Origin of the sequence: Wolbachia endosymbiont (group A) of Phasia obesa (assembly GCF_964028125.1) — a bacterium.
GTDB classification, from domain to species: Bacteria; Pseudomonadota; Alphaproteobacteria; order Rickettsiales; family Anaplasmataceae; genus Wolbachia; species Wolbachia pipientis.
In genome coordinates this window covers 864,123-1,094,808 of the sequence record NZ_OZ034764.1, presented here as the reverse complement: position 1 = coordinate 1,094,808, position 230,686 = coordinate 864,123, and the positions used below count along the sequence as shown (strand labels likewise).

General features: G+C 35.1%; 211 protein-coding genes, 4 tRNA genes, 1 other RNA gene and 7 pseudogenes. 124 read left to right on the top strand and 99 right to left on the bottom strand.

Translation table 11 applies throughout. The features are described from left to right. Positions 1-33: 33 nt before the first annotated feature. The 6 genes from ABWU29_RS05495 to ABWU29_RS05470 all read left to right on the top strand — a co-directional run bounded on the left by ABWU29_RS05495 (position 34) and on the right by ABWU29_RS05470 (position 5,742). Entirely contained in the window at positions 34-1,221 is a 1,188-nt protein-coding gene (locus ABWU29_RS05495) for an MFS transporter (RefSeq protein WP_141456806.1), read from the top strand. A 60-nt stretch (positions 1,222-1,281) separates the two neighbouring features. Further along, positions 1,282-1,587 carry an integration host factor subunit alpha gene (locus ABWU29_RS05490; protein WP_006279881.1) on the top strand — a complete coding sequence of 102 codons (306 nt, stop codon included), beginning with the start codon at positions 1,282-1,284 and terminating at the stop codon, positions 1,585-1,587. Next, a complete protein-coding gene (locus ABWU29_RS05485) occupies positions 1,587-1,913 on the top strand; it encodes a MerR family transcriptional regulator (RefSeq protein WP_006279880.1) in 327 nt (108 codons plus the stop codon). The genes ABWU29_RS05490 and ABWU29_RS05485 overlap by 1 nt, the downstream gene beginning before the upstream one ends. A gap of 45 nt (positions 1,914-1,958) precedes the next feature. Further along, positions 1,959-2,555 carry a murein hydrolase activator EnvC family protein gene (locus ABWU29_RS05480; RefSeq protein ID WP_006279879.1) on the top strand — a complete coding sequence of 199 codons (597 nt, stop codon included), beginning with the start codon at positions 1,959-1,961 and terminating at the stop codon, positions 2,553-2,555. 12 nt (positions 2,556-2,567) lie between these two features. Then, positions 2,568-5,018: a leucine--tRNA ligase gene (leuS, locus tag ABWU29_RS05475; RefSeq protein ID WP_141456805.1), complete on the top strand. Its 2,451-nt coding sequence runs from the start codon at positions 2,568-2,570 to the stop codon at positions 5,016-5,018. A gap of 118 nt (positions 5,019-5,136) precedes the next feature. Continuing rightward, positions 5,137-5,742, top strand: a complete 606-nt coding sequence (locus ABWU29_RS05470) for an OmpA-like protein (protein ID WP_015588785.1) — start codon at positions 5,137-5,139, stop codon at positions 5,740-5,742. A gap of 518 nt (positions 5,743-6,260) precedes the next feature. On the opposite strand, the gene ABWU29_RS05465 is transcribed toward ABWU29_RS05470, so the two are convergent. The 4 genes from ABWU29_RS05465 to ABWU29_RS05450 all read right to left on the bottom strand — a co-directional run bounded on the left by ABWU29_RS05465 (position 6,261) and on the right by ABWU29_RS05450 (position 7,304). Then, complete coding sequence (locus ABWU29_RS05465) at positions 6,261-6,425, bottom strand: IS3 family transposase (RefSeq protein ID WP_010082072.1); 165 nt, start codon at positions 6,423-6,425, stop codon at positions 6,261-6,263. Continuing rightward, entirely contained in the window at positions 6,418-6,579 is a 162-nt protein-coding gene (locus tag ABWU29_RS05460; protein ID WP_341817945.1) for a DDE-type integrase/transposase/recombinase, read from the bottom strand. The genes ABWU29_RS05465 and ABWU29_RS05460 overlap by 8 nt, the downstream gene beginning before the upstream one ends. 84 nt (positions 6,580-6,663) lie before the next feature. Next, positions 6,664-6,879, bottom strand: coding sequence for an IS3 family transposase (locus ABWU29_RS05455; protein ID WP_353279436.1), 216 nt, complete (start codon positions 6,877-6,879; stop codon positions 6,664-6,666). A gap of 122 nt (positions 6,880-7,001) precedes the next feature. Then, positions 7,002-7,304: a transposase gene (locus ABWU29_RS05450; protein WP_081600753.1), complete on the bottom strand. Its 303-nt coding sequence runs from the start codon at positions 7,302-7,304 to the stop codon at positions 7,002-7,004. Between the two features lie 466 nt (positions 7,305-7,770). On the opposite strand from ABWU29_RS05450, the gene ABWU29_RS05445 reads away from it, so the two are divergent. Beyond that, positions 7,771-8,181, top strand: coding sequence for a hypothetical protein (locus ABWU29_RS05445; protein WP_174517022.1), 411 nt, complete (start codon positions 7,771-7,773; stop codon positions 8,179-8,181). A gap of 7 nt (positions 8,182-8,188) precedes the next feature. After that, positions 8,189-9,229, top strand: coding sequence for an Mrp/NBP35 family ATP-binding protein (locus tag ABWU29_RS05440; protein ID WP_015588818.1), 1,041 nt, complete (start codon positions 8,189-8,191; stop codon positions 9,227-9,229). Here ABWU29_RS05440 and ABWU29_RS05435 read toward each other — a convergent pair whose 3' ends face one another. Continuing rightward, a complete protein-coding gene (locus ABWU29_RS05435; RefSeq protein WP_265027936.1) occupies positions 9,230-10,162 on the bottom strand; it encodes an Rpn family recombination-promoting nuclease/putative transposase in 933 nt (310 codons plus the stop codon). A gap of 360 nt (positions 10,163-10,522) precedes the next feature. On the opposite strand from ABWU29_RS05435, the gene ubiH reads away from it, so the two are divergent. Then, a complete protein-coding gene (gene ubiH / locus ABWU29_RS05430) occupies positions 10,523-11,671 on the top strand; it encodes a 2-octaprenyl-6-methoxyphenyl hydroxylase (RefSeq protein WP_141456788.1) in 1,149 nt (382 codons plus the stop codon). Positions 11,672-12,114: 443 nt separating this feature from the next. Next, the gene (locus ABWU29_RS05425) at positions 12,115-13,077 is read left to right on the top strand and encodes an IS481-like element ISWpi4 family transposase (protein WP_264378199.1); all 963 of its coding nucleotides are present in this window, start codon (positions 12,115-12,117) and stop codon (positions 13,075-13,077) included. 2 nt (positions 13,078-13,079) lie between these two features. Here ABWU29_RS05425 and pth read toward each other — a convergent pair whose 3' ends face one another. Together pth and ABWU29_RS05415 are read right to left on the bottom strand one after the other, a co-directional pair. Further along, a complete protein-coding gene (gene pth / locus ABWU29_RS05420) occupies positions 13,080-13,628 on the bottom strand; it encodes an aminoacyl-tRNA hydrolase (protein WP_015588814.1) in 549 nt (182 codons plus the stop codon). After that, entirely contained in the window at positions 13,628-14,239 is a 612-nt protein-coding gene (locus tag ABWU29_RS05415; RefSeq protein ID WP_010962412.1) for a 50S ribosomal protein L25/general stress protein Ctc, read from the bottom strand. The genes pth and ABWU29_RS05415 overlap by 1 nt, the downstream gene beginning before the upstream one ends. Positions 14,240-14,384: 145 nt before the next feature. Here ABWU29_RS05415 and ABWU29_RS05410 point away from each other — a divergent pair, with 145 nt between their 5' ends. Then, the gene (locus tag ABWU29_RS05410) at positions 14,385-14,684 is read left to right on the top strand and encodes an NADH dehydrogenase ubiquinone Fe-S protein 4 (RefSeq protein ID WP_141456789.1); all 300 of its coding nucleotides are present in this window, start codon (positions 14,385-14,387) and stop codon (positions 14,682-14,684) included. Between the two features lie 636 nt (positions 14,685-15,320). Here ABWU29_RS05410 and ABWU29_RS05405 read toward each other — a convergent pair. Together ABWU29_RS05405 and rsmH are read right to left on the bottom strand one after the other, a co-directional pair. Next, positions 15,321-15,632, bottom strand: a complete 312-nt coding sequence (locus ABWU29_RS05405) for a hypothetical protein (protein ID WP_010962410.1) — start codon at positions 15,630-15,632, stop codon at positions 15,321-15,323. After that, positions 15,629-16,510 (bottom strand): 16S rRNA (cytosine(1402)-N(4))-methyltransferase RsmH, encoded by an 882-nt coding sequence (gene rsmH, locus ABWU29_RS05400; protein ID WP_015588811.1) that lies wholly within the window; start codon positions 16,508-16,510, stop codon positions 15,629-15,631. The genes ABWU29_RS05405 and rsmH overlap by 4 nt, the downstream gene beginning before the upstream one ends. Positions 16,511-16,730: 220 nt before the next feature. Here rsmH and ABWU29_RS05395 point away from each other — a divergent pair, with 220 nt between their 5' ends. Continuing rightward, a complete protein-coding gene (locus tag ABWU29_RS05395; protein ID WP_015588810.1) occupies positions 16,731-17,978 on the top strand; it encodes an MFS transporter in 1,248 nt (415 codons plus the stop codon). A 27-nt stretch (positions 17,979-18,005) separates the two neighbouring features. Here the strand turns inward: ABWU29_RS05395 and map are convergent, their stop codons facing one another. From map to ftsA, 3 genes are all read right to left on the bottom strand, one after another. Continuing rightward, the gene (gene map, locus ABWU29_RS05390; RefSeq protein WP_141456790.1) at positions 18,006-18,788 is read right to left on the bottom strand and encodes a type I methionyl aminopeptidase; all 783 of its coding nucleotides are present in this window, start codon (positions 18,786-18,788) and stop codon (positions 18,006-18,008) included. 149 nt (positions 18,789-18,937) lie between these two features. Then, positions 18,938-19,339, bottom strand: coding sequence for a nucleoside triphosphate pyrophosphohydrolase (locus tag ABWU29_RS05385; protein WP_015588808.1), 402 nt, complete (start codon positions 19,337-19,339; stop codon positions 18,938-18,940). 41 nt (positions 19,340-19,380) lie between these two features. Next, entirely contained in the window at positions 19,381-20,619 is a 1,239-nt protein-coding gene (gene ftsA / locus ABWU29_RS05380; RefSeq protein WP_015588807.1) for a cell division protein FtsA, read from the bottom strand. Positions 20,620-20,757: 138 nt separating this feature from the next. On the opposite strand from ftsA, the gene def reads away from it, so the two are divergent. The 10 genes from def to uvrC all read left to right on the top strand — a co-directional run bounded on the left by def (position 20,758) and on the right by uvrC (position 33,024). Further along, positions 20,758-21,297, top strand: a complete 540-nt coding sequence (def, locus tag ABWU29_RS05375; protein WP_015588806.1) for a peptide deformylase — start codon at positions 20,758-20,760, stop codon at positions 21,295-21,297. Next, a complete protein-coding gene (locus ABWU29_RS05370) occupies positions 21,287-22,108 on the top strand; it encodes a uracil-DNA glycosylase family protein (protein WP_015588805.1) in 822 nt (273 codons plus the stop codon). Before def ends, ABWU29_RS05370 begins: the two co-directional genes overlap by 11 nt. A 941-nt stretch (positions 22,109-23,049) precedes the next feature. Then, entirely contained in the window at positions 23,050-23,262 is a 213-nt protein-coding gene (locus tag ABWU29_RS05365) for a hypothetical protein (RefSeq protein ID WP_006279675.1), read from the top strand. 5 nt (positions 23,263-23,267) lie between these two features. Beyond that, positions 23,268-25,316, top strand: a complete 2,049-nt coding sequence (gene nuoG / locus ABWU29_RS05360; protein WP_141456792.1) for an NADH-quinone oxidoreductase subunit NuoG — start codon at positions 23,268-23,270, stop codon at positions 25,314-25,316. After that, the gene (nuoH, locus tag ABWU29_RS05355; protein WP_015588803.1) at positions 25,300-26,325 is read left to right on the top strand and encodes an NADH-quinone oxidoreductase subunit NuoH; all 1,026 of its coding nucleotides are present in this window, start codon (positions 25,300-25,302) and stop codon (positions 26,323-26,325) included. Before nuoG ends, nuoH begins: the two co-directional genes overlap by 17 nt. Next, a complete protein-coding gene (gene hemB / locus ABWU29_RS05350; protein ID WP_015588802.1) occupies positions 26,318-27,313 on the top strand; it encodes a porphobilinogen synthase in 996 nt (331 codons plus the stop codon). The genes nuoH and hemB overlap by 8 nt, the downstream gene beginning before the upstream one ends. Positions 27,314-27,459: 146 nt before the next feature. After that, the gene (locus ABWU29_RS05345) at positions 27,460-28,218 is read left to right on the top strand and encodes a phosphatidylglycerophosphatase (RefSeq protein ID WP_138265045.1); all 759 of its coding nucleotides are present in this window, start codon (positions 27,460-27,462) and stop codon (positions 28,216-28,218) included. 44 nt (positions 28,219-28,262) lie between these two features. Then, on the top strand, positions 28,263-29,102 hold the full coding sequence (locus ABWU29_RS05340) for a glycine--tRNA ligase subunit alpha (protein WP_015588800.1): 840 nt from the start codon (positions 28,263-28,265) through the stop codon (positions 29,100-29,102). A gap of 3 nt (positions 29,103-29,105) precedes the next feature. After that, on the top strand, positions 29,106-31,223 hold the full coding sequence (gene glyS, locus ABWU29_RS05335) for a glycine--tRNA ligase subunit beta (protein WP_015588799.1): 2,118 nt from the start codon (positions 29,106-29,108) through the stop codon (positions 31,221-31,223). Further along, positions 31,207-33,024, top strand: a complete 1,818-nt coding sequence (gene uvrC, locus ABWU29_RS05330; RefSeq protein ID WP_174516859.1) for an excinuclease ABC subunit UvrC — start codon at positions 31,207-31,209, stop codon at positions 33,022-33,024. The genes glyS and uvrC overlap by 17 nt, the downstream gene beginning before the upstream one ends. A 94-nt stretch (positions 33,025-33,118) precedes the next feature. On the opposite strand, the gene ABWU29_RS05325 is transcribed toward uvrC, so the two are convergent. Further along, positions 33,119-33,195, bottom strand: a tRNA-Arg gene (locus tag ABWU29_RS05325). 147 nt (positions 33,196-33,342) lie between these two features. Here ABWU29_RS05325 and ABWU29_RS05320 point away from each other — a divergent pair. The 5 genes from ABWU29_RS05320 to ABWU29_RS05300 all read left to right on the top strand — a co-directional run bounded on the left by ABWU29_RS05320 (position 33,343) and on the right by ABWU29_RS05300 (position 37,027). Then, entirely contained in the window at positions 33,343-34,116 is a 774-nt protein-coding gene (locus ABWU29_RS05320) for an ABC transporter ATP-binding protein (RefSeq protein ID WP_141456795.1), read from the top strand. 128 nt (positions 34,117-34,244) lie between these two features. Further along, positions 34,245-34,412 carry a twin-arginine translocase TatA/TatE family subunit gene (locus tag ABWU29_RS05315; protein ID WP_006013840.1) on the top strand — a complete coding sequence of 56 codons (168 nt, stop codon included), beginning with the start codon at positions 34,245-34,247 and terminating at the stop codon, positions 34,410-34,412. Between the two features lie 166 nt (positions 34,413-34,578). Next, complete coding sequence (locus ABWU29_RS05310) at positions 34,579-35,235, top strand: exopolysaccharide biosynthesis protein (protein WP_209452352.1); 657 nt, start codon at positions 34,579-34,581, stop codon at positions 35,233-35,235. Next, positions 35,228-36,601: a cysteine--tRNA ligase gene (gene cysS / locus ABWU29_RS05305; protein ID WP_264378195.1), complete on the top strand. Its 1,374-nt coding sequence runs from the start codon at positions 35,228-35,230 to the stop codon at positions 36,599-36,601. Before ABWU29_RS05310 ends, cysS begins: the two co-directional genes overlap by 8 nt. Positions 36,602-36,607: 6 nt before the next feature. Next, positions 36,608-37,027 carry a DedA family protein gene (locus ABWU29_RS05300; protein ID WP_015588794.1) on the top strand — a complete coding sequence of 140 codons (420 nt, stop codon included), beginning with the start codon at positions 36,608-36,610 and terminating at the stop codon, positions 37,025-37,027. Between the two features lie 32 nt (positions 37,028-37,059). Here the strand turns inward: ABWU29_RS05300 and ABWU29_RS05295 are convergent, their stop codons facing one another. Together ABWU29_RS05295 and gatB are read right to left on the bottom strand one after the other, a co-directional pair. Continuing rightward, the gene (locus ABWU29_RS05295) at positions 37,060-40,083 is read right to left on the bottom strand and encodes an ankyrin repeat domain-containing protein (RefSeq protein WP_051062191.1); all 3,024 of its coding nucleotides are present in this window, start codon (positions 40,081-40,083) and stop codon (positions 37,060-37,062) included. Between the two features lie 52 nt (positions 40,084-40,135). Next, positions 40,136-41,557, bottom strand: a complete 1,422-nt coding sequence (gatB, locus tag ABWU29_RS05290; protein WP_015588792.1) for an Asp-tRNA(Asn)/Glu-tRNA(Gln) amidotransferase subunit GatB — start codon at positions 41,555-41,557, stop codon at positions 40,136-40,138. Between the two features lie 1,035 nt (positions 41,558-42,592). Between gatB and ABWU29_RS05285 the strand changes: the two genes are divergently transcribed. Both ABWU29_RS05285 and ruvX read left to right on the top strand, forming a co-directional pair. Continuing rightward, entirely contained in the window at positions 42,593-42,772 is a 180-nt protein-coding gene (locus ABWU29_RS05285; RefSeq protein ID WP_144054585.1) for a hypothetical protein, read from the top strand. 303 nt (positions 42,773-43,075) lie between these two features. Further along, the gene (ruvX, locus tag ABWU29_RS05280) at positions 43,076-43,543 is read left to right on the top strand and encodes a Holliday junction resolvase RuvX (RefSeq protein ID WP_010082183.1); all 468 of its coding nucleotides are present in this window, start codon (positions 43,076-43,078) and stop codon (positions 43,541-43,543) included. A 44-nt stretch (positions 43,544-43,587) separates the two neighbouring features. Here ruvX and ruvC read toward each other — a convergent pair whose 3' ends face one another. The 8 genes from ruvC to rplU form a co-directional block, all read right to left on the bottom strand. Further along, the gene (ruvC, locus tag ABWU29_RS05275) at positions 43,588-44,076 is read right to left on the bottom strand and encodes a crossover junction endodeoxyribonuclease RuvC (RefSeq protein ID WP_015588791.1); all 489 of its coding nucleotides are present in this window, start codon (positions 44,074-44,076) and stop codon (positions 43,588-43,590) included. Then, on the bottom strand, positions 44,077-44,904 hold the full coding sequence (locus ABWU29_RS05270; RefSeq protein ID WP_006279354.1) for a cytochrome c oxidase subunit 3: 828 nt from the start codon (positions 44,902-44,904) through the stop codon (positions 44,077-44,079). It abuts the gene before it with no gap. A 47-nt stretch (positions 44,905-44,951) separates the two neighbouring features. Further along, a complete protein-coding gene (locus ABWU29_RS05265; protein ID WP_010962391.1) occupies positions 44,952-45,611 on the bottom strand; it encodes a TenA family protein in 660 nt (219 codons plus the stop codon). Positions 45,612-45,655: 44 nt separating this feature from the next. Continuing rightward, a complete protein-coding gene (locus ABWU29_RS05260; RefSeq protein ID WP_038249063.1) occupies positions 45,656-46,339 on the bottom strand; it encodes a TenA family protein in 684 nt (227 codons plus the stop codon). 126 nt (positions 46,340-46,465) lie between these two features. Then, positions 46,466-47,638 (bottom strand): methionine adenosyltransferase, encoded by a 1,173-nt coding sequence (gene metK, locus ABWU29_RS05255; protein ID WP_174516991.1) that lies wholly within the window; start codon positions 47,636-47,638, stop codon positions 46,466-46,468. Between the two features lie 57 nt (positions 47,639-47,695). Beyond that, positions 47,696-47,772, bottom strand: a tRNA-Ile gene (locus ABWU29_RS05250). A gap of 9 nt (positions 47,773-47,781) precedes the next feature. Beyond that, a complete protein-coding gene (gene rpmA / locus ABWU29_RS05245) occupies positions 47,782-48,051 on the bottom strand; it encodes a 50S ribosomal protein L27 (RefSeq protein WP_006279564.1) in 270 nt (89 codons plus the stop codon). A 10-nt stretch (positions 48,052-48,061) separates the two neighbouring features. Then, entirely contained in the window at positions 48,062-48,364 is a 303-nt protein-coding gene (gene rplU / locus ABWU29_RS05240; RefSeq protein WP_015588788.1) for a 50S ribosomal protein L21, read from the bottom strand. Positions 48,365-48,520: 156 nt separating this feature from the next. Between rplU and ABWU29_RS06045 the strand changes: the two genes are divergently transcribed. Then, the gene (locus tag ABWU29_RS06045; protein WP_242049588.1) at positions 48,521-48,841 is read left to right on the top strand and encodes a toluene-4-monooxygenase system B family protein; all 321 of its coding nucleotides are present in this window, start codon (positions 48,521-48,523) and stop codon (positions 48,839-48,841) included. 583 nt (positions 48,842-49,424) lie between these two features. On the opposite strand, the gene ABWU29_RS05230 is transcribed toward ABWU29_RS06045, so the two are convergent. From ABWU29_RS05230 to ABWU29_RS05220, 3 genes are all read right to left on the bottom strand, one after another. After that, positions 49,425-50,003 (bottom strand): RlmE family RNA methyltransferase, encoded by a 579-nt coding sequence (locus tag ABWU29_RS05230; RefSeq protein WP_015588787.1) that lies wholly within the window; start codon positions 50,001-50,003, stop codon positions 49,425-49,427. Between the two features lie 76 nt (positions 50,004-50,079). Beyond that, positions 50,080-50,655 (bottom strand): PopZ family protein, encoded by a 576-nt coding sequence (locus tag ABWU29_RS05225; protein WP_010082598.1) that lies wholly within the window; start codon positions 50,653-50,655, stop codon positions 50,080-50,082. Between the two features lie 19 nt (positions 50,656-50,674). Next, the gene (locus ABWU29_RS05220; protein WP_006279873.1) at positions 50,675-51,898 is read right to left on the bottom strand and encodes a TolC family protein; all 1,224 of its coding nucleotides are present in this window, start codon (positions 51,896-51,898) and stop codon (positions 50,675-50,677) included. Positions 51,899-52,027: 129 nt separating this feature from the next. On the opposite strand from ABWU29_RS05220, the gene rplM reads away from it, so the two are divergent. The 3 genes from rplM to ABWU29_RS05205 all read left to right on the top strand — a co-directional run bounded on the left by rplM (position 52,028) and on the right by ABWU29_RS05205 (position 53,410). Beyond that, entirely contained in the window at positions 52,028-52,486 is a 459-nt protein-coding gene (gene rplM, locus ABWU29_RS05215; RefSeq protein WP_010082596.1) for a 50S ribosomal protein L13, read from the top strand. Between the two features lie 10 nt (positions 52,487-52,496). After that, positions 52,497-52,952: a 30S ribosomal protein S9 gene (gene rpsI, locus ABWU29_RS05210; protein WP_007548415.1), complete on the top strand. Its 456-nt coding sequence runs from the start codon at positions 52,497-52,499 to the stop codon at positions 52,950-52,952. 146 nt (positions 52,953-53,098) lie between these two features. After that, positions 53,099-53,410 carry an HU family DNA-binding protein gene (locus tag ABWU29_RS05205; RefSeq protein ID WP_006279876.1) on the top strand — a complete coding sequence of 104 codons (312 nt, stop codon included), beginning with the start codon at positions 53,099-53,101 and terminating at the stop codon, positions 53,408-53,410. Here ABWU29_RS05205 and ABWU29_RS05200 read toward each other — a convergent pair. Next, positions 53,403-54,110, bottom strand: a complete 708-nt coding sequence (locus ABWU29_RS05200) for a pyridoxine 5'-phosphate synthase (protein ID WP_141456804.1) — start codon at positions 54,108-54,110, stop codon at positions 53,403-53,405. The two genes, ABWU29_RS05205 and ABWU29_RS05200, sit on opposite strands and share 8 nt — an antisense overlap. 136 nt (positions 54,111-54,246) lie before the next feature. Here ABWU29_RS05200 and ABWU29_RS05195 point away from each other — a divergent pair, with 136 nt between their 5' ends. Genes ABWU29_RS05195 through ABWU29_RS05180 form a run of 4 tightly spaced genes read left to right on the top strand, consistent with a single transcriptional unit; the run spans position 54,247 to position 55,290 of the window. After that, positions 54,247-54,549 (top strand): transposase, encoded by a 303-nt coding sequence (locus ABWU29_RS05195; RefSeq protein WP_081600753.1) that lies wholly within the window; start codon positions 54,247-54,249, stop codon positions 54,547-54,549. Then, a complete protein-coding gene (locus ABWU29_RS05190) occupies positions 54,534-54,968 on the top strand; it encodes an IS3 family transposase (protein ID WP_141456787.1) in 435 nt (144 codons plus the stop codon). Before ABWU29_RS05195 ends, ABWU29_RS05190 begins: the two co-directional genes overlap by 16 nt. 3 nt (positions 54,969-54,971) lie before the next feature. Beyond that, a complete protein-coding gene (locus ABWU29_RS05185) occupies positions 54,972-55,133 on the top strand; it encodes a DDE-type integrase/transposase/recombinase (protein ID WP_010082071.1) in 162 nt (53 codons plus the stop codon). Continuing rightward, positions 55,126-55,290, top strand: coding sequence for an IS3 family transposase (locus ABWU29_RS05180; protein WP_010082072.1), 165 nt, complete (start codon positions 55,126-55,128; stop codon positions 55,288-55,290). The genes ABWU29_RS05185 and ABWU29_RS05180 overlap by 8 nt, the downstream gene beginning before the upstream one ends. Positions 55,291-55,693: 403 nt before the next feature. On the opposite strand, the gene ABWU29_RS05175 is transcribed toward ABWU29_RS05180, so the two are convergent. From ABWU29_RS05175 to pheS, 8 genes are all read right to left on the bottom strand, one after another. Next, positions 55,694-56,470 (bottom strand): hypothetical protein, encoded by a 777-nt coding sequence (locus ABWU29_RS05175; RefSeq protein ID WP_141456786.1) that lies wholly within the window; start codon positions 56,468-56,470, stop codon positions 55,694-55,696. Between the two features lie 65 nt (positions 56,471-56,535). Then, on the bottom strand, positions 56,536-56,925 hold the full coding sequence (locus ABWU29_RS05170; protein WP_174516995.1) for a phage tail tube protein: 390 nt from the start codon (positions 56,923-56,925) through the stop codon (positions 56,536-56,538). Then, positions 56,900-57,310, bottom strand: coding sequence for a DUF3168 domain-containing protein (locus ABWU29_RS05165; protein WP_015588822.1), 411 nt, complete (start codon positions 57,308-57,310; stop codon positions 56,900-56,902). The genes ABWU29_RS05170 and ABWU29_RS05165 overlap by 26 nt, the downstream gene beginning before the upstream one ends. A gap of 291 nt (positions 57,311-57,601) precedes the next feature. Continuing rightward, positions 57,602-58,150: a head-tail connector protein gene (locus ABWU29_RS05160; RefSeq protein WP_015588823.1), complete on the bottom strand. Its 549-nt coding sequence runs from the start codon at positions 58,148-58,150 to the stop codon at positions 57,602-57,604. Between the two features lie 136 nt (positions 58,151-58,286). Further along, positions 58,287-58,598 (bottom strand): hypothetical protein, encoded by a 312-nt coding sequence (locus ABWU29_RS05155; protein ID WP_038199073.1) that lies wholly within the window; start codon positions 58,596-58,598, stop codon positions 58,287-58,289. Positions 58,599-58,926: 328 nt separating this feature from the next. After that, positions 58,927-61,314 (bottom strand): ankyrin repeat domain-containing protein, encoded by a 2,388-nt coding sequence (locus ABWU29_RS05150; protein ID WP_264723573.1) that lies wholly within the window; start codon positions 61,312-61,314, stop codon positions 58,927-58,929. A gap of 816 nt (positions 61,315-62,130) precedes the next feature. Next, positions 62,131-63,423 carry a bifunctional UDP-N-acetylglucosamine diphosphorylase/glucosamine-1-phosphate N-acetyltransferase GlmU gene (glmU, locus tag ABWU29_RS05145; protein WP_353280202.1) on the bottom strand — a complete coding sequence of 431 codons (1,293 nt, stop codon included), beginning with the start codon at positions 63,421-63,423 and terminating at the stop codon, positions 62,131-62,133. Then, complete coding sequence (gene pheS / locus ABWU29_RS05140; RefSeq protein WP_015588826.1) at positions 63,424-64,467, bottom strand: phenylalanine--tRNA ligase subunit alpha; 1,044 nt, start codon at positions 64,465-64,467, stop codon at positions 63,424-63,426. Between the two features lie 146 nt (positions 64,468-64,613). On the opposite strand from pheS, the gene ABWU29_RS05135 reads away from it, so the two are divergent. The 18 genes and pseudogenes from ABWU29_RS05135 to ABWU29_RS05050 all read left to right on the top strand — a co-directional run bounded on the left by ABWU29_RS05135 (position 64,614) and on the right by ABWU29_RS05050 (position 78,553). After that, on the top strand, positions 64,614-66,341 hold the full coding sequence (locus tag ABWU29_RS05135) for a hypothetical protein (RefSeq protein ID WP_015588827.1): 1,728 nt from the start codon (positions 64,614-64,616) through the stop codon (positions 66,339-66,341). Positions 66,342-66,522: 181 nt separating this feature from the next. Continuing rightward, positions 66,523-67,119, top strand: a complete 597-nt coding sequence (locus ABWU29_RS05130; protein WP_012673066.1) for a riboflavin synthase — start codon at positions 66,523-66,525, stop codon at positions 67,117-67,119. A gap of 57 nt (positions 67,120-67,176) precedes the next feature. Continuing rightward, a complete protein-coding gene (locus ABWU29_RS05125) occupies positions 67,177-67,767 on the top strand; it encodes a CvpA family protein (protein WP_015588828.1) in 591 nt (196 codons plus the stop codon). A 124-nt stretch (positions 67,768-67,891) separates the two neighbouring features. Beyond that, positions 67,892-68,222, top strand: a transfer-messenger RNA (tmRNA) gene (gene ssrA, locus ABWU29_RS05120). Positions 68,223-68,244: 22 nt separating this feature from the next. Next, the gene (locus ABWU29_RS05115; protein WP_006279412.1) at positions 68,245-68,682 is read left to right on the top strand and encodes a ClpXP protease specificity-enhancing factor SspB; all 438 of its coding nucleotides are present in this window, start codon (positions 68,245-68,247) and stop codon (positions 68,680-68,682) included. Positions 68,683-68,887: 205 nt separating this feature from the next. After that, positions 68,888-69,109 carry a hypothetical protein gene (locus ABWU29_RS05110; protein ID WP_006279415.1) on the top strand — a complete coding sequence of 74 codons (222 nt, stop codon included), beginning with the start codon at positions 68,888-68,890 and terminating at the stop codon, positions 69,107-69,109. Further along, a complete protein-coding gene (locus ABWU29_RS05105; RefSeq protein ID WP_015588829.1) occupies positions 69,100-69,375 on the top strand; it encodes a type II toxin-antitoxin system RelE family toxin in 276 nt (91 codons plus the stop codon). Before ABWU29_RS05110 ends, ABWU29_RS05105 begins: the two co-directional genes overlap by 10 nt. A 171-nt stretch (positions 69,376-69,546) precedes the next feature. Beyond that, positions 69,547-69,825, top strand: a complete 279-nt coding sequence (locus tag ABWU29_RS05100; RefSeq protein WP_006279515.1) for a YggT family protein — start codon at positions 69,547-69,549, stop codon at positions 69,823-69,825. After that, positions 69,826-71,940 (top strand): FtsK/SpoIIIE family DNA translocase, encoded by a 2,115-nt coding sequence (locus tag ABWU29_RS05095; protein WP_141456784.1) that lies wholly within the window; start codon positions 69,826-69,828, stop codon positions 71,938-71,940. It begins immediately after the preceding gene. 181 nt (positions 71,941-72,121) lie between these two features. Then, entirely contained in the window at positions 72,122-72,973 is an 852-nt protein-coding gene (locus ABWU29_RS05090) for an Rpn family recombination-promoting nuclease/putative transposase (RefSeq protein WP_015588831.1), read from the top strand. 202 nt (positions 72,974-73,175) lie between these two features. Beyond that, entirely contained in the window at positions 73,176-73,661 is a 486-nt protein-coding gene (locus ABWU29_RS05085; protein WP_353280199.1) for a hypothetical protein, read from the top strand. A 197-nt stretch (positions 73,662-73,858) separates the two neighbouring features. Next, entirely contained in the window at positions 73,859-74,479 is a 621-nt protein-coding gene (locus ABWU29_RS05080) for a TRP75-related protein (protein WP_015588833.1), read from the top strand. A gap of 25 nt (positions 74,480-74,504) precedes the next feature. Next, positions 74,505-75,785, top strand: a complete 1,281-nt coding sequence (ispG, locus tag ABWU29_RS05075) for a flavodoxin-dependent (E)-4-hydroxy-3-methylbut-2-enyl-diphosphate synthase (RefSeq protein ID WP_015588834.1) — start codon at positions 74,505-74,507, stop codon at positions 75,783-75,785. 178 nt (positions 75,786-75,963) lie between these two features. Next, positions 75,964-77,242 (top strand): annotated as a pseudogene (locus ABWU29_RS05070) (IS4 family transposase). 79 nt (positions 77,243-77,321) lie between these two features. Next, positions 77,322-77,465, top strand: a pseudogene (locus tag ABWU29_RS05065) (IS256 family transposase); the annotation flags it as partial. Between the two features lie 45 nt (positions 77,466-77,510). Then, a complete protein-coding gene (locus ABWU29_RS05060) occupies positions 77,511-77,855 on the top strand; it encodes a transposase (protein WP_353280162.1) in 345 nt (114 codons plus the stop codon). Beyond that, positions 77,809-78,150 carry an IS3 family transposase gene (locus tag ABWU29_RS05055; protein WP_095866567.1) on the top strand — a complete coding sequence of 114 codons (342 nt, stop codon included), beginning with the start codon at positions 77,809-77,811 and terminating at the stop codon, positions 78,148-78,150. The genes ABWU29_RS05060 and ABWU29_RS05055 overlap by 47 nt, the downstream gene beginning before the upstream one ends. A 238-nt stretch (positions 78,151-78,388) precedes the next feature. Next, positions 78,389-78,553: an IS3 family transposase gene (locus tag ABWU29_RS05050; protein WP_081600771.1), complete on the top strand. Its 165-nt coding sequence runs from the start codon at positions 78,389-78,391 to the stop codon at positions 78,551-78,553. Between the two features lie 82 nt (positions 78,554-78,635). Here ABWU29_RS05050 and ABWU29_RS05045 read toward each other — a convergent pair. From ABWU29_RS05045 to ABWU29_RS05020, 6 genes and pseudogenes are all read right to left on the bottom strand, one after another. Then, positions 78,636-79,042, bottom strand: a pseudogene (locus ABWU29_RS05045) (IS630 transposase-related protein); the annotation flags it as partial. A 185-nt stretch (positions 79,043-79,227) separates the two neighbouring features. Then, positions 79,228-79,479, bottom strand: coding sequence for a hypothetical protein (locus ABWU29_RS05040; protein ID WP_174516921.1), 252 nt, complete (start codon positions 79,477-79,479; stop codon positions 79,228-79,230). Between the two features lie 93 nt (positions 79,480-79,572). Next, the gene (gene gyrB / locus ABWU29_RS05035; protein WP_141456810.1) at positions 79,573-81,960 is read right to left on the bottom strand and encodes a DNA topoisomerase (ATP-hydrolyzing) subunit B; all 2,388 of its coding nucleotides are present in this window, start codon (positions 81,958-81,960) and stop codon (positions 79,573-79,575) included. Positions 81,961-82,176: 216 nt separating this feature from the next. After that, complete coding sequence (locus ABWU29_RS05030; RefSeq protein ID WP_015588836.1) at positions 82,177-82,785, bottom strand: SCO family protein; 609 nt, start codon at positions 82,783-82,785, stop codon at positions 82,177-82,179. 44 nt (positions 82,786-82,829) lie between these two features. Continuing rightward, positions 82,830-83,525, bottom strand: a complete 696-nt coding sequence (dnaQ, locus tag ABWU29_RS05025) for a DNA polymerase III subunit epsilon (protein WP_015588837.1) — start codon at positions 83,523-83,525, stop codon at positions 82,830-82,832. Positions 83,526-83,542: 17 nt separating this feature from the next. Next, on the bottom strand, positions 83,543-84,193 hold the full coding sequence (locus ABWU29_RS05020) for a Tim44/TimA family putative adaptor protein (protein ID WP_015588838.1): 651 nt from the start codon (positions 84,191-84,193) through the stop codon (positions 83,543-83,545). Positions 84,194-84,357: 164 nt separating this feature from the next. On the opposite strand from ABWU29_RS05020, the gene secB reads away from it, so the two are divergent. From secB to putA, 3 genes are all read left to right on the top strand, one after another. Then, a complete protein-coding gene (gene secB / locus ABWU29_RS05015; protein WP_006279761.1) occupies positions 84,358-84,861 on the top strand; it encodes a protein-export chaperone SecB in 504 nt (167 codons plus the stop codon). Positions 84,862-84,875: 14 nt separating this feature from the next. After that, complete coding sequence (acnA, locus tag ABWU29_RS05010; protein ID WP_141456811.1) at positions 84,876-87,461, top strand: aconitate hydratase AcnA; 2,586 nt, start codon at positions 84,876-84,878, stop codon at positions 87,459-87,461. Positions 87,462-87,595: 134 nt separating this feature from the next. After that, positions 87,596-90,736: a bifunctional proline dehydrogenase/L-glutamate gamma-semialdehyde dehydrogenase PutA gene (putA, locus tag ABWU29_RS05005; protein ID WP_015588840.1), complete on the top strand. Its 3,141-nt coding sequence runs from the start codon at positions 87,596-87,598 to the stop codon at positions 90,734-90,736. A gap of 141 nt (positions 90,737-90,877) precedes the next feature. Here the strand turns inward: putA and ABWU29_RS05000 are convergent. From ABWU29_RS05000 to ABWU29_RS04965, 8 genes and pseudogenes are all read right to left on the bottom strand, one after another. Beyond that, positions 90,878-92,021 (bottom strand): annotated as a pseudogene (locus ABWU29_RS05000) (transposase). 266 nt (positions 92,022-92,287) lie between these two features. After that, on the bottom strand, positions 92,288-92,632 hold the full coding sequence (locus ABWU29_RS04995) for a DMT family transporter (RefSeq protein WP_006279756.1): 345 nt from the start codon (positions 92,630-92,632) through the stop codon (positions 92,288-92,290). A gap of 16 nt (positions 92,633-92,648) precedes the next feature. Continuing rightward, a complete protein-coding gene (locus ABWU29_RS04990; protein ID WP_010082606.1) occupies positions 92,649-92,963 on the bottom strand; it encodes a DMT family transporter in 315 nt (104 codons plus the stop codon). 99 nt (positions 92,964-93,062) lie between these two features. Then, complete coding sequence (locus tag ABWU29_RS04985; RefSeq protein ID WP_010082605.1) at positions 93,063-94,169, bottom strand: D-alanyl-D-alanine carboxypeptidase family protein; 1,107 nt, start codon at positions 94,167-94,169, stop codon at positions 93,063-93,065. Positions 94,170-94,998: 829 nt separating this feature from the next. Continuing rightward, a complete protein-coding gene (locus ABWU29_RS04980; protein WP_015588843.1) occupies positions 94,999-95,757 on the bottom strand; it encodes a cell division protein FtsQ/DivIB in 759 nt (252 codons plus the stop codon). After that, positions 95,738-96,691: a D-alanine--D-alanine ligase gene (locus tag ABWU29_RS04975; protein WP_041573499.1), complete on the bottom strand. Its 954-nt coding sequence runs from the start codon at positions 96,689-96,691 to the stop codon at positions 95,738-95,740. Before ABWU29_RS04975 ends, ABWU29_RS04980 begins: the two co-directional genes overlap by 20 nt. 89 nt (positions 96,692-96,780) lie before the next feature. After that, complete coding sequence (locus ABWU29_RS04970; RefSeq protein ID WP_353280197.1) at positions 96,781-97,566, bottom strand: hypothetical protein; 786 nt, start codon at positions 97,564-97,566, stop codon at positions 96,781-96,783. A gap of 193 nt (positions 97,567-97,759) precedes the next feature. Further along, positions 97,760-98,134: a ferredoxin family protein gene (locus tag ABWU29_RS04965; RefSeq protein WP_141456813.1), complete on the bottom strand. Its 375-nt coding sequence runs from the start codon at positions 98,132-98,134 to the stop codon at positions 97,760-97,762. 61 nt (positions 98,135-98,195) lie between these two features. On the opposite strand from ABWU29_RS04965, the gene dprA reads away from it, so the two are divergent. Beyond that, a complete protein-coding gene (dprA, locus tag ABWU29_RS04960; RefSeq protein WP_015588847.1) occupies positions 98,196-99,284 on the top strand; it encodes a DNA-processing protein DprA in 1,089 nt (362 codons plus the stop codon). 223 nt (positions 99,285-99,507) lie between these two features. On the opposite strand, the gene ABWU29_RS04955 is transcribed toward dprA, so the two are convergent. Further along, positions 99,508-100,236: a triosephosphate isomerase gene (locus ABWU29_RS04955; RefSeq protein ID WP_015588848.1), complete on the bottom strand. Its 729-nt coding sequence runs from the start codon at positions 100,234-100,236 to the stop codon at positions 99,508-99,510. 24 nt (positions 100,237-100,260) lie between these two features. Beyond that, positions 100,261-100,333 (bottom strand) — tRNA-Thr (locus tag ABWU29_RS04950). A 78-nt stretch (positions 100,334-100,411) separates the two neighbouring features. Between ABWU29_RS04950 and rsmA the strand changes: the two genes are divergently transcribed. The 6 genes from rsmA to secD all read left to right on the top strand — a co-directional run bounded on the left by rsmA (position 100,412) and on the right by secD (position 105,552). Continuing rightward, on the top strand, positions 100,412-101,224 hold the full coding sequence (gene rsmA / locus ABWU29_RS04945) for a 16S rRNA (adenine(1518)-N(6)/adenine(1519)-N(6))-dimethyltransferase RsmA (protein WP_015588849.1): 813 nt from the start codon (positions 100,412-100,414) through the stop codon (positions 101,222-101,224). A gap of 116 nt (positions 101,225-101,340) precedes the next feature. Beyond that, a complete protein-coding gene (gene guaB, locus ABWU29_RS04940) occupies positions 101,341-102,834 on the top strand; it encodes an IMP dehydrogenase (RefSeq protein ID WP_065095043.1) in 1,494 nt (497 codons plus the stop codon). Between the two features lie 63 nt (positions 102,835-102,897). Continuing rightward, positions 102,898-103,032 (top strand): IS3 family transposase, encoded by a 135-nt coding sequence (locus ABWU29_RS04935; RefSeq protein WP_007548354.1) that lies wholly within the window; start codon positions 102,898-102,900, stop codon positions 103,030-103,032. Continuing rightward, positions 103,029-103,163 (top strand): hypothetical protein, encoded by a 135-nt coding sequence (locus tag ABWU29_RS04930; protein WP_007548509.1) that lies wholly within the window; start codon positions 103,029-103,031, stop codon positions 103,161-103,163. Before ABWU29_RS04935 ends, ABWU29_RS04930 begins: the two co-directional genes overlap by 4 nt. Before the next feature lie 447 nt (positions 103,164-103,610). Next, a complete protein-coding gene (locus tag ABWU29_RS04925) occupies positions 103,611-103,796 on the top strand; it encodes a DDE-type integrase/transposase/recombinase (RefSeq protein ID WP_338062968.1) in 186 nt (61 codons plus the stop codon). A 247-nt stretch (positions 103,797-104,043) separates the two neighbouring features. Then, a complete protein-coding gene (secD, locus tag ABWU29_RS04920; RefSeq protein ID WP_015588851.1) occupies positions 104,044-105,552 on the top strand; it encodes a protein translocase subunit SecD in 1,509 nt (502 codons plus the stop codon). Here secD and ABWU29_RS04915 read toward each other — a convergent pair. Further along, positions 105,549-106,334, bottom strand: coding sequence for an enoyl-ACP reductase (locus tag ABWU29_RS04915; RefSeq protein ID WP_015588852.1), 786 nt, complete (start codon positions 106,332-106,334; stop codon positions 105,549-105,551). The two genes, secD and ABWU29_RS04915, sit on opposite strands and share 4 nt — an antisense overlap. A 233-nt stretch (positions 106,335-106,567) precedes the next feature. Between ABWU29_RS04915 and ABWU29_RS04910 the strand changes: the two genes are divergently transcribed. From ABWU29_RS04910 to ABWU29_RS04885, 6 genes are all read left to right on the top strand, one after another. Continuing rightward, positions 106,568-107,383, top strand: a complete 816-nt coding sequence (locus tag ABWU29_RS04910; RefSeq protein ID WP_015588853.1) for a hypothetical protein — start codon at positions 106,568-106,570, stop codon at positions 107,381-107,383. Between the two features lie 62 nt (positions 107,384-107,445). Further along, the gene (locus ABWU29_RS04905; protein ID WP_141456814.1) at positions 107,446-108,618 is read left to right on the top strand and encodes a porin; all 1,173 of its coding nucleotides are present in this window, start codon (positions 107,446-107,448) and stop codon (positions 108,616-108,618) included. A gap of 170 nt (positions 108,619-108,788) precedes the next feature. Then, complete coding sequence (locus ABWU29_RS04900) at positions 108,789-109,082, top strand: transposase (protein WP_007548709.1); 294 nt, start codon at positions 108,789-108,791, stop codon at positions 109,080-109,082. Further along, entirely contained in the window at positions 109,067-109,501 is a 435-nt protein-coding gene (locus ABWU29_RS04895) for an IS3 family transposase (protein WP_141456787.1), read from the top strand. The genes ABWU29_RS04900 and ABWU29_RS04895 overlap by 16 nt, the downstream gene beginning before the upstream one ends. A 3-nt stretch (positions 109,502-109,504) precedes the next feature. Then, positions 109,505-109,666: a DDE-type integrase/transposase/recombinase gene (locus ABWU29_RS04890; protein ID WP_010082071.1), complete on the top strand. Its 162-nt coding sequence runs from the start codon at positions 109,505-109,507 to the stop codon at positions 109,664-109,666. Beyond that, the gene (locus tag ABWU29_RS04885) at positions 109,659-109,823 is read left to right on the top strand and encodes an IS3 family transposase (protein WP_010082072.1); all 165 of its coding nucleotides are present in this window, start codon (positions 109,659-109,661) and stop codon (positions 109,821-109,823) included. Before ABWU29_RS04890 ends, ABWU29_RS04885 begins: the two co-directional genes overlap by 8 nt. Before the next feature lie 179 nt (positions 109,824-110,002). Here ABWU29_RS04885 and prfB read toward each other — a convergent pair. Next, positions 110,003-111,107 (bottom strand): peptide chain release factor 2 gene (prfB, locus tag ABWU29_RS04880; RefSeq protein ID WP_141456981.1). Its coding sequence is split into 2 segments (ribosomal slippage): positions 110,003-111,031 and positions 111,033-111,107, totalling 1,104 coding nucleotides; the frame shifts between segments, so codons are not numbered across the junction. A 153-nt stretch (positions 111,108-111,260) separates the two neighbouring features. On the opposite strand from prfB, the gene mgtE reads away from it, so the two are divergent. Beyond that, positions 111,261-112,631, top strand: coding sequence for a magnesium transporter (mgtE, locus tag ABWU29_RS04875; RefSeq protein ID WP_141456983.1), 1,371 nt, complete (start codon positions 111,261-111,263; stop codon positions 112,629-112,631). A 255-nt stretch (positions 112,632-112,886) separates the two neighbouring features. Here the strand turns inward: mgtE and ABWU29_RS04870 are convergent, their stop codons facing one another. Then, entirely contained in the window at positions 112,887-114,347 is a 1,461-nt protein-coding gene (locus ABWU29_RS04870) for a TrkH family potassium uptake protein (protein ID WP_015589085.1), read from the bottom strand. A gap of 141 nt (positions 114,348-114,488) precedes the next feature. Between ABWU29_RS04870 and ABWU29_RS04865 the strand changes: the two genes are divergently transcribed. Next, complete coding sequence (locus ABWU29_RS04865) at positions 114,489-114,659, top strand: hypothetical protein (protein WP_167482803.1); 171 nt, start codon at positions 114,489-114,491, stop codon at positions 114,657-114,659. Between the two features lie 95 nt (positions 114,660-114,754). After that, positions 114,755-115,741, top strand: coding sequence for a hypothetical protein (locus ABWU29_RS04860; protein WP_264378109.1), 987 nt, complete (start codon positions 114,755-114,757; stop codon positions 115,739-115,741). A gap of 79 nt (positions 115,742-115,820) precedes the next feature. On the opposite strand, the gene ABWU29_RS04855 is transcribed toward ABWU29_RS04860, so the two are convergent. Next, positions 115,821-116,837, bottom strand: a complete 1,017-nt coding sequence (locus tag ABWU29_RS04855) for a substrate-binding domain-containing protein (RefSeq protein ID WP_015589083.1) — start codon at positions 116,835-116,837, stop codon at positions 115,821-115,823. Between the two features lie 141 nt (positions 116,838-116,978). Between ABWU29_RS04855 and dcd the strand changes: the two genes are divergently transcribed. Further along, positions 116,979-117,536, top strand: coding sequence for a dCTP deaminase (gene dcd / locus ABWU29_RS04850; protein ID WP_006280485.1), 558 nt, complete (start codon positions 116,979-116,981; stop codon positions 117,534-117,536). A gap of 5 nt (positions 117,537-117,541) precedes the next feature. On the opposite strand, the gene ABWU29_RS04845 is transcribed toward dcd, so the two are convergent. Continuing rightward, complete coding sequence (locus tag ABWU29_RS04845) at positions 117,542-118,564, bottom strand: hypothetical protein (protein WP_141456986.1); 1,023 nt, start codon at positions 118,562-118,564, stop codon at positions 117,542-117,544. A 438-nt stretch (positions 118,565-119,002) separates the two neighbouring features. On the opposite strand from ABWU29_RS04845, the gene ABWU29_RS04840 reads away from it, so the two are divergent. The 4 genes from ABWU29_RS04840 to ABWU29_RS04825 all read left to right on the top strand — a co-directional run bounded on the left by ABWU29_RS04840 (position 119,003) and on the right by ABWU29_RS04825 (position 126,436). Next, on the top strand, positions 119,003-122,329 hold the full coding sequence (locus ABWU29_RS04840) for a glycoside hydrolase TIM-barrel-like domain-containing protein (RefSeq protein WP_174516821.1): 3,327 nt from the start codon (positions 119,003-119,005) through the stop codon (positions 122,327-122,329). 57 nt (positions 122,330-122,386) lie between these two features. Continuing rightward, a complete protein-coding gene (locus ABWU29_RS04835; RefSeq protein WP_015589080.1) occupies positions 122,387-123,253 on the top strand; it encodes a hypothetical protein in 867 nt (288 codons plus the stop codon). Between the two features lie 185 nt (positions 123,254-123,438). After that, positions 123,439-124,602: a multidrug effflux MFS transporter gene (locus ABWU29_RS04830; RefSeq protein ID WP_006279533.1), complete on the top strand. Its 1,164-nt coding sequence runs from the start codon at positions 123,439-123,441 to the stop codon at positions 124,600-124,602. 133 nt (positions 124,603-124,735) lie between these two features. After that, positions 124,736-126,436, top strand: coding sequence for an ankyrin repeat domain-containing protein (locus ABWU29_RS04825; protein ID WP_264378113.1), 1,701 nt, complete (start codon positions 124,736-124,738; stop codon positions 126,434-126,436). 55 nt (positions 126,437-126,491) lie between these two features. On the opposite strand, the gene ABWU29_RS04820 is transcribed toward ABWU29_RS04825, so the two are convergent. Further along, positions 126,492-126,746: a hypothetical protein gene (locus ABWU29_RS04820; RefSeq protein ID WP_167482804.1), complete on the bottom strand. Its 255-nt coding sequence runs from the start codon at positions 126,744-126,746 to the stop codon at positions 126,492-126,494. A gap of 17 nt (positions 126,747-126,763) precedes the next feature. Beyond that, complete coding sequence (tkt, locus tag ABWU29_RS04815; protein WP_353280194.1) at positions 126,764-128,752, bottom strand: transketolase; 1,989 nt, start codon at positions 128,750-128,752, stop codon at positions 126,764-126,766. A gap of 113 nt (positions 128,753-128,865) precedes the next feature. Here tkt and rpsD point away from each other — a divergent pair, with 113 nt between their 5' ends. The 8 genes from rpsD (at position 128,866) to ABWU29_RS04775 (ending at position 133,686) form a co-directional block, all read left to right on the top strand. Next, entirely contained in the window at positions 128,866-129,480 is a 615-nt protein-coding gene (rpsD, locus tag ABWU29_RS04810) for a 30S ribosomal protein S4 (protein ID WP_010962555.1), read from the top strand. A gap of 9 nt (positions 129,481-129,489) precedes the next feature. After that, positions 129,490-129,576 (top strand) — tRNA-Leu (locus tag ABWU29_RS04805). A 30-nt stretch (positions 129,577-129,606) separates the two neighbouring features. Then, positions 129,607-129,807, top strand: a complete 201-nt coding sequence (iscX, locus tag ABWU29_RS04800; RefSeq protein WP_007552114.1) for a Fe-S cluster assembly protein IscX — start codon at positions 129,607-129,609, stop codon at positions 129,805-129,807. A 447-nt stretch (positions 129,808-130,254) separates the two neighbouring features. Then, complete coding sequence (locus ABWU29_RS04795; protein WP_010082513.1) at positions 130,255-130,596, top strand: DUF721 domain-containing protein; 342 nt, start codon at positions 130,255-130,257, stop codon at positions 130,594-130,596. A 37-nt stretch (positions 130,597-130,633) separates the two neighbouring features. Beyond that, positions 130,634-130,948 carry a 50S ribosomal protein L28 gene (gene rpmB / locus ABWU29_RS04790; RefSeq protein ID WP_006279619.1) on the top strand — a complete coding sequence of 105 codons (315 nt, stop codon included), beginning with the start codon at positions 130,634-130,636 and terminating at the stop codon, positions 130,946-130,948. Beyond that, positions 130,941-131,804, top strand: a complete 864-nt coding sequence (gene lipA, locus ABWU29_RS04785) for a lipoyl synthase (RefSeq protein WP_015589076.1) — start codon at positions 130,941-130,943, stop codon at positions 131,802-131,804. Before rpmB ends, lipA begins: the two co-directional genes overlap by 8 nt. Before the next feature lie 53 nt (positions 131,805-131,857). Next, complete coding sequence (ubiE, locus tag ABWU29_RS04780; RefSeq protein WP_010962557.1) at positions 131,858-132,574, top strand: bifunctional demethylmenaquinone methyltransferase/2-methoxy-6-polyprenyl-1,4-benzoquinol methylase UbiE; 717 nt, start codon at positions 131,858-131,860, stop codon at positions 132,572-132,574. Further along, entirely contained in the window at positions 132,571-133,686 is a 1,116-nt protein-coding gene (locus tag ABWU29_RS04775; protein ID WP_015589075.1) for an FtsW/RodA/SpoVE family cell cycle protein, read from the top strand. The genes ubiE and ABWU29_RS04775 overlap by 4 nt, the downstream gene beginning before the upstream one ends. A 194-nt stretch (positions 133,687-133,880) precedes the next feature. Here the strand turns inward: ABWU29_RS04775 and ABWU29_RS04770 are convergent, their stop codons facing one another. Next, positions 133,881-134,744 carry an Rpn family recombination-promoting nuclease/putative transposase gene (locus ABWU29_RS04770; protein ID WP_015589074.1) on the bottom strand — a complete coding sequence of 288 codons (864 nt, stop codon included), beginning with the start codon at positions 134,742-134,744 and terminating at the stop codon, positions 133,881-133,883. Between the two features lie 997 nt (positions 134,745-135,741). Here ABWU29_RS04770 and ABWU29_RS04765 point away from each other — a divergent pair. Together ABWU29_RS04765 and ABWU29_RS04760 are read left to right on the top strand one after the other, a co-directional pair. Beyond that, positions 135,742-137,451, top strand: a complete 1,710-nt coding sequence (locus tag ABWU29_RS04765) for an ABC transporter ATP-binding protein (protein WP_015589073.1) — start codon at positions 135,742-135,744, stop codon at positions 137,449-137,451. Between the two features lie 232 nt (positions 137,452-137,683). Then, positions 137,684-139,198 (top strand): cell envelope integrity protein TolA, encoded by a 1,515-nt coding sequence (locus ABWU29_RS04760; protein ID WP_353280192.1) that lies wholly within the window; start codon positions 137,684-137,686, stop codon positions 139,196-139,198. 330 nt (positions 139,199-139,528) lie between these two features. Here the strand turns inward: ABWU29_RS04760 and ABWU29_RS04755 are convergent, their stop codons facing one another. After that, on the bottom strand, positions 139,529-139,654 hold the full coding sequence (locus ABWU29_RS04755) for a hypothetical protein (RefSeq protein WP_007549126.1): 126 nt from the start codon (positions 139,652-139,654) through the stop codon (positions 139,529-139,531). Between the two features lie 442 nt (positions 139,655-140,096). Here ABWU29_RS04755 and ABWU29_RS04750 point away from each other — a divergent pair, with 442 nt between their 5' ends. The 3 genes from ABWU29_RS04750 (at position 140,097) to argS (ending at position 143,251) form a co-directional block, all read left to right on the top strand. After that, positions 140,097-140,741, top strand: coding sequence for a hypothetical protein (locus tag ABWU29_RS04750; protein WP_353280190.1), 645 nt, complete (start codon positions 140,097-140,099; stop codon positions 140,739-140,741). A gap of 86 nt (positions 140,742-140,827) precedes the next feature. After that, positions 140,828-141,451 (top strand): hypothetical protein, encoded by a 624-nt coding sequence (locus ABWU29_RS04745; protein ID WP_353280188.1) that lies wholly within the window; start codon positions 140,828-140,830, stop codon positions 141,449-141,451. 93 nt (positions 141,452-141,544) lie between these two features. Continuing rightward, on the top strand, positions 141,545-143,251 hold the full coding sequence (gene argS, locus ABWU29_RS04740) for an arginine--tRNA ligase (RefSeq protein ID WP_015589069.1): 1,707 nt from the start codon (positions 141,545-141,547) through the stop codon (positions 143,249-143,251). A 158-nt stretch (positions 143,252-143,409) separates the two neighbouring features. On the opposite strand, the gene ABWU29_RS04735 is transcribed toward argS, so the two are convergent. From ABWU29_RS04735 to ABWU29_RS04720, 4 genes are all read right to left on the bottom strand, one after another. Further along, the gene (locus ABWU29_RS04735) at positions 143,410-143,574 is read right to left on the bottom strand and encodes an IS3 family transposase (protein WP_081600771.1); all 165 of its coding nucleotides are present in this window, start codon (positions 143,572-143,574) and stop codon (positions 143,410-143,412) included. 238 nt (positions 143,575-143,812) lie between these two features. Continuing rightward, complete coding sequence (locus ABWU29_RS04730) at positions 143,813-144,028, bottom strand: IS3 family transposase (protein WP_245836010.1); 216 nt, start codon at positions 144,026-144,028, stop codon at positions 143,813-143,815. Positions 144,029-144,107: 79 nt separating this feature from the next. Beyond that, positions 144,108-144,452, bottom strand: a complete 345-nt coding sequence (locus tag ABWU29_RS04725) for a transposase (RefSeq protein ID WP_353280186.1) — start codon at positions 144,450-144,452, stop codon at positions 144,108-144,110. Positions 144,453-144,821: 369 nt separating this feature from the next. After that, the gene (locus ABWU29_RS04720; protein ID WP_010962676.1) at positions 144,822-145,994 is read right to left on the bottom strand and encodes an NADH-quinone oxidoreductase subunit D; all 1,173 of its coding nucleotides are present in this window, start codon (positions 145,992-145,994) and stop codon (positions 144,822-144,824) included. A gap of 275 nt (positions 145,995-146,269) precedes the next feature. Here ABWU29_RS04720 and ABWU29_RS04715 point away from each other — a divergent pair, with 275 nt between their 5' ends. The 5 genes from ABWU29_RS04715 (at position 146,270) to folD (ending at position 150,539) form a co-directional block, all read left to right on the top strand. Beyond that, positions 146,270-147,448, top strand: coding sequence for an aspartate aminotransferase family protein (locus tag ABWU29_RS04715; protein WP_015589068.1), 1,179 nt, complete (start codon positions 146,270-146,272; stop codon positions 147,446-147,448). 88 nt (positions 147,449-147,536) lie between these two features. Further along, entirely contained in the window at positions 147,537-148,820 is a 1,284-nt protein-coding gene (locus tag ABWU29_RS04710) for an HlyC/CorC family transporter (RefSeq protein WP_015589067.1), read from the top strand. A gap of 13 nt (positions 148,821-148,833) precedes the next feature. Continuing rightward, positions 148,834-149,100, top strand: a complete 267-nt coding sequence (locus ABWU29_RS04705; RefSeq protein WP_010082293.1) for a DUF2312 domain-containing protein — start codon at positions 148,834-148,836, stop codon at positions 149,098-149,100. Continuing rightward, positions 149,093-149,668, top strand: coding sequence for a UbiX family flavin prenyltransferase (locus ABWU29_RS04700; protein ID WP_006280027.1), 576 nt, complete (start codon positions 149,093-149,095; stop codon positions 149,666-149,668). Before ABWU29_RS04705 ends, ABWU29_RS04700 begins: the two co-directional genes overlap by 8 nt. Next, positions 149,652-150,539: a bifunctional methylenetetrahydrofolate dehydrogenase/methenyltetrahydrofolate cyclohydrolase FolD gene (gene folD / locus ABWU29_RS04695; protein WP_141456891.1), complete on the top strand. Its 888-nt coding sequence runs from the start codon at positions 149,652-149,654 to the stop codon at positions 150,537-150,539. Before ABWU29_RS04700 ends, folD begins: the two co-directional genes overlap by 17 nt. 375 nt (positions 150,540-150,914) lie before the next feature. On the opposite strand, the gene ABWU29_RS04690 is transcribed toward folD, so the two are convergent. Next, positions 150,915-151,226, bottom strand: a complete 312-nt coding sequence (locus ABWU29_RS04690; RefSeq protein ID WP_041573519.1) for an NUDIX domain-containing protein — start codon at positions 151,224-151,226, stop codon at positions 150,915-150,917. Between the two features lie 1,219 nt (positions 151,227-152,445). Between ABWU29_RS04690 and ABWU29_RS04685 the strand changes: the two genes are divergently transcribed. Next, positions 152,446-153,534, top strand: coding sequence for an IS481-like element ISWpi2 family transposase (locus ABWU29_RS04685; RefSeq protein ID WP_015588908.1), 1,089 nt, complete (start codon positions 152,446-152,448; stop codon positions 153,532-153,534). 109 nt (positions 153,535-153,643) lie between these two features. Here the strand turns inward: ABWU29_RS04685 and ABWU29_RS04680 are convergent, their stop codons facing one another. Both ABWU29_RS04680 and ABWU29_RS04675 read right to left on the bottom strand, forming a co-directional pair. After that, on the bottom strand, positions 153,644-156,166 hold the full coding sequence (locus ABWU29_RS04680; protein WP_174516872.1) for an ankyrin repeat domain-containing protein: 2,523 nt from the start codon (positions 156,164-156,166) through the stop codon (positions 153,644-153,646). Next, positions 156,148-157,674 carry an ankyrin repeat domain-containing protein gene (locus tag ABWU29_RS04675; RefSeq protein WP_265039229.1) on the bottom strand — a complete coding sequence of 509 codons (1,527 nt, stop codon included), beginning with the start codon at positions 157,672-157,674 and terminating at the stop codon, positions 156,148-156,150. The genes ABWU29_RS04680 and ABWU29_RS04675 overlap by 19 nt, the downstream gene beginning before the upstream one ends. 629 nt (positions 157,675-158,303) lie before the next feature. Between ABWU29_RS04675 and ABWU29_RS04670 the strand changes: the two genes are divergently transcribed. Genes ABWU29_RS04670 through ABWU29_RS04655 form a run of 4 tightly spaced genes read left to right on the top strand, consistent with a single transcriptional unit; the run spans position 158,304 to position 169,042 of the window. Further along, positions 158,304-158,657, top strand: coding sequence for a hypothetical protein (locus ABWU29_RS04670; RefSeq protein ID WP_141457120.1), 354 nt, complete (start codon positions 158,304-158,306; stop codon positions 158,655-158,657). 30 nt (positions 158,658-158,687) lie between these two features. Next, positions 158,688-159,560 (top strand): hypothetical protein, encoded by an 873-nt coding sequence (locus ABWU29_RS04665; protein WP_141457122.1) that lies wholly within the window; start codon positions 158,688-158,690, stop codon positions 159,558-159,560. Between the two features lie 21 nt (positions 159,561-159,581). After that, a complete protein-coding gene (locus ABWU29_RS04660; RefSeq protein ID WP_141457124.1) occupies positions 159,582-161,027 on the top strand; it encodes a hypothetical protein in 1,446 nt (481 codons plus the stop codon). A gap of 2 nt (positions 161,028-161,029) precedes the next feature. Then, on the top strand, positions 161,030-169,042 hold the full coding sequence (locus ABWU29_RS04655) for an ankyrin repeat domain-containing protein (RefSeq protein ID WP_353280183.1): 8,013 nt from the start codon (positions 161,030-161,032) through the stop codon (positions 169,040-169,042). 5 nt (positions 169,043-169,047) lie between these two features. On the opposite strand, the pseudogene ABWU29_RS04650 reads toward ABWU29_RS04655, so the two are convergent. Continuing rightward, a pseudogene (locus ABWU29_RS04650) lies at positions 169,048-169,143 on the bottom strand (transposase); the annotation flags it as partial. A 377-nt stretch (positions 169,144-169,520) separates the two neighbouring features. On the opposite strand from ABWU29_RS04650, the gene ABWU29_RS04645 reads away from it, so the two are divergent. Then, positions 169,521-170,723: an ankyrin repeat domain-containing protein gene (locus ABWU29_RS04645; RefSeq protein WP_174516877.1), complete on the top strand. Its 1,203-nt coding sequence runs from the start codon at positions 169,521-169,523 to the stop codon at positions 170,721-170,723. Positions 170,724-170,771: 48 nt separating this feature from the next. Here ABWU29_RS04645 and ABWU29_RS04640 read toward each other — a convergent pair whose 3' ends face one another. Together ABWU29_RS04640 and ABWU29_RS04635 are read right to left on the bottom strand one after the other, a co-directional pair. After that, complete coding sequence (locus ABWU29_RS04640; RefSeq protein ID WP_197907345.1) at positions 170,772-171,476, bottom strand: pyrimidine dimer DNA glycosylase/endonuclease V; 705 nt, start codon at positions 171,474-171,476, stop codon at positions 170,772-170,774. Positions 171,477-171,496: 20 nt separating this feature from the next. Continuing rightward, positions 171,497-172,441 carry an Rpn family recombination-promoting nuclease/putative transposase gene (locus tag ABWU29_RS04635; protein ID WP_141457131.1) on the bottom strand — a complete coding sequence of 315 codons (945 nt, stop codon included), beginning with the start codon at positions 172,439-172,441 and terminating at the stop codon, positions 171,497-171,499. A gap of 621 nt (positions 172,442-173,062) precedes the next feature. On the opposite strand from ABWU29_RS04635, the gene ABWU29_RS04630 reads away from it, so the two are divergent. Further along, positions 173,063-174,043, top strand: coding sequence for a helix-turn-helix transcriptional regulator (locus tag ABWU29_RS04630; RefSeq protein WP_141457133.1), 981 nt, complete (start codon positions 173,063-173,065; stop codon positions 174,041-174,043). An 8-nt stretch (positions 174,044-174,051) separates the two neighbouring features. Here ABWU29_RS04630 and ligA read toward each other — a convergent pair whose 3' ends face one another. Beyond that, positions 174,052-175,971 (bottom strand): NAD-dependent DNA ligase LigA, encoded by a 1,920-nt coding sequence (gene ligA, locus ABWU29_RS04625; RefSeq protein ID WP_174517004.1) that lies wholly within the window; start codon positions 175,969-175,971, stop codon positions 174,052-174,054. 201 nt (positions 175,972-176,172) lie between these two features. On the opposite strand from ligA, the gene ABWU29_RS04620 reads away from it, so the two are divergent. Next, positions 176,173-177,033 carry a helix-turn-helix domain-containing protein gene (locus ABWU29_RS04620; RefSeq protein ID WP_015588938.1) on the top strand — a complete coding sequence of 287 codons (861 nt, stop codon included), beginning with the start codon at positions 176,173-176,175 and terminating at the stop codon, positions 177,031-177,033. Between the two features lie 422 nt (positions 177,034-177,455). On the opposite strand, the gene ABWU29_RS04615 is transcribed toward ABWU29_RS04620, so the two are convergent. The 7 genes and pseudogenes from ABWU29_RS04615 to ABWU29_RS04585 all read right to left on the bottom strand — a co-directional run bounded on the left by ABWU29_RS04615 (position 177,456) and on the right by ABWU29_RS04585 (position 181,874). Further along, entirely contained in the window at positions 177,456-178,784 is a 1,329-nt protein-coding gene (locus ABWU29_RS04615) for an IS4-like element ISWosp9 family transposase (RefSeq protein WP_041573564.1), read from the bottom strand. Between the two features lie 106 nt (positions 178,785-178,890). Then, positions 178,891-179,450, bottom strand: a pseudogene (locus tag ABWU29_RS04610) (hypothetical protein). A gap of 20 nt (positions 179,451-179,470) precedes the next feature. After that, positions 179,471-180,355, bottom strand: coding sequence for an Rpn family recombination-promoting nuclease/putative transposase (locus tag ABWU29_RS04605; RefSeq protein WP_015589065.1), 885 nt, complete (start codon positions 180,353-180,355; stop codon positions 179,471-179,473). Positions 180,356-180,618: 263 nt separating this feature from the next. Next, positions 180,619-180,732, bottom strand: a pseudogene (locus tag ABWU29_RS04600) (BRCT domain-containing protein); the annotation flags it as partial. Between the two features lie 99 nt (positions 180,733-180,831). Next, a complete protein-coding gene (locus ABWU29_RS04595) occupies positions 180,832-180,996 on the bottom strand; it encodes an IS3 family transposase (protein WP_081600771.1) in 165 nt (54 codons plus the stop codon). Between the two features lie 238 nt (positions 180,997-181,234). Continuing rightward, positions 181,235-181,450 (bottom strand): IS3 family transposase, encoded by a 216-nt coding sequence (locus ABWU29_RS04590; RefSeq protein ID WP_245836010.1) that lies wholly within the window; start codon positions 181,448-181,450, stop codon positions 181,235-181,237. 79 nt (positions 181,451-181,529) lie between these two features. Then, positions 181,530-181,874: a transposase gene (locus tag ABWU29_RS04585; RefSeq protein WP_353280162.1), complete on the bottom strand. Its 345-nt coding sequence runs from the start codon at positions 181,872-181,874 to the stop codon at positions 181,530-181,532. Between the two features lie 85 nt (positions 181,875-181,959). Between ABWU29_RS04585 and ABWU29_RS04580 the strand changes: the two genes are divergently transcribed. Further along, entirely contained in the window at positions 181,960-182,595 is a 636-nt protein-coding gene (locus ABWU29_RS04580) for a hypothetical protein (protein ID WP_041573515.1), read from the top strand. Here the strand turns inward: ABWU29_RS04580 and ABWU29_RS04575 are convergent. From ABWU29_RS04575 to ABWU29_RS04565, 3 genes are all read right to left on the bottom strand, one after another. Further along, positions 182,524-183,819: a Na+/H+ antiporter NhaC family protein gene (locus ABWU29_RS04575; RefSeq protein ID WP_006280467.1), complete on the bottom strand. Its 1,296-nt coding sequence runs from the start codon at positions 183,817-183,819 to the stop codon at positions 182,524-182,526. The two genes, ABWU29_RS04580 and ABWU29_RS04575, sit on opposite strands and share 72 nt — an antisense overlap. Before the next feature lie 1,044 nt (positions 183,820-184,863). Continuing rightward, positions 184,864-185,487 (bottom strand): heme ABC exporter ATP-binding protein CcmA, encoded by a 624-nt coding sequence (gene ccmA, locus ABWU29_RS04570; RefSeq protein ID WP_015589045.1) that lies wholly within the window; start codon positions 185,485-185,487, stop codon positions 184,864-184,866. Positions 185,488-185,490: 3 nt separating this feature from the next. After that, positions 185,491-185,922 carry a hypothetical protein gene (locus ABWU29_RS04565; protein ID WP_006279891.1) on the bottom strand — a complete coding sequence of 144 codons (432 nt, stop codon included), beginning with the start codon at positions 185,920-185,922 and terminating at the stop codon, positions 185,491-185,493. Between the two features lie 196 nt (positions 185,923-186,118). On the opposite strand from ABWU29_RS04565, the gene aspS reads away from it, so the two are divergent. Both aspS and ABWU29_RS04555 read left to right on the top strand, forming a co-directional pair. Next, the gene (aspS, locus tag ABWU29_RS04560; RefSeq protein WP_015589044.1) at positions 186,119-187,921 is read left to right on the top strand and encodes an aspartate--tRNA ligase; all 1,803 of its coding nucleotides are present in this window, start codon (positions 186,119-186,121) and stop codon (positions 187,919-187,921) included. Between the two features lie 61 nt (positions 187,922-187,982). Continuing rightward, positions 187,983-189,245: an MFS transporter gene (locus ABWU29_RS04555; RefSeq protein WP_015589043.1), complete on the top strand. Its 1,263-nt coding sequence runs from the start codon at positions 187,983-187,985 to the stop codon at positions 189,243-189,245. A 7-nt stretch (positions 189,246-189,252) separates the two neighbouring features. Here the strand turns inward: ABWU29_RS04555 and ABWU29_RS04550 are convergent, their stop codons facing one another. Next, positions 189,253-190,176, bottom strand: coding sequence for an RluA family pseudouridine synthase (locus ABWU29_RS04550; RefSeq protein ID WP_006279888.1), 924 nt, complete (start codon positions 190,174-190,176; stop codon positions 189,253-189,255). Between the two features lie 400 nt (positions 190,177-190,576). After that, a complete protein-coding gene (gene pdhA / locus ABWU29_RS04545; protein ID WP_006279887.1) occupies positions 190,577-191,557 on the bottom strand; it encodes a pyruvate dehydrogenase (acetyl-transferring) E1 component subunit alpha in 981 nt (326 codons plus the stop codon). A 55-nt stretch (positions 191,558-191,612) separates the two neighbouring features. Here pdhA and hemJ point away from each other — a divergent pair, with 55 nt between their 5' ends. From hemJ to miaB, 3 genes are all read left to right on the top strand, one after another. Next, complete coding sequence (gene hemJ, locus ABWU29_RS04540) at positions 191,613-192,041, top strand: protoporphyrinogen oxidase HemJ (RefSeq protein WP_010082641.1); 429 nt, start codon at positions 191,613-191,615, stop codon at positions 192,039-192,041. Between the two features lie 53 nt (positions 192,042-192,094). Next, positions 192,095-192,424: a hypothetical protein gene (locus tag ABWU29_RS04535; RefSeq protein ID WP_156518006.1), complete on the top strand. Its 330-nt coding sequence runs from the start codon at positions 192,095-192,097 to the stop codon at positions 192,422-192,424. A gap of 185 nt (positions 192,425-192,609) precedes the next feature. Beyond that, on the top strand, positions 192,610-193,929 hold the full coding sequence (gene miaB, locus ABWU29_RS04530) for a tRNA (N6-isopentenyl adenosine(37)-C2)-methylthiotransferase MiaB (protein WP_141457153.1): 1,320 nt from the start codon (positions 192,610-192,612) through the stop codon (positions 193,927-193,929). 139 nt (positions 193,930-194,068) lie between these two features. On the opposite strand, the gene ABWU29_RS04525 is transcribed toward miaB, so the two are convergent. Next, the gene (locus ABWU29_RS04525; protein ID WP_007548626.1) at positions 194,069-195,535 is read right to left on the bottom strand and encodes a peptide MFS transporter; all 1,467 of its coding nucleotides are present in this window, start codon (positions 195,533-195,535) and stop codon (positions 194,069-194,071) included. Between the two features lie 176 nt (positions 195,536-195,711). On the opposite strand from ABWU29_RS04525, the gene ileS reads away from it, so the two are divergent. Together ileS and ABWU29_RS04515 are read left to right on the top strand one after the other, a co-directional pair. Continuing rightward, positions 195,712-199,071: an isoleucine--tRNA ligase gene (gene ileS, locus ABWU29_RS04520; protein WP_141457155.1), complete on the top strand. Its 3,360-nt coding sequence runs from the start codon at positions 195,712-195,714 to the stop codon at positions 199,069-199,071. A 58-nt stretch (positions 199,072-199,129) separates the two neighbouring features. Beyond that, the gene (locus ABWU29_RS04515) at positions 199,130-201,784 is read left to right on the top strand and encodes a hypothetical protein (protein ID WP_141457157.1); all 2,655 of its coding nucleotides are present in this window, start codon (positions 199,130-199,132) and stop codon (positions 201,782-201,784) included. Here ABWU29_RS04515 and pheT read toward each other — a convergent pair. Both pheT and ABWU29_RS04505 read right to left on the bottom strand, forming a co-directional pair. Further along, on the bottom strand, positions 201,775-204,114 hold the full coding sequence (pheT, locus tag ABWU29_RS04510) for a phenylalanine--tRNA ligase subunit beta (protein ID WP_141457159.1): 2,340 nt from the start codon (positions 204,112-204,114) through the stop codon (positions 201,775-201,777). The genes ABWU29_RS04515 and pheT overlap by 10 nt on opposite strands. A 112-nt stretch (positions 204,115-204,226) precedes the next feature. Continuing rightward, positions 204,227-204,508 carry a hypothetical protein gene (locus ABWU29_RS04505; protein ID WP_015589038.1) on the bottom strand — a complete coding sequence of 94 codons (282 nt, stop codon included), beginning with the start codon at positions 204,506-204,508 and terminating at the stop codon, positions 204,227-204,229. A gap of 229 nt (positions 204,509-204,737) precedes the next feature. On the opposite strand from ABWU29_RS04505, the gene ABWU29_RS04500 reads away from it, so the two are divergent. From ABWU29_RS04500 to ABWU29_RS04475, 6 genes are read left to right on the top strand one after another with little or no spacing between them, the layout of a single operon-like run. Continuing rightward, the gene (locus ABWU29_RS04500) at positions 204,738-205,463 is read left to right on the top strand and encodes a F0F1 ATP synthase subunit A (RefSeq protein ID WP_015589037.1); all 726 of its coding nucleotides are present in this window, start codon (positions 204,738-204,740) and stop codon (positions 205,461-205,463) included. Positions 205,464-205,522: 59 nt separating this feature from the next. Then, positions 205,523-205,750 (top strand): F0F1 ATP synthase subunit C, encoded by a 228-nt coding sequence (locus ABWU29_RS04495; RefSeq protein WP_006014985.1) that lies wholly within the window; start codon positions 205,523-205,525, stop codon positions 205,748-205,750. A gap of 3 nt (positions 205,751-205,753) precedes the next feature. Next, entirely contained in the window at positions 205,754-206,233 is a 480-nt protein-coding gene (locus ABWU29_RS04490) for an ATP synthase subunit B (protein ID WP_015589036.1), read from the top strand. A gap of 8 nt (positions 206,234-206,241) precedes the next feature. Continuing rightward, the gene (locus tag ABWU29_RS04485; protein ID WP_141457161.1) at positions 206,242-206,718 is read left to right on the top strand and encodes a hypothetical protein; all 477 of its coding nucleotides are present in this window, start codon (positions 206,242-206,244) and stop codon (positions 206,716-206,718) included. A 5-nt stretch (positions 206,719-206,723) separates the two neighbouring features. Beyond that, positions 206,724-208,313, top strand: a complete 1,590-nt coding sequence (locus ABWU29_RS04480) for a glycosyltransferase family 2 protein (protein ID WP_141457162.1) — start codon at positions 206,724-206,726, stop codon at positions 208,311-208,313. Next, positions 208,295-209,323, top strand: coding sequence for a COX15/CtaA family protein (locus ABWU29_RS04475; RefSeq protein ID WP_174516784.1), 1,029 nt, complete (start codon positions 208,295-208,297; stop codon positions 209,321-209,323). Before ABWU29_RS04480 ends, ABWU29_RS04475 begins: the two co-directional genes overlap by 19 nt. Here the strand turns inward: ABWU29_RS04475 and ABWU29_RS04470 are convergent. Together ABWU29_RS04470 and ABWU29_RS04465 are read right to left on the bottom strand one after the other, a co-directional pair. Next, on the bottom strand, positions 209,272-211,347 hold the full coding sequence (locus tag ABWU29_RS04470; protein ID WP_015589032.1) for an acetyl-CoA carboxylase biotin carboxylase subunit: 2,076 nt from the start codon (positions 211,345-211,347) through the stop codon (positions 209,272-209,274). The genes ABWU29_RS04475 and ABWU29_RS04470 overlap by 52 nt on opposite strands. A gap of 72 nt (positions 211,348-211,419) precedes the next feature. Beyond that, a complete protein-coding gene (locus tag ABWU29_RS04465; protein ID WP_015589031.1) occupies positions 211,420-212,175 on the bottom strand; it encodes an ankyrin repeat domain-containing protein in 756 nt (251 codons plus the stop codon). A 149-nt stretch (positions 212,176-212,324) separates the two neighbouring features. On the opposite strand from ABWU29_RS04465, the gene gltX reads away from it, so the two are divergent. Beyond that, complete coding sequence (gltX, locus tag ABWU29_RS04460; protein WP_141457167.1) at positions 212,325-213,746, top strand: glutamate--tRNA ligase; 1,422 nt, start codon at positions 212,325-212,327, stop codon at positions 213,744-213,746. Positions 213,747-214,265: 519 nt separating this feature from the next. Here the strand turns inward: gltX and ABWU29_RS04455 are convergent. Continuing rightward, a complete protein-coding gene (locus tag ABWU29_RS04455; protein WP_353280179.1) occupies positions 214,266-214,454 on the bottom strand; it encodes a hypothetical protein in 189 nt (62 codons plus the stop codon). Positions 214,455-214,643: 189 nt separating this feature from the next. On the opposite strand from ABWU29_RS04455, the gene sdhA reads away from it, so the two are divergent. Next, complete coding sequence (gene sdhA, locus ABWU29_RS04450) at positions 214,644-216,443, top strand: succinate dehydrogenase flavoprotein subunit (protein ID WP_015588990.1); 1,800 nt, start codon at positions 214,644-214,646, stop codon at positions 216,441-216,443. On the opposite strand, the gene ABWU29_RS04445 is transcribed toward sdhA, so the two are convergent. The 4 genes from ABWU29_RS04445 to ABWU29_RS04430 all read right to left on the bottom strand — a co-directional run bounded on the left by ABWU29_RS04445 (position 216,444) and on the right by ABWU29_RS04430 (position 222,896). Beyond that, positions 216,444-219,020: an ankyrin repeat domain-containing protein gene (locus ABWU29_RS04445; protein WP_264378123.1), complete on the bottom strand. Its 2,577-nt coding sequence runs from the start codon at positions 219,018-219,020 to the stop codon at positions 216,444-216,446. It abuts the gene before it with no gap. Positions 219,021-219,306: 286 nt separating this feature from the next. Further along, positions 219,307-219,912: a guanylate kinase gene (gene gmk, locus ABWU29_RS04440; protein ID WP_015588988.1), complete on the bottom strand. Its 606-nt coding sequence runs from the start codon at positions 219,910-219,912 to the stop codon at positions 219,307-219,309. Beyond that, a complete protein-coding gene (locus ABWU29_RS04435) occupies positions 219,896-221,701 on the bottom strand; it encodes a pentapeptide repeat-containing protein (RefSeq protein ID WP_015588987.1) in 1,806 nt (601 codons plus the stop codon). The genes gmk and ABWU29_RS04435 overlap by 17 nt, the downstream gene beginning before the upstream one ends. Then, positions 221,694-222,896, bottom strand: a complete 1,203-nt coding sequence (locus ABWU29_RS04430) for an ankyrin repeat domain-containing protein (protein ID WP_015588986.1) — start codon at positions 222,894-222,896, stop codon at positions 221,694-221,696. The genes ABWU29_RS04435 and ABWU29_RS04430 overlap by 8 nt, the downstream gene beginning before the upstream one ends. A gap of 132 nt (positions 222,897-223,028) precedes the next feature. Here ABWU29_RS04430 and ABWU29_RS04425 point away from each other — a divergent pair, with 132 nt between their 5' ends. Next, positions 223,029-223,412: a hypothetical protein gene (locus ABWU29_RS04425; RefSeq protein WP_174516765.1), complete on the top strand. Its 384-nt coding sequence runs from the start codon at positions 223,029-223,031 to the stop codon at positions 223,410-223,412. 66 nt (positions 223,413-223,478) lie between these two features. Here the strand turns inward: ABWU29_RS04425 and ABWU29_RS06040 are convergent, their stop codons facing one another. Further along, the gene (locus tag ABWU29_RS06040; protein ID WP_349496636.1) at positions 223,479-223,649 is read right to left on the bottom strand and encodes a hypothetical protein; all 171 of its coding nucleotides are present in this window, start codon (positions 223,647-223,649) and stop codon (positions 223,479-223,481) included. Then, the gene (gene ychF, locus ABWU29_RS04420) at positions 223,642-224,736 is read right to left on the bottom strand and encodes a redox-regulated ATPase YchF (RefSeq protein WP_015588985.1); all 1,095 of its coding nucleotides are present in this window, start codon (positions 224,734-224,736) and stop codon (positions 223,642-223,644) included. The genes ABWU29_RS06040 and ychF overlap by 8 nt, the downstream gene beginning before the upstream one ends. A gap of 118 nt (positions 224,737-224,854) precedes the next feature. On the opposite strand from ychF, the gene ABWU29_RS04415 reads away from it, so the two are divergent. Together ABWU29_RS04415 and ABWU29_RS04410 are read left to right on the top strand one after the other, a co-directional pair. Further along, the gene (locus tag ABWU29_RS04415; protein WP_015588984.1) at positions 224,855-225,847 is read left to right on the top strand and encodes a hypothetical protein; all 993 of its coding nucleotides are present in this window, start codon (positions 224,855-224,857) and stop codon (positions 225,845-225,847) included. A gap of 88 nt (positions 225,848-225,935) precedes the next feature. Next, positions 225,936-227,111: a CCA tRNA nucleotidyltransferase gene (locus ABWU29_RS04410; protein WP_015588983.1), complete on the top strand. Its 1,176-nt coding sequence runs from the start codon at positions 225,936-225,938 to the stop codon at positions 227,109-227,111. Here ABWU29_RS04410 and ABWU29_RS04405 read toward each other — a convergent pair. From ABWU29_RS04405 to ABWU29_RS04390, 4 genes are all read right to left on the bottom strand, one after another. Continuing rightward, positions 227,095-228,870: a hypothetical protein gene (locus ABWU29_RS04405; RefSeq protein WP_179949598.1), complete on the bottom strand. Its 1,776-nt coding sequence runs from the start codon at positions 228,868-228,870 to the stop codon at positions 227,095-227,097. The two genes, ABWU29_RS04410 and ABWU29_RS04405, sit on opposite strands and share 17 nt — an antisense overlap. A gap of 135 nt (positions 228,871-229,005) precedes the next feature. Continuing rightward, a complete protein-coding gene (locus ABWU29_RS04400) occupies positions 229,006-229,539 on the bottom strand; it encodes an HK97 family phage prohead protease (RefSeq protein WP_006280514.1) in 534 nt (177 codons plus the stop codon). Between the two features lie 250 nt (positions 229,540-229,789). Further along, positions 229,790-230,122: a hypothetical protein gene (locus ABWU29_RS04395; protein ID WP_044471216.1), complete on the bottom strand. Its 333-nt coding sequence runs from the start codon at positions 230,120-230,122 to the stop codon at positions 229,790-229,792. Positions 230,123-230,177: 55 nt separating this feature from the next. Further along, complete coding sequence (locus ABWU29_RS04390) at positions 230,178-230,612, bottom strand: ankyrin repeat domain-containing protein (RefSeq protein WP_015588980.1); 435 nt, start codon at positions 230,610-230,612, stop codon at positions 230,178-230,180. Positions 230,613-230,686: the final 74 nt, after the last annotated feature.

Genomic DNA, 230,686 nt, shown 5'->3' with positions numbered 1-230,686 from the left:
ATTTCTAATAGATTACTTATAAAAATAAATCTTATGGAAAGCAGAGCTAAGGCTTGGTTCATTTGGCTGATTAGTAACTTGGTTGTTATATTCAGCAACATGCAGATAATTTATACCTTTATAAGTGTAAATCTCGAAAAGGAACTTGGACTTACAATCGCGCAAGTTGCACTGGCTAATTCAGCATATACTTGGACTTTCGCCATCTTACAATTTTTTAGTGGAGCAACGTTTAATGTTTTTTCCAGTAAAAAAATTTATTTTTTCTCGTTATCAACTATGATCTTGGGGTTTTTTGTCCTTATTAATAGTGACAATTTCTCCCATTTGATTTTGTCTCAAGTGTTGATTGCAACTGGAGCATCATTTGGTTTTATTGGTGCTGCTCACACAAGTAGCATATGTTTTTCCGCTGCCCAATTTGGACTAATGTTTTCACTAGTGCAGACAATTTCAAGCCTTTCTGCTTTGGTAATTCAAATACTGTTCTCTAACTTGCTTGCCGAAGATGCATATTGGAAAAATCTGATTGTATGCATAATACTATTTGGTGTGTTGATATTTGTACTTACGCTTTTTTGTCCAAACACACTTCCAGAAAGCAGCTCAGAAAAGCGCACAATAAAAAGCTCTATGAAGACAGTAATGTGCTCTATATTAACAGTGCTAAAATTAAGAGATATCTGGATAACTTCAGTGGTGGGTGCTATTACTTTTGGAACATTTTTAGCACTTAATACCTTGTGGGCTCCAAGGTTACTGGGCAACTCAGAACTCAATGCAATGGAGTCAGGTATAGCAACTGCAATACTATGGCTTGGTCTTGCAGTTGGTGCTCCAATTGCAGATCGAATCTCAAACTTATTTAAAAATAGGAAACATGTAATTTCTGCTTTTGCTTTATTGCAAGGCGTCTCAATTATTATTTTACTATACAGCCATTTAACAGTCCACGTTGTGTACTTTTGTATGTTAATGTTCGGGTTTTTTGCGGGAGGACATATGCTTAATTTTACTGTCGGCAGCGAGATTGTGAAACGAAAATACATCAGCACATCATCATCCATTATCAATGGATTTATGTTTATTGGCAGTGGAGTTATAGTGTCAATGTTAGCACTTTTTACAGATCATAAAATGGCACTTTTTGCAATATTTGCGATATTGATAGTTGCCGGTATTTTAAATTATGCAACAAAAGAGACATACTCTAAAAAATAAAGTAGCTGAATCTCGAGTCGATTGCTATATTATATTTACGTATTGTAATATTTATCAATAATGGATCACGTTACAACAAAAGACACAACAGTAACTAAGGCAACGATAGCTGGAGATATAAACCAAGAAATAGGATTATCAAAGGAAGACTCTGTTTCGATAATAGATGATATATTGGACGAAATAAAGACAAGCTTGGTAAAGGATGGAATAGTAAAAATATCGTCATTTGGAACATTCTTGGTTAAGAAAAAGAAGGAAAGACCAGGAAATATACCAAATACATCGGAGAAAGTGATGATTCAGGCAAGAAATTCAGTTTCTTTTAGGCCTTCAAAAATTATAAAAAAATCAATCAATAATTAATGAACAAGGAAAAATTATTTTATACGATTGGGGAAGTAGCTGAAGAGCTACATTTGGAACAGCATGTTTTGAGATTTTGGGAAGGTCAATTTCATCAAATTAAGCCTACAAAGCGTAAAGGAAGAAGGCTATATGATCGCAAGTGTATAGAGGCCATAAAGAAAGTAAAATACATGCTATATGATAAAGGATATACAATAAAAGGAGTGCAAAAAGAATTTGGTAATGATATAAAAGTCACAAAGAATTTGTTGCAAGAACTCACCGATTTGAGGGACTATTTAACTAGTAAAATAAATAACGAGGAAAGTAACAAGCAGGCGTGAAACACTACGTCTCGCTAAAATTTTGGAGTTTTGTGAGAGTTTAAAATGTGGCATATAGCCTCATTTCTTATGTTATTAGCAATATTAATAGGCTGTGGCCTGCAAAAACCTGCACCTGTGCTGCTTAAAGGCGAAGAATTTTACGGAAAAAGAGATCTGGAATATACAAGAGAGTACCATTTAATTAGGGAGCCTTCAGTGCAAAAAGAAAGTAGAAAAGCCATCATAAATAGGATATACAAAGATAACAATAATACACAAAATGTGGGGGTAAATTGTAAATTTGTAATGCCAGTTAAAGGTTCAGCTACCTCTTCTGATGAAATGTGTAAGGATGGCATAAAAATTGCTGCTCAAAATGGAACGAACGTAGTTTCCTCTGCACCAGGCAAAGTGATATATGTAGGCAAAGGGCTGAGATGGTATGGGAATTTAATTATAGTGGAACACAAAGATAATTACATGACTGTGTACTCCTATTTAAAAAACATACATGTTGAAATTGGCGATAAAGTAAAGCAAGGTCAAGTAATTGGATCTGCAGGTAAATCAAGCACACAAGATAAAGATCCACAGATGTGTTTCACAATACGACATAATGGCCAAGCGGTTGATCCTTTGATGCATATGAACTGTAATTGAATTTGGATTTATATGAAATATGATTTTAAAAGTGTTGAAAAATTTTATCAAGATAAATGGGATTTTTCTGTAAGCAAGAGTGGTAAACAAGAAAAGTGTTACGTGTTGGAAATGTTTCCATATCCATCTGGTAAAATTCATATGGGACACTTACGTAACTATGCAATAGGGGATGTGATAGCGCGTTACAAGAGAGCTAATGGATTTGAGGTTTTGCATCCAATTGGCTGGGATGCGTTTGGATTACCAGCTGAGAATGCAGCAAGGGATAACAATATTAGCCCCGAAACATGGACAAAAGAGAATATAGATAATATGCGTACACAGTTGAAATCTATAGGTCTTTCTTATAATTGGGAGCGTGAACTCTCCACATGTGAGCCTGATTATTACAAACACGAACAAAAATTTTTCCTGGATTTTTTAAAGCATGGGCTTGCCTATCGAAAAGAATCATGGGTTAACTGGGATCCAGTGGACCAAACAGTGCTTGCAAATGAACAGGTGGTTGATGGAAAAGGATGGCGGTCAGGCGCCGTTGTTGAAAAACGTAAGTTATCCCAGTGGTTTTTAAAGATTACTGATTTCGCTGAAGATTTACTCAAGTGTCTGCAAAGTTTGAAAAATTGGCCAGAAAAAGTCAAAACAATGCAGGAGCGTTGGATAGGAAAATCTGAAGGGGTAACTATAGATTTTGAAATAGTTGGCTTAAATAAGAAATTAAAGATTTTTACAACTTCTCCTCATACTTGGTTTGGAGCTTCTTTTTTTGCGGTAGCAGCAGAACACCCTATTGTGCAGGATCTTAAGGACAAAGAAATACGAGACTTTATCGATGGCATGAAAGCAAAGGAGGAAAATGACGAAAAAATAGGAGTTTACACCGGATTAAACGTCAAGCATCCATTTCTTGATAAGGAATTGCCGCTTTACATAGCGAATTTTGTGTTGATGGAATATGGGGAAGGCGCGATTTTTGGGTGCCCTGCACATGATCAGCGTGATTTTGAATTTGCACAGAAATACGATTTGCCGGTTATTCCTGTTATTTGTGAAAAGGGTGCACAAGCCATAGTGACTCTAGAAGAAGCCTACACTGGCGGCGAAATAATGTGCAACTCTGAATTCTTAAATGGATTGACGGTTAGTGAAGCAAAGGAAGTAATCATTAAAAAGCTCAAAGAAAAAGGGATAGGTGAGAAAACAACAAACTATCGTTTACATGATTGGGGAATTTCGAGACAACGTTATTGGGGATGCCCTATACCTATCATATATTGCAGAGACTGCGGAACTGTTCCAGTACCAGAAAAAGACCTTCCTGTAGTTCTACCAACAGATGTGGAATTTACAAGTGGTGGTAATCCGCTTGATAAACACCCAACTTGGAAGTTCGTTGATTGCCCAAAATGTGGAAAGCAAGCAGAGCGTGAAACTGATACATTCGACACCTTTTTTGAGTCTTCCTGGTATTTTGCTGCATTCTGTAGTGAAGATAAATCAATAGACAAAGATGCATGTAATCGTTTTATGCCTGTTGATTATTATATAGGTGGGATAGAGCATGCAATTCTGCATTTGCTTTACTCACGATTTTTCTGCCGTGCTTTAACCAAATGTGGCTATTTTGATATTAAAGAGCCTTTCTCTACTTTAATCACTCAAGGAATGGTCTGCCATGCAACTTATAAAGACGAAAATGGTAAGTGGCTATTTCCCGCAGAAGCAAAAGAGTTGATTGCACAAGGAGCTAAGGTTCAAGTTGGAAAAGTCGAGAAAATGAGCAAATCGAAAAAGAACACAGTTGATCCAAATTTTATCATAGAAAAGTATGGTGCTGATACTGCCCGCTTGTTTGTGTTGTCTGACACTCCTCCAGAGAAAGATATGGAATGGTCCGATGATGGTGTGGAAGGTTGTTCTCGTTATGTAAATAAATTGTGGCGTATGGTCATGCAGCTTAAGCCTGTGAATATGCACTATGATAACAAAAGTGTTACGGGTGGACTTCTAGAGTACAGAAAAAAAATTCATAAACTCTTACATGGACTTACAGATGACTTGGAAAACTGCAGATTAAACTGTGTAGTGGCAAAATTTCGTGAAATGACGAATTTAATAGCTGAAATAGACGTAGCAGCTGGAAAATCTCTTATTAATGAAGGTATATGCATACTAATCAGAGTAATCGAACCATTTATGCCGCATTTAGCTGAAAGCCTATGGCAAGAAATAGGAGGTCAACCTTGGCCAAAAGCTGATGAATCATTATTAGTTGACGATACGGTAACTATAGCAGTGCAGATCAATGGAAAGTTGCGTGCGACAATCGAAGTGGCAATTAACTTACCTCAAGAAGAATTGAAGAAAATAGCGATAGACTCTGTGTCCAGTAAGATCGATCAAAACAAAGTTCGCACTGTATATGCTGTACCAAATAAGATAGTAAATATAGTTATATAAAAAATCCGTAGCGCATCTTTGACTTCATGGTTATACTCTTTTTAACATGCGATTATATCTTTTTTAATATAAAGGATATATACTTATGCATTATATATTTTTTTGTATGAGGAGTTATATGAAAATGAAAAGATTATGTGCTTTAGCTGTGTTGCTCACTTCATCTCTAGCAGGTACAGCTAATAATAGTGCAAGTAAGTCAGAAGATCAGTATTATGCAGGTTTAAACTTTGGTGCTGGATGGGGTGGTGGCTTAAAAATAAAACCTAGCGTTGTTTTTGGTTATCATCATGACAAAAACTCTAAGTTTGAACTTGAGGTTCTCACTGACATAAGTGATATGTTTGGTAAAGAAGAAAAGAAAATGGGGGCTAGCTTATTAGCAAATTACCGTTATTACCCTAACCTTGATATTGATCCCGTTAAGCTATATGTCAGCGGAGGTTTAGGAGGATACCTACAAGTAATACCTTTTGGCTTTGGTAACAGTGGTACAAGTGAACCTGCAAGCAAAGATATTGAAGCTGCTGGAGAGAAGGCATCTGTAGTAGATAAAATACTGGGTTCTATTTCCTATAAACTAAAGGTCGGTGTTGATTATGAAATTGCTCCACAGATAGTTGGTACAGTTGGTATTACCGCAGGCGGGCAACTAAGTGGCTTTAAACCACCAGTACAAATACCGGACGCGATTCTAGAAGTAGGAATACGTTATAATTTTTAATGCTGCTACTTAGTTCATAAAGGTAGAGGCAATGTTGAGGATGAAATAAACAGCATTAAAAAAATCTGGAAATATATGAGATACTTTTCGAATATGGTTTTGAACGCTGACTATAGATTAGAAAAATAACAAGAAAAAGGGTAAACATACTGTAATTGCTGTTGAATGATGGAGTCCATTATTTTAGCACGAAGTAACGAATTCAGTAGAATAAGTTCTTCAAAAATAATTTAAACTTTTATTAGTAGGAGCAGTCTCATGGAATATTATAGCGATCTCACTAAAAGAAACTTTTATAAGTATCGTTGATGAGAAAGGAAAAATTGTTAAGGAAGAAGTTGTTGCAAGAGAAAGTAAGTCAATAGCTGAATTTTTTCTTGGTCAAGGCAAAAAATATGAATCCATGGGAATAGAAAGTGGACAGTTGTCAATTGACCTTACCCAGAAAAAGTGGAGAGAAAGTGTGGAATGTTTTTTACAAAAAGAATGATGCATCAAATTGTTCTGGAATGCAATAGTTAATAGTGACGTTGTTTGTTATAAAAAATTTCTATGTATTCAAATATTGCAGTTCTAGTTTGTTGAGCAGAGTGTTGTGAAGTATCAATAAGTATTTCTCTTTTCAATGAGCTAAAGAAGCTTTCTGCAACAGAATTGTCGTAACAACAGCCTTTATTACTCATCTATATTCTTTACAGCTAAGAGATATTGATACCCTTGCGCAGTATATTGTGAACCTTGATCACTATGTAATAGTAGATTTTTGGCAGGTTTACGCTTGTTAACGGCCATTAATAAAGAGTCCATAACCAATTGTTTATTTATTGAACTGCTCATTAACTACCATGCGTGAATATAGATCGATTATTGTTGCCAAATATAGCCATCCTTCTTTGGTTTTTATATAAGTAATCCCATACTTTATTTGGTTGATCGACAATAAAGTTTTGGTCTAATATATTGGGAGCTACTGTCCGTTTGTTGTTTCTTAATTTTAAATTTTCTTCTCAATATAGCCTGAATACCATTTTTCTGCATAATACTTTGCACTGTTTTTAAGTTGCAACTTTTACCCAAAGCCTTCAATTCAGCATAAATTTTAGGAGCTCCATATCTACATTTAGAAACTTGATATATTTTTTGAATAGCTTCGAGTAGCTCTTTATTTGCTGATTCTCTACTGCTTATTTTTCTTGTAGTCCACTTATAGTAGCCACTAGCAGAAAATCCTACATAATTCCTGTACTTTATAGCAGTTACTATATAAAAAAATATTTTACTCTTTTTGACTGGCCAGGGCTTTTTTTTAAATGTCTCTTTCCCTTGTTACTCTTGCTTTGTAAATCAAACCTCTCTTTGTCGTAAGGAGCCATGTTACCTCTACCTGGAAATGCATCTGCTGCCGACTTTTTTTCGTTGTGTTTCTTTATCCATTTTCCTAATAAACCACCCTTTATTCCTAAATCTCTTGCTATTTTTGTAATTGTTTGACCTGCCTTTCTTTGTTCATTTGCCAGTTTAACAGCTTCCAATTTGAATTCTGCTGTATATTCTCTTACCATTTCTAATCCTCCAAAATTTTATTTTACCCGAAAAAACTCCTTTCTTTCTCTCCACTTTTTCTGGGTAAGGTCAGTCTTTAGGCACCCAAACAAAGGGAAATGCTGGATAAAAAGAAAGTACTTTAAGAAGTATAATAACGAAAACTGGCGCTTTATGACAAGTAACAAGGTACGTCTTACTATACACAGCGATCATGTTATTAAACAAAGTGCAAAAAACCAGATCCCCATATGATGGTGATTGGGTATATTGGGGTAAACGTCTGAGAAAAATACCAGATAAGCCACTAGGAGTAATAAAATTATTGAGGTTGCACCAAAGTAAATGCGATAATTGTAGACTATGGTTTAAAAGTGATGATACAATAAAAATACATCACAAAGACCAGAATAGACGAAACAATATGATCACAAACTTATCTTTGTTACATGGACATTGTCACGATGAATTACACAGGAGGTGTGCATGAAAAGCACCAAATTAGAGAGAAGCCGTATGAGGCTCAAAGTCTCACGTACGGTTTTGAAGTCGAGTGAGGAGGGGCGACCTTCTTCACTTAGACAACAATATGCAGATGAAACTACGGAAGAAGACTTAAGGAAAATAGCAGAAAAAGCACCAATAATAAAGTTAGCCTACGATGAATTAGACAGGTTTAGCTGGAATGAAAAAGATTTAGTAGCATATGAAGAAAGAATAATGGATCTGCTGAAAGAAGAAGGCATCCTCGCTAAAAAACTTGATGAGGGAAAGATTGAAGGAAAGATTGAAGTAGCAAAAAACCTACTTAAGGCTGACATCTCTATTGATATTATCTCTCAGACAACCGGCCTTCCTCAAGCTGAGATTAAACGACTTCAGGAAGAAATCACCTAAAAGGCTAATGATCAACGAAAAAATTGTAAGAGAGAACTTAAAAAAAGTCATAGAGCAAAAAAGCGGTAAAGATGTGATCGCTCTTGGCATAATATCCTCAATTATTATTAAAGGTCAAGATGTTGGTTTTGTGCTTGAAGTTGCCGGTAACACGCAAGCAAATGAAGAATTAAGAAGAAATTGTGAGCAAGCTGTTAAAGCTATACCGGGGGTGACAAAAGTGACCGTGGTTGCTACTTGTCAAAAACAAACTGGGCAACAAAAAGCTAAATTACATATCGAAGGAGTGAAAAATATAATCGTTGTGGCCTCTGGTAAAGGCGGTGTGGGCAAGTCCACAGTTGCGCTAAATCTTGCTCTCTCATTAGCAAAGTTAAAACACAAAGTTGCGCTGGTTGATGCAGATATATATGGTCCTTCAATTCCTAAAATGCTTGGCGCTGAAAAATTAAAGCCAGAAATACAGGATAGTAAAGCAATGCCTATAGAAAAGTATGGACTGCATACTATTTCAATTGGCTATTTTATCGATAAAGATCGTGCAGCAATATGGCGCGGACCTATGATTACAAAAGCACTTTATAGTCTGCTAATGGGAACAAAATGGTCCGATATAGAGTATTTGATAATTGATACACCACCTGGAACTGGCGATGTGCATTTAAGTCTTATGGAAAATTTTAACTTAACTGGGGCGATAATAGTTTCAACTCCACAGGAGCTCTCTTTAATCGATGCTCGCAAAATTTATGATATGTTTACAAAGCTCAGCGTACCGGTTATTGGCATTGTAGAAAATATGAGTTATTTCATTCAAAGCGGCTCAAAAATATACATATTTGGAAAAGACGGTGCAAAAAAAATGTCTGAGGAGCTGGGCATCAAACTTCTAGGCAGAGTTCCTCTAGATCCACAAATATGCCATGCTTCTGATTGTGGAAATCCTTTAATGTTAAGTGAAGATTTAGCAGGGATTTATGAAGGTATTGCTAAAGATGTTATAGCTAAAGTGGCTCTACAATTTGAAAAACCGTCATTCCGCTACTAGTTAGCGCCGCGGCGGTATGACGTAGGGGTAACCGTTCACACTTAATTCTTCAATCTCACTAATAGAAAGGCCAGTAAACTTGACAATAGTGTTAACATCAACATTATTAGCCAGCATTGCTTTTGCGACTTCGATTTTCCCTTCAATTTTGCCTTCAATTTTGCCTTCCTCTTTACCAATTTTTTTGCCTTTTTCAGTAGCAAGATCAAGTCTGTATTCAAGAATGGCTTCTTCTTTCCGTAGATCCATTATTCTTTCTTCGTAAGCTACTAAATCTTTTTCATTCCAGCTAAACCTGTCTAATTCATCGTAGGCTAACTTTATTATTGGTGCTTTTTCTGCTATTTTCCTTAAGTCTTCTTCCGTAGTTTCATCTGCATATTTGAAGAAAAATAACCAACGATCCACTATGCTTTCTAGCTGTTCTTCCTTATTCTTAGGAAATTTAGGTAGTTCAATAAATACAAATTGAAAATCTTTTAAGTCATGCTCATTGGTTTTCTCGTCTCTTATAGTGTGGCTGGATATATAATCAAGCTTATCAGGAAATAAATTACAATTAGAGATAGCAATAAAGAAAACCTTCTTTAAATCAATGTACTTACCAGATTTATCAGCTTGCCTTGAGTAAGCCTTAGCAGCATATAGTTGAGCTCGTTTTTCGAAGCCTTTATCGCGAGTAAGCTGCATTTCAATCACATACCTGGCCCCACTAGAATCCCTGCAAAGAACATCAACTATACTTTGTTTATCAGATGCAATTTCAGGATCCATTATAGTACTGAGGAATTCCACTTCTTGTATAGTATTTATCTCAGTAAACCCTAAAATATCATTCAAAAAATGTATGAGAATATTCTTATTTTTTTCAGTGCCAAAGATTCTTTTAAAGGTTAAATCCAGCTTAGGGTCGAGAAACTTAGATAAAGCCATAGCCAAAGTGCTTAAAAATATTAATAATTATACACTATTATTAACAATTATTCAACCATATTTTTGAAGATAGCTATGCCGCCGCGAACCGTCATACCGCCGCGGTATCTCTAGATCCCGCTAACAAGCAGCGGGATGACGGTTGTCGGTAAATCTAAGTCAGTTTAGCTATAGGCAGCAATTTTCTGTATTTACTTTAAATTGAAGGAAGCTCAAATGAAAGATCATGTTTTGCTAAAAATCACAGAATGCAGTCTGGTTACAACCTTTCTTGGGTTAGCTATAGGTCTTTGTCTATAAAGTTTGTTTAAACTATTTTCAAAATAGATAAAATATAATTTTACAATTAGCGTAAATAAAATGAATTATGATGTAATCATTTCAGGTGGTGGGTTACTTGGTCTTATTACTGCAATTGGCCTCAGTTGTAACTCTGTGTCTGTAGCTGTAATTGAAAAAAATAGTTTGCCACGTGTAGTAGATGACAACCGAGCATTTGCTATTTCTCAAGGCTCGAAAAAAATATTGGAAAAATTAGGGATTTGGCAGTTTATAGAAAGCGAAGCTGAGCCAATACTTGATATATGCATATTAGATGCGGTTACTGTGCATTACAATCATAAAATGGTTGGTGAAGAACCAATGGGTTATGTTATTAACAATGCTGCTATATGGAATGCAATCAACAATAATTTTCTGAATAAACTAAATATATACTCTCCACATTCCTATAAAACAATTGCTTATGATTCAGGATATGTGGAAGTTATTCTTGATAATAACCAGGAATTAATATCATCGCTACTTATCTGCGCTGAAGGCAAAAACTCTAAATTACCAGAGTTATTTTCTATACCGACAGTGAAATTTGACTATAAACAAAGTAGCATAGTATTTAATGTAAAGCATAAACTGCATCACCAAAACTTAGCTGTAGAGCGTTTTTTTCCTGGCGGTCCATTTGCAATTCTACCGATGAAGGGTGGCTATACTTCTTCGATAGTTTGGACAGAAAAATCTGAAATTTCAAAAATGCTAATGGATCTGTCTGAAGAAGAATTTATTATAGAGCTTAAAAAAAGATTTGGTTCTTATTTAGGAGAGATAAAATTAGAGGGTGAAAGAAAACTTTATCCTTTAAGTTTTGCTTTTGCAAAAAAGTTATATAAGGGTAGAGTTTTGCTTATCGGCGATGCAGCACATTCAATTCATCCAGTTGCAGGTCAAGGGCTTAATCTTGGAATTAGAGATGTAGAAAGTATTATAAAGCACGTAGTTGCCGCAAAAGCATCTGGTATTGATGTTGGCAGTAGTTATTTATTAAAGAAAATTTCACGTAACAGATACTTTGATAATTTTACAATGGCGCTTGCAACTGATGGATTAAATAGGATGTTTTCCAACAGAATATTCTGCGCTAAAGCACTAAGAAATCTTGGCTTGATTGCAGTTGAAAATTCAAATTTCCTCAAAAAACGCTTCATTCGGCATGCTATGGGATTTATATAAATCACTATTTTATAGCTAATGCAAGTCAGGTTTCCCACGGCATACCGCCGCGGTATCTTGGCCGCTAACACGTAGCGGGATGACGAATGTATCTGTTCAGCAGTTGTGTTAAAAGTCAATAGAAAAATTGATGTAGCTGTGGATAAGCACGTTTATACAGATAAAAGTACTTATCCACAGCTATGCTGGCTCTTAGATAGAAACAGACAGAGAGTTATATTCCTCAGTAAAAACCCTGTCATCTCTGACTAAAGAGTTAGCAAGAATAAGCAATTTCCTCATGGCAGCAGTGGAAGCAATTTTATATGGCTTTTTATATTGACTATATAATCTAGTAAAGAAAGGTTTGATATAGGAATTAGGGGGGGGAGGGGGGGATGTATGGTCCCAGAGTGTGATGGTATGATAAAATATGAGAAAACAATACCATCAAAGGAGGAATTATGGGACAAATATTACATGGGTGCGCCAAAACAACAGAGACAATTCGTAGAGCAATACAAAATAGTAAAGAGAGCATAGCAAAACTCTCCAGGTACTATAACCTTAATCCAAAAACTATCATTAAATGGAGAAAACGGTCTTTTGCCAAAGACGCTGATATGGGTCCGAAGCATGCAAGATCAACTGTTTTAACTTTAGAAGAGGAGGCTGTAATTGTTGCATTTCGTAAGCATACTCTATTGCCATTAGATGATTGTCTCTACGCTTTGCAAACCTCAATCCCACACTTGACTCGCTCTAGTCTACATCGTTGCTTACAGAGGCACAGCATTAGCAGACTACCAGATGTTGATGGCGAAGTTAAACCAAAAAAGAAATTCAAACAATATCCTATAGGCTATTTCCATATTGATATTGCAGAAGTCAGAACAGAAGAAGGAAAGTTATATTTGTTTGTTGCAATAGATAGAACATCCAAATTTACGTATGTTGAGTTGTATAAAAGTGCTACAAAACCTATAGCTGCTGAGTTTCTACGTAATTTGATTAAAATTTTACCATATAAAATCCATACTATTTTGACAGATAACAGTGTACAATTTACCAACCAAAAACGCCATAAATACGCTTTTCAACATATATTTGATAGAGCTTGTGAAGAAAATGACATTGAACACCGTCTAACAAAAGTTAGCCATCCTTGGACAAATGGGCAAGTTGAGCGTATGAACAAAACTTTAAAGAATGCCACTGTTAAGAAGTATTACTATCAGTCTCACCAGCAACTCAAAGAGCATCTTTATGACTTTGTTATGGCCTACAATTATGCTAAAAGACTCAAAACTCTTAAGGGTCTTACACCTTTTGAGTTTATATCTTTACAGTGGAAAAAATCTCCTGAATTGTTCATACTAAATCCACACCATCACACTCTGGGACCATACACTCCCTGTGTTTCGTAATATTATACAATCAAATTGATAAAAGCTGTATTATCTCCTTGCAGCATTAAGTGTATATTTTTTGCTATTTTTTCCACTAAGGAAGTAACATTATCAAAATTTGAAAATTTTGATAACACATAATCTGCTAAGCTTCTTTGATCTTCAGGTCTACCCACTCCAAATCTCAAGCGCCAATAATCGTTGCCAATAAAACTATCTATGGATTTAAGTCCATTATGTCCAGCAGAGCTACCACCTTTCTTTATTTTTATTCTTCCAAGTTCCAAATCAGCGTCATCGTGTATGACAACAATATTATCTAGCGATAATTTGTAAAAATTTCGTATTTTTGCAACAGGGATGCCTGAATTATTCATAAATGAATAAGGCTTTATTAACATGATTTTATTATCATTAATTATGCCAGAGGTTATTAGATAATCGGCTTTTTTAGAGAACGACTGGAAATTCCAATATTTGCAAATTGTATCAACTACGATGAAGCCGATATTATGATGAGTTAACTCATATTGACTACCAGGGTTACCAAGCCCAACTATCAGGTGCACTATTCCTCTGTTTCTGCTTGAGGTTCTTCAACGTCACTATCGGCAGCAGAAATTGTAACAATGGTAAAATTTTCTTCTTCATGGGCTACAAACTTAACACCTTCTGGTAATTTTACATCATTAATATGTATAGACTGGCCAATCATTTTACCGGATAAATCAACTTCAATAACCTGAGGTATTTTATCAGGAGAGCATTTAACAGCAATAGAACGACACAAAACATTAAGCACTCCACCTAACTTGATCCCTGGGGCTTTACTTTCATTCACAAATGATAGAGGTATGTCTATTTTAATTTCACTGCCTTTATCAACAAATTGAAAATCAACATGTTGCACAGTATCCTTTACTACATGCAATTGGATATCGCGAACAAGAGCATATTCCTTTTTGCCCGAAATATTCAGCTCTATCAAATGTGCAGAAAGAGAACCTGATTTATATTGCTTCGTGAATTCCTTTGCAGACAATGTCAAATTTACATTATCATGGCCCTTTCCATATATTATTCCAGGGATGTTTCCTTTCTTCCTTAGAGAATGCATCGCTTTTGTTTTTGTTATATCACGTAACTCTGCATTAATTGTTACTATTTCCTGTTGCGTCATCGGTTACTCCTATTCAGCTAATCCTTTTAATATAATTTAATAATAATATAACATAAAAATATTTATTTCAAACTTCATTCTTTCATACTAATTGTTTGTGAAAGGATTTATTTAGATATATATTTAAGCTTATTTAACAAGAACTATGGGCATTGATGATAAAGTAGTTTTTAGGATTTATAAACCAACAAAAACTGCAACACAATCTGGTTTAGGTAATACAAATTTCTGGCACCTGAAAATTGAATCTGGCTCTTACTACATTGAACCTTTAATGGGGTGGGTTGGCTCAAAAGATCCAAAAAAACAGATTGTATTAAAGTTTGATTCTCGTGAAAAAGCAGTATTCTACGCAAAAAAACGCAACGTTAAATACATAATTGAAATGCCAAAAAATGTTAAGAGGCTGCCAAAATCTTACGCAAGCAATTTCATACTAAAGTAAGTTGCACAACAAATGGTGTTATGCAAGTAGCTGACACTGCTCTCCTTTGTCATCCCAGTGCCCAGACACTGGGATGGCTTTGTTGCATCGCTACTTATGAAAGGCTAACTATAGTTAGGATTATAAGCAACCTATTGAAAATCTTGTTTTTTTGCAATCAATCTGATCAAATTTAAGAATAGTAATTTGTTATTTATATTAATAAATTTAATTCTATTGAAAATAGCTAAAGCATTGAAATTCTTGAATTTTAGCCAGATTAGTGAGTGGTAGTGAAATTTCTTTTACTCAAATTTAGGTATTCACTGACCGTTCTTGTTATAAATACCAGAATAATAAGCTACTGATATTCACTATCTTTTTTATCTTTAATCCATCATAGCTAGCGATGCAACAAAGCCCACTGGGATCCAGGAATTTTATTAAGTTGGTAAGCATAAAAATAGCTGTTTTACGTTAAAATACAATGTTTTTGATGATTATGGAAAGGCTGGATCCCAGTGTCAAGCACTGGGATGACACCATTTGTTGTAAACTCACTTTTACTCTATGGTTATACTACCTTGCCGCTATCCTGAACGGATACAAAGTAAGTTTTATTGTGATGTGCTCATCTGTAAAAAATAAGACTTAATCTCACTGTTGATCATGGATTTTAAGTTGTGCTAGCACACTGCGGCCATTTAAAGAGTCAAGATTTTTAACCTGGCTAGCCAGTATTAAAGAGTTATTTTTCAGGTATTTCTTTACAAGACTTGCAAGCCTTTTTGGATTATTCAAATAGCTCCATTCTGCTTGTAAAACTTTCATATCACTTTGCACTAAATTAATTTCACTTTTTATTTTTATTAGCTCTCTATTTAATGACTGAACATGTAATTTTACCTTAAATAGTCCTACAATGCTAAGAAAAAACATAACTATTGAGATGATGCAGAAAGTTCTCATGACAACCTCTGTATAGCTCTTAGTTTTGCTGAGCGTGAACGCGGATTTGCACTTACTTCTTCTATACTTGCTTCGATCACTTTTTTATTTAGAAGAGAGAATGTCTTGCAATCAGTAGCACATAAATCTTTAAAAAAAGTTTTGACTATACGATCTTCTAAGGAATGAAAGGTGACGACAATTAATTTGCCATTCTCACTTAAAATCTCAGATGCAGCTTTAATGCCCTTTTCAAGTTCTCCCAGCTCATCGTTTACCCATATTCTGATTGCCTGAAATGTTCTGGTTGCAGGATCAATTTTGCTTTTTCCACGAAACACCACAGAACGTACAATATCCGCAAGCTCAAATGTAGTTTTGATAGTTTTCTTCTTCCGTGCATTTACTATTGCTCTTGCGATTTTGCGAGAATGACGTTCGCCTCCGTAGTTATATATAGTATTTGCGATTTCTTCTTCGCGTAAAGCGTTAACAAACGTTGAAGCGTTTATATAAGAAGAGTTATCCATACTCATATCGAGTGGACCATCATGTAAAAATGAGAACCCTCTATCTCCGTTATCAAGCTGCATAGATGAAACTCCGATGTCAAAAACTATTCCATCGATACCTTCAATATTGTTGCTATCTAATAAATTTTTAACATTACTAAACTTCTCAATAAATAGTTTTATTCTATCGGGATATCTAATGCTTAAATCATCATAAAACTTAGTTACCGTTTCATCTCTATCAATTGCATATACTTTGCAATCAGCTGACTCCAATATTGCTTTGCTATACCCTCCAGCTCCAAATGTGGCGTCCACATATATACCATCATCCTGCGGTGATAGTAGTGATAGCATCTCTTTTAACAAAACTGGAGTGTGTGTCATAGTGCTCCATCAAGAGACTCTGTGCATACAAATAAAAATAACTTCCCACTAAAACATATGGAAGTATATAGGCAATAATATAAAAACACTTGAATATAGTCAATGATATAAAAATATTAAGATTTAATAAGATGCTATTATTAATATGATGTTCAAATTTTTCTATTATATAAAAAAAAGTAATGTATATTACTAAATACTAAACAAACTATAGAAAATTATGCAGCAAATAACAAAAGTAATATTTTCAAGTTTGATTTGTAACACTTTATTGTGGTATGACCACATGCTTTTTGGCCACTTAATAAACATAATAGGTAGTGTGTTTTTTCCATCGGATGATCAACTAACCAGCGTATTGAAAGCTTTTGGAGTGTTTGCAGTGGGTTTCTTAATGAGACCAGTCGGTGCTGCTATATTTGGTCACATTGGTGATAAGCATGGCAGAAGAGTTGCCTTATTGCTCTCGATTATATTAATGACTCTATCAACCGTATTAATTGCTTTTGTTCCAGGTTATCAAAGCATTGGAATACTAGCATCAATGCTGGTAGTTTGTTTAAGGTTATTGCAGGGTATATCTCTTGGAGGAGAAGCAGGAAATGCACCATTTTTAATAGAACATGCTCCTAAAAACAAAAAAGGATTTTTTGGCAGCATTGAAGTATTAAGCGCAATTTTTGGTTCAGTATTAAGCTTGATAGCGGTACTCATATGCAAAAAAGTATCTGATTTTGAATCTTGGGGGTGGAGATTACCTTTCATTTTCAGTTTAGCAATGGGATTAATTAGCATATATATGAGATATATACTTGATGAAAGCCCAGAGTATAAAAGACAGAAAAATCCATCTAAATTGCCATTAAAAGAGTTATTAAATAGCTATAAAAAACCTTTTCTGATATCAGTTGGGGTTGATATAGTTGAAAACTCATCTCTTTACATATATCTGGTATTTTTCAATGTGCTTACGAATAAAATATTAACAGTAAATACTCATTTTAATCATATAGTGGAAATACTGAGTCAAATTGCGCTCGGAGGATTGACAGTATTGTTTGCAATACTTTCTGATAAGGTAGGAAGAGAAAAAGTTATGAAGTTTGCATTTATAGCTTTTGTAATAGTGAGTTATCCAGTTTTTTCAATGTTATGTAGTAGCAATTACTTGCTGGCACACATTCTTTTTATAATTCCAATAGCTGCATCGCTTGGTCCTGTCAGTGCACTTATGTGCGAATTATTTCCAACAAAGGTTCGGTACAGTGGATTTGGTTTATCAAGAAATATAGCTGCTGGATTTTTTGGCGGCCTTGCACCATTTATATGCACAACAATTATCAAGGTTACAGGACAAGAGACTTCAGCTAGTTTTTACATGATTTTCTGTGCATTAATTGGGCTAGTTGCTATATCGCAAATTAAGGGTGAGCTTTCTTCAAAATCACCCAAAGTAAACCAAGTATAGTTGCAGTATAGCAGAATTTAAAAAAATCTAATTATAAGGTGGGAAATGCCAATTCTTAGGTGATAATGTGAATATTTCAGCACCATCTTTTGTCACTCCAAGTGTATGCTCAAATTGAGCAGAAAGTGAAAGATCGCGTGTTGTTACTGTCCAGTCATCGAGTTTACTGAGCAGAGTCTCATGTTTTCCAGCATTAATCATTGGCTCTATTGTAAAAAACATACCTTCCTTTAAGACAAGATCTTCATCTTGATCATAGAAATGCACTACATTTGGTGGAGCATGAAAGACTTTTCCTATACCATGTCCGCAGTAGCTGCGTACGATAGAATATCCAAAATCTCTAATATATTTCTCTATAGCAAGCCCTATTTCATTTAACTTATTGCCGGGCTTAACTTGTTTGATTGCTTCCATCAACGCATTATAAGTAGCATCACATAAACGTTTTGCTTTGATTGATGGTTTGCCAACCCAAAACATGCGACTTGTATCACCATGCCAACCATTTAAAATCACCGTGACATCAATATTTAAAATATCTCCATCTTTAAGCGGTTTATCATCGGGAACACCATGGCACACAACTGCATTTTTTGAAGTGCAAATTGATTTTGGATACCCCCTATAGTTTAGTGGTGCTGGAATTGCACCTGCATTAATTATAAAGTCATGGCATAGATCATTTAATTCATTAGTTGTCACCCCTACCTTTACGTACGGTGCAATGAAATCAAGAGTTTCAGCAGCAAGCCTGCCAGCCTTGCGCATAAATTCAAAATCTTCTTGTGAGTGTATAGTTATGTTCATATTTTCCATGTCTTATTATAATTGGTACGCTTACTTGCAGTACATAAATGTAATAACTTTGCGTATTATGAAAATAAGCCCTATGGATCCTAGCGTCAAGTCATTTGTATGAAAGGTGGTCAAGCAAGAAGTCTATTTAATAATCTGAACTATACAACTATTATCTCAGGATAATCTGAAGGTTTTTTGTGATAGTAATCGATGCTCTTAGAATTCACCTCAATGTAAGTATTATAGATACGATTCTCAAAACCACCTCTCTCTTGTTTTTTAGAGATACGCTTTTCTTCAATTTGTTCTATTGATAGTCCACTTTCTTTGCCTAATGCATGTATGACCTCAAGTAAATCGGCTAACTCTTCAAGATTTTCATCTGGAGTTTTAGAGGCAATAACTTCCTTTGCTTCTTCTAAAAGTTTATCTTTGAGACGTTCAATGTATTCATCTTTTTCCATCACCCTCTCATAAACAATAATTCCATGGGAACGTATAATTTCAGTTGTATGATCACGAACCAATTTATTAATTTTGAAACAATGTTTTTTATTCATAATGTTTCCTTTGATAGATATAAGAATTTCATTCAGTAAAATTAAACTGTAACTTTTGATTTAACCCAATTATACAATTTACTCATTTTACCATCTTGTCCTAACATACCAGAGTTATTTTTATAAAAAGTGTCAACTATTAGCTTTATAGAACCTATAGCAGCAGAAAATACAGGATTTTTATCATATTCGCCATCAAGGCCACTGAGAGATTCAGGGGACCCAATTCGAACTTGTTTATTGAATATATAGCCTGCAATTTCCTTCATGCTTGTAAGTTGACTAGTTCCACCTGTGATCACTACTTTATTAATTGGATCTTTCTGCTCTTGAAATTGCTCTCTTACCATTTCAAGTATTTCTTCAACTCTTGGTCTTATGATGTTAATAAGCTCAGATTTGAATACTTGAGTAGGTTCATCATTTTCACTATTTTGGACTGTAATATATTCGTTCTCATCTATTGAAGTTACGATAGTGCTACCATACAGTATTTTTATATACTCTGCACGTTCTATGCTTGTGCATAGCCCGTAAGCAATATCTCGAGTGATATGAACGCCACCAATTGGAACGCTGCTTGCATACACAAGTTTCCCTCTTTTGAAAATTCCAATTGCAGTGCACCCACCGCCTATATCAACAATAGCAGTCCCGAGCTCTTTTTCATCTTCACTGAGACACGCAAGACCTGCAGAATATGCAGAAGCAATACAACCTGCCATATTTAATCCACCATTATTGGTAATACAGTTTTCAATATTGGTAAGCGCTGGACGCGAAGCAGTGACAACATTAACATCAGCAGATAGTCTTTTTCCGTACAATCCACCAACTTCTTTTATGTCAGTCATGTCATCTAAGTGATATTTTAGTGGTATATTGTGAATGATAACATTGTCTTCAATATATTTCTCAAATGTTTGAAAAACTAAACGTCTTATATCACGCTCAGAAATCTCATGGTTAGCTGCAATAATTTCATTATGTACATTGAAAGATGAGATGCCACATCCAGCAATGTTCACATATATCTGATCTATGGTTTCTTCTGATACTTGTTCAGCTAAACCTATAGTTGATGAGATGGAGTAATTTGCGTGTTTTACATTAGTTATTGATCCACCGTTTACACCTTCTGCAATCTTATAACCCGTTCCTGTTACTTTATAGCTGAAGTTGCCATTTATCTTAACGATTAGACAGATAATTTTTGTTGTACCTATGTCTAAAACAGCAAAAACATTTCTCTTTGGTTTTGCTATTACTGCAGAGTACATTAGTTAACCTTATTACGCAATTTCATTTAAATTGTAGCTTTCTTTAATAATTTATATTTCTATTATAGATATAGCAACATTTTAATATACACTAAATTCTGGACAAAAGGAAAAGTAAAACATAGAATGATAATTTTTATGTCCATATTACCAATTGTAATTGCCCCTGATGAAAGACTAATCACACGTGCCAGTGAAGTAACAGATATAAACGATAAAATTAAAGAATTAGTAAACGACATGTTCGAAACTATGTATGATGCAGAAGGTCTTGGCCTTGCTGCAGTGCAAGTTGGAGTGTTAAAGAGAATTTTTGTTATGGATATTCAGCTAGAAACAATTGAAAATGAGCCAGCAGGATATGGCTCAACTGGCAAATTTTACATGATTAATCCTGAGATTACAGAATTATCCGATGAACAAGTAATTCTCAAGGAAGGATGCCTTTCAATTCCAGAGCAAAGTCATGAAATTAAGCGTCCAAAGTATCTAACTGTGAAATATAAAGACTTAGATAATGAAGAACAAACACTAAAAGCTAGTGGTTGGCTTGCAAGGTGTATTCAGCATGAATTAGATCACTTAAACGGCATATTATATATTAGACATTTATCTAAATTAAAGTATGATATGGCGATGACAAAAGCACAAAAGATTAAAAAGCAATATGAGCAATAAAGACCTAGAATTATTAAAATTTTACCATGAAGTGGGCGTTGATTGCACACTAATGGAGGGTGAAGAGGAAAAAAAATTGGAGAGCAAAGAGAGTGTGCAACCCTCTGTTATCCAAACTGGGACCCAGAAGAAAGATGCAGATACGCGCTGGGGTGACACTAAAGATGGAAAAGACATGTTTCCAAGTGATTGGATAATTGAAGCAAGGAAACTTGCAGGTAAATGTGGTAGTGTGGATGAATTAAGAAGTGCAGTAAAGTCATTTGAAGGTTGTGAGATAAAAAAAACTGCAACTAATACTGTCTTTTCCGATGGTAATCCAAATGCAAAAATTATGCTCGTTGGTGAAGCTCCAGGAGCAAATGAAGACCTTCAAGGCATACCATTTTGTGGTGCAAGTGGAATGTTGCTCGATAAAATGTTAAATGCAATCAATCTTGATCGCACCAAAGTTTATATAAGCAATACCGTATTTTGGCGCCCACCTGGCAATAGAAAGCCAACCGACCTAGAGCTTGATATGTGCAGACCATTTGTCGAAAAACACGTTGCACTAGTTTCACCACAAATTTTAATTTTGGTCGGGGGAATCGCATGTTATAGCCTTCTTGACAGCACAAAAACTATATCGAATTTGCGTGGCAGATTTCATACGTACACTAACCAATATTTGTCCAATTCAATCACCACAGCCGCTATATTTCATCCAGCTTACCTACTTCGCCAACCGGCACAAAAACGTTTAGCCTGGGAGGACTTGAAGAAGATTAGGGAGTATCTTGATAACACCAATAACTGCACAAATACCTAATAAAGTGGTAGACCTCTTGCATAGTTTTTTGCAGCATGTTAACAATCGTTAGAAACGAAAAAACTTCCTTGACAAACTCCGCCAGCCCCCTTATCATGAAACTGAAGCTATTGTATTTGCTTTCGCCAATCTGCAGATTAAAAGGTAAGGATTACTTAATGTATCGGCGTCTTATGTTCAATTTTTTGCAGTATATAGATACTGTATGTCTTTACAAAACTTCATCTACATCTAGATTTTTATCTAAATAAGCTGAACGCGCTTATAAAGCGTTACAAGACATCAAAAAATGCCAATACTCGACAGAGATAGTAAAAGACTAGCTAACTCGGGGATTCTTTGTCTTTTTTTCTGCTTAGTAAATTTCTTAAACATTTGCAGCGTAAGTTAGTTGCAATTAAAAGCGGCTGAATCTCGCTTGTCAAGCGTTTAAAACATAAAAAACGCCAATATTTTAAAGCGGATAATAACCACGGGGCTTCTTTTGCCTTTTTTTTTATTTGGTAAATTTCTTAATGTTTATAGCTAAACGACAATCGTCATCCCGCTACGTGTTAGCGGGATCTATGCTTTGAGATACCGCGAATAAATCGCGGTATGACGTAGAGCTCGCGTTAGCTACACTTTTATGCTTACCAACTCAGTATCCAATCAAAACCTGGATTTCAGTGTCAAGCACTGAAATAACACCGAAAGGGCTACTGCTGTCTTGGATGGGAACCAGTGTCAGCTACTTGAATCTGCCACGCAAATTGCCTGCAAATTGCAATGTTCGTACAGCTGTGCGTCATGCGCTGGAATGGCATCAAGGGGTAACTTTTTATTTAAACAATGATTGTAAAATGATTATAATAAGAGATCTATTGAAATTTTAAAGTTATTAAATATTGACGCTATATACTTAAGTGTTAAAATAGAATGAAAAGTTTTTAGGAGTTTATATGGCAGCAGGTGGGAAAGCAAAGACAGCTAGTAAAAATAACCCTACTCAGCGTAAGAAAGCTGAGCAAAAAATGTATAAAGATAAACCGGTAAAACCTGTTAGATATATAGATCGTGATTCGCGCATGAATTATATGTCTGCTCAATATGACAACGGCAATCTGGTTGAAGATGAGGTAAGCGGCAATCCTATAAAGTGGGAAGCTGTATAATAGTTGTGGTTAAAGTTACTATTAATTCTAAGGAATGTGAAGTAGAGCATGGGCTCACTATAATTCAAGCTTGTGAAGTCGTGGGCGTTGAAATTCCACGTTTTTGTTATCATGAGCGTTTAGCAATTGCTGGTAACTGCAGAATGTGTTTGGTTGAAGTGGAGGGTGGACCTCCAAAACCAGTAGCCTCTTGTGCAATGCCAGTTGCAGAAGGGATGGTTATTCACACTGATACCCCTAAGGTTAAAAAAGCACGTGAAGGTGTGCTTGAGTTTTTGCTAATTAACCACCCGCTTGATTGCCCAATTTGCGATCAGGGTGGTGAATGCGATTTGCAAGATATCACGATGGCTTATGGGAAAGGAACCAGCAGACTTGATGAGCATAAGAGGGCTGTGCCAAAAAAACACTTCGGACCACTGATTGAGACTGCGATGAATCGATGCATTCATTGCACTCGGTGTGTTAGATTTTTGTCTGATGTTGCAGGTACAAATGAACTTGGAGGAATCGGAAGGGGAGAAAATGTAGAGATTAGCACTTACATAAAAAGGCATATTAGTTCTGAATTATCTGGAAATATCATAGATCTCTGCCCGGTAGGAGCTTTAACTTCAAAGCCTTACTCCTTTACAGCGCGTCCATGGGAGCTATCACATTGTGAGACTATAGATGTGCTAGATGCTGTGGGTAGCGCAATTAGAGTTGGTTATCGTGGCCCGGAGGTTATGAGGATATTACCAAGGCTGAGCGAAGAGGTAAATGAAGAATGGATATCAGATAAAACCCGCTTTGCCTATGATGGACTAAAAGTTCAGCGTCTTGATCGACCTTATATAAAAAAAGATGGTAAATTAGCCCCAGTTGATTGGAATGAGGCATTAACTGTTGCTGCAAAGAAATTAAAGAATACAAAATCAAATAAAATAGCTGCAATTGCAGGTGATTTAGCAGATTGTGAGTCTATGCTTCTACTTAAAGAAATGATGCAGAAGCTCGGCTCGGGAAATATAGATTGCAGGCAGGATGGTGCAAAACTTATACCAAATAATCGTGGATCGTATGTGTTCAATACCACTATTGAAGGTATAGAGAATGCGGATTTGTGTCTGCTTATAAATACAAACCCAAGGATAGAAGCACCGATCATTAACGTAAGATTGAGAAAGAGATATTTACAGGGCAACTTTCCTGTTGCAAGTGTTGGTCCTAACATTGAATATTTGTATCATGTTGAGAAATTGGGCGATAATCCTGATATTTTGAGTGAAATAGCAAATGGAAATCATAAGTTCTGTAAGCTGCTGAGTGCTGCTCAGAGCCCTATGCTGATTATCGGTCAAGATGCATTAGTAAGAGACGATTCTGAATCAGTTCTAGTTCTAGCTGGCAAAATTGCAGAAAAATTTAACATGGTCAGAGATGACTGGAATGGCTTTAATATGCTGCATAAAGCTGCAGCAAGAGTTGGTGGGCTAGATATTGGGTTTGTTCCTAAAAAAGGCGAAAGGGATATTAATCAAATATTGGAACATGCAGAAAGTGGTGAAATAGAAGTTGTTTATCTTCTTGGTGCAGATGAAATTGACACATCAAAGTTAGAAAACACATTTGTAATTTATCAAGGTCATCACGGTGATAAGGGTGCACATGTGGCAGATGTTATCTTGCCTGGTGCTGCATATACAGAAAAATATGCAACTTATGTAAACACTGAAGGTCGAGTGCAAAGAACAAATTTAGCTGTATTTCCTCCAGGTGAAGCAAAGGAGGACTGGTTAATTATTAAAAATCTCTCGCAATATTTGGATCTCTCCTTACCATATGATAGTTTATTTGACGTGAGAAAAAAATTAGATACTATCGGTCCACAGTTTAGAAATGCTGATCAAGTGATAAAAAACACATGGGTACCAATCAGCAATGGTAAAATAAATTTAAGTAATACACCTTTTACTTTAAAGGAGTGTAATTTTTATATGACGGATTCAATAAGTCGCGCTTCAAAAATAATGGCAGATTGTACTAAAGCTTTTTATGAACACGCTAGTTAATATTTTATTTATTTTAGTACCGCTACTACTTTCAGTTGCATATTTGACATACTTTGAGCGTAAGGTCCTTGCTGCAATTCAACTGAGGCACGGCCCGAGTGTAGTTGGACCTTTTGGGCTATTGCAGCCATTTGCAGATGCTATTAAGCTACTGATTAAAGAGCCGATAATACCATTTAGAGCGAGCACCATACTGTTCATTATGGCTCCAATGCTTACCTTTATCTTGGCATTAATTGCCTGGGCAGTTATACCGTTTGGTGCTGAAGTAATTGTAGAAAATGGCCAGCAAGTAGTTATTCCTAAGGTTATAGCAAATATTAATGTTGGAGTGCTTTACGTGCTAGCTATATCGTCGCTGGGAGTATACGGCGTAATTATTGCAGGCTGGTCAAGCAATTCTAATTATGCATTTCTTGGTGCTATACGGTCGGCTGCTCAGATGATTTCATATGAAGTTTCAATAGGCTTAATAGTTGCTGCAGTCGTTATTACCACTGGAACATTAAATCTTGGAGAGATGGTGGTAGCGAAACACAATATGCCATTTTGGGTTGATTTACTACTAATGCCTATAGGAATAATATTTTTTATTTCTTTGCTTGCAGAAACTAATCGTCACCCATTTGATTTACCAGAAGCTGAAGCAGAGCTAGTCTCTGGATATAACGTTGAATATTCATCCATGCCTTTTGCCCTCTTTTTTCTTGGAGAATATGCAAATATGATTCTAGCAAGTGCTATGATGACGATATTCTTTCTAGGAGGATGGTATCCTCCGTTAGAACTTGGTTTGCTTTATAAAATTCCAGGTTTAATTTGGTTCGTTTTGAAGATAATTATACTTTTATTCGTATTTATTTGGATTAGAGCAACAATACCTCGTTATCGATATGATCAGCTAATGCGCCTTGGTTGGAAAGTATTTCTACCAATATCGGTGCTTTGGGTAATACTCATTTCAGGGGTGTTGCTCTTTACTGGGAATTTGCCTGGATCCAATGTTTAATTTCCCAAATACAAGATTAAGACGCAGGCGCTCGAGCAAATGGGTTCGCAATTTAACAAGTGAAAATAGTTTATCAGTAAACGATCTGGTTCTTCCTCTGTTTGTTCATGACAGAGAAGAAACAACTGAACCAATTTCTGGCTTACCAGATGTAAAGTGTTATTCAATAGATGGATTAGTGTCTATAGTTAAGGAAGCTAAAGATTTAGGAATTAATGCTGTTGCAATTTTTCCTGTAGTTGATAGTAAACTAAAATCTGAAAACGCTGAGGAAGCATATAATTCTGACAACTTAATCTGCAGAGCAATTTGTGCTGTAAAATTAAAGGTACCTGAAATTGGTATTATTGCAGACATTGCATTGGATCCATACACTATTCACGGCCATGACGGCATTTTAAAAGATAATCAGATGGATGTAGAAAACGATGAAACCGTGTCGATATTATGTAAGCAAGCACTTGCTTTAGCAGCATCAGGATGTGATGTAGTTGCTCCTTCTGATATGATGGATGGTAGAATAGGAAGAATCAGAAAATCATTAGATGATAACAATTTTCAAGACGTATTAATATTATCTTATGCAGTAAAATACTGCTCTAGCTTCTATGCTCCATTCAGGCAAGTCGTTGGTTCATGTGGGCTATCACATTCTATAGACAAAAGTGGTTATCAAATGGATTATAAAAATGCGCGCGAAGCAATGTGCGAAATTGAAATGGATATAAATGAAGGTGCAGATTTTATTATGATTAAACCAGGTATGCCATATTTGGATATTATCAAAACAGCAAGTGATAAGTTTAATTTTCCGATTTTTGCTTACCAAGTAAGCGGTGAGTACGCAATGATAAAAGCTGCTGCAAATAATGGCTGGCTAGATTATGACAAGGTGATTTATGAATCTTTGATTGGTTTCAAACGTGCGGGTGCAAGTGCAATATTCACTTACGCTGCACTTGATATTGCAAAAAATTTAAGTGCATAAGCCCTATAAAATTATTAAATTTTTGGCGCACGTTCTTCTACTGTTGCTGCATATTACCTAAAATCTTCCAATACATGTTTTAAGCTATTGATAAGTCTATTACAATACAGTATTATAAATAATATAAACCAAGTGTTACTTAGAACATGGGGATTTTTTTTAAATTTTTGGGGAAGATGCTAGGCAAGGTTTTTCCTGCTAAAACAGTAAGCTCTCTTTTAGGAATAGGATATTTACCAAGTTGGCAGAACTATTGGTCTTCTTTTTTAATATTATTTATTGTCGATGTTATATTAATTCTTACATATGGAGGCGAATACTTACTATATAAAATGCCAGACTCAGGAATAGTCGTAGCTGCTGTTTTTACAAAATTGGCAATAGTTATGTTAGTAATGCAATTAATTGGAATATTTATTTTTCATGCTCAAGACCCTTCAGCAAACAGTGGTGAAGAAATAGTAATACAAATAGCGTCAGGGCAAGTACTGACTGTAGCACTTTCAATGCCGGCAATGATGTCGATTTATTATGCTGTAAGTAAACTCTATGGGAATATATGTAAGCAGATGTTTCAATGCCCATTTTGGTTTAATGATTTTATGCACTTTTTCTTTTTTCTTATGATACCTTACGTATTTTTTAATGTCGTAGAAGTGATAAAACCATGGCCAATAAGTTCAATACAGCTCAGCTATAATAATGCAATGTCAATTACATTTGAGGGGATTTTTCACACATTTTATGCGGTGATTTTACTGTATTTAACAGCATTTATATTCTGCGATTTAACTATGCATGATGCAATTGTCCTAAATAAAAGCATAATTCAGTATGTGAGGGAAAGTTCAGCAGTTTTAGGTGATTATTTACATGATACTGTTAAAAAAATAGGTATTGAATAGTACTTATTTATTTATATATTTAGTATAAAAAGTGTGAAATTTGTGTGAACTTACAAAGTATAATAAAAGAGTTACAAGATTTTTGGGCTAGTGAAGGATGTGTTATACTTCACTCATACACATCTGAAGTTGGTGCTGGCACATTACATCCTGCAACAATTATGTCTGCAATTGATACAAAACCGGCAAAAATTGCATATCTACAACCAGTAATTAGGCCAGCAGATGGGCGCTATAGTGATAATCCTAATCGTTTGTATCAACATTACCAATATCAAGTTATAATAAAGCCATCTGGTAATAATTTACAAGACGTCTATTTAGATAGCTTAAAAGTTCTTGGCATATCTACAGAAAAATATGATATTAAGTTTGTTGAAGATGATTGGGAAAACCCAAGTGTTGGTGCATCAGGACTTGGATGGGAAGTTACATGCAATGGAATGGAAGTAACACAGCTTACTTATATACAGCAAGTTGGAGGGATTGACTGCAAGATGATTCCTGGTGAGGTGGCATATGGGTTGGAACGTTTAGCAATGTGCATACAAGGTGTAGATAATGTTTACGATATAATTTGGAACGATAACGGTGTAACTTACGGAAATATTTTTAAACAAAGAGAATATGAATTTTCTTATCTAGCATTAGATTATTATGATACTAAAGTGGTACAGCAGCAATTCGAAGATACGGAAAAATTGTGCAAGTTCCTTATTGAAAAGGAGCTACCAATGGCAGCTTATGACCAATGTATTAAAACTAGTCACCTACTTAATCTGCTTGATGCAAGAGGTGTGCTTGGTGTGAATGAACGTACAGCTTATATTGGTAGAGTTAGAGAGCTGACAAAAAAATGTTGTGAATTGTACATGAGTAAATAGCGTATGTCGTTGCAGTTGTTATTTGAGTGCCTTTCAGAAGAAATACCACCGAGAATGCAGAATGTAGCTGTAACTCAAGTTAAGAGCTGTATTGCCAATGTTTTTAACAAAAATAATGTAAAATTTACATCAATGGAGGTTTTTGTAACAGCACGTCGCATTACCCTATTTGTCGACAACATAAATGCTTTGGAGCTAAAGGATTCCAATAACGAAGTTAAGGGACCAAACATTAACGCACCAAAAAGTGCTATCGAAGGTTTTTTAAGAAAATATCAGAAAAATGAAGAAGATTTGCTCGTTCGAAAAGTAAATAATGAGGATTTTTACTTCATTAAAAGAGAAAGCTGCTCATTTAACATTCAAGAGTTTCTTAAAAATCAACTAGGAGAAATATTAAAAAATTTCTCTTGGCCAAAAAGTATGAGATGGGGCAAAGGAAAAGAAAGGTGGGTTAGGCCAATTAAAAACATTTTATGCATTTTAAATGACGAAATAATACCTGTGTCTTTTGCAGGGATCACAGCATCTAACACAACATATGGCCATCGATTTCTCTCAAGTGGTACAGCGTTAACTGTTAAAGCACCTAAAGACTATTTTGAATTGCTAGAAAAAAACAGTGTAATTCTCCAAATGGACAAAAGAAAGCAATTTATACTAGATCAGATTAATAAATTCACAAAAGAGCAGAATTTACAACTTGAGAAAAATGATTATTTACTAAATGAATTGACAGGGCTTATAGAGTGGCCAATCGTGCTGTTTGGTGAAGTAAATCAAGAAAAGTCATTTGGATTACCGAAGGAAGTAATACTTAGTATAGTTAATACACAACAAAAATACCTTGCTTTAAGTAATGGAAAGAGAATTTCACACTTTGTCACTGTTGTCAACGTCAACAATGGTGAAGTTGTTAAAGGGCACGAAAGAATATTAGAAGCACGTCTTGCTGATGCCCAATTTTTAATATCTCAAGATAAAAAGGAAAATCTAGATTATTATGTCAAAAAATTAGGTTCGATATTATTTCATGCTTCTCTTGGCAGCGTTGGAGAAAAGGTAAAGCGTATTACGGCTCTGTCAAAGTATATAGCTATATTTATTCCACATGCTTCGCTGATAAAAGTTGAACGCGCTGCATATTTGGCAAAAGCTGATTTGGCAACATCGATAGTAAGAGAGTTTCCAGAATTACAAGGAGTAATGGGTGGATATTATGCTTCTTATTTTCAAGAAGATAAAGAAATAGTGGAAGCTATAACTGAACACTATAAGCCAATCAGATCGGAGCAAGAATGCCCTAAATCCCCTTCAGCAATTGCTGTGTCAATTGCAGACAAAGTGGATAGCTTAGTTGGTTTAATTGCAGCAGGTGAAAAAATCTCTGGTTCGTATGATCAATTTAGTTTGCGGAGAATGACAATTGGTATAATTAGGACAATACTTGAAAATAATTTGCATGTTCCAATTAGGCTATTGATAGACAAGTCAGTATCTTTATATTCAAAACTTCTATTTAATAAAAATACAACGTCAGCTGATAAGCCAAATAGAAAACAAATTTCAGAATTAGTATTTAAATTCTGCTTAGAAAGATTCAAGGTTATTTTAAAAAATAGAGATATAAGACAAGATGTCGTAGATTCAATACTATATAAAATCGATATTAATGATCTGCTGACAGCAGAAAAGCAAACTGTTATATTGGATCGTTATCTTAGTACGCCAGAAGGTGAACAGATTCTAAGCACTTACAAAAGAGTCAGTAACATGATGAGCAAAGTAAGAAAAAGTGATGGCACTACTTATAGTGCATCTTACGGTAAGAGGTTTTTGATTGAAAGTGAAGAAATTGCGCTATCAAATTGTGCTATAACTGCTTGTAAAAACATAAAACAAGCGATAAAAAATAACCACTTTAATGTAGCACTTGATGAACTTGCTGGTTTTGCTCCGTTTATCAATCAGTTTATGGACAGTGTAAAGATTAACTGTGATTCTGATAAACTGAGGAGAAACAGATTATCTTTGCTTGAAAATGTAGTTTCCATCTTTCATTTAGTAGCAGATTTTAACCTCATACAGGTTAAGCAATGGATAAATGCTCAGGCAATATAAAGAACAAATCAAATCATCTCCACAGTCCTGTGGCGTGTATAAGATGGTTGGAGATAAGAATAAAGTTTTATATGTTGGAAAAGCAAAAAACTTAAAGTCGAGATTATCCGACTACCTTCAATTCGAAAACCTTTCTGAACGAATTAGAGTTATGCTCTTACAGGTTATTAAGGTTGAAATATTCATCACTGAGAATGAAATCGAAGCACTGCTTCTTGAAGCACAGCTAATAAAATCATTGAAACCACTTTATAATATTGTGCTCAAGGATGGAAAATTTTATCCTTATATAACAATTTCCAAGCACGATTATCCAAGAATAGCAAAATATAGAGGCAAATTTAAGAAAAATGAGTTTCATTATTATGGTCCCTTTACATCTGCCGCTGCTGTTAAGCAAACTATATTGTCATTGCAAAAAGCTTTTCTCCTAAGAGTATGTTCAGATCAATACTTTTCCTCAACAAAAAGACCATGTATTGAATATCAAATTAAGCGCTGCTCAGCACCATGCATAAACAAAATCACAAAAGACGACTACTGCCAATCAGTAAAACAGGCACGAAATACATTGCTTGGAAGAAATAAGGAAGTGAAAGAACAGTTACTTTTCACAATGAGAAAGTGCAGCAGTGAAGAAAACTATGAGCTTGCTGCTATATATAGAGATCGGGTAAAGTTTCTTGAGCAAATTCAAATACAGCACACGGATTTTTCTTTTGAAAAAGATGCAGATTTCTTCAGTATTGTACGTGAAGAGGATCTAGCATGTATTAGTGTGTTATCGTTCAGAAATAAAGACAACTACGGCAGCACTCCTTACTTTGCCGAGAACTGTGGTGATCACTCAAATGATGAAATTTTATCCACCTTTTTGGTCAATTTTTATAATTCAGCTAACATACCTCCAATACAAATTTACGTTCCAGATTCTATTGTGGATAAGGAAATTATAGAACAAGCACTATATAAGGTTGCTCAAAAGCCAGTAAAAGTTCTGCATGCAAAGAATAAAAAAGAGCGTGATTTATTGAAATTTGTTTATGATAACTCTCAGCATAGCTTAGAGCAGAAGCTTATCGATTATAGAAATAACCTAGAAAAGCTTGAGGAGCTTAGCAAAATCTTCTTGTTACCAAATATTCCAAAGCGTATTGAGGTTTATGACAATAGCCATATATTTGGAAACCAACAAATTGGTGTAATGGTTGTTGCAGGGCAGGAGGGTTTTTTAAAAAGTGAGTACAGAAAATTTACTATAAAGGAAAAATTTTCAGGCGATGACTATAAAATGATGAGGGAAGTGCTAACCAGACGTTTCTCCGGCAATATAAAAGGCATAATACCTGATTTTTTACTGATTGATGGTGGACCAGGACATGTTTCCATAGTACAGAATGTACTGGAAGTATTGAATATAAACGTTCCTTTTGCTTGTATGGCAAAAGGTCCTGATCGTAACGCAGGAAATGAAAGATTTTATATGCTGGGCAGGGAAGAATTCAGTCTGGCAAATGACAGCAAAGTCATGCTTTACTTACAATCGCTGCGTAATGAAGCCCACCGTTTTGCGATAACTTCACATAGAAAAAAACGCGATAAACAGTTTATAGTTTCACAATTAAGCAAAATACCCGGCATTGGCAACAAAAGAAAAAAAGCGTTGATGTCTTATTTTGGTTCAGTGAAAAATATAAGCAAAGCTTCTCTGGCTGAAATTCAAAACGTACCTGGAATTAGTAAAGGTTTAGCAGAAGTCATTCTTAAACACGTAAATTATAAGAGAGGAGTACTGGAATGACACAAAACCCGTTTTATTATTAGGGAATTTATATCTTAAAACCGCAAAAAAAGGTGTGCGTATTTGTGAAAAAAAATCTCCATGAAATTTAATGTGGTGGGACTAGTGCGATTCGAACGCACGACCTTCAGATTAGGAGTCCAACGCTCTATCCTGCTGAGCTATAGTCCCGTGTTTCCTACCATTCATGTAAAGTTATAGCAAAAAATCCTTTCTTTTCTAGATTTCTTGCATAACCAATTTATGACGACAAAAAACATTTCTGTACTTCTTGAGTATAATGCTATTATATTTAATAACATGGTTTAAGTAAGATTAATGCTAGTTAACAATATTGGTTATTTCTATAACAATCAAAACGACTTTGCTTTAAGCAATATAAACATTAAAGTAAAGAAAGGAAATGTTGCATGTTTATTGGGGCATTCTGGCTGTGGCAAGTCAACAATTTTGAAATTAATTGCGGGGATAGAAAATCCAAAATCTGGAACTATTTTTATAAATGATAGGTTAGTTGCAAGTAATAAGGCATCAGTCGCTATAGAGCATAGAAATATCGGATTGATTTTTCAGCATTCTGCATTATTTCCTCACAAAACAGTAGTAGAAAATATAACCTTTGCTATCCGCAGCTCTTCCAAGAGAGAAAAGCACCTAATTGCATTGGAAATTTTGAAGTTACTCAATATAGAAAAATACGAAAATATGTACCCTAACGCCTTATCTGGAGGACAGCAACAATTAGTTGCAATAGCAAGAGTGATGGCACAAAACCCTGATGTTGTGTTGTTAGATGAACCATTTTCTAATTTAGATATACTGCTCAAGTGCCGAATAAGACAACATATATTGTCCCTTTTTAGAAGTAAAAATATCCCTGTGCTAATGGTAACTCATGACCCGCAAGAAGCATTGAAAGTTGCAGATTTTATCTACGTAATGAAAAATGGTAAAATTATTCAATCAGGAGTTTCTAGCGATATATACCATAGGCCTCAAGATGATACGCTAGCAAAGTTTTTTAGTGAGCTCTCTTCTACTCTACAGTTAAGCGAAAAGTTTCCACTTATTCGCTGCAAGAAAATAATCTAGTCTGGAATTGTTATAAAATAATTAAAAAACCTTGATTTATAATTAAATAAAGGTGATATAATCTATGTGTTACTTGACTTCAGTCAAGTTTTAATATTTAAAGGTCAATATTTTAAATGGAGGTGAAAATGAGTTTAGGACCATGGCAATTGTTTCTAGTCTTAATAATAATTTTAGTTCTGTTTGGTGCAGGCAGATTACCGCAAGTTATGGGTGATTTAGGAAAAGGCATCAAAAACCTTAAACAGGAGCTTAAGGACTCAGAAAAATTATCGTCTAACGAACCAGATCGTTAGCGTCCTCATACTTCGTGACATGCACCTTAGTGCATGTCATCTGTTTAAAAACTTAGTCAGGTTAAAGAATGAAAGAGATGAAGTATTGGTATGAAATAAATAACAAATATTGAAATACAGCAACAACTATGTTAGCTTAGGAGGAATATTTTATTAAAAGATAATTGTGCAAAAAAGTGAGAAACTAACTAAAGATAAAAAACTAGCTTCTGATATTCTAAAAGAGGTTGCAGATACCAATAACAATGATAGCAATAAAGTAACTTTGTTTGACATTAAAACAGCTTTGCATGAGCGCGGTTTTGGTATTTTAATAATCATCTTCTCCTTGCCGCTATCGGTGCCTATACCGGTTCCACCTGGTTATACAACTATTCTTTCTATACCTTTAATCTTATTCTCACTGCAGCTTCTATTTGGATTTGATTCTCCTTGGATGCCGCATTGGTTGGAAAGAAGGTCTTTTCAGCGTTCAACACTAGCTTTTGTGGTAGAGAAAACTTCTCCAGCATTAAAAAAAATAGAAAAGTTCATGAGACCAAGAATGTCTTTTATTTTCTATGGGCCCGGTGAAAAAATTTTAGCTTTTATAATGCTGCTTTGTGCGTTATCAATAGCTCTTCCACTACCTCTTACTAACTTCATTCCTGCAATTGGTACGACTCTTATTTCGCTTGGTATCATGAGTAAAGATGGGTTTCTATCCATATTGGGAGTTCTAATATCATTGTGTGGGTTATTGCTTACTCTTGTTGTAGTAGTCAAAGGGCCACAACTTATCATTGGGGCATTTTCTTTTCTCAAAAGCTTCGTATATGGTTAGGCTTTACAACACCTTAACAAAAAAAAAGGAGCTTTTTACACCTATCGATAAAGATCATGTGAAAATGTATGTTTGCGGACCAACAGTATATGACACAGCACATATAGGCAATGTACGGTCTGTTGTTGTGTATGATGTGTTATTTCAGCTACTTAAGTTTTGTTATGGCAAAGTTACCTATGTGCGTAACATAACCGACATTGATGATAAGATAATTAATGCAGCAAGTGAAAAAAATAGCAACATAGAAAGTATAACCACATATTACATTAAAGCTTTTCATGATGATATGGAAAGCATAAATTGTAAAAAACCAACATACGAACCAAAAGCAACGGAAAACGTAGATTACATTATAAAATTAATTGAACATTTGCTGCAATCAGGCCACGCTTATGAATCTGACAAACACGTGTATTTTAATATAGAATCTTACCATGAATATGGTGCTTTATCAGGAAAAAAAACTGATGAATTGGTTCCAGGTAGCAGAGTTGAAGTTAATGAAAATAAAAAGCACCCTGGAGATTTTGTGCTGTGGAAGCCTGCAAATGATATTGACTACAAACTTTCAAGTTATTGGAATAGCCCATGGGGAGAGGGCAGACCTGGATGGCATATAGAATGCTCAGCAATGTCATATGCTTACCTTGGCAAAGATTTTGATATTCATGGTGGCGGCATAGATTTACAATTTCCTCACCATGAAAATGAAATTGCACAGAGTAAGTCTGCATTTGCTGGATCAATGTTTGCAAAATACTGGATACATAACGGCTTTCTTACAGTAAATGAAGAGAAAATGAGCAAGTCCTTATTTAATATAGTCAAAGTAAGAGATTTGCTAGATAGTGGAATAAAGGGTGAAGTAATACGCTATGCACTGCTCAAAACTCACTACAGAAAACCACTTGATTGGACAGAAAACGTTATTTCTGATGCACAGGAAACCTTAAATAAATTTTATCGGTTATTACGTGGTTTAGATACAATAAGTATTGATGAAAGTAACGCAGAGATTTCTAAAGATTTTATAGACGCTTTAAAAAACGACTTAAACATTCCTGAAGCTCTAGCTATATTACATGAAATGGCTGCAAAAATTAACAAAATGAGTAATGAAAGTGAAAAGCTTAAATTAACTGAGAGTTTTGTTAAGAGCGCCAGATTTATTGGTCTTCTTGAGTCAAGTTATCAAGAGTGGTTTACTGCTGGTGTGAGTCATCAAGAAATAGAAAGATTGATAGATTTAAGAAGAGCAGCAAAACAAAATAAAGATTATAATACTGCAGACAAAATAAGGGACCAGTTGAAACAAATGGGGATTACAATTTCTGACAATGAAGATGGTACAACAACCTGGTAAACTCATATGGAAAACTACTTCCTGTTATTCACAGATAGTCTAGTATCGTCGTTAGTTTTACCCATACATCAAGGTTTTGTGTTCAATACCATGCTTTATTTCAGGTCGTATTACACTCCACTACTTATGTTATTTTTTGGAGTACTAGGATCAAGCCTTGGTGGAATAGTTAACTGGTATTTAGGTAGAATAACAATCTCTATACGAAAATCATACCGCAAACTAGAGAACGAGCATAAAACACCAAAAATCGTAAAAAATCTACTGATTTGTGCAGTTACATTACTTTCATGGGTGCCGGCACTTGGAAGTGTGATTCAAATTTTATCAGGTTATTTTAAGTTAAACCTTTATATCCTTGCCCCTTTAATCATTCTATCTAATTTCCTCTATTTGTTATATCTAATACTTACTTTTGGCGTATAACAGCTATAGTACTACAGCCATTAAAGCCCAAGTCATAGGATGGATGCACCATGAGCTAAAAGTAACTCCACAAGGTCCCTATGATTGAAATCAGTGGCATAATGTAATGCTGTTCTTCCTTCATTATTTTTAGCGTTAACATCGGCGTTGTGTTTTAGTAGTACTTTTGCTACATCAATCTTTCCATTCATAGCAGCGAGGTGTAGTGGTGTGTTGCCGTCTTTATCCTTAGCGTTAACATCAGCACCTTTTTGAATGAAGTATTCTGTTGTTCCCAACATTTCATTCAAATCATCCCCCCATAATAGACGGTTATTCTTGGCAATCAAGTGCAATGGTGTCCAGCCACGTTTGTCTTTAGCATCAACATCACTACCATCTTCAACAAGACATCTTACTACCTTCAAGTTCGCGTATAAAACTGCCCAGTGTAACGACGTTAGATCATCATTATCTTTAGCATTAACGTCAGCACCTTGCTCTATAAAATATCTTACCATATCAATCTTTCCTCTGATAGCAGCCCAATGCAATGGAGTACCGCCATATCCGTCTTTGATATCAATATCAATTCCTTTACCAATTAGGTACCTCACCGCATCCAGTTTCGCAAACCTAATAGCCTCATGTAACATAGTTTTGCCATTGCTGTACCTAGCACTAACATCAATACCTTTTTCTTTTATAAGGTATTCTGCTATATAAAAATTTTCATTCTCAACAGCCCAGTATAACGCAGTCCAGCCATAACTATCTTCAATATCAACACTAGCGCCTTTATTTACAAGATATTTTACCATGTCTAACTCTCCACTCTTAGCAGCCCAGTATAATGGCGTTTGGTAAAAACAGTCCCTAACATCAATACTAGCACCTTTATTGATCAGGTATTTTACTATGTCCAATTTCCCATTTCCAGCAGCTAAATGCAATGGAGCAATATCACACCCATCTTTAGCATTAACAATCTCACTAAGCTTATCTTGATGTTTTTTCTTTATATATGCTAATAAGTTTTTAATCGCTTTATAATCATCATTTTCAACAAGCAAATGTAAATTAGTATCTTTGTAAAAGTCATCAATCAACCTACCGTGTTTACTTGCATATCCCCAAATAGATGCAACATGAATTTTACTATCTTTCGCTAAATCACCACTGTTTATCAATTCTAGAGCCTTTCTGAGGGTTTTCTCTTCTTGTCGGTTCTCTTGTAATTTTAATCTTGTTACTTCCTGTACTAACCTATGGACATTTAATACACTTTGGTTTTGTTCACCGCCCACCATGGAATATCTCACAAGTAAACGGATGGCTAGCTTTAACTGCTTTTTCTTATAATCACTTACCGAATTTAAGAATATTTCTCTAGCGATTTTATCAGGTGCAAAATAAGCCAAAACATCTAAAATCTCTGAAGCTAATGGTCCATATTGTTCATCACTTCTTACTTTATCCATCGTAACTTCCCAAGCTGTAAAAGTTGTTTTAGTATAGTTATTATCAATTCCTTGAAATATTTTAGACTTAAGCAACTTCTTAGCTTTCTTTTCATACTCTTTTAGGTAATCACTAATTTTAAACTTCTCTATTATTCTCTGATCTTCGATATATGATATTGCTTGTTGTATAGCTAAAGGAAAGCATTGCAACCTTCTTACCAAATTTTCTATCTCCCGATCTTGCGATTTATCTTTTTTTAGTATATTAAATCCTTTTTTAACAAACTCTATAGCGTCTCTTTGTTCCAATTCTCCTAGCTTTATAACGTCTATTCCCTTTTCCAGTTCCTGATCATGCGAGGTAATCAAAATATGAGGCTTGTTAAGATCAGGAGATAAAGAAAATGGCAAAAATTTACTTATCTTTTTGTACTCTTGAACGTTATCGAAAATGAACAGGCTCCTCCTTCTTGCGAAGAAAGCATATACTTCTCTAACAATAGTTTCTATCGTTTTGTCGTTTCCATACTTATCTTTGGGAGAAATACCTAATCTATTTCTAGCTAACCTTAAGAAAGAATCTTTCATAGCTTCAAAGTTTTCAGCGTCTATCCATATAACATTGTCGTCATAATATCTTCTATATTTACAAGCATATTTTCTAGCTAACTGGCTTTTTCCCATCCCCCCAGGACCACTAATAGACGTTATGTATGAAATTACAGCACCTTTGGGATTGCGTTGTAGCGAATCATGTAGCATTCCCAAATCCTCATCTCTTCCTGTAAATAGTCTGACTGGACCTCTTACATCAAACCAAACCGCTCCTAAAATTTCCTCTCTTATTTCTTCAAGAAGAGCTTTTGCTTTCTCATATGATAGAAACTCCTCTTCTTCTTTCTCCAGCAAAATCAGCACTTCTTCCTGGTAACGGCTGTAAAAGTGCTTTGCATCAGTATTGCTGAATTCCTTGCCCAATTCACTCTTAATAATTTCACTAAGTTCAGTTCCGCTTGGCAAATTGACTGCAAATACTAATTTATTTAAAAAGTCTTCTATTTCTTTATTGCTGACTTCTCTACCTACCTCACGCTTTACAAAATCCTTATTTTCCTGCAAATATGAGATAATACTATTATCAAATTTATATCTTACACCATCACCTACATCCAGAAACTCATCTTGTGTGTCTATTCTTATGACTGAAATTTCCTTTCCTTTATTCTTCCCACTCGGCATCATTCTCAGCTTTCTTACTGGATGCGATGTCGAATCCGCGGAATCAAAATCATCATTTGTAATAATGACAAAATCCTCTATTTCACCCTCAAACTCTCCACTACTTTTGATCTTTAAATAAGCAATGAGATATTTTATTAAGCCAAACGCACCATCCTTTCCCGGTGTTAATAAGTCACCTATGCTGATCTTTTTGTGCCTACCCTGCCTGTGCTTGACTTGTATGAATCTATGTACTATTTTCCCATCTTGTTCATACCGAAGAACAATATCATCAAAATCCTTAGCTGATTTTTTCTCTGTGAATAGGCGGAAAGAATACTCTCTATCTACTGCATGTTTAGGAAACAGCATTAGCCATCTCGCTTGATACATAATACCATGAAAGGTGCGCTTAACCGCCGAGCAGGATAATCTTACAGGCACCTCACTCTAATCTCTCACTCAAAATTGAATTCACAACATCAGGGCTGGCTTTTCCCTTGGTGAATTTCATGACTTCACCAACAAAGAAACCATATAATTTTGTTTTACCGCTTTTGTATTCTTGAACTTTATCTTGGTTGCTATTGATGATTGTGTCGATAACTTCTGATATTTGACCTCTATCGGTTATTTGCTTTAGGTCCTGCTCTTCTATGATGAGAGATGCAGGTTTGCCAGTTTCAAACATAATATCAAAAACTTGTTTACCAAGTTTAGCAGAGATTGTTCCATCAACGATAAAATCTAAGAGTTCGGACAAAGCATTTGCTTTGATTGGGGAGCTCACAATATCAATATTTGCTTTATTTAAACGACCGAAAAGCTCTACAGTTAACCAGGTGACCGCGAGCTTTGAATCATGTTTTTTTATCAATTCCTCAAAGTAATCAGCAATCGCCTTATCGGAAGTAATGACGTTTGCATCGTATTCGTTGATACCTAATTTTTCAATGTATCGCTGCTTTTTCTGCTCTGGCAACTCAGGTAAAGATGATTTAATAGAATCGATTTTATCCTGGCTTACCTCAACAGGTAATAAATCAGGCTCAGGGAAGTATCTATAGTCGCTTGCATCTTCTTTGTTTCGCATCACTTTTGTTTTTCCCAAAGCGACATCAAACAATAAGGTATCTTGACTTATTTCTTCTCCACTTTCTAAAATTTCAATTTGTCTTTGTATTTCATAGTCTATAGCTTGCACAATATAACGTATCGAGTTCAGATTTTTTATTTCACAACGAGTGCCAAATGTACTACTGCCTTTTAGGCGAACAGAAACATTTGCATCACAACGAAGTGATCCCTTTTCCATATCACCATCACACGAACCAATGTAACGCAAAATCTGCCTCAATCTTTTCATGCATTCTGCAGCTTCTGCAGATGAACGGAGATCTGGTTCTGAAACAATTTCCATTAAAGCAACCCCTGCACGATTTAAATCTACATAAGTTCTGCTTTCCTCATGAACGCTCTTTCCTGCATCTTGCTCTAAATGAATTCTCGCAATTCTTATTTCTTTTTCATTGTCGTTGATAAATACTCTACCGTTTTTAACTATTGGCTCAAAAAACTGAGTTATCTGGTAACCTTGTGGTAAATCAGGATAAAAATAATTTTTCCGATCAAAGTAAGAATACTTATTAATTTCTGCAGAAAGTGCAAGACCAGTGCGTATTGCTTGCTCTATGCAGTAATAATTTAGTATTGGCAGCGTACCTGGCATTGCCGCATCAACTAGAGAAACTTGAGTGTTATGCTCAGCACCAAATTCCGTTGATGAGCTAGAAAATAGCTTCGTATTAGAAGAAACTTGAGCGTGTACCTCAAGCCCAATTACCGCTTCCCAATCCTCTTTCGTCATGTATTTTATTTAAATGATAATCTTAATATTCTGCAAAATTAGCACAAAAAGTCAAAACAAAACTCATGTTAGCTAAGTGGTATGCAGATTGTTTTACCCATAGAAACGGGTTAAATGCAAAAGATTACTTGACAAGCTTCGCCAGCCCTCTTATCATAAAATTGAAGCTATTTATTTATCTTCTCTGTACAGATTAAATGACAAAAAAACTCACGTATCTGGCGTCTCATGTTTAATTTTTTGCACTATGTGCACCTTATGTCTTTATAAAACTTCTACCTACATAAGCTGAAACGCGCTTATAAAGCGTTTAAAACATAAAAAAACGCCAACTTAAAAAATGGATAGTGAATAACTAGCTACCCTAGGGTTTCTTTTGCCTTTTTTTCTGTTTAGTAAATTTCTTAACGTTTATAATTTAGATTAGTTGCGGTTTAAAAGCAACTGAATCGCGGTTATTAAGTGTTTAGAATAAAAAAATGCCATACTTGAAAGTATAATGTAAGTAATTAGCCAACCACGGGGCTTCTTTTGCCTTTTTTTTCATTTGGTAAATTTCTTAATGTTTGTAGCTAAACGATAACCGTCATCCCGCTACTTGTTAGCGGCCGAGATACCGCGAATGAATTGCGGTATGACGTAGGATTGCTGTCATTCCAGTGCCAAGCACTGGGATCCAGCCTTTATTATTTGGTTGAAATTAAGTCTTCTGGATCCCAGTGGGCTTTGTTGCATCGCTAGCTATGATGGATTAAAGATAAAAAAGGTGGAGAATATCAGTAGCTTATTATTCTGGTATTTATAACAAGAACGGTCAGTGAATACCTAAATTTGAGTAAAAGAAATTTCACTACCACTCACTAATCCGGCTAAAATTCAAGAATTTCAATGCTTTAGCTATTTTCAATAGAATTAAATTTATTAATATAAATAATAAATTACTATTCTTAAATTTGATCAGATTGATTGCAAAAAAACAAGATTTTCAATAGGTTGCTTATAATCCTAATTATAGTTAGCCTTTCATAAGTAGCGATGCAACAAAGCCATCCCAGTGTCAGCTACTTGGATGACACCATTCTTTTTCCTGGATTCCAGTGTCTGGGCACTGGAATGACATCCTCCCTTGTGGAGATTGCTCTCAAATCACAATGTTCGTACAGCTATGCAAACACAAAGGTGTCATTCCAGCGCGTGACGCTGGAATCCAGTTGAGCTATTTCAACAAAAATACTGCATTTTGAGATGAACGTCTATTCTCACCAGACTTATTTACAAGTATAACAATTAAAGTCTGGATTCCAGTGTCAAGCACTGGAATGACATCATAGGGGCACTGCCCTTTTGGATGGAAACCAGTGTCAGCTACTTAGATGATACCTTTTTTCTACTTAGTTTGGGTTATGCAAGAAGTCTATTGCATTCCTGAGCAATTTGATTCATTATTCTTTTTGTAAAAAATTTTCTTAACTTTCTCTCCACTTTTTTGGTAAGGTCACTTTAAAGGAAGTCTAATAGATGCTACATAGAAATCCAGATGAGTTTCTAAAGTCTATTCCAAAAGATAAGCGCATAATGTGCCTTGACATGGGAGAAAAGCAAATAGGCATAGCATTTAGCGATAAAACACAGCTCATAGCCACAGCTCATAGCATATATCACAGAAAAAATATGAGCAAAGATTTAGGTTATCTGCATAGAATATTCAAAGAAAATGAATCTGGATCAATGGTAATAGGACTACCATTAAAAATGGACGAGCAAGAAACTAAATGGTGTAAAACTATAATCCAATTCGCAAATAAAATAATAAAAAAATATAAAGTAAATATATACTTACAAGACGAAAGCTTCTCAACATCTATCGCAACTCATACACTAAAAATTACTGGAATATCAATCACAAAATCGAAAAAAATAGATGATAAAATCTCCGCATGTATTATTTTGCAACGAACGTTAGACAAGATAAATACAATCAAATAGTTTTTCCAGATCTGGAAATCTTCAAACTGAATCCCATATAAAAGTTACTCAACAAAACAAGAACCTTTCGTATAAGCATGACAAATTGCTACAGCAAGAGCGTCAGCAGCATGGTGGCATTTTATACTCAAATTTTTAACTATTTGCTTCACCATAAATATCATCTGATCCTTATCAGCATGGCCATTTCCGGTAATGCTTTTTTTTACATAGTTTGCATCATATTCATTCATAGTTAGCTTTGTTATTTTTAACGCTAAAATTACAACCCCTCTTGCATATCCTAAAGTTAGTGAAGATTTAGGATTTTTATTAACAAAAATTTTCTCCACCGCAGCTTCATTCGGAGAGTATAGGGAAATTACTTTCTTTAATTGTTCAAAAATTGTATGTAGGCGTTCACCTGTACCCAATTTACCATCAGTTGATATGGTACCGCCGCCCAAAAATTCAATATTATTTTTTTCGTTCAGGCTGATAATGGCCCACCCAGTCTTGCTTATTCCTGGATCTAGACCTATTATTTTAACCACTTAATAAACGCTTAACCAATAGACAAACAAAAATAAAAATATCCAGACTACATCTACAAAGTGCCAATACCAGGAGGCAAACTCAAAGCACAAATGGTCCTGAAGTGTAAATTGGCCTTTCCGTGCTCTAAATAAACACACTGATAAAAATATTATTCCTATTATAACGTGTGCGCAGTGAAAACCGGTAATCATGTAAAAATTGGATGTATAAATAAGCTTTTCTCCTGTTTCTTGTAGAGAAAAACTCGCTTCATGATACTCTATTGCTTGCACTATTATAAAAAAAACTCCAAGCAATATAGTTATGGACAGCATTTTAATCATGCTCTTTTTATCATTTTTAAGTAAAGAGTGATTTGCCCAAGTAATTGTTGTACCAGAAAGCAATAATATTAATGTATTCATGAATGGTAGTGACCACGGATCAGGTGGCAAAATTCCCTCAGGGGGCCATTCAACTTTTTTTGCAGGAGAAAACGCCTCAAATAAAAAAACTGGATCAAGCCAGGCTTTAAAGAATGAACAAAAGAACACTATAAAAAATACGACCTCCGAGAGAATAAACAAGTACATTGCAAATTTGAGTCCATGTTTTACAATGGCAGTGTGACATTTGTCATAAATGGCCTCCCTTATTACATCTCTCCACCAATAAAACAGCACCCCTGATACTGCGGAGATTCCCAAAACTAAACAAAACATTCCGACAATTTGTTTATGAAGCGCGCCAACTAATCCAAGTGCAAGAATAAGAATTGCTGCTGATACAGCAATTGGCCAAGGGCTTGGATCCACTAAATGAAAATCATGTTCTTTACTTTTCATAGCATTTTAAAAAATACTTATTAAGGATACAAATTAGCTTAAAATTGTCAATGTTCCTTAGGAAATTGATTGAATCTTGAAAAATTATATGCACCGTTCAAAAAATCTAACACAAATTGTGCAGTTATTCTAAACAACTCAAGCATTCTGCTCTTTTCGTTTTCTCTTGCTCTGCTGCAATATCCATCAACAATATTTTCCAAAATAATGCATCCAGACTTTACTGAATCACTGTAACAAAAATTAAACCAATCCCTATATCTATTATTTTTCTTGAATCTATTTTTCATGCTATCAACGACAGTCTCGTATATAAACATGCAAGAATACAAAACCGTCATAGCCTCATAGGTATTACTATGCGAGATGGATAAAAGAAAATTAGTGAAATTAAAACACTCAAGAGATTTCTTTTCGCGACTTATACCGTACATAGTAAAGTAGTAGTCATATAACATTCTATTAACAGTCACTACTCTTTGGGCTACTTCAGCAAGCGAGATAATACTACTATAATCTTCCATTTTGGATGCAGTAATTAAGGTGGTACGAATATAATCACCTAAGAACAACGTCTTTTGTTGAGCATAGAATTTGAAGTTCTCTATATTTAGGGTGTTATTCGCTAACTCAACATTAAAAGGATGCTCAATTATATCCTTTAAAAGATTTGACCCGTAACAGCTCCTAATTATGCCACTGAACACTGTAGTTATCGATAAAAGATCAAGTTAACGTAAATAATCCGCTGCTAATATTCTTTGCTAGATATATTAGAGTAATATGCCTCATCCCAAAACATTATTTCTAATTCCAGCCCTTTCTTAAAAAACTCATACATCCTCTTTTTTTCACAGTCACTAGCTTTTTTATATAGCTTATTTGTAATATCAGTAACCTCATCAATTACAGCATTTACTGTTTCGCTACTATAAATGTTGATCCACTCTTTGTATTTGTTATTTTTAACCCCTTTAGTTGTTATCTCATTTACCATATGGCGTATAACGATTTGGTATATGTTAAAGCAAGAATAAGATGCTACTAAAGCTTCATTAACAGAATTGTGATATGCGGCACTCATGAAAAAGTCAGTAAAGGCAGAACAAGCTCTTGACTTTTTGTGATCATCAGATAGATCACAATCTTCAAAATATTTTTTATACTGTTCTCGAACATAAAATGCTCCTTGTGCCAAATTGATTAAACTACTCATCATTTCAATATCATCAACTCTAGCTGCAACAATTAAAAAAGCACGAGCGCAATCTATACAATACAGAAAATCCTGCTGAAGGTAGAATTTGAATTTTTCATAATCTAATGTATTATTTATCAATTCAACATTAAAAGGGTGTTCTTTTATTTTATCAATAAGATCAGAAAACTCTTTTACAATTACGTTGTACAGTTCTCCTTCTATTTCGTTATACACTTTATAAGCCTCACAATAAAAATTGAATATAAAAATTATTACTAATATGGTATAATTATTATGAAAAAGCGTGCTATGCTTTAACAATAAGCTAGTATATAAATATGAGGCTGTAAATCAAAAATTTTAGCAATCTAAAGAAATTTTACTATTACCTTCTATATTGAATTCTCTACAAAGATCAGCAGATAAGTCCATGTTTTCCCAAGAAAATCCACCGTCCCTTTCCGACTGTTTACCAAAATGTCCATAACAGGCTGTACGTTTATATATAGGGCAATTAAGCGATAAATGCTTGATTATGCCTTTTGTTGATAAATCTATATTATTCTCGATAAACTTTTTAATTACTCTTTCCTCTACCTTATTCGCACCAAATGTATCAATATAGAATGAAGTAGGTTTTGATACACCAATTGCATAAGAAAGCTGCACAAGACAACGTTCAGCCAAACCTGCAAAGACAATATTTTTAGCAAGGTATCTTGCCATATAAGCTGCAGATCTATCAACTTTAGTTGCATCTTTTCCGGAAAATGCCCCTCCACCGTGTGGAATATAACCCCCATAAGTATCAACCATAATTTTTCGTCCGGTTAATCCACAATCACCAACTGGCCCACCAATAACAAATCTACCAGTTGGATTGACTAAGAGATTTTCCTCAGGACACATCCATCCTTCAGGTAAAGATGAAACTATGTAAGGGTAAATTATTTCTTTTACTTTTGATTGATCCAAATTCTCAGGGTGCTGTATCGAGACAATAATACTTTCAGCACGTACCGGGAGGTTATTCTCATATGCCAAAGTGATTTGTGACTTTGCATCTGGACCAAGTTTTGCTTCTTTAACTGCGCTCATGATATTTTTCAGAATCGAGTGTGCATAAAAAATGGGTGCCGGCATAAGGTTTTCTGTCTCTGTTGTTGCATAGCCATACATTATGCCCTGATCTCCAGCACCTTGATCCACCCCTATTGCAATGTCATTTGATTGCTCATGCAGCAATATATTTACTTTCACTTTTCTCCAGTGGAACCCATCGTGCTTGTAACCAATATCTTTTATTGTATTCCGTACAATACTTTCAATCCTGCTATTTTTGATGTTAGGCCCAAACACTTCCCCAGCTATAATAACGTTATCTTTGGTGACTAAAGTCTCTATTGCAGCTCGCGCAAAAGGATCAGTAAAAAGGTACTCATCAAGTATTGCATCTGAAATTTGATCTGCTACTTTATCTGGATGACCAGCCGCCACTGATTCACTGGTTACTAAATTTTTATATAAACTCATGTTTTTGCTTATACAATATCAAAACCGCTATAGAAAACACAGTTAGTAACTACTAAATGGTGGGTCTGGGAAGAGTTGAACCTCCGACCTCACGCTTATCAGGCGTGCGCTCTAACCACCTGAGCTACAGACCCATGATTTATTCAAGCTGAAGCTTTCATATTATCTGTAGGCACGATATCAATAAAAGTCTTTTTATTTGCTGACCTTCTAAAGCTGACCCAGCCTTCTATTTTAGCAAAAATCGTATGATCTTTACCTATACCAACATTCTTCCCAGGATGGAATTTTGTGCCTCTTTGGCGCACAATTATGTTACCAGGAATAACCTTCCCATTCTTCTTTATTCCTAACCTACGACCCGCTGAATCTCTACCATTACAGGAACTACCACCTGATTTTTTAGTTGCCATATCTTACCTCTTACTTTTGAAGACTAATTTCATTTATACGAAGAACAGTTATATACTGCCTATGACCAGTTTTCCTACGGTAATTTTTTCTTCTTTTCTTCTTAAAGATTATAATTTTTTCCCCCCTGCACTGCTGCAACACTTCAGCTTTAACAGTAGCATTAGATGAATAAGATAAGCCATTATTTGAAATACAAATCACCTTATTGATTTCCACCTCTTTTTTTTCTTCAGCTTCTAACTTCTCTACCTTTATTATACTACCTTCTTTTACTAAATATTGCTTTCCACCAGTCTCAATTACTGCAAACATGATAAATATAAATTATTGTTATTAACTTTAATCGTAAACGATGTCATATACGCTGTCAATATAAATAAAAAGCATGACTTAACGTTCTTTTTAAGCTATCTAAACACTTCTATCTTTCTTCACCCTTTATCTACTTTTTCTCAGACAGTAGACTTCTTGCATAACCTAAGCAGAAAAAAGGCAAATAGTTATTATAGCTCTAAGTTTACCGACACCGTCATTCAAGTAGCCCCTTCTCCTGTCATCCGAGTAGCTGACACTGGTTTACCTTATGATGATGTCATGAAAGTAGCTGACACTGGAATCCAGCCTTTTCATCCAAGACGGCAGCGCCTCCTTCTTCTGTCATCCCAGTGCCCAGACACTGGGATCCAGGAAAGTTTGCTTGTGAGCAAGCAAACTAGCATAGAAAGTGGTTACAACATTTTCGATGAGATTATATGGAAAACTGGATCCCAGTGTCAAGCACTGGAATGACATCATAGAGGCACTGGAATGACATCATAGGGGCTCGGGTGACAAAAAAAGGAGCACTGGAATGACACCTTCCTGCCCAATTCATGTTGCTATAAATATTAAGAAATTTACCAAGCGAAAAAAAAGGCAAAAGAAGCCCCGTGGTTATTGTCCGCTTTAAAATATTGGCGTTTTTTATGTTTTAAACGCTTGACAAGCGAAATTCAGCTGCTTTTAATTGCAACTAACCTACGCTGCAAATGTTTAAGAAATTTACCAAGCAGAAAAAAAGACAAAGAATCCCCGAGTTAGCTAGTCTTTTACTATCTCTGTCGAGTATTGGCATTTTTTGATGTCTTGTAACGCTTTATAAGCGCGTTCAGCTTATTTAGATAAAAATCTAGATGTAGATGAAGTTTTGTAAAGACATACAGTATCTATATACTGCAAAAAATTGAATATAAGACGCCGATACATTAAGTAATCCTTACCTTTTAATCTGCAGATTGGCGAAAGCAAATACAATAGCTTCACTGTTATGATAAGGGGGCTGGCGGAGTTTGTCAAGGAAGTTTTTCGTTTCTGTGGGCTACCTGGATTAATATTATATAGAAAGTCTGCTGCCAATAAAGCCTAAACTTACCAAATACATTTCTGTAGATTCAGATCTACTTGACTTTGGTTTAAAGTATTTTACTGTTTTAAACATTTTTTTTAGCTCGTTACAAAAATCTTTATCAGATTCTCCTTGGAAAATTTTTACTACAAACGTGCCACCATGGCTCAAGAAATGCTTTGCAAAATTGAGCGCTGCCTCACATAAAAGCATAATTCTGATATGATCCAACGATTTTAAACCACAAGATTCGGGCGCCATGTCAGATAAAATTACATCAAATTTTTGATCCTTGAATTTTTCTCTTAAAATTTCAAACTCATTGATAATATCACATTGTATAAACTCTACTCCATTAATTGCGTTCATTGGTTTTATGTCAAGAGCAACCACATTTGCACCTTTCTGAGATGCAACTTGTGACCATCCACCAGGAGAAGCACCAAGATCAATAATTTTTTGCCCTTCTTGGAATAATTTAAATTTGTTATCCATTTCTACCAGCTTATATGCTGAGCGTGACCTATAACCATCCTTGCTAGTTTTTTGCACATACTGATCATTCAAATGACGATGTAGCCACCTTGTTGAAGATAGTTTTCTGCCTCTAGCCGTCTTTACTCTAGTTTTTATTGCTAATACCCTACTTATTATTGATTATATCTTTAAGCTCTTTTTCAACTACTTCTTTTACCAGTGCATGTAGATATTTATTCAGCCATTCTGAGAGCTGAGGTTTTAAAAGAGATGTAACTAATTCTTCAACAGTAAGGTTCGCTTTTTTTTGTTGTTTATGCTGTAATTCGTTTTGCATTTTTCCAAGCAACGCTTTGATCTCTTCCATATTCTCTTTTAAAATTAGATGATCGTTATTTTGCGCTTGTAAGCCGCTATTACTCGCTTTGTTATTACTCATTTGGATATTATCGTACAAATAAATATCTTTTTTTTCTTCTGAATTGTAGCTATGGCCATTAAATTGGTTATTGTTGCAAGCCATTTCCTCACTTTGGTCATCATTATCAATGTCCTCTTTTTCATTATTTTCTTTTTTGCCATCTTCTTCTATTTCTTCTGGATACTCTTCCTCAAGGTATAGCACATCATCATTTTCATCCTTTATTTCTGCTTTATCGTTACTCGCGTTTTTACCCGATATAGCTTTTTTTATATCTTCTAGGATATCTTTTACAGATTGATTGCCTTGTTCATCATGCATAGTGCTAATACCATTAAATTTAGAGGTCTATACTATTTATCATAAAAAGCAAGTTGTAAACACTAATCACATAATTGCTTTTTGCTTCAACTAAGTCTGAACGTGCTTTAAATAATGCATCTTCAGTGTCCAAAAGGTCAGATGTACTCTTTAAATTTAAGTTTACTTCTTGCTCAACTCCTTCCAATGCTAGAGCTGCTGCTTTTTCCGCTTCTTGACTTGCTTTGATAATGGCCTTTGCTGTCAACACATTATTCCAAGCATTTACAACTGCTTGTTCTATATTTTTTACCGTTTCATAATAATCGTAGGTAGATTTTTTTGCATCCATTTTAGCTTTACTGACACCAAAAGCATTAACTCCTCTCTTAAAGATTGGAACATCAAGAGTAAAAACTACATGAACATTTTCTAATAGTTTGTCTACCTTCATACCATCCTCCCCAAAATTTTTGCTTGCACTTAGATTTAAAGAAGGAAGCCACTTGGAGCTTTCAGCAATCACTTCCATTCCGGCTGCTCTTTTTTGATAAACTGCTGCTTTTAGAGATAAATTATTGGTTTTTGCTAACTGTAAACATTCATTTAGCTCTGGAACAGAAGGTAGTTTATCATTAGCTTCAGAAAGGTCATCAGCATCTTCGCCAATCAAATGATAATAAGCAATATTTACCAACTTTAATTTACCTTCAGCATCAACTCTTTCGGATATAGAAGACGAAAATTTTGCTTTTGCTAACAAAACTTCAGCATTGGTTACCTCTCCAAGGGAAAAGCGTTTTTTCATAGCTGACAAATGTTCCAAAGAAACGCGTTCTTTATGTTCTCTGAGCTTTAATATTTCTGTCTTTTGTAAAACATTAACATATGCTTTCACAGCATTAAGTGCAAGCTCTTGTTTTAATTGCTGAAATCGCATCTTTTCTGCTTTGAGAAGATGGCTTGATCGACTGAATGTGGCAAAGGTACCACCGCCATCGATTAATTTCTGGCGCAATGTAAGTTTTTTTTCAGATGTATCAAGATTAAAGTTACTATCGAAATTGTATTGCAAATTAATGTCAGGTAAAAATCCAGCTAACCCAGAAGATTTATAGTGTTTTTCTGCGCTTTTATATTGGTAAAATTGAGACTTTATTTTTGAGCTATTTTTGATGGCTTTGCTTATCACTTCTCCCACATCGGTTGCATAGCAACTTATAGTATTAAAAATGATCGCAAGTGTGATAATCAATCGAAACATTCTAATTCCTATGCATATTGGTTGCGCAGCTCAATTACTAACATAAATTACTTTAATAATCAATAACTAATATTGTTGACACTATTGAGAAATTAAGTATATCATAGCTTACTATTGTTGGATCAAATAATGAAGACTTTTTTCTTAAAGGAGAAACAAATCAATAAAAAGTGGTTTGTCATAGATGCAGAAGGATTAGTGGTAGGGAGGCTTGCAGCATTTGTAGCGACACTATTACGTGGAAAGCATAAACCTGAGTATACACCTCATATGGATTGTGGCGATAATGTAATTATTATCAACGCAGAAAAGGTGCATTTCACCGGAAAGAAGCTTAAAGATAAAATTTACTATAAGCATACAGGTTATTCTGGTGGTTTGAAGAAAACTACTCCAGATAATATTTTAAATGGCAAATTTCCTGAGCGTGTAATAGAAATGGCAGTGAAAAGGATGCTTGATGATGGGCCTATGGCACGTAGACGCTTTGAAAATTTGTATGTTTATTCTGGTTCAGAGCATAAGCATCAAGGACAGCAACCTGAAAAGATAGATTTTGCCTCTTTGAATCGTAAAAATAAAAAGTAATGGAGTAAAAATGAAGAGTTCTACAATAAATAACAATGATTGGTCAGAAAAGACAATTAAATCAGCAGTTGATTCGCTTGGTCGTTTATATGCTACAGGCCGAAGAAAAGAATCTGTAGCAAGAGTATGGATAAAGCCGGGGAGTGGAAAATTTAGTGTTAACAAAAAAGGCGATCTAATTTCTTATTTTAAAAGAGAGTCAGTGTGCCAAACAGTAAAAATGCCATTTGTTGCAACCTCTATGTTAGATAAATATGATGTATTTGCAACTGTAAAAGGTGGAGGGCTATCTGGTCAAGCAGGTGCTCTAGCTCATGGAATAAGCAGAGCTTTAAGTAGCGTAAGCCAAGATTTGCATTCTATATTACGTAATGGTGAGTTCTTAACTAGAGATTCACGTGTTGTTGAACGTAAGAAATATGGTCAACATAAAGCTCGGAAAAAGTGTCAATTTTCTAAGAGATAGTTATTTTATAGTGGTGTTTTTTTGTAAGTATTATACAAATATTTGCAAAAATGTATGATATCCTCTATTTTTGTGATGAATTTAGTTGACTATCGGTGTCAACATAATATGCTATTTATGTGATTTTTTCAATATTAAGGTAATTTATGAGTAAAGAAGATATAATAAAACAATTAAAGGAAGATTGTTCTAGTCAGAATATAGATATAACAAAATCTGATTTGAGCAAGATTCATGATGCGTTTATTAAAATAATAAAGAATGAGCTGCATGGGAAAGGTGAAATACGTTTGCATGGAATAGGAACATTTTCTACTGCTATCAGTCAGGAAAAACAATGTCGTAACCCCCAAAGTGGTGAGATCATGACTGTTCCTAAAAAGACAAGGGTAAAATTTAAAGCAAGCCAAACTCTTTTAAGTATTTTAAATGAGAAGGAAAAAGCAGCAGTTAGTTAGACATTGTCATTTTCATTGTTTTTACTACGCTGTGTAAGCCGTAAAATACAGCTTCGCTAATTAAATAGTGGCCTATGTTAAGAGCTGAGATGTGAGGTATTCTTGTCATCTTCTTAGCGTGTTTATAAGTTATGCCATGTCCTGCGTGGCATTCTATTCCTAATTTATTGACGTACTCTGCAGCATTAGTAATTAACTGTAACTTTTTTTCTGATGGATTATCACAGTAATCCCCTGTGTGAATTTCTATTATGTCAGGTTTTGTCCCTAGCTTTTCAAGATATGTTAGTTGATCAATATTTGGATCGATAAACAGTGAGACTTTTATGCTAGAGCTATGCATTTCCTCTATTATACTAGAAAGTTTACTGTGCATATTCACGATATCCAGGCCACCTTCGGTTGTTAATTCTTCTCTTTTTTCTGGTACTATACTAATCGAATAGGGTTTTACCTTTTTTGCTATTTCAAGCATTTCTTCCGTGGCTGCAATTTCAAGATTTAACTCAGTGCTAATGCTTTTTTTTAGGTTAAATACGTCTTCATCTCTAATATGCCTTCTATCTTCTCGTAAGTGTACAGTAATAAAGTCTGCTCCAGCGTCAATGGCTATTTCTGCTGCTTTCAATGGATCTGGATAAGAAGTTCCGCGTGCGTTGCGGAGGGTTGCAACGTGATCGATATTAACACCTAGTTTCACAATCTACCTCAGAAATTATTTATAGATTATACATGTTATTAGTTTTTTTGCATAGTCATTGTTTGACCTTACCCAGAAAAAGTGGAGAGAAAGAAAGGAGTTTTTTCGGGTAAAATAAAATTTTGGAGGATTAGAAATGGTAAGAGAATATACAGCAGAATTCAAATTGGAAGCTGTTAAACTGGCAAATGAACAAAGAAAGGCAGGTCAAACAATTACAAAAATAGCAAGAGATTTAGGAATAAAGGGTGGTTTATTAGGAAAATGGATAAAGAAACACAACGAAAAAAAGTCGGCAGCAGATGCATTTCCAGGTAGAGGTAACATGGCTCCTTACGACAAAGAGAGGTTTGATTTACAAAGCAAGAGTAACAAGGGAAAGAGACATTTAAAAAAAAGCCCTGGCCAGTCAAAAAGAGTAAAATATTTTTTTATATAGTAACTGCTATAAAGTACAGGAATTATGTAGGATTTTCTGCTAGTGGCTACTATAAGTGGACTACAAGAAAAATAAGCAGTAGAGAATCAGCAAATAAAGAGCTACTCGAAGCTATTCAAAAAATATATCAAGTTTCTAAATGTAGATATGGAGCTCCTAAAATTTATGCTGAATTGAAGGCTTTGGGTAAAAGTTGCAATTTGAAAACGGTGCAAAGTATTATGCAGAAAAATGACATCAGGGCTATACTGAGAAGAAAGTTTAAAATTAAAAAACAACAAACAGATAATAGAGCTGTAGCTCCCAATATACTAGATCAAAACTTTATTGTTGATCAACCAAATAAAGTATGGGATTACTTACATCAAAACCAAGGAGGGATGGCTATATTTGGCAGCAATAATTCTCACGTATGGTAGTTAATGAGTAGTGCAATAAATAAACAATTGGTTATGAACTCTTTATTAATGGCCATTAATAGGCGTAAACCTGTTAAAAATCTACTGCTGCACAGTGACCAAGGTTCACAATATACTGCGCAAGGGTATCAATATCTCTTAGCTGTAAAGAATATAGATGAGTAATAAAGGCTGTTGTTACGACAATTCTGTTGCAGAAAGCTTCTTTAGCTCATTGAAAAGAGAAATACTTATTGATACTTCACAACACTCTGCTCAACAAACTAGAACTGCAATATTTGAATACATAGAAATTTTTTATAACAAACAACGTCACTATTAACTATTGCATTCCAGAACAATTTGATGCATCATTCTTTTTGTAAAAAACATTCCAAACTTTCTCTCCACTTTTTCTGGGTAAGGTCAGTTGGATTTTCACCAATTGTATTCTAAACGCTTACTTGGCGCACCCATAACAAAAATGCCTGAAAAACGTTAATAATTATATACTATTATTAATAATTATTCAACCATATTTTAAGCTTACAATTTTGAGCTTAACTGACGCTTATGGATAGGGGCAACTCTATCACCCTGTGTTATGTTTATTTTCTAACGGACGCTGATTTTTGTATCGTAATTTCTTGCTATAAATTGGTTATATAAGAGCTGGCTTCTAAAATTTTATAACCCTAATTTGAATTAACAGACAGTAGAATCGAAAGATTATTACAAGGAGAAATCTACACAGATCGACCCTTTTGTGAATCTGCGTTTCTGCTTTCTTCAACTTGTTTTGCAAAAGATGTTTCCTGTTTCTGAAGTGGTTTAGCAATTTCATGCACAATAGCAGCAACCGCTGTTAAAAACGTTTTTAACAATGCACCTAAAGCTCCACCAACTGCTTCCCTGCCATGTATATGAGCTTGCTTTTCGTTATCGTCAGCAGTTTCCCCTGCCCTCCTTCTTGGATCCATCCTATGAGCAATCACCGAAAACAACACTCCCCTGATTGAAGACTTCACTCGTTTCTTTGCTTCATCATCATGTGCTGTTTCATGTCCATGACTTAAGTGTTTAGCGTTCATTAGCTCCTTTTGTTGCTGGGCAAACATGCTACTTAATACTTCTTCTATCGCTTGCTTCCTTCTTTTCTCTCTAACTCTTTTCATAGATTCTGATTTATCGCGAGTATGCTTTGTGGTTTCAAATTCTGCATCAATATCTTCAGACGCAGCCTGACTATATAAAGTCTCTATGAGCCTGTCTATGCTTCGCTTTATTTGCATAGTCCTTTCGTAACTATCTAAATTATCAATTCCTTCGTCGATCTGATTTAGAATATCCTCAAAAACTTTCAAATAGTCTTGAATATACTGTATTATGTATTGCTTATCTTCCTCTTTGTGTTGTTCTTCTTGATTTTGCTGATTTTCATTTTCTAAACTTCTCTCTCTTTTATCATCGTTATTTTCTTCAATATTATCACCGTCTTCCTCGAAAAGGTCTTTGTCGTTCATGATTTTTTTTAATTTAGTTAAAATTCTCACCAGTTACTATTGTATATGAAAAAATTAAATTAACATTAATGAAAAGCGTTTACAACTTCAGCACTCGCTAAAATTACAGTAAAACTGTCAAAAGCAGCGGGGTCATAATACCTCTCATACAGTTCAACTGAACACCTAAGCCTTATCTTTTCCTTAGCCTTAAAACTAATTTCATAATCATTATTAGAGTTTAGCATAGCAGAATTACGTAATAATTCATCAGCTAATACAGAGTCTAAAATTCCATTAATTTTTATCGTAATATGTCTGCTTCCAGCAGAATCCAATACTTTTCTCCAGCCAAAAGAAGAAATATCTTTTACCTCTTCTCTGTTATTACGCAAAGTAAACCTTAGGTTTCGTATATTATTTAACACAATAAAATTATTGTCATGATCTTTAATTTTTAGCTGTAATTTGCTCATTATCACCTCCTTTTATTAAAATATCAAAATTAATTGTTGAATGTAAAATTTCATCGTGCTGATCCATAGCACAATTACTTTCTAAAATGACCTCACTACTAAAACCTTCAATGCTCTTAAGTATCAAGTTAATATGCCTTATAATGGCAAACATACTGTCTATATGATAAGTATATATGTCGCATGAAAATCTTGCCTTTGTAGCAAAATTGGACAGCATATGCAGGTTGCTATAATTCACTGCGCGCAATCTCAGGTAAGGAATGGTGACCTGTTTAGGTAAGTAGTCATAAATGTTAGTAACATATTTTCTTAAATCAGAATTTGCCTTTAGTGCTGCATAAATGCTATTGTACAACTCATTTATAGCTTGAATTTTTTCCATAATGAATCCTCGTAAAGATATATAGCTAAAACATAAGCAGCATTTCCCGATACAAACTCGTCATCCCGCTACTTGTTAGCGGGATCTATGCTAAGAGATACCGCGAATGAATCGCGGTATGACGTAGGACTGCTGTCATCCCGCTACTTGTTAGCGGGATCTATGTTAAGAGATACCGCGAATGAATCGCGGTATGACGATAAGGTTTATACCTCGTCATCCCGCTGCTTGTTAGCGGGATCTATCCGTAACGGTATGACGTAGTAGCCCAGTTTGGATGACAAGAAAGAGCTACAACACAACCTTTGGTTCGCGAAACGGAGAATATACCTTCTTCACTTCAGATAAATGGCTACTTACCTCCGATTCACGATTTTTGTAAAGAGCAGAAACATGCCGCATAATACCTAGTTTTATCTGCTCAGGAACATTGTCATAGCCAGCCTCGTATACAACATCAACTCTTATTGCATTCAAACAATTGAAAAACTCAACGTAGCCCCCTACATCACTAAAATAATACTTAAGTGTTCTCTTCTCTTGATTTTTAGACATCATTGCAGTAGCCAATACTATCTTACTCACAGGGCCATAGCTTAAATAGATCCTACGAGGTACATAATCTTCATATGAAACTTGCCATGTTTGCTTTACTAGTGACTTTTCCATATGCCACTCAGCATAATCAGTTGCCATAAAAATTAGATCTGAAATCAACTTATCATCCTGGTTGTTCTCAATACGTAAAAAAGATTTAACCTCTTCTAAAGTAACTGGAAAAGATTCAGGCTTAGATTTACGTTGCACAGATATTCTTGGTGAAGTAGATCTTATTGACATAATAACCCTCCTTTTTGATATAGCTAGAATAAGTAAGGTTTACCTCGTGATAGCATGGGGCAAATCTTACTTACTTTAGCTATGCAGCTTGCATGCAACATTAAGTTAGATTGGCGCAGCAACAACTCTGAGTGCTTTATCGTATGAATACATTAAGAAGAGAACGTATTAAAGCTGTTTCTCCTTTTTTGTTGATAAAATTTGAACTTATAGCATATTCAACTAGGCTAGATTTTAGTAGATTGACATTTTGAGAATGAATATTATTGAAGGTGGAGTTTAACTCTTTAGCAAGCAGACTGCGAAATTTCTGCACACTGTCATATGCGATGTTCTCAAGTTCATGTGCAAATTTATCTTGAGCTATAGTTGTTATATCTTCAATTTCCTTATTAAACTCCTCTAGCTTTTTTTCGTTATTTTTAAAATTTTTCGTAAAAGTTTTCATATCAATTAAACTCAACTACTATTATGATTATAATGACAATGAAAAACTACCGAAGTAAAAAATTCACACTACTGTGTAACTTGCAAATACTTTTTACTATAGCTAAAGTGGCTTAGGTTTACCTACAATTTGAAAAACAACAAATTCGTCATCCCGCTGCTTGTTAGCGGGATCTATGCTAAGAGATACCGTGACGGTATGACGGTTCGCGGCGGTATGACGTAGGACTGCTGGGAAACCTTTATTGGGTTAGTTATAGATTCCAGTGCAGCTACTTGCATCTGCCACCTGCAAACTGCAATGTTCGTACAGATGTAGGTGCTAAGTTTTACAAACACCGTTGTGCTGAACCTTGAATATTCACTTCTTTCAATTCAGTGTCAGGAGCGATGGGTTTTGATATTGTGTATGTAATGCCACCGGCTATCAGTGCAGATACCACAGAAGCTGCAACTATTAATAGAACAGACAATCCGGAAGCAATACTAAGAGCAGCACCTACTGCTAACATAGCTGCAAGGCTCGCGTAGGCAACTTTTGGGGAAAATTGTCTTTTTCCTACTTTTTCTAGTGACACTTCATTTGTTTTAGTTTTGCCCAGTTCACCCTCAAGTGGTGTGTTTTCATTCTCCAGACTTTTTATTTTTTGTGTTAGTGATTCATTCTCTTTATTGAATTGTTTCAACTTAGTCTCATGTCCAACTATGCAACTTTTTGATTCTGCTAGTTCCTTTTGCGCTTTTTCTAACAACACTTTTGTTTTAGAATGCTTATTTTCGTTTTCTTCTAATTCGCTATTAAGTGTTGTATTTTTACTTTCTAGATCTTGTATTTTTTGTTCTAGTGATTCATTCTCTTCATTGAGTTTCTCCAGTACTTCCAATTTAGTCTCATGTTCAGTGACACAATTTCTCAATTCTGTTAGTTCCTTTTGCGCTTTTTCTAATGGTACTTCGTTTTTTTTAGTTTTTGTTTTTTCTAATTCACCCTTAAGTGTTGTGTTTTCATTTTTTAGATTTTTTATTTCTTGTCTTAGTGATTCATTCTCTTCATTGAGTTTCTCCAGTGTGTCCAGCCTAGCTCCATGTCCAGTGATATAACTTTTCAATTCTGTTAGTTCCTTTTGCGCTTTTTCTAATGGTACTTCGTCTGTTTTAGTTTTTGTTTTTTCTAATTCACTATTAAGCGTTGTGTTTTTACTTTCTAGATCTTGTATTTTTTGTTTTAGCAATTCATTCTTTTTCTGCTCATCCTTTAGCTGAGTACGTAATTCTTTTAACTTAGCTTTACGTTTTTCAACCTTTTCTGCTTTTTCTGGAGTTTCCGTTGCGTTGTGTGTTTTGGAATGAGAAAAGGTACTAGGTACAACCTCAGATGGCTGATCACACATACTGTTTAGTCTATCTATTAGGTCTTCATCCTTTATCAATGAGCGATCTGCTCCATATTTTATCAAAAGTTTTGCTAATTCTTTATTGTCATTTGTAACAGGAAAGTATAAAGGGATATGTTCATCTTGATCTTGTGCATTAACATTTGCTCCATTATCTATTAGATACTTTGCAATCTCTACATAACCATGCACAGCAGCATAATGTAAAGGGGTATGTTTATCTCTATTTCGTGCATCAACATCTGCTCCATGTTTTATCAAAAGTTTTGCTAATTCTTTATTGTTATCTGCAACAGCCCAATGTAAAGGGGTCACGCCATCTTTATCTTGTGCATCAATGTCTTCTCCATTTTCTAATATAGATTGGCCTAAAGCTTCAGATCCATCTCCATCAAAACATATTCCACTGTCGTCACTACTACTTTTATTTAAAAAGGTCTGTTCCCCATTATATGTAGTATACTGCTCTGGATGTTGACTGTGCAAGTCATTATGTTCTATGCGCTTCTGATTATTGGCAAGTCTTTGTTCTGCCTCTTGCAACTTTTGCGCCACAGCATCTCTTTTAGCCAGTTCTCTTTCTAATGTATCATCTACTTTGTTTATATTGTTTTCATTAGTGATTGAGTTTGAAGAAGTCTGTTCATCCTCATCTTGTACATAGATTTTTCTGCTGTTTGGTGTAATTCCGTTGTTCTCTTTCTGATCTCTTGCGTTCCATGCTTGCACTGCAGCAGTTATTTTATTTCCGCCCATAGCTGAATCTCCTGGAGTTTTATTATTAGGCTGCGGTAAAGTGCCTTGTCTATAAGGTTGTCTTCTCGTAGCTCTTGTCTCAGCATAACGTTGTTCTCCTTCCTCTAACATTTTTATTATAGCCTTTTTACCTTTTACATCACCGACAATATCCCTTGGAGTTCGGCCTTGACTATCTTTTAGTGAAGGATTTGCGTTATTGTTCAATAAAAGCTGAGCTATCTCTTGATGACCATGCAAAGCAGCAATGTGCAAAGCAGTTAGCTTAGACTTAGCTTCATCAAGTTCATATATTGGTTCATTAACTTTTGCTTCCTTTGCTAGTAGGAGTTTTACTATTGGTACACTGTTACATTCCACAGCAAGATGTACCAACATATAATTTACAATTTTGTCTGAATCTAATATACTGAACATCTTATCTATCTTCAAATTGTTATAAGTGCTATATACTATTGAGTCTGCATCTTTTAGCTCACTTCCTATTCTTTCAAGTAAATTATTCTCATTTAAACCTTCACTCTTGCTTACCTCATTTATTATTTCAAAAAACTTTTTCTTTTCCATTGCCGTAACCTTTCCTCTCAATTTATTTATTATTGTTGAACAGTCTCACAAAAAAGTTAAGTTTGTCGAAATTCCATGTTTGATCTAAAAATTAGTCATAAACATTTTCTATGCAAGTAGCTGACACTGGTTCACTCTATAATGGTGTCACAGCAGTCCTACATCATGCCACCGCGAACCGTCATACCGCGATTCATTCGCGGTATCTCAGCCGCTAACAAGAGATCCCGCTAACAAGCAGCGGGATGACGGTTGTCGTTTAGCCATAAACATTAAGAAATTTACCAAATAAAAAAAAAGGCAAAAGAAGCCCCGTGGTTATTATCCGCTTTAAAATATTGGCGTTTTTTATGTTTTAAACGCTTGACAAGCGAGATTCAGCCGCTTTTAATTGCAACTAACTTACGCTGCAAATGTTTAAGAAATTTACTAAGCAGAAAAAAAGACAAAGAATCCCCGAGTTAGCTAGTCTTTTACTATCTCTGTCGAGTATTGGCATTTTTTGATGTCTTGTAACGCTTTATAAGCGCGTTCAGCTTATTTAGATAAAAATCTAGATGTAGATGAAGTTTTGTAAAGACATACAGTATCTATATACTGCAAAAAATTGAATATAAGACGCCGATACATTAAGTAATCCTTACCTTTTAATCTGCAGATTGGCGAAAGCAAATACAATAGCTTCACTGTTATGATAAGGGGGCTGGCGGAGTTTGTCAAGGAAGTTTTTTTGTTTCTATTCCCAATAAAAGTTTGTTATATGGTTATGCAAGAAGTCTAATATTAAAAATGACACAACAACATAATTAAATTAGACTACTTTATTCTCTTAGTTACTTGCTTTTCTCTTGCTATTGCAAGGCTTTTTTCTGGTACATCCTCAACTATAACACTACCTGCTGCAATTACAGATTCATCATGAATATTAAGCGGCGCAATTAGTGAGCTATTGGCGCCAACAAAGCAATTGCTCCCTATATTCGTTTCATGTTTATTTTTCCCATCATAATTACAAACAATAGTGCCTGCTCCTATATTACTCTCCTGCCCTACTTTAGCATTTCCTATATAACTTAAGTGTTTTATTCTAGTGTTTTGACCAACTTCACTTGTTTTCACTTCCACAAAATTTCCTATTTTTGCCTTATTACCAATTGTTGTGTTTCCGCGTATTCTGGTAAATGGACCGACCTCAGCATTACTTTTAATTAAGCAATTTTCTAAATGCGAAAATGGCAGTATTTTCGCACCAGACTCTATTTTCACTCCAGTACCGAAAAAAACATATGGGTAAATAACTGAATCTCTGGCAATTTGCGTATCAAGAGAAAAGAAAACAGTCTCTGGTGCAACAAGCGTTACTCCGGAGTCGGTAAAAACTTTTCTTTTATTTTCTTGAAAGTAAAATTCAGCTTTTATAAGGTCATTTCTGTTATTTATTCCCGTTGCTTCTTCTCCACCGGTAATAACGTAACCGACATTTAAATTACTCTTCACTGCAATGGAAACTATATCGGTCAAGTAATATTCATGAGTTGAGCTATTGCACTCTATTTTCTCCACCAATTCACGTAAATTCTTTGCACATGCCACCATTATTCCAGCATTGGCAAGAAATTCTTCATGATTATTTTTATCACTCTTTGCTTCTACGATTTCTCTTAAGGAACCATTCTCAATAATTAACCTACCGTATTCTTTATTGCTTGTCCTAAAACCTAGGCAAACTAGAGCCTTGCCTTCTAAATAACTAATCATTTTAGTTATTGTGCTGCTTTTTATGAGCGGAGTATCCCCATACTGCACAACAACTATGCTTGAATCTGGCAATTCTCTTAGGTTTCTCATCGCAGTTTTGACCGCATCTCCCGTGCCAAGTGTTAATTCTTGTGTAATTAACTGTATATCCTTAAAACACTTTAGTCTTTCAATTAAAGGCTGATCAACTACAACAGCAATATTTTCAGGATTTAACTGTTTTGCATTGTAAATGACATACTGGAGCATGGAAAAACTGCCTATTTTGTGTAGGACCTTAGGCAAATCTGAATTCATCCGCCTGCCATGCCCTGCAGCAAGTATAACGAACGTATGAGTTTTACTTATCACTTATCTTAAAGATGAAAAATGAAAACCGTAATGATCAAGCCAGCTGATTTTGTTGTCATAAAAGCTCCTCAAGTCGCTAATTTGATATTTTAGCATTGCAAGCCTTTCTATACCAATGCCAAACGCAAAACCGTTGTATTTAGTATGGTCTATTCCAACATTTTGAAATACATTTGGATGCGTCATACCGCATCCCAGTACTTCTATCCATTTACTACCTTTATAACTTATGTCCACTTCCGCAGAAGGCTCGGTAAAAGGGAAAAAACTATTACGAAAACGTATCTTCAGCCCTTTATCGCCAAAGAACTTATTAAGGAAGTGATGAATAGTAAATTTTAACTGGCCCATATTGACATTCTCATCGACATATAACCCCTCTATTTGATGGAACATAGGGGTGTGAGTTGCATCAAAGTCGTTTCTGTATACTCTACCTGCAGCTACTATTTTAATTGGGAACTTTTTTGTTTTTTCCATGGTTCTAATCTGTACAGATGAGGTGTGAGTGCGCAGTACCATTCTTTTATCATCTATTTTGTTCTTTAAGTAGAAGGTATCTTGCTCCTCTCGCGCAGGATGATGACTTGGAGTATTCAGTGCATCAAATACATGAAATTCATCTTCAATATCAGGGCCATCAACTGCTTTAAAACCCATATGTGCAAAAATAAGCTTTACTTCATTTATAACCTTACTGAGTGGATGGACCTTGCCCATTTTTTCTGGTCTAACGGGCAACGTGATATCAACCGCCTCGTTCTGCAATTTAAAGTTAACTTCTTCTGTTTTTAGCACATTTTCCCTATTCATGATAAGATGATCTATCTTATCACGTAAAGCGTTAATCACTGCACCTAAATCACGCTTTTTCTCTGCATTTTCTATCTTTTTTAAGTTATCAAAATACGCTCTAACTACACCCTTTTTTCCCAAATATAATAGCCTAACTTTTTCTAAATCTTGCAAAGAAGAAGCATTCTCAATTTCGGAAACTGCTTTATCTTCAAGTGAAAGTATGTCATCTAATAACTCTTTATTCATCTTAAAAACGCTGGCTTAAACTTTCATTATAGTGAAATTTTAAATATCATCAACAATCCGAAAAATTGCCCTATTCTGATTATTAATTTATTGACTAATTAATCTTTTTTATTTACCTTTGCGTTGATGAATTTGCTGTATCAACTATGCACAACAGTAACACTGAAACTAAGAATAAGTATAAAATAGAGGATTTACCTAAGCTCTTTAAGGAAAAATCCAGAAACATAAGTAAAGCATTTTCTAGCGAAACAATTAAGATCAGTGCTATTCGCTCGAGAAGTATTGAAAGCAATATACAAAAATTTTCATTTGAGCTAACAGCAACAGATAAAGACACCTTTAATATAAGATTATTTCGAATAAACCCTTTAATTGATTTTTTCAAAATCTGCCTTTCCCGGGAAAAAAAATTTACAGCCAACATAAAAGTGCCCAAAGAAAGCAGTGAACTATATAATAACTACTGTAAAACTAACAGTTATAAAACTGTAGAAGAATTCGTAAATAGTGCTCCGCCTCAAATCCTTCTGCAGGGCACAACGATAACGCTACAAACAGACGTTGAAAACATTAACCTGGACAACTTGTACCAAATCGAGTTATTTCTAAATGAAAAGCTACAACATGCAGAAAAAACTGAAAATGAAGACAAAAAAGAACAGAGTGAAACTAACCAAAAAAATGCACAAAATAAACAAATCGTACCAGTTACAGGCTCATTTGGCTTCGATGTAACAAATAATGGAAAACAAGTTACACGTGTTTCGATAGTAGTTGCTGCAATGCATGAAAACGTTTTCTGGTTTAGATCTTTTTTCTGTCTACCCAATTTTTTTAATACGTCACAATTCTTTTCCCAACAATTGCCAAAATTTTCTATACAGAGCAACAATATACCATTTGGTGTTATTCCAGCGTTTGACCAGGAAAAAAGAAACATGGATCCAAGTAGTCAAGCTACTCGGATGACAGGGGGTAGTATAGAAAATCCAATACCTCAAGAAGCAGAACAGAATGTAGGTCAAACTACTTCGCACACAGAGTATTTTAAAGCTAATAGAAAAAAATCGAAAAAGCAATCTCAAGAACTACCAGAAGAAGAAAAACAATCTACCATAAAACAAGCACGAAATGATGCTAGAGTAGCTGTGATAGATAACCAAATTGAGCACAGGGGGAAAAAGCTCGATAAAATATTTATTGAAGTGATGAGTGGATACAAAAATCAAGATCCAGAAACATTTTGCAATATTTTCAGCTCAGTATTCAATATTGTTTACTTTCAAGATAAACAATTACATGCAATATTAGAGCCAGGCGAAATATCAGAAGTATTACAGATACTCGAAAGGCCACAACCTCTTAGTAACTCACTTTTAGGTAAAGAATATTTACAAAAACAAGTATATAGAAAAAAAGAGCAATTGCTTAAATTAGTTTCAGGTGTTTATATACAACAACCTTCTCCACAACATGAAAATACTCCTCATAAATCTACAAACCCTTTACCAATTAAAGATCTTTCACCAGCAACAAATGAAGCTAAAACTCTACCACCTACTAACATTACACTCAAATCACCGTTAAAAACTGTATTTTCCTCAAAAAAGGCTTATTTTTGTCTATTTATAATAGTAGCATCTGCATCAACACTTTGCTTATGGCATTTTCCATTAGGAAAAGTGTCAATGTTAAAAGGATTAGTGCCACCAGAAAAAAGGGAAAGTATTGGGTTAGCATTGAACATAGGGTTGCCAATATTAATCGCGCTGTGTATTTTGAATTTAGCTCGCTTTATATATTCTGAATATTCTATAGAATCTATTAAGCAAGTAAGTGAAAACGATCCCCTTTCTCGCGCCTATAGCTAGTGCAGGCTCAGTTTTCCTACGTCATACCGTCACGGTATCTCTAGATCCCGCTAACACGTAGCGGGATGACGAATTTGTCGTTTTTTAAATTGTCGGTAAACCAGAATTACTTTAACTATAACAAAATAGAAATAAGTTGTTGTAAAAAATTTTTCATGGTAAAATTATTTATTTTCACCATATGTTTAAAGGAATTATCACGGATATCGGGACTATAACTGATACTACCACTCACTCCAACTCTGATCAAATTTTCCATATCAAGACACAAAATTTATCCTCTATAAATAAAGGAGATTCAATAGCTTGCTCTGGTGTGTGTTTAACTGTTGTTGATATAATGAGCGATACATTTACAGTCCAAGCATCTCAAGAAACTATGAAGGTTGCTAACTTAAATACGTGGAGAATAGGAAAAAAAATAAATCTCGAACAAGCAATGAGATTAAGCGATAAGATCGATGGCCACCTGGTTCAGGGTCATGTTGATGGGATAGTAAAATTTTTAACAATTAATCAAAATTTAGATTCTCATGAAATCAAACTATCGTGCCCACAAGAATTAATTAAATTTGTTGCAAAAAAAAGCTCCGTTACACTAGATGGGGTTTCCCTCACAGTGAATTCAGTTGTTAATCAGGAATTTACAGTAAATATCACTCCCTATACATGGGAAAATACAACTTTTCAGTACAACAAAGTAAATGATTATTTGAATTTAGAAATTGACATGATCGCTAGGTATTTAGATCAATTGATGCAGCATAAATACAATTAATTTTACAACCTTGTTATTTACAACTATTATATCTTGAAAACCATATAGATATAAAACATGCTTTTCGATAGCCTAATTATCTTCATTGTTGTTCTATGCGTAATAATCTCGGTAACTAGAGGCTTTATAAAAGAGCTATGCGCACTAATGTTTCTATTTTTATCGGTCTTTCTGACAGCTAATCACTATGATTTTTTCACTCCAAATTATAGTAAATATTTTGATTCTAAAGTTACACTAAACATACTTTCTACAATCTCTGTATTTATTATACTTAATCTTATATTCATGATAATAAATAACTGGCTAATGTACATATTATTACCCATAAGGTTGGGGTTTATCGATAGAGTTACTGGAATCTTTCTCGGAGTGCTTAAAGGAATATTGCTCTCTTATGTATTATTTTTTGCTGTGCACTTATATTGCTACACAGTATATGACAAAAAAGAGGGAGAGTATAAAATAGAAGCAGAAGACATATTGCCTAATTGGATAATAAATTCACACTCTTATCAGGCTTTATTTGTGACAGCAGAAGAAGTAATTGACATGTATGTACCAGAGTCGTTGATACTAAAAATAAAAGAGATCGGTGGAGAAATGGTTGATCAAGAAAAACCTAAAAACAATAAAAAAGAAGAGTAAATATTTATTTATAAATATTTTCATTGGGAGTATTCAAAAAGCCATATGTGTCAGGTTAAGAGCACAGAATTTTTTACTGGAAATATTAATTTTGTTTTAGCAATAAATCAACTTAAGGTCATAATATCTTGACATTTATTTAATGTTGCTATATAATAGCTATGTACATTTTGTGTACTATAGCAATAAAATTACCTTGTAATAGGTGTATTGGACCCGAGGGCAGTACTCGGCGCCTCCACCATGTTTTTTAATTATACGGGGGCGATTAAGGATCGACATGCATAGTAAAGATGGTAGCTTTGCTCGGTTAGACACCACCGCTAAGAGTTCATAATTTAAATGCAAACGATAATTTTGCTGCTGAAGAATATCGTGTTGCTGCTTAATTTAGCACAACCGGTTTATTACTAAAGCACGGTTTAGGGAACGCCGGGTAACAGAAGTTCCCCCAAAATTTACGTATGTGAAAGTTATATGGAGCAAACAGATTACAAAAAACTGCTTAATTCTGCTAAGTTTCAAGTTATCAAAAAGACTTTAGATGTTATATCAGGTAATGGTTTTATCCCTCACTTAGAAATATTATTTTTCACATATTTTAATGGTGTGACCATGCCAGATCGTTTGAAAAAGTCATACCCTACTCAAATGCTTATTATATTACAGCATCAATTCTATGATTTAAAAGTTTCTGAGGATAAATTTAGCGTCAGTTTGAGTTTTCAAGGAAAACAAGAGCGAATTACTATACCGTTTTTTGCTATTAGTGAGTTTCGTGATAAAATTTCAGGAGATGTTTTAATATTTGACAAAATCAGTATCGACTCTGATAAAGAATACAAAAGTGAAAAATGTACTGAAAAACTATCAAACGGTAGTATTATATCCATAGATCAACTGCGTGATGAGTAACTGCTCATCTTTATAAACAAAAAATATTAATAGAAAAAAGTGGTCTAACTTAAGTAATAGAATAGAGGGTAGATAAATATGCTAAATTTTTAATTATTTATTAACGCAGGTGGCAAAATTTTTCTTACGTATCATCAACTTTCTTTATTGAAAAATTAAAAAAAATGTTGTATACTTGTTACAGTAGTAGAGTTCGGTAAAACATATGGCAAATTCAGGCATTAACATAGCTCTTAGCGAAGAAACTTTAAAGCATCTTGCTGAATTATCTGAATTTACTAAACAGCCCGTTCAAGAATTAGCAGGAAAACTATTTAGAGAAGCAGTTGAGCTTGAAATGGAGGATTTTTTAGTATCTAAAATTTCTGATGAGCGTGATGTTGAAGGTGCAGAAACAGTTGATTTTGAAGATATTAAGTGGGATTAGAGCGTTACAAGGTTAAGTCTCTAAAGAGTGTTGTTGAAAAAGATTTACCAAACCTTCCAAAGACAATAAGGCTAAGAGTTCAAAAGGCTATAAAAGAACGTCTTACAGTTGACCCAATAAATTTTGGTGAACCACTACATCATAACTTAAAAGGATGTAGAAGGCTAAGAGTTGGTGACTATCGTGTAATTTACAGAGTAAATCAATTAGATCATATAGTAACTATCACAGAGATAGGACATAGAGATGATATTTATAAGAAATAAATATCAACATTAATATATATTATACACCCCTCCTTCCTTGTCCATTCTCTACTTTAGGTGGCTTTGCGCAGCTCAAAAAATGAAGTTTTTTTTGGTTCAGCAAAAACAACATTTTGAGTTTGAAAAGGCTAAATACTTGTCTTTTATATAACTTTCGTGTAATAGATATGTATGCATCCAATCATATATCTACTCAATACGTTACTTGATCTTTATAGCTTCATTCTAATATGTTGGGTTGTCCTAAACTGGCTGGTTAAACTTAATATGGTGAACATATATAATGAAACTGTCAGTAGCATAATGCACATCTTGAACCAATTGACATATCCACCACTAAAGATTATTAGAAGATATATACCACCGTTCAACGGATTAGATTTATCTATAATGATATTGCTAATAACAATTCACTTTGTAAAATATACAGTAGCTTACTACTTTAGGTAGATGTTAAAAAAATATCTAAAATCAGCAATATATCTATCCCTTTTAATATATATATATATATCAGTTTTTAGCTATAACTATAAAGATCCTTCCTTAAACACAGCTACAAATGAGGAAGTGACAAATTTAGGTGGAATAGTAAGTTCATATTTAGCTGATATATTGGTTCAATTTCTTGGATTAACTAGTGTTACAATAGCTACAACCATAGTTTACTTGTTGATCTTCAGGCCATCAAAAAGGCTGCTAAAAATTCTCTATTTAATATTAATCAATTTAGGGATATGTGCTATACTACCACAACTTTCGCTAGGCATCACTGCAAGGTACAGACACAGTGGAATAATAGGGAATGCACTAATTAATAACTGCCCGTTTTATATATTTGTGATAGTAACATCAATAGGTCTTGTAGGATCTGTTGGTTGGAAGAGAACAATTTACTCTCTATTCTTCTTATGTAAAAAAATAGCTTGCTTATTTGTAAATGTTCCATTCTTCAGATCACATAAAACTACTGAGTATTCAATTGCACCATTAGTAGTAGAAGAAAAACATAGAACTAAAATCACTACTAAACAACAACCAAAAGAAAGACAGAAAAAAGCTACCGAGGAGGTTTTAAGTGAGTTTAAGTTTCCAAGTATCCATTTACTTTCTAAAGCAGAGGAGTCTTTGCAGAGAAAGCAGCTGAATGAAATGGAGAGCAATAAAAATTTATCTCTGCTGGAACAAGTCCTGAGTGATTTTGGCGTGCAAGGAAAAATTATCAGTGTATGCTATGGGCCGGTTGTGACTTTGTACAAACTTGAACCACAAGCTGGCACGAAATCTGCAAGAGTAATTGGCCTTGCAGATGACATTGCACGTTCGATGAGTGCACTCTCTGCACGTATTTCAATAATTCGTGGGCAAAATGCTATGGGAATAGAGTTGCCGAACAAGGAACGGGAAATTGTAATGCTGCGTGATTTGCTTGAATCCCCAGAATACCAAAATGCAAACTTAAATCTCCCAATTGCGCTTGGCAAAGAAATAAGTGGAAAACCAGTTATTGCAGATCTAACTAAAATGCCCCACTTGCTCGTTGCTGGAACCACAGGGTCTGGTAAATCAGTTGCGATTAACACTATGATTCTTTCACTCGTTTATCGATTAAGTCCTGATGAATGTAAGATGATAATGATCGACCCAAAAATGCTTGAGCTTTCAATATATGATGCAATACCGCATCTAATAACGCCAGTGGTAACAGAGCCAAAAAAGGCTGTAGTCGCTCTTAAGTGGATAGTAAAAGAGATGGAAAACCGCTATCGCATGATGTCCTATTTAAATGTGCGCAATGTAATAAACTATAACCAAAGAATCACAGAAGCGATGAATAGTGGAATAGAATTGGAGCGCGTTGTGCAGATTGGCTTTAACTCAACAACAGGCAAACCTTTGTTTGAAAAGCTGCCGATTAAAATGGAAACATTCCCATATATTGTAGTGATTGTAGATGAAATGGCAGATTTGATGCTTGTTGCCGGCAAAGAAATAGAGTGCTCTATTCAACGCTTAGCTCAGATGGCTCGTGCTGCAGGAATACACATCATAATGGCAACACAACGCCCATCTGTGGATGTGATCACAGGTGTGATAAAGGCGAACTTTCCAACGAGAATCAGTTTTGCTGTTACTTCTAAGATAGATAGTCGCACAATACTTGGCGAACAAGGGGCTGAACAATTGCTTGGTATGGGTGATATGCTTTATATGGCCTCTGGTGGTAAGATTATTCGAATTCACGGCCCATTTGTGAGCGATGATGAGGTACAAGATATAGTTGATCATCTGAAAATGCAAGGTGAGCCAAATTATATGGAGGAAATTACCAAAGAAGATGAAAATTCTTCTGTGGAATCAGAAGGTGAAACAGAGGATGAAGAAAACGACCTCTACAATCAAGCAGTGGCCATCATTCAAAGAGATCAAAAAGTTTCAACCAGTTACATTCAGCGACAACTTAGAATAGGCTATAACAGAGCTGCAAACATCGTTGAAAGAATGGAAAAAGAAGGTGTTGTCAGTGCTCCAAATTATTCAGGAAAGAGAGAGATATTAGTAGAATAACAGGGCTTCTGAGAACGTTCATGCGCGTTAAGTTAGGCCATAGATGGGTATCTTAAAATTTGCTGCAAATGCAACTTTCTTGGCTATCTTTTACAAAGTTAAAAGTTGTCTTCCTTAAAAATATAATTGAATAATTGTTAATAATAGTGTATAATTATTAATATTTTCAAGCATTCTTGCCATGGCTCTTTCTAAATTTCTCGATCCAAAGTTAGATTTAACATTTAAGAAAATCTTTGGTACTGAAAAAAATAAGAATATTCTTATCCATTTTTTAAATGATATTTTAGGATGTACTGAAGTCAATACTATACAAGAAGTAGAATTCTTAAGCACCATTATGGACCCTGAAATTGCCTCTGATAGACAAAGTATAGTTGATGTTCTTTGCAGGGATTCTAGTGGGTCAAGATATATAATTGAGATGCAGCTCGCTAGAGACAAGGGCTTTGAAAAGCGCGCACAACTCTATGCTGCTAAGGCTTACTCAAGGCAGGCTGATAAAAATTACATTAATTTAAAGAAGGTTTTCTTCATTGCTATTTCCAATGGTATGCTATTCCCTGAAGAGGTTGAGTATATTTCTACTCACAATATACGTGATATAAAAACCAACGGCCATTACTTAAAAGATTTTCAATTTGTCTTTATAGAATTACCTAAATTTTCAAAAAGCAGAGTGGAGGAACTAGAAAGCACAATAGAAAGGTGGTGCTTCTTTTTTAAGCATGCAGAAGAAACGACAGATGAAGATCTAAAGAAAATTGCAGAGGAATCACCAATAATAAAGCTAGCATACGATGAATTAGACAAGTTTCACTGGAGTGAAAAAGATCTCCTAGCTTATGAAGAAAGAGTGATGGATCTACAGAAAGAAGAAGCTATCCTTGAATACAGACTTGATCTTGCTGAAGAGAAAGGTGTACGGAAAGGAAAAATTGAAGTCGTAAAAGCAATGCTAGCTAATAATGTTGATGTCAACACTATTGTTAAGTTTACTGGCCTCTCCATGAGTGAGATCAAAGAATTGTAGAATTAAGTGTTAATGGTTACAAAAATACAATAAGCATTTTTCTTCATGTATTTCGTAAGTACCTTAATTTAAGTTTTCGCACTTTTAAAAAGCAAGTCAAACAAAATTATTAAAAGGTCAATACATAATGACAGTTAATTTAATAATAATTTAAACATTGGGAATGTAAAATTATAATATATTAATTAACTAGGGGGTTAAAATGTCAAATGTTTTTAGTAATGCTTGGTATAGTTTGTCTGGCAATGATAGGTTAGATATAACAGCATTGCAAAAAAGTCAAAAAATCGATGCTGAGCAGTTTGAAAAAGTTTTTGGTGCATTAAAAGAATGGCAAGAAGCTCAAAAGATAGATGATGAGCAGTTTGAAAAAGTTTTTAGTGCATTAGAAGACAAGATTGGTACTGAGCAGTTTCAAGCTATGCAAGAGCACTTAAACGGCCTACAAGAAAAAGTGGAAACACTTGCAGAGGCAGTAGCAGATCAAGAAAAAACACTACTAATTTGTACCATAGCCACTGCTGTTGCCGTAATAGCGATAACTAGTTTTGTTGCATTCTGTATCTATCAGAGAGTTAAGTGTGAAAGGGAGAAAGAAAAGAACTTGTCTAAAGATACGCCAGACACAAAACTTAATGATAAAGTTGATACTCAAGTGCAACAGAATAGCTTATACACTCCAAACTAAGTTGTATAACACTTTTCTTGAAAAGGTGTTACGCAACTTGTAACACCTTCCTCTTCTCTTAGCCTATGTAGATTTTTTGATAGTAAACATATCACTTTTTAGAAAAATATTTGTATTGTAAAGTTAGTAAAGATTCTGGTTTACTTAAAGTTTGTTAATTGCTATCTTTTAAAACACGATATTTACTATAGCACCATATGCTTAGGATTTTTTCTAAAGTCTTGTTTATATTAATGTTTTTGGTTTCTAGCTTTTTTACTGTGCATAGTGCTGAAGCTAAATCTAAGCTCAGTAAGAGATACATACCTCCTGGTAACCCTGGTGGTGCAAGCTTTCATACAGATGAGGATTTTGCTGAGTCATATAAGCTATATGAAAAGCGTAGGGAATTGCTCAAGAAAAAAAAGTCACAAGATCGAGCTATAAATAAAGAAGATCTAATCAAAAAATTAAAAGAGAAAAAAATTGCTAGTCTTGATAATGAGCCAAATGACATGGAAGCGTGCATAGTCGACGATGAAGAGAGCGCTATGATAAATCAGCATGGTATTAATATCGCGCGTTTAAGGGGTGCTGTATTTATAGATCAAGAGCCAGTTTTCCAGTATGAAAATAAGCAGCATGAAAGTGAACAACAAGAAGAGAAGAAAGTTACTTCAACACGAGAAAAAAAAGTTTCTCCTATGAATATCACTATAAAAAAAACTCCATCAAGAAAAACATGCTCACATGATTCTATTGCTAATTTGGATAACGTAGATGCTTATAGTTTGAATGGTTCGAGTTCATTTGGCAGTGTAGCTGACACAGTAAAATAGTATCACAATATTGGCCATTAATAATATGCTAGATAAAGACCTAATATTGAATGATGATGCATATGAATTATTGCCGATTTCCAGGCACAAGACTCATGTTGTAGAAGTTGGAAAAGTAAAGATAGGTGGAAATAATCCTGTAGTTGTACAATCTATGGCGCTTGGCGTGCATATAGATTCTGATAATATAAAAAGTAGCGCAAAACATTATGCAAAAGAGATAACAGAACTAGCGCGTACAGGTTCAGAATTGGTGCGAATTGCCTTGAACTCAGAGGAGGTAGCAAGAGCAATACCTTATATAGTAGAAGAGATAAATAAAGAAGGTTTTGACGGTAAAATATTGGTAGGCTGTGGTCAGTATGAGCTAGATAAATTAGTTCAAGATTATCCAGACAACATCAAAATGCTGGGTAAAATTAGGATAAACCCAGGCAATATAGGTTTTGGCAACAAACGTGATGAGAAGTTTGAAAGGGTTATAGAGTATGCAATAATGCACGATCTTCCGGTTAGAATTGGGGTAAATTGGGGTAGTCTTGATAAATACCTTTTGCAAAAATTGATGGATGAAAACTCTTCGCTTAGTAATTCAAGGCCTTCTGACGTTATACTGCGCAAAGCACTTGTAATGTCTGCTCTTGATAGTGCAAAAAAAGCTGAAGAAATTGGTCTAAATTCAAACAAAATAATCATTTCATGTAAAGTTAGCAAAGTACAAGATTTAATTTTAGTTTATATGGCACTTGCAAAATCTTCCAATTATGCGCTGCATTTGGGTTTAACTGAGGCTGGTATGGGCAATAAAGGTGTGGTAAATACCGCAGCAGGGCTTATTTATTTATTGCAAAATGGCATTGGAGATACAATACGGGCTTCTTTGACTCAACGTCCTGGTGAATCGCGTACTAATGAAGTGGTGGTGTGTCAGGAAATATTGCAGTCTATAGGCTTGCGATACTTTAACCCTCAGGTTAATTCATGTCCTGGTTGTGGGCGCACGAGTAGCGATCGTTTTCGTATATTAACTGAAGAGGTGAATGGCTATATAAAAACTCATATACCGATATGGAAGAAAAAAAATCCAGGTGTAGAGCATATGAGCATTGCTGTTATGGGATGCATAGTAAACGGTCCTGGAGAAAGCAAACACGCAAATTTGGGAATCAGCTTGCCTGGATATGGAGAAAAACCTGTTTCAGCAGTCTACAAAGACGGCAAATATTTCAAAACTTTACAAGGTGATAATGTCTCTGAAGAATTTAAGGCAATTATTGATAATTATGTGAAGGAGCATTACACGTAACCTTTCACGGTTAATTAATAGATAAATCGCAAATAAAAAAGAAAATTAGACCTTGTTTTTCTTTTTTCGTTGGGAATGTTCAAAAAAGCATATGCGTCAAGTTAAGGAAATAAAGGTATGAAAGAGATAGAATAATAAGGTATAAGTTCTCCCAGATATACTTTTAGTGAGAGAACCAATGAATAAAATAACTTGCTTATCAAAAAAGCTCAAAGAATTTTTTAATGAAAAAGCAGAGAAAATCTCAATTACAACAAGGTTTATAAAAAGAAAGAGAAAGCTAAAAGGTTCATCATACGTAAAAGCCATGGTCTTGGGTAATATAGGAGTTGATAATTGTAGCGTAGAAACAATGTGTCAATTACTAAACGAGGACTCGATAGATATAACAAAACAAGGTTTGGATTTTAGATTTACTGAAGAAGCAGTGGAATTTATGAAAAGGATGTATAATGAATCTGTGATTCTCTTTAAAAATATCTTGCAAGTTGATTGCAAAATCTTACAGCAATTTAATAGTGTTAAATTATTGGACAGTAGCTATATTACTCTACCTAACAGTATGGAAGAGATGTATAAAGGTTATGGTACTAGCTACAGTGGCTATGAAAGCAATACTAAGTCTGGAATAAAGTTACAATTAGTTTTCGATTACATGAATCAGATAATAGACCAACTTAATTTAACGGAGGGAATAAGATCAGACCAGGGATATAGGAAACATTTAAGTAATATATCAAGCAATGATTTGCTAATATCTGATCTCGGTTATTTTGTGCCAAGTTCTTTTAAACAAATCAATGAAATAGGAGCTTATTTCATAAGTCGTCGATACCAACGTATATGATGTAGAAACAAATCAAAAAATGGAGTTATTAGAATGTTTAGAGATTTTTAGAAAACGAGGTATTGTTAGGAAAAGAAGCAAAAATTAGAGTAAGAATTATATGTCAGAAACTAACTGAATATGGCCAGAAGAAGGAAAGCTAATAGATTAGCAAGATCGCAGGATCCTCTAAAAGAAATCAAAAATTGTTGAACTGGTATAACTAATGTTCCAGAAAATAAAATTAGTGCTGAGCAAGTATTAACGATTTACAGAGTAAGGTGGCAAATTATTTAAATTGTATAAAAGCCATATCAGGCTTGATAAGCTAAAAGGAAAGCCATGCAGAGTATTATGTGAACTATATGCTAAATTGTGCGCAATTCTTATATTTCACGGCATAGTTGGTTGCACAGAAGTGAAAAAGAATACAGAACTTAGCTTAACAAAGGCATTTATTGAGCTAAAAAGGCGGGTTAGAGAGTTATTTTTAGTATTAACCAAAATTAATAGTTTAAAAGCATTTCTTAAAAAACTCACTATAACTTGGTCGCGATTTTCATTAAAAGACAAACGTAGAAGGGCTAGAGTATCCACTTTAACCTCTCTAAATTTGCTCACAATCTCTTAACTTGACGCGTATGGTTCAAAAAAGTGTGTCAAACCGAAAAAAAAGTAATAAATTGATATAAAAAAATGGAGGTTTGACAATGAGTCAGAAAGTAGTAAACAGAACTACCGGTTTGGTAGATTACAAAGAACTGGAAGCAAATATACTGTCATCAATAAGGGAAGGCAGACCATTAACAGGAAGGGATGGAGCATTTGACCTTACCCAGAAAAAGTGGAGAGAAAAAAAAGAGTTTTTTCGGGTAAAATAAAATTTTGGAGGATTAGAAATGGTAAGAGAATATACGGCAGAATTCAAATTGGAAGCTGTTAAGCTGGCAAATGAACAAAGAAAGGTAGGTCAAACAGTTGCAAAAGTAGCAAGAGATCTAGGAATAAGGGATAGTGTATTAGGAAAATGGATGAAGAAATATAACGAAAAAAAGTCAGCGGCAAATGCATTTCCAGATGTAGCACCTTATGACAAAGAGAGATTTGATTTACAAAGCAAAAGTAACAAGAGAAAGAGACATTTTAAAAAAAGCCCTGGCCAGTCAAAAAGAGTAAAATATTTTTTCATAAAAGAGCATAGTAAACACTATAAAGTGCAGGAATTATGTAGGGTTTTCTGCTAGTGGCTACTATAAGTGGACTACAAGGAAAATAAGCAGTAGAGAATCAGCAAATAAAGAGTTATTAGCAGATATTCAAAAAATATATCAAGCTTCTAAATGTAGATATGGAGCTCCTAAAATTCATGCTGAATTAAAGGCTTTGGGTAAAAGTTGCAACTTAAAAACAGTGCAAAGTATTATGCAGAAAAATGGTATTCAGGCTATATTGAGAAGAAAATTTAAAATTAAGAAACAACAAACGGACAGTAGCTCCCAATATATTAGACCAAAACTTTATTGTCGATCAACCAAATAAAGTATGGGATTACTTATATAAAAACCAAAGAAGGATGGCTATATTTGGCAACAATAATCGATCTATATTCACGCATGGTAGTTAATGAGCAGTTCAATAAATAAACAATTGGTTATGGACTCTTTATTAATGGACGTTAACAAGCGTAAACCTGCCAAAAATCTACTATTACATAGTGATCAAGGTTCACAATATACTTCGCAAGGTTATCAATATCTCTTATCCATAAAAAACATAGATGAGTCATAAAGGTTGTTGTTACAACAATTCTGTTGTGGAAAGCTTCTTTAGCTCATTGAAAAGAGAAATACTTATTGATACTTCACAACACTCTGCTCAACAAACTAGAACTGCAATATTTGAATACATAGAAATTTTTTATAACAAACAACGTCACTATTAACTATTGCATTCCTGAGCATTTTGATTCATCATTCTCTTTGTGAAAAACATTCCAAACTTTCTCTCCACTTTTTCTGGGTAAGGTCAATATATACAAGATTATCACGATGTTTTGTCGCTATAACCCTTGCAAATTGAGCTCGCTTTTCTTCATTTCTTTCTTTATATCCGTAGGTCTTTTTTTCTTGTAAATCCAATATTTTTAAGTGCGCGGTGAATCATTTGTCGACTCCAGAGTTTGGCCATCTCTGACTGAGTCTTGCCACCATGGTTTTTTGCAAATTCGGTGAAGACATTCCAGTCGGTAATTTTATGCTACGCTTCCAGGCTTTTTTGACTGAAAATCTCCCGTTTCCTCACGCCTTTTCTGCCACTCATATAAAGTCGTTTTTCCAATTTTAAATCTCTTGGCAACAGTTGCTCTACTTTCTCCTTCATCCAATGCTTCCATTGCTTTTTTCCTTAAGTCGTAACTATACGCTGCTGGCATACAAACCCCTCTACCATAAATCCATTCTTACCTTATTTGGATTATTATGAGAAGAGCTATAACTCTATGGGAGGGAAGCAAAATCTGGGATTCGGCCTTAATGGCATTAGCGTCGCATCAGCTTCACCCTCCCTGTGAGGTATTTTAGCTCTAATGCCTCACATCATAAAGATACAAGTGTCAAGCTACTTGGATGACAGGGGAGGGAGGCACTGGGATGACAGGAGAAGGTAGTGGGAGACACCCTGACAACCGTCATCCCGCTGCTTGTTAGCGGGATCTAGAGATACCGCGAATGAATCGCGGCATGACGTAGGACTGCTTTCATTCCAGTGCTTGACACTGGAATCCAGCCTTTCTGCAATCTCATCGAAAACGTTGTAACCACTTTCTATGCTAGTTTGCTTGTGAGCAACCTGGATTCCAGTGTCAAGCACTGGAATGACACCGTTATAAAGGAACCAGTGTCAGCTACTTGAATGACACAGTCTTTGCTTAAACCCGTAACGTTCGTACATTTTGCTAAAAGTTCAAATATCAACATCATGCACGTTGAGTGCATTGCTATTAATAAAATCACGGCGTGGTTCAACTATATCACCCATTAGTATTGAAAATATGGAATCAGCTTCTTCACAATCTTTTATTTCAACCTTCAGTAAAGTTCTAGCCTCAGGATTTAACGTAGTATCCCATAGCTGATCAGCATTCATTTCACCAAGACCTTTAAATCTCTGCAGAGTTAAACCCTTTTTACCATAGTCCATTATTATTTTTGCAAGCGTACTTGGAGAAGTGATTCTTATTTCAGTTTCTTGTGACTTTAAAAATGAATCACCATTAAATAAATTACTTATACCATCAAGCAAACTTAATATGCTTTGCATATCTTTGCCTTCAAGCATACTAAGTGCAAATATATATTTGTCTGCCAATCCTTGAAACAATTTAGAGATGTGAATTTCTTTTTCTTCATCTTTTATTTCTACTTCCCAAGTGTATTCGCTGTACATTAATTTTAAATACTTTAATATCTCATCAGCCGATGATAGAGCATTCTTTTTGCTTAAAATTAGCAATGACTCTAGGAGATTTTGTGGTATTTCTCTATCATAATTTTTGCTAATATTAGAAATGCTAACGCATTTATTCAAAATAAGGCGCAAGTCGTTAAATTCTGTAGCTGTACCACTTAGTGTTAATCTTTTAACTGCTGAGTTTATTATATACTCTTCAAAAGTTTCGTCATCTTTAATATAAGTGTCTTTGGCATTCTTTGTAACTTTATAGAGGGGTGGCTGTGCTATGTATAAGTAACCTTTTTCAATAACTTCACGCATATGTCTAAAAAAGAAAGTTAGAATCAAAGTTCTTATATGTGAACCATCAACATCTGCATCTGTCATGATGATAATTTTATGATATCTAGCTTTTTCAATATCGAAGTGTTCACTCCCTATTCCAGCACCAATTGCAGTGATTAAAGAGCCTATTTCTGCAGATGAAAAAATACGATCTAAACTTACACGTTCTACGTTTAGAATTTTTCCTCTTAAGGCAAGCACTGCTTGTGTTTTACGATTACGCCCCTGCTTTGCAGTACCACCTGCTGAATTACCCTCTACTATAAATAATTCCGATAACTCAGGAGCTTTTTCCTGACAATCAGCAAGCTTTCCTGGCAGAGTTGCAATATCAATATTGTTTTTGCTTTTAACTAGCTCGCGCGCTTTTCTTGCAGCTTCTCTTCCTTTTGCTGACCTGATTGCTCTTTCTACTATGCTTGCTGCCAATTTGGGATCAGTTTCAAGGATTGTGCTCAATTTATCAGAAACTATACTTTCTACAACTGCACGTGCTTCAGAACTAACTAGTTTATCTTTTGTTTGTGAAGAAAACTTAGGATCAGGCATCTTAAGAGATAAAACACAAGTTAAACCTTCTCTAACGTCCTCTCCAGTTAAATTTACTTTTGCTTTCTTTAAAAACCCTTCATTAGTTGCATAGGTATTGATACATCTAGTTAGTGCAGATCTAAATCCTGCCAAATGCGTACCACCATCTCGTTGCCGTATATTATTAGTGAAACACAACATATTCTCATAGTAGGAATCATTCCATTCCATCGATATTTCCAAGCTGATGCCAAGATCGTCTGCATCTCCTTTCATACTGGCAATTTTAGTTACATGTGTCTTATTCTTATCTAAATACTGCACAAAATTTGCTGTACCAAAATTGTCTTTAGATTGATTGCTCTGATTGAAATGAGATTCTGTATATGGTTCATTGCGCAGATCACGTAAAGTAATGTCGATATTTGAATTTAAAAATGCTAATTCTCTTATACGACTTTCAAGCGTTGAGTAACTGAAATTAATGCCATTAAAAGTCTCTGTTGATGGCATGAACGTGACTTTAGTTCCTCTTTTGTTTGTATTTTCGTTGACTACCTTTAAAGGTTCAATAGACTCACCATCTTCAAAACGCATAAAGTGTTCTTTCTTATTGCGCCAAATAGTTAATTCCAACCAGCTTGATAATGCATTCACAACTGAGATTCCAACACCATGTAATCCCCCAGAAACTTTATAGGTATTACTGTCAAATTTACCACCAGCATGGAGTTGAGTCATTATTACCTCTGCTGCTGATATTCCTTCTTCTTCATGAATGTCAGTTGGAATGCCACGACCATTGTCGGTTACTGATACTGAACCATCTTTATTTATGCTAACTTCAATTTTATCACAATATCCAGCTAAAGATTCATCTATTGCGTTGTCAACAACCTCATATACCATGTGATGCAAGCCAGATCCATCGTCAGTGTCACCAATGTACATACCTGGACGTTTCCTTACAGCATCAAGACCCCTTAAGATTTTTATTGCATCGGCATTATAACTATTTTCCATGGTATTGCTTCATTTATGAATGTTAATTAATATTACATTCATATATGCTGATTAGCAACATTTTTAAACTGATAACCCATATTAAAAGCACAATTTTACGAATGTTTATTTTTGAAAACAGCAAATAGTGTCATTCCAATGTGTCTTCCCGATGGAGATTAAATTATAACGCTCATGCAGTTGCGTGTTCGACTAATTAACAGAAAAATCTATAATTCAGTTTACGTATTTTCTGATCTCAGCCAAAATCTTATCAGATTGACTTTCGTCTGAATTTAAATCAGCTGCAAAGTGTGTAACATATTTTCCTCCAGGGCCAATAAGGTACATTATTGAAGAATGGTTGATTTCTTCTTCTCCACCAACTTTGCTAGCATATACTTTATACTTTGCAATTACTTCGTCTATTTTTTCTCTTTCACCAGTTAACATTTGTATTCTGTGGTCAAATTGCTGCTGAAATTCTTTAAGTCTTTCCGTGCTATCGCGCTCAGGATCAACTGTGATAAAAAATGTTTGTAGCTTGTTGTTAGTTTTCTCATCTAACCTTGCAAGTGTTTCTGAAATTATCCCAAGGTTCATAGGGCAAATTCTTTTGCATGAGGAAAACCCAAAGAAAATCATCATGTATTTATCTTTAAAATCACTACTGCGCAGGATCTGTCCGTCCTGATTAATTAAAGAAAAATCTCCGCCTATCTTAACTTCTGCGTTGTGAATCGCTGCTGGGGCAAATATGCCTTTTTTAGTGAAATAACAATAACCTAAAAAAACAACTGCTAATGCTGCTAGCACATTAGATAACAATCTTATAAACCTTACCATTAGGGTGCTCTCAGTAAAATTAAATTGTATCTTTATTAGTTGACCTATTCAATATATTTATTCCAAAGTGTATTGTTAATTTTGTCTAACAGTTTCTTATGTTCATCAATTTCTTCACTATTTGGTGAATGTTCTCTGGGAGTTAGATTACGCACTTTATGCTGAACGAATGTAGAGTTACTGTCCTGATTGCATTGATTATCAAACAGAAAGGTTTGTAACCCTCCTGTAAGTTCAACATATACCTTTGCAAGCAATTGAGCATCAACTAGTGCTCCGTGCAATTCTCTATTCTCTAGCGATATATCAAAACGCTTACATAATGCATTCAAAGAAGCAGGTGATCCTGCGAATTTTTTCCTCGCAAGAGGTAATGTATCTAGCACTCTATCTGAGGAAATTAACCCAGCATTCAGCTTGCTTAGCTCCATGTTAAGGAACTTAACATCGAATTCAGCGTTGTGAATTACCAAAATATCATTAGATATAAAGTCAAGAAATTCAAGTGCAACATTTGAAAATAATGGTTTATCTTCTAAAAATTCTTCACTAATACCGTGAATCTTAAACGAGTGATAAGGTATATCTCTTTCTGGGTTAAGGTACCGATGGAATACTTTACCTGTTGGAATGCGGTTAATTAATTCCACACACCCTATTTCAATAATTCGATGACCAGATTCAGTGTCAAGACCTGTCGTTTCAGTGTCAAGTACTATTTCGCGTAGCTTGCTTTCCATTTCAAAAAAAACTCATCTTACTTGTCATTTGTCTTATCGTTACTTGTCTTTTTATAGTGAATAGAAACAAGCAACCAGCTTGGGTCTGATGAATTAACATTTTTTTTGAATTGCCATACATCCTCAACTTTATTAATGGTGGATGTACTACCTGATATGATATCCCCTTTATTATTCTTAACGAAGTTAATTTGCTCTGAAAGGAAATATACTGCAATAAACACTGCGTTTTTTACTAGCTTTATTTCTAAAATCTTTTGTGAAACAATAGAAACAATTATAGACTCGTGCACCTCTTTACGATGTTTAATCTTCTCTGCAAAATTATCATATAAGTCTTTATCGAGAAGTGGTTTTAACTGAGACAAATTTCCTTGATTGAAACATTTTATTATTAATTCAAAAGCTATGCTTGAACCTTCTATAAAGTGGGAAATAGAAAAATCTTTGTTTTTTTTTAATATTTGTTTATAAGTAAATTTTATTGAATTTTCATCATTGCTATCAATGTAACCCTCAATGTTTTCTACTACATCTTCTCTACTTCGGCTTACATCCAATACATTAGTTAGCTTTTTTAGGTTGAGGTTGGCTGACCTTCCTAAAGAATTATACAAACGTGAAAAAATGAACGCCGCTAATAAAGCATATATTACAAGCTCTATCATAGTAACTCAACTCCTTGGCATATAAAGTATCCGAACATTATTAATTATTAATGAAAATATGTTTTTCATATCAACTTATAATCAGGTTTGCTATTCGTTTGTAAATGAATATATTATATAAGAAAGTATTAAATATCTCAACTTAATTAAAGGAGACGTAAGAAATGCCACAACAAAAAATGAGAATTCACGGTCAATATGTTAAAGATCTATCATTTGAGAATCCGAATTCGCCATTCCTTTCTTCTAGTAAAGCTCCAGATATTAATGTAATGGTTAATATCAATTCAGCAAAATTAGAAGGGACGAAAAACAAAGAAGAAGTGAATGAAGAAAAATCTTTTCATGAAATTACTTTGCATATAGAAGTCAAAGCAACGGTAAAAGATGAAGGCATAAAAGATGGTGTAGCTTTCATTTGTGAGACGAAATATTGTGGCATTTTTTCAATAGAAAATTTAAAAGAGTTGAGTGAGGAAGAGGTAAGACAAGCTTTGTTTATTGGCGGACCTACTTTTCTTTTCCCTTTTGCAAGAGAAATAATTGCAAGAGTTACAAGTAGTGGTGGATTTCCCCCACTGATGCTAGATCCTATAGATTTTGAAACTATGTATGAGCAGCAAGGTCAACAACAAAAAAGTAACGGTAGTAATTCCAATTTTAACTAATATAGTGTGATAGGATGAACAATTCTTTAAACGCAAAAACGACTTTAAACATTGACGGGAAGTCATACAACTATTTTAGCCTAAGTAGTGCTAGTGAATTTTTAGGGACAGATGTAACTAAATTGCCCTGCTCACTTAAGGTGCTGCTTGAAAATTTATTGCGTAATGAAGATGGAGTAAACGTAAAGCTGGATGACATAAGAGTACTAGCAGACTGCGTTAATAAACACACTAATCACGAAATTAGCTATAAACCAGCAAGGGTGTTGATGCAAGATTTTACAGGGGTTCCTGCTGTTGTTGATTTAGCTTCAATGCGGAGTTATGTCAAGAAAAATGGAGGAAGCCCGAGCAACATAAATCCTTCTGTACCGGTTGATCTTGTGATTGACCATTCTGTTCAAGTAGATAGTTATGGAAGTGTTTCCGCATTCAGTAAGAATGTTGAGTTAGAAGTAAAAAGAAATTTGGAGAGATATCAATTTTTAAAGTGGGGAGAATCGTCCTTCACAAATTTTAGAGTAGTGCCGCCTGGCACAGGGATTTGCCACCAAGTGAATCTTGAATATTTAGCGCAAGTTGTGTGTAATAATGATGGAGTCATATATCCTGATACTTTAGTTGGTACTGACAGCCATACTACAATGATTAACGGGTTATCAGTCCTTGGTTGGGGTGTTGGAGGCATAGAAGCTGAGTCTGTGATGCTTGGTCAACCAATTAGTATGGTGATTCCAGAAGTAGTTGGATTTAAATTAATTGGCAGATTGTCGGAAGGAGTAACTGCGACCGATTTAGTGCTGACGGTTACCAATATCCTAAGAACAAAAGGCGTTGTTGGTAAGTTTGTAGAATTTTATGGTGATGGTTTAGATTATTTATCTTTGGCAGATAGAGCCACTATAGCAAACATGGCCCCGGAGTATGGCGCAACTTGTGGATTTTTTCCAATTGATCAAAAAACGCTAGATTATTTAAGCTTAACCGGAAGGCCAGAAAAGCTGATTAAGCTAGTTGAGGCTTATGCGAAAGAGCAAGGACTGTGGCGTAGCAATAATGAGTTAGCATTTTTTGACACACTAGAACTTGATTTATCAAGCGTGAAGCCAGTAATGGCTGGTCCCAAAAGACCACAAGATAAAGTTTTTCTTTCACAAGTGGCAGAGTCTTTTTCTAAATCATTTTCAGTTAATGAGTCAAAGGAAAACGATAAACTCCAAGATGGAAGTGTAGTTATTGCAGCAATAACAAGCTGCACTAATACCTCAAATCCAAGTGTGATGATTGCTGCAGGTCTTGTAGCTCGTAATGCAATTAAACTTGGATTAAAATCAAAGCCTTGGGTTAAAACTTCTCTTGCTCCAGGGTCACAAGTTGTAACAGAATATTTAGAAAAGTCTGGATTGCAGGTAGATCTAAATGCTCTGGGCTTTAATTTAGTTGGATATGGTTGCACAACTTGCATTGGGAATTCTGGTCCACTTAATAAAGATATAGAAGATGGCATTAAAAACAAAAACTTAACCGTTGCTGCAGTTTTATCTGGTAATCGTAACTTTGAAGGAAGAATTCATCCGTTAGTCAAAGCTAATTACTTGGCATCTCCGCCACTTGTTGTTGCATATGCACTTGCTGGTACTGTGCAAATTGATCTGACAAAAGATTCAATATGCAAAGATAAGAATGGAAATGATGTCTATCTCAAAGATATATGGCCAACAAACAATGAAATCGAAGATTGTGTTAAAAGTGTGGTAACACGTGAGATGTTCATACAAAAGTATAAGGATGTTTTTTCTGGTGATGAACATTGGCGAAAGATAAAGTGTGAAAAAAGTGAAATCTATAATTGGGATGCAAATAGCACTTACATACAAAATCCGCCCTATTTTGATAATTTATCACCTAAAAATAATAAAATCGATATAAAAGGTGCACAAATATTGGCAATGTTTGGCGATAGCGTAACCACTGACCACATTTCCCCTGCTGGAAATATTGCCTCAAGTAGTCCTGCAGGTATATATTTAAAAAATCTTGGAATTGAGCCACAGGACTTTAATTCGTATGGGTCTCGTCGTGGTAACCACAATGTAATGATGCGTGGGACTTTTGCTAACATTAGAATAAAAAATGAAATGGTAAGCATCGAAGGCGGCTATACAAAATATATTCCTTCTCAAGAAACTATGTCGATTTTTGATGCAGCAATGCGCTACAAGGAAGCTCTCATCATTGTGGCAGGAAAGGAGTATGGCACAGGTTCAAGTAGGGATTGGGCAGCAAAGGGTACTTTATTGTTGGGGGTTAAAGTTGTCATTGCAGAAAGCTTTGAGCGTATACATAGGTCCAACTTGGTCGGCATGGGTGTTCTTCCACTTATATTCCAAAATGGAATAACCAGAAAGATATTTGATGGTAGCGAGGTAATAAGCATAAAAGGTGAAATAGTGCCAGGTGGAAATCTAGAATGCATCATCAAAAGAAAGGATAATTCAAAGCAATCAATTCAACTCAAATGCTGTGTACAAACCGCAACTGAGACTAAATACTTGATGTGTGGTGGAGTGTTGAGCTACATACTTGCACAATCTTTTTGATTTAGTGAAGTTATTGCATGGACTTCTTTTAGCCAGCCCTGATCCCTTTGTAAATAGCAATTTGCTCTGCGCAAAGTTATGATATAATTTCACCATACATATGGTGTCGGAGTATTTTTTGGAGATAATTATATATGATAAGCTCTATACAAGAACCTAACGAATTGAGAAAACGTTTACAAGGATTTTATCGTACTGATGAAAAGAGTTATATACGTTATCTTGTAGAAAAAGCAGAGCTTTCGGCTGATTCAAAAAATAGAATTTATAATATTGCAAAACAAGTTATTGAAAAAATCAAACACAATAAATTAAGTATTGTAGATTCCTTTATGCAGCAATACTCGCTTTCCAATGATGAAGGAATAGCATTGATGTGCCTTGCTGAATCGCTACTTAGAATACCAGATGATTATACAATAGACGAGCTAATCAAAGATAAAATTGCCAATCAAGAATGGAGTAAATATTTAGGATATTCTTCTTCATTGTTCGTCAATGCTTCCACGTGGAGTTTAATGATAGGTAGCAGTATATTGAGAGACAATGAAGGCGATTCGAAGTTCTATTACGCAATTTCTAAGTTACTTAAGAATTTAGGAGAACCGATCATTCGCAAAGCAGTAAAACAAGCAATGTCTATGCTTGGTAATCATTTTGTTGTTGGAGAAACCATAGAAGAAGCTTTAAGGTACGCAAAACTAGATGACAATAGTAAGTTTTTATACTCTTTTGATATGCTTGGTGAAGCTGCTCACACAGCTGAGGATGCAGAAGAGTATTTTAATTCATATATGCATTCAATAAAAGCTATAGGTGAATCCACTGAAATAAATGATTGTTTTAAATCCCATGGAATTTCAATCAAACTTTCTGCTTTACACCCATGTTATGAATTCAGCCAATTTGACCGAATTGCTGGTGAGATATTCACTAAGGTTTTAGAGCTCTGCCGCGAGGCAAAAAAATACAACATTTCATTATGCATAGATGCAGAAGAATCAGAAAGGCTTGAAATTTCCTTAATCTTGTTTGAACAATTACGGCTTGATGAATCACTTTCTGAGTGGGAAGGGCTTGGCTTGGCTGTGCAAGCATATCAAAAGAGCGCTTTATCTGTTCTTGACTTTGTTGAAGATGTTGCTATCCGATCAAAGCACAAAATTATGTTGAGGCTTGTAAAAGGTGCATATTGGGATTCAGAAATCAAGCGTACGCAAGAATTGGGATTAAATGATTACTCAGTATTTACAAGAAAAAGCTATACTGACGTATCTTACCTCGTGTGCGCACAGAAACTTTTGAGTAAACCAAACAGCTTTTACCCATGCTTTGGAACTCATAACGTCTATACTTTTGCTTCTATCATGGAACTTGCTGATAAAAACCACCCTGGATTTGAATTTCAACGCTTACATGGAATGGCAAAAGACTTATATGATTATGCAATGTCAGAGCTTGCAACAAATGTTAGCTGTCGTGTCTACGCACCCGTTGGGGAACATAGTGACTTGTTGCCTTATCTTATAAGACGTCTTCTTGAAAATGGAGCTAATAGTTCGTTTGTTAATCAAATAAGTGATCCTAACGTTAAAATCGATGAGTTAATTTCAGATCCACTGGAAAAAGCTATAAATTTTAATTATGAGCCTCATCCAGGCATTCCATTACCACAAGATATTTTGGGACCAGAAAGAAAAAATTCTTTGGGAATGGATATTAGTGATTCTGTGATAGTCTCACAATTTGCAGATGATATAAAGGGTTTTAGTGAAAAAAAGTGGCAAGTTGGACCAATAATTGATGGAAAAGCACTATTTGATAGTGCTGAATTTATCGAAGTAGTGAATCCTGCACATTTAGAAAATGTAATTGGAGAAGTGTCAAATACAACAAGTGTTCAAGCTTTAAACGCTCTTGAAATAGCACATAATGCTTTTACTGAATGGCAGAATGTTTCAGCAGTAGAGCGCGCTAAATGCCTTGAAAAAGCTGCAGATTTGCTTGAAGAAAGGATGAAAGAGTTGATTTACATTCTGATCGTAGAAGCAGGAAAAATTTTATCTGATGCAATAGCGGAAGTAAGAGAGGCAGTGGATTTCTTACGTTACTACGCAACGATAGCAAAAAATGAACTGAGCGACTGGAGAAAATTGCCAGGGCCAACAGGTGAAGATAACTTCATCTTTTTTGAAGGCAGAGGAGTTTTCTTATGCATATCACCGTGGAATTTTCCGCTCGCTATCTTCATTGGGCAGGTTTCAGCTGCACTTGCAGCAGGTAATGCAGTGCTGGCAAAACCGGCAGAGCAAACGCCGATTATTGCCTATGAAGCTGTTAAGATACTACATGAAGCTGGGATATCAAAAAATGTGTTGCACCTCATTCCTGGGGATGGTGGATATTTAGGCAAAATATTAGTTCCAGACAATAGAATTTCCGGTGTAGCTTTTACTGGTTCAACACAAACCGCTCAAATAATTAATAGAATGCTTGCAAATAGGGATGGTCCTATTGTGCCATTTATTGCTGAAACTGGCGGATTAAATGCTATGATTGTTGATAGCTCTGCTCTCTTAGAGCAAGTGACTACGGATGTTTTGCTTTCTGCGTTTCGCAGCGCTGGCCAACGCTGTTCTGCGCTTAGAGTGCTGTTTATTCAAGAGGACATAGCAGAGAAGCAGATAAAAATGATATGCGGTGCAGCGCAAGAACTCAAGATTGGTGACCCAATACAACTTAGTACTGATATTGGTCCAATAATTGATAAAGCATCTATCGATATGCTCACTCAACATACGCAAAAAATGTCAGAGGATAAAGATTCAAATCTGTTATTTAAAGTACCCATGGATACAAATTCTCATAATGGTTATTTCTTTCCTCCATATATTTATGAGATACAAAAAATTTCGCAATTAAAGCAAGAAGTATTTGGTCCTATTTTACATATCATACGTTTTAACAAGTCACAATTAAATGAAGTTATAAGTGATATAAATAGTACTGGATATGGGCTTACGTTTTCTTTGCAGAGTCGTATACAAAGTCAAATTGACACTATAAGTAAAAAAATATCAGTTGGAAATGTCTACATCAACCGTAACCAGATAGGTGCAGCAGTTGGGATACAACCATTTGGTGGTAGAGGACTATCTGGCACTGGGCCAAAAGCTGGTGGTCCTCATTATTTACAGCGTTTTTCTACAGAAAAAGTTGTAAGTGTTAACACTACAGCATTTGGTGGTAACACTACACTTATGTGTTTGGATTAATTTGCGGGCCCTAATTTTTCTTACCCCTAAACTAGACGTTCGTGCAGTTATGTACACAGCGCTAAAATCCGAAAAGGACCAGCTCATGCACTGAAATAAATCGTATCCGTTCAGCCAATGGCGTCAACTTAAGAACTTTCATTAGCAAACTCTCCTAAAGACATGATGGCGTTTAGGCTTATCTACTTTATTGCGGCTGTCCCGGTCGGATTTTAACTTTAGCGCGTATACTTAAAAAGGGCTTGAAAGTTTTTTGGCGCAATAAGTACCTGATAGAGTTTCTGCCTCATTACACCAAATAAAACTGAAAAATTTAAACGATACTCAGTAATTTGATCTGGGTTCCAAGGCCCTTGTGCATCACATATATGAAGCGATAATATATTGCACATGACCAAGTTTGCCCAAAATTCTTGTAATACAGCCTCTCCAGAAAAATTCTCTAACTCTGCTCCTACTTTGAGTCGTTTATAGCACTCCTCTATGTGCCACCTTAACACATAAGCTTTGCTCCAAAGTCTCGGTCAAAAACTCTGTTTCTCAGTTGGCTAATGTCAGCACTATAACTCTTACTTTCTGTCCTTTCATTTTATTTTTTAGCTTTTCATTTTCTAATATAAAATCAAAATCTAATTCGCCAGCGTTCCCATAGCTTACTATAATTTCTTTTTTGCAAGCGAAAAATAAAATCTACTTCCAAATCATAATGCTGCTGAATGAATTTTACTGAAGACGATCATAGATAAATAATAATTTCTCTTGATTTAATAAACGCATTTGAGTGATAACTTCGGGTAATTGCTCTGCCGCCAACGTTTGTTCACCTATATTCCAAGCTGCAAGACGAGCACTACAAATTAGCGAAGTACACAAATCAACAAACAAATTGCCAATGGTGCCTGTTGTTCCATTTGGTTCAAACTCGGATACAATTTCCCCAGAGCTGGGTAATCTCATACCAGAACCATCTGCTGCAATAAGTCTATAGCCTCTCCAACTCAGGTTCATCCTGATAGGCTGTTTGGATGCTTAAATTCTTGAAAGCCTGTATGGCAAATCTTATACCTTGCTTTAGAAAAAGCTTGCTTTGAGGGTACATGTCAATGGCTCCATAAGTTCACATTCTATTCCCAAACTTTTTTTAACTAACTTTAAAATCATAGAAAATACTGTCGAAAAAGGAAGTTTTCTTGTTCGTGTAAAACTCAACACAATGGATTTTCTGAAAAGTTTTCGAGTATATTATATTTTTAATTTGTAGAATAAGGTTTTTTCCTTTTTGCATATTTCACCTAAAAAGGACACATTTTAGACTTCTTTGTTGAAATAAAACAGAAACAAAAGTGCTGTCCCTTGCACTCTTTGGATAATTTAATGATAAAAAATTTGGAGAGAAATTTTATACACTATCGCTGATATTTTTCCTTAAGTTGACGCCATTGTGTGAACGGTTACGGTTTCCCGTCTTCACCATGCTATATAGAAAAAAGTCTGGATTCCAATTTGCATGACAATATGGAGTATCTGCTTCTTTCATCCCAGTGGGATCTTTTATTCCATTTTATCAACAGTTTGTTTTGCAGTATCAAACAATTTTAATCCTATAATCCCGAATGTAACTAAAATAAAGCATATTACTTCGAATAAATTAACTGGTTCATCAAATAGGTAAACTCCAAGTATCGAAGCTCCTATAGCGCCCACTCCAGTCCAAATTGCATAGCATACTCCGATAGGTATAGAACGTGTAGCGAGCGAAAGTAAATATGTACTAAGAGCCATGGAGAGTATGCTAATTATTGATGGTACGAGATGAGTAAATCCATAACTATGCTTAAGTGTTATGACCCAGAACACTTCAATTAGTGACGATAAGAGTAAATATATCCAATTCATGCATAAATTTTTAGGTTTAAATAGAGAGCTTCAGCCCTATGCTTCCTATTACAATTAAAACGATACATAAAACTTGAGATAAATTAATATTCTCTGTGAAAGTGGTTGCACCAATTATAGTTATTCCAATTGTGCATATTCCAGAGGAAACTGCATAGCATACCCTAATAGGTAGAAAGCATGCTGCAAGAGATAAAAAGTAAATGCTAATGATCATAATTACCAATGTTGCAATCGAAGGCACAACTTTAGTAAAACTGTTACTAAACTTTAGCGTTACAGCCCACAGTATCTCTAGGATACTAGACAGCAACAAATACAACCAGCACATTTTCGTAACATTTCAATCTTGTATTGTAACAGAAATTGTTAGTTAAAACTACACTAAAGTGCAATAGATCTCTCTTTCGGAATTGCTTTAATATCAAACTTAAAACAACATCCTAAAAAACTTTTCTACGAAATTCAATTCCTGCACGTCATTTGCTGCATAAAGTGGTGTAGTTTGTTGCTCAATACCTGGTATTTCTACAAAAACTTTGCCCACTTCTTGACCTTTTTTAATGGGTGCAGGTATCATATCTTTATATTCAATACGCACCTTAATTTGGTCATGCAATTTGCGGTTGTAAGTTATGGTAACATCGTTTGCAACTGTAATAGGCACTTTTCTATCTTTTCCATAGAGAACATTTACTTCCTCAACTACGCTGTCTTTAACGAATATTTTCTTAGTGTTAAAATGATTTAAGGAGTATTGTATCAATCTTTTTGCTTCTTCTATTCGCTCTTTCTCAGTGTTTAAACCATTTACGACAGCAAAAATTCTCCTATCATTTCGTTTTGCAGATGCTACAATGCCGTAACCACCAGCATTTGTATAACCGGTTTTTAAGCCATCAACCCCAATATCGTGAAAAAGTAGAAGATTTTTATTCTTTTGTACAATTTCATTATATGTCAAATATTGTTCGGAAAATAAATCATAATATTCAGGAAAATCGGTGAAAATCCTTTTTGCCAGCATTACCAAGTCTTTTGCGTTCATAAAATGATCTTCATCTGGCCACCCGCTTGAGTTGACAAAATGACTGTCATTCAGATTCAAATTTTGTGCAACTTCATTCATTTCAGCCACAAAATTCTCTTCTGATCCTGCAATGCCCTCGGCTAGTGTTATGCAGGCATCATTGCCTGAGACTATTGTAATTCCTTCAAGTAATTCCCTCACCGTAACGGATTGACCTTCTTTCAAAAACATGGAAGAGCCTCTCCTTTCCCACGCTTTTCTACTTACTCGAAATTTATCCTCCATGTGTATTATTCCAGCTTTTAGATAATCGAAGGCTATATATAAAGTCATTAGCTTGCTCATTGAAGATGGGGCCATTTTTTCATCAGAATTATGGTCAAAAATGAATGAGTCTGAAGCTAAATCTAAGACTACTGCTTGCTTTGCTTTGGTTCTAAACTGGTATGAGTATGAAGAAAAAGGAAGTATAAAAACTAATAGCAAAATTACCAATCTGCTTAACATATCTATAATTTTAAATTTATAGTGTACTAATTAATAGTATAATTTTACAGGGGCATTTCAATAGATCTCTTGCATAAAAATTCCTTGACAAACCTCGCCAGCCCCCTTATCATGAAACTGAAGCTATTTATTTATCTTCTCTGTACAGATTAAATGACAAAAAAACTCACGTATCTGGCGTCTCATGTTTAATTTTTTGCACTATGTGCACCTTATGTCTTTATAAAATTCTAGGTTTTTACCTAATATAAGCTAAAATGCGCTTATAAAGCATTTAAAACATAAAAAAACGCCAACTTAAAAAATGGATAGTGAATAACTAGCTACCCTAGGGTTTCTTTTGCCTTTTTTTCTGCTTAGTAAATTTCTTAATGTTTATAATTTAGATTAGTTGCGGCTTAAAAGCAACTGAATCGCGGTTATTAAACGTTTAGAATAAAAAAACGCCATACTTGAAAGTATAATGTAAGTAATTAGCCAACCACGGGGCTTCTTTTGCCTTTTTTTCATTTGGTAAATTTCTTAATATTTATGGCTAAACGACAATCGTCATCCCGCTGCTTGTTAGCGGGATCTCTTGTTAGCGGCTGAGATACCGCGAATGAATCGCGGTATGACGGTTCGTGACGGTATGACGGTTCGCGGTGACATGACGATAACCTCGTCATCCCGCTACGTGTTAGCGGGATCTATGTTAAGGTATGGCGGTTAAATAAGGGATCTATGTTAAGAGATACCGCGAATGAATCGCGGTATGACGGTTCGCGGCGGGATTCCAGTGTCTGGGCACTGGGATGACAGGAAAAGGGGCTACTTGGATGACAGCAGATCACCTCTTCACAAAAATTTTATCAGTAATACGCATATCAATAATACTCCAATCGCTGAAAGTAAAATCAGTTGTATTGTGTAAGTGGTTTAAATAGTCCCATGCACTATAAGGGTTATCTTCAGGCAGTTTTACTGTGGAATCGTTATCAAGTATGATATTCCATCTTCTATTCCCTATATAAGCAAAAGAAGAAATGTGGTCTCTTAATTGAGTTTTACTCTCCAACACATCTCTAACAAATTCTAGGTTTGATAACGAGTTTTGTCCTTTAATTACAACAAGATCATCTACTAGATAGTCATCTACGATCACTTTACCTTCAAAATCAATTACCGAGGTTTTGTTATTATCTTTCCAGAGAGCAAACGGTTTATGCTCATCTATATTAATGTGTAGAGTATTGGGCAAAATTCTGTGAACTCTTACGTGTTTTATCCACCTGCTTACGGATTGTATGTTACCGGCAAGTTTTGAAAGTGATATATACAGGATAGGTTGCGTTCTATCTGTCAAACTTAGAATATCCTTTTTGTTTGTAAATTTATTGCCGCTCACGACTACTTCGTCGATTGAAAATCCACTACTGAGTAATAAACTAGATAGGCAGTCATTATACCAAGTAAAGTAGTAATTAAATCGATTTATTATTTTATCAAGTGAGCTGTAAAGTATTAGCGTAAGAAAAAGTGCTGTGATAATAACCAAGGCACACTTACGCAAAAAACTCCTTTGGCTTCTAGTAATACTGCTCAACATGACTTAAATCCCTAATATTTTTGTGCTGCAAACTATCTTCAATAATAATTTTAACTAATTCATTAAAATTGATTCCTTTTGCCAATTTTGCAATTTCTGGCACTAACGATAACTCAGTAAACCCAGGATGTGTATTAATCTCAAGCATTTTTAAAGTGTTATTTTTGGGATTATAACGGAAATCTGAGCGGGAAATAGTTTTGCATCCTAAAAATTGATGAACTTTCAGTGCGTGTTCCAAGGTCATTTTATATATATTGTTAGGAATTTCAGCGGGAAATATATGTTCTGCAAATCCATCTGTATACTTTGCTTCATAATCATAGAATTTATTTTTTGGTCGTACTTCTATAGTGCCAATTGCTTCATCCAGCAATACAGCAGTATGTAACTCTATGCCCGGTATGTATTCTTCTACGATCATCTTTTCCATTATAGTAGAACTATTATCTTTCAGTTCTAAGTAATCCTCGTGCGAGAAAATTATGTACACTCCAATACTTGAACCTTCATTAATTGGTTTTAAGACGTACGGATAATCGATTTTAATATTATTTTTTAGTAGATCTTCTCGGCTAATTACATAACCTTTTGGAGTGTCGATACTAAGGGACCGAAATATATGCTTTGACATCACTTTATTCATAGCAACAGCAGAAGCCATAACTCCTGAGTGTGTATATTTTATACCTAAAATCTCCAATAAACCTTGAATGCAGCCATCTTCACCATAAGGTCCATGCAGAGCGATAAAAGCAAGGCCCGAATTAATTTTTCTAAGCTTTTCAGCAATGTTACTGTCAACATCTATTTCTATTGCATTATATGAAAGGCTATCGAGCGCCTTCTTTACTGCTTTTCCGCTCATAAGCGATATTTCTCTCTCACAAGAAAACCCACCACTTAAAATTGCTATAGTTGGAACCATAAGCATTCTATGTTTTACTATATAGCATATATAATGGTTACATTAAGCTTATTAAATACCTACTTTGGCTAACTATAAGACCTTCTTACTTTCCTTTAAGCACTTTTTTTATCCACTTCAAATAGCGTGCTCGGCAACGGTACTGGCGTGTTTGCTGCACCTTTATACTGTTCACAGACAAGCTTTTCTAAATCCTCAGCAGATTGTTCTTTTGCTTCTTCTTTTTTCACTACTCCACTAGTTACTAAATCAATTAAGGCTGTAGTGTGTATTATCATTCGATTATTTAGCTCAAATATCTTTTTTGTATCAAGTGAGGGGTTTCTAATTAAGGCAGATAGTGCATGCATATATTTGTCTATATCAGAAAGACTTTTGCTTGTATCATAGTTGCTAACTAATATATATTCCTTCAAACGCTCAATTTCTTCTGGAGTAAACTTGTAAACTTCATCAAGTTTCCTTATTAAAGATATAGTAAGTATTCTACTTAGAACTCTTAATTTTCTAATAAATTGTACTCCTTCTCCTTCAGGATAAGACATTTCTTCCTTTTTATATTTCTTGAATAATTCTTGATCATAAGACTTCTTAAAATCTGACATTATTGCCAATGCTAACTCTTTTGAACCTAACTTATAAGCTTCGTTGAAGCTGCTTGCGTTGGCATCTTGTGCACCGCCTGCAGTAATTCCACAACTCCAAGAAATCTTTTTAAACAAGCTATAATACTCTTTTATCATCTCTTCCAGCAATATTTTAATATCATCTTCGGTTAACTTTACTGTTGATAATAGATCACATGTTTTTTCAAGATTACCGTTCGCTTGAAAAAGTAACCCTTCAATCTTTTTAATGGTTTCTCTTTTATTTATACTCATAACTTACCCCCAAGATTTAATGCTAACAGCTAGTTTTATAATCAAATATTTCAAAAGTCAATAAGCCTTTTTCCTTAATCCTTAAATTAATCGATACTAATTTATCAGCATAACAACTTAGATAACGCAACTATTTTCAGCAACCAAAAACAATAACCCTGAAATACAAAAAGTTTCTTTTCCTTCAGCAGTATTATTCTAAATTTTCCTCAAAATAAGTTGTTTTATCCTTTTTTTCCTTATACTCTTCTGCTGTATAGAGAGGTTGCTTCTTAGCTGTGATATTTGGCCATTTTTGTGAGTATTCTACGTTTATGTTGTAAAATGATTTGAAGATTTTTTGTTCACTGTTCAGTAACTCTTCATCTAGTTCTAAAATATCTTTTATGGAATCATCAGTTACAATTGCATCTACTGGACACTCAGGTATGCACACTCCGCAATCAATACATTCATCTGGGTTAATCACGAGCATGTTTTTACCTTCATAGAAGCAGTCAACGGGACATACTTCCACACAGTCCGTATATTTACATTTTATGCATTTATCTGTAACAAAATGCGTCATAAAACACTGTATATTTGCATTATCTTGGGTACACTAAATTGATAAGAAATTCAAGCCTTTTATGAAGATAAATAAATTGAACAACAAAGAATTAGAAGTATGGTTAAGCTTGGCTAGAACTATAGGACCAACAAAGTTTTTTAGTATACTAAGAACACATGGATCGCTAGATGAGGTGCTAAAATATCTCAATAGGGTGGCTAATAATAAGGTGTATGGCATTCAAGATGCACGAGAAGAAATCAATAATGCAGAAAGAATTGGAGCTAAAATTATACCCGCATGTGACCCAGATTACCCTGATCTTTTAAGAAATATCTCTAGTTGTCCTCCTGTAATAACTGCGCTTGGTGATATATCATTATTAAGCCGTGAGATAATTGCAATAATCGGTGGGCGTAACTCTTCAATGAATGGAAGAAATTTTGCCAATAAGTTGGCACTTGATTTAAGCGAAGCTGGTTTTGTTATCGTTTCTGGACTTGCAAAAGGAATCGATACTGCAGCAAACAGTGTAATATACAAAAATCATCCCACTATTGCTGTTACAGCAAGCGGAATTGATGTGGTGTATCCAAAAGAGAATTTTGATCTATACAAAAAAATCACTGGGAACGGTGGGTTAGTAATTACTGAGCTTCCATTTGCTACTAAACCAAAGCCTCAGTATTTTCCTCAGAGGAATCGAATTATATCTGGCCTATCGCTAGGTGTTGCAGTGATTGAAGCATCGAAACGTTCTGGCTCTCTAATAACAGCAGATTTTGCTTTAAATCAAGGGAGAGAGGTGTTTGCAGTTTCTGGTTTCCCTTTAGATTCACGCTGTAGTGGTAGTAATTATTTAATTAAAAACGGTGCTAAGCTTATCGAATCCGCTGATGACATAATAGAGAGTATTAGGTTTAGTCTACCTCCGCAGCAAAAAAAACTATTTGATGTTGAGCACTATGCTGTTAACCAAAAACAAGAAAAATTACAACAGGCAAAATCTGTTATAGTTGATCATATTAACTCTGTACCTGTTGATATAGATGAACTTATATTAGCAAGCGGACTTTCTACCAACATAGCTCTAATGGCTCTTTTGGAACTAGAGTTGGAAAACAGAATAGAGCGTTCCCCGGGGAATAAAATATCGTTAATTTTCTAGATTACTTTAGCTATAGCTAGGTCGTTTTACTAGATGTTCGTACAGATATAGCTAAAGTGGCTTAGGTTTACCTACAATTTGAAAAACAACAAATTCGTCATCCCGCTACGTGTTAGCGGGATCTAGAGATACCGCGAATGAATCGCGGTATGACGTAGGGAAACCTTTCTTGGGTTAGCTATATATGCTTGACACTGAAATGATGTCATTTGTTATAGGATTCTTAGTTGCTGATTTTAGAATTGATAAGAGAAAACTTTTTTTCAACTTGTTGTATAATTTTATAAAAGTGATCGAAATCTAAGCTTGCACTGCCAATTAAAACTCCTGATAAATTTGAGATACTGAGCAAATTTTCTATATTTTCTGAACTGACTGAACCACCATATATAATGTGTTTTTTACTAGTACACAATTTTATTACCTCTATCACCTTAGCAATTGCATCATTATTTGGCACATGACCTGTGCCTATTGCCCATATTGGCTCATATGCTACGGTATATTCACCGTGTGTTGGCAAGCGGTTTTTACATTGATATTCTATTACTTCTTTTGTTTTTTCATTCTTATAATCTTCTGAATTTTCACCTACACAGATAATTGGGTGTAAGCCTGATTCTATTGCTATTTCCGACTTAAGTTTTATTTCACTATCTTTTTCATTAGCCCTTTCAGAATGCCCAAGTATTACGTAAGTACACCCTAGTTCTTTTAACATTTCTGCACTAATTTCACCTGTGTAAGAACCGAACTTTTTATGATGGCAATTCTGTGCTCCTATATTAATATTATTGTTCAACTCTATACTGCTTGGAAATGATGTAAAAGGAGGGCAAATCACTAGCTTAGAGGTAATTTCGTTGCTCTTGTTGTTAAGTTTGCCTATAAAGTCAACAAATGAAGAACGCATTCCATTCATTTTCCAATTTGCTACTATTAAAAAGGACATCAACTTTACTTATATGAGTGAGAGTGCCGGCTGTCGGACTTGAACTGACAACCTACTGATTACAAGTCAGTTGCTCTACCAATTGAGCTAAGCCGGCGTTAAACACATTAATAATATACAATTATCAATGAATTTTAGTCAACTAATTTTTAAAATACTGTATAATGAAAATAATATGAAAAAATTTTTACTGAAGCCAAAAAAGAGTCTAGGGCAAAATTTTATTTTATCGAGTGAGATAACAAAAAAAATAGTCGCTTTAGCTGGTAGTCTGGAGAATTTTAATGTCATTGAAATTGGTCCTGGATATGGTGCATTAACAAGAGAAATATTGGTGCATAATCCAAAGTCTCTACTTTCTATAGAAAAAGATAGAGATTTAGTAAAACACCATGATCAACTGCTAAATGAGCATCAAGGAAAGTATAAAATTATAGAAGCAGATGCACTGCACGTTATAGAAGAAGAGCTGATAGAACGTCCAGTTAAAGTTATTGCTAACTTGCCTTACAATATCTCGGTAGTGTTATTTTTAAAGTGGTTAAATAATATAAAATTTTTTACGAACTTGACATTAATGTTTCAAAAAGAGGTAGCAGATCGCATTACGGCAAGACCCAATTCTAAAGATTATGGTTCCTTATCAGTGCTAAGCCAGTTACTATGTGATATAAAAAAGGAATTTGATATTGAACCTAAAGAGTTTTTTCCAAGACCAAAAATACATTCTTCAGTAATTACAGTAAATCCTTTGCCTATCCCAAAATTTGCAGTAAATTTGGAAACCTTAACAAGATTAACACGTGCTGTTTTTTCTCAAAGAAGAAAGATGCTGAGAAATAGCTTGCAAAATATAACGAACCACGCTGAAACTGTCCTTGAAAACGCTAAATTGAGCGGAAACCAGCGTCCAGAAAACTTAACTATTGAGCAGTTTTGTTTGCTGGCAAATAATGTAGAATGCTTATTTTGCAATAAAATGTATTAGCAACTATATAGCTTTTCTATCTCCTAAAAACAGTTAGAGCTATACAATTAAAGGCTCCTAGCTAATTTTGCCTATTGCAATTTAATTAATTGGCGTATAAGCTTTAAATAAAGCCTATGAAAAAAATGGAAGCTTGTTATTCGTTTGACGATATACTTCTTTTGCCAGCCTATTCTAATATATTGCCTTGCGATGCAGATACAAAAACTTATTTAACAAATAGTATAGAACTAAATATCCCTCTCATATCCTCTGCAATGGATACTGTTACTGAATCGGGCTTTGCAATAGCTATTGCCCAACATGGAGGGATAGGTTGCATACATAAGAATTTATCAATAGATGAACAAGTTTTAGAAGTAAGAAGGGTGAAAAAATATGAAAGTTGGATCGTGTATAACCCAATTACGATTTCACCGGATAAAACAGTTGCGGAAGCAATTTCATTAATGAGAGAGCACAATTATTCTGGCATTCCTGTAGTCGATCAACGCAAGTTAGTTGGAATTTTAACTAACCGAGATGTGAGATTTATTGAAGACCAGAACATGAATGTAAAAGTTTCCGAAGTGATGACAAAAGATAAGTTAGTGACAGTGCGGGAGCAGGGAGTGAATAGTGCCTCAGCAATGAAATTGTTGCATGAAAATAGAATAGAAAAGCTTTTGGTCGTAGATGAAAATTCTTGTTGTATAGGTTTAATTACGGTTAAAGACATTGAAAAATACAATAGATACCCAAATTCATGTAAAGACAGTAAAGGGCGTCTCAGAGTTGCCGCTGCAATTGGCACTGGTAAAAAAGATGGTATAGACAGATGTGAAGCTTTGATCGGAGAAGAAGTTGATGTAGTTGTTGTGGATACTGCTCACGGTCATTCCGAAAACGTTATCAATACCATTAGGGAAATAAAAAAGATGTATCCTAATACGCAATTAATTGGCGGAAACATTGCAACAAAGGAGGCTGCTGAAGCGTTGATTGATGCGGGTGTTGATGCAGTGAAGGTTGGAATAGGACCAGGATCAATCTGTACAACCAGAATAGTTACAGGTGTTGGTGTGCCACAATTCTCTGCAATCAAGAATGTTGCAGAGGCGTGTAGAGCAAGAAACGTCAGACTAATTGCTGATGGTGGGGTAAAATACTCAGGAGATGTTGCAAAAGCTATTGCAGCTGGTGCTGACTCTGTGATGATTGGTTCGATTTTTGCTGGCACTGACGAAAGCCCAGGTGAGATTATTATGTATAAGGGCAGAGCATATAAAGGCTATCGAGGAATGGGATCTATTAGTGCAATGAAACGAGGTTCAGCTAGCCGTTATTTTCAAGATAAAGATTCAAAACTCAAATTAGTTCCACAAGGAGTGGAAGGAAGAGTTCCATTCAAAGGTCCAGCTTCAGGAGTAATCCATCAATTGATTGGCGGATTGCAAGCTGCAATGGGGTATACTGGTAATAGGAATATAGAAGAGATGAAAAAAAATTGTAAATTTGTTACTATTACTGCATCAGGATTAAGAGAGAGTCACGCTCATGATATAGTCATTACACAAGAAGCTCCAAATTATGCTTATCAAACGTCCAATTTGTCAACCGATTCGGAGTAGTCCAGAAAAAGTAGAGAGAAAGTTAAGACGTTTTTGGAGTAAAATAAAACGTTTTTTCAAAATATGACAAATAGAAGAGAATATACAGCAGAATTCAAATTAGAAGCTGTTAAGCTGGTTAAAGAAACAGGTCAAGCAAGTACAAAAATAGCAAAAGATCTAGGTATAGATGGCAGTATGTTAAGTAAGAAAATATGATGGAAAAATGTCTGGAGCATACGCATTTCCAGGCAAAGGCTCCTTATGACAAAGAAAGATTTGATCTAAAAAAAGAGCTAATAAGAGAAAGAGACATCTTAAAAAAAGCCCTGGGCAAAGAAAAAGAGTAAAGTATTCTTTTATATAGAAATTGCTATAAAACACAGGAACTATGTAGGGTTTTGTACTGGTGGTATTGGTTGCTAAGGAAAAAAGCAGTAAAGAATTAGCAAAAGAAGGGCTTCTAGCAGATATTCAAAAAATACATCAAGCATTCTAAATGCAGATATGGAGCCCCTAAAATTCACGCTGAATTAAAAGCTTTAGGCAAAAATTAAAACAGTACAAAGTGTTATGCAAGAAAATGGCATTAAAACCAAGCTTAGACGAAGGTTCAAAAATAAAAAACAGCAAATAAGCAACCGAGTTGTGGCTCCGAACACATTGGATCAAAATTTTACTACTGATCAGCCAAATAAAGTTTGGGATTACCTACATAAAAACTAAAGAAGGTTGTTGGCGGCAATAATTGACCTATATTCACGCATGGTGGTTAATGAGTAACATGATAATTAGTTATAGATTCTTTATTGATGGCCGTTGATAAACGCAAACCCGATAAAAATCTGCTGTTACATAGCGATCAAGGGTCACAGTATACCTCTCAAAATTACCAATTTCTATTGAATACAAAAAACATCATTTCCAGCATGAGCCATAAGGGCTGTTGTTACGATAACTCTGTTGCAGAAAAGTTCACTTAAAAGGGAGCTGCTTATTGATACTTCTCGCTCAACAAACCAGAACTGCCATATTTGAATACATAGAAATCTTTTATAACAAATAACGTAGACATTCTACTATTAACTATTGCATTCCTGCACAATTTATTCTCATGATAAAAACGTCTTAACTTTCTCTCTACTTTTTCTGGGTAAGGTCAAATAGAGAATTTTACAAAAATCTATTTTTAACTTACAATCAATTATTACAATTTTAAACATACAACTTATGTATAACAGACTTATAGTCAAATCTTTTTCAGTATTATGCATCTGTTTATTTGCTTTATACATAACACTGCCAAATTTCTTTGATAATAAGCTTTTTATTTCGAAAAAAAGAATAAACTTAGGCCTTGACCTGAAAGGAGGGGCATCTTTGCTTTTAAACATAGACTTAGACTTCTATTTTAAGGAAAAGCTAAGCATGCTAGCTAACGAAATAAAAGAGACATTGCTAACAAAAAATATTGAATCTAACGTACAAAATAGCGTTATAACTTTAAATAATATTGATGATTATAAAAAAGCATCTGTGTTGATTAATGCGATAAATCCAAATTTAGAGCTAAATAGAAAAGATTCTTCGATTCTCATTTCGTATAAACCCCATTATAAAAATTCTTTGATCAGTGAAGTAGCTGCAGAATCAATAAACAATGTCCAGCGCCGTTTGGACAAACTTGGCACAAAGGAAGTCAGCGTTCAAAAACAAGGGCAGAATAAAATATTAGTGCAGGTGCCTGGAGTAGAAGATACCAAGCAGATAAAATCTCTGCTTGGCAAAACTGCTAAGCTAGCTTTTCATTTGGCAAACACTAACATAGCCAAGGTGCAGGATATAGACCATGAAACCACTGTCATGCTCAAGGATTCTTTAGGTAATTCTTATCCAATATTCCGCAAAACTGAAATAGGTGGTGATTCGCTGGTTAACGCATCAGTTAGATTTGGTCACTTAGGTAAACCAACAGTGCATTTTAAATTTGACAGCATAGCGAGTAAAAGATTCGCAAAAATCACTAAAGAAAATGTGGGAAAACCTTTTGCAATTGTTCTGGATAACACAGTCTTAACAGTACCTACAATACGTGAGCCAATTTTAAATGGAGAGGGAGAAATTAGCGGTAATTTTACTGAAAAACAAGCAAGCGAACTTGCAATACTTTTAAAATCTGGAGCACTGCCAGCACCACTTAAAATAATTGAAGAAAAAAACATTGGCCCAAGTCTTGGAGAAGAATCAATAAAGGCAGGGGAAATGGCAGCAACAATCTCTATTATAGCCGTGGCTTTATTTATAATCATCACTTACGGTAAATTAGGTGTATTGGCCTCTGTTGCGCTTTTTTCTAATGTAATTCTTATATTATCAATTCTCACTCTGCTTGAAGCAACTCTAACTTTACCTGGAATTGCCGGTATTGCACTCACTGTCGGTATGGCGGTGGATGCAAATGTTTTAATATTTGAGCGAATTCGTGAGGAAATAAAATCTGGCAAGAGAGTGGAACGTGCTATTGAAGAAGGGTTTAAAAACGCTATAAAGACAATACTGGATTCAAATATCACTACATTAATTGCTGCAGGAATAATGTTCATTATTGGCAGTGGAGCAATTAGAGGCTTTTCTGTCACTTTATCAATAGGAATTTTATGTTCGATGTTTTCTGCAATCACAGTCACAAAACTCCTGATAGAGTTGTGTATGAACCCGAAGGAACTAGTGCTTTGTTAGTCAACTACCTTCATTCCCACAACGTTATATCCTGAATCAACGTGCAAAATTTCTCCAGTAGTGCCACTACTTAAATCGCTTAATAAGTATAGCGCTGCCTTGCCAACATCCTCTATTGTAACATTGCGTCTGAGCGGAGAATTATTTCTATTCCATTCTGATATGAAGTGAAAATCGCTTATTCCAGAAGATGCTAAAGTTCTGATTGGACCAGCGGAAATTGCATTTACTCTGATATTTTGTGGCCCGAGATCACATGCTATATATTTTACACTTGCTTCAAGTGCTGCTTTACATAAACCCATAACGTTATAATTTGGCATAACTTTTTCAGCGCCATAATAAGATAAAGTAAGCAAACTACCACCACCTGACATCATTTTTTCAGCTCTTTGTGCTAAAGCAGTGAAAGAATAGCACGATATATGCATTGCATTGAGGAAGTTATTCAGTGAAGTATTGACATATTTACCATCTAACTCATTTTTATCGGAGAATGCTATTGCATGCACCAAAAAGTCAAGAGTACCCCATTTTTTCTCTATTATTTCAAAAGCGTTATCTACGATTTTTTCATTTGAAACGTCACAGTGTAATATTAGCTCCACATTTAATTCATCTGCTATTGGTAATAATTTTTCTTTTATTATTTCGTTCTGGTAGGTGATTGCAAGTTCTGCCCCGTGCTCTGAGAGAGCTTTTGCTATACCGCATGCTATCGATCTCTTATTTATTATTCCGGTTATTAATCCCTTTTTGCCTTGTAATAGACTTGTCGTCATAGAACTATCTGTTTTTTTATAATTTGGAATATTAACTAGGTAAAGTCAAGATATCACTATGTTTTAAAATATTTTTTGCAGTAACTTGAAGTCTATAAACAGTAATCTTGATTCTTCTACAACAAAGCCATCCCGTATGACATTTTGTCTATACCTAATTAAGCATATCAATAAGTAAGTAAATCTTAATATAATCTTATTATACTTATAAATACGCTGTATAGAATGAAAGTATGGATGATTTCATAACTGCAAGAAGAAAAGATGATGCTGTGGTATCTGTTTGTCAGGATAATAAGAAAAAAAACGTGTTAATTTTAGGGCTCAATCAAGCCGCAAGGAATTTGTTAAAATACGAGGAAGGGAATTTACTTAATAAGCCGTTAATCAATATTTTAAGTGCAAGAGCAGCTGACGACATGAAGAATTATTTAGAGTATACCGAAAATGGGCACGATTTACTTGATATATTACCTAAAGTGATAGATTTTTCCTTAACTGATGCTAAAGGAGAAGATATCAGGACAAAAGTAAAAGTTTTCCGCACTGCACAATTTGCCAGTAATAAAATAAATTATGAGCTGTTAATACGTGATATCAGTTTGTCCCATAAATTAGGAATCTTTAGAGATGAATATCTAATGGGTAAGAAATATAAAAACCATGACTTATTCGATATACCGGGCAATGAGTCCACTATTTTAGAGTTATACCTTATATTGAATTTCGCCTTTCAACATCAAATTAATGCAGCTATAGGAATAATTGGCTTAAATAGTAGCTGTAGCGAGACAAATGATGCACTGAAAGTTGTCATAGAACATTTTTATAAAAATTGCCGTAGTGATGATTTTCTAGGGTATATTGATGAGAATAAAGTGCTTTTTGTTTTGATTAACTGCGATGTAAAAAGTACATCTAAAATAATTAATCGTATACATTCTGCCATTAATAAGCAGTTATTAATGCAAAAATTACCAAGTGTATCAATAATTTATGGGAATATAGCTCAAAAACAGGCAGCAAAATCTACCAGCGGTGCCTTCTGAAAAGTTGTTTTTTATTTATATTGAGTTTAAACTTAAATTTTTATAAAGATTTAAGGTTATTTATGAAGTTAAAGTACTACCTGGTAGCACTGCTTTCATCATTGTTTTTGCAGAATAGTGCTAGCTCTAAAACAATTTTGGATAAGGAAATATTTTATGCAGAACTAGACGGAAAAATAGATTTGAGATTCGGCTACGCCTTCAACAGAGATTCTTTCAATGCTAAGCCTAAGGATAAAACTTCAAGTTATTCATACTTGCGCTTTCTTTATTTACAGCAAGTTTATCCAAATACTCAAATGGGGGTTAATGTTAAGGCAGGGGTTTCTGGTATTGCAAACCTAAAAGCGTTAGACATAGAAAAGTTAGACATGGAGGAATGGTATTTTATCATAAAAAACCAGGAACTTGGATCAATTGAATATGGTAAAAGAAGTTTAGTTGGTCAGAGCATGTTAATTAACACTTCAAAAATTTATGCAGCTGCTGGAGGAGTAAATGGTCATTGGACAAACTATGCAAATTTGCGCGGTGATCATAAAAAAGATGGTGACCCTGGATATGATCAAGACAAGGTGTTCTGGGTCAAGCCCAATATTTATAGCGATTATAATGAACTCGAACTAGGGTTAAAACAATCATCAATTAACTACATCTCCCCTGAAATCTATAACTTTCAACTCGGATTCAGTTATGTTCCAGGAAAAAATAACTTACAGTACAGCAATTTAATTGCTGCTGGCCTTTCCTATAAAAACAGCTTGTCAGATGATATAGGTTTTACTACTGCCTTAACTGGTGAATTTGCAAGAGAAAATTTAACTGATTGCTCAGATGGGACTTCTAAAAATTATGAATGCCGCAATCAATTACTACACTGGAATTTTGGTTTGAAGCTAAAATTGTTCGATCTTGATTGCATTTTTTCGTATGGTAATGGTGGTAAATCTGGTGAGAAGCGTAATCCTGAAACAAATAATACGTATTATATGAATGCAGGTATCGCTTACCGTTCTGATTCTTACAAATCGAGCTTAACATATTTTAGTAGTGGTAGGGATATTGCAGGCGAAGGTACAAACGAGTTAACATCATATGCTTTAAGTCTTGAAAATTCTCTTTTTTTAGGTACTTCATACTATTTCGATATTGTAAAGTTTAGTACAAAAGAGCCTAAAATAGAAAATAACAACTCTGGTTATGTGTTCTTGGCTGGACTGAAATTAAGTTTTTAATATTGCCTCCTTCCAACACTCTTTTCTGTCATCCAAGGTAACCGTTCACAGATTTCCACTTAATTTTTCAATCTCACTCATGGAGAGGCCAGTAAACTGACCTTACCCAGAAAAAGTGGAGAGAAAGAAAAGAGTTTTTTTGGGTAAAATAAAATTTTGGAGGATTAGAAATGGTAAGAGAATATACAGCAGAATTCAAATTGGAAGCTGTTAAACTGGCAAATGAACAAAGAAAGGTAGGTCAACCAGTTGCAAAAGTAGCAAGAGATCTAGGAATAAGGGATAGTGTATTAGGAAAATGGATGAAGAAATATAACGAAAAAAAGTCAGCGGCAAATGCATTTCCAGATGTAGCACCTTATGACAAAGAGAGGTTTGATTTACAAAGCAAGAGTAACAAGGGAAAGAGACATTTAAAAAAAAGCCCTGGCCAGTCAAAAAGAGTAAAATATTTTTTTATATAGTAACTGCTATAAAGTACAGGAATTATGTAGGATTTTCTGCTAGTGGCTACTATAAGTGGACTACAAGAAAAATAAGCAGTAGAGAATCAGCAAATAAAGAGCTACTCGAAGCTATTCAAAAAATATATCAAGTTTCTAAATGTAGATATGGAGCTCCTAAAATTTATGCTGAATTGAAGGCTTTGGGTAAAAGTTGCAATTTGAAAACGGTGCAAAGTATTATGCAGAAAAATGACATCAGGGCTATACTGAGAAGAAAGTTTAAAATTAAAAAACAACAAACAGATAATAGAGCTGTAGCTCCCAATATACTAGATCAAAACTTTATTGTTGATCAACCAAATAAAGTATGGGATTACTTACATCAAAACCAAGGAGGGATGGCTATATTTGGCAGCAATAATTCTCACGTATGGTAGTTAATGAGTAGTGCAATAAATAAACAATTGGTTATGAACTCTTTATTAATGGCCATTAATAGGCGTAAACCTGTTAAAAATCTACTGCTGCACAGTGACCAAGGTTCACAATATACTGCGCAAGGGTATCAATATCTCTTAGCTGTAAAGAATATAGATGAGTAATAAAGGCTGTTGTTACGACAATTCTGTTGCAGAAAGCTTCTTTAGCTCATTGAAAAGAGAAATACTTATTGATACTTCACAACACTCTGCTCAACAAACTAGAACTGCAATATTTGAATACATAGAAATTTTTTATAACAAACAACGTCACTATTAACTATTGCATTCCAGAACAATTTGATGCATCATTCTTTTTGTAAAAAACATTCCAAACTTTCTCTCCACTTTTTCTGGGTAAGGTCACTTTTCCACTGATCATATTTAATCGCCATAACTTTACTCCTACTTTAACAATATTTTAATTATCATATATTATGGCAAGAAAGTCAACCCTACCTAATTTTGCTTAGTAAGCACACTAACTATGAAACAATCTATATTACCATCAAAAACAGAATTTATATTGCCCACTTCATGTCCGGTTCTTAAATCCTTCACCATTTGATATGGATGCATAACGTACGATCTGATCTGATTACCCCAGCCTATATCGCATTTTTTACCATATTCTTCAGCCATTTTCTGTTCTTTTTTTTCCAGTTCAATTTGGTATAAACGTCCTTTAAGTAATTTCAATGCCTCATCTTTATTTCTGTGTTGAGAACGACCATTTTGGCATTGAACTACAACACCAGTTGGAATATGCGTAATGCGTACCGCACTTTCAGTTTTGTTCACATGCTGACCGCCTGCTCCAGAAGCTCGGTAGGTGTCGATCTTTAGATCCTTTTCATCCACAGCAATATCAATTGAATCTTCTATCACTGGAGTTACTCCTACACTTGCAAAACTGGTATGACGTTTACCATTTGCATCAAACGGCGATATTCTAACCAGCCTGTGAATTCCACTTTCACTTTTTGCCCACCCATAAGCTTTTTCTCCAACGATTTTTATCATTGCAGACTTTATACCAACTGACTCTCCTTCTAATTTTTCTACAACTTCAACTTTAAAGTTGTGATAAATTTCTGCCCACCTTATATACATGCGCATCAGCATTTCAGCCCAATCATTGCTCTCGGTTCCGCCAGCTCCTGAGTGGATTTCTAAAAAGCAGTTATTATTATCTGCTTCACCAGTAAATAAGGACTCTGTTTCTTTATACTTGATTAATTTCTCTAGCTTAGCTAATTCATTTTCAACTTCAGAGAAAAATTCTTCATCATTTTCATCAATAGCAGACTTCATTAAGCTGATGGCATCGTTGTAATCGCTTTCCAGCTTTAAAAACGACTCTACGTCATTCTTAATTTTAGAACGTTCTTTTAAAACTTCTTGTGCTTTTTGGTTATCTTGCCATAGGTCATCATTCGACGCTTGGGAGTCAAGCTCTTCAAGGCGCAACTTTAATTTTTCTATGTCAAAGACACCTCCTGATAAGAGAAATACTTTTATTTAAGCTTTGAAAGTGTTCAAGAATTTCTGGATAAGTTTTCATTATACTTTAGATTTTAATATATTTACTATCAATAACAATAACAGTAAACAAAATAGAAATTTAACCATATGATAGTTAATTTAAATAATTTCATTATACTTTAATGTTTAAGGAAATCAAGCGCGTATATTTATTAAAAAATAAGGTAAAGTAATGAATATTAAAATAAGTTCTCATTATGGTTTAGACAAAAAGGCTATTGATGACTTAATAGAGTCACTTGATAACGAGGAGCTAGAGAATGTTTGTAGTATTGTAAAAACGATAGATAGCGTTCAGTTAGCTTATTTTTTATCTACTTCAATCAGTGATCACAGGGAGAAATTAGTTAATATCCTCGATCAACATTTGTTAAGTGATGCCCTAGTGCATGTAGTGCCAGATTTACAAATAGAGATCATAGAAACATTGGGAATAGAAAATACAGCAAAGTTACTAATGCTCCTTGATGTAGAAGATATAGTAACCATAGTGAAAGATTTAGATAGAAAGTCTGTAGAAAATATACTTTACTATTTGCCCAGCAAAACTCAGAAATCGGTAGAGGAGTTGCTATCATATCCAGAAGAAAGTGCAGGAAGGTTAATACATAAAGATATGGTTATAGCTCCATATTATTGGACAATAAATCAACTGACAGAATTTGTGTGCAACTATAAAAAAATACCAGAAAAATTTCACCAGATATTCATTATCAACTCAAAATTAGAGCCTATAGGCAGTGTTAATTTAAATAAGGTAATATCTCACTCAGGAGACACAATAATAAAAGAGATAATGGATCATGACATAAAAATCATTAAAACTGGAGTAGACCAAGAGGAAGTAGCAAGAATATTTAAAGATTACTCTCTATTATCGGCTCCGGTAGTAAATAAGAATGGTAAAATTATTGGTGTGATCTTAATTGAAGATGTGATAAAAGTTGTTCAACAAGAAACAGAAGAGGATGCACTCAAAATAAGCGGTGTATCTTCTAAAGCCGATATAAATGCCCCTATACATAAAACTATAATTAAAAGGCTACCTTGGTTACTGTTTAACCTCTTAGCTGCAACAATGTGTTCCATAGTAGTTGGCTTTTTCGATGATGTAATAAAAAGTTTTATAGTGCTGCCAATAATCATGCCGATAATTGCATCAATGAGCGGAAATGCAGGATCCCAAACAGTAACGCTAACCATCCGGGCAATCGCAACAAAATATCTAACTGAGCAAAATGCAAAAAGAATACTGATGAAAGAATTTTTAATAGGTCTTATAAACGGGGTGATCTTATCTACTATTTCATTAGTAGTGTTAGCAATAAGGTTTCACAACTTCAAAGTGGAGATGATTTTTGTGGTCTCCATGATTATGATGTCAATTATTGCAACGTTCATCGGAACTTTCATTCCTATAATGCTTCATCGCTTAAAGTCTGACCCTGCCGTTTCTTCTTCAATCCTAACATCGGCAACAACTGATATTCTCTCAGCTTTTATATTTCTTGGTTTAGCTACGATCTTTTTATTAAATAGCTAATACTATCTATAGCTATACCGCCGCGAACCGTCATGCCGCGATTCATTCGCGGTATCTCTTAGCATAGATCCCGCTAACAAGTAGCGGGATGACGAGAAAGGGGCTACTTGGATGACATTCTTCCTGGTGTGCCCAAATCACAATGTTCGTACATCTGTGGATTTATTCGCGGTATAGATATCGCTAACGAGTAGCGGAATGACGGTTTTTCAAATTGTCGTAAGTCAGTTTAGCTATAATATCAAGTTTCACCAACTATTTCTCTCTATTAAATAAGAATAAATTACCTATACAAAAATAGATTGGCAATATTTCAAGTCTGCCAAGCAGCATTAAAAACGATAGAAATAATTTTACTTCATTACTGAAAGAGGAATAATTACCCGAAGGACCTATTAAATTACTAAATCCCGGGCCAGAGTTTGTAAGCGTTGCAGAGACTGAACTGATGCTAGTTATAAAGTCTGCATTGCTTAAGTAAGACATCACTATTGATGAAATGGTAAACGTTAACATGAAAATTGCAAAAAATATAAAGACAGAGTGAACTTCATCATTCTCCAGAATTTTTCCATTGAATTTTACTCCATTGTCTGCATCAGGGTTTAATAAAAGGTAAAAGTAATTTCTTATAGACCTTAAAAGAACAATCAAGCGGAAGATTTTGACACCACCACTTGAAGAACCGCTACATCCACCAACAAAGGTTAGAAAAAAAGCTAAGACTGAAATGAAACTCCAATCTATATGATTACAGATTGCATAACCAGTTGACGTAATCAAGGAAGTGATGGTAAATGTGCTGCATCTAAATGATAATGACACTCCTAAATCAACATTTTTATACAACCAAAAACAAGCAAATAAAGATGAGATAGTAGCTATCTTAACAAAGTAAGAGACCTGTTCATCATAGCAAATGTCTAACCGTCTTATAATTTTTAAATAGCTAAGAAAAGGCAGAGAACCCAAAATCATAAAAACGATCGTTATGGCTTCTAGTATGGGATTATTATAGTGCCCTATAGAATCATTATAGTTAGCAAATCCACCAGTTGATACAGCAGACATTCCGTGACATATTGCATCAAATAGTGGCATACCAGCTAGATAATAGGAAAATATGCATAACAAAATTAAGCCATAATATATTGCCGTAACATGAATCACTACGCTTCGCGTGTTCGGCAACTTCCTTTTGGTAGCATCTGAATATTCAGAATAAAGTAAATTATTTAGGCTGAGAACCTTAAACATAGGAAAAACTGCAATTCCTAAAGTGATTACACCAAAACCCCCCATGCCGTGTAGCATTGCTCTCCACAGCAGTATTCCTGGAGATTGTTTTTCAATATCATTAAATATAGTTGCCCCTGTGGTTGTGATGCCAGATATCGTTTCAAACAATGCATCAACATAGCTCAGATTATCAAAATAGAAAGGAATAGCTGCAAACAGAGACAAGGCAATCCAGGTGCAACTAGTAATCGCAAAAATTGCTGGCATTCCATGCAATCTACTTAATTTACCGAGTAAAATAAAAATTGCGCCAGATGTGCAGGTAATTATGAATCCAGCGAAAAAATTTTTCCATTCGTAGCTGAGATACTTATTGGTAATAGCAGGAATAAGCATTGCTAAGCTAAATAGCAATAGGAATATTCCCACAATAAATGCAATTGAACGTAAAGTTTGTAAACGTTGATGATTTTTCATAGAGTTACTTCCTCGCTATACAAAGCCATAAAAGCTACTCTAACGTCAAGCATTTTGTTGGCCTTTATTAACAGTTATTAACAATATACTTGATTTACTTGTAAATATGTATGATAATTAAATTTTTATTAGAGGTAAGATATGGTTGAATTAACTGATGCACAAGAAGAAATTCTAGGTTCATTAAGACAGGCAGTCAGGAATGACAATTTTCAAGAAGTCCAGAACGTACTCAACAATAAGGAACATAATGATATACAAGCAGTTTTGAGCCACGAGGGGACTCTGACTAGTGACAAAGGTACCATTTAAATGATGTTATTGGCTGTACTAAAACTAGCGTTAACACTAAAGTAGGGATCATTGAACTAATTTGGAAGGAAGCTGATCAAAAAACTCGTGATTTTTTGTGTGATTACAAGGTAACAAAATCTTTTGAAGATCAACCATATTTTACGGATACAATAGATGATCTTAAACGCTTTCAAGGAAAATTTGACCCTCATAGCACAGAATATTTTGCTCTTGTACAAGTTGTTCAAAAAATAGAAGATCACAAGTGGGTAATGGATCTTGATTCCAACTTACAAGAAGCAATAGAAAACCTTGATATTGATCAAGTTAAAGCAGCATTAGAGAATTGTGGTGAAGATGTAGAAAGGGTTTTAGAGCGAGAGGTATATTGGAGTAGTGGAAGAGTAGATGCCCTTTTAGTTTATCCTCTGAAAGTTGAATATAGTGAAGAATTGAACCAAGAAGATGTGGAAAAGATAAAAGAAAGCTTTAAATTAATGTTTGATGCTGCTTCTCCAGGGCTCCTTGGGTTCGAGCCCAATGGAAATAACTATGTAATGGATAAACTTACATGTGCACAAAAACGTTTTGCTAAAATATCTGGAGTAGGTGAGCAATGCTTTCAAGATTTGATTCAAGAATTTGAGGAAAAACTTAGTAAAAATGAACTAGATAATGCCAAGATTAATGATCAGATAGCATGGGATAAAGAGTATGCGACTCGATTTTCACAAGAAATCAATCAGGATCCGTCTGAGAATGATGATCTTAACTTTATAGATGACACTGATCTAGATCAAAACACCGTAAACTCTGCACCAACTGCAGACAACAAAACCCCAGAAAAAAACGATACAAACTTCTGGAGTGAACACAAAGGGAAGATCGCTCTGGGCGTTGTTGAACTATGCGTAGTTGGTGCTATTGCAGCCTATGTGCTGGCATATCCTGTAGTTGCATTAGTTTTAGAAGTTTTAGCAGTTTCAGCATTGGCTGTACTAGCTTATATTGGAGGAGTTTGTGAGAAATCAGAAAGCCCAAATACGAAAAGCTCGGACCCGGTTGTTTCTGGGGTGTTGCAACAACGCAGAACTGTCTAATTAGTAATCCATTGTCATCCCAGCGCGCCGCGCTGGGTCTGACTACGCTAGAACAAAGAATATAAAAGAAACGTTGCCGTCACGTTATATCATAAACCTTTGCTGAAGCTTTCTTTATATCTTCACTTGAAAGTGGAATTAGACCAAGCCTAGATAGGTACCCATCTTCAATGCCGATCGAATCTATAATTTCTTTTATGAATTCTCTTAATCCATCAACAGTATCCAGGTGTTCTTTCTTTATATAAAGGTATAGAGGTCTTGCTAATATATATTTTCCCGATGATATATTTTCGTAAGTTGGCTCAATTCCTGCAATTGTGCTCCCTTGTATTTTATCTTGATTCCTCATTAAAAAGCTAAAACTAAATATCCCTAAAGCGTTCTTGTTACTTTTCAATTTTTGTATTATTATGTTTTCATTAATTCCAACTTCTATATACCTTCCGTCATCCCTTATATTACCACATGCTTTCTTTCTTTCTTCCTGATCTTTATAATTCTCTTTGAAAATTCTCGAGTTCATGCATGAATATTGATCAAGCATAATAGAATTAACCAAAGTTTCGTATGTGCCTGTATTTTGATGTGGACCATAAATTTCAATTTCTGTTTTTGGTAAGGCTTGATTTACATCAGACCAAAACTTCTTATTATTTTTTACTAATTTATCATTTTCTTGAGAATATGCAGATAAAGTTTCAAATAAGTCCTTCTTTGTGAAATCAAATCTATGGCTTTGATTTGAATTTGCAATGACAATTCCATCATAGCCAATGATGATCTCTATCACTTCATTAATTTTATTTCTTTTACATAGTTCTCTTTCTACTTCCTTCATAGGGCGAGATGAAGTGGTGATGTCTGGCGTGTCTTCCCCTATTCCTGAGCAAAACATTTTGAACCCTGATCCACTTCCTATTGATTCCACAACTGGAGTCTTAAAAGGGAATACACGATTGAACTCCTCGGCTATAAACGAGATAAAAGGAAAAACAGTTGAAGATCCAACAATTCTGATGTATTTCCTGGCATCAGCATTTGACGGCGGCGTGAATAATACGAATACAAAAATCAGGAGAAAGTTTCTAAGCATTATTTTTAGTTAAGAACATAAATCTAATTATTGTAACAAAACATCAAACTGAAAAGCTTTAATTGCATGACAAAAGCTACAGTTTACATTTAAATTTTATTTTATATTATTGTAAGTATTACACAACTTTAAGGAACAGTTATGGCAGTTATGCCAGATAAATGGATAAGAGAAAAAGCTGAAAACTTTGGAATGATAGAGCCTTTTGTGAATCACAAAAGCAGCAAAGGTGTTATATCTTTCGGACTATCATCTTACGGTTACGATGCAAGAGTGGATAATAAATTTAAAATTTTTACTAACGTTAATTCAGCCATCGTGGACCCTAAAAATTTTTCTGAGAATAGTTTTATAGATAAAGAAACAGACGTATGCATAATTCCACCAAATAGCTTTGTGCTTGCAAGTACAGTGGAATATTTTCGTATACCAAGGAATGTACTGGTCATTTGTGTTGGTAAATCAACTTACGCAAGATGTGGAATTATAGTAAACGTTACTCCCTTAGAACCTGGATGGGAAGGTCATGTCACACTCGAATTCTCAAACACCACTCCACTTCCTGCAAAAATTTATGCTAATGAAGGCGCATGCCAATTCGTATTTTTAAGCGGCGAAAGTGAATGCGAGAAATCATATGATGATATGAAAGGAAAATACATGAATCAGCATGGTATCACTTTGCCGTTAGTTAAGTGATTACTTTAGGTAAAGCGTGATATTGTTTTATTGTACTGAAGATTACTAAAATGAGTTTTAACTAATTTGTCGCATTCTTTATCACCTAAAACTGCACGTGCAGAGTGGTTTTTAAATGACTCTACATAGCTTGAAAAGAAATTTGTAGAAGGATTACTTAAAGCTTCTGCAACTTCTTTTTTTTCTTTATCATTGGAAAGCTGATTAAATAGTTCTTCTCCCTTTTTTTGCAGCTCATTTTCAAATTCCTGCTTTATAGTATTCTTATCTGCTTTTTGCAAGAAGGAAAACTCTTCAAAAGTGTACAAGGAAGAGACAATACTGTTAAATGTGCCAGTAAAACATGCACTTGAACCACGACCACCACGCACTCCGTATTCTGTTTGCGATTCTACTAAATGTTTAACCAGTTGATATTTTCTCTGTGATATGCGGGTATTAATAGCTATATTATTTGCTCTAGTTTGATCGTTGCAAGCCTTCCAAACTAAATTTAAAACTTGCTTCAATGTTAACCCGCTTCCACTATGTGTACCAGGGTTATTTTTTATACGCTTCAAGCACTCAAGTGCATGTTTTTTCTCATCTTCTGTAAGTTGATCTTTATCTGCAGCTTTTTGTGTGCCATTTGCTATGCACTCTAACTGATCAATAAATCCTTCTATTTCCTCTATAAACTTATCATCAATATCAGGCTCACCGTAGTTTTCTTTTAGCTTTTGAACGTTAATATTAATTGCATCATTTACATCAGTATCATGCGTTGTTTGTGGAATACGTGCTGCCTCCATAAATGCTTCAGCTCTTTGCTCTAACCATTCTGGTGCTTTGCCTCCTGCAAAAAGATATAGCTTACTCAATACATTGGCGATTGAGAGAAACACCAGGAAAGAAATAACAAATATTATCAAAAGTACTACAGATAAACCTATGATTAGCCACCTTACAGGAGCTAGCAGAATTTCTTTTGCTTTTTTTAATTTTGACGGTCTTTGTATGTTGTCTGGTGTATTTACTACTGCTGGCATAATTAGTTTAAGTTAATATCAATATTATTAATATACTATATTTTTTCTTATTTTGTCAACTCAAATTTCTACTTCCGCACTTTCTTATTGTTGCTTACAATGATTATAGCTACACCATGTGCTTTTCTTAATTACAAACTTCAACTATTCATTGTAAATTATTGAATTTCCTACTATTTAGTAGCAAATTGTCATCCAAGTGGCTGTAAAACGACAAATTCGTCATTCCGCTGCTTGTTAGCGGCTAAGAGATACCGCGAATGAATCGCGGTATGACGGTTAAGTACCCTGCTACGTGTTAGCAGGATCTAGAGATACCGTGACGGTATGACGGTTCGCGGCGGCATAACGATAAGCTCGTCATCCCGCTGCTTGTTAGCGGCGCGGCGGCATGACGTAGAGCCTACATTAACTATAGAAACAAAAAGGAGGATTACCATGTCTACAATAATTTTATCATCAATTTTTGGTCAAGCAGGCAGCATTTTTGGGCCAATTGGCCGGATTATCGGCTCAGAACTTGGTGCTCTTCTTGGTGCACAGCTAGATGGGGCAATGTTCGGCCTTGAAGCCGAGCAAAAAGTAACGCATGGGGCAAGGCTAAAAAATCTGCAAGTTCAAACCTCAACCTACGGCAGAACGATCCCAATTATCTATGGCACTGCTCGTGTTGCAGGGAATATTATTTGGGCACAGCCAATAAAAGAAGAGGCGATAACCACCAAAAGTAAAATTGGAAGAGGTATGAACGTTACATATAATTACTATGCAACGCTTGCAATTGCGATCTGCAAGGGGAAAGTAGAAAAATTAAACAGAATCTGGGCAGATACAACATCACTTAGCTTTGATGAAATAGATTATACTTTTTACAGCGGCAGAGAAGACCAAAATCCTGATCCATTTATGTCATCAATTGAAGGAGAGGGGAATGTGCCGGCTTATAGGGGAATATCTTACATAGTCATCAAGAATTTTCCTTTAGCAGACTATAATAATCATGTTCCGGTATTTACGTTTGAAGTGCAAACTGCAGTAAAGTCAAATGAATTTTCAGTAGCAAAAAATATTCGGAATATCAATATCATACCAGGTTCAGGTGAGTTTGTATATGATACAAAAATACAGAAGAAAATCGCGCAAGAGAAAATAAGCAGCAACCAATATATCCCATATGGGCTGGCGCAAAGGGTAAATCACAACAACCACACTAAAAAGAGCGATGCAATGCTTTCTTTGGATCAATTAAAAGAAGATTTGCCAAATGTTGAGTTGGTGTCGGTGGTAGTCAATTGGTTTGTGAATAATCTGAACATTAAAGATTGTAAAATATACCCTGCAGTTGAATTTCAAGATGATTCCGCGATATTACCTGATGATTGGCAAGTAGGGGGTGTAACCAGAGATAATGCTCAGCTAATTTCAAAAGATGCGAGTGGAAACCCAAGGTATGGTGGCACAGTTAGTGATGCAGCGTTAACTAGATATATAGAAGAGCTGCACAGCAGAGGTTATAAGGTGATGCTCTATCCAATGCCCTTACTTGATACAAAGAACAAAGAGTGGCGAGGAAGATTGAGTGGGGCTCCTGAAGATATAAGTGATTTTTTTAAGAATCAGTACAACAAATTTATAGAGCATTATGCAAGCATTGCCAAACAAACTAAAGTGGAAGGGTTTATCATTGGTTCTGAATTTGCGCAACTTACCAAAATCAGGGATGAACAAGGGAATTACCCTGCCGTTATAGAGCTGGTCAAGCTTGCAAAGCGAATAAAACTTAATCTTGGAAAAGAAGTAACAGTTACCTACGCTGCAGATTGGAGCGAATACCATTCATATGATGGTTGGTATAATATGGATGAACTGTGGTCTTCAGAGTACATCGACGTTGTTGGCATAGATGCTTATTTTCCACTGACTGATGGTCCAGAGCCTCCTTTTGGCTATTCTGCGGAAGATGTAATGGGTGGTTGGAGCAGTGGAGTGGGGTATGATTATTTCTATGATTACTCAAAGAGTGAGTCTGAAAAAGTAAAGTATAACGACAGCAGGTATGCGTGGAAAAATATAGAGAAATGGTGGAGTGAAACTCACATAAACCCCGGTGGTAGTAAAACAAAATGGCAACCAAAAATGAAAAAAATATGGTTTACTGAATATGGATTTCCCAGTATGAACGGCTGCACTAATGAGCCAAATGTGTTTGTTGACAAAGGCAGCATAGAGAGCAAATATCCACGATATTCAAACGGAGAGGTGAGCTTTCTTTCGCAAAAAATTGCAATTGAAGGAACGCTAAAAAAGTGGCAAAGTTCAGAAATGGTAGAAAAAATGTTTCTCTGGGCATGGGATGCAAGGCCATTTCCTTATTTCCCCAATTTGTGTGATATGTGGACTGACTGCCATAATTGGCAGACAGGACATTGGATTCAGGGAAAGCTTTCACAGCTTAATATTTCCGATGTTTTATCGGATCTGTTACAAAAAACAGGTTTAAAAAGCGATCAGTTCGATGCAAGCAACGTCAAAGGGTTATTGTCTGGGTATGTGATAAACGACCAGCAATCGGTACGTTCAATTATTAAAATGCTGCAAAGTTGCTATTTTTTTGATGTGGTTGAACAGGACTCTAAACTGAAATTTGTCCAAAAGGGCAGGGGAGTTACGACTGGAATACCAATTGGTGAAATGGTTTTCAGTAACAATTCAAAACTTGCTAATATCAGTCAATTAGATTTAAACAATAAAGTTAACGTCGTTTATTTTAATCGCAATTTTGGCTATCCAATTGATGTTAAATATGCTGAGTTGCCAAAGCAAGGCGCTGCTATAACAGTTGAAATACCGCTCATTATGGAGGAGGGAGAGGCGCAAAATATAGCTGAGGTTTTACTTTATTCTTCGTGGCAAGAGAGAAATATATACAATTTCAAGCTGCCGATAAAATATGCGTGGCTTGTGCCGAGTGATGTAATAACGATTTTAGACGGTGAGAAAAAGCATACGGTGAGAATTATAAAAACAAAATTCGAAAGCATGTCCATTCAAGTAATTGGCGTTGGTTATGATCACTCTATATATAAGCTTTCTTTTCCTTCAACAAGGTCACTTATGCTGAAGGAATACCCTCCCTCTCACATTAGCAAAACCATCGTAGAAATGATAGATTTACCGGATATTAAAGGTAATAGTGCAAGCTTTACTTTAATTAGTGAGGAAAAGAATTGGAAGGGAGCAACACTCTTTATTTCGTACAACGATAAGGATTATAAGCCTATTGCAAGCACAAACAAGCAGTCTACTTACGGATATGTAATGGAATCTACCGACGAGGGGCTTATAGTAGTGCTACGTTTTGGTATATTGAGTTCTTCATATAACCATTATTTAAGTGATGGTGTCATCCCAGCGCTTGACTATATTTCTCCTGGATCCCAGTGTCTGGGCACTGGGATGACGGAAGAGGGTTTTACAAGCACTAACGTTAGTACTATAAATGTAAGCAATTTAGCACTGGTTGGAAAAGAGGTGATAAAGTTCCAGAGTGCTGAACTAATAGATAAAAATAAATATAAGCTTAGCAACCTAATTAGAGGGCAAGAAGGCACCAAAGAGTATCAGCACACCACAGGTGAAAAATTTGTTCTACTTGATGATTCAATAATATCTTTTGAAGTGCAACCAGGAAAACGACTTTTCCTTAAAGCAGTGACTTATGGTGATTCATTGGATAATACGGAAGCGAAGGTCTTGAGTAATTGAAATTTAATAAAGTAAGTGCTAAAATTAATATACAGGTATTAATGGTAGAGATATAACATGTCAAAGGAAATGGTCAATGCATTGAAAGCTGAAGTGAAGAAGCTCAAATATGCTGATTTCAAAGCTAACACTTGGGACGAAGTAATTTCTGGTGAGGGAACATATAAGGATCTTAATAGAACACACGGCCTTGCTATTAACGGACAAAAAATAACTAACGAATTTATTAACAATCTGTATTCAAACCATAAAAATCTAATTCTACGGGATGAAAACGGAAAAGGGAATTATCGTCCATTTCTCAGACAAATTTTTACAGAAATGTTTAAACACGTTGGTGCAACAATTCCCAATAACTCTATTATTGAGGAGTTAATAAATAACTATTATCAGGGCGGATATACTCATTTTCTTCCTAATGATATGAATCAAGCTCTTGGATCTTTTCATTTGTCAACGCAAGGCAACTGTATGACAAGAGAGTATATTATGGATTGTCGTGAACCCAATTGTATAAAGCTTAGTTTTAGCATGAAATATACAAAAATGCTTAACTATGATGATTGTACATATATCGAAACACCAGGTTTTTGCAGTTCAGCGGAGTTTAAGCTGAAATGTAAGGATGAAAATGTGACGTATGAAGACGGTAAGGTATTGCTTACCATTCCTAAAGAGTTAGAGGACTATAAAGCTGGTGATGACGGTTTGTTTGATAAGCTTACTTATATTATAAATAAGCTTATTGAGTATTTCAAAAAACTTTGTGAGAAATTGGGCTTTGAGTTTGATACAAGAATAGAGTACGATCCTGAGCGTAATATAAAAATAGAGCATAATCTTGGTGAACCACTAAAGGTAGTAAGTGAGGCAAATGCATCTTCTGTTGAAGACTTAAAGCTTAAAGTGAATAATCAAAGATAAGGTATTGAAATTCAGGCTTTTCATGATTTTAGCTTAAGATTTCAGTGTCCGCTACTCGAATGACATCGTTTACTATGTAACATTGTACTTATACTAATGAAAAAAATACATTATAATTAAGTATATTTAATCCAGTAAATCATTAAGTGAAAACAGCTCTTCCGCAAAATATCATCTCTCTTATTATGATATTGTCTGTAGCAATTGTCGATATGGCAACTGACCTATACTCAGTTGCACTACCAAGCATTGCCAATTATTTTAAAGTAGAAGGCAGTGTAGTGCAGCTTACAATTAGCTTGAATCTAGTTGGATTTGCAGTATCTGGCTTAATTTATGGTCCATTATCGGACCATTATGGTAGGCGTCCAATGATGCTGATTGGTATGACAATTTTTACTTTGGCAAGTGTCATGTGTTATATAGCCGACAGTATTGCGCTCTTGATACTAATTCGCTTCATACAAGGAACAGGGGCTGGTGTTGCAGGTGTTGTTGGGTATGCAGCAATAAGGGATATGTACTCGGGTAGTGAATACTCGAGAGTCATTTCAAAATTAAATATGGTTGTGGCACTCTCACCTGGAATAGCTCCAGTGGTGGGCAGTTATATAATTTCACATGGGTATAGTTGGAAATTTTTGTTTTTTATTATATCACTTGCAGCAATTGCTATACTTATTTTTATCTACTTTAAGTTACAAGAAACACTCACTGTAAATAAAAATGAAACCAGTATAACTAACATAACTACTAATATCTGCAAGCAATATATATCAATATTTAGAAATTATCGTTTCCTTGGGTTTTCAGCCATTCATGGATTAACTTTCATGTGGCTTTGGGCATACATTGCTAACTACCCTTTCATATTTGAATCGATGGGCATTGAAGTACAGTATTTTGGCTACCTCATATCGATCATAGTCATATTTTACATAATTGGAACTTTAATTAATAGAAGGTATGTACCAAAAGTAGGGGTTAGCAAAATGCTAATAATAGGTTTGGTGTTACCGATAATATCCGATAGTTTATTGGTATATTTTTATTTCGCGGACAAGTTAAATATATTAATTCTTCAAACTGTTTGGATTCCAGCCAATATCGGACTTGCATTAATAATAAGCAATAACGTAACTTCTGCTTTAGAAACGATCAAAGGTATAGGGCTTGGTAGTGCAGTTCTCTCATTCTGCAATATGATGTTTGGGGCTATTGGAATATATATAGTAGGAAAATTTTTTCGCTATGGTATTTTACCAAATTTACTATTAACAATAGCATGCTCTACAATTGCAATTCTTATGTACAGCCAGCTCAAATGTACTGAAAAACACAGGGAATAACCATTATTTGCGTGATCCAGAGCTCATGGGTTATTAATGACTTTATCATGATAATATAATTTTACAGGGGGTGAGAGCTCATAGATTATTAACGGCTTTATCATAACAATATAGTTTTACAAAGAGGTGTAGGATGAGTAGTTCACAAAGTAGAGATAATTTTTTTAAGGCTGTTGAAAGAGGTGATATTGATGCAGTAACCCGTCTAATAAGTGAAGGAGCAGATGTTAAGGTAGAAAATGATAAAGGAGAGACTCCTTTACATATTGCTGCTGTATGGGGCCATAAAGATGTAGTAGAAGCCCTATTGGATAAAGGGGCAAATGTTAATGCAGTAGATAAAGATGGAAAGACTCCTTTCAAATTAGCTGCTAACGAAGAAATACAAACTCTATTAGAAAACACAGCTAAATTACTTGAGGCTGCTAGAAAAGGTAATATTGAGGAAGTAACCCGTCTAATAAGTGAAGGAGCAAAGGTTAATGTAAAAGATCAAGATAACAAGACTCCTCTACATTGGGCTGCTGAAAAGGGCCATAAAGAGGTAGTAGACGCCCTACTGAAAGTAAATGGAATCAATGTTAATGCAACAGATTGGTCGCAAAAGACTCCTTTACATTTGGCTGCTGTAGAGAGCCATAAAGAGGTAGTAGAAGCCCTACTGCAAGTAAATGGGATCAATGTTAATGCAACAGATTGGTCGCAAGAAACTCCTTTACATTTAGCTGCTGTAAAGAACCATAAAGAGGTAGTAGAAGCCCTATTGGGAAAAGATGGAATCAATGTTAATTTACCAAATAACAAGAAAGATACTCCTTTACATTCTGTTCTTAAAAAGGACAACATAGATATAAATGTATTGAACGCTCTACTGGGAGCAGAAGGAATCAACGTTAATGCACAAGATAAATATGGCAAAACTCCTTTACATTTGGTTCTTAAAAAGGGCAATATAGACATAAATGTATTGAACGCTCTACTGGGAGCAAAAGAAATCGATGTTAATGCACAAGATGGAGATAGGGCTCCTTTACATTGGGCTGCTGAAAAGGGCCATAAAGAGGTAGTAGAAGCCCTACTGCAAGTAAAAGGGATCAATGTTAATGCAACAGATTGGTCGCAAAAGACTCCTTTACATTTGGCTGCTGTATGGGGCCATAAAGAGGTAGTAGAAGCCCTACTGCAAGTAAAAGGAATCGATGTTAATGCAAAAGATCAAGGTGGAAAGACTCCTTTACACTTTGCTGCTGAAAGTGGTTATCAGCAGGTGGTGCAAGCTCTATTGGATAAAGGGGCAGATGTTAATATAAAAGATAAAAATGAAAAAACTCCCTTAAATTTAGCCACTGATAAAGAAATACAAGCTCTATTAAGGAATGCAAAAAACCCTGGCGACGGTTCTAAGCCATCGACGGACAATGAAGAAAATTCAGAGGAAGATGCTGGTACACGAGAGAAAGAAAAACAAGAAGGTGATGCTCAATCAGGATCAGACATTACAAAGCAAGAAGCTGATAAAACTGTAAATTCGGGGAGTGGAACACCACAAACACAACAGGGGACCACCAGTGCAGGACAAGGAACTGATGTACAAGACAACGGTGTAAATTATGTTGCTTCCACAGAACCTGCACAAACAGAAGAACAGCCGAGCTCTTTTTTTGGTAGTTTGTTTAGTATACTTATGAAGCCTTTTTCATTAGTTGCATCATTTTTTGGTGGGTTTTTTTCATGGTTGTTTGGGTCTGATGAGCCAACACAATCATCATCTGAATTTGATCAACCAGTTGTATTAGAATCACCAAGTAGTTCAGAAGGCAATGACATAATATAGCCAGAGGTTTACTAGATTCCAGCGTCACGCGCTGGAATGACATGGTGGTATGTATTCAAGTAGCTGACACTGGTTCCTTTATGACGGCAGTGCCCAGAGGTGTCATCCCAGTGCCCAGACACTGGGATCCAGGAAACTTAATTGCAAGTAATGCATTGGGTTTGGTGAGTATGGGTTTTGCGTTATAGAATGAAGCACTTTTGGTGAATTTGTAAAGAAAACTAGATGCCAGTGTCAAGTGCTGGAATGACATCATCTTGGATGGAAATAACGTCACGCGCTGGAATGACAAAGAAGAGTGGGCTTTCATATGGTTATGCAAGAAGTCTACTGAATGTAAACCAGTTTCTCACACACACATTTTACCACATGATCAGCGTTGATATTAAAATGCTCATAAAGTGTTTTATAAGGTGCTGATTCTCCGAAGCTTTTCATGCCAATAAATATACCGTTTGAACCTATGTATTTATGCCAACCCATTTCACTTCCGGCTTCAATTGCAACTTTAATGCTGTCATTATTTAATATTGCCGCTTTATATTCATCGCTTTGCTCGTCAAAAAGCCTCCAGCATGGCATAGAAACAATCCTTGTACCTATACCCTTTTCCTGCAATTTCTCCCTTGTTTCAACTGCAATTTCAACCTCGGACCCCGTAGCAAATATCGTCACTTTTAATTCTTTTGAACATTCACACAAAATATATGCACCAAACTTCGATAAATTAGCAGATTGATCGATATCAGAGTAGAACTTGCGCATGTAACTTACGTTTTGCCTTGAGAGCGCAAACAGTGCTGGAGATTCTTTCTTTTCGAGTGCAATGCTAACACACTCCAGAGTTTCAACTGCATCGGCTGGCCTAAAAACATATAGATTTGGTATAGCACGCAAAGAGGCTAAATGCTCTATTGGCTGATGAGTTGGGCCATCTTCTCCCACTCCAATTGAGTCGTGAGTCATGACATACATAACCTGCTGCTTCATCAGAGCTGAAAGACGTATAGCAGGACGACAATAGTCGGAAAATACCAAAAAAGTGCCGCCATAAGGAAGAATCGCGCCGTGAAGTGCCATACCATTCATACATGCTGCCATAGCGTGCTCTCTCACTCCATAGTGGACATAAGAGCCACTATAATTATTGCTATTTATTACCTGCATGTGCTTATATTTAGTGCAATTTGACCCGGTAAGATCAGCAGAACCGCCGATTAATTCCGGCATATGTTGTGTTAAAAGTTCCATTACCCTACCAAAAGAAGATCGAGTAGCTTCGTTTGGCATTAGCTCACATATTTGTTTCTTCAGGTCAGCTAAAACACCAGCGATATTATCCGGCAAACGCTTATCAAGTCTTCTTTTTAGTTCTTCATTTTTTTCTCTGGATTCCAGTGTCACGCACTGGAATGACAATGAATTGTAATTTTGTTTTGCTCTCTCAACAGTTTTCTTCCAGGCATTTTTCACATCTTCTGGTACATGGAATGGTTCATAATTCCAGTTTAATTTCTTTCTCATCTGTTTGATGTCTTCCTCCGAAAAAGCACCACTGTGAGCAGAGGATGTGCCAGCACGGCTTGAAAATTTTCCGATAATGGTTTTGCAGCAGATCATTGTAGGTTTATCAGACTTTTTTGCTTGCTCTATTGCAAAGGATATGGCATCAAAATCATGGCCATCAATTTTGTCAACATTCCATCCATACGCTAAGAAGCGTTTCTCTACATCGTCAGAACAGGAAAGGCAAGTAGCGCCATCTATAGAAATATCATTATCATCAAAAAGAGCTATAAGCTTATTCAATTTAAGATGCCCAGCAAGTGATGCTGCTTCATGGCTTATTCCTTCCATAAGACAGCCATCCCCTAGCATCACGTAAGTGTAGTGATTGATTCTAAACTGCTTTTCAAGTATCGATTCAGCAAGTGCCATGCCAACAGCAGCGGCAAACCCCTGCCCTAAAGGGCCTGTTGTTGCCTCTACTCCGGAAGTCAAGCCAAACTCTGGATGACCTGGGGTCTTGGATCCCATTTGCCTGAAGTTCTTTAGCTCATCTATGCTAATATAACCTGTCAAATATAATATTGAATATAGTAACATTGACCCATGACCGTTTGATAAAACAAAGCGATCTCTATTGAACCATTTAGAATCATCAGGATTATGATTCAGATATTTAGCAAACAAAACAGTTGCAACATCTGCCATGCCAAGTGGCATACCTGGGTGTCCAGAGTTTGCTTTTTGTACTGCATCAATTGATAAAAAACGGATGGCGTTTGCCATAGATTCCAAATGTGAATGATTCATGTGTTAATAGAAAAACTTAAAAATGAAGTATAAAAGATTATATCAGCAAAAACAAGTTGACACTGAGTGCTAAAATCCTTAATAATCTAAAGTTAAATCGTGAGAGTTTTTATATGACAACTGTTATCACTAGAAAGTATAGGATTAGCCGTAGACTTGGTGTAAATTTATGGGGTAGAGCTAAAGACCCAGTAAACAAAAGGAAATACCCTCCAGGTCAACATGGTATTCTTGGATTCAAGAAGTTATCCGACTTTGGTAAGCAGTTTGCTGCGCATAAGAAATTTAAGTTTTACTATGCGATTTCAAGTAAGCAGCTCAGACGTACATTTTTAGATGCTTATAACAGAAAGGGTTATACGGCTGATAATTTTATCGGTATCTTAGAATCGAGATTAAGTTCTGTTTTATACCACTCTGGTCTTGTTCCAACAATTTACTCAGCAAAGCAGCTCATATCTCACAAGCACGTTACAGTTAATGATAAGGTGGTTAACATATCGAGTTATCGAGTGAAGCCAGGTGATATAATAAAAATAAGAGAAAGGGCAGCAAAAATCCCTGTAGTAGTAGAGGCTGAACAAAAACAAGAGCGCAAGGCTCCGGATTATTTAGAAGCAGATAGTAAAGAGCATTCAGTGAAGTATTTGAGGTCACCTCAATATTCTGAGGTTCCTTATTCAGCAGACATGGAAGTCAATTTAGTAGTAGAGTTTTACTCTAGATAGATAAAAAAAGCCCGTGTGGCGGAATCGGTAGACGCAGCGGACTTAAAATCCGTGGGTTTTGCGACCTTGGGAGTTCAAGTCTCCCCATGGGCACCAATTTAACTTAGCAGATAAATACAAAAAAGTATGAAATGGCTTGATATAGAAGATATTGTGGAAGCTCTGGAGGAAAAATTTCCAAATGAGAATATAATTAGTATCAGATTCACTGAGCTTAAAAAAAAGGTCTTGAGTTTAGAGGAATTTGATGATGATGAAAAACGCTGTAACGAGAAAATACTCGAAGCCATTCAGGCAGCTTGGATTGAGGAAAGATTAACCGCATAGCAATAAACCATACGCAAACGTGATTTCTATTACAATTTGCATATGGATTATGCTATTTTTTGGATCTAGCCTGGCAAGTTAATAATAATTTAACTAATTACAATTAAAACAGCTATAAGGTTAATTATGAGGCAAAGATGACAGCACAAAATTTGGTAAATGGAACGATCTTGACAAGTGCTACGTTGAGATAAGTTTTGCATAAAAATACTGCTTTTACGGTGTGAGGCTAGAGGTTTGTAAAGCAGTTAGAAGGTTGTCATCTAAGTAGCGTGACCAGAGCTAGATTCCGCGAACACGCCGCGGAATGACGACTATGCAATATGCGTTGCGGAGTGACGATTATGGTCATACCGTCACGGTATCTCACAAACATGTAGCAGTAATGACAAAATCTCAAGTTATATGTATACTTTTATATTATCTACCTACTAAAAAAACAGAAAAATGCTCAAACGTAGCGGTCCAAAAAAATTAAAGTCTATAATAGAAAACTATGCATTAAAATGCATGAAAAATAAAATTAGCAAAAATGAAATACGTCTTATTTTAAACTGGCGAAATATAGTAGGGAAAGAAATAGCAGAGTGTACAAAACCGAAAAAGATCTCATATGCACAGAATATAAATTCGGGTGTGTTGCATCTGGTAGTAACAAATGGCAGCAAAGCATTGGAAATTCAGCATATGATTTCTCTTATAATAGAAAAAATTACGATATTTTTTGGCTATAAAGCAGTATATGGTATAAAAATTAAGCAAGAGAGTATTGACTATTTGACTATATAAGGTAATCTAAGTACATAGAATAATTTGGTATATTGAAGTGAGTAGAGTTTGTGAATTAACAAATAGAAAAAAATCTTTTGGTAATAAGGTATCACATTCAAATCGTAAAACAAAGCGTACCTTTCTTTTAAATTTACATAAGGTTACGTTGACAAGTGATATATTGAATAAAAAGTTTAGATTTCGTGTGGCAACAAGAACTTTGAGAACTATAGATTACAAAGGTGATTTAGATGCTTTTTTGCTCAACACAAGAACGATTAAACTAAGTGAGAAAGCGCAGAAGATAAAAAGAAGGTTGAAAAAAGTTTTAGTAAAGCAAGAGGTAGAGTTAGCAGTTTCAGATGCATAGCAAACCTCAATGGCTCAGAGCAAAAGCTCCGACCGGTGAAGTGTTCAATGAGACCTTAAACATCGTTAAACTGCATAACTTGCATACAGTGTGCGAAGAGGCTGCATGTCCAAACATTGGTGAATGTTGGAATAAACGTCATGCTACTGTGATGATTCTTGGTTCTGTTTGCACTCGTGCTTGTGCATTTTGCAACGTTGCAACTGGCATTCCTGATAAACTAGATCCTCATGAACCAGAAAATTTAGCAAAAGCAATAAAAAAGTTAAACTTAAAGCATGTTGTTATTACTTCCGTTGATCGTGATGATTTACCAGATGGTGGCGCAAATCAGTTTATACAGTGCATAGAAGAAATTAGAAAGATAACTTCAGAAACAACAATAGAGATTTTAACTCCTGATTTTTTAAATAAGAAAGGAGCATTTGAAGCAATCGCTGTTGCATCACCTGATGTCTATAACCACAATATTGAAACAGTGCCGAGATTGTATGCAAAAATAAGACCACGAGCTCGCTATTTTCATTCACTATATTTACTGAAGATGGTAAAGCAGATTAATTCTAAAGTTTTCACAAAGTCAGGGCTTATGGTTGGTCTTGGAGAAACAAAAGAGGAAATACTTCAGGTTATGGACGATTTGCGCAGTGCTGAGGTTGATTTTATTACAATTGGTCAATATCTACAACCAACTCCAAAACATGCAAAACTTGATAGGTATGTTACCCCAGAGGAATTTGAGCATTATAAATATATCGCTTACTCCAAAGGGTTCCTAGTGGTTGCATCAAGCCCACTAACTCGGTCATCATACCACGCTGAAGAAGATTTTAACAGGCTCAAGGCCTGTCGTTGACATTTGTGTTAATTCAAATTAATTTTTACTAATTATAAAGGAGTTTTTACGTAATGTCTACTATAAAAATCGAGAAGAAATCACAATTAGTTAAAGAGGTATTCGATTCCGTGGCAAGTCGCTACGACACCATGAATGATATAATGAGCCTCGGAATGCACAGATTATGGAAAGATAAGATGGTAAATAGTGTGCATTTTACAAAAAACTCTAAGGTTTTAGATGTTGCTGGAGGAACTGGAGATATAGCAATAAGAGTAGTAAGAAAAGAGCCAAGTGCTAAGGTTACAGTATGCGATATAAATCAAAACATGCTAAACAGAGGACGTGATAAAGCTATAAATTCAAACCAAATTAATTTTGATTGGGTATGTGCAAGTGCAGAAAGTTTACCATTTGAAGACTCCGAATTTGATTATTGCACAATAGCTTTTGGCATTCGAAACGTTTCTGACCGCAAGAAGGCTTTAAATGAGGCGCACAGGGTATTAAAACCACATGGAAAATTTATCTGCTTAGAATTTGCCCCTATGCACTATCAAAATGAGATATTTACCAAACTTTATGACTTATATTCATTTAAAGTAATTCCTAAAATTGGCAGCATAGTTGCTAAAGACAAGAGTTCTTATGAATATTTAGTGAGGAGCATTAGAGAGTTTCCAACTCAGGCTGATTTTAAAATGGAAATTGAAGAGGTAGGCTTTAAGAATGTTGAGTTTCATAATATGAGCTATGGAATAGTGGCATTACACATTGGAACAAAATGAATATTAAACTCTGGTATAGAACGCTGGATTACTATCTCATCCTTCCAGTGTTTTTTTTGCTCACTATAAGCTTCATTCTTGTTTATTCAGCAAGCCCTGTAATTGCGCAGCGTCTTTCTTTACCACAAGATTATTTTATACGGCGTCACACAATTTATATAGTCCTGTCACTAATTACCTTGGTGACATTTTCTTTTCTCAACACAAGAACTATACTTAACCTCTCGTTCGCAGGTTTCATTTTATTTACTATTCTAGTAGCAATTGCGATAATACTTGGTATAGAGGTAAAAGGTGCGAAACGATGGTTACATATTGTCAAAATTTCAGTTCAACCATCTGAGTTTGTAAGGCCATTTTTTTCTGTTGTTATAGCTAGTATCTTGGCCAGCGAAATGAAGTTTAAAATACACATATCAATCATAATATTTCTGTTAGTTTTTGTGTTGTTACTTTTGCAACCTGATTTCAGTATGTCTATGCTTTTAACATATTCTTTTATTGGTCAAATGTTTATTGCATGTATACCATTTTTATACTTTCTATGCATAATAGGAATGGCCACAACTGGAACTACAATAGCTTACTTATGCCTCCCACATATAAAGCAAAGGATTTACAATTTTGTCTTTTTTACGCAGCGCGATAACTTTCAAGTCACAAAATCATTAGAAGCATTCAAAAGAGGTCAATTAACTGGGGTTGGACCTGGTGAAGGTAGCGTAAAAGCCTCTCTTCCTGATTGTCATACAGATTTTGTGTTTTCTGTTTTAGCAGAAGAATTTGGTTTGATTACGTGCTTAGCCACATTGATGTTATTTGGCATCATTTCCGCCCGTTTGCTTTACGTTGCATATAGGGAAAATGAATTATTTAATCTGTTAGTGATTCTCGGTATCTCAATGCAATTCATCACACAATTCATAATAAACATAGGGGTAACATTGAGTGTTTTTCCAACCACCGGCATAACCCTGCCGTTACTTAGCTATGGTGGTTCTTCTCTTTTATCTTCGAGCATCGCACTTGGCATAATGCTGTCTTTTAGTAGAAATCAAGCTATTGCATTAAAGTTTCGTGAGCGTATTATGCTTGGAAGGTATATGGACTAAACTTGTACCGCTCACAACTATTATTGGTATCCCTCCAAAATGGGTATCTGTTCAGATGAGTGGCAAGAGATATTATGAAATCTGAAAGAGTTATGTGGAAATTTTTCAGAAAATATTCCACTGACATGCTGAACAACAAATACATCACTATGTCGTTTATCGCAAAAACTTATATTTTTCGTAACCATTCACACTTAATTCTGCAATTCTTTGATCTCACTCATAGAAAGACCAGTAGTTTGAGCTATAATATTAAAAGAAACACCTGCTTTAAGTAGATTCTTTGCGACTTCAATTTCCCTCTCTTTTCTACCTTCCTCTTTAGCAAGATCAAGTCTGTATTCAAGAATGGCTTCTTCTTTGCGCAGATCCATTATTCTTTCTTCATAAGCTATTAGATCTTTTTCATTCCAGTGAAACTTATCTAATTCATCATATGCTAGCTTTATTATTGGTGATTTTTCCGCAATTTTTCTGAGATCTTCGTCCGTTGTTTCATCTGCATATTTGAAAAAAAATAGCCAACGGTCTACTACACTTTCTAGTTGTTCTTCTCTACTCTTAGGAAATTTTGGCAGCTCTATGAAGATAAATTGAAAATCTTTTAAGTCATGCTCATTGGTTTTCTCATCTCTTATGGTATGGCTAGATATATAGTCAAGCTTATCAGGGAATAAGGTACAATTTGAAATCGCGATAAAGAAAATCTTCTTTAAATCAACGTATTTACCAGATTTATCAGCTTGTCTTGAGTAAGCCTTAGCAGCATAAAGTTGTGCACGTTTTTCAAAGCCTTTATCACGAGTGAGCTGCATCTCAATTATATACCTGTTCCCACTAGAATCCCTGCAAAGAACATCAACAATGCTTTGTTTATCAGAAGCAATTTCAGGGTCCATAATGGTGCTTAAGAATTCTACTTCTTGTATAGTGTTGACTTCAGTACATCCTAAAATATCGTTCAAAAAATGAATAAGAATATTCTTATTTCTCTCAGTACCAAATATTTTTTTAAATGTTAGGTCCAATTTTGGATCGAGAAATTTAGAAAGAGCCATAGTAAAAATACTGAGAAAAGATTAATAATTATACACTATTATTAACAACTATTCAACCATATTTTTAAGTATAGCTATACCGCTGCGGCGCTAACACGTAGCGGGATGACGAGCTTATCGTCATACCACCGCAAACCGTCATACCGCGATTCATTCACGGTATTTCTAGATCCCGCTAACACGTAGCGGAATGACGAATTACTATCTACACTGTCATACCGCGATTCATTCGCGGTATCTCTCAACATAGATCCCGCTAACACGTAGTGGGATGACGAGCTTATCGTCACGCCGCCACGAACCGTCATACCGCCGCGGTATCTCTTAACATAGATCCCTTACTTAACCGTCATACCTTAACATAGATCCCGCTAACACGTAGCGGGATGACGATTGTCGTTTAGCTATAAATATTAAGGAATTTACCAAACGAAAAAAAGGCAAAAGAAACCCTAGTCATTGTCTATTTTCAGTATTGGCGTTTTTTAAGTCTTAAACACTGCAATTTAGCTGCTTTTAATTGCAACTAACCTACGCTGCAAATGTTTAAGAAATTTACTAAGCAGAAAAAAAGACAAAGAATTCCCGAGTTAGCTAGTCTTTTACTATCTCTGTCGAGTATTGGCATTTTTTGATGTCTTGTAACGCTTTATAAGCGCGTTCAGCTTATTTAGATAAAAATCTAGATGTAGATGAAGTTTTGTAAAGACATACAGTATCTATATACTGCAAAAAATTGAACATAAGACGCCGATACATTAAGTAATCCTTACCTTTTAATCTGCAGATTGGCGAAAGCAAATACAATAGCTTCAGTTTCATGATAAGAGGGCTGGCGGAGTTTGTCAAGCAAGTTTTTTGTTTCTGCGAGCTACTACCCTTTCTTGGTGGACTAAAATCACAACAGCTGCAGAACCTAAATTGCTTCATACTACACCTTTTCCCTTTCCCCTGAAACTAGAATCTATATACTTAACTTTAGAAACTTTAAAATAAGATGCGATCTAATATTAGGCAGTTATTTTACTATATAAAGCCTAATCTATCTTATTTCATCATAGCTTTTATTGCAGTTTTATTTTCAGCCTTAATGATCCTCCTCTTTGGCAGAGGCTTAAGCAATATAATTGATTCTGGCACAGAGCACGATTTTACTACCAAACTATTAGTTGCAATACTTATAGTTTTAGCCATTTCTCTCACTGCATTTACTCGGTTATATTTCATTGGCATTGGCAGCGAGAAAGTTATCGCAAGAATCAGATATGACTTATATAGCAGTATCACTAACTTGCAACCAAGTTTCTTTGAGAACACAGGCGTACAAGATGTTATTTCAGCGTTAGTTACTGATACCTCTGTGCTGCAATCAATAATAAACAGCAGCTTACTAACCATATTACGAAATTTTGTGATTCTGATTGGTAGTGTTGCTATGTTATTGTATACAAATATACAACTAACTGCGTATGCAGCCGCAATAATACCTATACTACTCATTATCATGACCTCACTTGGAAAAAAAGTGCGTAGCTATGCACGCTTTGCCCAGGATAAATTAAGTGAGCTTGCGTCATTTAGTGAGGAAAATTTTAGATCTATAGTGACTATCAAATCGTTTGTACTCGAGGAAAACGAAAAAATCCGTTTTAAGGAACATTTAAACTCAGTATCAAAATCATACGTAAAATTAGTACTCTTGCGTGCTATTTTAGTAACTCTAGTTATCACGTGTGTGATAGGTTCACTAGTTGTTTTGCTCTTTTTTGGTATTAAAGAAGTCTTAAGCAATAATATAACTATTGGAAAACTCTCCTCATTTGTGTTTTATTCAGCGCTCGCAGCAGGAGCTATAAATAATTTGAGCGATAATATCAGTGATTTACAACGAGGTCTTGGAATAGTAGAGCGTTTATTTGAATTTAAAAATATGAAAAGCTCTATAGCAGATCCCGATGATCCTATAAAAATTTGTAGTGTTCAAAAGGGAATTTCGTTTAATGGCGTAACATTTTTTTATGAATCTCAGTCTGATAAGCCAGCGTTAAATAACGTATCATTTTCTATAGAGGCAGGTCAAGCAGTATCAATTGTTGGACCATCTGGCAGTGGTAAAAGCACCATTTTAAAGCTTCTGCTCCGTTTTCATGATCCAAACAAAGGTAGCATTACTATCGATGGGCACAATATTAAGTCAATTGCGCTAAATGACCTCAGATCGTTGTTTGGCTTAGTGCCACAAGATCACATGATATTTTCTTGCTCAATAATGGAAAATATACTATATGGCAAACCAGGTGCCGAATATGAGGAAGTGAAGCAAGCAGCCATCAGCGCTTATGCGATGGAATTTATTGATAAGCTGCCTGATAAATTTGATACATTTGTAGGAAAAAGAGGATTAAAACTTTCTGAAGGACAAAAACAACGTATTGTAATAGCAAGGGCCATACTCAACAATCCTCAGGTTTTAATACTGGATGAAGCAACCTCTGCCCTTGATTACAAAAGTGAGAACCTCGTGCAAAAAGCCTTGAGCAAGTTAATGCAAAACAGAACAACAATCGTAATTACACACAGGCTATCAACCGCACTCAAGACTGACAAGATTATAGTAATTAATCATGGAAAAGTAGAAGAAGTAGGAACTCATGACTCTCTAATAAGTAAAGACGGGCTGTATGCAAAACTGGCGAAGATACAGTAGGCATGAAATATTGTGTAAATTAAAAGAGAATTTAAGCTATATCGTTGTTGATTTAATGAGTATGCTAGATTTAAAATTAAAATTAAAATTATTAATTTTTTAATTTTATTATTTTATAATGGTTCCATAGTTATCCGGAAATTTCGTGACCTGTGGTTTCTTTCATTCACGTTATATTCATAGCTTGTTCTATCTTAATGTAATTCCAATTTTAACTGTATAGGAGGTCTCTATGTTAAAACATAACTATAGTGATAAAATCAATAATCGCTATTCATATACTAACAAATTTTCTTATAGTGATGAGGGTGTAGATGAGACGATCAAGGATAAAATCACAACTGAAGATCAGGTAGTAACTGATGATAAGGTAGTAACTGAGGATCAGGTTACGGGTCTAAGAGATCAGATCGAAAAAGAGAAAAAGGATGATGAATTTACCAGAGAAACACTTGAAGAGTGCAAAGACAGGGCTAAGAAGGCAGAAGATGGTGCTAAAAAGGCAGTAAAACGTGCAGAAGATGATGCTAAAAAGGCAATAAAACAAGCACATGGTGAAGCTAAAGAAGCAAAAGAGCAGTTTGCGAAATGTGAAAAAGATGCTGAGAGGATAAAAGATGATGCTAAACAGGCAATAGAACGTGCAAAAGATGATGCTAAAGCAAAAGCCGATTTAGCAATAAAACAAGCTCAAGATGAGATTGAAAAAGTGAAAGCAGAAGCTAAACAGGCAAAAGCAGACGCTGGAAAAGCAAAAGAGGAGGCTGAAGGGATAAAAGAAGCATTTGTACAGTGTGAAAAGAAAGTTGAGAAAGCCAAAGAAGAAGTTGTAAAGTGTAAAATTGGAATGGCAAAGGCAGAGGTTGAGTGGTATAAAAAAGAAGCTGAAGAATGCAAAAAAGAGAAAGGAATTGGTACAGGCAAACCTGATACTGGTGAAAAAGGAGATGAAACTGGTACAAACAAACCTGATACTGATGAGAAAGAAGATGAAACTGGAAAAGCAAGTGTCATTACATCTCAAGAAATAACCTTAGATTGTTCCCAAGCTGAAAATTGTGGAGCATATGCTTCTTGGTATACAGCTTATAATAAGATAGGTCATCAAGGTTTTAATACATCTGATTTACTAAAGGAATTGTATCCTGAGATGTATAGTAATCCTAAAATTGCGACATATATAGAAAAGGGAATAGAGGGTTATTACGGTGTAGTAAATTTTAAATTTGCCTTTACAGAGCTTTTTGATTCAGCACACTATTTTAGTAATATGTCATGTAAAAAATGTATGGATAATCCACAAGAGATAGCCTGTCAAGACGATGAAATTAAGAGTTTCTGTTACCCTGCCGGTTATCATAATAATAAAGAATACAACAAAAGCTTTTTTATGAGAGAATCATGTCCTGATCTCATTAGAGAGTCCGATCGAACAATTGTTGCGAAAGCAAAACAAATTGCACCATTGATACTTGTTAACACATTAGGACAAATGATAGATAAAGAGGGCAATAACACTCAGATATTGTATAGTTCATTAAAGCCTTATCTAAAGGCTAATGGCAAAATAAAGGACTGTGGAGTTGACAAAAAGTGTGAAGATTTTGCTAAAATTATGAAGAAAGTTGCATGGGACAGTGATAAGGAAGTACTATTAAAAACTGTTTTTGATAGTACGGAAAAAACAAATCCTTACTATTATGATAATGAGGATAGTCTTGTTTCTGTTGATACTAATTTTATATAAGACTGAATGCTTTCTGGGCTTTTCAGCCCAGATGGCATTTTTGCAGAAAAATAGAGTGAGTAACCAGGATCGAACTGGCGACATTCAGCACTACAAACTAACGCTCTGCCAACTGAGCTACGGTTGCCAATAGGAACTCACAACTCTCTAATAAGTGAAGACGGGATGTATGCAAAACTGGCGAAGATACAGTGGAGTTGAAAAAAAATTTAAATCATACCGTTAGTTGATATGCTAGATTTATAATTTAAATTATTAAATTTTTAATTATTTTAATTTATAATAATCTCATAGTATTTTTTAAAGGATCATTATGGTTTATAATTATAGTCATTTACCAAAACTACCATGTACGGCTTTTAATTCGCCAGCATCAGTTTCACCAACACCAGTATCGAACTGTGCACAAGCTTGTGCACCTGCATACGCACCTTGTGCTACTAATTCGTGCCACAATCATTTTAACTCATATCATAATTATTATGACACATGTCATAATCCTTGTGATGAATTTGGGTTTCTTTGTTAGAAGATTGTTTTTAAACAACTCATAAACGCACGTCTAGCTATACGTGCTTCCAAGAGCACATGGGTGTTATTCAACCCATGTGTTTCATGTTTTGCTTGAGAAGATAAGCAATTGTTATTCACAGTAACCATATATTACAATTTATTTCAGCAACACGACTAATTTGACTACTGACAGCTTCTTCTTGGAATCTTATCATTATTCTACCATAGTAAAACTTTTAACTCTAATATCTGCTACATTAAAGTCGTATTTTGAAATGTACTGTAGGTTAAGGACTTTGTATATGCTAATTTTAGCCTTAAAATTATTAAATCATTAACTTTTTTATCCTATAATAATCTAATAGTTGCTTTTTAAAGGATTTTTATGACTTACAATTTTTCTTCGTATCCACGTATGGATTCATGTACTCCTGTGCGCACAGCTTGCATAACTGACCCACGGTACCATCATAACTTTGACCCACGTTGCCATAACCGCTTTGACTCGCGGCATGATGGACTCGAATTAAATATACAGCTTCCCGAATTCGATTTAAATATACCACCTTGTCCTACTTGTCCTGATACTGTTTGTCCCCCTGCTCCTGCTTGTCCTGCTTGTCCTGATACTGTTTGCCCCCCTGCTCCTGCTTGCCCCCCTGCTCCTGCTTGTCCTGCTTGTCCCCCTTGTCCCCCTTGTCCACAAGTTAAGCCTGAACCTGAATCTAAAACAATCGTTGATTTTTCAAAGCTTGCAATAACGGTCAACCCAATAACTGATGATATTCTTGATATTGAGACCAGAGAGCCAACAGGCTACAAGTTTAAAGAATGTGCAAAAACTATTCAGAATGCTAAAAACAACCTTCAGGTTATAGATGGTAAACTTGTGGGCAGTTGTGAAAACAATTCTGAATGTGATAAATGTGTAGAAGTAATAAACTCTTCTATATTAGATGCAAAAAGTGCTGAAGCCTTTTTTTCTACCCACAATATGTCAGTGTTAGAAGGCACTGTTCATATTATATAAAAGTAATACAGTGTGTACATTGTTAGTACACACTTCCATCTTATGGTTAATTTTTTAATAATTTTATTTACTAATGGAGATATTTTATGCCAACGAATACTTTTTCTTGTCCGAATCAAAAAAATGCAAATCATGTACGTATATTGCCACTTGATACGTGCTATGTCAGTGATATGTTGAAAATTAATTTGTTCACAAAGTTGGATGATTGTAAAGTCAATAAGGGTAAGTTGATTTATGATAAATGTGGTAAAGATCTTAAGTGTAAGATTGATGATAAGACTATGAATGAACTGAAAAAATGTTTTAAGTTTGAGATTGATGATAAGACTAAGAATGAACTGAAAGAAAATATTAAGAATGAACTGGAGAAAGGTCTTAAGTGTGAGATTGATGATAAGACTATGAATAAACTGAAAGAAAGTATTAAGAATGAACTGAAGAAAGGTCTTAAGTGTGAGATTGATGATAAGACTAAGAATGAACTGAAAGAAAATATTAAGAATGAACTAAAGAAAGAGAAAGAGCCTGATGATGTTAAAGAACCTGATGGTGTTAAAGAACCTGATGGTGTTAAAGAACCTGATGATGTTAAAGAACCTGATGATGTTAAAGAACCTGATGATGTTGAAGAGCCTGATGCTGGTAATGATGGTTACAGCGAAGGTATGGCTTTCTCTTACCATGGTTACGGCAACGACTTAATATAAACTCTGATCCAGGAAGATAAAATAGTTAAGATAAACCTTCAACTAGTCCCACTTATTCACTATACTGCTATAGATTTTATAGCAATATAGTGAATGAACATTTTTAAGCAGATTTCCTCTCTAATCTTTAGTAAATTGAATGAGTTGAAACAAAGGGGTGTTATAAGCACAAGTGCAGCAAACTTTATCATAGAGCCTCCAAGCAATAGAGTCCATGGAGACATTTACACAAATGTTGCTATGGTGCTTGCAAAGCATGAAAAGAAGAATCCCATTGAAATTGCAGAGGTTTTAGCCAAAGAATTTGAACTTTTTGATGAAGTTGCAAAAGTGGAAATAGCAGGCTCTGGTTTCATCAACATGCACTTAAAAATAGAAGTGTGGCATGGAATTTTAAAACAAATAAATGAGCTAAAAACAGAGTTTGGCACCCTAGATATAGGGAACAATCAGGCCATCAATGTTGAATTTGTATCTGCAAATCCAACTGGTCCACTGCATATTGGTCATGCAAGAGGGGCAGTATTTGGTGACGTTCTGGCAAATTTATTGAAAAAAGTTGGTTATAAAGTTACTAAGGAATACTATATTAATGATGCTGGAGCACAGATAGATACGCTAATTCGGTCAGTGTATTTGCGATATAAAGAAGCTCTGGGGGAAAAAATTAGTGTTGAAAAAGGTTTATACCCAGGTGAATATTTAAAACCGATAGGGGAGGGGCTGGCCAAAAAATATGGCGCAGAGCTTCTAGAAAAGCAAGATAATCAAGTGATTAGAGACTATACTTTAAGTTCTATCTTAGAAATTATAAAGGAAGACATGAACTTACTTGGAGTAAATCATGATGTTTTTACTTCAGAGTATGAGCTACAAAAAAGTGGCAAAATTGAAGAGAGTATAAAGATATTGTCTGACAAGGGTCTAGTGTATGAAGGGTACCTGGAGAAACCAAAAGGCAAAGAAAGCGAAAATTGGACTTCCAGAAAAGAGATGCTATTTCGCTCTACAAAATTTGGTGATGACGTTGACCGTGCATTGAAGAAAGAGGACGGCAGTTGGACTTATTTTGCCTCGGATATCGCTTACCATTTTGATAAGATATCGCGTGGTTTTAACAATATGATCGTAGAGCTTGGTAGTGACCACGGCGGTTATGTCAAAAGACTCAAAGCAGTCGTCTCTGCGCTCAGTGATGATCAAGCAAAAATAGAGGTAAAACTGCATAATATTGTGAATTTTTTCGAGAACGGCAAACCTGTTAAGATGTCCAAAAGATCAGGAAATTTCCTCACAGCAAGGGATGTAGTGGAAGAAGTTGGCAGGGACATAACTCGTTTTATAATGCTAACACGCAAGAATGATATGGTCTTGGACTTTGATTTTGCTAAAGTTAAAGAACAGTCAAAAGACAACCCTATTTTTTACGTGCAATATGCGCATGCTCGTGCTCATTCGTTAATGCGTAATGCTCCAAAAGAGCTCCCAACAGCAGATCCTTCACTTTTAAGGACAGGTGGAGAGCTCTTCCTCATAAAAACCTTAGCAAAGTGGCCAGATGTGGTAGAAATTGCAGCAAGGCTTTGTGAGCCACACAGAATTACTTTCTACTTACTTGAAGTTGCAGAAGCGTTTCACGTTTTATGGGGGTATGGCAAGAGTGATTTAAACATGCGTTTCATACTGGAAGACAACTTAAACCTCACCGCTGCAAGAATGTTTCTCGTGCAAGCCTTAGCGCACGTCATCGCTTCTGGACTTTCTATCTTCAATATAGAGCCTTTGGAAGAGATGAGTTGATTTTTTTATGCAAGATTGTTTTTTCAACGAATAGAGAAGTTGACAAAATTAAGTAAAAATGTTATAGTTTATTGACCTTACCCAGAAAAAGTGGAGAGAAAGTTTGGAATGTTTTTCACAAAGAGAATGATGAATCAAAATGCTCAGGAATGCAATAGTTAATAGTGACGTTGTTTGTTATAAAAAATTTCTATGTATTCAAATATTGCAGTTCTAGTTTGTTGAGCAGAGTGTTGTGAAGTATCAATAAGTATTTCTCTTTTCAATGAGCTAAAGAAGCTTTCCACAACAGAATTGTTGTAACAACAACCTTTATGACTCATCTATGTTTTTTATGGATAAGAGATATTGATAACCTTGCGAAGTATATTGTGAACCTTGATCACTATGTAATAGTAGATTTTTGGCAGGTTTACGCTTGTTAACGTCCATTAATAAAGAGTCCATAACCAATTGTTTATTTATTGAACTGCTCATTAACTACCATGCGTGAATATAGATCGATTATTGTTGCCAAATATAGCCATCCTTCTTTGGTTTTTATATAAGTAATCCCATACTTTATTTGGTTGATCGACAATAAAGTTTTGGTCTAATATATTGGGAGCTACTGTCCGTTTGTTGTTTCTTAATTTTAAATTTTCTTCTCAATATAGCCTGAATACCATTTTTCTGCATAATACTTTGCACTGTTTTTAAGTTGCAACTTTTACCCAAAGCCTTTAATTCAGCATGAATTTTAGGAGCTCCATATCTACATTTAGAAGCTTGATATATTTTTTGAATATCTGCTAATAACTCTTTATTTGCTGATTCTCTACTGCTTATTTTCCTTGTAGTCCACTTATAGTAGCCACTAGCAGAAAACCCTACATAATTCCTGCACTTTATAGTGTTTACTATGCTCTTTTATGAAAAAATATTTTACTCTTTTTGACTGGCCAGGGCTTTTTTTAAAATGTCTCTTTCTCTTGTTACTTTTGCTTTGTAAATCAAATCTCTCTTTGTCATAAGGTGCTACATCTGGAAATGCATTTGCCGCTGACTTTTTTTCGTTATATTTCTTCATCCATTTTCCTAATACACTATCCCTTATTCCTAGATCTCTTGCTACTTTTGCAACTGGTTGACCTACCTTTCTTTGTTCATTTGCCAGCTTAACAGCTTCCAATTTGAATTCTGCCGTATATTCTCTTGCCATTTCTAATCCTCCAAAATTTTATTTTACCCGAAAAAACTCCTTTCTTTCTCTCCACTTTTTCTGGGTAAGGTCAGTTTAGCTATAGGCAGCAATTTTCTGTATTTATTTTAAATTGAAGGAAGCTCAAATGAAAGATCATGTTTTGCTAAAAATCACAGAATGCAGTCTAACAGTGAACGGTTACGCTTTTAATCGAAAATGTTGTATAGTACACAATCAATTTTTCTGGATCCAAGTAGTCAAGGCACTGCCTTTGTGTTTGAGGCAAAATCGGCTATAACACTTAACATACTGCCTTTGCAAACAAATGTTCGTACAGTTATGTGTCAGCTACTTGCATGACGCCATTGCCTGAACGGGTACCAATGATTACCTATCAATCTCACCAAAAACTATATCGAGTGAGCCAATAATTGCTGCAACGTCAGCAAGCATGTGTCCTTTTGCCATAAAGTCTAAGGCTTGTAAATGCGCAAAGCCAGGTGCTCTTATTCGGCACCTATAAGGTCTATTGGTACCATCTGAAACTATATACACTCCAAACTCACCTTTTGGTGCCTCAACAACTGCGTAAGCCTCACCTTCTGGTACGTGATATCCTTCTGAATAGAGCTTAAAATGGTGAATCAGAGCTTCCATAGATTTTTTCATCTCTGCTCTTGACGGTGGAGAAATTTTTCTATCTTCAGTTTTTATTTGCCCTTCAGGCATTTTCTCTATGCACTGCTTCACCAAACTGATAGATTGCCTAATCTCTGCCATTCTAACTAGATAACGGTCATAACAGTCGCCATTTTGGCCGATCGGTATATCAAAATCTAGTTGATCATATATCTCATATGGCTGGCTTTTTCGCAAATCCCAAGCAAGCCCAGCAGCGCGCAACATTGGGCCACTAAAGCCCCAATCAAGTGCCTGTTTAATTGATATTTCACTAATTCCTACAGTGCGTTGCTTCCATATCCTATTTTCTGTTAAAAGTTCATCAACATCGTCTATATATTTTGGAAATTGCTCTATAAACTTTGCAATATCCTCAATCAAATCTTCTGGAACATCTGCTGCAATTCCACCTGGCCTGATGTAAGCTGCGTGAAACCTTGCACCTGAAGCTCTTTCGTAAAATTCCAGTATTTTTTCTCTTTCTTCAAAGAGCCATAAAAGAGGGGTCATTGCTCCAACATCAAGTGCTTGAGAAGAAACGTTCAGTAAATGATTTAGTATTCTCGTCAGTTCACAAAACAAGACACGTAAATACTTTGCCCTAATTGGCACTTCACATTGCAACAATTTCTCCACACAAAGTGAATATGCATGCTCTTGTGACATTGGTGATACGTAATCAAGGCGATCAAAATAAGGCAAAGCTTGAAGATACGTTTTATGTTCTATTAATTTTTCAGTACCGCGGTGCAGAAGCCCAATATGGGGATCTGCCCTCTCGATCACTTCACCATCCATCTCTAAAACAAGACGCAACACTCCATGTGCAGCTGGGTGCTGAGGTCCAAAATTTAACATCATTGTCTTTAGATCGGGCATGTCCAGTAGTTTAAGATATTAAAATTGTATAGGCTAAAGTGCGCTCAAAGTCAATAAACTTCTTGCATAGGCTACAACTATCATTCAATAGAAACAAAAACTTTTACAATGGCTAATAAGTGTTGGTAAAACCAAGTCACTTTAGCTATAGAATGACAAAAAAGGTTTGCATTAGCCAAATTTTTAGTTGAAGTAGCATAAGAGGTTAAAGGAAAAGCTTTGTGTTAATGGATTCATTTCAGGTATAGTATAGATAACACCACAATACTTATAAAATGGATCATGTTGTTAATGCGTATAATAGACTTGACACTCCTATAGTTAGGGGAGAAGGGGTATATCTTTTTGATAGAGGTGGTAAAAAATATTTAGATTTTGCTGCAGGTATTTCTACAACTTCTTTAGGGCATTGTCATCCATACATTACAGATAAGCTGAAAGAGCAATTGAGCTCACTATGGCACTGCTCTAACATTTTTACTATTCCCGAGCAAGAAAGGCTTGCCGAGCGTTTAACAACTCTTACTTTTGCAGATAAAGTTTTTTTCTGCTCAAGTGGGCTTGAAGCAACAGAAGCTGCAATTAAGTTTATTCGTCGTTATTTTTACTTGAAAGGGCAAGCAAAACGTAATCGTATTATTACAATTGAAGGAGGGTTTCATGGCCGCAGTATTGCTGCAATTTCTGCTGGAGGCAGTGAAAAATCACGCGAAGGTTTTGCTCCGCTTCTTTCTGGTTTTGATAAAGTGCCAAGAAATGACATTAAAGCTTTGGAGAAAAAGATCAGCGATGAGACAGCTGCTGTGTTTTTAGAGCCCATACAAAGTGAAGGTGGAGTATATCCACTAGACGTAGAATATCTTCAAAAAGTAAGGGAAATAACAAAAGCTCAAGGAATAATTTTGTGCTTTGATGAAGTGCAGTGCGGATATGGACGCATCGGTTCTTTATTTCATTATCAAAATGTCGGCATTGAACCTGATATGCTAACCTGTGCGAAGGCTATGGGTAACGGTTTTCCTGTAGCTGCATGTTTAGTGAAAGATTATATAGCAGAAGCAATTACTCCAGGAACTCATGGATCAACCTATGGTGGCAATCCACTTGCCATGACTGTTGGTAATGCAGTGCTCGATATAATGCTAAAAGAAGGCTTTTTTGATCATGTTAAAAGAATTAGTAAATATTTAAAAGAAAAGCTGTTGCTTTTAGCTAAAGAATTTCCTGAGATGATTTTAGAAGTTCGTGGAGAAGGGTTACTAATGGGAATAGAACTAGCAACTCTTGTAGCTGATAAAATTATTAGTCGATCTCTTGATAAAGGTTTAATAATAACTAGGGTTTTAAACAACAAAGTAGTAAGGGTAACCCCACCACTTATCATTGAGGATGAGCATGTGAACGCAGCGTGTAATATGCTTTATGATTTGTTTTTTAAGATTAAAGGTATATAAAATTCGGCAATATAAATTCAGGCTTGCAAATGCCTCTCATAACATGTAAAATTAATTTTATTTTTTATCACAATAACATCGTACTTTAATGGATTGGTTATTGGTCTTAGTATCATCAGCAATTTTTGTTTTGTTAGTTTTATCGTTTTTGTTCTCAGGAGCAGAAATAGGCTTAACCTCAATTAGCCGTTCTCGAGTTAATAAGCTAAAGCTAGACGGTAACAAAAAAGCCAGGGTAATAGATCGCTTATTAAATAGGAAAGAATTGACAATAGGAACGGTATTGCTCGGCAATACAATTATTAATATTACTTGCTCTGCTTTATTTACAGCAATATTTATCAATCTTTTTGGAAATGAGGGCATTCTCCTATCAACAATTATAATGACATTTTGTATTTTATTGTTCTGCGAAGTTCTACCAAAAACTTATGCTATTCAAAATCCTGAAAAATTTGCATCATTTTCTGCTTATTTTGTATTGTTTTTTGTAAAGATTTTTTCTCCATTGACACTAGGTATTCAATTTATTGTTAACCTCATCCTAAAATTATGTGGGCTGCATAAAGATAAGGAAGTGATATCTGCAGCGGATGCAATGCGTAATATGATTACTCTTCACCGCAGTGAAGGAACTATGTTGCAACAGGATTTAGATATGCTAAGCAGCATACTTGATTTGGCTGAGACAGAGATATCACAAATTATGACCCATAGAAGAAACCTATTTTCTCTTGATATAGATCGGAATAAAGAAGAGTTAATAAGAGAGATTTTAACCAGCAGTCACAGTAGAGTACCTTTATGGCAGAAGGAACCAGATAACATTGTAGGTGTAATTCACGTGAAAGCTCTAATAAATGCTTTGCGTGAAAAGAATAATAAAGCGGAAGGAGTTGACATTACCCAAGTTATGTCAAGGCCTTGGTTCATACCAGAAAGTACACCGCTCAGCGTGCAACTTCACAACTTCCGTAAGAACAGGAAACACCTTGCATTTGTTATTGATGAGTATGGAGCACTGCAGGGAATTGTAACTCTTGAGGATATACTGGAAGAAATAGTTGGAGAAATTTCGGATGAACATGATTTGATTACGGAGAATTTTATAAAGAAAATATCTGATAATATGTATCACATAGAAGGAAAATCTACTATTAGGGACATTAACAGGCAGTTATACTGGAATCTCCCTGATGAAGAAGCTACAACTCTAGCAGGTATGATTGTGAATGAAATAGAGCGCATTCCTGACGAAGGCGAGGAGTTTTCCATGTATGGTTTTCGCTTTAAGATTTTAAAAAAAGATAAAAATATTATTACTGTTGTTGAAGTGCAAGTAAAAACTGGTAATATTAGTGGCAGCAATTAATTAGTGGAGTTTCATGGAAGATACAGTAAAAATAACGGCTGAAGAGTTGAAGGGTTACATAGAGAGAATCGAAAAACTTGAACAAGAAAAGAGGGATGTGCAAGATCACATTCGTGATGTATATGCAAAAGCCGCAGATGAAGGTTGGGATATAAAAGTGATGAAACAAATTATTAGGCTGAGGAAGATGGATGATGATGACAGAGAGGAACAAGAAATATTGCTTGATACCTATAAACGTGCATTGGGAATGAGCTACGAAGAAGAGTTAAGTGAATAGCAGAATTGTAATTGGAATAAGTGGAGCATCTGGTTCTATTTACGGTGTGCGTATTTTAGAAGCGTTGAAAGACGTCGATTATGAAACTCATTTAGTGATAAGTCGTGCTGGGAAAATAACTTTAGCTCACGAGATTAAAGAAAAACTTGAAGATATTACATCACTTGCAGATTTTTACTATTCTGAAGAAAAGATTGGAGAAAAAATAGCAAGCGGCTCATTTAAAACCTCAGGGATGATTGTAGCACCATGCTCTATGAAGACAATGTCTGAAATCGCATCAGGTGTTACTTCCAATCTATTGACAAGGGCTGCAGATGTAACGCTAAAAGAAAGAAGAAAGTTAGTTCTTATGGTGCGAGAGTCACCACTGCATCTTGGGCATTTACAAAATATGTTAAAATTAACGGAGATGGGAGCAATTATTGCTCCACCAGTACCAGCTTTTTATATTAAACCAAAATCGTTGGATGATATTATTAATCATTCTGTTGGCAAAGTATTGGATTTATTTGATATCAAATTACCCGACTTTAAGGAGTGGCAAGGAAGTGACAATTATTATTGATGGTAAAAAAATAGCAAACGACCTATGTGAGAGGCTATCACAAAAAATTGATATTTTAAAGAGAGAGTATAACATTTTTCCTTGCCTGAAAGTAATTCTCGTGGGCAGCAATCCAGCAAGTCAGGTTTATGTTCGCAACAAACAGAAAAAAGCAGAATCAATAGGCATAAGTTCTGAGACCATTGTTTTGCCTGATAATATTTCAGAAGATGAATTAATTGAAAAAATCAATGAATTAAATGAAGATCCATCTGTGCATGGCATTTTAGTGCAATTGCCTTTACCAAATCATATTAGTGCAAGCAGAGTAATTAACACAGTAAGTGTTGAAAAAGATGTAGATGGCTTTCATGATGAAAACGTTGGCAAATTAGTTAAAGGTGAAAAAAACTGCCTTATACCTTGCACTCCTAAAGGTTCTTTGCATTTAATTAAGTCAATTGAAGAGAACCTTTCCGGTAAAAACGCAGTGGTAATTGGTAGGTCAAATATCGTGGGCAAGCCAATGTTTTACCTGCTATTGCAAGAAAACTGCACTGTCACCATCTTGCATTCACAAAGCAAAGATTTAGCTGAATATTGCTCTAAAGCGGATATAGTAGTTGCAGCAGTCGGAAAGCCAAATTTTGTTCAAGCAGACTGGATAAAGAAAGGTGCAATAGTGATCGATGTTGGCATAAATAGCGTTAACGTAGGAGAACAAAGTAAGCTCGTAGGTGATGTTGACTTCGGGGGAATAAAAGAAAAAGTCAAAGCTATTACCCCAGTACCCGGGGGCGTTGGCCCAATGACCATTGCATTTCTAATGATGAACACTGTTATTGCTGCTTGCTTGCAGAAGGGAGTTGATGCTTCTAATTTCATTAGTTGAGGTATGAAGAGGAAGCTGTATGAAGATAGAATGTACCACATCTCACAATTAATAAAAAATTGAGATTTTTGAAATTCCTCGGTAGTCAAATTTATTAAATATTTAGGATCATCATCTATTCTTTTTTCTCTACAAGTATAGCTAAAGTGGCTTAGGTTTACCTACAATTTGAAAAACAACAAATTCGTCATTCCGCTACTCGTTAGCGGAATCTATGCTGAGATACCGCGGCGGTATGACGTAGGGAAACCTTTCTTGGGTTAGCTATAGTTAGTGGAATTGCAAAGTTTCTAGGCATAAAAAGCTTTGAACCTAATATATGAGCCAAACTTGATTTTCCAACCGTAGATACACCTGTAATAAAAATAATAGTCTTCATTTTATGAATTTACTTGCTATATGAACTATCGGAGAAATTTTTTTATAGTTTATAGTATCTATACTTTGCCATATACAACCATCAGAATCTTTTCCATCAGATTCTCGCTTTATTTCTCCTATGATTTCAATTTTGTATAAAACTGCTATATGTTTTAGACATTTATTTACATTGTCTTCATTATAATGATATAGGCTAGTAACTGTTTGGATTTGGTCGTATTGTTTCACTAAACAACCTGTTTCTTCTCTAATTTCTCTTACAAGTGCCTCTTCAAGCGTTTCAGCAATTTCTACCTGGTAAATCAAACAACCCTTTATAAGGACCTCGACTTTTTTTCACCAAAACTATACTTTTAGGTTTTAAAATTAAACCGTATACGCCTAAGTGAGAGTGATAAATAATATCATCTTTCATTAAATCAAAAATATTAGAGTTAATATAATAATTTAAAAAATCAATTATACAAAATAATGTATTATAAATACAATTACTCAATATAAAAATTCCACTTAACAAATTTATAAAAGTATAGCTTCTACGTCATACCGTCACGGTATCTCTTAGCATAGATCCTGCTAACAAGTAGCGGGATACTTAACCGTCATACCGCCGCGGTATCTCTTAGCCGCTAACACGTAGCGGTATGACGATTGTCGTTTAACTATAAATATTTAAGAAATTTACCAAATGAAAAAAAAGGCAAAAGAAACCCCGTAGTGCGAGTTTTGACTCTCTAATACTTTAAATTGGCGCTATAATAATGTGCTGACGCTTAGTTTAAGCGCGATTTGGCTGAATGTAGAAAAATTTTAAAAGACATGCAGCCGCTATAATGTTATGTAATCCGCCAAAAGATACCCTGAGTTTTTTACTGAATTTTGTCATTGAGCCTGCAGGTCAAAAACAAGTTTTGAGTCATAAATACCCTTAATGCCATGACGTGTATAATAATGTTACAAAAAATAATATCATAGAATTCAATAGGATAATCCCTAGAGAATTACTCATCTACAAAAAGCCAAATCGTGTTAATGCTGTTTAGATGTAAAAGATAAGCTAAATCTTTACAGGGAATTTAAAACAGTAGAATACCTTTGATTGAAAAAAAGAACCAAACTAGGCAACTTAACCGGTTTGCTATTTCAACTACTACAACTAAATCAATAAATCTTAATAGGGGGAAAAACATCATGAGTGCGCCAAGAAGTGCGTAAAGTTCAGTTGGTGAAAATCCAACCCAGGCAAAGCCTAGCCAGCAACCTGGAACGAACCATTATGCTGCGTAAGGTGACGAGCGTAGTAAAGCTAGTGGAAGGTGTAAAAGACAAGATTTGATCTGACAGACAAGAATTAACTGACAGAAGAATTGAGGTAGTCAAAACTAATATCAGGCTCTTGTGTAATGCTACTAATATTTTTCTGAAAAGCAATATATTTGCTATCAAGAAAAGTGTATTAAATAAGACTTGACCTGACACTTTAAAAAAGTAAGTTAAAAATAATAAAAATAAAGGAGTGTTAGATATGAGTACAATACAGACAAAAATATTAAAACCAAAGCTAGGATTATTAGAACTAGCAAAACAACTAGGAAATGTGTCTCAAGCATGCAAAGTGATGGGATACTCAAGAGATACATTTTATCGCTTTAAGGAGTTATATGAAAATGGAGGAGAGGAAGCATTACATGAAATAAGTAAGAAAAAACCGCTATTAGCAAACAGAGTTTCCGACGATATAGAAAGAGCAGTGATTGGTATAGCAACAGAATTTCCAGCATATGGGCAAGAAAGAGCTGCAAATGAACTGAGAAAAAGAGGTATAATAATTTCTCAGGGAGGAGTAAGGTCTGTATGGCTAAGAAATGACCTTGAAACTCTCAAAAAGAGACTTAAAGCACTAGAGACAAAAGTAGCTCAAGACGGAATCATTTTAACTGAAGAACAACTTGCAGCTTTAGAAAAAGTGAAAGAACAAAGGGAAGCTCATGGTGAAATTGAGACGCAACATCCAGGTTATTTGGGTTCTCAAGATACCTATTATGTGGGCAATATCAAAGGTATAGGGCGCATTTATCAGCAAACTTTTGTTGATACTTATTCCAGAGTTGCAATGGTTAAACTTTACACGGACAGAACAGCTATTACAGCTGCAGATCTTCTCAACGATAGAGTTATTCCATTTTTTGATGAGCAGAAAATTCCATTATTACGCATTTTAACTGATAGGGGTACGGAGTACTGTGGCAAGCCCGAAAATCACGCTTATCAGCTTTATTTGGGCATAGAAAACATCGATCATTCTAGAACTAAAGCCAACTCTCCACAGACTAATGGCATATGTAAAAGGTTTCATAGAACCATGCAAGATGAGTGTTACAATATCATCTTTAGAAAGAAAATCTACAGTTCTTTGGAAGATCTACAGATTGATGTTGATCATTGGTTGCGTTCTTATAATGAGACAAGACCTCACTCGGGTAAATATTGCTATGGCAAAACGCCTATGCAAACTTTTCTTGATAGCAAATATATTGCTTTTCAGAAAAATATTAGTAGCATTACACAAGAGCCTGATATTAGTTTTGACTACCTCAATTCTTCTGTCAGTTAATTCTTGTCTGTCAGATCAAATCTTGTCTTTTACAGGCTGAACAGATACAAATAAGACAAATTTCTCAAAAAATCTTTTAAAATGTTAACTTAACATCACCATCACTTCATTATAGAGAACGGCCTACTGTTTCTTCAAGACTTGAAGCTTTTCTCATTTTTTCGCGCTTTGCCCAAGGGCCCACTTTTGTTGCATCAGATTGACTAATTGTTTCAGAACGAATCAACTCTCCAGATCTAGTAAAAAAACCTCGTTCAATAGCATCACGTACTGAACACCCACCAAGCAAACATTTTTCCCCTATTCGTTCCTCACAATTCTGTAATTTTTTCCACTTTTCTTGATCTTCTACTTCTACCTTTATTAGATTTTGCTTATCAGGGTATAATCTCACTTCCAACTCTCCCAAGCCAGTATCGAAAGTCAATACTATATTACTACCATCTGCTAGGCCTACATAATTCCTTATAGCGTTTTCCGTTATAATTTCTACCTCACTCTTACCTATCTTTATTATATTTCTTCCGTATTGTACACCTTCCTGAGTGATACCTAAACCCCTTGCTCCATTTGTAATCTTTGCAACATCTACTTTACTATCCTGTGAATATTCAAGACAGAGAGTAGAGTTGTCGATTTTTACGTCTCTTACCTTACCACTTGTTGCGCTTTGAACGATTGTTATGAAATCTAAAGCACGATTCTCATAATCTGCATAAGCGTTTTTCATATTAGCTTTGTGGCTTTCAAACTCTTCCAGTTCGTCAATTACATATATACTGCTTATGTTGTACAAAATTGCCCCTTTTGATATCAATTGACATACTATACCACTAGCAACCTCTATATTCCTTGAACCTTCGGAACTCTTTCTTAATTCACTAATCTTTCTTATCACAAAATCTGTAAAACTATATTCCTTTTCATATACCTTTCCGTATATACTACCCTGGTTAGGAAAGTTCAGCCTTACCCCAAGTTCTATAGCTTCGTTTACAACGCGTTTTAACTCATCTATATCTTTGGATTTATTTACCCTACCCAAAAATATTTTCAACTTTTCCGACTGATCTAATATTAAATCATCCCATAGAGTTCTAAGCTTAGGCAAACGTTTTTTGTCCTTCCACTCTTCGTAATCAATCGCTCCTGCTTCTAGCAGCAACTTTTTTGCTTCTTTGAAATGAGTTTCATTACCATAACAAGCCTCCCTAATCTTTTGAAAAACTCGAGACTTTCCTTCGCAATCACGGAGATTGAGAATCTCTTTAAGACCTTCATTTCCTTTGTGCTGATTGAAAAACTTTCTTAGTCGATTAGTGTTAAAGCTATGACCGCAAACACCTTCTAAATCATTTTTTGCTTCCAATTGCTCCTGAGTTAAAAAGATCTGTTCTAAAAGATTCACTTCAAAAGGTTTTTTGTTAATAATTACAATGTCTAGAGGAGTTTTTCCTTGTCTGTCAGGTTGACTACGTGCTCCTTTTTTCAGAAGCAAAGGTATATTTAAAGTATTATAATAAGCAGCATAGTGCAAAGGTGTTTGCCCTTCACTGTTAACTATGTTAGGATCAGCACCAGATTTTAAAAGTAAAGTCATAAATGCACTAACTGCACAACCTATGTCTTTTTCCACTGCTAAATACTCCATACCTTGTATTACATGTAGTATTGTCAATTTGGATTCTCCCCTTTGAAGATTGAGAACAGCTTTTAGATCATCACCTTTGTTATCGTGTAAAAAGTCCTCAAACCTTGTAATGTCACAAAATGGAAAGTCTGTAAGAAGATTTAACAGTGCCTTATTCAAATTTTTTTGGTTATCTTTTAAATCAGGTACGTTGAAAGACCAATCAGATATTAAATTTTTGAATTTTTCCCTTTTAATAATAGAGGTCAAAGAGCTGTTATCACTAAGCAGCAACGAGTATTTAATTGACTCATACTTATCATCTACCCGCCCCTCCTTCTGTTCTACCTTTACCTCCTTTAAATACTCTGTATCATCATCTTTAATGCGTTTAGCTAGATCCTTTAAAAATTCAATATCTCTGTTTTCCAGTAAAGGGAATGCTCCCTTCTTCATGAGAATCGAGACCATTTGTGTACTTCGTCCAGCTAAGTATAATGGAGTGCGCCGTTTTTCATCTAACGCATTAACATCAGCCCCATTGTTTATAAGATACTCTACTATTTTTATTTTTTGGCTCAAGACAGCATGATGTAGAGGAGTGCTTCCGTCATTATACTTCTTATTAACACTTGCTCCATTTTTTATTAGGATCTCTACCATTCTTGTGTTCCCTTGTGAGATAGCATAATATAATGGATCACGATTGTACGCATCAATTGTGTTAACATCAGCTCCTCCTTTTATAAGGGTTTCTACCATTTGTTTGTTGTTTTTTAAAACAGCAAAACTTAATTGGCACAATGTACCTGGATCTACTTGTTTTAATCTCTCTTCTATTTTACTAACTACATTACTCTTACTTAAACCAACATCAGCGTTAGCAGTACTTAATACTTCCTGCAATTTATTCAATTCCATAACTCCACCTCGGTTAAAAATACTACGCACCATTTTTACACGCATGACATAAAATGCAAGAACTAATATGACATGCAACATTCGTCCTTAGGCATTTGAGGTAAGCTTTGCCTATTCACTTCACATTCATTTAGCCTACTACTAGGCTTTAATACTGCATATGTAATGCCACCAGCAATGGCCCCAACAATCAATGCAGCAGTAGCTGATATTGATAAACTAAGATGAATAGCAATACATCCAATAGCTACACTTGTCAACATGGTCATTATGCCTACACAGAAACTGGTCTTTATTGCTCTATTAGTTATAGTTAGGTGTTTATTTTCTGTCACTTTTTGATACTGTATCACATTTTTATTGTCAGCCAGACTTCCCGAGGTTTTGGGACACTCCCTTACTCGAAGACTAAGATACTTAACTATATCTTTGTAACCATTGGAATCCGCCAAATCGGAAGGAGTCTCACATCTAAAGTTTTTTACATCAATAGTAGCCTTTTCTTCCTCTACAAGATATTCAACTATATCGTAGCGATTCATTCTAGCAGCTTCATGTAATGGAGTATCGCCATTTTTTTTGCTTACTACATTAACATCAGATCCCTTTTCTAACAGAGCTTTAACTATGCCTAAATAGCCCACCTCACAAGCAATATGCAAAGCAGTGCATCCTTCTTCGTTTCGTGCTTCAAAACTAGCTCCTTTGTCTAACAAAAATTGAACTACTTTCAAACGACCACATCCAGCAGCTTCATTTAAAGCAGTATCGCCGTCATAGTTTGTTGCATTAATATCAGTACCTTTGTCTAATAGAGCTTTAACGATTTCTAAGTAACCCTTTCGAGCAGCAATATGCAAGACACATTTGAAACTATTCTTTCGTATGTCAGCATTATTCATTTTGCCCAATAAAAACTGAACTATTTTCAAGTTTCCCCCTATAGCAGCACAATGCAAAGCAGTGCAGTCTTGATAACCTCGTATCTCAAAACTAGCACCTCTTTTTAACAGAAATTGAACTACTTCTAATTTGCCTGCTTCAGCAGCAATATGTAAGGCAGTGTCACCATTATATTTTTGCGCATCAACATCAGTACCATTATCTAGCAGAAATTGAACTACGTTTAAGTGACCCATCTGAGCAGCAATATGCAGCGCAGTAGCGCCTTCATTGTTTTTTACCTCAACAGTAGCCCCTTTTTCTAACAGGGCTTCAACGATTACGAAGTGGCCCTTGCTAGCAGCAAAATGCAAAGGCGTGTTACCATCGTTGTCTTCTGTCTCAACGCTAGCTCCTTTGTTTAATAGATCTTGAACTTTCTCTAAGGAACCATGAAAAGCAAAATTAAGTAAGTCAGTATGTATATTACTTTCGTGTACACAATGCTCATCTGTTTTTAAGTGACTATCGAGCGTAGCTAAATATGAATACGTAATATTTTGATTAACTTGATAAATTGGTATTGTCTGTGTTGCATAAAAACCTTGTTCTTTTGACCGCTTTTCTATTCCATCAACCATACTGTTCTCTTCTAAATCTGCTTGAATATTTATTGGATTAGATACTTCTTCCAATTGATTACCCATAACACTACCTTAACTTAAAAACTTATGTTTTAATTATTACACAATTATTATAATTAGCAATAGTTTTATATTTTTTCAGAATTACAAATTTATTGTATTCAGATATAGGAAAATACCTTTTGTCTCTAAAAAACATTGCAACCAAGTATTACAAAGATTTCAATTATTTACTTCTTCAAAGATCCCAAAAAGATCGTATCTTTGTGAGAACAAGCTACGTAAAAGTAGGGTTATGAAAATAGGAACTTGCAATCTTTGCAACAAAGTCAGGGAAATTAGTTCGTATGTGGATTTAGCGAAAGTGAGCCAATGTAGCTGGTTTTGGCATATAATAAAATTATAATATAAAAAAGTTCGCACAGATCATTTGGTAGACCAACGCATCCCAAAACAAACTCTTCTCACGCTTGCTGGTTTTTGTTGCTGGAAATGGTTGAATTATTTAGGTTTTTAATAGTATATATTGCTAAATTAGTAATAATTTATTAAAAGACTTCCATCAAAAATTATTTCAAAAAAATTTTAAATTAGGGATTGACAAGTTTTAAAGATGGAGTAACATGTCCAAAATACATTAAACCTTTATGGTATGTAAGGGGTTAAAGTCTATTCATTTCAGGGGGGTAGCTATGTTGCGTTCGGATATTCCAGAAATTTTGTTTTCTTGCATTAAAGAGGATGATCCTTATAGGGCATCCAAAGTCTTTCAAATTGAACGCTGGTGCTATGCAAGTTGGCGTTTACACCAAAGAAGTGGCCGAAAAGGGCACAATTTTCTTGCACGAGTACTATCTAGTGAGGATTGCTGGAAGGAAATAGATGGTTTACATGGAGTCAAGCTTGACAGGCAAATGGTAGGTAAAAAATTGATTGCACCAGATTCAGGTAATCTCTTTGATAAGTATGACATTGCTTGTAAGTGTTGCTTGGAAGAAGATATTATTGCTTTATTTGAGGAGAGAAAAAAAGGGTTGTCAGCTTAAGGCAAGAGTAGCTTACTAGAGTATAATCACTTGGTTAAGTGTTTAACAGGTAATCCTTTGATAGTTTTTTGGTCACATTTTGTCAGTGGTTACATCTCTAAATTAAATTTAAATGGTCGTCATCCATATGAGTATGGACTTAAATGTGCTATGGATCTTAAACGAGCAGAAGCAGTGGAATTTTTCTGGAATAAAATAAAGTCTCTACCTGAAGATGAATTAAGTACTCAGCAGAAAGATGAAATCTTTATGAAACATGCAGTGTATGCAGCAGGGAATCATTGTAACAGTTATCCTGAGATATTCGAGTTTTGCTTTAGTCAAATGAGTCCTGATAAATATCCAGAACTTTTAAAAAGAGATTTAGCTGAAAATCGTCATTACGGTAGTTTAAACACACTACAGGGTGCACTCCGCTTTGATCAATTTCAAGGATTGTTTGATTGCTTAAAACCATTTGATGTTCCAGAAGGTAAGTATTGTACTTGGTTGCGATTTATAGAAATAAAGAAATGTTCTGGGCATTATATAGATTCAGGTGTAAAGCTTTTTACACACATGTGGATGAAAGAAGGATTTGATAGTCATCGTACCTCAGCATTAAATGAAGAAATGATGAGCAATTCTGTCTTTCAAGGAAGGTTATTAGTGCCTCTAGTTGAGAAGGGTTGTATGGAACCAGTATGGGCAGTGTTGGATAAGGCTAATCCTGATCAGGTTAAAGAATTTATGAATACCAAACAAGCCGATCATATACGTTCCATATTAAAGGAAAGAGGAGATGAGGGTTCATTGGATAAATTCCTATCATATGGTAAGTCCGTAGATAGAGAGCTTGAGAATTTAAGTACTGATTTAACTGAAGTTAAGTTAAGTAAGGCACATAGTTTAAGTAAAAGGTAGACATATTATAAAGGGGTATTTATGCCAAACGAAGAAAGACCACAAGATTTTGAGTTAATAGAATTACTAATTCGAGAAGCAGCAGCTAGCACTTCAGTTCAGCAGAGCAGTGGGGTTGATGAATCCTTCAAGGCAAGGTTTCAGTCGTATGTTGATCAGATTCCATCTTATATGCATTCTGTAGAAAAGAAAGGGTTTTTTTCTCACTTTTTCTTCGGAAGCTTTTCTACGCTGCTGGATACAGAAATAGCAGAGAAGTTAGGCATTAAAGAGATTTCTTTTCGTTTTGACACTAAGGAAACTTTAAAGGTAGTTGTTATTAAGGATGGTGAAATTAAAAATGATAGAAGTGCCATTGATAATATCAAATTATTTTCTATTTCAGAATCAAAAGATGAGTCCAAAGGTCAATTTACTTCTGGTGAGTTGGAAGAAATATTAAAAAAGAACCTGATTTGGACAGATAAAAACACCCTGATTGGTGAAGTTGGAGCTATAAAGGATAGGATTAAGGGTAGAGATGAGATGAAACCCAGGTTAGTACGAATCTCTAAAGGGAAAAATGGTATTTTTGTTAAGACAGAAGTTCAAGAAATATCTGACTCTGCTGCTAGTCATGGCTTTCATAAAATAGAGAAAGGACTATGGAGCAAACCAGAAGATGATATAGCAAAGCTGACTGGTACTGATATGCAGAGAGTTAAAGAATCTTCTGAAAAAGTCCTTGAAAAAATTGGTAAAGTTCATTCCAAATATGAGTACTCACTTAGCTACGCTAAAGAAGCACGTGAGGCAGCACATCATGGATTTGTGGCTGGTGTTTTTATGAATTTCCGCTATAGATATAACCTTAGAGTTTACTTAGAGCAATTTGCAGGAAGAGGTTATGCGGATATTGTTTTACTAGCCCGTGGCCCTGATCGTGCGTTAGATTCCATTCCTATTATCATTGAATTAAAAGCAGGAACAGTTCGTGGTACTGCACCAGGTGATGCCCTGCAACAAGCGACGGATTATGCAAAAGGCTTTCAACCAAATGTTATGCGAGTTTTAACTACTGCAGACAATATTCTGTGTGTTGGTGTAAATCTTGATTATCGATCTCCTGTTTCCAATATTGAAGCAAAAAGTCGTGAGGGAGAAATTGTTCCTCTTTTTCAAGATATGCTAAAATCTACTGATGACTGGGGTATGCGTAGGATTGATATAGGAGAGTTGGAAAAACAAATAAAAGATAATTTAGAACGCATTTATCATACGTTTCCTGGCACAGGAGAGAAGGGAGATAATCATTATTTCAGTAGATTTTTATTAGGACAATCGTTATTGTTAAATGAAGCTTTAGGAACTGAATTTGAAAAGCATGTTTTTATTTACAGTGAAAATATACCTACTGAAGCTCATGAGTCTAGTAGACCTCAACGTCCAGCAGGTCAACAGGTCTTGATAAAAGCCATGCAGTTGTAACAATGGTGCTGATTCCAGAAGGTACCGAGAAGCTAGTTTATGTAATTAATGTTATTGAAGCTGATGGAAGAGCAGAGGTACTGAGTAAAGGAGTTCCACTTAATAACCTAAACGAGAAAATAGGAAATAGAAAAATAGCTGAGTTAAATCTTAATTTTAACATCAAACAAAAGTCAAACTTTAAAAAACATTTTAGTATAGAGGCCAATGAGCCTATTTCTTTAGAACAGTACAACAACAAAAAAGCCAATAAGTTTCAAGGTACTTTTGAGAATGTTCCTTATCCTGATCAGCTAAAAGAAACATTTGATAGAGTATTAGACTCTCAACTTACTTCTGCTCAGTCTTCATCAATAGATGAGTATAATGGGTTATTCAGAAAAATTGGAGAAGGAATGTTACCTTTTAAAACTCTCATTAACAAAGAAACTAATTTCCAGGGAGTATTGGATGGAGCGCTTAGTCATTATAGTGATCTAAGGTTACAGGAATCGCCAGAAACTAGAGCATTAGTTTTAACTGAGTTTCAAACTGGTAGAGGGAAACGTGTTGATATGCTGGTTCACGGTATTAAGTTTGCAGATCAAGGTAATGCTAAGGAATACACTCCTATAGGACTAGAGCTTAAAGGGCCAGAAGAAAAGATAAGTGCTGATAAGTTAAAAGAAAAAGCAAATAAGCAGATAACCGAGAGATATGCAAAAGGTGTAACGTATAAAACACTTACAGATGGTGATGAAGTGAAATTTATCGGTGTTGTTTTTGACAAAAAAGCTAGTAATGCAAATTCTCTTGTTTTAGCAAGTAGAACAAGCGAAGAAGGATTTATTCCTGTTAAAGTAGTTCATAGCTCGGTACTTAAATTTTCTCTAGGACCAGAAGATATTTTAGAGGATTCAATGGATCTTTTTAATCAGCGATGCAATGGAAGTAGAAAAAAACGCAATATAGGTATGGCCTGCATAGACTCACGTGATGAGGAAAGTATTGAAGAGAAAGAAAAAAAAGAACGACGTATTAAAGAATTATTTGATACTGATGAAATAAGAGAAAGAACAAAGAGCATTGAATTTTATGATCAGCTTTTTAAGGTTTCTGAGCATATATCTAAAGGCGAAGCTATAGATCAAAATATTGAAGAAGCATTTATAGCAAAGGTTAAAGATATAGATCTGAATTCAATAGATCCAGAGATTAGGGATGTTATGGAAGAGATTAAAGAAAAGATCAGTGAAAAAGAAGCAAATAAATCAGAAAAAATAAAAGATATTTTAAGAAGATCTGGAGTAGAGGAAAAGATAAGTGAAGCAGCAAAAGGTGTAGGTCTTACTTACAGAAAATTTTTAGATGAGGGAGGAAGTGAATCTCAGAATATTATCAATAAAATTAACAGTAGCCCAGAGGCCATGAGCCATCTAAACAGAGTAGGTAGAATATCTGGCTGGGCTATGGAAGGTATGATGTACAAAAATCTTATAGGTGATATCCTAAGTGGCAATTTAGAAGGAGTAGCAATTAACTTGGGTTTTATTGGAGGTAGTCACTTACTTGGTAAAGTTGCAAATACTGTAGCAATAAAAGGAGAACAATTTATTTCAGAAGGCAAGGTATTTCTTGGCAAGTCTTTAAAAGTAGCATCACCTTTCCTCGCACGGGCGACTTCTGCTTTTATCGCTTATGATTTAGCAAATCAAGTTAAGGCATTTAAATCTGGTGATAAAAATGCTATGGCTGGTATAGTAGGAGATAGTATTGCCCTTACAGTTGATGCAGCAGCAATCGGCATAGAAGTTGCTGAAGTTGCTGGAATACTAAGTGGTGTATCATCAGTCACTGGTCCTATTGGAGCTGGAATAACGGCTCTTGTATTTATTGGCACTGACATTTATTTATCCGTGAAGGCAGTTGAACAAGAAGATAAAATTATTCATTTAACAGGGTGGGAAAAATTTAAGGAAGGGTGGCGTGCATTTCTCCATATAAAGCCTGAAGAGTATATAGAAAAATTAATAAAAGAGAAGCAGGCTAATAGTCACTTGGTTGAAAATGCTGTAGGTTTCTTGAAGCAACATACTGGAATTCGGAGATATGTTTTTCCTACTGGTAAGTTGATTTTCAGAGAATTTATGTACGTAGATCGAGATAATAAAGTGCTTCTTAATGAAAAGATAGGCGATATTAAGTGGAGCAGATCAAGGCCAGATAATCCAAGAGATGGGGAGTTATTCTGCTTACCGGAAGGAGATTGGGAATCAGTTCCAAGAGGTGGAGCTTACCTTTGTGAAAATGCAATAGGCTTGTCTTACTCAACTAATAGAACAGGGGATTATACTTTAACTGATTTGGGTGAAGGTGATGATGAGGTAATCGGATTCCAGGATAGTCCTAATATTTTCCTTGCAGGAGATGGAAATAAAAATTTTACTGGAGGAAGTAAAGACGACTTCTTTATCTTGCAAGGTAATGGTTATAGTAGTGGGATTATAAATGGGGGCCGTGGGAGTGATACGTTGGACTTAACAAAGTTTGCTTTAGGTTACTCCATAAAGATTATGAGGACCTTTTTTGGGTACTTTTCTATTAGTAGTGATGGTAAAAATACTTGTTCATCTTTTAAATTAATGAACATACAAACAATTCTTGGTAGAGAAAAAGAACAGGATGAAGTACAATGTAGTAGCGATTTAAAATATGTTGATGGTGGAGGTGGAAAAGACAATAACCATCCTGACAAAATTTTCATAAATCATGTTACTGGTTCCGGTAAATTGACAATAGCAGTAAGGCCTAATACCGAGATCATAAACCGCTCTTACAACGGAAATTTTAGTTATATTGCCTTTCATGGTGAGGGAAGGGCCAACATTAATATTAATCGCCAAACAGATAAATTACAGCACAGTTTCTTATTTAATTATGCTCTTCCTGATTTAAAAAACGTTAAGGTTCATGATCTTCCGGGTAAAAATACTAACTACCCAATAAAAGATGTTAAATTTAATTTTCAGCAGAGTCCTTTAGGTGTATTTGACATAGATATTAAAAATGTTGCAAATAATGCATCTTATGTACTAACAGATGATAAAACTGAAGTTAAAATTGGAAATGGGGGTAGTTTATATCTACTACAAAACACTAATAAACCTATTGACGAAATTGTAAGAAACTATCCGGCTATAGCGAACAGGCTAAGTGCAACCGTCTTTGCAAAATTTCAAGATGAGCTTGTTGTAATCGGGCATGGAAAACATGAGGTAATGAGTAATGATCCTTTACACAAGAGTCACTTAGTCGGAAATGGTGGTGAAAATGTATATGTAATTACTCCAACTCAGAAAGAAGTGAGCATTTATGATGTTAGTAAGGAAAGTTCTATAGATACACTAGACTTAAGGAACACAGTAAAGGATATGAAAGATATACAGTTCAGTTCATTAAATGTCTCTCAAGATAAAGATGATTTGCTGATAAAATTAGAAATGGAACGATCTCCATTAAAATTTCCAATAAGGCTAAAAAATGGTGTGCAGTGGTATCAGAAACTTCATGTTGTTCTTAATATAAACATGCAACTTGAACGTAATGGTAATAATTGGATTCTAAGTCCTTTACCTTTAATTTTCGATGAGAATACTAAAACTATTGTTATAACAGCTAAAGATATAGAAGAAGGAAATAAATTAATTGTACATAAACAAGCAGGACATTATACCTTTTTACGTTTAAGGGATGACTTGGTAATAATTACTGATTCTAGCACAGGAGAAAACAATATTTGTACTATATTGCTGAGTAATTTCTATAGAGAACCTAAAATGGAAACATTATCTATTGAATTTAATGATACAACAATATCAATACAGGAGAAAATGAATGAAATTAACAGCAGCAAGCTGCTATTTTGTTCTAGTGCACTACAAGTAAATGAACCATTTAGCATTGACGTCCGTGAGTTATTAAATAATCATGATTGTCTCAAGTTTGATTCAGATAAGATAGCCTTTTTTAGGTCAAGTGATAATTTACTATTGTTATCAGATCAAGGAGTGTCGGTTATATTAAATTACTATTCTCATGTCCATAGGCAGTGGAATTTACCAATAGAGTTGAACAATAGTATTATAAAACCAGAGGAATTTAGAGAAAAAGCAGATGACCCTAGTTCTTTTAGGTATTACCTGCCAGGGGAAGAAGGTTTAAAAATTTATCATAATCAACCTACTGATAAATATCAAGTTGGTTTAGTAGATTTAAAGAATAGGTCTATACTAGATTGTGATATGAGAATCGTTGATAAGAATTTTATTTTATCATCTGGAAATAATACTATTGTAAAAGTGGAAAATTGGGTTACTGGCCAAAAGATAATGTTCGCTTTTAACGATGCTATAGTTTTTAACCCAAAATGTATATTTGTTGCTTGCAATCAAGAAGACATTATAGAAGAATTTAATCAAGAAAAAAATAGAGTAAGTAGTATACCTCAAATAGCTGCACTTGTTTCGGGATTACCTTTAGATGAGGCTGTTGAGAAAGATAATTTAGATTCAGTCAATACACTACACCATGCTGTTATTACAAATAATTACGCAATGGCACAACTTCTTATTAGTGAAGGTACGGATATTGAAGCTAGAGATAATGATGGTAAGACTCCTTTAAGTCGTGCTGTTAGTCTTGATAAGCCTAATATGGTTCAACTTCTTCTCAATAAAGGTGCAGATATTGAGGCTAAAGATAATGATGGCAGGACTCCTTTGCAGCATGCTGTTAGTCTTGATAAGCCTGATATGGTTCAACTTCTTCTCAATAAAGGTGCAGACATTGAAGCTGAAGATAATGATGGTAGGACTCCTTTAAGTCGTGCTGTTACTTTGGGTAATTTGAACATGGTACAACTTCTTCTTAATAAAGGAGCCTACATTTATTCTAAAGACGGTAATGGTAAGACAATTTTTGAAATAGCACATGAATGTCATAAAGCAGAAATAGTGAATTATCTCATAACAAAACAGGATAAGTATGGTAACACAATACTGCATTATGCTGCTGAAGAAGGTAATTTAAATTTGGTCGAATTGCTTTTAGATAATAATACTCATATTAGCGTTAAAAACAGTGACGGTTGGATACCTTTGCACTTGGCTGTTAAGGAGGGTAAATTAGATGTAGTTGAGCTGCTTATGAGAAAAGGAGCTAATATTGATGCTAAAGATAACAATAACCAAACTCCTTTGCACATTGCTGTTCAAGTAGGCAATTTCGATACTATTAGCCTCATTGTGGATAAAATTGAAAGCATAAAGTTTCTTATAAATGAAAAAGATGAGTTCGGTTATACACCGCTGCAATATGCTGCTAAAAATGGTAAGTGGGATATAGTTAACCTTTTCCTTGACAAAACTGCTGAAAGGGGTCCAGATGATGTTACAAATAAAGATCAACTATCAAAAAGTTGGACTACTGTACACTATGCTGTTTATAATGGTGACTTGCATTTAATTAAAGATATATTTCAATTTCTTCAAGATAAAGATGCTATCGTTAATACTAAAGATAGTAGTGATTGGACACCTTTACACTATGCTGTATACTACAATGCCCTTGATACAGTGAAATTTCTTGTAAGTAAAGGTGCTGATATTGAGTCTAGAGACAGAGACGGTAAAACACCTTTAGATATTTCTATTGATCGAAAATATGATGGTGTTGTACAATATTTAAAACAAGTGCAATTAAATGAACAACTGTTGAAAGCAGTACAAGTTGGTGATCGTAATGAAGTTAAAGCTTTGATTAGCAGGAAAGCTGACGTTAGTGCTAAAGATAAGGATGGTAAGACTCCTCTACATTATGCTTCTTGGCTTGATTCTTCAAATATGGTAAAGGATCTTATAAGGGAAGGTGCTAACATTGATGCTAAAGATAACAATGGTAAAACTCCTCTAGAGGACACAGGATTTAATGCAGGCGTAAAAAGAATTTTAATGCAGGCACACTTAGATAAAGAGTTATTAATCACTGTACAAGGTAATGATCTTGAGAAAATTAAAAGCCTTGTTGCTCAGGATGTGAGCAAAGATAGTCATGGCGCGTATTATTATGCTTGGAGTGGTAACTTGGACACAGTAAAGTTTCTTGTTGAAGGAGATGTGAATGTTAATGCTACTGATAAATATGATTGTACATTGCTACATTGGGCTGCATTGAAAGGTCATTTAGAGGTTGCTAAGTTTTTGGTTAATAAAAGAGCTAATGTTAATGCTGAAGATATTTTTGGCAGAAGTCCTATGCACTTTGCTTTTATGAATAATCACATAGGTGTACTACGGTATCTAGTAACTAATCAAGCTAACATTGATGCTAAAGATAACAATGGTAAAACACCTTTAGAGGTAGCAAGAGAGTATTTTAAATTAGAAGCAGCTGGAATCCTTTCTATAAATAAGGATATTAAGGAAGGTAAGTTGGATGAAGTCAAGCACTTTCTTGCTAATAATGCTAGCAGAAGTGATACTGATGCTAAAGACAAAGATAAATGGTCGAAAGATTGGAATCTTTTACACTACGCTGTCTACAATGGTAACTTAAATTTATTCAAAGGTGTGTTCGAACTACTTTTGGAAAAGAGTGGTAGCATTAATGCTGGAGATCAGTACGGTTGGACGCCTCTACACTATGCTGTCTATTACAATGAACCTGATATTGTCAGTTTTCTTGTAGATAAAAAGGCAGACATTGATGCTCAAGCAAAAGATCACAAAACACCTCTACATGTTGCTGCTCAGTACAATAGCGGATCTGAAATAACTGGGCTTCTTCTTGATAAAGATGCTAACATTGAGGCCACAGTAAATAATGGTTTTACTGTTTTACATGAGGCTGTTTACTATAATAAACTTGGTATAGTTGAATTTCTTGTTCAGAGAGATGCTGACATTAATGCTAAAAATGGTAAGGGTGAAACACCTCTAGAGGTAGCAAATAGGTTGGGTAGATCAGAAATAGCAAACTTTTTAAGAGGGAAACAAAACGAGAAGCCTGTACAACGTAAGCGTCGTCATCACCATGGAGACCACCCTCGTCACTACGATCGCTCATCGCGTAAGCTTCCTGCTACAGATTTAAGTAATCAACCTGAGGTAGCAGCTAGACAAGATGTACCAGAAAATTCATTACAAAATGATGAGACAGGCTATAACAAAGGGGGAGCTACAAGTGGAGCAAGTAAGCCATCTTCATGGATAAATGTTGCTGCTCATGCTGTTGCAGATACTGTTATGGGTGTTTTTCAGTTTATCTCTTCTCCTTTTAAGTCAGCTATAGATATGGAGCATTCTCAACCTTCTAAAGCTATAACAACTCAAGGTACTGATGTAAATAGCACGCTTTTTCTGTTGGATGTATTCATAAGAAAAATTACAGGACAAAAATACATTTCTACAGTGGACCAGCCTACAATATCCTTACCAGAAGCGGAGTACTATGCATCAGATATTATAAATGAATTTGAACAAGTATTGAAGAAAACAGCAGTTGAATCAGGAATATCAGTAACAAATTTAAATTTTGATCCTATAAAACCACAATCAGATATAGTTGGACAACTAATAAATGGGAATTTTTCTGAAATATCGAAAACCTTGTATTCGTCTGCAAAACAAGCGTGCCCAGAGTTTAAGCAAACCAAGAAATTTCTGGAACGTATGAAAAGCCATATAGAAGAGCTTTTAGACAAGAAAGAACTTGTACTGACAAAACAGCAAATGGAGCAATCCTCTAAGGCTTCAGACCAGCAGGCATCTGGTGCAACAGAGCTATCTAAAAAGCCTTTCTTAAAAGGTACATCAGTGGCTAAAGGACTGGAATTATGTAGCGGTGGTGCTAGTTTCGTAGCTAATAATCCTACAGGAAGTCAGTTACCAGGAGCTACTAGCGGAACAGACGGTAAGCCCGAATCTTATTTAAGTGGTGTAACAGTAGATAATCAACTAGAGAGGTCACAACGACGTTAGGCTATTTATTCCTGAAGTTGTGCAATTTCATCAAGGGAAAGGTCAGTTATTTCAGCTATAACATCTATAGAGACACCGGCCTTAAGTGAATTTTTAGCCACTACACCGTCCACGGATTGTGAGAATGAATAAAGAACACACGATAAAGACTTTCATCAAAAATTATTCCAAAAAAAATTTCTAAATAGTGGTTGACAAGTTTTAAAAATGGAGTACTATGCCTGAAACACATTGGATTGCTAATTTTTATGGTATGTAAGTGTGTAATAGCTAAGGTAGTTTTACGTTTATTAGTGAGCTATGTTATGTGAAGGCGTTCCAGAATTCTTATTTGAGGGGAGATGGTACTTTCTGTGTTGCTTGAAAGAGCATATTGTTGTTTTACTTGAGGAAAGAAAAAAGCCTAGGGTAAGAGTAGCTTGCTAGAGTGTAATTACTTAGTTAAGTTAGGTAAGTTTTTGTAAATGTGGAGGAACAAATGACTTTAAATAATGATAGTTTATTAATTGGTGCTGCAGAAGCAGGATACCTTAGTGAGGTTAGAGAACTTCTTAAGAAGGGGGCTGATATTGAAACTAAAGGTATTGATGGTTACACACCTTTGCACTTGGCTGTTAAATATGGTCGTTTAGAGGTAGCTAAATTTCTTATAGAGAAGAGGGCTAATGTTGATAATAAGGGCAATGGTGGCCATACTCCTCTGCACTATGCTGTTTTAAATGGTCACTTAGAGGTAGCTAAACTTCTTATAGAGAGGGGGGCTAATATTAATGAGAAGGATAACGATGACAATACCCTTCTGCACTTAGCTGCTGAAAAAGGTCGCTTAAATGTAGTAGACAAGCTTATAGATGAAGAGGCTATGGTTAATGAGGAAAATAGCTATGGTTACACCCCTCTGCACTTGGCTGTTAAAAATGGTCATTTAGAGGTAGTAAAAAAGCTTATAGAGAAAGGGGCTAAGGTTAATGAGCAGAACAAGGAAGGCAGTACCCCTCTACACTTAGCTGTTGAAAATGGTCACTTAGCGGTAGCAGAAAAGCTTATAGCGAGGTATGCTGACATTATAATTAAAACTGATGATGATTATGTACCTTTAGACAAGGCAAGGGAAAACAAACAATCAGAAATGGTTAAGTTTTTAGAGAAAAAAGCAGAAAGAGGAAAAAGTATAGATCCTATAAGGCGTAGGCGTCATAAACAACACCACAGAGAGCAGTTACAAGAGGAACGTACTAGCTACCTTGAATCAAAGGATGCTCTTCGTAGTATTGAAAATGATAATTCTGCAATAGAAGACAATAAGCAAGCCACAAGTGGAGCAAGTAAGCCATCTTCATTGATGGGCAGTATTGTTAAGTGGATTAAGAATTCTACAGAATCTCCAGCTCTACTTACTTCTGGAGAACGTAATAATCATACCGTTACAACTGTACCGGAAGTAAACGCTACTCTAGTGAATAACACAATAATGTTAGCCATTTTAGCTGCTGGTCGGTATAGGCAGCCAATTCATGAAAACCTCTTGTCACCAAGAGAGCAATCGATGAGGTTAAATAATATAGATGAGGACGTGATTAGAGCTATGCAGGAGAGTGAAGAAATTGGAGATCCTGATACTAAGATGGATGAAGTGAAAATTAGTGGTAATAAGACTGGGATGTGGAAAGGAGGTAAATAGTTAATATGCCTCTTACGGAGATAAACAAAGTTAGAGGTTTATGATTATTTAGTTCCCTAACTTTTGAATTTCATCTAAAGAAAGGCCGATCATTTTAGCTATAACATCTATAGAGACACCGGCCTTAAGTGAATTCTTTGCAACTTCGATTTTCTCTGCTTTTCTGCCTTCGGCTCTGCCTTTTTCATGTCCGATTTGGATGGCTTCTCTATTTATGAGCTGTATTAGCTGTGGTGTTGTGTAGCAGATTATCCAATCTGGTGCTTCTCTGCCATTTTCCCACTTAGCAAATCTCATCTTTTCCTTGAGATAATATCTCCTATAAGCTTCCACAGCACTGCTGCATTTATACTGATCCGGCAGTGCTTGTATAAAAGCTTGCATATCAGTTGATCGAAAAATGAGTAAATCCTTATTACTATCACACCAATTTATTACTTCCTCTGATTTATGCTTCCTTTTGTATCGCTGTGTATACTCTTTACACAATTCTTTTCCATACTCTATCAACCAACAAAAGTTTCCTTTCGATTGCCTAGCCCACAAAGAACAAGGATGATTGCTGTGAGTGAGTTTATATGGAACTTCTATATCCTGATCTATGACACTAACAAAAGGATTTGGCGCTTTTAATGCTATTGAAAAAACATTACTTAATAACTGAGCAGTTTCTAATGGCATTTTTACTATATGCTTATCACATAACATTTTTGCCGCAATCTCTGGGTTTTCATCTAGTACAAAGATGTTCATCTAAACATCCAAAGATAGAATCAGCTTAAGTCTTTAATTTCATTAGCTGTAAGACCAGTAGTTTGAGCTATAATATCAACAGAAACACCTGCTTTAAGTAGATTCTTTGCGACTGTTATCTTAGCTTGTTTTTCACCTTCTTCTCTTCCCCTCTCTGCGCCAATTTTAATGCCTTCCTCCTTGCCTTCCTCTCTGCCTTTTTGATGTCCGATGAGGATGCCTTTTTCAGTAGCATCATCAAGTTTTTGAGCGAGGACAGCCTGTTCATCAAGAATACGTTTTATTTCCTGTTCATAGGCAATAAATTCTTTTTCTGACCAGTTAAATCTATTTAGTTCTTCATAGGCCTTTTTAATTATTACATCACTACCTATTATTTTTTCCAGCTCTTCTTCACTAGTCTCATCTGCATATTTAAAGAAGTAGATCCATTTTTCAACTATATTTGAAAGCTGATCCTCTTTGGTTTTTGGAAATTTTGGCAATTCAATAAATATGAAGTAAAAATCTTTTAGATCGTGTTCATTAGTATCTTCATCCCGAATAGTATGCTTTGATTTATACTCAGACTTGTCCGGAAACAGGATACAATCTGCTATAGCAATGAAGATAATTTCCTTAAGGTCTTGGTATTGATCACCTTTATCGGCTTGTCTTGAATACGCTTTAGCTGCATAGTATTGGGCACGTTTTTCAAAGCCTTTAGTTTTAGCGACCTGCATCTCGACGATCACTTGCACCCCATCTTCATCTCTACAGAGAACGTCAACAATACTTTGCTTTTTAGCAGCAATATCAGGGTCTTGAATAGTACTTAGAAACTCTATATCCTTTATTGCACTTTTGTCAGTGAAGCCAAGGATATCATTGAGGAAGTGAATAAGAATATCTTTATTTTTTTCAGTACCGAAGATACGGCGAAAAGATATATCATTTTTGGGGTCGAGAAACTTCGAAAGAGCCATGAGAAAAAAACCTAAAAAGCATTAATAATTATACACAATTGTGAAGAAATGTTCAAGTTTTTTATTTTTTTAAGTTTTGAATGCGTTGATGAAAAAAATGTCTCCCATAGATGGCTTTAGAATGCTACTACGCATCTTAGACGTCCTTTTGTACATCTTTTTATAACTCCATCATAAAGTGCCTTTAAAGCCCAGGAAATGAATTCATGAATTTAGTAGCTATAAAAAACTTCAAAAATACCTATCTTGGGTGTGAGAGGCTAATTTCCTAATAAAAATACGAGCGTAAAAACTCAATTACCTAACACCGTGAGATTAACCTCCCACACCCTTATTATAAATAACTCAAAAATAGTATTCAATAATTTTTAGTGGAAAATTTTACAATTGAAGTTATATCTGAGTAAGTATGAATACAAAAAAAGTAGTAATGTACACTGGCAAACGAGGAAGCAGACAGGCTTGCCAGAAAGGAAACTAAAAAGCTGAAATACAAAAACTACCAAAGCTGCAGCGAGTACAAAGAAATTAATGTTTTTATTCAGATACAAATTTGTGTAAGCGCTTACAATGAGGTATATATGGTTGTTTCCGTGAAAGAAGTGATCGTTAGCAGCTGTAATGATAGCAAAGCATATTAATCCTGTAAGATACAAAATAGCGCAAAAAATAAGAAGCTGGAGGCTAAAGCGAGGATATACCCTAAAAGATCTAGCAGACAAAACAGGTATAAACTATCATACGCTGCGAAGATATGAACAAGGGATATGTGGCATTCCAGATGAAGAATTACAAGTTATAGCAGATGCATTATCAGTTAGTTTGAGTGATCTACTTCCTAGACAAAAAGTACTCAAAGAAAACAGTTGTTTTGATAAAAGTAAGATCCAATGGATGTACGATTTCATAGGAAAATACACAAAAACAAGGGGGCGAGAATCACGTAAAGCGATTTATGCATTAACCAAATCTATTCGAGCTGAAGAGGAAAGTGATGTAAAAGCAGCAAGAGTAAGAATGGCGGAGAATATGCTGGAGGCAGGATTTGCTACTGATATAATCTACCGAGCAACAGGCTTATCAACTGATGAATATGATAATGAAGAGGAAAAAGGTTCTAAGCGTCGAAGCAAAAGACAAGAGATGAAAAAGTGGAGAATAATACAAGGGTGTACGCAAGAGGAATTAGCAAAAGAGCTTGGTGTAGGAGGTCCACAGGTACATTACTATGAACAAGGGAGCACCATGTTCGGTGAAAGGTTATGGGAAATAGCGAGAAAATTGTCAGTGGATGCTAAGGATCTGGTGCTTAAATCGACGGAAGAAGACTGCTGTGAAGACGAAGATGGTGAAGGAGAAAAAGAACTATTAAGTTGGGTGAGAGAGTCTAAAAAAATTAGCAATCAAGAATCACGAGATGAACTGGATACATGGGTAGAATTTTTATCCCAAAGAAGGCAAATTTACAAAGAAAAGATTGATAAAGTAGAGTCAATCAAGGTTGCGAATAATCTACTTATACTAGGTGTTTCTATTGATGATATTTCTCAAATAACTAGCTTGACTGCAGAGGAACTTGAAACCCCAAATAGGCATCTATAGCAGAAACTTCATATAGACTTTTGGAGAAAGGTTACAAATTCCTCCTCGGTTAAAATTTTAATACCCAGCTTTTTAGCCTTTTCGAGCTTTGACCCAGGTTTTTCGCCGACAACCAAGAAGTCCGTTTTAGGCGATACACTTGAACTCATAATTGTGCCTAAAGATTCCATTAGTGCTTGCGCTTCATTTCTCTCCATTTTTGAAAGTTTTCCAGTAAAAACTACTGTTTTGCCATTAAAAATGGAATTGCTAGTATTAGCAACCACAGGCAGAATATTTAACTGAGCAGCAAGGTCATTTACCATTTCAACATTATCCTTTTCAGAGAAGAAAGATATTAATGAATCTATAATCTTTTCTCCTACACCTATTATGCTCATTAATTCTTCTTCATCAGCAGAATACCAATTTTCATATGAGCCATAATGTTTTGCTAGTAATTTTGCTACATGTGGTCCGACGTATCGAATCCCTAGAGAAGATATAAATCTGTCAAGGGTTATGGTTTTTCTACTATTGACAGAATTCAATAAATTAGATATTAATTTTTCACCCCACCCTTCTTGTTCACTTAAGTTGAAATTTTTTAGTTTTTCTTCCAGAGTAAAAATATCAGGGATCTGTTTTACTAAACCAAGATTATAGAGAGATTCCAGTTGTTTGTCACCAAAGCCAGTAATGTCAAAAGCATCATTGGAAACAAAATATTTTAACCTTTCTATGATTTGAGCTTTACAGGTAACCCCTGAACATCTTATTGCTGCTCCTTCAATCTGTACTTCACTTCCACATTCTGGACAGGTATTCGGAAATATAAACTTTGGTGCATTCGGAGAACGAGCATTTTTGTCCACTTCTACAATCTTTGGAATGACGTCGCCTGCTCGCTGCACTACCACGACATCTCCTTCTCTTACGTCCTTGCGCTCTATTTCATCTTGATTATACAGGTTTGCTCTAGTAACAACCACCCCACCTATGTTTATTGGCACTAATTGAGCAATTGGAGTCAATTGGCCTGTTCTGCCGACTTGTACTAATATCTTTTCTATTTTAGTTTTTCCATAAGCTGCAGGAAATTTGTGTGCTATAGCTCCTCTTGGTGCTTTATTGGTACTACCTAGACGATCTTGCAACTCTAAGTTGTTGATTTTATAGACTACCCCATCAATATCATAACCTAATTCATGACGATTATCATAAATCCTGTTATAAAACTTCAGCATCTCGTCCACATTTTTTGCTAAGCATTGATGTTCATTTACACAGAATCCAAGTTCCTTCAACTTGTTTAATACTTCAAATTGAGTTTTTTCTGCTCCACCAATTAAAGAATAGGCAAAGTACCTGAGCGGTCTACTGGCGGTAACTTCTGGGTCCAATTGTCTTAGTGAACCGGATGCCGTATTGCGCGGATTTGAAAATTGGTTATCCTTATTTAATTTTAAAAAATCGTCATTTCTTATGTATATTTCCCCTCTCACCTCCAATCTACCCTTTATACCAGGTAAAGCTTGAGGAAAACCCTTTATGGTTTTTGTGTTATCAGTGACATCTTCGCCTAAATTACCATCACCGCGCGTTGCAGCTTTAACGAGTAAGCCATTTTCATAAATTGCAGTGAAACTTAAGCCATCAATTTTCAGCTCGCACATTATCTCCAGCTCATCTGTATTTAGGAGTTCTCTGGACTTAGCAATAAATTCTTCAATGTCTTCTTGGCTGTAAACTTTGTTTAACGAGAGCATAGGCACAATATGCTGTACCTTGGAAAACCTATCGTCAGGCGCAGTACCAATGGTTTGAATATCTACTTTTTTTACCAGTTCATCATATTCTGCATCGGTTATTTCTGGCCTATTTTTCCGATAGTACAACTCGTTGTGACGCTTTATTTCTTCTTGTAATTTTAATGTATTTTCACTCATACAATTTACCTCAACCACTGTTTCAGTATACAGCGTCAATTGTAAATAAATTATTGACCGTTGTATTCGTTTAGCTGGTATTCTACAAAGAAGCCACTAGCTTTGCTACTGTTTTTTATATTTAATATACAATATTTAAATAGAAATAGAAAAATATTTAATTAGTAGAGATTTCTGCTCGCTTCTAGCCTTAGCTACATTGTGAGATATCAATTTCCTGAAGTTTATGCCTATTATTTTGGCAGAAGTAGTAAAACTTTAATCAAACTCAATAATACTGTATTATATGTTTGTTCTGCAATTGTGCAAAAAATGACCACTACCAGAGAGAAAATTGCTATCGACTCTTTAAGCTACCAAGTAGTTCAAAAGATAAAAGAGTTGAGGTTATTAAGGGGATATTCTCAAGCGAAGTTAGCAAAGGAAACTGGTATATCAACGTCACAAATACGAAGATATGAACAAAGGATAGATGCTGTTTCACCTGAAAATGCAGAAAAGATGCTAAAAGTATTATCGGCTAGTTTTAAAGATATATTTCCTACAACAGGTTATGTTAATTACAAGGAAGAAAAGATGCTGAGTATACTGCAAAATTTAAAAAAAATTAAGGACCAAGAATTTCGCAGTGCATTTTGTGTATTAGTAAAACTTTTGTCAGGGGAAATTCAAATTGGCAAGAGTATAATAGGTACAAAGTCTATAAAGCACAAAATTGGACAAATGGCAAAAGATTGGAGGTTCGTAAGAGGATGTACTCAGTTGGAGTTAGCGAATAAAATCGGATTATCACAACAGCAAATACACAGATATGAACAAGGTGTAGATTGCATGTCATTTAAAAAGCTATCTGAAGCAGAAAAAGCATTAGTGAATGCTAGAGTTTTATTCTGTGGACCAACAGAAGAAAATTATTACGAAGATGAAGATAGTGAAGGAGAAATGAAAATATTAAATATAATGAAAGAATGTCAAAAAATTGAAGATCAAAGATTACAGGATTTATTGAGTTCATTTTTATCAGAGGTAGTAAAAATTAGCGAAGAGAAGCAGAATCAATAAAACTTATTTTTATAGAAAAGGTATATCTTTATGGACATTTGTATATTTAACAAAAATTTTACATGTTTTAAATTTAAAGGAGGGTGAAGGTGAGAAAACTACAGAAAATAATAAGAGTTATAAAAGGTATCTCTATAGAGCGATACGTTATTTTGTGAACCCGAATTATACAAGGCTGTTTCAAGCAAAGATTTAGGTAAAATAAAGTCGTTACTAAAAAAAAGGTGCTGATTCTAATGAATGCAGTAGCAATGGCTCTGCACAAATGTTGGCTGTTGTAAAACTGTTCATAAAGGATAAAAAGGGTTCAGCAGCGAAAGAGAAACAAGTTGTATGACATGGATGTAATTCAGGAAGCCAACAACAATGGGAAACTTTCGGAGCTACCGCCCTCTTCGGGAGTGTTAAATAAACCATACGCGTCAAGTTAAGGAATGTAGAGAGCTTAAAGTAGATACCCTGGTCTTCCTATATCTGTCTTTCAAAGAAAACTTTGACCAGATTATAGTAAGCTTTTTTAGAAAAATTTTTAAATTATTGACAATATTGTTTAATATCAAAAAGAGCTCTCTAACCCGCCTTTTCAATTCAATAAATGCCTTTGTTAAACTGAGCTCCGTGTTCTTTTTTAGTTTTACACAGCCAATCATTCCGTGAAATACGAGAATAGCACATAATTTTGCGTATAGCTCGCACAATACTCTAAATGGATTTGTCTTTCCTTTTAGTTTATCAAGATTGATATGACTTTTATATAGTTTAAATAGTAATTCGATTTGCCATCTTACTCTATAAACCGTCAATATTTGTTCAGCATTAATTTTACTCTCTGGAACATTAGTTATAAATATTGACCAATCTAATAACTTTTGATTCTTTTGAGAAGATGTATATCCATGTGACTTTGCTAATTTATTAGCCTTTCTTCTTCTAGCCATAGACTGTTCTTCAGTTAGCTTTTGACATATAATTCTTACCTTAATTTTTACTTCCTTTCCTAATAATACTTCTTTTTCTGAAGATAATTGACCTTCCAAATACTCCAATAGCTCTATTTTTTGATTTGTTTCTATATCATATATATTGGTATCAGACTTATAACGACTAACAAAATATGCACCTGCTTCATCAATCTGTTTAAAAGAACTAGGCACAAAGTAGCCCAAGTCAAATATTAGCAAATCATTGGCTGATAAACCGTTCAGATAATCCCTATAACCTTGATCCGACCTTATTCCTTCCATAAAATTTAACTTATCTAGCGCTTGATTCAGGTAATCAAAGACTAACTGTAGCTTTATTCCTGATTTGGTATTATTCTCACAATCTCTATAGCTACTGCCATATCCTTTGTACATATCTTCCATGCTACTGGGCAGGCTAATGTAGCTGCTATCCAATAATTTAACGCTTCCAAATTGCTGTAAAATTTTGCAATCAATCTGTAGACTTTTTTTAAATAAACACAAAGCTTCGTTATACATTTTTTTCATGAACTCAACTGCTTCTTCACTAAACCTAAAATCTAAACCCTGTTTTGTAATTTCTATCGAGTCTTCATTTAGCAATTGGCACATTGTTTCTATGCTGCAATCATCAACTCCTATGTTACCAAAAACCATAGCTTTTATGAATGATGAGCCATTAAGTTTTCTCTTTCTTTTTATAAAACCTACTGCAATTGATATTTCGTCTGCTTTTTCATTAAAGAATTCATTGAGGTCTTTTGATAAGCAAGCTATTCTGTCCATTGTAAGTTCTCTCATTCATATATCCAAGAGAATTTATACCTTATTATTTTCCTTCACTCTATCAACTTTACTTACACTTTTCCTTAACTTGACGCGTATGGTTTATTTAACACTCCCGAATTTTTTGCAACTTCAATTTTACCTTTTTATATCCAATTTGGATGCATTCTCTACCTATGAGCTGTATGCCTGTAGCATTAAATTTTCCGTTGTCCAATCTTCTGCTCTTTTCCCACTTAGCAAATCTCATCTTTTCCTGTAAATAGTACTTTCTATAGGCTTTTATGGAACTACCACATTTATAGCGATCAGACAGTGCTTGTATAAAAGTTGAAAAATTAGCAAATCCTTATTACTATCACACCAATCTACTATTTTTTCGGATTTATGCGTTCTTTTGTATCGCCAAGTGTACTCTTTACATAATTCTCTTCCGAACCAATAAAAGTTCCCTTCTGATTGCCTAGCCCACAAAGAACAAGGATGATTGTTGTGAGTCAGTTTATATGGGACTTCTATATTCTGATTTATGATACTGACAAAAGGATTTGGATGCTGTTGAAAAAACATTACTCAATAATTGAGCAGTTTCTAATGGCATTTTTACTATATACATAACATTTGCGCCGCAATTGCTGGGTTTTCATCTAGTACAAAGATGTTCATCTAGACATCCAAAGATAAAATTAGCTTAAGTTTTTGATTTCGTCAGCTGTAAGACCAGTAGTTTGGGCTATAATATCAATAGAAACTCCTGCTTTAAGTAGGTTTTTTGCGACCTCAATTTTCTCTGCTTTTCTGCCTTTTTCATGTCCGATTTGGATGCCTTCGTCTCTAGCATCATCAAGTTTTTGAGCGAGGATGCCTTCTTCTTTCCGCAGATCCATTATCCTTTCTTCGTACGCTATCAGATCTTTCTCATTCCAGCGAAACTTGTCTAACTCATCGTATGCTAGCTTTATTATTGGCGATTTTTCTGCAATATCTTTTAGGTCTTCATCTGTAGTATCTTCTGCGTACTTGAAAAAAAAGCACCAGCGCTCTATTGTACTTTCTAGCTGCTCTACTTTGTTTTTTGCGAATTTAGGCAACTCAATAAATATAAAATAGAAATCTTTTAGATCATGCTCATTAGTGTCTTCATCTCGAATAGTATGCTTTGATTTGTACTCAGATTTATTAGGAAACAGTACACAATCTGCTATAGCAATGAAGATAATTTCCTTAAGGTTATGATACTGGTCACCTTTATCAGCTTGCCTTGAGTAAGCTTTAGCAGCATATAGCTGAGCACGTTTCTCAAAGCCCCTATCACGAGCGAGTTGCATCTCGATTACATATCTGAACCCACTAGAATCCTTGCAAAGGACTTCAACGATGCTTTGTTTATCAGAGGCGACTTCAGGATCCATGTAGGTGCTAAGAAACTCAACTTCTTGTATAGTATCTATCCCGGTAAATCCTAAGATATCATTGAGGAAGTGAATAAGAATGTTCTTATTTTTTTCGGTACCAAAGACCTTTTTGAAGGTTAAGTCTAATTTTGGATTGAGAAACTTAGAAAGAGCCATAGCGAGAGTACCTAAAAAGCATTAATAATTATACACAATTCTGAAGAAATATTCAACTTCTTTATTTTTAGTTTATTTTTTAAGTTTTGAATGTGTTGATGAAAAAAATGTCTTCCATAAATGATCTGAGAATAGCATTTCATACTCTAGACTCCTTTTGTACTCTTTTATCAACCATTCTGTAAAGTATCTTAAAAGGCCAGCAAATGGATGTCATGAATTTAGCAACTGTAATGGCCATCAAAGATACCCTTCAATAGCGTTTATTTTTCTCTCATATTAAATTCCTCCTCGGTTAAAATTTTAATACCCAGCTTTTTAGCCTTTTCGAGCTTTGACCCAGGTTTTTCGCCGACAACCAAGAAGTCCGTTTTAGGCGATACACTTGAATGACCTTACCCAGAAAAAGTGGAGAGAAAGTTTGGAATGTTTTTCACAAAGAGAATGATGAATCAAAATGCTCAGGAATGCAATAGTTAATAGTGACGTTGTTTGTTATAAAAAATTTCTATGTATTCAAATATTGCAGTTCTAGTTTGTTGAGCAGAGTGTTGTGAAGTATCAATAAGTATTTCTCTTTTCAATGAGCTAAAGAAGCTTTCCACAACAGAATTGTTGTAACAACAACCTTTATGACTCATCTATGTTTTTTATGGATAAGAGATATTGATAACCTTGCGAAGTATATTGTGAACCTTGATCACTATGTAATAGTAGATTTTTGGCAGGTTTACGCTTGTTAACGTCCATTAATAAAGAGTCCATAACCAATTGTTTATTTATTGAACTGCTCATTAACTACCATGCGTGAATATAGATCGATTATTGTTGCCAAATATAGCCATCCTTCTTTGGTTTTTATATAAGTAATCCCATACTTTATTTGGTTGATCGACAATAAAGTTTTGGTCTAATATATTGGGAGCTACTGTCCGTTTGTTGTTTCTTAATTTTAAATTTTCTTCTCAATATAGCCTGAATACCATTTTTCTGCATAATACTTTGCACTGTTTTTAAGTTGCAACTTTTACCCAAAGCCTTTAATTCAGCATGAATTTTAGGAGCTCCATATCTACATTTAGAAGCTTGATATATTTTTTGAATATCTGCTAATAACTCTTTATTTGCTGATTCTCTACTGCTTATTTTCCTTGTAGTCCACTTATAGTAGCCACTAGCAGAAAACCCTACATAATTCCTGCACTTTATAGTGTTTACTATGCTCTTTTATGAAAAAATATTTTACTCTTTTTGACTGGCCAGGGCTTTTTTTAAAATGTCTCTTTCTCTTGTTACTTTTGCTTTGTAAATCAAATCTCTCTTTGTCATAAGGTGCTACATCTGGAAATGCATTTGCCGCTGACTTTTTTTCGTTATATTTCTTCATCCATTTTCCTAATACACTATCCCTTATTCCTAGATCTCTTGCTACTTTTGCAACTGTTTGACCTACCTTTCTTTGTTCATTTGCCAGCTTAACAGCTTCCAATTTGAATTCTGCCGTATATTCTCTTACCATTTCTAATCCTCCAAAATTTTATTTTACCCGAAAAAACTCTTTTTTTTCTCTCCACTTTTTCTGGGTAAGGTCAGTATGGGAAAAGGTGAAAGATGTACTAAAAAACCCAGAGATGATAAAAAAGGAATACCAACGTAGAGTATTAGAAAATAAAAATGATGAATCATCAGAGAAAAAGTTTGCAAGAAGAGAAAATCAAATAAAAGAAGGTATCGAAAAATTAATGGAAGATTATTATAGTCAAGAAAATGCAGGAGAGAAAGGATATATAAGCGAGGAAGAATTTAAACAGACAATGAGAAAAATGAAAGAACGCTTACAAGGGATAGAAGAAGAGAAAAAAAAGGTAGTTGATCAGAAGGCAGTAGAAAAAGGAATAAGTCTTATTATAAATAGCATAAAGAATTTTTATTCTAGTGTAAAATCGAACCTGGAACAGCTAGATTGGCAAACTAAGCGCGGCATTATTAAAGCATTAATAGGACAAATTAACATTGGTTGTGATCAGGTAGAAGTAGGATTTCAGATCGAAGAACCAGCACAGGATGGGGGAATTCTTAATTTGTATCATTGTACTACACATCATAATAAGGGGGTTGGCGAAGGGTGTCAAGTAATTCCGTTCCTTATGGGTAAAAAAAGAGAAACTCTAAGTTGCAGCCGCACAATGTTTCTCTTTTCTGCTGTTGATGATTATTTCGCCTATTGTAACTGCCGCTAGAATAAAGCAATAATATACCTGTGTTAATAAAGAAATAGGTGATACAGAGGCGATGCTACCTGCTAGCAATAGTTGGGAACCATAAGGTAAGATACCTTTTGTAGCACAAGCAAAAACATCTAATAAGTATGCGCTGCGATGTGGCGCAATACTGTGTTTTTGTGCAAGCCTTTTTGCAATGCCACCACTTAGTAAAATAGCAATGGTATTATTGGCAACTAAGGTAGTAAACATAGACGCAATTCCTGCTATCACAAATTCAGCTTTAGTTTTTGTGATATTGCTTTCATCGATGAGTTTATGCAACGCTTTTTGACCTTGCTTGTACATTATATGGCTCAATCCACCGATAAATAGAGCAAATATCACTATTTCGTTTACTTTTTTGAAACCGTCATACACGTCATGAGGAAATTGAATGATAGCATAGTCAAAAAAAGTTATTCCTAGCACACCAGCAATAATTATGTTTATAGTTATTGTTACTAAAGTGGCGACTTCAAGCAGCCCCATGATTATTAAAGAAATGTAAGGAATAATTTTTATTATAGAATAATAATCTAAATTTGATATAGAAATAATTTTTGTACTATTTGAGGCAACTGCTAGGTAGATGAGTGTTATAATGCTGGCAATAAGTGCAACTTTAGAGTTCATTTTAAGTTTATCTTTTGCTGAAGCTTCCTGTGAAGAAACAGATGCAATGGTGGTATCAGATATCATCGAAAGGTTATCGCCAAACACGGCACCACCTACTACAGTTGCAGTTCCTATTTCGAGACCAAAAGCTCCACTTTTTGCCAGATTAACAGCTATAGGTACCATCAGCGCAACAACTCCCATAGATGTGCCAATTGCAGTTGAAATAAAAGCAGAAGCCAAAAATACTCCAGGCAGCAGTAATCTTGCTGGAAGGAAATTAAGAATTAAATTAGCAACAGTGTCTGCGCTACCGATTGATTGAGTCACCGCAGAAAATGCTCCAGAAAATAAAAAAATTAAACACATAGTAAGGGTGTTTTTGTCACCCATGCCCTTGATAACAGTATCGATGTTATGCTGAATTTTATTTGTACCACGTGAGACAGCAAAAAATAGTGCTGGTAATAAGCAGATTACTGGTGAAACCTGATGAAGTGGATTATCAGTTCCGATAAAAGAAAAATAAGCACCACTTCCAAGATACAAGATTAAAAAAATAATCAAGGGGACAAAAGCTGTCATTTTGCTGTACCTAAACTTATAACTATAACTAATTAAGTGGTTTTAAGCAAGTTTGGTTTTCACTAGTTCTACAGGAAGTCAATAGCAGAGTTTTAAACTTCATATTTAATCTACTAAATAAATAGCACATGTAGCTTATTGCTTGACAATAGGATCTAATTGTTGTCTAGATTCCAGCATCACGCGCACAACTGTACGAACATTTGTTTGCGAAGAAATGTTATAGCTGGTTTTGCTTCAAACACAAAGATATCATCCGAGTAGCTGAATACTTGGATCCAGAAAATTTTGCTGCGAATAAGCAAATTTGTTTGGTGAGCATAGAAAGTGGAATGTGTAAGCGCAGCCTCAACAGGGTGTCATCCAAGTAGCTGACTACTTGGATCCAGATTGGATACTGAGTTGGTGAGTATAAAAGTATAGCTAACGCGAGCTCTACGTCATACCGCCGCAGAATAATTAACCGTCATACCGCGATTCATTCGCAGTATCCCTTCGCGGTATCCCTTAGCCGCTAACAAGCAGCGGGATGACGGTTGTCGTTTAGCCATAAACATTAAGGAATTTACCAAATAAAAAAAAAGGCAAAAGAAGCCCCGTGGTTGGCTAATTACTTACATTATACTTTCAAGTATGGCGTTTTTTTATTCTAAACGCTTAATAACCGCGATTTAGCTGCTTTTTAATGCAACTAACCTTTAGTCATAAATGTTTAAGAAATTTACTAAACAGAAAAAAAGGCAAAAGAAACCCTAGGGTAGCTAATTATTCACTATCCATTTTTTAAGTTGGCGTTTTTTGATGTTTTAAATGCTTTATAAGCGTATTTCAGCTTGTATAGGTAAAAACCTAGAAATTTGATAAAGACATAGAGTGCACATAGTGCAAAAAATTAAACATGAGACGCCAGATACGTGAGTTTTTTTGTCATTTAATCTGTACAGAGAAGATAAATAAATAGCTTCAGTTTCATGATAAGGAGGCTGGCGGAGTTTGTCAAGGAAGTTTTTTCGTTTCTAATGGTTGTTAACGTGCTGCCAAAAACTATGCAAGAAGTCTATTGAAATCGCGTATATCAATCGTTGTAAAATCACACAATTGCTCTGTAGAGCTATGCCCTGTAATAATTACTATACCATTTTGCTCAGAGCGTATTGAGATTAAGTTCAGCACTAATTCACACGTTGCACTATCAAGATTACAAAATGGTTCATCTATCAGCCAAACGTTTGCATTAGAAATCAAGAGGCGAGCAAGCGCAACTCTCCTTTTCCAGCCTGCAGAAAGTTCGCCATATCTAATATTAAGTACAGGTTGCAACTGCAAGCAACAAATAGCTGCCACAATCAATTCTCTAGTATTTCGTATTCCTGCCCAGAATTCTACGTTTTGAGCAACAGTTAAGCTATCTTTACAGGCATTCTTATGGCCTATATAGACCATAGAAGATATATAGGATTTTGGATCATCATATATATCTTTTCCGCAGTGCCTTATATTGCCTGATACCGGCGGTAAAAGTCCAGATAAACTTCTAATTAAGCTGGTTTTACCACTACCATTTGGACCAGTGATTAGAATCTTTGATTTTAGCTCAGCTTTAAAACTGAGATTCTTAAATAGTACCTTATTATTACGAGTGCAGGATAAATTTTCACATTCAAGCATGGATTATCTGCCCTTTCCCTTATGTTTACCTTGAGTTGAAGCCTGAGCTTTTACAAACAGCTCCCAAAATCCTTTCTGTCCGCCTTCTCTATGTATCAATTGTGCAAAACGCTGCATTAAACCATTACCCATCATAACCATCTTTGTCCATTTACCTACCGGTTTTGCTATGTCAACTATTTCTGGATCTTCTTTATAAACTTGCACATCTTTTTGTTTCTCGCGTAGCGTTTCTTGTTGTTTCAGCAACTCTTTTTGCTTATTTTTTTGATATAATTCATTGAATTTTCTGTCTTCTTCCCACTCTTCTTTAAAAACTTTTCTAGGAAATATGATTTTTCTAATGCGATTTTTGTATATTTTTCTCAAAAAGAGAAATACTGCAGCTACAGCAAGTAATGTTACGCTATATAATATGATCTGTGTAAGTGGCATTTCCTGTATCTAATTCATTAAAAATACCCTTGCTATTATACCATAATTATAGAAATTGTGCAATTTTTTTGCGGGTAAAGACAATATAAAAGCAGTACTGCTCTATTTCGAAAATTGCGCAAATATCTGACGAACGGGCTTGTATGTAATAAGGTTTATTTCTATACTTCTTAAAGAATTTAGAAGTAAAACAAATATGAACTGCTATAAAACTCATACGTGCAATGAACTGAGGAAGAACGACGTAGAAAAGGAAGTTACCCTTTCTGGATGGTTATATCGTAAGCGCGACCATGGTAACCTAATTTTTGTTGATTTAAGGGACTTCTACGGAATCACTCAGCTAGTATTTAATAATGACAAAGACTTTTTTGATGAGATATCAAATTTAAAATTGGAGAGTGTAATTACTGTTACAGGAATAGTTGAAGCTAGAACTGAAGATACGGTAAACAGCTCTATTTCTACCGGAGAAATCGAGGTGATAGTCAACAATTTGCGCGTTGAGTCGGAAGTTGAGTTCCACTTTGATGAAGAAATAGCAAAAGAAGAAAGAAGTATATTGGCAAGCATTACCGGCGAGCAAGAATACCCAGAAAACATGAGATTTAAATATCGATTTCTTGACTTAAGACGTGAAAAAGTCCGCAACAATATTATTTTGCGCTCACAAATTATTGCAGAGCTCCGCAAGCTCATGATAGAGCGAGGATTTTTAGAGATTCAAACTCCAATACTCACTGCTTCCTCTCCTGAAGGAGCACGCGACTACCTAGTGCCAAGCAGGCTAAATCCTGGCAAGTTCTATGCATTGCCACAAGCTCCGCAGATTTTCAAACAGTTGCTCATGGTTTCAGGGTTTGATAAATATTTCCAAATTGCACCATGTTTTCGTGATGAAGACGCAAGGGCTGACCGTTCTCCGGGAGAGTTTTATCAGCTAGATCTTGAAATGTCTTTTGTGACTCAAGAGGACATATTTGACGTTATTGAATCTGCTTTATATAAAGTGTTCGCCAAATTTTCTCGCAAGTCTGTCGATAAAGATTTTCCACGCATTACATACAAAGAGGCAATGCTTAAGTATGGTTCTGACAAGCCAGATTTGCGTAATCCACTATTAATCAGCGATGTTACAGAAATTTTTCGTGATTCAGGGTTCAATATTTTCAAAAGCAATATTGAGCGTGGTATGGTAGTGAGAGCCATCCCTGCACCTAAAACAGCAGAGGAACCACGCAGCTTCTTTGATAAAAAGATAGAACATGCGCAAAAAGAATTCGGTGCTAAGGGTCTTGGATATATAACGTTTGATAAAGATGGAACTGCGAAAGGCCCAATTGCTAAATTTCTTGATGAAAATAGGCTAAACCACATAAGAGAAGCAACAAACATAGAGCCAGGAGATAGTGTATTTTTTGCTTCTGACAAAGAGAATGAGGCGGCAAACATTGCAGGAAAAGTACGCACTCTTTTAGGGTCAGAACTCAGTCTTATAGATGATAATATCTTCAAGTTTTGTTGGATCATTGATTTTCCATATTTTGTATATGACGATAAAAGTAAAAAAATAGATTTCTTTCATAACCCATTCTCCATGCCACACGGTGGTCTGAAAGATTTAGAGGACAAAAATCCACTGGATATCCTTGCTTACCAATATGATCTTGTTTGCAATGGAATAGAACTGTCAAGTGGGGCGATTCGTAATAACAAACTGGATATCATGTATAAAGCTTTTGCCATTGCAGGTTATAGCCGGGGAGAAGTTGATACAAGATTCGGTGCACTTGTACGTGCATTCAGATTTGGTGTTCCTCCTCATGGTGGAATAGCACCAGGAGTTGATAGAATAGTTATGCTGCTTGCTGATGAGCCAAATATTCGTGAAGTAATCTGTTTTCCTATGAACCAGCAAGGTGAAGATGTTCTAATGGGTGCTCCTTCCAAGGTGGAGGATAAGCATTTACGTGAATTATCCTTGAAGGTTATTGAATGAAAAATTTTATAGCAAGGAGCACCGGTTAATGATATATTAGGTTATGTTAAATTGAAAGACCATGAATAATATCCGAAAAGCAATACTATCGGGCATGATCTGTAACATGATTGTGTGGTATGAACTCACTCTTTTTGGAGTATTAACAGATACAATCATCAACGTTTTTTTCCCATCAGAAGATCATTATTTGAGTACACTCAAATTCCTTGGTGTTTTTGCAATTGGTTTTGCGTTTAGACCAATTGGTGCAGTAATTTTTGGTTATATGGGAGATAAGTATGGCAGAAGAAAGACTTTACTTACTTCAGTAATATTAATTTCAATATCATCCACAATTATGGGAATTATACCTGGGTATAAAGAAATAGGGTTGCTTTCACCTGTATTGCTTGTGTTTTGTAGAATAGTGCAAGGAATAACTGCAGGAGGTGAAACAAGCATTAATACAGCATTTACGATAGAGCATTCAAAAGATAAAAAAAATCTAGGTTTCTTAGGAAGTATGAAGCCCTTTAGCGGAGCCCTTGGAACGCTCTTATGCATAACAATGATATTTATCTGCAAAAGAGTTACAGGTGAGAACTATGAAATATGGGGATGGAAGTTGCTTTTTTATTTTTGCTTTTTTTTGGGGACAATAGGTTTTTTAACTAGGTACATATTAAAAGAAAGCTTAGCATATAAAACTAATAAGTACGCTAATAATTTAGCACATTCACCATTGTTAGAACTAGTAAGAAACTATAAAAGACCGCTTATTATTTCAATCAATCTGGGAATTGCTCAGAATGCAATTGTCTACGCAGCAATAATGTTTTATAATATATCAATAAAAGAGCTAGTTATTTTATCTATTAGTGTTAAAGATTTAATGAGGATAGTAATACAGGTTGTATTTGCAGCATCTGCGGTACTTTTTGCAATTTTATCTGATAAAGTTGGAAGAAAACGCGTAATGATTCCTGTACTGATTATGCTATCTCTGATTGGTACATGTGTATTACCATTATTATCTTCCGTTAACCACTATGTCGTAATAATAACTTACTTATTGATTACTATACCAGTAGGTGCATCTTTTGGAATATATGGTTCTGTTATTTGTGAACTGTTTCCAACAAAAGTAAGATGCACTGGCGTAAGCTTAGCAAATAATATATCTGCAGGAATTTTTGGTGGCCTTTCTCCATACATATGCATGTGGCTTATAGAAAAAACCGAAACAAAACTTGCAGCAGGCATTTATCTTACTGCCTGCACATTAATTAGCCTAATATCTGTGCTTCAAATTAAAGCCAAAGACAGAAAAGTTGATTGGTGAAATCGTTTCAGTCGAAAAATAGCGCTTCAATGGATTTTTCGATGTGTTTAGTGATAGGAGCGGTGATAGTGATTTCTTTATTGTTTGGCAGTTTTAAAGATAAAGAATGCGAATGAAGGTGAATTTTATTTGCTATCCCATCAATAAAAGCTTTTTTACCACCATATTTACCGTCACCAAGAATAGGGCAATTTATATGAGCTAAATGTGCACGTAACTGATGGGTTCTGCCGGTAATTGGTTGTAATTTTAAATAAGCAACATTGTGTTTGGATTTTGCTATAATTGAAAAATGCGTAGTGGCATTCTGAGGTGAATTTTCATCAACGACCACTTTTTCTTGACCTGAAACATATTTTTTCACCAATGGATAGTCTATTGTTCCACTATCCTTGCTCGGTATGCCAGAAGTTAATGCTAAATAAGTTTTTTTTACTCTTCGTCCTTTAAATTCTTCCATAAGGTATCTGGCAACATTAGCGTTGCGTGCGAATATTATCACTCCACTCGTATCTCTATCTAGCCTATGGACAATTTTAAATGTTTCTCCCTCTCTTATTTGGTCAAGCAAATCACTCATGCTAATCTTTACTTTTACGCCACCTTGAACGATGACCCCTGCGGGTTTGTTTATAGCTAGTATATATTCGTCTTCATATAATATGTTCTCTCTTAGTAGATTCACTAACTTTTCATTATATTTGCGATCAGAATTAGCGTTTTCAATATAATTCAAGTGCTTCAGCGTTATAGTTTGCCCAGAATTTACTCTATCACTGGACTTTGCTTTGCAATCATCAACTTTGATTAATCCTTTCCTTAAAGATTTTTCAATTACAGATTGCTTTAGATCAGGAAAGATTCTTCTGATGTACCTATCCAGCCTAACGTTATCGTCTTCTATTAATATGGTTTTTATACTTTGTAGCATTCCATTATTTATAATGAATATCTAGTGAAATGTCAATTATTGGTGTCATTCCAGTGTCAAGCACTGGAATGACACCGAAGGGGTTACTGCCGTCATAAAGGAACCAGTGTCAGCTACTCGGATGACAGGAGAAGGAGACTACTGAGATGACAGCTAGCCTGACAACCGTCATCCCGCTGCTTGTTAGCGGGATCTAGAGATACCGCGGCGGTATGACGGTTCGCGGCGGCATGACGTAGAGCTTGCGTTAGCTATACTTTTATACTCACCAACTCAGCTGGATCCAAGTAGTCAGAGCACTGGGATGACAAAAAAAGGAGGGCACTTGGATGACGGGAGAAGGAGCTATTTGGATGACATCGTTTACTATACAATGTTTGTACAGTTCTGGATAAAAAAATTAGCTAACAAATTTATAAACATCAGTATACAGCTCATCAACGCTTGGTTCTTTACTATTTTTGGCAAAATCTTCCGACTTTTTTACTAAATCACGTATTTCCTTATCAATTACTTTGCACTCTTCTTCTGAAGCCATTTTATTATCTGTCATGTATTTCTTTAAAGTGCTTATAGGGTCATGATTTTGCTTCATATCTTCAACTTCTTCTTTTAAGCGATAAGTAGCAGGATCTGACATTGAGTGACCGCGATATCGATATGTCTTCATTTCAAGCAGGATAGGCCCTTTTCCGCTGCGTGTGTGTTCCGCTGCTTCGCTTGTAGCCTCATAAACAGAGAAAAAATCCATTCCATCAACTTGTTTTCCAGGAATACCAAAACTTTCTCCTCTTTTATATAACTCTGTTACTAAAGTTGACCTTTGCACGGAGGTTCCCATTGCGTATTCATTATTTTCTATGATGTAAACCACAGGCAACTCCCACAAAGATGCCATATTAAACGATTCATATACTTGTCCTTGATTTGCAGCACCGTCGCCAAAATATGTAAATACCACATTATCTTTTTTCTTATATTTATTAGCAAATGCTATTCCTGTGCCAATTGGAACTTGTGCTCCCACTATTCCATGCCCGCCGAAGAATTTTTTTTCAACGTCAAATACGTGCATCGAACCACCTTTACCTTTCGAGCATCCTGTTTCTTTGCCGGTAAGTTCTGCCATTACAACATTTGGATCAGAATCACATGCGAGCATTAAGCCATGGTCTCTATAACTTGTGATAAAAGCGTCACCTAATTTTGATGCAGCTTGAGTTCCAACTGCAACTGCTTCTTGTCCTATTGATAGGTGACAGAACCCGCCTATTAATCCCATCCCATATAATTGTCCTGCTTTTTCCTCAAATCTGCGTATGAGTAGCATTTTCCTGTAGAATCCAATTATCTGTTCTTTAGTGAAATTTTCTGCTTTCATATCGATTTCTTTTTCATTAAACTAACACAATACCAGGAATTTTAAATTTTTGCTAATGAACTATTACCACTGGCTTGAGGCTTTTCACGTTATCTCTGTTATCATGTGGATGGCAGGTATGCTTTATTTACCCAGGCTTTATGTCTACCATGCAACTGTAAAACCGGGATCGGAAAATGATAGCTTGCTTCAAACAATGGAAAAGAGGCTACTTAGATATATCATAAACCCTGCAATGCTTTTCTCACTTGGTCTTGGAATTACACTAATGGTTATTAGGGAAGCATATCGTGAAGGATGGTTTCATGTAAAAGCATTTGCAATACTTTTGATGTTAATTATTCATATGCTACTTGCAAAATATAGGAAAAATTTTGCAATGGGTTCGAATAAGAAGTCACATATTTATTTTCGCGTTTTAAATGAAGCAGTTACAGTATTGATAATAGTTATAGTTATTATGGTTGTTGTAAAACCTTTTTGACTGACCTTACCCAAAAAAAGCAGAAAGCTCGTATCTGTTCAGATGCATGGCTAATGTACAATACTGAAATAAAAATTCCAGTGCTCCCTTTCTTGTCATCCCAGTGCTTGACACTGGGATCCAGCTTTCTTTACAAATTCACCAAAAGTGCTTCATTCTATAACGCAAAACCCATACTCACCAAACTCAATGCATTACTTGCAATTAAGTTTCCTGGATGCCAGTGTCAAGCTACTCGGATGACACCATTCTTTTTCCTGGATCCCAGTGTCAAGCACTGGGATGACAAGAAGAGGGCACTGCCCTCTTGGATGGAAGCCAGTGTTAGCTACTTTCATGACACCCTGACAACCGTCATCCCGCTACTTGTTAGCGGGATCTAGAGATACCGTGATGGTATGACGTAGGGGTTGCCGAGAACTTGTCATCCAAGTGCTTGACACTGAGATCCAGTTTTTCGTATAATTTTGTCAAAATCTATTGTGCTAGCAAGTTCACTAGCGTCACGCGCTGGTCTGTTAGACATTTACGTGTAGGGTGAAGAAATTTTGAAAAAGACATACCAAATATGAAAGGCCTATATATTAAAACTTACGGCTGTCAGATGAACGTTTATGACTCCGTTTTAATGGAAAATGTAATTAAACCTTTGGGGTTCAACGTTGTTAGTGATGCAGGGAAAGCCGATTTAGTGATACTGAATACTTGTCACATTAGAGAGAAGGCAGCAGAAAAACTTTACTCAGAGCTTGGGAAGATTCATTCGTTACGAAAAGAAATGACTATAGTGGTGGCTGGGTGTGTAGCGCAAGCAGAGGGAGAAGAAGTGTTCAGAAGGGCTCCTTTTGTTGATATTGTTGTTGGTCCGCAGAGTATCGCTACCTTACCGGAGCTGATAGTCAAAGCAAGCAGAAGTAAAGGTCATGTAATAAACACTGATTTTCCTGAAGTTGCAAAGTTTGATAAATTGCCAGATGAATGCTATGGCAATAGCCAGGGGTCTTCTGCGTTTCTTGCCATACAAGAGGGTTGTGATAAATTTTGTACGTTTTGTGTAGTGCCCTATACTCGTGGAGCTGAGTATTCACGGCCAGTGAATGAAATATTTCGTGAAGCATTGAAATTAGTTGCAAATGGGGCAAATGAGATCAATTTGCTTGGTCAGAACGTCAATGCTTACCATGGGGAGTGCGAAGGGGAAGTGTGGGATTTAGGAAAATTAATTAGTCATATTGCTAAAATTGAAAAGCTAGAGAGGATTCGTTATACAACTTCTCATCCAAGAGATATTCATGAATCTCTCTACTTGGCACATGCGGAAGAGCCAAAGCTCATGCCGTTTGTTCACCTGCCTGTGCAGTCTGGTTCGAATAAAATATTGCACGCGATGAACAGGAAACACACTGCAGAGGAGTATTTGGAAATAATAGACAGATTTCGCAAATTGAAACCTGAAATCGAATTTTCTTCTGATTTTATTGTTGGTTTTCCTGGAGAAACCGAAAAAGATTTTGAAGAAACTATGAAATTAGTAGAAAAAGTTAGATATGCTCAGGCTTATAGTTTTAAATACAGCCCAAGACCAGGCACACCGGGAGCGGAAAGAAAAGATCAAGTACCAGAAGAGGTTAAAACAGAGCGCCTTCTTCGTTTACAGAAATTAATTAGTAAGCAACAACTTGAGTTTAACCAGAGTATGGTAGGTAAAACTATACCTGTTCTATTTAGCGATAAAAAAGGTAAACACCAAAACCAAATTATTGGTAAAAGCCCATATATGCAATCAGTGTGCATTGATGATTCTGAAGATAAATACAGGGACAAAATAGTAAATGTGAAAGTGTTGGAAGCTCGGCAGAGTAGTTTGCTGGGGTGTGCATTTCACTGATTTTAAGCAGCGTTAAATATAAATCTTAAGCAAAGAGTATTGAAAAAATGCAATCATAATCTTTTTCAAAAGTTACAAAGTTTAATTGCTACCTCTGCTGAACGGGTACCTTAAACCTACAAATTTGAGCTTACCTATATCAATTTTTTGTACAAGATGAGTTAGTAACAACTTTATGTATAAAATTGAAGAAGAATAAAAATACAATAACGAGCATTAAATTAAATATTCCCACCTTTAAAAAACCCTCTTTATATATTTCTAAAGATTCTAAATAATTTATTTTACCATTTACTGAAGGAACTGACATAAATTTTGATATTGCAACTCCGGCTAGGTTAGAAAACGCTAATGACAGCATTACTATACCCATCACTACTCCTCTAAGGTTTTTGGGGGCTAGTGTAGTTGCTTGTTCTTGGACTAATGGAGCAATACATAATTCTCCCAGTCCCATAAAGGAGATAGCAATTATTAAATATAAGTATTCTACTTTACCTTCAATGTTAGAGTTTAAACATCCTATGTACAGTGTGAAAAAACACATAGCCATTGTCAGAAGGCCAAGGGTAAACATGGAAGTTGCATATTTTTGCTTAAACTTCATGTATGTTCCAAAAAGAAAGCCAAATATTATAATTGACAAAGGATTTATGGCTTGAGAAACTGAAGCTGGGATTGTTATACCTAATACATTGTTAATAACGTTTCTTTCGGTGAATAAGTTAACCAAAGAGCCAAGCTGCATTTCTAAAGCAAAAAAACACAAGAAAAATACCACAAGAATAGATAATGCCACTAATTTTCGTCTTTGTTCTGCTGATAATTTAGATATTATATAAATAAATATGCCCAGAGCTGTTATTCCAATAAATATGAGCATATTAGTAAAAAATTCACTATGTATAAGCATTTTAGCAATTATTGATGATGACAAAAAGCTTCCTATCAATACTATACCAAAAATTTTAATCCCTAATATGCGCTTATTCATAAGCTCTGGATAAGGAGAAAGGCCGCTATCTCCTAAAAGATTCTGAAATTTGAGAAAAAAGATTAGCCCTATAGACATCCCAATACCAGCTAAACCAAAGCCGTAGTGCCAGCCAAACAAGTGGGCTACATAACCACATGAAATAGAAGCCAATATTGCTCCAATATTCACACCTACGTAAAATAAAGTAAAGCCTCTGCTACGTTCAGGATCGTCTTTGCCATAGCATGAACTAAGTAAGTTAGTTACGTTCCCTTTAAACATACCAGTACCTATGGCTATTAGAGATAAACCTAAATATAATAAACCTGGTTCAAACTTAACCAATGACATGCAAGCATGACCTGCTATCATCACTATCCCTCCAAGCAACACCATGTTGCGGAATCCCATCAACTTATCAGCTAAAAAACCTCCAAGTATTGGTATAGCATAACCTGTTGCAGCAAATAATGAGTAAATAGTAAAGGCCCTCTCATCAGTGAAACCTAAGTGAGAAGTCAAAAATAGGACCAAAAGTGCCCTCATTCCATAGTAAGAGAAACGTTCCCACATTTCAACAAAGCACAACATTTTTAAAAATTGTGGAAACTTATCTGTCTTCTGATCCATAAAATACCCCTAAAGCTTGGGTTAATGTTAAGTAAAACAATAAAAACTGCAAGTAAAACTTAAAAAAAGGTATTGGAAGCTCGGCAGAATAGTTTGTTGGGGTGTGAGCTACGGAAATATTTTTGAATTTGTAATTTTTCAGAAAGCCCTATATTCTTTAGTTTTACATAGCGAACATGAAGTCAAAGCATTATCCTGATACAGTAAGTAGTCCTGATTTTTCATCGTTAGAAAAGGAAATCATAAAATTTTGGCAGGAAAACAAAGTTTTTGAGCGGTCAGTTGAAGAACGTTCCAAGGATAATTGTTTTGTCTTTTACGATGGGCCTCCGTTTGCAAATGGACTTCCGCATTATGGACATTTACTCACTGGTTTCATCAAAGACGCATTTGCAAGATATCAAACTATGCTTCAAAAAAGGGTTGAACGTAGATTTGGCTGGGATTGCCATGGATTACCGGCTGAGATGGGAGCAGAAAAGGAACTTGGAATATCTGGCAGAACTGAGGTAGAGAAGTTTGGTATTGATAAATTTAACGATCATTGCCGTACTTCTGTGATGAAATTTTCATCAGAGTGGGAGAAGTATGTAAATAGGCAAGCAAGGTGGGTAGACTTTCACAATGACTATAAGACTATGGATAAATCATTCATGGAGTCGGTCATGTGGGCATTCAAGCAGCTTTATGATAAGGGTCTGGTGTATGAATCAATGCGCGTTGTACCATATAGCTGGGCATGCGAAACTCCATTATCTAATTTCGAAACAAGGCTTGATAACGCGTATAGAGAAAAAGTTAGCAAAGCTGTAACTGTTGCATTTGAGCTTTTAGAAAACCCACAGCAATTTAAAAGTGTTAAACGAAAGTGTAAATTACTTGCTTGGACTACAACTCCTTGGACGTTGCCGAGCAACTTGGCTTTGGCGATAGGGAAAGATATTGAGTATTGTGCAGTTTCAGTTCACTCCTTGATGTCATTCCAGCGCGTGACGCTGGAATCTATTTCTGGATCCCAGTGTCGAAGCACTGGGATGACAGAAGTTAATGAAAGGAGTTCAGTGAACAGTGAAATTTATATTTTTGCTGAAAGCTACCTAGAGAAATTTATCAGCCACTCTGAACAAAACAATATTCCATATGAAAACTGCAATATAAAACTTAAAGCGAATGATCTTGCAGGTCTTCCTTATAAACCACTATTTGATTACTTTAAAGATACGAAAAATGCATTCCGCGTTTTCATCGCTGATTATGTGACAGAAGAAGATGGTACTGGCGTTGTGCATACTGCTCCTGGATTTGGTGAGGAAGATTTTTACCTTTGCCAAAGCCATGATATTCCAGTTATTTGTCCAATTGATAACAGTGGAAAATTTACTGCTGAAGTTTCAGATTTGGCAGGGGTTCATGTTTTTGATACCAATGATACAGTAATAAAAAAATTAAAAGAGCAAGGGAATTGGTTTAAAACTGAGCAATATATTCACAATTATCCACACTGCTGGAGAACTGACACTCCTTTGATCTATCGCACTATGCCTTCTTGGTATGTTGCAGTTACAAAATTCAAAAGCAGAATGGTAGAGCTAAATAAGAGAGTTAATTGGATACCAAACCACATTAGAGATGGTCAATTTGGAAAATGGCTTGAAGGGGCACACGACTGGTCAATTTCACGCAATCGATTCTGGGGTACGCCAATCCCTGTATGGAAATCAGATGATGCGAGATATCCAAGAGTAGATGTATATGGTTCAATAGAAGAACTGGAGAGAGATTTTAATGTTAAAATAGACGACTTGCACAGACCATTTATCGATACTTTAACAAGACCAAATCCTGATGATCCAACAGGAAAATCAGTTATGCGCCGTGTACCTGACGTGTTTGACTGCTGGTTTGAATCTGGCTCGATGCCATTTGCGCAAATCCACTATCCGTTTGAAAATAAGGAGTGGTTTGAATCTGCGGATTTTATCACTGAATACATAGCGCAAACCAGGGGGTGGTTTTATACGCTCTTTGTATTGTCCACTGCTTTGTTTGATAGGGAACCATTTAAGAACTGCATATGCCACGGTGTTGTTTTGGATGTAAAAGGGCAAAAATTGTCCAAACGTTTGAATAACTATGCAGATCCAATGGAGGTTTTTGATAGATACGGTTCTGATGCACTGCGTTTTCTTATGCTTTCTGGATCTATTGTTTGTGGTGGTAATTTGCTACTCGATAAAGAAGGAAACTCAATACGAGATGTTCTGAAAAACGTAATAAAACCTATTTGGAATAGCTATCACTTTTTTACCATGTATGCAAATGCAGATGGGATTAAAGCTGAAGTTTGTAAGGATTATCAAAGCACTATTGATCGTTACATGATTTCCAAGTGTTTTGAAGCTGTAGAAGGTATCCAAGCTTCTATGAACAACTATAACTCCCAAGAGGCTTGCAAAATTTTAATGAACTTTTTTGAAGTGCTAAATAATTGGTATATTCGTCGCAGTCGCGAGCGTTTTTGGAAAAGTGATTTGGATCAGGATAAAACTGATGCTTATAATGTTCTATATACGGTTTTTTATTACATACTAAGAGCTGCAGCTCCTTTGTTGCCACTTATAACAGAGAATATATGGCAAGGGCTTAAGTATGAAGAAACATCTGTTCATTTGGCTAATTTTCCACAATTAGAGAAGTTTGATAGTCAGCTCATTGCCAAGATGGATTTGGTGAGAGAGATATGCAACTCTGCACTCTCTATTAGAAACACTTTTAACATACGTATCAGACAGCCACTTGGCAGTATGATCATTTATCATCAGTCTTCCTGTAGTTTTCTTGAAGGTGAGCCGTTTTCTGTCATCCCAGAGTTCTCTCCTGTCATCCGAGTAGCTGACACTGGGATCCAGAAAGAAAAAAGTGCTGGAATGACACCAAGCATGAATGAATATCAAGAGATGATAAAAGATGAGGTAAATGTAAAAAAACTGGAGTTAGTAAACAGACTTGAAGATATTGCATCACTAGAGTTAAAGCTAAGTTTTCCGCTGCTTGGAAAGAGAATACCAGATAAAATTAAGAAACTAGTTCAATATGTCAAAGAGGGAAAATGGAAGCAAGTTGAAAATGAGCAAGTTTTTTTAGGTAATGAGTCAGAAAATTACATCATAGAAAAAGGCGAATATGAACTATTGTTAAAAGCAAATAGTGGATATTCTGCTGTGTTTGATAACAACAAAGGAGTTGTCATTCTAAATACTGAACTAAATGATGAATTAATTCTAGAAGGGTTAGCGAGAGATGTCGTGAGGCTCATTCAAGAAACCAGAAAACAAGCTGATTTTCATATATCAGATAGAATCAGAGTAATAATCAAAACAGAAGAAGAGAAAATTAAGGAAGCAATAAATACGTGGTTTGAATATATAAAAGAGCAGACCCTTGCCTTATCTTTGGACATTAATACAGAAATTGGAACTAACTTCTATTCTAAGGAATATCAGGATTTAAGTGTTGGTATTAGGTTAAATTATTAGTAGTTGAAAGTTGTCATTGTTTATGCTATACTTAGGTTACTTGAGGTAAGGTTATAATATGAATAAGGCTGTTGCAGATGATTATGAAAAAGTTGTTGATTTGAATAACAATAGTGATGATTTAGGTAAAGTAGAATCTGTTGCTACTTTGGAGGAGGAAGAAGAATTTTTTGATGCTGTGGAAGAACAAGAGCCGTTAGCTAATTTTAACGTTCCACTCAGTATATTTCATTATAAAGATTATAACTCTGATTTTTTTACTTCTTGGTATAATATATCAAGTAGAATATTTAAAGAGGTAAATCGAGCTTGCCCGGAGAAGAAAGTATTAAATTTAGCTCTATCAGTTTTAATGTTTCCTTATATAGTTTTCACTGCGTTAGGATTAGCCGTATATAATAAATTAAAAACAAATGATAAGACACAAATCAGTTCAGAGGAGAATAAAACAAAAAAAAGTGAAGTAAGTGAAAGTACAGCAAAAAGATTGGCATATGGTGTTCTTGCTGCAATAGTGATTCTTGTTAATATCGCTGTGCTTGCAGCATTACTTATTCCTGCAACACTCGCTTTGGCTACTTTTTATCTTTTAAATAAAAAATTATCTCATTTTTTGATTGCTGCTATTAAAATAAGTAATGGGTTATGTCAAAATGAACACCAAAATATTGAGGTGTCTTTTCATGAGATAGAGGCTATTGAAGCAGACATTAAGTGGAATATGGAAGTTAAGTTTCCACCGCAATTTAAACAACTAGTTAGAGATTTATACGAAGATAAAGATGGTAGTTGGTTTAATGTTGCACGTGATTCAGAACATAATACCATACTGAAATTATCAGCTAATATCCACTTAAAAAATGGTCTTAAGCCTTTACGTAATGAGATCAAGAATGTGCTTGCAACTTCTATTCAAGAATTTGCGAAGACTATGGAAGAACTGATAAAACTAGAAAAGAAAGAGATTACATATGATAAATTGAAGGAATTGTTGGACGAATTCAGGTTAAAAGTGGTAAGTAGCATAGATTTTAAGTTGACAACTCACTTAATATACAACGCCTATCAAGTTGCCTTTATACAAGCAATTAAGTTTCAGCGAGATAGACGGGGAGAAGATTTTTCGCTGGAAGATGAGATAAAAAATTCTTTAGTGAGACAGGAATTAGAGAGCCAAGGTAAGGAATTACCAAGTAGAAAAGAGATTATAATAGAAGATTTGAAAAACGCAGGAATGGAAGTAGAAGACTCAAAAGATGATGAATTTTCTGTACATGAGGCGGAATGGAAAAAGCTTATAAAGGAAGGCGAAATAGTTAAAAGGACAGTAATTGATATTTATAAAAATAAGCATCTCCAAGCAACAGAGAAAGCCTTAGGTAATGCGAAAGAAGAAATTGAACGTTTAAGAGGAATAGGTCAAACAAGGTGTAACAATATATATAAGAAATTAAAAGAAATACATGAAAACAGTAGCTTAACAAATGACACCTTAAAAAGGGGGTTAGAAGACCTTTTTAAATTCGAATATCATGATCAAGAGATTGAGCGCAGGCTGATAAAATCAGTAATGAAAAAAGTTCAAGGTAAGTTAAGTCAATCAGATATACCGGATAAGGAGAAGCAAAGCCTAAGGAAGCAGCTTGAAGATTTAGAAAAAAAAGTAAAGGTTCCATCGGATAAGGAAGCTTCAGCTAAAATAAATGACTTTATAGAAAAGATGTATTTAGAAATAAAAAAATATAAAGTGCAAAGGTTACTTCGAGAACAAAAAAAGGGTGTTTTACGTTTATGCAAGAAATTAAGAAAATATGGTGAATCAGGTCTAGCAGAAATAATTGAAGCTTTTCGCGTGCAAGATGAAGGACATTTAGAAAAATCTACATTAGAACAAACACTCAAAGATCAAAATAAGCGTTTACAAGCTGAACAAAATAACAGGGAAAAAGGGCATCCGGGTACAAGATCAATAGAAGTGCTCTTAAAAAGGAATGAAGAAATTCTGAAAGCATTAAAACAGTTAGAATTAGGCAAAAAAGAATTATTGATAAATGAAGAAACAAAAAATGATTATAAAGAAGAACTAACGTCTCGTGAAAAAATAAAATTTGCAGTAATAGAAGATGATTTACTGAAGGTATTCAAGCTTGAAACTTTTGATGAAAAAGAAATCAAGAAGTTATTAGAAAGAGCAGAACTGGAGTACTGTTTAGCAGAAAAACGCATCAAATATCCTGTAATTAAAACAAAAGATAATATCAAACATTTTAGTCAAAATTTATTGTCTCCTTTGATAGACAATTTGACAAAAAATATAATAAATAATATACCAGGAAATAGTGAAGGTTGTATACAGAAAGTTAAGAACTGGAGTAAAGTTATGTTTGGTGCAATAAAGATTGGAGCATCAAATGCTTATAAAGAGACTACAGAGAGAAAAGCGTTAAATGTGGCACATAATACTTATAAAGAAGGAGAGACATTTCTTCAATGTTTTCAGTCAAATTATGAAGGTATTGGAGCCTTTTTAGGTAATTTATTTTCTGATGATGGGGTAACATTTAAAAATGATGTGTGGCCTAAAATAGAAGAGCATTTGCATGGAATGTGGGATAGATTTTTCAAGGATATTGAATTCAATATTGGAAATAAATTGGATGAAGTAAGTGTGACACAGCAACGGCAGGAAACTATGATTGTGACTCAACGATAAGTTCTCAAAGTTCCTCCGGTATTTTCACATACTAAATTAACTATAGCACTTGATTCTTTTTGGATCTCTTTTTCAGTTAAAGTGTGGATTGGAGAGCAAAAAGTAACTGACAACGCTATAGACATCTTATTCGGTTCTATATTATTTCCATGGTATACATCGAATATCAAAACTTCTGTGATGAGCTCTGAGCTTTTTTTTATCACATTGATTATGTTACCTACTTCCACATCCTTATTTACTATAAATGCAAAATCACGTTTTACACTTTGGTATTTATAATCGATAAATTTCTTTCTACTTACAGGTAAATTTTCAATATTTTCTAGTATTACCTCAAAACCTACAACTTTTTGCTTGATATCAAAAAGATCTAATATATTAGGATGCAACTCTCCAAAATAACCTGCTACTTTATTCTTAAAAGAGAGAGTGCCTGACTTTCCTGGGTGGTAATGTTCTTTTTCTGCTTTCTCTATCGTTAAATTATCACAATTAACGTTAAAAAACTCCAAAGCTGCTATGCAATCAGCCTTTGCGTCAAAAACATCTACTTTCCTATCAGTATTATAATGGTTTCGCGGTAAATTATTTCCTGACCTAATTCCACTTAAAACATACTTAGACTGAGCTTCACCATCGTAAATCGGCCCGATTTCGAAGATTGCAAGATCAGATATTCCATGGGCAATATTATCAGCAGTAACTTGCAATAAATTTGGCATAATACTTGGTCTCATTATATTAAAGCTATTGTTAAACGGATTATCGATGATAAATAACTTATTCGAGTAACCAAATTTTTCAGCTGTTGATTCACTCATAAACGACCAGGTTAGCACTTCATGAAACCCTCTGTTTGTCATCAAAATACGCAAATTGTCGTATGTACTATCTACTTCTTCAACATTATTTGGTAGTGGTTCTTCTTTTATTTTGTCATAGCCGTATATCCTTGTTACTTCTTCGATTAGGTCAGCCGGTATTGTCACGTCCGGTCTCCAGCTTGGTACTTGTACATTCCAATTGCCTTCGGTTTTTTTATCAATACTAAACCCTAGTTTCGTTAAGATATCAAGCACCTCATCAGGCGATACAGACACACTTCCAAACTTGTTCACATCCTGATAATCAAAGCTCACCTTGGTGTCAGCACTATCTAAACTGCCAGCAGACACTACGCTTGAGGTTTCTCCACCACATAAGTCCAGAATCATTTTAGCTGCAAGGTTGAGTCCATCAAAAGTAAATCCAGGATCAACTGAACGTGCAAATCTGTAACTAGCGTCTGTGGAGATGCCGAGCTGCCTTGAAGATTTAGTAATAGAGATGGGATCGAACCAAGCAGACTCTAAAAAGATATCAGTAGTTTCAAGAGTACATTCACTGCACTTACCACCTATAATTCCAGCAATTCCATGAATATTTTTATCACCTGCAATAACGCTTATGTCTTTGTTTAATAAGTATTCTTTACCGTTCAAACCAGCAAATTTTTCTCCGTCGTTTGCTTTGCGTACTGTGAGCTCTCCTTCTATTTTTTTTGCATCATACGCGTGCATTGGGCGGCTGAAAGATATCATAATATAGTTCGTGATATCAACTATTGCAGAAATGGAGCGCATTCCTATCGATTCCAGCCTATCTTTTAACCATTTTGGGCTTTCTTGATTTTTTACATTGGCGATGTATATTCCACTAATAAAACTTTCCCCGTCAGTAACTTCAACATCGATTGGTGAATTTATGGAGCTGGTAAGTTGTGGAATGCTTAAAGTCTTTAATGTCCCAATTCCAGTTGCAGCAAGGTCGCGAGCTATTCCATAAATGCCTAAGCAATCTCCACGATTTGGAGTAACATTTATATCAATTACAGGGTCACAATTGAAAAATTTATCCCCTACTTTATAATCATCGGAAAGCTCGATTATTCCTTCACTTTTCTCTTGAACCAGCGCAAGTTCAGAAGCAGAGCAGAGCATCCCTTCACTTAGCATTCCTCGTATTTTTGTGGACTTAATTGTGAGATCACTTTCTGGCAACGTGCTACCAAGAGATGCAAGTACAGTTTTCATACCTTCTCTAACATTGTTTGCTCCACAGACTATTTGTAGAATTTTACTTCCATCATTTACTTTACATAATTTTAATTTATCAGCATTTGGATGAGGTACGACTTCTAATACCTCTGCAACGATAAACCCAGTCAATCTGGAATTATCGATCACATCTTCTACTTCTAACCCTATGTGAGTTAATTTATCGGTAATTTCTTCTAAACTAGCATTGGTTTCTAAATACTCCAGTAACCAAGATAACGTGAATTTCATCGATCTAACAAGAAATAAAAAAGTTATTGTAATATAAAATGTAGTGCTTTTAAAGCTTGTTGTAGTGGAATACTTCTACATCATAAACAATGATGTAGAAGCTTTTGTAACTTTATATCTTCTTGCGAAGAGAAAGAATTTTTTCTATGTCACCTTTTAAATCTATCTCCGGAAAGAATTTAAGACTTCCATAATCCCAGGCATCCTCATCAATGTTACCATCAAAAACGAAGTGTTTTATTGCATTATGGCTTTCATCTAGTACGTTGAGTCCTATGTAATAATCGCGAGTATCTTCGTCAAGGAAACAATCTACAAATTCGATGTATCCGTTACCAAATTCCTGCTCCAAATTTAAAAGATGATTAATGTTAATAAAATCTATTTCGTTCATTATATACCTCACTAAAAATTAAATTATAATCAAAATAAGATATTAAGTCAAGATATTGAATAATTTAACAAGATTAGTAAATTTTAAAATACAGAGCTGACTGTAATTAACATTCTAATTACATATTTTGTTAATATGTTAATGTTATAATAATACAGAGCCTTATCTTAATTCTTGACTTTGTCCTATAAAATTCATACTTTATTTACTGTTTATAATTCAGATTAAAATGGCACTAAATCCACTGGAACAGTTTAAGGTATATACAATAATAGAGTTACCTAGGTTATTTGGGTATGACGTAAGCTTTACCAATTCATCTTTTTTCACGATGATTTCGGTGATATTGATGATACTCTTTTTGCTTTTTGGAATAAAGAAGGGGTCAGTAATACCAGGATATTTGCAAGCTGCAGTTGAGTATGTATATGATTTTGTTATTTCAATAATAGAAAATAACACTGGAAGCAAAGGCTTGCAGCACATTCCATTGATATTCACAGTATTTATTTTCATTTTATCGTGTAATTTAGTTGGTGTTCTTCCTTATAGTTTCACGGTCACAAGTCATGTGATAGTCACCTTCGCTTTATCGATGGTGGTTTTTATTTATATAACGATTGTTGGATTTAAAGAAAGGGGAGTAGAATTTTTACGCATATTGCTACCAAAAGGAACTCCTTCGTGGCTTGCACCTATAATAATTATTATTAAGTTGTTTGCTTATTTAGTAAGACCGATTAGCCTATCAATAAGGCTTGCAGCAAATATGATTGCTGGTCATACAATCATCAAAGTGATAGCAGGGTTTATTGTAAATATGAACATATTTTTCACTCCTGCGCCGTTTTTGTTCATAATTGCATTGATAGGATTTGAAGTATTTGTTGCAATTTTACAAGCTTATATATTTACTATATTAACATGTGTATATTTGTCAGATGCAGTAAAGTAATTGACTTCCTTGTAGAATATTTTACAATTATATTATAAAGAAATAATTAAAGGTAATATATGGATTTAGTAGCTTTAAAATTTATAGCAATTGGTTTAGCTGTGTTTGGAATGCTCGGCGCTGGTTTAGGTATAGCTAATATCTTCTCTGCTATGTTAAATGGGATTGCGAGGAACCCTGAATCAGAAGGTAAAATGAAAAGTTACGTTTATATTGGTGCTGCCATGGTTGAAATCATGGGATTGCTTGCGTTTGTACTTGCAATGTTATTAATATTTGCTGCTTAACAGATGCCACAGCTTGATGTTTCAACCTTCTTTTCTCAAGTTTTTTGGTTTTTAATTTTTTTCTCTTCACTTTTTTTCGTAGTAAGTTGTTTATTTTTGCCAAAGTTAGATGAAATAATAAGCACTAGAAGTAAAGAAGTATTGGATTCTTTTAATAGTTCTGTTCATCTTTTAAGACTCACGGAAGATCAGGTTGCCAAGTATAACGCAGCTTTAACCCAAGCTAGAATACAGGCAAAAAAAATCATAGATGATGCACTTGCTCAGGTAGAAGAAATGAGAGCTAATGTAAAGAATATATTAGAAGAGGAAGACAAAAAAAAGAGCAAGCTTATTGAAGAAAAAGTGGCAGAATTTAAATCTGAATATACTGATCAGTTAAAACAAATGGCTACTAGTATTGCTTTAATTTATTATACTAAATTGACCAATTCTGAAATTGAAGAGGAGTTTGTTGCTGATTTGGTGTCCAAAGAATTTTAGGGGTTTTTATGTCTACATCACTGATTATCGGTCTTGCCTTTTTGGTAATTTTTGTCCTTTCGTATAAATTGCTGAAGAAAGTGATAAAAAATGCGCTTAACAATAAGCGTAACAAAAGCAAATTTTCAAGTGAAGAAACTGAAAAATTCAGGAAAGATATGTTGGAGTATTACAAAAAATCTTCTGAAAAATACAAAAAATTAGATGCAGAAGTTAATGAAATGATGAATGAAGCACTTGATAAAGCTAATAGTATCATTAAGCACAATAGACAGCAGCTAGATCAGACATTAGATGACAATGCCCATTCTAACTTGAAGAAAGTCACTGACCAAGTTGAAAAAGCTCTTGGAGATTTACAGGCTAACACAGCGAGTATAGCTGCTGATGCTGTAAAAAAAATAATGCATGAACGTAAAGATGATAAGCGTAGTAGCGAGGTCATATCTTCATTTTCACGTGACTTAAATAAAAAATTGCATTAGGTTTAATGCCTATACTTCAAGCTGATAATGTAGAAAAAATTAAGTTTGATTCTAGTTTATGCAAAGAGCAAGAGAAACTTTTTTACTATAAATTTAATATAATTCCTTGGCAAAAATTAAATGATACTACTTTTTTTATGGTTGAAGACACAAGTCTAGATATCACCCGTTGGGTCGAAACTCATTACGGTATTGACTATGTATTAATAAAAGTGGATAGCGAACAGATTTTAAATCTTCTTAACTCGCACTTTGGTATTTCAGAATTTGCAAGCAACTACTTATATTACAAGAATCCTAATTTTTCAGCCAAAAGCATTAAACTAAGCTCAATATTTTTTGCTTCTTTCTTTATTGTAACTTCAATTTTAACACTCACAGAGAAATGTACATATTTTGCTTTGATGTTGATATTTATAATCGGATGTTCTAGTTATTTATTCAAGTTTATAGCTACAGTTTTTAGCTTATGTGAAATCTCTAATCAAAAAGTGGATTATAGTAAGTTGAATGAACCTATATATACTATTTTACTGCCTGTATTTGAAGAAAGTGCAGTAATAGGGCAATTAATTGAAAGCGTTAAAAGTTTGGATTATCCAAAGTCGAAATTAGATGTAAAGCTTCTGGTAGAAAGTGATGACCAGGAAACGCTAGCAGCTATAGAAAAGTACACTTTACCACAGTATTTTGAAGTAATAAAAGTGCCTCATTCTTTGCCTAGAACAAAAGCCAAGTCATGCAATTATGCTATGAGCTTTGCTAGAGGAAAGTATGCAGTAATATATGATGCGGACGATAAACCAGACCCATTGCAGTTAAAAAAAGCACTGATTGAATTTAATAAGGGCGACGATAAGCTTGCCTGTGTACAGGCGAAATTAAATTACTATAATTGTGATTATAATTTTCTCACAAAATCCTTTTCTCTGGAGTATATGAACTGGTTTCAATACTTATTGCCTGGATTCCAAAAAATGAACATGCCGATGCCTTTGGGTGGTAGCAGTAATCATTTTTCAGTAAAAATTCTAAAAAAAGTGTTTTTCTGGGATGCTTATAGTGTTACCGAAGATGCTGACCTCGGTTTGAGACTTGCGCAAATGGGATATAAAACCAGGATGATTGACTCAGAAACATTGGAAGAGTCACCAATTGCTGTATTTGCTTGGATTAAGCAAAGAGCGCGCTGGATCAAAGGCTATATGCAAACTTATATTGTTCATTTAAAAAATATAAAGTCACTTTATAAACACACTGGATTTAAGGGAATTTTGCTATTGAATCTTTTTGTTGGCTCTGCAGCTTTTATATTTTTTACTACTCCATTTTTACTGCTTTCATTGATATTAACTAAAGTTTTAAATGAATTATTTTTGTACTACTTTGTAGTGGTATACGTTACTAACCTGATTCTTTTGGTAATAGCTGTCAAACAGCAAAAGATGCCTTTTTATTTTTATATAGTATCGATATTTTTTCCGGTCTATAGTCTGCTACATAGTGTTGCAGCTTTTCTTGCCTTGTGGGAGTTTATTCTTTACCCTGAGCGATGGAACAAAACTAAACATGGTTTATGGAAGCAAAACCTGTAGCCATTTGGCTTTTTCTCTGCTGTATTATGGTAATTCTTATGGTAGGAATTGGTGGATTTACCAGACTTACAAGAGCGGGATTGTCAATCACGGAGTGGAAACCTATTACTGGAACATTACCACCACTGAGTAAACAAGACTGGCTACAAGAAAAATTAAAATACGAAGCTACACCTGAATATAAAGCACTTAACTATGGTATTAGTATGGAGGAGTTTCGCGCTATATACTTAATAGAATATGTACACAGATTGGTGGCAAGACTAACAGGTTTAGTTTTTGTCCTGCCATTTATATATTTTACATTAAGAAGAAAAATATCTAAAAAGGTAGTAATAAAGCTATTTGTGGCATTATTATTTGGAGCTTTACAAGCTTTTGCTGGTTGGTATATGGTTAAAAGTGGTTTAGTAACTGAACCTCATGTTAGCCACTATAGGCTTGCACTTCACTTATTATTAGCATTAATTATCTTTGCATTATTGTCATATCAATTTTTTGATTATCAGATAAGGCCACAACAAACAAAACTTAAGGTTAGTGGTAACACTATATACTACGCAAGGATGATTTTGGTCCTAATTGTAATACAAATAATTTTCGGCGCATTTGTTGCGGGATTAAATGCTGGTTTGATTTACAATACCTTTCCACTAATGGACGGACAAGTCGTTCCAGAAGATTTATTTTTCTTACAGCCTATATGGCTGAATATCTTTGAGAACAGAGCGACAGTGCAATTTATACATCGAGCACTGGCATTGCTAATACTAACTTTGGTAGTAATACTCACAGTAAAAAATGCTAGCGTAAAACCGGTATATATTATGCTGCTCTCCATCATCATTCAGATAATTTTAGGAGTGGTTACTCTTTTGTTACACATACCAATAGCCATTGCCATAGCTCATCAAGTGTTTTCATTTATCTTGTTTGGGTCAAGTTTGTACTTCTTGTGTTATTTAAGAAAGCAGACTACATCACCAATCTGCACATTTTTTCCTTCTTGAACGGGAATATTTTTTATCACCATTGCTGCTTCAGCACATATGATATTTTCCATTTTCATTGCCTCCACCACAAATAAAGGTTGTCCTATTTCCACCTGATCTCCTACATTTACGTGCAACTTAACTAATAAGCCAGATATTGGGGATTTTACAGCATCTGCTGAAATCCCTTCTGTTTCATTATTTAGCATTAACCTACTTAATTCAGCTACATGAGGCTTAAATATACAACACTCAGCTTTCATGCCTGCATGTCTTATGAAGTACTTGCTGCCTTGTCTTTCTATTTTAAGTGCTATATTGGTATCGTCATTAATTGTGATATATAGCAATCTATAACTTGATTTCCACTTGCCTATAACGGAGTATTTATTGTGATTATATACCGTTATTAATATATTATCTTGGTATTTTGCATTTACGGAGTACTCATTGTCATTTATATTCACTATGAATAAATCTCTTGCACGGTCACCTGCCATCCGAGTAGCTGATACTGGTGCCCCTTCTTTTTTACTAGATTCCAGTGTCACGCACTGGAATGACACCTGAGATGTTTCATTCACTGCTTTATGATGGTACCTTTCTTCATTTTCCAAATGAACATATAACGCAGTGAAAATAAATATTTTAATATACTCCTCTGTAACAAAATCGCCGTGAAACCCACTAGGGTAATGATCTGGAATAAATCTCGTATGGAGCTTTGCTGCGATAAAATTTGGGTGATGGAAGATGGATTCTAGAAATTCTATATTATTTGTTACTCCTTCTATATAGCATTCAGACAATGCTTTTTGCATTCTGCTGATCGCTTCTACTCTATCTTTTCCATATGTTATCACTTTGGCAATCATCGAATCATAGAACATGCTAATTTCTGAACCTGCAGCAACTCCATCATCTATTCTTACATAATCATTTTCACCCGGTTTATCGTAATATTTTATTCTTCCGCTGGAAGGGAAAAATTTCTTCGATGGGTCTTCAGCGCAAATTCTACTTTCTATTGCAGAACCAGTAAGTTTAATATCATCCTGATTGAATCTCAATTTCTCTCCACAGGAAGTTCTAATCATTTCTTCTACTATGTCTATTCCAGTTATAAATTCTGTTACTGGATGCTCAACTTGCAATCTCGTATTTACCTCAAGAAAATAGAAGTTTTGGTCTTTATCTACAACAAACTCAACAGTGCCTGCTGAAAAATAGCCAACTTGCTTTGCCAGAGAAACACATTGAACATACATTTTTTGTCTTACTTCTTCACTAATGAATGGACTTGGCGTTTCTTCTATTATTTTCTGATTATTCCTTTGTATCGAGCATTCTCTTTCTCCAAGACAAACTATATTGCCATATTTATCTGCTATGATTTGTATTTCAATATGTCTTGGCAACTCTATATATTTCTCTATAAAGATACTGCCATCCTTAAAACTTTTCTCTGCTTCATTTGTGGCTGATGTAAATGCTAGTTCAATTTCTTTTTTGGAGTTTACAATTCGCATTCCTTTGCCACCACCGCCTGATGCAGCTTTAAGCATAACCGGAAAGCCAATTTCTTCAGCAACTTGAGCTGCGTGGGCAGCGTCGCTAATCTTACCCATATATCCTGGCACTACATTCACTCCAGCTTTTTTTGCCGCTTCTTTTGCTGTTATTTTGTTGGCTGTAACTTCTATTGTTTCTGCACTGGGGCCGATGAAGTCTATATTGTGTTTTTGCAAAGCACGTGGAAAATCTGGATTTTCTGCTAAAAAACCATAGCCAGGATGAACTGCCTGCGCACCTGTTTCAACTGCTACTTCACATATTTTTTCAATGTTTAAATAACTGAGGCAAGATGGCGAAGGGCCGATATATCTTGACTCATCTGCTTGTCTTACATGCACAGAATTTACATCTGCATCCGAGTATATGCACACACAAGATATACCCATCTTATGGGCAGTTCTGATAATCCTGCAGGCAATCTCTCCTCTATTTGCTATTAAAATCTTACTGTACTTCTTTTCTATCATCGTATGAGTATACTTTCTGAAGTTAAGAAAGTAAATTTCTATATCATTGCCTGCAAGTAATTTCTAGCTTCATCAAACACCCAAACTTTCTCCTGCAAGTTGTACATTAGCATTTTCCACTAAAGTGCTTTCGTTATGCAAGGCATGTATCTCGCTACATGCTTTAACTGACAGGTATGTGACTCCGCCAGAAGCTATTGCAACCATCGAGCTTAGTGCAAAAGATTGAGAAACTAAAAATAAAAAGTATAAAGACAAACATAAAGCAGCGATACATGCTATCGCTCCTATTATATATAAGCACAGGTGAAACTTCTGGTTACATATAAAGCTGTCTTTTATGCCTGCGATTTGCTTAATTTCTTTCTGTTGTGCAGCATTTAAGTAATAAAGAGGAGTTTCCCTCTTCTTATTAAAAGCATAGTCTTTACTGCAGAGCGCATCTTTAATATATTTTTTATTACATTTGAGTTCCTCTTTCAATCTGCTTACTTCTTTCCGATCTCCAGCTTCTTCTGCTTTCGTAATTTTGTTATCAGCTTCCGTCTCTAAGTCATTCACAATCTCTTGTACTGCAGGCAGCAAAATTCCACTTCTTGCTGCTTCATGAAATGGATTATCTCCATATTCATTATGCGCAGTTACAGAAGCAATGTTCTTCTTACAAATGTCTACAAATTTACCTTTGTTTTGTATTCTTGCAGCTAAATGCAGGAGGTTATCTGCCTGTACTCTTTGTTTTGTTTTATCAAAAGGGCCGGTGTAACGCCAATTGATATTAGCTTCATTATCTGAAAGCAATTTTGCTATATCTACAAGTCCATCCATAACTCACCTCGCTATATTCAACCAGTACTAAATTATACAACACAATTTATGAAAAACAAGTAAATTTTATCTCTCAGAACAAATAAATTCTAAATTGTTACAAACATAAATTTTAGCTATCATCATTTATATTACTGTAATAGACAAATATGCCAGACGTAGTCACTAGATTTGCTCCATCACCAACAGGATTTTTGCACATTGGAGGAGCTCGTACTGCTTTATTCAATTGGCTCTATGCAAAGCATCATGGTGGCAGGTTTTTGCTGAGAATTGAAGACACCGACAGAAAACGTTCAACGAAAGAAGCAATTGATGTAATTATAGAAGGGCTAAGATGGCTCGGTGTGAGCTATGATGGGGAAATAGTATATCAGTCAAAAAGAATAGAGCGGCATAAAGAAGTAGCAAACCTTTTAGTTGAGAAGGGTAGGGCGTATCACTGTTATTGCCCTGAGGATGAAGTTGCAGAAAAGAAAATAAAAGCAAGAGAAGAGAGCAAGATATACAAGCATAAATGTACTACAAAACCTCCTTCTTGTCATCCAAGTAGCCGACACTGGAAAAATATGTGGTCACGCGCTGGAATGACATCGGGTGTGAGGTCAGTTGTCCGCTTTAAAGTGCCAGATTCGCAAGAGATCGTTATTGATGATAAAATATACGGCCAAATCAAAGTAAATAGCAACCAGCTTGATGATATAGTGATCTTACGCTCTGACAACACTCCAACATATATTTTTGCTGTCGTAATTGACGATCATGATGCTGGAATAACTGATATAATACGCGGTTCTGACCATCTCACTAATACCTTTAAACATCTGCTAATATACCAGGCTCTTGATTTTGACATTCCACGCTTTGCACATGTGCCGCTTATCCATGGGGAAGATGGGAATAAGCTATCCAAAAGGCATGGTGCCACAAGCGTTTGCGATTATGAAAAGATGGGAATATTGCCAAAAGCGATGCGTAATTACTTGCTGAGACTTGGCTGGAGTCACGGCAACGATGAGATTATTAGCGATGAGCAAGCAATAGAGTGGTTTAATTTAGAAAGTATTGGTCGTTCACCTGCACGGCTCGATTTCAAAAAACTGGAGCATTTGAATAACCACTATATTAGTAATATGAGCAATGAAGATATTCTGACTCTAATGCTTAGAGAAAATACTCTAACTGACAAAAAAAAGGGCTATTTACTGCAGGGACTGACAGAGCTAAAAAAAAGAGCAAACTACCTGACCGAATTATTGGATTTAGCAAAATTTTATATTCAAGATCCGCCACTTGATTTAAGTGAAGAGGCTGAGCAAATTGTCAAATCTAACCTCAATATAATTAAGTTACTCGCGTCATTTCTGTCAAAGATCGGTGATGAAAATTGGAATAAGGGTTTTTTATCTTCTCAGATCAAGGAATGTGCAAAATTGCACGATATGAAAATAAGCGATGTATACCACTCATTACGCGCCCCTATAACTGGAGTAATGGATGCACCTGGAATCATTGATATCATGGTGATTCTTGGTAAAGATGAGTGTATAAGAAGGTTACAAGCAATTTAAATGAAATAAGAAAATTGCTTGACACCCTTCGCCAGCCCCTTTATCATGACAGTGAAGCTATTGTATTTGCTTTCGCCAATCTGCAGATTAAAAGGTAAGGATTACTTAATGTATCGGCGTCTTATGTTTAATTTTTTGCAGTATATAGATACTGTATGTCTTTACAAAACTTCATCTACATCTAGATTTTTATCTAAATAAGCTGAACGCGCTTACAAAGCGTTACAAGACATCAAAAAATGCCAATACTCGACAAAGATAGTAAAAGACTAGCTAACTCGGGGATTCTTTGTCTTTTTTTCTGCTTGGTAAATTTCTTAAACATTTGCAGCGTAGGTTAGTTGCAATTAAAAGCAGCTGAATTTCGCTTGTCAAGCGTTTAAAACATAAAAAACGCCAATATTTTAAAGCGGATAATAACCACGGGGCTTCTTTTGCCTTTTTTTTCGTTTGGTAAATTTCTTAATGTTTATAGCTAAAAGAGCCCAAGAGAGGTGTCATTCCAGTGCCCCTGTGATGTCATTCCAGTGCTTGACACTGGAATACAGTTTTCCATATAATCTCATCGAAAACGTTGTAACCACTTTCTATGCTAGTTTGCTTGTTTACAAGCAAACTTTCCTGGATCCCAGTGTCTGGGCAATGGGATGACACCATTCTTTTTCCTGGATTCCAAACTGGGATGACAGCTAGCCTGATAACCGTCATCCCGCTGCTTGTTAGCGGGATCTATGTTAAGGTATGACGGTTAAGTAAGGGATCTATGTTAAGAGATACCGCGGCGGTATGACGGTTCGTGGCGGTATGACGGTTCGCGGTGGTATAGCTATAGAAAACTTGTATAGATTTTTTCTACTTCTGTGATATCATAAGCCTGTAATGATAAAATAAGTAAATATGGATAAGTCAGCGTATGAGATCATAGAACATGAGTATGACGTGGTAGTAGTAGGTGCAGGTGGAGCAGGGCTCAGAGCAACGCTTGGGATGGCTGCAACTAATTTTTCAGTTGCCTGCATTTCTAAAATTTTCCCTACACGAAGTCATACAGTTGCAGCACAAGGCGGAATTAGTGCAGCTTTAGGTAATATCGGTGAAGACGATTGGCGCTGGCATGCATATGACACAATAAAAGGTTCAGACTGGCTTGGTGATCAAGATGCAATAGAATATATGTGTAAAAACGCTGCTAAAGCTGTTATTGAACTTGAAAATTTTGGCGTACCTTTTTCTCGTACAGAAGATGGCAAAATATACCAGCGTTCCTTTGGTGGAATGACAACTCACTTTGGTAAAGGAAAATCAGCGCAGCGCACTTGTGCGGCAGCAGATAAGACTGGGCACGCAATCCTTCACACTCTATATCAGCAGTGTCTTAAATTCAACGCTGAATTTTTTGTTGAATACTTTGTGATTGATTTAATTATGGATAGCGAAACATGCTGCGGAGTTCTTGCTTGGTCGCTATGCGACGGCACATTACATAGATTTCGTGCGCATAGAGTGGTGTTAGCAACAGGTGGATATGGACGTGTTTATTTCTCTGCAACAAGTGCGCATACCTGCACAGGTGATGGTAATGGCATGGTAGTAAGGGCTGGATTACCACTTGAAGATATGGAATTTGTACAATTTCATCCAACAGGAATATATGGCTCAGGGTGCCTGATGACAGAAGGATGCCGTGGTGAAGGGGGGTACCTCGTTAATTCTCAGGGCGAAAAGTTTATGGAACGTTACGCACCAAAAGCAAAAGATTTAGCTTCTCGTGATGTGGTAAGTCGCGCAATAACAATTGAAATTAGAGAGGGAAGGGGAGTTGGACCGAAAAAAGATTACATGTATTTAACTATAGCACATCTTGATCCGGAAGTAATAAAACTCAGATTGCCGGGCATTAGCGAAACCGCAAGAACTTTTGCTGGAGTTGATGTCACTAAAGATCCAATACCGGTCATTCCGACTGTTCACTATAACATGGGTGGCATTCCAACTAATTATTATGGAGAAGTGATCACGCTGAAGCAAGGTAAGGAAGAAGTGGTAGATGGACTATTTGCAATTGGAGAAGCTGCGTGTGTCTCTGTGCACGGTGCAAATCGACTTGGTTCTAACTCGCTTCTTGATCTTGTGGTTTTTGGCAGAGCTGCAGCGCTCAGAGCAAGAGAGAAACTAAAATCCGGTACACCACATAAAAAATTGCATTCAGACTGCACAGACTGGATAGTAGATAGATTTAATAAAATGCGATTTGCCTCCGGTGGGCTAAAAGTAGCAAAAATACGCAGCGAAATGCAGAACACTATGCAAAAGTACGCATCAGTGTTCCGTGTTGCTGAAGTTTTAGAAGAAGGCAAAAAAGCTATAAAAAAGGTAGCAAAAATGATGCCTGATATTTCACTTGAGGATCGCAGTATGATGTGGAATAGTGATTTAGTTGAAGCACTGGAGCTTGCTAACATGATCCCACAAGCGGTTATTACCATGGAATGCGCAGCTAATCGCGAGGAAAGCAGAGGTGCCCATGCTCGTGAAGACTTTCCTGAACGTGATGACAAAAACTGGATGAAGCACACTATAGCGTGGCTTGAAGAAAAGAAAGGGCAAATTAACGTAAAAATTGATTATAAAAAAGTGGCTGAAAAAACTCTGAGCGGTGAGATTGATTTCATAGCGCCAGAGAAGAGGGTTTACTAGTTACACTATCCCTACACAATTTTTCAACGAGTTTATTGATATGGCACTCATTTTAGTGTCTGGAGGACTCTCAGTATGCTCTGATTGATTTGATGATTTTTGCACCTCTTGCTCTTCTAAATCGTTGGACTTATTTTCTATATCTTTAACAGAGTTATTGCATTGTGTATCATTTTTTGGTGCGTTATCTTGAAGTGTAAGTTGCTTTTCTTCAGTAAACTTTCCTTTAATTTTTCCAAATCCTTCATAAATATTTTCTAAATTCAAGTAAATAAGATAACAAACTCCAATAACTGCTATAATAGATGAGGCAGTTGCAATTGTAATAATTCCTTGAGAAGCACTGAATATTGCTGCACAGGCTAAAGCAGCAAATACAAGCGTTGTCACTGCTTTACAAGCAACATTATTGATGTACTTCACAATATCGCGTGCTTTTAACTTCCTGCCAAAGTTGCACTTCAGTTCAGTTCTCATATCATCTGGAATAAGCGCTCTACCCATTGATTTCTCTATTCCTTTTATAGTTTTATAATACTCTTTGCTCCATAATCTTTCGGGTAGTATTAACTGCTTTGGGTCAACACCATTTTGCAATAATTTTACACAGAACTTGATCGTGTTATCACGGCTCTTAGGATTGACCAAATTATGTTTATCTTTTGTCGTCTTAGTAATTAGCGCTACTTGTAGTGGTGTGCGTTCTTTTTCGTTAGCGGCGTTTGCAGCTTTACTAAATTTCTCTTTTTCCACCGAATTTAAAATCAACTCTAAACATGTAACTTTTTGTTCTCCTTTGAATGAAGCAATATAGTGCAGAGCATTTTTTCCATCTTTATCTTGCACAGTAATATCTGCACCATTTTGTAGAAATAACTCTAAGGTTTTATACCTGCCAGTATCCTTAAATTCTTTTTTTACTACATTTTTTACTACATTTTTTATTTTATTTTTCAATGAAGGCTCTTTACTCTTTTCTTGTATGCGCTGGAGTACCTGATGGAGCGGTGTTTGCTCTTTCCCGTTAACAGCATTTATAGCCTTACTAAATTCATCCTTACCTAAAGTCAACTTCAAACATGCAACTTTTTGTTCTCCTTTGAATGAAGCAATATAGTGCAGAGCATTTTTTTCATCTTTATCTTGCACAGTAATATCTGCACCGTTTTTTAGCAATAGTTCTAGGGTTTCATACCTTTTAGTTTTTTCAAATTTCTTAAGTGATCGGTTCTCACTCTTCTCTTGTATGCGCTGGAGTATCTGATGGAGCGGTGTTTGCCCTTCTTTTTTATCATTTACAGCTTTTATAAATTGTTCTTTTTGGCCTGTTTCTAGCAATATATTGAGAAGTTTAAGTTTTTGTTTTGTTTCAGGTTTAACAATCAAGTGTAAAGCATTGTTACCATCTGTGTCTTTAAGGCTAATATCCGCACCTTTTTCCAATAGTTCTTTAAAAAGTTTTTTATCACTATTTTTAATTACTGGATGTAATAGATAATTATCATTACTATCTGGAGTATTTATGGTATGTGGTATAATTTCTTTAATTTTTGCTTCTGTATTGATTCTTATTTCTGGCTTTAATTTAGATTTCTTTCCTTGCTCTGCTAATTTTTCTAAGAAATTACGGTAGTATGTCTTTTGCTCCTCTTTTAAGTTTTGTAATTCTTCTGTAGATAATTCTAAATTATCAGAGCTGGCTCCATGCTCTAACAATTTTGTAAGAAACTTAAGTGTGTTATCGTTACTTCGAATTGTATTAGACTCATGTTTTTCTTTTGTTACCTTGTTAATTAGTGCTACCTGAAAAGGGGTCTGATTTTCACTATTAATGAGTTGTGCTAGATCTTCCTTGGTGACCGTTTTTATTAGGGTACCCAGAAACTTGCATTTCTGTTTCTTTTCCAACGACGCAATGAGGTGTAAAATATTTTTCCCTTCTTCAGCTTTTATGCTGCTAATATCCGTACAATCTTTTAGATATTTTTTTAATTTCCTGTTATTTCCATTTTTGATCGCTTTTAGTAATTGAACATTATTATGCGTTGTTCCGTTGCTTTTCTCTACTTCTTGATCTTCATTTGCTGTATTAGGGTTACTGATTGAATGTTTCTCATAATCATCACCAGCATCGCTACTGTAGTCACTTTCAATTCCACTGTCCCTACGATCATTTTGGTTACAATATTTGCTATTATAAGTAATTTCTGAAATTGCTTGCTTTACTCGCTCTTTTGTTTCATTTGATATTTTTTTCGATCGTTCTATTGCTTTATCTAGCACTGGAAGGAAGCATTGGACATAATACCTATAATATTTTTCTTGTTCTCTAAGTGATTCTTCTAATTTAGTTAATACTTCAGGACTAGCATCTTTCTCAAATAACCTTTTACACTTCTTGAGGGTTCCATCTTGACCTCTTGGTTTTTCACGCTTGTGTTCTTCTTTTTTTACCTTTCTCTTTATAATGCCATACAATTGCTCGTCTTTTCTATCCTGCTCTTGCTTTTTATTTTTATCTATGCATTCACCTAATTTATCTGCATTAGTAGTTAGTGCAGTTATATCTATACCCATACTAAAACCTCAATATTAAAAGCTATTTAAGTTGTCAGCACTAAACTAACAACCAAGAAGTTTGACTTTTAAATTGAGCTAAACGTTGTATATGTATAGGTGGAAAGGCAGAAAACTAGTTTCTATTAGAAAATCTGTTATCATAGTCAAATCCTCACTTGAACAGTTGCTACTATTTTAACCATTTAATCTTAAAAAATAATAAATATAGCTAAACTGCGAAACGTGCTACTGGCTAAAATAGGATAAGAAACTATAGCTGCAAATATCCAAATTGATGTTTTTATCAGTCTTCCAGACTTGGTTTTTCTTTTAGTTTTTTAAGTCTTTCTTTATTTAGTATGGAGCTTATCTCTTCTACACTTTTATCAATATCATCATTGATTATTACATAATCATATTTATCACGTTTGCTTATCTCTTTTTGAGCTTCGGCTAATCTGCGCTCTATTTCGCTTGCATCATCACTATTACGCTTTTGCAAACGCAACCTAAGCTCTTCCATTGAAGGGGGAAGTATAAAAACACTTACAACTTTTTTTCTCATGAGCTTGAATAAGTGAAATGCTCCTTGCCAGTCTATGCTGAGTAAAACGCTTATTCCATTGCTTAAGTTTTGCTCTATAAAATTTCTTGGTATACCATAAAAATTCTCAAAAACTTTGGCGTATTCAAGCATTTGGCCAGCTTTGCATAACTCGTGAAATTTTTCTTCGGTAACGAAAAAATAGTCTTTTCCATTTATTTCGCCGGGGCGAGGCTTGCGTGTAGTCATAGAAACAGACCTAACTAAATTAGTTGATTGCTCAAGTAATTTTGCTGATATAGTAGTTTTTCCAGCTCCAGAAGGGGAGGATAGAACCAATAATACGCCCTCACTTTTTACGGTCATTTTTCTTTGCATTTTTTAACATGGTGCTTTTTGGATCAGAGTTTAAAAAGCTAGAACCTTCTAAATTAGAATTTGATAAGTTGGTGCCAATGAGAGAAGAGTTATCAAAGACAGTATAGCGCAAATCGGTCTTTTCAAAATTTGCCTTATTCAAATTAACGTTTACAAACTTTGCTCTACTCAATGTTGAATTAGAAAAATCGGCATTTTCTAAATTCATATCCTTAAATTCAAAGTAAGAATAATTTACATTAAATTTTTCACCCTGTGATATTTTCTCTTGCAAATCTTCAATTGAAGTTATAGCATTTTCTAAGCCTGCAAGTTTTTTCTGCCCTTGATTGTCAATCAAAATTGAATTATCAAACTTGCAACCTGTTAAATGAGAATTAGCAACTGAACTTTTATATATGCTTGAAGAGAGAAAAGACATATCACTAATTGTTGAATTACTCAAATTGCTAAGAAAAAAACTAGTTTTCCTAAAGGCATTAGCGTGAAGCAAAGAAGATCTGAAATCGCTTTCAATAAAATTTGAATTAGTTACTTTTAAATTAGACCAGCTCGAATTATCAGCTAATAAATTAAAGAATGTTGAATTTTCTATTTCACTGGAATCAATATTATGGCGAGAAAGCGTACTGTTATAAACTTGAGAGTCTTGGATTTTTATCTTATACATTGAAGTTGTAGAAAGGTCTGAATCTTCTATCTTTGCAGAGGTAAATAGTGAATGGTCAAAAAATGAGCCATTCATGTTAGAATTCGCAACTTTAGTATTATGAAACTTTCCATGACGAATGTCAGCATTAGAGACATTAACTTGATGCAGTTCACTAAAACTAAAATCAATATTGGATAAATCAGCATCCTGAAGATTTGTTTCAGAAACATATGCATGTTTTATCTTGGAACCATTTAGTATAGATTGAACAAAACTTGAATTATCGTCATTCACATAGGAAATTTGTGTGTTGCTTAAATTAGTTTCGTCGAAGTTACTGTTAATTATGATAGAAGAATTAAGGCAAGCATCGGAAAGATTGCTACCTGTAAAGTCTGATTCTTTTAACTCTGCACCATATATGTTAGCATTTTTTAATGAAGAAAATTGTATCTTTAATTTATATGCATCCACTCCAAAGAAACTTGCATTATCAAGGTTGTTTTTCTGCATAACGGTATCGTTTATTTCACTATCACTAAAATTTACGTGGCTAACATTCGAGTTTGATAAGTTGGAGAAATTCATTTTCACATTCGAGAAATTAGTATGCAAACCAATTACGTTGTGCATACTTACTTTTTTGAGATCGGAACTGATAAAATCAGCATAACTAACATTAGACTGATCAAATACGATATCTGTTAAGTTTGCAGAAACAAATTTTGTAAAACTCAAATTTGTACCTTTTATTTTAATGCCATGTAAATTAGCATTGGAAAAATTAGCACCACGTAAATCAACATCAATGAAAGACACATCGGATAAATCGGTGTTAGAAAAATCGGCACCAATCAGACTTACTCCATCAAAAACAGATTTACTTAGGTACAGTTGGTTAAAATTAGCTCCATTTAAGTTAGAACCAAAACCTTTCTTAAAATCTTCTGGCACGCCCTCTTTGTGGCACTGCACCAAAAATTCAGCAAAGTCTTTTTTACTGTAAGATACGTATTTTACATCATGCAGAGCGTTTAAAAAATCACTAATCTGATTTTTTTCATCATTTGTTTCGTTTCCATAACATAAATGACCAACTAAAATTAATATCAAAAATCTAATCATCTTGCTTATCACACTGCGACTCATTGTTTTCTTTCGTTTTCACAGCCCAATCGTACATTGCTGAGCTTTCTTTATTGTCTATTTTTCTATCCTCCAAAAGATGTGGCATCATTTCGGCAATCGCATTTATTATATTGATCTGCTTTTTTTCGATTGCTATATCAATTGGGGATTGAAAATTATTGTTAACTACTCTAAGATCAGCACCTTGTAATAAGAGAAAGCGCACTATGTCTACCTCACCTTGTTTAACTGAATAAATGAGAGGAGTATCACCCAATTTATTTCTAAACCTTAGTATCTCTTGAATTGTTAATCCAATTTTTTCTAGCTTACTTATTACTCCTCTTAAGCAAGTTAAGTTGTTCTTCTTAATGCAGTAAAAAAATTGCTTACTGTAATCATCAATAAACACAGTTGTAGGAAGATGCTCATTAAGGCTATCATATTGTCGTTTATATATTGACTTGCTTTGTATGTCTTTATGACCCCATTCTTTTATTGGTTCTCTGTTTAGCTTTGTCCATTTTTGTAAATTTTTCTTTTCACTTTCATCTTTTTTAGTTATAGGTTTTACTCTATTGCGGTCCTTGGAATTACTGTTTGTTTCTTTCACTTTTTTTTCTTCAGACTGATTCTCTACTTTTTCTTTTTTTCCCTCTAATAATTGACTCGCATCACTTTTTGAAAGTTCATTATCTTTTATATCAATCTTCTGATCAGCTTGTAGATTTTTTTGCGGGTCAGTTGTATTCTCATTTAAATCAGCACTTAAAGGCAAAGGCTCTGGTTTCAAATCTTTATTCACTTCTTTATTGGCCATATTTGGTAAATTTTGAGCAAATTTGTCTGTGCTTCCTTCTAGCTGGTCATTTGGCAAATCTTTATCAATCTTTTCACCCTCACTTATAGTTTTTTCAACCACGGAAGCTTTGTTCTCGTTGTGTTGCAGCTTCTCTTTATCGGTAGTGCCGTCTAATCTTTTGCTCTCAGCCTCTTGTGTTTGTTTAGCATCGACGTTGCTTTTCAACTCATCTTTTTGATTTGTACTGCTCAGTAAATCTTGCTTTCTTGCACCTACATTTTCGTTTTTATGAACTGACCCAATTTTCTTTTCTTCACGCTGCTCTATGGCAAACAGGCTCAGTGATCCAAATACAACAACTAATAGTATGAAATATAAAATATTTTTCATAAATGTTCAAAACATAAGCTTAATTAAAATGATACTATAATCAAATGATTAATCTACAGTAAAAAATGCCTTAGGATTTAATTTATAAAAAAATAATAGATTTTTTGTATCTGTTCAGGGGCATCGCAAATATTGAAGCAAAGTGGTCAGTGCTTACTGTACGAACATTGTGATTTGAGAGCAATCTCCGCTAGGGAGGATGTCATCCCAGTGCTCCTTTCTCGTCATCCCAGTGCCCAGACACTGAGATCCAGAAAAAAGAATGGTGTCATGCAAGTAGCCTCCTTCTCCTGTCATCCCAGTGCCCAGACTACTTGGATCCAGAAAAGTTTGCTTGTAAGCAAGCAAACTAGCATAGAAAGTGGTTACAACATTTTCGATGAGATTATATGGAAAACTGGATCCCAGTGTCTGGGCACTGGGATGACAAAGGAGGACGTTATTCCAGTGCCAAGCACTGACCATTTGCTGTGCAATTTACCTTCAAAAATGAATGTTCGTACAGCTATGGAATGAATCGCGGTATGACATAGGACTGCTGTCATTCCAGTCTGGAATTTAGTCTTTACTGGGGAGAAGAAACTATCCTTCTACAGTGTATCCGTTTAGGGGAGGTATCTGTTCAGATGCATGGCTAATGTACAAATATTGAAACAAAAATTCCAGTGCTCCCTTTCTTGTCATCCCAGTGCCCAGACACTGGGATCCAGAAAACTTAACTTTAAATAAGTGGCTGCATAATAAACTACACATTAAACCTAAAGTGCATTATATCACCATCTTGCACGATGTAATCTCTGCCTTCAAAGCGAATTTTTCCTGCGTCTTTGCAAGCTGATTCACTTCCATACTTTATGTAGTCTGCAAAGCTTATTGTCTCTGCTTTTATAAAGCCTTTCTCAAAATCAGTGTGGATTACACCTGCTGCTTTATCGGCTGTTGACCCTATTTTTACTGGCCATGCCCGTGCTTCTTTGGGGCCCACAGTAAAGAAAGTTATCATACTCAGCACTTCATACATAATACGCGCTACTCCATCAAGGCCTGATTCTTGTAAGCCAAATTCTGATAAAAAACTCTGTTTTTCCTCTTCACTATCAAGATTTGCAATATCTGCTTCGAGTTTTGCTGAAATGCAATAAAATTTGCTTTTATTTTCCTCTGCCATTCTCTCTACCTTTTTAGATAATTCATTGCCAGTTATAACATTTGTATCTTCAACATTGCAAACGTACATAACGGGCTTTGTTGTCAGCAATTGAAGCAACTTCATCTCATCTTCATTGATATTCTCCAAACTTCTTGCAGGTTTACCTAATTTTAAAGTAGCTAATACCTCTTGCATTAATTCAAGTTGTCTCTTTAGCTCTTTATCACCTTGCTTTGCTTTCTTTTCCAATTGAGGAAGCCTTTTTTCTATGCTATCAATATCAGCTAGGATTAATTCCATTTCTACCACTTCAGCATCTGATATTGGATCTATTTTACTGTGTACATGGCTGATATCGTCATCCGTAAAGCACCTGAGCAGATGAACGATAGCATCAACTTCTCTGATATGGCTTAAAAATTTATTGCCGAGCCCTTCACCTTTGCTCGCACCCTTTACCAGACCTGCAATATCTACAACTTCTAATTGATTATAAATTATCTTCTCTGAGCCTGCAATTGCTGCGATTTGTTTCAAACGCTGATCTTTTATCGAAATCTTGCCTATATTTGGCTCAATTGTGCAGAAAGGATAATTTGCAGCTTCGGCTGCACTTGACTCTGTAAGCGCATTAAATAAGGTTGATTTTCCTATGTTTGGTAACCCAACTATACCGCAGTTAAAGCTCATATTTGCTATTTAAAGTTATAACTATTGCATAATTTAAAAATTTCTGCTATACTTAATTAGTTGCTTATTAATAATTTTGTTGGTATAGTAACATATAGCTTAAATTAAGGTAAAAACTATGGCTGAACCTAGGAAACGGAAGCTACCAAGTGATTTTCATGATGTTGAGGTTGGAATAAAAAGGCCCAAGATCTCAGGGCAAATGAATGTACCTAGGAAACGGAAACTATCAAATGATTTTTACGATACTGGAAGTCCGAAAAGGTTCAAGAGCTCTGGACAAGAAATAACTCTTTTAAATAGTAATCCTTACCCTGACAATTTCCATGTAGGACAAGCAATTGGTAATGGAAGCTGCTTTTTTGACTCATTCAGACAAGGTCTAGAACAGCAGAAGGGGATAGAAGTTACTGTTGAGCAGTTACGAGAAGACTGTAAAGAATTTGCACAAAAGAATCCACCAAAGTGGTTTACAAATGCAATTGTCAATAGTCATGATAACAATGGCCAGCACCGTAGTGAAACTGTAGATGATTATACAGCAAACATTATGCGTAACGATAGGTGGGGTGATCCTGACGTTGAAGGCAGAATACTTTGTCAGAAGTATGATGTAAAATTGCATGTTATAGAGAACCAGACTGTTGATAACCAAGATTTGTTTTTGCATGAATTAATAGACAATTCAGGTTCAAAAAGTGCAGGTGAATACAATAAAGTTAATTATGACGACAGTAGTGTTTTGCATGTAATAAACAAAGGACATGCTCATTTTGAACCATTGCTTGATAGAAATAAAAGTTTAGCAAAACAAGAACAAGAAGATTTCCTATTAGCAAAAAAGCTTCAGTTAGATGAGATCTTAGAGTATTGTAACCTTTCAAAGGATATCTCTGAGAGAGCAGAGGTTGAGAAGAGATTTGATGAGTTATTGGCAGAAAATGCTGATGGAAAAATTGGTGATGTTGTAGGGCAGTGCGTTAGTGATATAAAGCAGCGCATAGAGCGCTCTGAAAAGCAAAACCCTTCAAGCTTACCAAGATGTAGTATGGAGGAATCAAGAACAGAAAAAATATTTCATCAACAACAAATATCACAATTGGAAGTGTAAAATAAATCTTCATAGCCCTGTATATTTTTATATAGGGGTTTGTGCAAGCATTTCATATAATATGAACTTGCAGTATGTACTAACCTAAATGCAAGTTGACCAGGAGACTAGTTTAATTATTGATGCCATAGAGGAATTTGGTGGTGAGGCTAGGCTTGTCGGCGGATGTGTGAGAGACTCAATTTTGCAACGTGATGTCCACGACATCGATTTAGCTACTAATTTGCTTCCTGATCAGGTGATGAAAGCGCTAAAACTCCGTAATATAAAAACTATTCCAACTGGCTTAAACCATGGAACTATTACTGCAATCTTAAATCAGAGGTCTTTTGAAATTACGACACTAAGGCATGATGTGAAATGTGATGGTAGGCATGCAAAAGTAGAATTTACCAATAATTGGCAAGCTGATGCTTCAAGGCGTGACTTTACATTTAACGCTCTATATGCAGATAAGCATGGCCATATATATGACTACTTTGGTGGCATTGAGGATTTAAAGGCGCGAAGGTTAAACTTTATAGGCAACGCTGAAGATAGAATTAAAGAAGACTATCTACGTATTTTAAGAGCATTTCGTTTTCATGCAAAAATATGTGCCGGAGATTTGAGTGATGAAATACTAAGCGTATGCAAAAAGCATTCGCATATGATCCAAAACCTCTCTGGAGAGAGAATAAGAGATGAAATACTTAAATTGCTGGAGTGCAATGATCCTTTTCCAACACTTAAGAGCATGCAAGAATCTGATGTTTTGCAAAAGATTATCCCAAAAGAAGTAAAATGCGAAATTCTGTCTTCGTCACTTCTTTTCGGCACTGATGTGCTAGTAAAATTAGCGTTACTCCTTAGGACTACTAAAAAAAATGACAGGCTAAGTCTTGGAGAATACATAATCATGTTTCTACGTCTTTCGAACAAGCAAAAGAAAAAGCTGCTATTTTTACTATCCAACGATATCAAAACAGAACTTTCAGAAAAAGAGCAAAAAAAATACATATCTTTATTTGGTAGAGAATTATATTGTGATTTAGTAAGAATTTGTGGTGTTGAGTCTGGAGAAAATGTTGATGAATATATTTCATTTGCTAATACATTCAATATTCCAAAATTTCCTTTATCTGGTGATGACTTGATAGGTATAGGTCACCAGCCAGGAAAAAGTTTAGGTAGAAACTTGGAATTGCTAAAACAACATTGGGAAGATAGCTCCTACACTTTAACAAAAGAGGAGCTGGTGCTTTATGCTAAGAGCCTATTCTAACTGCTTTCTGACTGTTCAATGAATGTATGCTTGCAATATTAGGGGAACTCATAGAGGAATTAGGTATATGTTCTTTTTTAGCTTTTTCTGTTAATTGATATTCGTTTACTCCTCCTTGAGTTTGATTACACATTCCCTGATCTGGAGATAAAAATTTATCTCTTATGCTTAATGCCAGTTGTAACTCTTGAATCTTATTTGAAAAACATTTCATTTTAGCCTCTGTTAATTTTCCTGTAACAATTTCTTTAAGCAATTCTCCTGAGTCGTTATTATTATTATTCTTGCTATTAAAGCTGTGCAAGATAGAGTCTACAATCTTATTTACCCCTTCTTGTTTGTTAAATTCTAATTTTTTTACGCATTTTCTAACAGAAGGTGACAACTTGGCTTTTAACGTGTCATCTCGTAGTTCTTTACCCATATTTTTTCCAATGTTACAATGTTCGTTGACAACTTCTTTAACCTTAGCTTCTATGATCTCCCTTGCGGATTGTTTCAAATTACTTTCTAATAATTCAAGCAGCTTACTGCTTTCAAATTTGCCATCATCTTGATTTGATAGAGACTTTATAGTTTCATTAAGCACGTTATGGCAAAAGTGTTTCTCTTTAAATTCAGGAAAACCTTTTTTTAACTCCTCGTTTTTCCCAGATAAAAAGTTATTGAGACCCTTATCCCTAGAAAGCTTATTGGGCAAGTTTCGTAATTTTGAAAGAGTTGATTTTGCAGTAGATACTGTACTCACTGCACCTGCCTTTTTAGCCAATTGACCTTCTTTTGCTTCCTGTAGTTTCTTAGTGTCAGCTTTCAATTGACCTTCTAAATCAATCTCCAATTGTTGTTTAGATTCTTGAACACTTTGTAATTGCTTCCCCAAGTTCTCCATTTCACCCAATTGAGCAGTCAATGTATTCACACTTAATCGTAGAGCTTTGTTTTCATGACCTAAGTCACTGACTTTATTTTCTAATTCAGTATTTTTGTCTTTAGCCTGACACAATTTATCAGTCTGTGATTTAAGTAAAGCCACTAATTTGCTAGCTTGCCATTGTTGATTCAATTCAATTAATTTATCCTCCTTGTCCTTTAACCTACTCTTAAGTTCTATTATTTGTGCTTGCAGACTTTCATTATCTTTCCTAGTAGCTTCAATTTCTTCTCCTTGCTCTCTTATTATCATGTATTGATCAAATATAGTTTTCTGTTGTTCATCAACTTTATCCTGCATTGCTTTTTTATCTTGTTTGTATTTGGTTAGTTCCTCTTCTCGTTCGCCTGCATCTTCTGTAAGTCCCTTATAACTCTTTTCAAGTCCTTCAATTGCAGATCGTAATTCTCTATTTTCTTCTTTTAAGGAAGCATTTTGTAAACGTTCAAGTTCTAATTCCTGATTTATGCCCTCCAGCTGTTCTTCTAATGCTTCATCATCTTCCTCTGTTATCAATGCTACTCCATCAGTCTGAACCCCTCCATCTTTGTTTATCACTACACTTTGGCTCTCTTTCTCTACAACTTCAGGTTTTAAGTCAACTTGAACACTTCCATATATTGTCTTAAAAGCATCAGTTTGAACTTCATTGTTTGCAGTAGTTTTATCGTAGTACAAAATATTTTCTGCCCATCTATTCCATCTCTTGGGCAATATTCGTCCAATCGTTTTTAGATATAACCAAGCAAATACAGTAGACCAGCTGTATTTTTTTTCCTTTCGCTTAATATTAATTTCATAATTAACCTTATTATTAATATTTAGCATAAAATTACCTTATTTTTTAACTTTAATTTACAGAAAATTTTAATAGTAATAAAGTTATATATATTAGTATAAATGTTAAACAAATACTAACACAGGTGTCAAATTATGGTAAAGTCTTTGCCCGCCTAATACACTTTAAGCAGAAATGTACATGTCTGCAAGTACAGCATTTGCTTTTTCTATCGCTCTTGCTAACACTTCCTGTTCATTGTTCTGATTTTTCACATTGATTACCTGAGCAGCCAAGTTTGCAGGAAAAGTGACCAAACTGACTTCCCATAATTCCACTTGTTTTAACACTCTAGCTCCACTTTTATGATCAACATCATACTCTATAGGTATATAGCCGATGGAAAGTCCGTTAATTGCCCCAGTTTTGAGCATCAAATACACTTCTTCTGCTTTCTGAATACCCAAAAGTAAATGTGCGGTTATATACAGGCCAACATCATTTTCATAAATATCTATGATGCTACCTATAGGTTCGTCAGGATTATGCTGCCAAAGGAGTTTTATTTTATTTCTGTTTAAATTTTCCTTAAATGCTCCGGGCAATATCAGATCATTTTGTTTATCAACTATGTTAAAAACGCTCGCATAACCAGAAAATACACCGTTTTCTCCTATACTTTTTATTGACAATGGTGAATAGAGAAATTTCTTATTCATAAGGCCTCCTGTAGGTTATAGTATTGGGAATTCTGTTTGCACAACGCACTGCAATGTCAAATCTATTATATGCAGTTCTCTAAAAAGGGAAAGTATTTTTTTTAGTTACAAAATAATAAATGAGACTATGAAAGCAATAAAGATCCCAGCGTCACGCGCTGGGATGACAGTAGGAAAACTCAGATGTGAAAGCACTCAATAACAGTCTAGAAAGTATTGAGATATGAGAAAAATCTGTACTCAGGTAACATCAACAATTGATATCTCTAGACAAATTTGATCCTACTTTTACTTCTGACAGAATAGAGATAACGTTCTCTTGTATTTTTTTATATCTAGCGATTTCTGATTCATTTTTTTGCACTTCCAATCTATTATGGAGTAAACTAGAAACATCTCTTACTAACGTAGAAATGTTTTGTGCGGCCTTATATGCTATTGTTCCAATAATAAAGCTAGCAAAGGTATTAATTCTATCAGTAGTAAAATCAGAAAAGTTTGACATGTTGGCATGGAAAACAGGAATGCAAGTAAGACTACCAGGACCATTATAGTAATTACCTTTAATAGCATTAATAGCCATCAAACTCACAAAGCTAGTAATACACCCAACAATAAAAGGTCTCTTATCACTGTGTCTAAGGGTCCAAATGTTGGAAAGCATCTCTTATATTAGTAATTCTGCGTATTATTTCGTAGATATGTGAAACATTAGCATTATTACTTAATGAAATTCTCCTAGATTGTTCAGATTTTTCCTGTATTCTATTACTAATTTCACAATTAAAGTCATCAATGCTTATACCACATGATGTTAAAATACGAACCATATCTTGATTGTCGTTTTCTGATGCAGAATATAATGCTGTCTCATCCTTATAATCACGAAAATTGACATCTCCTCCACTTGATCTATAAACGCTAATTATAAACTCTTCTAAGCTCATCTTATGATTTTCTTCCAAATACCTTGACACTTCCTTAAAATATTCTTTATCGGTAGCAAGTTTGTGTAGAAATGATTGGCCTGAAATTTTTTCTAATTGATCTATAATGATCCTCTGTAATAACATAATTAGCCTCCTATTAAAGTTTCAATACTATTGATAAAATGATACAGTATTATAGTTCTTTAGTCAAGGTGAAT

Bases quoted from the DNA above. Each gene is read 5' to 3' on its own strand.
- ABWU29_RS05495 (WP_141456806.1), top strand. From the start codon at position 34: ATGGAAAGCAGAGCTAAGGCTTGGTTCATTTGGCTGATTAGTAACTTG.
- ABWU29_RS05490 (WP_006279881.1), top strand. From the start codon at position 1,282: ATGGATCACGTTACAACAAAAGACACAACAGTAACTAAGGCAACGATA.
- ABWU29_RS05485 (WP_006279880.1), top strand. From the start codon at position 1,587: ATGAACAAGGAAAAATTATTTTATACGATTGGGGAAGTAGCTGAAGAG.
- ABWU29_RS05480 (WP_006279879.1), top strand. From the start codon at position 1,959: ATGTGGCATATAGCCTCATTTCTTATGTTATTAGCAATATTAATAGGC.
- leuS (WP_141456805.1), top strand. From the start codon at position 2,568: ATGAAATATGATTTTAAAAGTGTTGAAAAATTTTATCAAGATAAATGG.
- ABWU29_RS05470 (WP_015588785.1), top strand. From the start codon at position 5,137: ATGAAAATGAAAAGATTATGTGCTTTAGCTGTGTTGCTCACTTCATCT.
- ABWU29_RS05465 (WP_010082072.1), bottom strand. From the start codon at position 6,425: ATGAGTAATAAAGGCTGTTGTTACGACAATTCTGTTGCAGAAAGCTTC.
- ABWU29_RS05460 (WP_341817945.1), bottom strand. From the start codon at position 6,579: ATGAGCAGTTCAATAAATAAACAATTGGTTATGGACTCTTTATTAATG.
- ABWU29_RS05450 (WP_081600753.1), bottom strand. From the start codon at position 7,304: ATGGTAAGAGAATATACAGCAGAATTCAAATTGGAAGCTGTTAAACTG.
- ABWU29_RS05445 (WP_174517022.1), top strand. From the start codon at position 7,771: ATGAAAAGCACCAAATTAGAGAGAAGCCGTATGAGGCTCAAAGTCTCA.
- ABWU29_RS05440 (WP_015588818.1), top strand. From the start codon at position 8,189: ATGATCAACGAAAAAATTGTAAGAGAGAACTTAAAAAAAGTCATAGAG.
- ABWU29_RS05435 (WP_265027936.1), bottom strand. From the start codon at position 10,162: ATGGCTTTATCTAAGTTTCTCGACCCTAAGCTGGATTTAACCTTTAAA.
- ubiH (WP_141456788.1), top strand. From the start codon at position 10,523: ATGAATTATGATGTAATCATTTCAGGTGGTGGGTTACTTGGTCTTATT.
- ABWU29_RS05425 (WP_264378199.1), top strand. From the start codon at position 12,115: ATGGGACAAATATTACATGGGTGCGCCAAAACAACAGAGACAATTCGT.
- ABWU29_RS05415 (WP_010962412.1), bottom strand. From the start codon at position 14,239: ATGACGCAACAGGAAATAGTAACAATTAATGCAGAGTTACGTGATATA.
- ABWU29_RS05410 (WP_141456789.1), top strand. From the start codon at position 14,385: ATGGGCATTGATGATAAAGTAGTTTTTAGGATTTATAAACCAACAAAA.
- ABWU29_RS05405 (WP_010962410.1), bottom strand. From the start codon at position 15,632: ATGAGAACTTTCTGCATCATCTCAATAGTTATGTTTTTTCTTAGCATT.
- rsmH (WP_015588811.1), bottom strand. From the start codon at position 16,510: ATGACACACACTCCAGTTTTGTTAAAAGAGATGCTATCACTACTATCA.
- ABWU29_RS05395 (WP_015588810.1), top strand. From the start codon at position 16,731: ATGCAGCAAATAACAAAAGTAATATTTTCAAGTTTGATTTGTAACACT.
- map (WP_141456790.1), bottom strand. From the start codon at position 18,788: ATGAACATAACTATACACTCACAAGAAGATTTTGAATTTATGCGCAAG.
- ABWU29_RS05385 (WP_015588808.1), bottom strand. From the start codon at position 19,339: ATGAATAAAAAACATTGTTTCAAAATTAATAAATTGGTTCGTGATCAT.
- ftsA (WP_015588807.1), bottom strand. From the start codon at position 20,619: ATGTACTCTGCAGTAATAGCAAAACCAAAGAGAAATGTTTTTGCTGTT.
- def (WP_015588806.1), top strand. From the start codon at position 20,758: ATGTCCATATTACCAATTGTAATTGCCCCTGATGAAAGACTAATCACA.
- ABWU29_RS05370 (WP_015588805.1), top strand. From the start codon at position 21,287: ATGAGCAATAAAGACCTAGAATTATTAAAATTTTACCATGAAGTGGGC.
- ABWU29_RS05365 (WP_006279675.1), top strand. From the start codon at position 23,050: ATGGCAGCAGGTGGGAAAGCAAAGACAGCTAGTAAAAATAACCCTACT.
- nuoH (WP_015588803.1), top strand. From the start codon at position 25,300: ATGAACACGCTAGTTAATATTTTATTTATTTTAGTACCGCTACTACTT.
- hemB (WP_015588802.1), top strand. From the start codon at position 26,318: ATGTTTAATTTCCCAAATACAAGATTAAGACGCAGGCGCTCGAGCAAA.
- ABWU29_RS05345 (WP_138265045.1), top strand. From the start codon at position 27,460: ATGGGGATTTTTTTTAAATTTTTGGGGAAGATGCTAGGCAAGGTTTTT.
- glyS (WP_015588799.1), top strand. From the start codon at position 29,106: ATGTCGTTGCAGTTGTTATTTGAGTGCCTTTCAGAAGAAATACCACCG.
- uvrC (WP_174516859.1), top strand. From the start codon at position 31,207: ATGCTCAGGCAATATAAAGAACAAATCAAATCATCTCCACAGTCCTGT.
- ABWU29_RS05320 (WP_141456795.1), top strand. From the start codon at position 33,343: ATGCTAGTTAACAATATTGGTTATTTCTATAACAATCAAAACGACTTT.
- ABWU29_RS05315 (WP_006013840.1), top strand. From the start codon at position 34,245: ATGAGTTTAGGACCATGGCAATTGTTTCTAGTCTTAATAATAATTTTA.
- cysS (WP_264378195.1), top strand. From the start codon at position 35,228: ATGGTTAGGCTTTACAACACCTTAACAAAAAAAAAGGAGCTTTTTACA.
- ABWU29_RS05300 (WP_015588794.1), top strand. From the start codon at position 36,608: ATGGAAAACTACTTCCTGTTATTCACAGATAGTCTAGTATCGTCGTTA.
- ABWU29_RS05295 (WP_051062191.1), bottom strand. From the start codon at position 40,083: ATGTATCAAGCGAGATGGCTAATGCTGTTTCCTAAACATGCAGTAGAT.
- gatB (WP_015588792.1), bottom strand. From the start codon at position 41,557: ATGACGAAAGAGGATTGGGAAGCGGTAATTGGGCTTGAGGTACACGCT.
- ABWU29_RS05285 (WP_144054585.1), top strand. From the start codon at position 42,593: ATGCAACAAAGCCATCCCAGTGTCAGCTACTTGGATGACACCATTCTT.
- ruvX (WP_010082183.1), top strand. From the start codon at position 43,076: ATGCTACATAGAAATCCAGATGAGTTTCTAAAGTCTATTCCAAAAGAT.
- ABWU29_RS05270 (WP_006279354.1), bottom strand. From the start codon at position 44,904: ATGAAAAGTAAAGAACATGATTTTCATTTAGTGGATCCAAGCCCTTGG.
- metK (WP_174516991.1), bottom strand. From the start codon at position 47,638: ATGAGTTTATATAAAAATTTAGTAACCAGTGAATCAGTGGCGGCTGGT.
- rpmA (WP_006279564.1), bottom strand. From the start codon at position 48,051: ATGGCAACTAAAAAATCAGGTGGTAGTTCCTGTAATGGTAGAGATTCA.
- rplU (WP_015588788.1), bottom strand. From the start codon at position 48,364: ATGTTTGCAGTAATTGAGACTGGTGGAAAGCAATATTTAGTAAAAGAA.
- ABWU29_RS05225 (WP_010082598.1), bottom strand. From the start codon at position 50,655: ATGCATGATGAACAAGGCAATCAATCTGTAAAAGATATCCTAGAAGAT.
- ABWU29_RS05220 (WP_006279873.1), bottom strand. From the start codon at position 51,898: ATGTTTCGATTGATTATCACACTTGCGATCATTTTTAATACTATAAGT.
- rplM (WP_010082596.1), top strand. From the start codon at position 52,028: ATGAAGACTTTTTTCTTAAAGGAGAAACAAATCAATAAAAAGTGGTTT.
- rpsI (WP_007548415.1), top strand. From the start codon at position 52,497: ATGAAGAGTTCTACAATAAATAACAATGATTGGTCAGAAAAGACAATT.
- ABWU29_RS05205 (WP_006279876.1), top strand. From the start codon at position 53,099: ATGAGTAAAGAAGATATAATAAAACAATTAAAGGAAGATTGTTCTAGT.
- ABWU29_RS05195 (WP_081600753.1), top strand. From the start codon at position 54,247: ATGGTAAGAGAATATACAGCAGAATTCAAATTGGAAGCTGTTAAACTG.
- ABWU29_RS05185 (WP_010082071.1), top strand. From the start codon at position 54,972: ATGAGTAGTGCAATAAATAAACAATTGGTTATGAACTCTTTATTAATG.
- ABWU29_RS05180 (WP_010082072.1), top strand. From the start codon at position 55,126: ATGAGTAATAAAGGCTGTTGTTACGACAATTCTGTTGCAGAAAGCTTC.
- ABWU29_RS05175 (WP_141456786.1), bottom strand. From the start codon at position 56,470: ATGAACGACAAAGACCTTTTCGAGGAAGACGGTGATAATATTGAAGAA.
- ABWU29_RS05170 (WP_174516995.1), bottom strand. From the start codon at position 56,925: ATGAGCAAATTACAGCTAAAAATTAAAGATCATGACAATAATTTTATT.
- ABWU29_RS05165 (WP_015588822.1), bottom strand. From the start codon at position 57,310: ATGGAAAAAATTCAAGCTATAAATGAGTTGTACAATAGCATTTATGCA.
- ABWU29_RS05160 (WP_015588823.1), bottom strand. From the start codon at position 58,150: ATGTCAATAAGATCTACTTCACCAAGAATATCTGTGCAACGTAAATCT.
- ABWU29_RS05155 (WP_038199073.1), bottom strand. From the start codon at position 58,598: ATGAAAACTTTTACGAAAAATTTTAAAAATAACGAAAAAAAGCTAGAG.
- ABWU29_RS05150 (WP_264723573.1), bottom strand. From the start codon at position 61,314: ATGGAAAAGAAAAAGTTTTTTGAAATAATAAATGAGGTAAGCAAGAGT.
- pheS (WP_015588826.1), bottom strand. From the start codon at position 64,467: ATGAATAAAGAGTTATTAGATGACATACTTTCACTTGAAGATAAAGCA.
- ABWU29_RS05135 (WP_015588827.1), top strand. From the start codon at position 64,614: ATGCACAACAGTAACACTGAAACTAAGAATAAGTATAAAATAGAGGAT.
- ABWU29_RS05130 (WP_012673066.1), top strand. From the start codon at position 66,523: ATGTTTAAAGGAATTATCACGGATATCGGGACTATAACTGATACTACC.
- ABWU29_RS05125 (WP_015588828.1), top strand. From the start codon at position 67,177: ATGCTTTTCGATAGCCTAATTATCTTCATTGTTGTTCTATGCGTAATA.
- ABWU29_RS05115 (WP_006279412.1), top strand. From the start codon at position 68,245: ATGGAGCAAACAGATTACAAAAAACTGCTTAATTCTGCTAAGTTTCAA.
- ABWU29_RS05110 (WP_006279415.1), top strand. From the start codon at position 68,888: ATGGCAAATTCAGGCATTAACATAGCTCTTAGCGAAGAAACTTTAAAG.
- ABWU29_RS05100 (WP_006279515.1), top strand. From the start codon at position 69,547: ATGCATCCAATCATATATCTACTCAATACGTTACTTGATCTTTATAGC.
- ABWU29_RS05095 (WP_141456784.1), top strand. From the start codon at position 69,826: ATGTTAAAAAAATATCTAAAATCAGCAATATATCTATCCCTTTTAATA.
- ABWU29_RS05090 (WP_015588831.1), top strand. From the start codon at position 72,122: ATGGCTCTTTCTAAATTTCTCGATCCAAAGTTAGATTTAACATTTAAG.
- ABWU29_RS05085 (WP_353280199.1), top strand. From the start codon at position 73,176: ATGTCAAATGTTTTTAGTAATGCTTGGTATAGTTTGTCTGGCAATGAT.
- ABWU29_RS05080 (WP_015588833.1), top strand. From the start codon at position 73,859: ATGCTTAGGATTTTTTCTAAAGTCTTGTTTATATTAATGTTTTTGGTT.
- ispG (WP_015588834.1), top strand. From the start codon at position 74,505: ATGCTAGATAAAGACCTAATATTGAATGATGATGCATATGAATTATTG.
- ABWU29_RS05060 (WP_353280162.1), top strand. From the start codon at position 77,511: ATGGTAAGAGAATATACGGCAGAATTCAAATTGGAAGCTGTTAAGCTG.
- ABWU29_RS05050 (WP_081600771.1), top strand. From the start codon at position 78,389: ATGAGTCATAAAGGTTGTTGTTACAACAATTCTGTTGTGGAAAGCTTC.
- gyrB (WP_141456810.1), bottom strand. From the start codon at position 81,960: ATGGAAAATAGTTATAATGCCGATGCAATAAAAATCTTAAGGGGTCTT.
- ABWU29_RS05030 (WP_015588836.1), bottom strand. From the start codon at position 82,785: ATGGTAAGGTTTATAAGATTGTTATCTAATGTGCTAGCAGCATTAGCA.
- dnaQ (WP_015588837.1), bottom strand. From the start codon at position 83,525: ATGGAAAGCAAGCTACGCGAAATAGTACTTGACACTGAAACGACAGGT.
- ABWU29_RS05020 (WP_015588838.1), bottom strand. From the start codon at position 84,193: ATGATAGAGCTTGTAATATATGCTTTATTAGCGGCGTTCATTTTTTCA.
- secB (WP_006279761.1), top strand. From the start codon at position 84,358: ATGCCACAACAAAAAATGAGAATTCACGGTCAATATGTTAAAGATCTA.
- acnA (WP_141456811.1), top strand. From the start codon at position 84,876: ATGAACAATTCTTTAAACGCAAAAACGACTTTAAACATTGACGGGAAG.
- putA (WP_015588840.1), top strand. From the start codon at position 87,596: ATGATAAGCTCTATACAAGAACCTAACGAATTGAGAAAACGTTTACAA.
- ABWU29_RS04995 (WP_006279756.1), bottom strand. From the start codon at position 92,632: ATGAATTGGATATATTTACTCTTATCGTCACTAATTGAAGTGTTCTGG.
- ABWU29_RS04990 (WP_010082606.1), bottom strand. From the start codon at position 92,963: ATGTGCTGGTTGTATTTGTTGCTGTCTAGTATCCTAGAGATACTGTGG.
- ABWU29_RS04985 (WP_010082605.1), bottom strand. From the start codon at position 94,169: ATGTTAAGCAGATTGGTAATTTTGCTATTAGTTTTTATACTTCCTTTT.
- ABWU29_RS04980 (WP_015588843.1), bottom strand. From the start codon at position 95,757: ATGTTGAGCAGTATTACTAGAAGCCAAAGGAGTTTTTTGCGTAAGTGT.
- ABWU29_RS04975 (WP_041573499.1), bottom strand. From the start codon at position 96,691: ATGCTTATGGTTCCAACTATAGCAATTTTAAGTGGTGGGTTTTCTTGT.
- ABWU29_RS04970 (WP_353280197.1), bottom strand. From the start codon at position 97,566: ATGAGTATAAATAAAAGAGAAACCATTAAAAAGATTGAAGGGTTACTT.
- ABWU29_RS04965 (WP_141456813.1), bottom strand. From the start codon at position 98,134: ATGACGCATTTTGTTACAGATAAATGCATAAAATGTAAATATACGGAC.
- dprA (WP_015588847.1), top strand. From the start codon at position 98,196: ATGAAGATAAATAAATTGAACAACAAAGAATTAGAAGTATGGTTAAGC.
- ABWU29_RS04955 (WP_015588848.1), bottom strand. From the start codon at position 100,236: ATGTCCTTTTTAATAGTAGCAAATTGGAAAATGAATGGAATGCGTTCT.
- rsmA (WP_015588849.1), top strand. From the start codon at position 100,412: ATGAAAAAATTTTTACTGAAGCCAAAAAAGAGTCTAGGGCAAAATTTT.
- guaB (WP_065095043.1), top strand. From the start codon at position 101,341: ATGAAAAAAATGGAAGCTTGTTATTCGTTTGACGATATACTTCTTTTG.
- ABWU29_RS04935 (WP_007548354.1), top strand. From the start codon at position 102,898: ATGACAAATAGAAGAGAATATACAGCAGAATTCAAATTAGAAGCTGTT.
- ABWU29_RS04930 (WP_007548509.1), top strand. From the start codon at position 103,029: ATGATGGAAAAATGTCTGGAGCATACGCATTTCCAGGCAAAGGCTCCT.
- secD (WP_015588851.1), top strand. From the start codon at position 104,044: ATGTATAACAGACTTATAGTCAAATCTTTTTCAGTATTATGCATCTGT.
- ABWU29_RS04915 (WP_015588852.1), bottom strand. From the start codon at position 106,334: ATGACGACAAGTCTATTACAAGGCAAAAAGGGATTAATAACCGGAATA.
- ABWU29_RS04910 (WP_015588853.1), top strand. From the start codon at position 106,568: ATGGATGATTTCATAACTGCAAGAAGAAAAGATGATGCTGTGGTATCT.
- ABWU29_RS04905 (WP_141456814.1), top strand. From the start codon at position 107,446: ATGAAGTTAAAGTACTACCTGGTAGCACTGCTTTCATCATTGTTTTTG.
- ABWU29_RS04900 (WP_007548709.1), top strand. From the start codon at position 108,789: ATGGTAAGAGAATATACAGCAGAATTCAAATTGGAAGCTGTTAAACTG.
- ABWU29_RS04890 (WP_010082071.1), top strand. From the start codon at position 109,505: ATGAGTAGTGCAATAAATAAACAATTGGTTATGAACTCTTTATTAATG.
- ABWU29_RS04885 (WP_010082072.1), top strand. From the start codon at position 109,659: ATGAGTAATAAAGGCTGTTGTTACGACAATTCTGTTGCAGAAAGCTTC.
- mgtE (WP_141456983.1), top strand. From the start codon at position 111,261: ATGAATATTAAAATAAGTTCTCATTATGGTTTAGACAAAAAGGCTATT.
- ABWU29_RS04870 (WP_015589085.1), bottom strand. From the start codon at position 114,347: ATGAAAAATCATCAACGTTTACAAACTTTACGTTCAATTGCATTTATT.
- ABWU29_RS04865 (WP_167482803.1), top strand. From the start codon at position 114,489: ATGGTTGAATTAACTGATGCACAAGAAGAAATTCTAGGTTCATTAAGA.
- ABWU29_RS04855 (WP_015589083.1), bottom strand. From the start codon at position 116,837: ATGCTTAGAAACTTTCTCCTGATTTTTGTATTCGTATTATTCACGCCG.
- dcd (WP_006280485.1), top strand. From the start codon at position 116,979: ATGGCAGTTATGCCAGATAAATGGATAAGAGAAAAAGCTGAAAACTTT.
- ABWU29_RS04845 (WP_141456986.1), bottom strand. From the start codon at position 118,564: ATGCCAGCAGTAGTAAATACACCAGACAACATACAAAGACCGTCAAAA.
- ABWU29_RS04840 (WP_174516821.1), top strand. From the start codon at position 119,003: ATGTCTACAATAATTTTATCATCAATTTTTGGTCAAGCAGGCAGCATT.
- ABWU29_RS04835 (WP_015589080.1), top strand. From the start codon at position 122,387: ATGTCAAAGGAAATGGTCAATGCATTGAAAGCTGAAGTGAAGAAGCTC.
- ABWU29_RS04830 (WP_006279533.1), top strand. From the start codon at position 123,439: ATGATATTGTCTGTAGCAATTGTCGATATGGCAACTGACCTATACTCA.
- ABWU29_RS04825 (WP_264378113.1), top strand. From the start codon at position 124,736: ATGAGTAGTTCACAAAGTAGAGATAATTTTTTTAAGGCTGTTGAAAGA.
- ABWU29_RS04820 (WP_167482804.1), bottom strand. From the start codon at position 126,746: ATGAAAGCCCACTCTTCTTTGTCATTCCAGCGCGTGACGTTATTTCCA.
- tkt (WP_353280194.1), bottom strand. From the start codon at position 128,752: ATGAATCATTCACATTTGGAATCTATGGCAAACGCCATCCGTTTTTTA.
- rpsD (WP_010962555.1), top strand. From the start codon at position 128,866: ATGACAACTGTTATCACTAGAAAGTATAGGATTAGCCGTAGACTTGGT.
- iscX (WP_007552114.1), top strand. From the start codon at position 129,607: ATGAAATGGCTTGATATAGAAGATATTGTGGAAGCTCTGGAGGAAAAA.
- ABWU29_RS04795 (WP_010082513.1), top strand. From the start codon at position 130,255: ATGCTCAAACGTAGCGGTCCAAAAAAATTAAAGTCTATAATAGAAAAC.
- lipA (WP_015589076.1), top strand. From the start codon at position 130,941: ATGCATAGCAAACCTCAATGGCTCAGAGCAAAAGCTCCGACCGGTGAA.
- ubiE (WP_010962557.1), top strand. From the start codon at position 131,858: ATGTCTACTATAAAAATCGAGAAGAAATCACAATTAGTTAAAGAGGTA.
- ABWU29_RS04775 (WP_015589075.1), top strand. From the start codon at position 132,571: ATGAATATTAAACTCTGGTATAGAACGCTGGATTACTATCTCATCCTT.
- ABWU29_RS04770 (WP_015589074.1), bottom strand. From the start codon at position 134,744: ATGGCTCTTTCTAAATTTCTCGATCCAAAATTGGACCTAACATTTAAA.
- ABWU29_RS04765 (WP_015589073.1), top strand. From the start codon at position 135,742: ATGCGATCTAATATTAGGCAGTTATTTTACTATATAAAGCCTAATCTA.
- ABWU29_RS04760 (WP_353280192.1), top strand. From the start codon at position 137,684: ATGTTAAAACATAACTATAGTGATAAAATCAATAATCGCTATTCATAT.
- ABWU29_RS04750 (WP_353280190.1), top strand. From the start codon at position 140,097: ATGACTTACAATTTTTCTTCGTATCCACGTATGGATTCATGTACTCCT.
- ABWU29_RS04745 (WP_353280188.1), top strand. From the start codon at position 140,828: ATGCCAACGAATACTTTTTCTTGTCCGAATCAAAAAAATGCAAATCAT.
- argS (WP_015589069.1), top strand. From the start codon at position 141,545: ATGAACATTTTTAAGCAGATTTCCTCTCTAATCTTTAGTAAATTGAAT.
- ABWU29_RS04735 (WP_081600771.1), bottom strand. From the start codon at position 143,574: ATGAGTCATAAAGGTTGTTGTTACAACAATTCTGTTGTGGAAAGCTTC.
- ABWU29_RS04725 (WP_353280186.1), bottom strand. From the start codon at position 144,452: ATGGCAAGAGAATATACGGCAGAATTCAAATTGGAAGCTGTTAAGCTG.
- ABWU29_RS04720 (WP_010962676.1), bottom strand. From the start codon at position 145,994: ATGCCCGATCTAAAGACAATGATGTTAAATTTTGGACCTCAGCACCCA.
- ABWU29_RS04715 (WP_015589068.1), top strand. From the start codon at position 146,270: ATGGATCATGTTGTTAATGCGTATAATAGACTTGACACTCCTATAGTT.
- ABWU29_RS04710 (WP_015589067.1), top strand. From the start codon at position 147,537: ATGGATTGGTTATTGGTCTTAGTATCATCAGCAATTTTTGTTTTGTTA.
- ABWU29_RS04705 (WP_010082293.1), top strand. From the start codon at position 148,834: ATGGAAGATACAGTAAAAATAACGGCTGAAGAGTTGAAGGGTTACATA.
- ABWU29_RS04685 (WP_015588908.1), top strand. From the start codon at position 152,446: ATGAGTACAATACAGACAAAAATATTAAAACCAAAGCTAGGATTATTA.
- ABWU29_RS04680 (WP_174516872.1), bottom strand. From the start codon at position 156,166: ATGTTGCATGTCATATTAGTTCTTGCATTTTATGTCATGCGTGTAAAA.
- ABWU29_RS04675 (WP_265039229.1), bottom strand. From the start codon at position 157,674: ATGGGTAATCAATTGGAAGAAGTATCTAATCCAATAAATATTCAAGCA.
- ABWU29_RS04670 (WP_141457120.1), top strand. From the start codon at position 158,304: ATGTTGCGTTCGGATATTCCAGAAATTTTGTTTTCTTGCATTAAAGAG.
- ABWU29_RS04660 (WP_141457124.1), top strand. From the start codon at position 159,582: ATGCCAAACGAAGAAAGACCACAAGATTTTGAGTTAATAGAATTACTA.
- ABWU29_RS04655 (WP_353280183.1), top strand. From the start codon at position 161,030: ATGGTGCTGATTCCAGAAGGTACCGAGAAGCTAGTTTATGTAATTAAT.
- ABWU29_RS04645 (WP_174516877.1), top strand. From the start codon at position 169,521: ATGACTTTAAATAATGATAGTTTATTAATTGGTGCTGCAGAAGCAGGA.
- ABWU29_RS04640 (WP_197907345.1), bottom strand. From the start codon at position 171,476: ATGAACATCTTTGTACTAGATGAAAACCCAGAGATTGCGGCAAAAATG.
- ABWU29_RS04635 (WP_141457131.1), bottom strand. From the start codon at position 172,441: ATGGCTCTTTCGAAGTTTCTCGACCCCAAAAATGATATATCTTTTCGC.
- ABWU29_RS04630 (WP_141457133.1), top strand. From the start codon at position 173,063: ATGATAGCAAAGCATATTAATCCTGTAAGATACAAAATAGCGCAAAAA.
- ligA (WP_174517004.1), bottom strand. From the start codon at position 175,971: ATGAGTGAAAATACATTAAAATTACAAGAAGAAATAAAGCGTCACAAC.
- ABWU29_RS04615 (WP_041573564.1), bottom strand. From the start codon at position 178,784: ATGGACAGAATAGCTTGCTTATCAAAAGACCTCAATGAATTCTTTAAT.
- ABWU29_RS04605 (WP_015589065.1), bottom strand. From the start codon at position 180,355: ATGGCTCTTTCTAAGTTTCTCAATCCAAAATTAGACTTAACCTTCAAA.
- ABWU29_RS04595 (WP_081600771.1), bottom strand. From the start codon at position 180,996: ATGAGTCATAAAGGTTGTTGTTACAACAATTCTGTTGTGGAAAGCTTC.
- ABWU29_RS04585 (WP_353280162.1), bottom strand. From the start codon at position 181,874: ATGGTAAGAGAATATACGGCAGAATTCAAATTGGAAGCTGTTAAGCTG.
- ABWU29_RS04575 (WP_006280467.1), bottom strand. From the start codon at position 183,819: ATGACAGCTTTTGTCCCCTTGATTATTTTTTTAATCTTGTATCTTGGA.
- ccmA (WP_015589045.1), bottom strand. From the start codon at position 185,487: ATGCTTGAATGTGAAAATTTATCCTGCACTCGTAATAATAAGGTACTA.
- ABWU29_RS04565 (WP_006279891.1), bottom strand. From the start codon at position 185,922: ATGCCACTTACACAGATCATATTATATAGCGTAACATTACTTGCTGTA.
- aspS (WP_015589044.1), top strand. From the start codon at position 186,119: ATGAACTGCTATAAAACTCATACGTGCAATGAACTGAGGAAGAACGAC.
- ABWU29_RS04555 (WP_015589043.1), top strand. From the start codon at position 187,983: ATGAATAATATCCGAAAAGCAATACTATCGGGCATGATCTGTAACATG.
- ABWU29_RS04550 (WP_006279888.1), bottom strand. From the start codon at position 190,176: ATGCTACAAAGTATAAAAACCATATTAATAGAAGACGATAACGTTAGG.
- pdhA (WP_006279887.1), bottom strand. From the start codon at position 191,557: ATGAAAGCAGAAAATTTCACTAAAGAACAGATAATTGGATTCTACAGG.
- hemJ (WP_010082641.1), top strand. From the start codon at position 191,613: ATGAACTATTACCACTGGCTTGAGGCTTTTCACGTTATCTCTGTTATC.
- ABWU29_RS04535 (WP_156518006.1), top strand. From the start codon at position 192,095: ATGTACAATACTGAAATAAAAATTCCAGTGCTCCCTTTCTTGTCATCC.
- miaB (WP_141457153.1), top strand. From the start codon at position 192,610: ATGAAAGGCCTATATATTAAAACTTACGGCTGTCAGATGAACGTTTAT.
- ABWU29_RS04525 (WP_007548626.1), bottom strand. From the start codon at position 195,535: ATGGATCAGAAGACAGATAAGTTTCCACAATTTTTAAAAATGTTGTGC.
- ileS (WP_141457155.1), top strand. From the start codon at position 195,712: ATGAAGTCAAAGCATTATCCTGATACAGTAAGTAGTCCTGATTTTTCA.
- ABWU29_RS04515 (WP_141457157.1), top strand. From the start codon at position 199,130: ATGAATAAGGCTGTTGCAGATGATTATGAAAAAGTTGTTGATTTGAAT.
- pheT (WP_141457159.1), bottom strand. From the start codon at position 204,114: ATGAAATTCACGTTATCTTGGTTACTGGAGTATTTAGAAACCAATGCT.
- ABWU29_RS04505 (WP_015589038.1), bottom strand. From the start codon at position 204,508: ATGAACGAAATAGATTTTATTAACATTAATCATCTTTTAAATTTGGAG.
- ABWU29_RS04500 (WP_015589037.1), top strand. From the start codon at position 204,738: ATGGCACTAAATCCACTGGAACAGTTTAAGGTATATACAATAATAGAG.
- ABWU29_RS04495 (WP_006014985.1), top strand. From the start codon at position 205,523: ATGGATTTAGTAGCTTTAAAATTTATAGCAATTGGTTTAGCTGTGTTT.
- ABWU29_RS04490 (WP_015589036.1), top strand. From the start codon at position 205,754: ATGCCACAGCTTGATGTTTCAACCTTCTTTTCTCAAGTTTTTTGGTTT.
- ABWU29_RS04485 (WP_141457161.1), top strand. From the start codon at position 206,242: ATGTCTACATCACTGATTATCGGTCTTGCCTTTTTGGTAATTTTTGTC.
- ABWU29_RS04480 (WP_141457162.1), top strand. From the start codon at position 206,724: ATGCCTATACTTCAAGCTGATAATGTAGAAAAAATTAAGTTTGATTCT.
- ABWU29_RS04475 (WP_174516784.1), top strand. From the start codon at position 208,295: ATGGAAGCAAAACCTGTAGCCATTTGGCTTTTTCTCTGCTGTATTATG.
- ABWU29_RS04470 (WP_015589032.1), bottom strand. From the start codon at position 211,347: ATGATAGAAAAGAAGTACAGTAAGATTTTAATAGCAAATAGAGGAGAG.
- ABWU29_RS04465 (WP_015589031.1), bottom strand. From the start codon at position 212,175: ATGGATGGACTTGTAGATATAGCAAAATTGCTTTCAGATAATGAAGCT.
- gltX (WP_141457167.1), top strand. From the start codon at position 212,325: ATGCCAGACGTAGTCACTAGATTTGCTCCATCACCAACAGGATTTTTG.
- ABWU29_RS04455 (WP_353280179.1), bottom strand. From the start codon at position 214,454: ATGACGGTTATCAGGCTAGCTGTCATCCCAGTTTGGAATCCAGGAAAA.
- sdhA (WP_015588990.1), top strand. From the start codon at position 214,644: ATGGATAAGTCAGCGTATGAGATCATAGAACATGAGTATGACGTGGTA.
- ABWU29_RS04445 (WP_264378123.1), bottom strand. From the start codon at position 219,020: ATGGGTATAGATATAACTGCACTAACTACTAATGCAGATAAATTAGGT.
- gmk (WP_015588988.1), bottom strand. From the start codon at position 219,912: ATGACCGTAAAAAGTGAGGGCGTATTATTGGTTCTATCCTCCCCTTCT.
- ABWU29_RS04435 (WP_015588987.1), bottom strand. From the start codon at position 221,701: ATGATTAGATTTTTGATATTAATTTTAGTTGGTCATTTATGTTATGGA.
- ABWU29_RS04430 (WP_015588986.1), bottom strand. From the start codon at position 222,896: ATGAAAAATATTTTATATTTCATACTATTAGTTGTTGTATTTGGATCA.
- ABWU29_RS06040 (WP_349496636.1), bottom strand. From the start codon at position 223,649: ATGTGTAGTTTATTATGCAGCCACTTATTTAAAGTTAAGTTTTCTGGA.
- ychF (WP_015588985.1), bottom strand. From the start codon at position 224,736: ATGAGCTTTAACTGCGGTATAGTTGGGTTACCAAACATAGGAAAATCA.
- ABWU29_RS04415 (WP_015588984.1), top strand. From the start codon at position 224,855: ATGGCTGAACCTAGGAAACGGAAGCTACCAAGTGATTTTCATGATGTT.
- ABWU29_RS04410 (WP_015588983.1), top strand. From the start codon at position 225,936: ATGCAAGTTGACCAGGAGACTAGTTTAATTATTGATGCCATAGAGGAA.
- ABWU29_RS04405 (WP_179949598.1), bottom strand. From the start codon at position 228,870: ATGCTAAATATTAATAATAAGGTTAATTATGAAATTAATATTAAGCGA.
- ABWU29_RS04400 (WP_006280514.1), bottom strand. From the start codon at position 229,539: ATGAATAAGAAATTTCTCTATTCACCATTGTCAATAAAAAGTATAGGA.
- ABWU29_RS04395 (WP_044471216.1), bottom strand. From the start codon at position 230,122: ATGGCTATTAATGCTATTAAAGGTAATTACTATAATGGTCCTGGTAGT.
- ABWU29_RS04390 (WP_015588980.1), bottom strand. From the start codon at position 230,612: ATGTTATTACAGAGGATCATTATAGATCAATTAGAAAAAATTTCAGGC.